Genomic DNA, 225,577 nt, shown 5'->3' with positions numbered 1-225,577 from the left:
GGCACTGACCCTGCTCGACCCCGATCGGCCCGCCCACCCCGCCGCCGCCCGAACCGGCGCCGCCCCGACCACCGCCGCCGCCCCGACCGCCGCCGCCTCGACCACCGCCGCCGCCCCGACCGCCGCCGTCGCCCGGAACGGCCCCAAGTCGACCCCCGCGCGAAAATCCGCCGGGTCCGCCGGGTCGGCCGGCGTCCCGGGCGGCCGGCACGGCGAACGCCCACCTCCGGCGGAGCGGAACGGGGAGATCCGGTTCGAGTCCGTGACAGTCGAATACCAGCGCGGCACCGCGCTGCGGGACGTCACCCTCACCATCCGGCCCGGCGAACGGATCGCCGTGGTCGGTCCGAGCGGCGCCGGCAAGAGCACCCTGCTGAACCTGCTGCTCGGCTTCGTCAGCCCGAGCAGCGGGCGGATCACCGTCGACGGTACGGACCTGGCGGCGCTGGACCTGGCCCGGTGGCGCCGGCAACTGGCCTGGGTACCGCAGCGGGCACACCTGTTCGGCACCTCCCTGGCCGACAACATCCGGCTCGGCACACCTGACGCGCCGATGGCAGCGGTCCTGGAGGCGGTCCGGGCCGCCGACCTGGCCGAGGTGGTCGCCGACCTGCCCGACGGTCTCGACACCCGGCTGGGCGAGCGCGGTCACGGGCTCTCCAGCGGGCAGCGGCAGCGGGTCGCCCTGGCCCGGGCCTTCCTCCGGGACGCCCCGATCGTGCTGCTCGACGAGCCGACCGCCCGGCTCGACGCCGGTTCCGAGGCGGCCGTACTCGCGGCCACCCGGCGGCTGGTCGCCGGCCGTACGGCCCTGCTGGTGGCGCACCGCCCGACGCTGCTGGCCGAGGCGGACCGGGTGCTCCGGGTCGAGGACGGACGGGTGACCGAGCAGGATCTCGGCGCGGCGCAGCTCGCTTCGCTGCCCCGGGAGGTGGTGGCGTGAGGCTGCGTCCCGAACGCACAGTCTGGCGGTTGGCCCGCCCGTACCTCGGTCGGCTGCTCGGCGCCGGCCTGCTGGCCGCCGGTACCGAACTCGCCGGGCTCGCCCTGCTGGCAACCGCCACCTGGCTGCTGGTCAGCGCCGCCGGCCGACCACCGCTGGACACCCTCACCGTGGCGATCGTCGCGGTGCGGGCCCTGGCGATCGGCCGGGGCGTACTGCGCTACACCGAACGGCTGGCCGGGCACGACGCCGCGCTGCGGGTCGTCACCGAGGTCCGGACCCGGGTCTTCGCCGCGCTGGCGGCCCGGCGCGGCACCGCTGCCCAGCGCTCCGGCGACCTGCTCAGCCGGCTCGTCTCGGACGTCGAGGCGGTGCAGGACCTGCTGCTCCGGGTGCTGGTCCCGGGGGCCGCGGCCAGCATCGTCGGCCTGCTCGCCGTGCTCGGCGCGTCGGCCGTCGCCCCGCTGGCCGGGTTGGCGCTGGCCGGTGGGCTGCTGCTGGCCGGAGTCGGGCTGCCGGCGCTGGCGGCGCTGCTGACCCGGCGTACCGCCGACCGGGTGGCGCCGTCGCGCGGCGCGCTCGCCGAGGACGCGGTGGACCTGACCGCCGGTGCCGCCGACCTGGCCGCGTTCGGCGCGACCGGAGCGGCGCTGGATCGGGCGGACGCCCGGGCCCGGGAACTAGCCGGGCTGGAGCGCCGGACGGCGGCGGTGGGCTGGGCAGTGGACGGTCTCGGGGTACTGGTGGCCGGTGCGACAAGCGCCGCAGTGCTGGCCGTGGCGCTGCGGGCGGACGTCTCCGGGGTACTCGTCGGGGTGCTGGCGGTCGGCACGCTCGCCGCCGTCGAGGCGGCCCTGGCGCTGGTCGGCGCGGCCCGGCACTGGACCCGACTGCGCGCCGGCCTGACCCGGGTGGCCGACCTGCTGGTGGCGGCCCCGGCGGAGGCGGCCGGCCGGCCGGCAGCCCCTGCCGAGCAGGCAGCCAGCGGGCCGGCGGAGCAGGCGGCCAGCGGGCCGGCAGCCCCGGCGGAGCAGGCGGCAGGCGGGCCGGCGGCGCTGTCGGAGGCCGCGCCCGGCGGCGGGACGGCGGAGGTCGCCCGGCGCTGGCACTGTCGGGTCGACGGGGTGCACCTGCGCTACCGCCGCCCGGGCCCGCCCGCGCTGGACGGGGTGAGCCTCGACCTTCCGGCGGGCAGCCGGATCGCCGTCGTCGGTCCGAGCGGTGCCGGCAAGAGCAGCCTGCTCGCCGTGCTGACCGGGATGGTCCGGCCGGACCACGGCCGGGTGTTGCTCAACGGCGTCGACCTGCCCGAACTGCCCGTCGACCGGCTGCCCCGGATCGTCGGCGGGCTCCTCGCCGAGGCGCACGTCTTCCACGCCACGGTCCGGGAGAACCTCCTGCTCGGCCGGACCGGCGCCACCGACGACGACCTGGCCGGCGCGGCCTCGGCGGCGGGCCTGCTCGACTGGGTACGCCAGCAGCCCGCCGGCTGGGACACGATGGTGGGCGAGGACGGTGGTCAACTCTCCGGCGGGCAACGCCAACGGCTGCTGCTGGCCCGGGCCCTGCTGGCGGCACCGGCCGGCATCCTGGTGCTGGACGAGCCGACCGAGGGTCTCGACCCCACCGCCGCTGACGCGGTGCTCGCCTCGGCGACCGCACACGCCGGCCCGGACCGCACCGTGGTACTCGTGACGCACCGACTGTCCGGTTTGGACCGCTACGACGAGGTCGTCGTACTCGACCAGGGGCGGATCGTCGAGCGGGGCGGCCACGCCGAACTCGTCGACCGACCCGGCTGGTACCGCGACCAGTGGCTACGCCAGACCGGCGCGGAACGGGACTATCTGGCGCTCGGCAGCTGAGCCGGCGGCGACACCTGAGCCGGCAGCGACACCTCAGGCCGGTGCGCCGGGCGTGGGTGCTCCGCCGAGGAACTGCCCCACCGTCGAGCTGAACTCCTGCCAGTTCGACCGCTCACCGGCCAGGGCACGCTGCCCGGCACCGGTCAGTTCGTAGGTCCGGCGCTCGCGGCCGTTGACGGTGCTCCATGCGCTGCTGACATATCCGGCTCGCTCCAACCGGCGCAGCGCCGGGTAGATCGTCCCGGTGGGCAGATCGAGCACGCCACCGCTGCGGGCCCGGAGCGCCTCGATGATGGCGTAGCCGTGCAGCGCCCCGCGCTCCAGCACCGCGAGCAGCAGCGCATCGAGATGGCCGTGCAGCGCCTGGGCGTTCATAGGTAGCAAGCCTACTAATATATGCGGCGAAGTCCAACGGGGTGCCGGCATCCACACCCGCCGCCGGCCTACTAGGGTGTGTGCGCAGAGTCACCGATCCGCCGGCACCCTCGCCGGGTCGGGTGCCCACATCGAGCGCACACGGAGGTCAGCGTGGCCCGCCAGTCGTCCCACCGGCCCGAAACCGACGAGCCCGGAAACGAGCCAGCCGGAAGCGACGGGGCTGTCGACCCCGGGCGGATCGACGCCGGCTCCCCGGAAAGCAGCGACGCCACCGGCGACGCCCCGGCGGAGTCCGGCACGGCGGACCGTTCGCTGTGGGAAGAGGTCCGGATCGACCCGGTCGAGATCGCCCTCCCCTCGGGCGCCGGTTTCACCCTGCGGGCGTACCGCCCGGAGGGCGAACTGACCCCGACCGACATCGAGGACCGGGAGAACGACGACCTCTTCGCCAGCCGGTCCCGCCGGGTCGAGGTCGACGAGGACGAGGACGACGAGACCGTCGTGATCCTCGACGAGGAGGTCGCCGACCAGTTCGCCGAGGCGGAGAAGGAGGAGGCGGAGCGGGACGGCAGGGCCGGGGACGCCGACTCCGAGGACGAGGCGGCCGAGAAGGAGGACGAGGCGGCCGACGAGGGCGAGGAGGTGCCGGCCTTCCTCACGTACCGGGGGAAGTTGCTGCTCTTCAAGAGCCCTGAGGCACTCGTCACATTCGTCAGGTCCGGCGCACCCCACGATCTGGCCGACCTGGACACCTGGGACCAGCTCGTCGAGCGGATCACCCCGGCCGACGTCGCCCCGCTCGACGAGGACTCCTACGAGCTGGACCTCGTGGTGGAGAACCTCCGTGGCGGGCACGACGTCTGGGACTCGACGCTGCTCATCGAGGCCGGCGAGGTGGCCCGTGACCTTGCCTACGCGCTCCGGCTGCCGGCCGTACTGGATATGCTGTCCCCCGGCTCCAGCCTGGACGACCTCGACGAGGCGCTCCGGGCGACCGTGGCCGGCGGCCTCGGCGGATTCCGGGGTCGGCGGCGACTCAAGAAAATCGGGGCACAAACCGCAAGTCTCGGGTGGCGCACGATTATCGGCAAGATCTCTGCCGCCGTGGACTGGCGCGACTGACCCCTCACCAGGGAGCATCAGTCTTTGGCACACCACTTGTGTCTCGGGAGGAGGACGACGCCGTGGCGCTCGTGCGGGTGTACTGCGGTCTGGCCTCTGCGGACGCGACGGGTCGACCGGCTCCGGCCGGCGCGACGCTGACCTCCGCAGTGGTCGACGACGCAGGCAGGCTGCTCCATGTCTGCGAGATCACCGATGACCCGGCTGGCTACGCCCAGCTCGGCGCGGTGCTCGTCGAACGGGGCAGCGGGCCGAGCGGCGTCGCTGTCGCCGCCGACAGCGACGACCACCTGGTCACCTCGCTGCTGAGCGCGGCCGGTCGTCCACTGGTCATCGCCGACGACGACTCCGTCGACGACTTCGCCGAACGGTTCGCCGACGACGAGTCGGCCGAGGAACGCGAGTCCGCCCCGGCCGAGCGACGCGCCGTCGGGCTGGCCCGGGCGTTACAGGCCGGCGCGCTCTCCGCGGCCACCCTGCCGGCGCCGCGCGAGTTCGCCAGCCTCAAGCCGGTACTCGCCGCACACGCCGCGCTGGCCAACGGCCGGCACGCCGCCGCCGTCGCCCTGCGCGAGGTGCTGCGTGAGCTCTACCCGGCCGCGCTGCGGGCGTACCCGGATCCGGCCGAGCCGGTCTCACTTGCCGTACTCGACGCGTTGCCCGAGCCGGGCATGCTCGGCGGCACCGCCGCACGCGGCCGGGACAGTTCGGTCGCCACCGACGCCATCGCGGCGCACCTCGTCGCCGACGGCGTGGCCGAGGCCGACGTGATCACCGAGGCGGTCACCGCGCTCCGGGTCGCCATCGCGGAGACCCCTCGGCGGGGTGCCGCCAACAAGGCTCTCACCTCCGCCGCGGCGGAGACCGTACGCCAGGCCGTGGCGGCCGTACGCGCCTGCGACGCCGGCTGTGACGCACTGGTGGGCACCCTGACCGCCCGGGTCGTCACCACGCCGGCTCCCGGTCGACGGGCCGGTCGGCGCAGTGCCGGCGAGGCCCCGACGCCGGCCGGCACCGGGCTGCCCGGTCCGGTGCGGGAGCCGGTGCCCAGCTCGGGTCGGCGCAACCGGCACCAGCCGGCCGCCGCCGGCAACGGGCCCGCCAGCCCGCAGCCGTTGGGGCCACCACCGGTCGCTCCGGCACCCGTCGCCCCGCCGCCGATGGCACCGCCGCCGGTCACCCCCTCCGCCGCGCCGCCGCTGTCGCCGGCCGCCACGCTCTCGATGCCGGTCGTGCCGGTCTCCGGGCCGCCCCGGGAGCCGCGCTCGACCGCGCCCTCCTCCGCGCCGCCGGCCTACCAGGGCGACACGATGGCGAACCGGCCGGTCTCCGCGCCGCCGCCCCCGCCGCCCGGGATGACGCCGATCCCACCGACGCAGCGCGGGTCGATCCCGCCCGCCGAGGCCGGCGAACCGTTCCGGGCCACCCTGACCACCGCCGCCATCAACAGCGCCCGCAACGAGCGGCGGCCGACGCCGATCACGCCCCGACCGAAGACCAACGGGGACAGCTCGACGCGGCCGGGCACGATCTCGGCCGCCGGCCTGACCGTGTCGCTGCCGGCGACCCGGCCCGAGCCGCCGGCACCGCCCGGTTCCCGGGCCAACTGGCCGCTTGTCAACTCCGGCGACGAGCAGGACGACCGGGCGAGCGGGCCGGGATACCCCGGCGGCTACCCGGGCGGGCAGTCCGGCGAGCGGGACGCCCCGGTGAGCGCGGCGCCCGCCGACGGGCGGGTCACCCCGCCGTGGCAGGCGGACGACCTGCCCCCCGAGCCGCCGACGCTGCGCCTCGTCGAGCCGGCGCCGCTGCCCGAACGGCCCGTGCACAACGGCCTGCCGGCCGACAACCCGCCGCTGCGCCTGGTGGACCGGGAGGAGCCGGCGGCCCGTGCCGGATCGGCCCTGCCCCGTCGCAACGCGGAGCCGAGCACGCCACCGGTCTCCGACGAGGGCGACGGCGACCTGCTGATCTTCGCTGCGGCCAGGTCCGCCTGGTTCACCGGTCACTCCGAGGAGACCGAGGTGGAGTGGTCGTCGACGGCCGACAGTGGTTGGCGGGCCGCCGAGCAGGCAGCCAAGCCCTCGGTCGGCGCCTCGACCACCGCCGGTCTGCCGAAGCGGGTGCCGCAGGCCAACCTGGTGCCCGGCTCGCCGCTGCGGGACGAACGTCCGCTGCGGATCGTCCGTGACGCGGCCCGCATCGCCGAACACACCACCGGCTACTTCCGGGGCTGGCGGCGCGGGCAGGAGATCGGCGGCTACGCCGTGGGCGGCCGGCCGGGCCGGGAAGCCGCCGGAGGCTGGGACTTCAGCCGTGACCCGGACGAGCGCGCCGACAACCTCGACTACGAGTACCGTTCCGCCGGCTACCGCTCCTGACCGAGCCGGCCACACCGCTCACCCAGAACCCACACCGGCAGGTCGACGACCTCGACCGGTGTGGGTCTTCCGTCTCCGCGGAACGCTCCGCGTGCCAGTTCCGGGTGCCTGTCCGGCCGGGCTCCGCGCACCGGCCCGGCCGGTCCACGACATCGCCCGGTACCGTCCGGTCAAGGCCGCCTGACTGACTCGCCAGTCAGCTTCGATCCCGTGTAGACCTGGTGTTTCTTCCCACATCACGCGGAGTTGACGACGCCCGGAAGGGGCCGCGACCATACCCCGGGACCGCAGGCGACACCTGTGACCAGGGGATGGAGGGGCGACGATGGCCGGACCGGCAGTGCAGGCGTGGACGCTGAGCCGGCGAGGCGTCCTGGCGGCGGCCGCCACCACCCTGCTCGCCGCCTGCGGACGTGAGGACCGGAACCCCGTCGGACCGCCCGGACCCGGTGCCCGCGAACTCGTCGTCGGCGCCAGCCTCGAACTCACCGGCCCCGGTCAGGCGCTCGGCGTACTCCAGGAACGGGCACTGAAGATCACCGTGGACAAGCTCAACGAGCAGGGCGTACCCGTCGGCAACCTGCGCCGCAACGTCCGACTGGTGATCCGGGACAACGCCAGCGAGCCACGGCTCGCCGCCCAGCACGCCACCGAGCTGGCCACCCGGGAGAACGTGCACGCGCTGATCGGCGGCTGCCTCGCCGAGACCTCGCTGGCGATCATCCCGATCGCCCAGCAGCAGCAGGTGCCGTTCATCTCCTTCGCCGCGGCCGACAACCTCACCGTGCCGCTCGCGCAGCGGACGTACATCTTCAAGCTCACCCCGGACGCCCGGGACGTGGCGAGGGCGCTGGCCCGGCTGATTCGCTCACAGGGCCTCGAACGGGTCGGCCTGCTGGCGGCGCCAGGCGCACACGGAGATTCGGGCGTACGGGCCGTCACAGCCGCCCTGAAGGCCGTGGACGTCGACCTCGTCAAGGTGACCCGACAGCCCCGGGGCGAGAAGGCCGACCACCGCCCGGCAGCCCGCAAGGTGACCGACCCCGATCCCGAGGCCGTGGTCGTCTGGGGCACCGCGCCGTTCTCCGGTACGGCAGCCCGGGCGCTGCGGCAGACCGGCTACCGGGGCCGGATCTTCTTCGACGCCGGGGCGGTGGCCGAGGACACCCTGTCGGAGGAGAACGCCTCGGCTGTCGAGGGCGCGTACGTCGTGCACCCCGCCTCGCTGAACAGCTCCTCGCTGACGAACACCTCCACCGCCGGGCTGGACCGGCGGGACTTCGTCTACCGGTACATCCACCTGCACGGCTCGTTCAGCGGCTTCGCGCCGTACGGGGCGGACGCGCTGCGACTGATCGTCAACGCGGCCCGGCTCGGCAAGAGCGTCGACCGGGGTCGGCTCCGTGCCTACCTGGGCAACCAGATCACCGAGGGGATCGCCGGGGCGTACTCGTTCGCGCCGATCCGGCATGGCGGGATGGAGCCGGACTCGCTCGGCGTCTTCACAGTGGTCTCCGGCTCCTGGAGCCGGGTTTCCTGACGTTGCGCTGCGCCGGTCTTCTGAGGGTGCGCTGCGCCGGTCTCCCACGTCGCCTGACGAGCGGATCGACGCGGTGCCCGCGCCTGCGGCCTGTCCCGGGTGCGCGGCGACTCTCCTCGGCGGCCCGAACCGGGCGCCGCCTCGCGATCGTCCAGCGCGGACGGCCCGGCTCTACCGACTCGGCCAGGAGCAGTTGACTGGCGGCACCACGACGCGGGCGACTTCGCCGGGCTGACGCGGACAGCCGCCAGCCCGGCACGGGCCGGGCGACCTCGTCGGGCGGGTCAGCCTACGGCCGGACCACTCCCGACGGGGGCGTGTGCTCGCGCCGCTCAGGCCGGGGCGACGGCGCGCGAGCGCCGCATGGTGAGCACGTACTCGACGAGCGAGATCAGCACGTGCTTGGTCGACTCCCGGTTCCGGGCGTCACACGCGACGACCGGCACCTCGTTCGAGATCGCCAGCGCGTCCCGCACGTCCTGCGGGTCGTGGTACTGCATCCCGTCGAAGCAGTTGATCGCCACGAGGTACGGCAGCCGCCGGTGCTCGAAGAAGTCGATGGCCGCGAAGCAGTCGGCCAGCCGGCGGGTGTCCACCAGGACGACCGCACCGATCGCTCCCCGTACCAGTTCGTCCCACATGAACCAGAACCGCGTCTGGCCCGGGGTGCCGAACAGGTAAAGGATCAGATCCCGGTCGATCGAGATTCGACCGAAGTCCATGGCGACCGTGGTGGTCGTCTTGCCCGGCACCTGGCGGGTGTCGTCGACACCCACCCCAGCTGACGTCATGATCGCCTCGGTGGTCAGCGGCGTGATCTCCGAGACCGAACCGACCAGTGTTGTCTTGCCGACGCCAAAGCCACCGGCGATGACGATCTTCGCCGATGTCACGCGCCCGGCCGTTGGGCGGTGCGACATGTCAGAGCCTGCGAAGTCCACTCAGCACCCTCTCCAGCAGTTCAGTGCCCACCGCGTCGTTTGAGTCGTCCAGGATTGTCGGTTCGTGCACCGCCACCAGGCCATCGGCGGCCATGTCGGCGATCAGGACCCGAGCCACTCCGAGCGGCAACTGCATCCGCGCCGCGATCTCCGCGAGCGACTGCAGCCGACCATCACACAGCGCGGCGATGTATTGATGCTCCCGGCCCTGGCCGCCATTGCCGTTACCGGCGGACCGACCGCGCACCGTCGTCTCGACGAGCGCCTCCAGGGCGATGTCCAGTCTCGGTCTGGTACGACCACGGGTAACGGCATATGGCCTCACCAGCGCGCCCGTCGGCTCGTCGCGTTCAGCCATCATCGCCGTTCACCCCCTTCTCGTCGCACCCGAGACCCAACGCCTGGAGTTCGTCATTGTGCCATTGTCGTCGCACCGGCCGACGAACCACACCGGCCGGGGTACCACCTAGCTCAGCATCCCCGCAGCGGCCCGGGGTGGCGGCGTCAACGCGTCACCCACCCGGTCGACGAGCAGTGCCATCTCGTAGCCCACCTGCCCGACGTCACTGCTCCGGGCCGCGAGGACCGCGAAGGACGAGCCGTCCGAGATGGACATCAGGAACAGGAAACCATTGTCCATCTCGACCACCGTCTGCAGCACCGCCCCACCCTCGAAGCAGCGCGCCGCCCCCTGGGTCAGGCTGACCAGGCCGGATGCGATCGCGGCGAGCTGATCCGCCCGGTCACGCGGGAGGTCCCGTGACGACGCCAGGAGCAGACCGTCCGCGGAGACGGCGATCGCGTGGGCGACGCCGGGCACACGATCGGCGAAGTTGGCCAACAGCCAACCGAGATCCTGCGTAGATGTCATCCTTCATGCTCCTTCTGGCCGCTAGCGGTCGCGGGGCCCACCCCGGCCTGCGGGGATCGCTGCCCAGCCGGAGTCGCCTCCGGGTTGATCGACTGGTCGTCCGTCGGGTGCGTGCGGCCACGCTGCACCCCACGGTGGTACGCGGACAAGAGCCCGCGTACCGCCTCAGGCGTACGTCGCTGCACCGAGGTGGTTGGCTTCTCCACCGCTCCGGGCACCAACTGTGCCATCGGTACCCGCTTGGGCAGTCCGGTCTGGGTGGTCTGGCCACCCGAGGTCGTGGCGGCCGCCGTAGCCGCCATGGCTGCCCGCCAACCGTCGTCGGCAGCCGTACGCCAACCGCCGCCGTCACCCGGCCGACCGGTGCCGTTGGTGACCGGCCCACTCCCCGGCTGCTGGCCACCGGGCCTCGGGCTGTTCACCGTTGCCGCGTTGCCTGTGGTCGGTACGGGCCCGGGCTGGGCCGCGTCGGGAACGGCGGTGTCCACCGCGACGGCCTGGCTGGTCGCCTGGGAGGACGCAACCCCGCCCTGCGGTTGCCCGACGGTCTCCTCGGGCTTGCGGCGGGTGCGGAACCAGGCCGACTCCAGCTCGCGGAAGATCGGCAGTTCCATGGTCTCGTCGGCGAACTTCGGCCGCGCCTCGACGTTGGCCGTGGCGTCCGCCGCCGAGGGTCGAGCCATCCTGGGCAGCTCGGCCGTCATGTCGAGGGCCGCTGCCAGGCGCTCCGGGACGGGTGGCGCGGCGGGCTCCCGGTCCGGCGTGTTCACCGGCGGCCAGGCCGGCGGTGCGTTGCCGCCCGGAGCCTGCGGCTGTGCGGACGGTGACGGCACCGGTGCCTGCGGCTGCGCGGCCGGGTTCAGACCGAACGGCGGCGCGGAGACCGGCGGTTGCCCGGCCGGCGGAGCCGAAACCGGCGGTACCGGCGGCGCGGAGACCGGCGGTTGCGCGGTCAGCCCGTTCGGCTGCGGATCCGGTGTGGCCGGACGCTGCCGTGGGATGAACCCGGACATCGTCGTCTCGGTCGACGAGAGGCCGCTCGGATCCTGCTCGGTGGCCCGCCGCTGCGGCAGCGGCTCGATGTCGTGTCCGTTGGGGATCCGCGGCGTGAACGGGTCGGCTCCGTTGCGTCCCGCCCGGGCGCCGGTCAGGTCCGACCAGGCCGGCATCTCTCTGGGCTGGCTCGGGGGGCCGCTCTGCCCGCCGCCGTTCGTCGCCGGCTCGTAGGGGCGGCCGGGCGGAGCGCCGTCGCGGTTGCGGTCGAAGCCCGGGCCACGGTCGCCGCCGAAGGCAGGTCCACGGTCGCCACCGAAGCCGGGGGCACGGTCACCTCCACCGAAGTTCGAGCCACGATCGCCGCCGCCGAAGGCCGAGCCGCGGTCGCCGCCGAAGGCCGACACCTGCGGCGTGGCCGGAGCGCTCTCCAGGGCGAGTGGTGCGCCGAGCCCGGGGCGGGCGGAGGGTTCCGGGGTACCCGGGAAACCGCCCGGGTGCTGCGTCCGGCCGGAGAGCGCCCGGGGGATCAGCATCGAGGTGGGCAGCGTGACGTCGGCGACGGTGCCCCGGTCGTGGCCGGGCCGCAACTCGACCTTGACGCCGTGCCGGGACGCCAGCCGGGCGACCACGACCAGACCCATCATCCGGGAGACGGTCACGTCGACGGCGGGCGGTGTGGCGAGCCGCTCGTTGAGGTCCTGCAGCTGCTCGGCGGTGATGCCGATGCCCCGGTCCTCGACGAAGAGCGTCGCCCGGTCACCGACCCGGCGGGCCTCGACCATCACCTGCGAGTCCGGCGGAGAGAAGGCCGTCGCGTTGTCGAAGAGCTCGGCGACCAGGTGCACCAGGTCGTTGACGGCGGCGGCCTGGACCTCGATGTCCCGGTCGACCATGCCGAACTCGATCCGGGTGTAGTGCTCGACCTCGGACTGTGCGGCCCGGAGCACGTCGATCAGTGCCGCCGGCTCGCGCTGCACCCGGGTCGAGTCGGCGCCGGCCAGCACCAGCAGGTTCTCGTCGTTGCGGCGCATCCGGGTGGCCAGGTGGTCGAGCTGGAAGAGCTCCGCCAGCCGGTCCGGGTCCTCCTCGCCCCGCTCCAGCCGGTCCAGGTGACCGATGAGCCGGTCGACCAGGATCTGCGAACGGCGGGCGAGGTTGACGAACATCGTCGCGACCGAGGCCCGCAGTGCGGCCTGCTCGGCGGCGGTCCGGACGGCCTCCAGGTGGACGGCGTTGAACGCCTCGGTCACCTGGCCGAACTCGTCCTTGCTGCGTACCGGTAGTGTCTCGGCGATCTGGTTGGCCACCTGTACCGGCGACATCTGCGCGGTCACCTGCGGGTCACGCAGTCGGGACACCGCGTGCGGCAGCCCGTACTGGGCGACGGAGAGCGCGCCGTGCCGCAGTTCGCGCAGCGAGCGGGCCATCGAGCGGGCGACCAGATAGGCGAAGAGCACGGCCAGCAGCAGCATGCTGAGCAGCAGGCCGGTCTCCAGGAAGACCTGGCGCTGCACGTCGCTGCGGAGCGCGCTCGCCTCGGCGAGCACGTCGGAGTCGAGCCGGACCTCGACCGCGCGGATCAGCTGGGCGTTGCCGACCATCGCGGAGTCCCAGTCCTCGGCGTCGAACGGCGCGTCGGACATGCGCTCGTCGGTCCGTCCCCGGATCCAGCCGCCGTAGCTGTCGACCTCGCGCACGTCGGCGCCGGTCACCGTCTCGTCGTAGAAGGCTGACTCGGAGCCGGTGGCGATCGCCTTGAAGGTCTGCAACGCCTGCTGCTGACCGGTTTCGGTGGCGATGTAGTCGGTCTGCAACGCGGCGGTCAGCCGACCGTCGATCAGGGCGCGGTGCACCACGACCCGGCGCATCGACAGGAACTCCTTGCCGCGCGCGTTGGCGGCGGCGGCCCGCATCCGGTCGCTCAGCGAGGCGTTGCCGGCGAGCTGCGAGGCCAGGTCCCGGATGTTGAGCAGGTCGTTGATCAGACCCTCATACGACTGTGCCGCGTCGGTCAGCTTGAGCTTGGAGTTGATGACCTGGCTGCGGATCCCCGGCAGGTCGGCCAGGCCCTGGTCGATCTGGGCCAGCAGCGCGTCAAAGTTGCCCGGCAGCTCGTCGAGCTGTGCCCGGCGCTCCGAGTAGGGCCCCTTGGCCTTGTCGACATCGGGGTGCACCTTGTTGTAGGCGTCGCGGGCCGTCTTCCGGGTGGTCTCGTTCTGCGCACCGAGCAGCAGTACGGCGCCCGCCCGCTCGTCCTGCAGGTCGTGCACCAGTTCGCCGGAGGTCTGGGCGAGCGTGGCCAGGGTGTGCGCCCGGTTCGCGTCGTCCAACGTCTCCATGTGGTCGACGATGCTGGTCGTGCCGACCACGACGACCGCGATGGTCGGCGCGATCATGATCAGACCCAGCTTCGACCAGATCGGCATGTCGCGCAGCCGGCCGGCGACCGGCCAGCGGAGACGCGACAGGATCGGGCTTGCTGTCTTCGGCCGCTTGCTCACGTCACCGCCTTCCCATCCAGTACCCGGCCAATGGTCCAGGGCACCGCTGATCGACCGACCCGGGTGGGTCGGACCTCCGAGATTCCATCACGCCGCAACTCAAGAAGAAAGCCCAGGTTGTCACCGACTGGAAGCGCATCGGGATGTCTCCGCGATTTGACAGCAGTCTGTCTTTCTGGCGTCACCCAGGGTAGTCACGCATCCTGTCCATGCTCCACTGCCGTCAACCGTCCAGAATCGGCTGGTCACCGCTCGGTTCCGACCCGGAACCCGCACCGCAACGTATCGAACGTTACCGGCACGGGGAAACCCTACGCCCTCCCGTACGGTTGCTGCGCCCGGCTCCGGTGTCGCCGGAAGGCCAGCGCTCGCACGGCGCAGAGAACAATTGCCCGACCGGTCCGGCACGGCAAGGTCGAAGTGCCGGATTACGCGCTCCGTGCGGACCGTCGAATGGCCACCCGGACAGCCCGGCCGACCGGCCCGGCACTTTTCCCGACCAAAAGAGATAGCGGTCCGGAAATCGTGCGACAACGCCCCGACTCGGTGGCGGATCCGCACCAGGTCAGATCGATGCGCTGTCAGGGCAACAGCTTGGCGTACGCCGGCTTGATCACCTCGTTGATGATGGCGAGCCGCTCGTCGAACGGGATGAAGGCGCTCTTCATCGCGTTGATGGTGAACCACTGCAACTCCGGGTAGCCGTAGTCGAACGCCTCGACCAGCAGCGCCATCTCCCGGGACATCGAGGTGCCGCTCATCAGCCGGTTGTCGGTGTTGACGGTGGCCCGGAACCGCAGGTCGCGCAGGAGCCCGATCGGGTGCTCCGCGATCGACGGCGCGGCACCGGTCTGCACGTTCGACGACGGGCAGAGTTCCAGTGGGATCCGCTTGTCCCGCACGTACGCGGCGAGCCGCCCGAGCACCGGCCGGTCGGCACCGGGGGTGATGTCGTCGACGATCCGTACCCCGTGACCCAGCCGGTCGGCACCGCACCACTGGATCGCCTGCCAGATCGAGGGCAGCCCGAACGCCTCGCCGGCGTGGATGGTGAAGTGGAAGTTCTCCCGTTGCAGGTATTCGAAGGCGTCCAGGTGCCGGGTGGGCGGGAAGCCCGCCTCCGCACCGGCGATGTCGAAGCCCACCACACCGGTGTCGCGGTGCCGGACGGCCAGTTCGGCGATCTCCTGCGAGCGGGCCGCGTGCCGCATCGCGGTCAGCAGCGTGCCGATCCGGATCGGATGTCCCTCCGCCGCCGCCTCGGCTGCACCCTCGGCGAAGCCGGCCAGCACCGCCTCCACCACGCCGTCGAGGTCGAGCCCGCGCTCCAGGTGCTGCTCCGGAGCGAACCGCACCTCCGCGTAGACCACCCCGTCGGCGGCCAGGTCCAGGGCACACTCGGCGGCCACCCGGCGCAGCCCATCGGCCGTCTGCATCACCGCCACGGTGTGCGCGAAGGTCTCCAGGTAACGCTCCAGCGAGCCCGAGTCGGCCGCCTCCACGAACCACCGGCCGAGTTCCTCCGGATCGGTGGTGGGCAGCCGATGCCCCACCGCCTCGGCGAGTTCGACCACCGTCGCCGGGCGCAGCCCGCCGTCGAGGTGGTCGTGCAGCAGCGCCTTGGGTACCCGGACGATGTCGTCGTAGCCGATTGCCGCCATCCCCCGACCCTAGTGGCCCGGCCAGCGGCGGCACCACGGGCGGCGTACCGCCGTACCACCGCCGGGCCCGGCGCGGTCGCGCACTATCGTGACGGCGTGCCACCCGAGGTCCTGCGGCGGCTGCGCTGCCCGGTCTGCGGCCGGCCGCTGGCCGCCGTACCGCCCGCCGCCGCGGTCGCGCTGCGCTGCCCGGCGGGACACAGCTTCGACCTGGCCCGTCAGGGGTACGTCAACCTGACCGCCGGCCGGGTCACGCACTCCGGGGACACCCCGGCGATGGTGGCCGCCCGGGAAGAGTTCCTCGACGCCGGTCACTACGACCTGATCTCGACCGCGCTCGCCGATTTCGCCAGGACTCTCGCCGGTCGGGCGCCGCAGACGTACCCGGAACTGGTGGTGGATGCCGGCGCCGGCACCGGCCGGCACCTCGGCGCGGTGCTCGACGCCCTGCCCGCCGCCGTCGGGTTGGCCCTGGACGTCTCCAAGCCGGCGCTGCGCCGGGCCGCCCGGGCCCACCCCCGGGCCGGTGCCGCGCTCTGCGACACCTGGCGGGGGCTGCCGCTCGCCGACGGCGCCGCCGGGTTGCTGTTGAACGTCTTCGCCCCGCGCAACGGGCCCGAGTTCCGCCGGGTACTGCGCGACGACGGCGCGCTGCTGGTGGTCACGCCGACCGCCGAACACCTCGGCGAGCTGGTCGACCGGCTCGACCTGCTCCGGGTCGACCCGGCCAAGGAGGCGCGGGTCGCCGGCAGCCTGGCCGAACACTTCACGCCGGGCGCGACGGCGGTGCATCGGGCCACCCTCCGGCTCGACCGGGCCGGGATCCGCACCCTGGTCGGGATGGGTCCGAGCGCCTGGCACACCGACCCGGCCCGGGGGCGGATCGACGAACTGCCGGAGCCGAGCACGGTCACCGTCGCGGTCCAGGTGACCGCCCACCACCCCCGCTGACCGCCAGCCGGTCGGGCCGAGCCGGTCGGTATCGGTCGGAGCGGACCGGTCGGGTGGAGCCGGGCCGGTCAGGTGGAGAGGTCGACCTCCTCCCAGCCGGCCGGTGGGTCGTGGAACGGACCGCGGAACACCACCGCCCACTCCAGCGCCCACCGCCGCTGGCCGATCGCATTACTGTCGATCATCCCGGGCAGGCGCAGCCCCGACTGCTCCGCCTCCAGGTAACCCCAGTCCAGGCAGTAGTAGAAGTCGAGTACGACGGCGACCTCCGCCGCGTCCCGGGGCGCCGCCAGGGTACGGGAGCGCCACTGGCCGAACGTCTCCCCCGCCGCCAGGTTGGGCAGCCGCTCCATCAACCGCTCGTCGCTGGGCTCCGCCGGGTCCAGGTGCCGGCTCAGCCCGAGTACCCAGGCCAGCGCGAAGACCGCGTCGTGGTGCAGTACGAACGAGCGGTGGTCGCCCCGGCTGCCCATCACGAACTGCCACTCCGGCGGCGTCACCGCCTCCACCAGGTGCGAGCCGAGCAGCCAGCTCATCCCCGCCTCCGGTGGCATGCCGAAGCAGCGCGCCAGCACCAGGTGCAGTACCGCGGTCCGGGCCTCGATCTCGGCGGTCGGTCGCAGCTCGACGGTGTCGCCCGGCTCCCAGACCAACGGAAACTGCTCCGGTGGCACGGGCAGCCCCAACCGCTGCAACTCGGTCACGTTGGCGGCCCGGACCGCCTGCGGGTCGGGAACGGATACGGTCACGGCCTGTTTCCTGTCACGTCGGAGTCGCGTCGAGCGCGCACGGCGCCCACGGCACACCGGGTGCGATGTGACCCGTCGTCGAGCCGACCCAGTACCCGGTGCTACCCCCCGGCGACGGAGGATAGCCGGTCGGCAGGCGGGACACCATGGGCGCCCGGCGTGCCAGCCGTAACGGTGGAAGCCGATCCGGACAGCGCACCTGGGTTATCCGGCGGGAGGCTAGCCGATCCGGTCGATGACCAGCGGCGGCAGGGTCGGCGGCTCGGTCGAGATCGACACCGCTCCGGCGGCGTCGGCGCGTGCTGCCGGAATCCGCCCCGGGTCGTCGGCCCGCAGCTCGTAGAGCGGCTCACCGGCGCGTACCGGATCGCCCGGTCTGCGGTGCAGCAGCACCCCGGCGCCGGCGCTGACCGGGTCCTCCTTGCGGGCCCGTCCCGCGCCGAGCCGCCACGCCGCGATCCCGATCCCGTACGCGTCGACGGCGGCGACGTAGCCGTCCCGCTCAGCCCGGACGATCTCCACCTCCGCGGCGACCGGCAGCGGTGCCTCCGGATCGCCACCCTGGGCCCGGATCATCGCCCGCCAGACATCCATGGCCCGGCCGTCCCGCAGTGCCCGCTCCGGATCGGCCTCCGGCAACCCGGCCGCGTCGAGCATCTCCCTGGCGAGCCTGACGGTCAGCTCCACCACGTCGGCCGGCCCGCCACCGGCCAGCACCTCGAGCGACTCGGCCACCTCGACGGCGTTGCCCACGGCCAGCCCCAGCGGTGTCGACATGTCGGTCAGCAGGGCGACCGTGCGCACCCCGTGCGCGCCGCCCAGCTCCACCATGGTCCGGGCCAGTTCCCGGGCGTCCGCCTCCGACTTCATGAACGCGCCCGAGCCGACCTTGACGTCCAGCACCAGCGCCCCGGTACCCTCCGCGATCTTCTTGCTCATGATCGAGCTGGCGATCAGCGGGATGGCCTCGACCGTGCCGGTGACGTCGCGCAGCGCGTAGAGCTTGCGGTCGGCCGGCGCCAACCGCTCACCCGCCGCGCAGATCACCGCGCCGACCTCGCCCAGTTGGGCGATGAACTCGTCGTTGCCCAGCGCGGCCCGCCACCCCGGAATCGACTCCAGCTTGTCCAGCGTCCCGCCGGTGTGCCCGAGCCCACGACCGGAGAGCTGCGGTACGGCGGCACCGCACGCCGCCACCAGCGGGGTGAGCGGCAGGGTGATCTTGTCGCCGACGCCACCGGTGGAGTGCTTGTCCACGGTCGGCCGGCGTACCCCGGAGAGGTCCAGCCGGTCTCCGCTGGCGATCATCGCGGCGGTCCAGCGGGCGATCTCGCCCGGCGTCATGCCGCGGAGCAGGATCGCCATCGCCAGTGCCGACATCTGCTCGTCGGCCACCCGCCCCCGGGTGTACGCGTCGACCACCCAGTCGATCTGCTCGTCGGAGAGCGTCCCACCGTCCCGCTTCGCCCGGATCACGTCGACCGCGGCTAACCCACCCACAGCTTGCTTCCTCTTCCCAGTTGCCTGTCGAACCCTGGACCGGACTCGGGCCGAACCCTCGCCACGGCTCTCCGTCGAGCCTGGAACGGGCTCAGTCACCCCACCGCTGCGGGATCTCGGCCGGCGGCTCCCCCTCACCGGCCCAGAACATCGCGCCGGCGGCGTCGACCACCACCACCCTGGGGGTGCGGGCCTGTCCCCAGCTCACCGCCTCGGCCGGGTCCTCCCAGGTCGGGGCCTCTTCGAGTACGCCGGTCCGGACCCCCTCGGCGTCGCCGGCGGCCCGCTCCCAGTAGCCCGTCCAGACCTGCCGCCCACCGGAGACGTCCGGATGTACGAAGACCGTGCCCCGGCCCCGCCAGGCGGCCAGTTCGTCCGGCACCGGCGGCACCTTCAGCGAGGTCGCGATCGCCTCCAGGTCCTCCACCCCGAACGCGTGCGGCAGCAGCTCGGCCATCCGCAGCGGCACCGGATCCGCCTCGATCAGGCACTCCGGCCCGCCGTTCTCCCAGAGGAGTTGCCGGCACCGCCCGCACGGCATCAGCGGCTCGCCGGTCGCCCCCACGCAGGACAGTGCGACGAGCCGTCCCCCGCCCGAGGCGTGCAGCGCGGAGACCACTCCGCACTCGGCGCAGAGCGTCACCCCGTACCCGGCGTTCTCGACGTTGCAGCCGACCACCACCCGGCCGTCGTCGACAAGCGCCGCCGCCCCGACCGGAAAGTTCGAGTACGGCGCGTACGCGTGCCGCATCACGTCGGTCGCGGCGGCCCGCAGCATCGCCCAGTCAATCTCCATCGTCACGCCCCCATCCTGCCCCGCCGACGGTCAGCCCTTGATGTAGGGCTTGCCGTCGGCGGCCGGCGCCCGCACCTTGCCGACCAGGCCGGCGACGGCGAGCAGGGTGGCGAGGTACGGCAGCATCGCCAGGAACTCGCTCGGAATGCTGCTGTCGATCGCGCCCAGGTAGGTGCCGAGCTGGTCGGCGAAGCCGAAGAAGAGCGCCGCCAGCAGGGCACCGGTCGGACTCCACCGCCCGAAGATCAGCGCGGCCAGCGCGATGAAGCCCTTGCCGCCGATCATGTTCTTGCTGAAGGTGTAGAGCGCAAGTGTGTAGGAGGCACCGCCCAGCCCGGCGACCATGCCGGCGAGCAGCACGTTGCGGTAGCGCAGCGCCAGTACCTTCACGCCGAGGGTGTCGGCGGCAGTCGGGTGCTCACCCACCGAGCGGGTCCGCAGCCCCCACCGGGTACGGAACAGCGCGACGTTGATCACCACCACCAGGATCAGCGCCAGGTAGAGGAAGATGTTGCCCCGGAACAGTGCCGGCCCGAGCACCGGGATGTCCGACAGCACCGGGATCGGCCACGCCTCGAACCTCGGCGGCTGGTTGTACTTCGTCGCCTCCGGCTGCATCAGCCGCTCGTAGAGGAACCCGGTCAGCCCGACCGCGAAGAGGTTCAGCACGATACCCATCACCACCTGGTCGACCAGGTAGCGGATGGTGAAGATCGCCAGCAGCAACGAGATCAGCGCGCCGCCCAGCGCCGCCGCGACCAGCCCGATCCAGGCGCTCGCGGCGAGCGTGCCGACCAGGGCACCGGCGAAGGCACCCATCAGCAGTTGGCCCTCGATCGCCACGTTGACCACGCCGGACCGCTCGCAGAGCACACCGGCCAGGGCGCCGAAGATCAGCGGCAGGGCCAGTACGAAGGTGCCCCGGACGATGTTGACCAGCGGCATGAAGTTCTGCCCGGCGGGCGCGGCCGACACCTGCCAGCAGAGGAAGGAGAGCACCACCCCGGCCACCGCCACGCCGAGCAGCGGCACGAACCAGCGCTTCGGCAGCCCGGCCAGCAGCGCGGCACCGGCCGCCGCCGCGACCAGCCCGAACAGGATCGCCCCGACGGTACCGTCGATGGCCAGCGCCGCACCGCCAGCGTCCTCGCTGAGCGTGAACCGCGCGTCCTCGCCGGTGGCCAGCGCACCGAAGAGCACCGCCGCGACCAGCCCGAGCAGTACGGCACCGGCGCCGACCTTGCGGTCCCGGGTCCAGAAGCCCGGCCGTACCGCAACGGCCAGCTCCTCGGCAGTCATGGTCGACATCAGTGTCGCCCTCCGTTCGCGACTGCGGGGCTCGCAAGCTCACTCCTCGCACTCACCGGCGCTACCAGCCCTTCGCCATGCTCGTGGACAACCTGGCGGCCCGGGCGGCCCGGAGCCCGAAGATCGCCTTCACCAGTGCCGGCGCGGCGATGAAGATGACGATCAGCGCCTGGAGCACGGTGACCAGCTCCAGCGAGATGCTGGCGTACGACTGCATCCGGTTGCCGCCGGCCTGGAGCGCCCCGAAGAGCAGGGCGGCGAGTGCGACCCCCCACGGCTTCACCCGGCCGAGCAGTGCCACCAGGATGCCGTCGAAGCCGATCTGGGCGACCACCAGCGGGGTGAGCGCGGTGGCGGTGGTACCGAGCACCATGTTCGCGCCGCCGAGTCCGGAGAGCGCCCCGGCGATCACCATCACCAGCACGTACGTCCGGCCGACGCTGATCCCGGCGGTCCGTGCCGCGTCCGGGTTGGCGCCGACCGCACGCAGCTCGAAGCCGAAGGTGGAGCGGTTGAGCAGCAGGCTCACCGCCCAGGTGGCGGCGACCGCGAGCACGATGCCGAGGTGCACCCGCAGGTCGCCGCCGAGCAACCGGGGCAGTTGGGCGGAGCCGTCCACCGAGCGGCTGATCGCGTCCGTCCGGTTCGGGGCGTGCACCCCGTTCTGCACGATGATCCAGGCCAGGAAGGAGAACGAGACGTAGTTGAGCATGATCGTGGTGATCACCTCGTGCGCGCCGGTACGCGCCTTCAGGAAACCGGGGACGAAGCCCCAGATCGCCCCGCCCACCGCTCCGGCGAGTACCGCCACGATCAGGTGCAGCACCGGCGGCAGCGGCAGCAGGAAGCCGGCCAGCGCGGCCAGGATCACCCCGAGGGTGGCCTGCCCCTGTGCGCCGATGTTGAACAGGCCGCCCCGGAAGGCGAGCGAGACCGCCAGCCCGGTGAAGACCAGCGGGGCGGTGTAGGTGAGCGTCTCCGAGATCGGCGCGAAGACCGGCTGCCAGCCGCCGGTGCCGTTCACCCAGGCCTGTACGGCCGCCGGGTCGAAGACGGCGCCCTTGAACAGGTTCGCGTACGCGTCGCTGACCACCGCCCAACTGGAGTTGAGCGCGTCGGAGGGTTGGGCGGTGAAGTAACCCCAGGTGGCGAGCACGTCCGGGTCGGAGACGATGATCAGCACCGCGCCGATCAGCGTGGCCAGCACGATCGCCAGCACGGTGACCGTGACGGTGTTGGCCGCCCAGAGGTTGTGCACGAACGCCTGGAGCAGTTGCCGTCCACCGCCGTCCCGGTCCTGCAACTTGGCCACGGGTCCGCCCTGGCCGATCCCGGAACCGGCTGGCGACGTACCGCCGGAATCGCCCGTGCCCGCGTCGGGCGGATCCGTCGCGCCGAGCGTCGCGGTCTCGGCACCGGGCCGCTGCCCGGCCGGAGACTTCTCCGGCGACGGCGTCCCCGGCTCGTTCTCGTCGGTCATCGAATTTCCTCGCTACCAGCGACGTCAGGAGCCGGGATCGCCGGCCCGTCGGGGGTTGCGTCAATTACGCTGCCGTCGGCCCCGTCGGCCCCGTCCGGTGCGGCGTCGGTGATGCCGGCCATCAGCAGGCCGATCTCCTCGCGCGGGGTGTCCGGCCCGACGATGTCGAGGATCCGGCCCCGGTACATCACCGCGATCCGGTCGGCCAGCCCGATCACCTCGTCCAACTCGCTGGAGACCAGGAGTACGGCGGTGCCGATGTCCCGCTCGTGGATGATCCGGCGGTGGATGAACTCGATCGAGCCGACGTCCACGCCCCGGGTCGGCTGGGCCGCGACGAAGAGCTTGAGTGGCCGGGACATCTCCCGGGCGATGATCACTTTCTGCTGGTTGCCGCCGGAGAGCGTGCCGACGGCCGCCTCCGCCGACGGGGTGCGCACGTCGAACTCGGGGATCCGCTCCCGGGCCGAGGCGGTGATCGCGTCCGGCCGGAGCACCAGTCCGGAGCCGAACGGCGGCCGGTCGTAGATGTCCAGCACCAGGTTCTCGGCGACGCTGAACTCCTTGACCAGCCCGTCGACGCTGCGGTCCTCGGGGACGTAGCCGACGCCGGCCCGCAGCACCCGCTTGGTCGGCCAGCCGTCGATGCGCTGACCACCCAGGTGCACCGTGCCGTGCAGTACCGGGCGCAGCCCCATCAGCGCCTCGATCAGCTCGGTCTGGCCGTTGCCCTGCACACCTGCGATGCCGAGCACCTCACCGGCCCGTACGGTCAGGTCGACGCCGTCGACGGCGCGTACCGAGCGCTCGTCGTCGACGACGAGTCCCTCGACCTCCAGTACCGGTTCGCCGGGCGTGGCGGCGGTCTTGCGTACGGTCAGGTTGACCGTACGCCCGACCATCAGCGCGGCCAGTTCGTCCTCACTGGCGCTCGGGCTGGCGGTGCCGACGGTCCGGCCCCGGCGGATCACGGTGATCCGGTCCGCGATCGCCTTGACCTCTTTGAGCTTGTGCGTGATGAAGACGATCGACTTGCCGGAGTCCTTGAGCGAACGCATGATCCCGAGCAGTTCCTCGGTCTCCTGCGGGGTCAGCACGGCGGTCGGCTCGTCCAGGATCAGCAGGTCGACATCCCGGGTCAGTGCCTTGAGGATCTCGACCCGCTGCTGCACGCCGACCGGCAGGTCCTCGACCACCGCGTCCGGGTCGACCCGCAGGTTGTAGCGGCTGGAGACCTCGGTCACCTGGCGGCGGGCCCGGCGCCGGTCGAGGAAGCCGACGATGCCGCCCCGGACCTGCTCGGCGCCGAGCATCACGTTTTCGGCGACGGTGAAGACCGGGACCAGCATGAAGTGCTGGTGCACCATGCCGATGCCGGCCGCGATGGCGTCGCCGGGGCCCTTGGCCCGCAGCGGCCTGCCGTCGACGAGCACCTCGCCCTCGTCGGGCTGGAGCAGGCCGTACAGCACGTTCATCAGGGTGGACTTGCCCGCGCCGTTCTCGCCGAGAAGCGCGTGGATCTCTCCGGGCTCCACCGTCAGGTCGATGTGGTCGTTGGCGACCAGCTCACCGAACCGCTTGGTGATGCCGCGCAGTTCGAGTCTCAGCGCAACCTCCTGGAGAGTGCGGGCGGATGGTGCAGCCTAGCTGCTGGTCGGCGGGGTCGACAGGGGTCGGTCCGCCGCTCACGACGGGCTGTCCGGCCCGCCTCGCCGACGGTCGGCGCAGCCCGGCTGACCGGCGTGAAAACCGGCCGCCCCGACCGGTGTGGAGATATGTCTCCACGACGATCGGAGCGACCGGATCCACGATGTCGGAGCCGTTTCGGTCGGCCGCCCGAACTCCTCGGACGGCCGACCGGAGATCACTTCGGCTGGCTGGCCGAGGTGACCTTGATCGCGCCGGAGCTGATGTCAGCCTTGATCTTGTCGACCTCGGCCTTGAGCTCCGCCGGCACCTTGCTGTCGAACTCGTGGTACGGCGCCAGCGAGACGCCGTTGTTGGCCAGGGTGCCGAGGTAGCCGGGGTCGTGGGCCAGCTTCTCGCCCTTGGCCGCGGTCACCACGGCGTCCTTGACGGCGTCGGTGATGTTCTTGACGACGGTGGTCAGCAGCGCCGGGCAGTTCGGGGTGCTCTGGCAGCCGTCAACGTCGACCCAGATCACCGAGTACTTGCCGCCGGAGGCCTGTGCGGCCGCCGTGGTGCCCAGGCCGGAGCCGCCGGCCACCGGCATGATGATGTCCGCACCCTGGGCGACCAGGGTGTCGGAGACCTTCTTGCCCTCGTCCTGCTTGACGAAGTCGTTGGTGAACGACCCGTTCTGGGTGGCCTTGTTCCAGCCGAGCACCTGGACGTTCTTGCTCTTGGCCTTGTTGTAGTGGGCCACCCCGTCGACGAAGCCGTCCATGAAGATGGTCACCGGACCGATCTTCATGCCGCCGTAGGTGCCGACCTTGCCGGACTTGGTCATCCCGGCCGCCAGGTAACCGGCGAGGAAGCCGGCCTGCGCGGTGTCGAACTGCATCGGGAAGACGTTGCTCTCCGGCAGCTTCGCGTCGACGATGCCGAACTGCTGGTCCGGGTGCGCCTTGGCGATCTTGGAGGTCGCCTCGCCCATCAGACCACCGACGGCGAGGATGAAGTCGCAGTCCTGGTTGACGTACTGGGTGAGGTTCGGCTCGTAGTCCGCCTCGGCCTTGGACGCCACGTACTTGATATCGATCTTGCTGTCGGCGGCCTTGGCCGCCTCCAGGCCAGCCCAGGCGGAGGTGTTGAACGACTTGTCGTCGATGCCTCCGACGTCCGTCACCATGCACGCGGTGTACTTGTCGGCCGCGGTGCCGCCCGCGTTGCTATCGCTCGGTGCCTCACCACACGCGGCGGCGCCCAGCGCGAGCCCGCCCACCGCGAATACCGAGACGATCCGCATCCCACGCACAGAGCGCAAGACGGTCTCCTTCCCATTGCACACCGCCCACCGCGGTGGCAGCCATAAGCCGGCCTGCGCGTTGCCGCCGGCTGTCCCACGTTACGGACGGGAGCGTACGCCCGCGCCTGTCCACCGGCCGACAATCGTGCCTGACTGTTTAACGCCCGTTACCCTTACGTAACTTCAGGGTGCGCGACATCACTCCCCGGCCCGCCCGATGCGCGACCTGGACCTATGGGACGTCCCGTTTCGTGCCGTTCCACCACGCCGACCGCCACCCGGCCGCGCCGGCCCGCCGGTTCAGCGCCAGCAGACGGCAGCCGGGGCAGCAACAGAAGGCCGCCGACGGGTCAGCGTCGGCGGCAGACCGCGACCGGGTCAGCGCCAGAAGACCGCGACCGCGGCGTTGACCAGGGTCAGCCCGATGATCGCCATGAAGTGACCACGGTTGACCACCTCCCGCTTGCGGGAGAAGAACACCATCACGAAGATCGCCAGAGCGATCACCAGCTTGGTGACCAGCTTCGCCGGGTCGGGCTCGTCACCGTCGCGCAACGGTGCGGAGAGGCCGATTCCGGTCAGCAGCTGGATGACGGCGCCCCAGAGCATCAACGGGTTGATCCGGAGCCGTCCCGTGACGTACTGGGCGATGGCACCACCCAGCAGCAGGGCGAACCCGATCAAATGGGCGTAGAGAAGTATCAGCCGGAGAGGTTCCACGGGACCCATCCTCCCTCATCACCTACCACTTGTAGTAGCCGGGCCGCGCTGAGAGCCGCGGACGACACCGGAGAGATGCGGACGACACCGGAGAGATCACGTTTCCGCCGGAAGGCAGCGGCCGGTCACGGCGTGCGACAGTAGGTGGCGGAAGCCGTCCGATAAGGACGGGCCCGGACCCGGTGGCGGCCGGGGGTCGGGGCGTACTGGATCTTCCACGGTCCCGGTGGCCGGGCTACCATCGGCCGACCCGGGGTTGACGACCCGGCCCCGGCGCAGAGCCCCGGCTACGCCACGACCGGCCGGCAGGGCGGACGGGAGTCACGCTGTGGTGTTGGCCAGGAGCGCGACCGGCGGCAGTCGCCGGCCCGTGATCGTGTTTCTCGCGCTTGTGGAGTCGGCGGCGGTGCTGCTCGCCCTCGGCACCGCCTGGGTCGCCACCAGCGGAAACGACCGGCCGACCGCCCCGGCCGCCGCCCCGACCAGCGCTCCCCCGGCGCCGACCCCGTCGGCCCTGCCCACCTCGGCCATCGGCACCGCACCGGTGATCCGGCCCGGTCGGCCCGGCGAGTCGGCCCAGGTGCTCCGGCCGGACCAGCTCACCCCGCCGCCCGGGGCGCAGCACAACGCGGCCGACATCCGGTTCGTCACGATGATGGTGCCGCACCACGAGCAGGCCCTGCAGATGGCCGCGCTGGTCCCGGATCGGGCCGGCAGCACCGGCGTGATCGCGGTCGCCGACCGGATCCGGGCCGCCCAGCAGCCCGAGGTCGAGGTGCTGCGGGGCTGGCTGCGCGACCGTGGCCTCGACGCGCTGCTCGGCGGGTCCGGGCACGACCACCCCACCATGCACGGCATGCAGTCCCCGGAGGCGATCGCCACGCTCACCGCGACGACCGGCACCGACTTCGACCGGATGTTCGTCGACATGATGAGCGCGCACCACCAGGGCGCCATCGCGATGGCCCAGGAGGTACTCGTGAACGGCGTCGACCGGCAACTCCGGGAACTGGCCCGGAACATCGCCTTCGAGCAGGCCGTCGAGGTCAACCGGATGCGCGAGGTCCTCGACCCGAAGTCGAAGTGAGGCTCAGGCAGCCCGACCCGAGGTGGACGTGCGGCTCAGCCGACCGGAGGCAGCCGCCACACCTGGAAGGTCGGGCCGTCCCCGGGCAGCGTCAGCGCGCCGTCCGGGCCGGGGCGCAGCGCGTCCGCACCGCCGTAGAGGTTGACCGCCTCCGGCCCGGCCCAGGGCAGCCCGGCCAGCCGGATCGGCTCGGCGGTGCCGCGCCGGGCGAGCACCAGCACCGACTCCGTCGGCGACTCGCGCAGGAAGACCAGGCTCTCCGCGTCGGCGTACGCCCAGCGCAGGCCGCCGTGCCGCAGTGCCGGCACCGACCGGCGCAGCCCGATCAGTCCCCGGTACCGCTCGAAGGTGTCCTCGTCCCAGCTCTCCGGCCGCCGCCACGGCATCGGGGTACGCGAGTCCTCGCCGTTGCGCCCGGTGAGCCCGAGTTCGTCCCCCGCGAAGATCATCGGTGTGCCGGGGAGTGTGCAGAGCAGCCCGACGGCGACCTCCTGCCGGCCGGCGTCACCGACCACGGTGCGGATCCGGGCCGAGTCGTGCGAGCCGAGCAGCAGCCACGAGTGGTTCAGCGCCCGCCACGAGACCAGCGCGCCGAACGCCCGCATCGTGGCCAGTGCCTCCGGCCCGTCCCGCCCCGGCACCCCGGCCGGTGCGCCGAAGAAGTCGGGCAGGTCCAGCCGGTCATGCCGCAGCCAGCTCCACACCGGACGCAGGAACCCGGCGTAGTTCATGGTGCCCTGCCAGCCGTCCGCGTCCAGGTCACCGGTGAAGTCGTGCCCGTGCTCGGCCACCACCAGCGCGTCCGGTCTGGTCGCCACCACCGCCGCGCGCAGCGCCGCCGCCACCTCGTGGGTGTACGCGTCCCGGCCGCGCCGCCCGGTCATGTTGGCCACGTCCACCCGCCAGCCGTCCAGGCCGTACGGCGGGCGCAGCCACCGGCCCAGTACCGAATCCGGCCCGGCCAGGAAGCGGCGGCGCAGTTCGGTGCTGCCCCAGTTCAACTTCGGCAGCGACTTCACGCCGAGCCACGACTCGTAGTCGCCGGTCTCGTCGAAGTAGTACAGCTCGCGTTCCGCCGCGCCGACGTCGGAGATGGCGTCGACGAACCACTGGTGGCTGTCTCCGGTGTGGTTGCTGGTGATGTCGCCGAGCAGCCGCCAGCCCCGGGCGTGCACCTCGGCGGCGAGCCGGGCCAGCGCGGCGTCCCCGCCGAGCAGCGGGTCGACGTGCGCGAAGGTGGCGGCGTCGTACCTGTGGTTGGAGCGGGCCGGGAAGATCGGCGTCAGATAGACGGTGTTCACCCCGAGCCGGTCGAGATGGTCCAGCCGTTCGGCGACGCCGTCCAGGTCACCGCCGTAGAACTGGTACGGCGTCTCCGGCCCCCGGCCGATCACCGGGGTCCGGTCCCAGTCGCACGGGATCGCCCAGTCCGGCACCTCGCGGTCGGCGGCGGTGGCGGACCGGGCGAACCGGTCGGGGAAGATCTGGTAGACCACCGCGTCCCGGGCCCAGGCGGGCGGCGGGTCGTACGCCACCAGCCGGAAGTCGGTGTTGTCCGGTACGTCGTGGCCGAAGTCGCCGAGCGCGTTGACCCAGCGCTGCCGCCCGTCCGCCCCGACCAGCAGGAACCGGTAGTTGGTGACCGGGTTGCGCACCTCGACCTCGGCCCGCCACCAGACCTCGGCACCGCGGCGCCGGTCCACGGTCGCCGGTGTGAAGCGCGGCTCGCCGTCCGGGGTGCTGCGCAGGTAGACCCGGTCGACCCGGGACGACTCCGGGACCCGGAGGAAGACCGCCACGGTGTCGCCGAGCGCCGGGGCCTGCTCCGGCACGTGCAGCGCCGAGCCGTCGTGGTGTGGTCGCATGTGTCCTTCCGGGGATGTCGTCGGCCCGGTCATCCCTTGGTTCCGCCGCCGGTCAGCCCGGAGACCAGGTGCCGCTGGGCGTAGAGGAAGACCAGTCCGGCCGGGATGGTGACCAGTACCGCCGCCGAGGTGAGGTACTCCCACTGCGGGTTGAACTGGGGTACGAACTGCTGGAGCCCGTACGCCAGGGTGAAGTTGCGGTCCTCCTGGATGAAGGCGGAGGCGTACGCCACCTCGCCCCAGGCGGTGAGGAAGGCGTAGAAGCCGGTGACTGCCAGTGCCGGCCGGGCCAGCGGCAGAACCACCCGCCAGAAGGTGCCGAACGGGCCGCAGCCGTCGATCGCCGCCGCCTCGTCCAGGGCGGTCGGGATCGAGTCGAAGTAACCCTTGAGCATCCAGGCGCAGAACGGCACCGCGATGGTCAGGTTGGCGATGATCAGCGAGGCCGGGGTGTTGATCAGCCCGAACCGCGCCATGATCATGTAGATCGGCACGATCAGGATGGCGACCGGGAACATCTGGGTCACCAGGAAGACCGTCATCAGTGGACGGCGGCCCGGGAAGTTGAACCGGGAGACCGCGTACCCGGTGGTGGCGGCGAGGAAGATCCCGAAGAGCATTGTGAACGCGGCGACAACCACCGAGTTGCCGAACCAGCGCAGGAACCTGGTCTCGCCCAGCACGTACGCGTAGTTGGCCAGCGTCGGATCCTTGAACAGGGTCAGTTCGCTGCTCTGCACCGCGTACCCGGGTTTGAAGGAGGAGAGCAGCACCCAGAGGATCGGGCCGACCGCGATCAGCGAGGCCACGATGAGCGTGGCGTGCAGCCCCACCGACCGCAGCGGGCTCCGGCCGGTACGCACGGATCGACTCATCGTCACCACACCTCGCCCTGTTTGCGCAGTGCCCGCCGGTAGAAGATCGAGAAGACGAGCAGGATGGACAGGATCAACACCCCGTAGGTCGAGGCGAGCGAGTAGTTCCGGATCCCCTCGAAGGCGGCCCGGTAGGCGCCGGTCACCAGGATGTCGGTCTGGCCGGCCGGCTGTCCCTCGGTGACCAGGAAGATGATCGGGAACATGTTGAAGGTCCAGATGGTGCCGAGCAGCAGCACGGTCATGCTGACCGGCCGCAGGCCCGGCAGGGTGATGTTGACGAAGCGCTGCCACGGGCTGGCGCCGTCGATCTCGGCCGCCTCGTAGAGTTCGTCGGGGATGGTCTGCATCCCGCCGAGCAGCGCCACCATCATGAACGGCACCCCGAGCCAGATGTTGGTGACGATCGCGGTCAACAGCGAGGTCCACCGGTTGGCGAACCAGTCGACCGGGTCGATCCCGACGGCGGTGAGCAGCGTGTTGGCCAGGCCGAACCGCTCGTTGAAGATGAACTTCCAGGCGAAGGCGCTGACGAAGGCGGGTACCGCCCAGGGCAGCACCAGCAGCACCCGGTAGAGCCCGCGCAGCCGCATCGGCCGGTTGAGCATGGTGGCCAGGCCCAGCCCGAGGCCGTAGTGGAACACCACGCAGACCGAGGTCCAGATCAGCGTGATCGCGGTCCACTGCCAGAACTCGCCGACCTCGCCGGTGAGCACCCGGGTGTAGTTGTCCAGCCCGACGAACTCCCACCGGTTGGGGTTCTCCTTGCAGACCTCCCCGCCGGTGATCGACCTGGTGCAGACCTCGGCCACCTGGTTGGCCTCGGTCAGGTTCGTCAGCGAGAGCCAGATGCCACGAACCAGCGGATAGAAGATCAGTACCGCGAGTACCAGCACGACGGGGAACGCCATCGCCCAGGCGTACCAGTGCTTGTCCCAGCTCCGACGCAGCCGGGACGGGCCGGCGGGGCGGCGTCCGGGCGGCGCGGGCGCCGGCGCCGGGCCGGTGGTCAGGGTGGTCATCAGCGATGCTCCAGGAAGGGAGCCCGGCAGGGCCGCCGGCCAGCGCCGGTCGGCCCCGCCGGGTGCCGGACGGGTACGCCGGCCGTGGCCGGCGCCGACTGCCAGATCACATGCCGTACGACGGTACGACCTCGGACTTGTACTTCCCGGCGACCTCGTCCAGCGCCGCCTTCGGGTCCTTGTTCTGCACCAGCACCTGGGTGGCCATCTGGTCCAGCGGGCCGAAGAACTGGCCGCCCTCGGGGATCCACGGGCGCGGCACCGCCGACTCGACCACCGGCCGGAACGCCGTGATGACCGGGTTGTTCTTCACGGTGTCCAGGTCGTACGCCGACTTGCGGGTCGGCAGCAGGCCCAGCTTCTCGGCGAGGAAGCCCTGCGACTCCGCCGAACTCATGAACTTGACGAAGGCGATCGCCGCGTCGACCTTCTCCTGCGGCATGCCGGACCAGACCACGTAGTTGTGCCCGCCGACCGGTGCACCGGCCTTGGCCGAGCCGGCCGGGACCGGGGCGATACCGAGGTTCTCCAGCCCGCCGAAGGTCGGCGCGCCCTTGATGTTGTTGACCTCCCACGGCCCGTTGACGATCATCGCGACCTTCTTCTCCTTGAAGAGGGTCATCATCGTGCCGTAGGCGTCGTTCGCGGCCGGCTTCGGCGCCGCGCCGCTGGCGATCAGGTCCTTGGCGACGTTCAGCCCGGCGACGTTCTGCGCCGAGTTGACGACGATCTTCTTGGCTCCGGCGTCGACCAGGTCACCGCCCTCGCCGTACATGAAGGGCAGCATGAAGTAGCCGGCCGGGTTGACGTAGATCCCGTCGGCACCGGTCTTCTGCTTCACAGTCAGCGCGGCGGTCTTCAGGTCGGCCCAGGTCGTCGGGGGCGCACCGATGCCGGCCTTGGTCAGCAGTTCCTTGTTGTAGAGCAGGGCGAGCGAGTCGGTCACCTGCGGTACGCCGTACGTCTTGCCGTCGTACTTGTCCGCCGAGAGCGGGGTGGGCAGGAAGTCGGACTCGTCGGCGGTCAGCTCCGAGCCGTCGAGGGCGTAGAGGTAGCCGAGCGAGGCGAACTCCGGTACCCAGGCCACCTCGGCCCGGAGGATGTCCGGGGCACCGGTCTTGGCCTGGGCCGCGGTCTTGAACTTGTTCTGTGCCTCGCCGAACGGCACCGACTGGTAGTTGATTTTGACGTTCGGGTAGGTCTGGTTGAACTTCGCGACTAGTTCCTGGAAGGCCGGACCCTCGTTCTTCGGGTCCGAGGTGTCCCACCAGGTCAGTTCCGCCTTCAGGGCGGCGGGATCGGTCTTCTGCCCCGAATCCCCCGACTTGTCGTCCTCGCCGCCGCAGGCGGCGAGCGTCAGAGCAAGGGTCGTGCAGGCGAGTACGACGATCCCTCTGGCTGTGCGACGCATCTAGCGCTCCTAGTCTGCCGGCCGGGTATCGGCGGGACAGTAGCAAGGAGTTGCCGATTACGAAACCCCTTGCAAACCTCCTTGCAACAACCGCTATCCAGTCGTCATCTAACCGGGGTGTTTCATCCCCTTTGCGGCTGCTGCCTCCTTGGCTTTACACCGCCCCCTTCCCGAGCCGCGGCGCCGTCGAGCCCTCGCCTCGGCCATGCCGCGAAGCGCTCTGCAAGTACTTGCCGTGGGCTACGCAAGAAACCGGGTAGTGGGCTAGAGTTCCGCCATGCGTGCACGACTGGCCGACATCGCCCAACAGGCCGAGGTGAGCGAGGCCACGGTGTCGCGGGTGCTCAACGACCGCCCCGGGGTGGCGCCGGAGACCCGGCAGGCCGTACTCACCGCGCTCGACGTGCTCGGCTACGAGCGCCCGGCCCGGCTGCGCAAGCGCAGTGCCGGGCTGGTCGGGCTGGTGGTGCCGGAGCTGGAGAACCCGATCTTCCCCGCCTTCGCCCAGGTCGTCGAGTCGGGGCTGGCCCAGGCCGGCTACACCTCGGTGCTCTGCACCCAGACCCCCGGCGGGGTCACCGAGGACGAGTACGTCGAGATGCTGCTGGACCGGCAGGTCTCCGGGATCGTCTTCGTCTCCGGCCTGCACGCCGACACCGCCGCCGATCCGGCCCGCTACCGCACGCTGATCGCCCGGCCGATGCCGATCGTGCTGGTCAACGGCTACCAACCCGGCCTGCCGGCACCCTTCGTCTCCTGCGACGACCGGGAGGCCGGCGAGCTGGCCGTGGCCCACCTGGTCGCGCTCGGGCACCGCCGGATCGGCCTGATCACCGGGCCCGGCCGGTTCGTGCCGGTGCAGCGCAAGGTGGCCGGTTTCAAGGCCGCGATGAAGCGGCTGGTCGGCCTGGCCGACGCCGAGCTGGACGAGCTGGCCGAGCTGTCGCTGTTCGGTGTGGAGGGTGGCGAGGTGGCCGCCGCACGGCTGCTCGACCGGGGCGTGACCGGGCTGGTCTGCGGCTCCGACCTGATGGCCCTGGGCGCGATCCGGGCGGCCCGGCAGCGCGGGCTGTCGGTGCCGGCCGACCTCTCCGTGGTCGGCTACGACGACTCGCCGCTGATGGCGTTCACCGATCCGCCGCTGACCACGATGCGGCAGCCGGTCACCGCGATGGCGGTGGCGGCGGTACGCGCACTGGTCGACGAGATCCACGGGCACGCCGCGCCGCACTCGGAGTACATCTTCCGGCCGGAGCTGGTGGTGCGCGGCTCGACCGCTGTCGTACCCGGAGTGCTGGACAGACCGGCGGAGAAGCCGCCGGCCGACCTGCCGCTGCCGGTCTGAGCCGACGCCGCCGCAGACCGGTTCGGCGACTTCTTGCGCAAGAATTGCTTGACTCTTGCAGAGCCGGCCCGGCATCCTGCTCTGACCCGCCGGCATCCCCCTGCCCGACGAACGGACACCCGCATGAGCGAGCGAAGCAGTGCCTCTCCCGCACCGAGCCGGCCCGAGGACTGGTGGAAGTCCGCGGTCGTCTACCAGGTGTACGTCCGCAGCTTCGCCGACCACGACGGCGACGGCATCGGTGACCTGGCCGGAGTACGGAGCCGGCTGCCATACCTGCGCGACCTCGGCGTGGACGCGCTCTGGCTGACCCCGTTCTACCGCTCGCCGATGGTGGACGGCGGCTACGACGTCGCCGACTACCGGGACGTGGACCCGAGCTTCGGCACGCTGGCCGACTTCGACGACATGATCACCGACGCGCACGCGCTGGGGTTGCGGATCATCGTCGACATCGTGCCGAACCACACCTCGGACGCGCACCCCTGGTTCGTCGCCGCCCTGGCCAGCCCGCCCGGCTCGGCCGAGCGGGAGCGCTACCTGTTCCGGGACGGGCGGGGAGCCGACGGCGAACTCCCGCCGAACGACTGGGAGTCGATCTTCGGCGGTCCGGCCTGGACCCGGGTACCGGACGGCCAGTGGTACCTGCACCTCTTCGACCCGGCCCAGCCCGACCTGAACTGGCGGCACCCCGAGGTACGCGCCGAGTTCGAGGACGTACTCCGGTTCTGGCTCGACCGTGGGGTGGACGGCTTCCGGATCGACGTGGCACACGGAATGATCAAGGCGGACGGGCTGCCGGACGTCGGTGACAGCGTGCCGGCCGGCCAGCGCCAGGTCGAACTGCTCGGCCGGGCCCGGCTGCCCTACTTCGACCAGGACGAGGTGCACGACATCTACCGGGCCTGGCGACCCATCCTGGACAGCTATCCCGGTGGCCGGATGGCGGTCGCCGAGGCGTGGGCCGAGACCCCGCAACGGCTGGCCCGCTACGTCGGCCCGGACGAGCTGCACCAGGCGTTCAACTTCGACTTCCTCGACGCCACCTGGTCGGCCGACTCGTTCCGCAAGGTCGTCGACACCGCACTCGCCGAGTCGGCGATCGTCGGCGCGCCGACCACCTGGGTTCTCTCCAACCACGACAAGCAGCGGCACGTCACCCGGTACGGCGACGGCGCCCTCGGGCTGCGTCGAGCCCGGGCGGCCGCCCTGCTGATGCTCGCGCTGCCCGGCAGCGCCTACCTCTACCAGGGCGAGGAACTCGGGCTGCCCGAGGTACTCGACCTGCCCGACGAGCTGCGCCAGGATCCCGCGTTCCGGCGCACCGGCGAGAGCCGGGACGGCTGCCGGGTACCGCTGCCGTGGAGTGGCGACGTCCCGCCGTACGGCTTCGGCCCGGCCGGCGGCGCCCCGGCCTGGCTGCCGGCCCCGCCCACCTGGCGGGCCCGCTCGGTCGCCGCCCAGACCGGCGACCCGGACTCGACCCTGGAGCTCTACCGGGCGGCGCTGCGGCTGCGGCACGAGCACACGCCGCCGGCCGGGCCGGGCGGGGTGACCTGGCTGGAAGGTGAGCCGGGAGTGCTCGCCTTCAGCCGGCCGGCGGCGGGCTCGGCAGAGCTGGTCTGCGTGGTCAATTTCGGCGCCGAACCGGTGCGCGTCGACGGCTACGGGACGCCTGTCCTGCGCAGCCAGCCGTCGGGCGCAGCCGGCGAACCGACGGAACTGCCGACCGACACGGCCGGGTGGTTCATCCGGCCGGTAACCGGGTAACCCAGTATCGACCTGGTCGTCCGCCGCGCTCCGCGCCGACGGGCGGCTGGGGCTGCGACCCCTTTGTGGTGGAGGGGATGGTGGTGCCGGTGCTCCGGGAGTGCACCCCGGAGCACCGGTGCGTTCCGGTCGAAGTGACGCCGAGCGCGACGGTCAATCGTCACCGGGAATGGCGCTGAAGATGGAGACCCGAGAGCTGTGGTGACGAGGATTCTCGATTTCGTCGACCGTCGCTACCGCCAGGTCGGCGTACGAGAGGTGCCGGACCTCCTGGTCCGGTACGCGCTCGCCTCCGATCTGGTATCGGCCGGTGCGCGGGCCGTCTTCACGCAGCGCGGCGGGTGGGGTGAGCATGAGCCAGTCGACCGTGGTGTCCGCCGCCTGAAGCCTGTCCAGGCCAGCCGTGTGGGCAAGGGCGAAGGGACGCAACTCGACGGGTAGCACGGTGGGATCGTCGAGCAGGAGCCGACCGTGCGCGTCCCTGAGGTTGGCGAACAGGCCGATCGCGACAAGTCGGGGTACGCCGGCCCGGGAAAGACCGTGGAGAAGCGCGTCGGCGGCCTTGACGAAGAACTCCGGATCGAGGTCGAGGTTGGCCAGCGCTTCCGGTCCGGATGCGGGGCTGACCGCGTGGACCACGCCGTCGTGGCCGTGCACGATCGAGAAGACCGCCTGCGGGTCGGTGACGTCACCGCGTACTGCGGAGGTGATGTCTGGGTATTTGTCAGGGTTGCGGACTACCGAGGTGACCCGGTGTCCACGGCGGCGTGCCTCGGCCGCTATGGCGCGACCTGCCCGGCCGCCGGCTCCGAAGATCGCGATGCTGGTCATGGCGCGACGCTAGACGGCCGAGGGCCGGTTACCGCAACGGTACTGGGGTAGGTTCGAGCGGTGACGTTGCGGCTTGGCGCGGACATGTTCGATCCGGTGTGTCCGTCGAGTGCGATGCCGTTTCAGATCGGCGATAAATGGACCGCCATGGTGGTGTTGTGCCTGGAGCATGGGCCGCGTCGGTTCAGCGAACTCCGCGTGCCGTTGCGGACCGTCACGCCGAAGGTTCTGACCGAGACGTTGCGGGCCATGGAACGGGATGGCCTGATCACCCGTACGGCATACGACGAAAATCCGCCGCGCGTCGAATACGCATTGACATCACTCGGTCGAAGCTTGCTTACCCTCATCGCCGCCGCGCGGTCCTGGAGCAGGGAACACCTGGCGGAGCTGTTGGCTGCCCGCGAGTCACACGACTCGCGGCTGCCCTGACCGGCCGGCGCTCAGTACCATGAGCGCTCCCACCCTCACCGAGCACCGGTCGCCATGGGTCGTCGTCACAGCCGCGAACGACCCGTGGGTGAGCGCCGAAGTGGCCAAGCTGCGGAAGCAGGGCGGTAGCGTGGTACGGCTGGAGGGCCGACAGCTACGAGAACCGGCGTCACTGTTCGCCACCTTCGCTCGTGAGCTGTCGTTTCCCGGCTACTTCGGCCACAACTGGAATGCGCTCGTGGATTGCCTGCGCGACTGGCACGGCCACGGAGCCGACACGAGGGACCTGGCAGTGCTGATCGAGAGGGGCGACGAACTGGTTGGCGCGGATTTCCTGAGTGTCTTCGTCTTTCTCCTCGCGGAGACGACACCCGTTGCCTTCGCCGGGCCGGCAGCAACTGGAAGGATGTCGGCGTAGCTATTACCGGCGGGCGCTTGACCGCGACTCTCACCGGCACCGACCGGCCGGGCGCCGACCCGGTGACGCCCTTCCAGCCGACGCCCTTCCAGCCTTTGCGATCGTCTCGATGATCCGCCATGCGGACAGTCGGCATCCGCATGAGCGACCGGCGGCGGGCGGGGGTGATCGGCGCGGAGGCTGTCGAGCTGGGTGCACAGGCGGGGCACGGTTGCCGGGGTTGCCAACGGTGTGCTGCAGCCCGGGTCGACCGGCGAGGCGAGGCCAGCCGGGCGAGGCCAGCCGGGCGAGGCCAGCCGGGCGAGGCCAGCCGGGCGAGGCCAGCCGGAGTAGCGGCCAGCGCCGACGGTGTCCGGGTGACCGTCGCCTCCGTCAGTGAGCGGGCACTGAGACGCAGACCATTGTGGTGTCCTCAAGGGCCTCGACGACCCCGGGCGCCTGCTCGGGAACGTGCACGAAGTCGCCTGCGTGCGCCGTTACGGCGTCGGTCCCAGCGCCCACTCGTAGCGCACCGCTGAGCACCACCCAGATCTCCGCGTAGGGGGCCGGCAGGTCGGCCCGCGCCCCCGCATGGAGGAGCGACGTGTATGCGCTCATCGACCTGCCGGCCTCTTTGCCGAGGGCGGGCGCGATGAGGATCCGGTCGCCGAAGCGGATGGCGTCGTCACCGATCGTCGAGCTGAACCTGCGGGCCCGCAGGGGCACGGCATCCATAGGAAGTATCTCCCGCTCTGTGGTGGTCAGGCGTCGAGCTCGGTCGCGGCGACGGCGTGTACGGGCGGTGCCAGCATCCCGAGTTCTCGGGCGATGGCCGGGATCTCAGGGTCCGCTAGGAACTTGCGGTAGTCCTCCGCGTCCCAGTCGGAGAAGGACCACACCCGGTGCGCGTTGTCGGGATCGAAATAGGCCCAGGCGGCTCGGCAGCCGTGCTCCCGCCGCTTCCGCACGCCGATGGTCTCGAAGATCTCCAGGAATCGAGCGGGGTCGGTTACCTCGGCGATGGAGACGATCACTCTGTGCTCCTCAGCATCCTGAACGACCTCGTCAGTCGATCAGAATCGTAAAACCTCGTCTAAGGTTGAGCTCAAACTGCTTCGGCGTCGCAGGACGAGACGTCGATCCACGCCGTCAACGGTCGGCGCCGCGAGCGGAGCCGACCACCAGAAAGGGGTTGTCGGGCCACGCGTAGGAATCGGCGCCATCCGGCTCGGCCGGCCGGAGAAAGACGATCCGCACGAGGCGGGGCCACCAGCGGGCCGGCTCCGACCAGGAGCGCTGGACCCGCCGCTCGCCCGTGTCGGCGCAGTCCCCGACCTGTTTCCATCCGTCGAGCTGGCCGGCGACGTCGGACCAGACCTGATCCCACGTGGTAGCGGACGGCATGGCATAGGTTTCGACCTTCGGAGCGCCGCGTTCGTTGTGCAGATCGATGGAGACCTCGGACGTTCGGTTGTCGACGACCGCTTCGTATGCGCCCTCGGGCAGCGCCGTCGACGCCCCCCGGCGCCGCGATGGGAACCGGCTCGCCGGCCGCCATCCAGCGCACCCCGGGCACCGCCGCCGCACCCAGCAGGACAACCGCCCCGATTATCGCAAGTGGAGCTCGCACAGCCGGGAGTCTATGAACACGAGGCCAGCCGGCGAGCCGCTTGACCGCGACTCTCGCCGGCTGCCGGGATGTGACCAGGGAGACGGCCGCGCCAGCGGCGGAAGTCTCGGCGAGCAGCCCCACCTCAGCCTGGGTACCGAGAATGCCAGTAGTCGGCGAGGTGATCGCGCTGTTAGCCTCAATGGTCGCCGTCGCTTGCGGAACACAATGAGCAGACGAATCCTGAGCGGCCCGACGACAACCGGTTCGACCCACAGTCGGGCCAGGCCAGCGCGGGCTACGAGGTTCTCGCACAATGGCGGGCATTTCGTCCCGCCGCATATCACTAAGGAACCGCCGGCCGCGCAGGCCAGTTACAGGGTGCGGTAGCGGAAGGAATACCTCGATGGGAACTCGCCGGCACGCCGCTATGACGCTGACGGCGGTCGTCGTCTCACTCGCCCTGGCTCTCAACGGCTGCGGGCTTTCGGGCAGGGCCGACGGACAACCCCTCCCCGTCGAGACCACCCCGAGGCAGCTCACCGCAGTGGAGAAGCTGGCGGAGTCGGCGGCGCGGATGAACGCTACGACCATCGGAATCTCGATGCGTGCGCCGGGAATGACCTCGGAGGCCAAGCTGGATCCGGTCGGACGGAAGGGCACCATGCGGATGGAACTGGACCAGGGCGACGGCAAGACCCTGGTGGTCGAGCTGATCCGGACGGAACAGGACCACTACATGAGGTTGTCCGGCCTGCCGGGACTGCCACGGAAGTGGCTGCGGATCCCACCTGGGGCTGTCGCGAAGGGCAGTGCGCTGGATTTCGTGCCGGAGGACGACCCGAGCGGTGCCGTCACCCTGGTGAAGAGCATCGTTGAAGCGAAACGGGACGGCGGGCACAACTTTCTCGGCACTATCGACCTGACCAGGTCAGGTCGTGCCGGCGGACAGGCGCTGAACGAGTTCGCCGAGCGGTTGACCGCGGTTCCGTTCGAGGTCTTCACCGAACCTCAGGGCCGATGGAGCTGGATCGAGATCGACGTGCCGAGCGTCGTGCCGGAGCTGGGGATGGTCAGGTTCAGTTACCACAGTTGGGGAGAGCCGGTCACCGTCCAAGCGCCGCAGCCCGCGGAGGTCGACGACGCCCCACGGGGGCTCATCGAGGGCCTTATCGAGGCGTGATTTGGCCCGCTGCCCGTTGCTGGTCGGCGTTCATCGCCGGATGGTCGTCGACCTGCTCGCCGTGCCGGGCGGTCAGGAGGAGGGGCGGGTGAGCAGGGCGGCGATCCGGGCGATGCCGGCGCGTACCTCGGTCGGGTCCGGGGGTTGCCGGGGCTGCGTCGACGCCTCCGTGTTCTCACCGATCACCTCCTCGTCGCCGAGGTCCTCGTAGTCGCCGTAGATGCTCGTGTCGTCGAGGTCCGCCGCCTCGTCCTCGGGCTCGACGGCGATCTGTGCGGCGGCGATCTCGGCCCGGATCTCCTCGGCGGAGACCCGGGGCAGCAGCGGTTCGACCACCGCCATCAGCTCCTCGTCGGCGACCACCGACTCGGCCAGGGCCAGCGCGTGGGGCCGCTCGTACGGGCCGCAGACCACCGGCTCCCACTCCTCGTCGTCGTCAAGTGGCCCGAAGGTGATGATCCAGGGCAGGGTGAGGATCGGCGAGTCATCCGGCAGGTCCAGCGTCACTAGTGCGCCCACGCGACTCATCATCGCGGCGATGGGCACGCCATTAGTGGCTTTTGCCCGAATCGCAGCGCCTGTCTCTTTCCCCGGAGCCGATCACGCTCCGCCGCTGATCACGCTCCGCCGCCCATAGCTGCCACTGCCGGCAGCCCGACGCCGCCCTCATTCCGTCGACGGCGGGTACGGTCGGGCCGGATCGGCCACCTCCGGCGCCCGGGCCAGGTCCTGGACCTTCCCCTGCCGGCTGGTCGCCGCGAGCGCCGCGCCGAACAGCAGCAACTGGTTGAGCAGATAGAGATAGATCAGCAGGCCGACCGCGCCGGCCACCACGGTGTACGCCGGATTCCGCTCCCAGCGGACCACGTAGTACCGCCCCAGCGAGTTCAGCAGCGTCACCCCCACCGCCACCAGCAACACCGCCGGCAGCCAGCGCCGAAAGCTCATCCGCAGCCGGGGTACGGCGATCAGCAGTGCCCCGGCGAGCAGCATGTTGAGCAGGAACGCCAGGATCCAGCTACAGATGGTGAGCCCGATGGAACGCGCACCCAGCAGCCAGCCCAACACCGACTCCAGCGCGTCCACCGCACCGATCGAGATGCCGAGCAGTACGAAGATCACCAGCAGGATGGCCAGGTCGACGAGCTGGCGCAGCACGACGTAGCCCGGATGCTGGTCCAGACCGTGGATCAACCGTTGGGAGGAGCGGATCGACTCGACCCAGCCGATGCCGGTGACCACCAGCAGGATCAACCCGATGATCCCGGGGCGGCTGCTGCTCTGCCGGATCTGCTCCGGATCGACGAACGGCAGGTTCCGGGTGAGGAACCCGACGATCACCTCACCGCTCTCCGCGCTGTCCCCGAGCAACGCGCCAAGCACCGCGTAGGCCACCAGGCCGAGGGCGAAGACCGCGAAGAAGCCGTAGTAGGCGATCGCCGCCGCCAGCCGGGCGCCGAGCACGTCCGTGTAACGGCCCACCGCCCGGGCCAGGTGGTCGAACCACGGCGCCTGTCGACGGTACGCCGTCAGTCGGGCGTCGATGCGCAGCACCGCCCGCTCGAACGCGTTCACGCCCGCCATCCTTGCCCATCAGCACCGGGTCCGGGGGCCGTCGACACGGTATCCGGGCGCGCTGCGACGGCAGCATCTCTCCGGACAGGCATCGTCGGTACCTCCCGCCAGGAACCGTCGATGCGCGAGAAGCACTCGGATCCGAGACGGTCGCGGGCGACCGGATGCCGGCCTTCCGATCTGGCGGCGACTCGGAAGGCCGCCGACAGCGACCCGGCACCGATAGAAGGGAGTCGAATCTTGGACTAGCGTTGTCAGGGTGACGTCGATGGATTACGGGCAGGTCGAGGCGCTGGCTCTACAGGTGGGTGCGGCGGCCGAGGAACTGTCCGGCGGGCATGCCGGCCTGAACTCGACCCCGGACATCGCCATCGCCGTGCCGCTGCCGTTCGGGAGTGATCCGGTGTTCGCCACGGCACCCGCCTTCGGCAACACCGATTCCGCCGGTGACTGCCTCTCGACCTTCCACCAGTTGAACGCCCTGGCCGGCAGCACCCTTTCGGGGCTGGCCCAGGTCCTCTCCGAGGACGTGACCCGGCTGGGCGAGGCGGTCGCCACGTTCCGACAGACGGATCATGCGACCGCCGACCGGATGTTCTCGACCTCCGGCCAGAGCATGAGCCTCTACAGCGCCCATGTGCACAGCGACGGCAGCAATGCCGACGACACTGTCCGGGCGGGCCAGATCGAACGGTTGCGCGAGTCGATCGACGGTCCGGCCGTGCTCGGTGCCGATCTCAACGCCGAACTGAACGACGACAACCAGTCGGCCGCCGCCGTCGCGGCGTACGGTGACCACGGGTTCGACGTGGAGGCCGGCGAAATCGGCGGGACCTCGCATTCGGGGCGCAGCATCGACTACGTGATGCCGACCGACGGGGTGTCCGTGGACAACGCCACCCGAGTCGACGGTGGACCGTCCGATCACGACGGCCAACGCGTCGACGTGACTATCCCCCGCTGGTAGGCCGGAAGTCGATCCGCACCTCGGTCGCCGAGCGACCCTCGCCGTCTTCGATGTTCGGCACGTGCGGAGACGGATGGGGTACGGTGCCCGGCGGCGGATGCGGAGGTGTGGTGGTGCCGGTGGGCGGGTCGCCCCCGGACACGACCGAGCCGGGAACGTCCAGCTTGATGGTGTCGGTGTGCTGAGAACCGACGATGCTCTCGCCGTGCCGCACCGCGATGGCGTTGCCGAAGGGTTCGGACATGCCGACCGGGATCTGCCCGTCGCTCCAGTACGGCTTCTCGCTGGCCTCGCCGAAATAGATGGTCCAGTCGTCACCGGTACGCTCGCGCAACTCGCGTTCGAGCCGCTCGACGTCGCTACCGAAGACCTCCTGGAGGGTGGCCACCTCGACGTTCGAACCCGCGATGATCTCCGCGATCAGATCCAGGTCACTGCGGTCGGTTCCCTCGGAGTTGAACGGCTCGTTCTTGTAACCCTGGCCGATGTTCAGGTTGAGCATGCCGACCGTGCGCGGCTGCCAGGTCTGCTCGATCGCGGCCAGCGTGTTGTGCGCCGTGGTGAAGGTGGCCTTCTTGAGCGCGATCTCGGCGTCCACCCCGGCCCGGATCTCCCGCGCGGTGGCAATCGAGTCGCGCACGAGCGCGGCCTGCGTCTCGTCTGCCGGATGGAACATCAGGTCCGCACCCTGGCCGGTGCTGTGGATCCCGGCGAGCCGGCCCCGCTCGGTCAGCAGCAGTTCCTGGTTGAAGGCCAGCACCCCGGCCAGATATTCCAGCGCGTCGGCCACCGATGTCACAACCCCGGCGACCGTTTCGAGATCGGCGGTGACCCGGGCCTGGTGGGCAGAGTACGAGTCCGCGCTGTCACCGGACCATCCGTCTTCATGCAGTGTCTGCCGAGCGGCGGTACTCACCGTCGTGGCAGCGTTGTCGGCGGCCTGCCCAGCCTGACGCCAGGCCGCGGCGTACTCCTGCAAGGTGCCCGGGGATGCTCGCAGGTCCCAGAGATCAGCTGCGGCGACGGGTTGCATGCCAGCCAGCGTAGGAAAGGCATCGGGTCGCCGGTACCGTCCCTGCGGTCAGGGACCGTACCTAGATCCGCAGATTGTGCGAACACCGGCGGGGCCCAGGCCGGCGTGCTGGCACGCCCGTCCGGCCCGGCATCCCGTCGGCATCGCGCCGATCGGTTCGCCGGGCCGTCGAGCGTGGTCGAGACCTCAGCCGTCCTGGCCCGTGCCGGAGTTCCGGCTCGCGCCGTCGATCGCCGGCAACGCGACGTTGCGCGGTAACAACTGGGCGGTGAGCAGCGTGGAGAGCGCCGAGGTGTCGCCACCGCCGGCACCGTCGGTGCGCACCACCACCGGTTGCGGAGCCTTCTCGGCCAGTTCCGCCCCGACCTCCAGCCGGCGCAGCGCCAGCTCGTACTGCAACACCGCCCGGTTGTCCCGGTACGCCTGCGCCAGCCGACGCTGCGCCTTGGCCTCGTTCTCGGCCGCGATCAGCCCGCTGCGTCCCCTGGTCTCGATCTCGAAGCGGACCCGCTGCGCGTTGGTCTCCTGCTCCTCCAGCAGCTGCGCGACCTGCTCCCGGGCCTTGTTCAGGGCCGCCTTCACCTCGACGAACCGGGCGTCACGCATCTTCTTGGCCCGCTCGATGTCCATCTGCAGGCTGTCGATGCGCCGCTTGCGGATCAGTCCCCACTCCTGCTCGTACGCGGCGTGCTCCTTGGCGACCCGCTCCCGGGTGGCCAGGTGCTGCTGGTACTGCGTGGGCAGCTGCACGTCCGGAATATTGCAGCCGGTGATCCGTACCCCGTACCGGGTCAGCTGGCGGTTGAGTAGTTCCTGCATGTCGGCCACGTCCGAACCGCGCAGGTCGTACGCCCGCTCGGTCTGCACCAGCCGGGCCCGCTGGCGGATCGCGTCCTGCACCGCGCTGGAGAGCACCAGGTCGAAGTTGCCGGCCCCGATGGTCCGGACGAAGAGCACGGCGTCGGTGATCCGCAGCTTCATGAAGAACTCGATCGAGCGCAGCGGCACGTTCTCCCGGGTCGGGCAGGCCATCACCGGCGCCGAGTACGGGATCTCGGTGGCCACGTCGACCACGAAGTCGACCCGGGACCACGGGTGCCACAGGTAGTGCCGCCCCGCCTCAAGGGTGCGGGTCACCGCGCCATAGCGGGTAAGTACGCCGTTGGTGCCCTGCTCGATCTCCACGATCGACGAACGCCACCACCAGAGCACGCCGATGAGCAGGAACAGGACGCCGGCCAGGTACGCCAGCGTGCCCAGCGCGTCGGACGCGGACCCGAGCGCCCCGTCGCCGCCCCGTATCGTGAACATCACCCCGGTCAGCAGGGCGAGCAGGCCCAGCCAGAGCGGGGCCATCCAGCCGAGCCGACGGCGATGCTTCGGGATGACGACCGGCACCAGAGTGCCCGCCTCCCCACCCCGCAACAGTTGGGCGATCTCGCCCCAGGGGGCGACGACCTCCGCGATGACCGAACTGCGACCGATCCGTGCCGTACTCACCGCTGCCCCTCCGTTCCGTCGACCGGTCCGGTGCCACCGGTGACCGGAACTGTCTCCGCTGTGCGGGTGCTGCCGTCTGTGCCGGTGCCGCCCACGACGGCCGGCACGGTCGGCTGGTTGGCCTCGCGCAACGCGTTGATCTCCGGCTCCCGTTCGGCGATCCGCGCCGCGACCTCGGCCAACCGGGTACGCATGCTCGCCATGTCCGCCTCGGTGAAGAGTTCGGCGCCGCGCTCGCCGACCAACTCCCGGGCCAACTGGAGCAGGTCGACCCCGGCGGCACCGTTCGGGTCGGTGGATCCACCGATCCGGACCAGCCGGGGCAGGTGGTCGGCGACCGCCTCCAGCGTGTCGAGCACCTCCCGCTGGTAGCGGTACTCGAGGATCTCCGGTGCCTCGGCGGCGCTCACCGCGCGAATGTCCAGGGCCTGGGCGTCCAGCAGCGCGGCGTTGGCCCGCGCCTCGGACTCGGCCAGCACGTACCGCTGGCGGGCCAGCGCCTCGGCGCGGTTGGTCTCCCGCTCCACGGCGGTGTCCATCTGCGCCTGGTACTGCGCGATGTCGGCCTGGATCGCGGAGAGGGTCTCCTGGAGGGTGGCGAGTTCCTTGGTCAGGTCGCCCTCGTCCTGCTCCTTGCGCAGCTGGAGCGCGTACTCGTGGGTGTACGCCTCCTTGGCGACGCGCACCATCTCCGGCGCGGCCAGGTCCATCCGGTACCTCCGGTCGGAGGGCTCGGCATGGGTGATGTTGGCGTTGGTCAACTCCACCGCCGGACGGAACTGCTGGTTGAGCTGTTCCAGCAGTCGACCGGTGTCCTCGCCGACCATGTTGTAGATGTTCGCGGCCTCCTGCTCGTAGATCAGGCTACGGATCGTCTCGCTGACTGCGTTGCTGAGCTTCTCCTCGAAGCCGCGTACCGCACCGAGGGTGTAGACGAACTCCACCGGGTCGCTGATCCGGAACTGGATGAACAGGTCGATCGACGCCTTCACCCCGCCCTTGGTCGGCGCCTCCCGCACCGGGGCGTTGAACGGGTACTCCCGGGTGGTGTTGACGATGTACGACACCCGCTTCCACGGGTTCAGCAGGATGACCCGGCCGGGGCCCACCACCTGCTCCAGCTTGCCGAACCGGGTGATCAGGGCGGCGGCGCCGTCCGGCACCATCACCATGCCCTGCCGCCACCAGACGAAGCCGACGGCCAACACCGACAGCACCCAGTAGTGGAGCCCGAAGAAGGGGTTGGTGAGCACGGAGCCACCGGCGGCCAGGATGACCACCGCGGCGATCGCACCGAGCACCAGCAGCATCGACACCGGCAGCATGGTGGCCAGGGAACGGCCCCGGGGAATCACCATCGGGCAGATGACGTGTACCTGCTCGCGTTCCTCCCGACGCTGCTCGCTGCGGTTGAGCACCTCTCCGGCGTCGTCCAGCGGCACCGTCCGCTGTTCCATCAGGGTGTCGATGCTGCCGCCGAGATCCCGGGCCGCCGGGAAGTCGACTGGATCCATCCCACCGTCCTGCGGCTGCGACCGCCGCTCGCCGCCATCGACTGCCGCAGCGACCGCCGCAGCGCCGCGGCGCTGTAGTTCCGAGCGCGCCAACGCCTGCGGATCGGCACCCTCAGCCACCGCCTGGGCAACTCTCCGTATACCTTGCTGGACCCGTGCCACAATTCCCCTTCCCTGGTGTTTCCGGACCGCGAGGGTATCCAGCCAGGTCAACCCAGCAGCGCGCAGCACGCAGCACGACCAGAGGCTGCCGCGTCTCGCGCAACGTCGACCACGCACTCTCCGGATCGGATCCGGCGCGTGGGAACAGGCACGGCGATCTACGCAGTCATTTCCTCAATCTCGATCGATTCCGCCGAGATCACCATCTCGTGGTTCTCCGACCACAGCATCAACGTCAGGCGAACCAGACCGTCCGCAACTTATTCAAAGGATGCGGAAGTCATCTCTGCGTAGAACCACGGCCGCCCACCCCCATCTGTAGTCCGCCTGGCGTCAACCGCCGAGCGGGAAATGCCGGCGGGGCTGCCAGCGGGCGTCGCCGCTGTGCGAGAAGAGGGTGAACCTCTCGACCTTGAAGAGTGCGGAGAAGTCGGCCAGGTCCTCGTAGACCTGGTCCAGCGCCTCCGGTGCGACGTCCTGGGCGACCGTGACGTGCGGGTGGTAGGGAAAACGGCTCTCCCGACGCAGCTCCGGCGCCCGGCCGATCGCCGCCGCGAGCAGCTCGCACTCGCTGATCCCGGCCGCCACCACCACGAAGACCACCTCGGTGATCGGCCGGAAGGTGCCGGTGCCGCGCAGGTGCAGCAGGTACGGCCGGTGCGTGGCCGCCACCTCGGTCAGGTGCCGCTCCACCGCCGGCAGGCTCGCCAGGGGTACGTCGGTCGGGCCGAGCAGCGTCAGATGCGCCGGCACGTACGCGGCCTGCGGGTCACCGGCCTCCGCCCGCCGCCGGGTGAGGAACTCACACCACGGCTCGGGTACGTCGACGGCTACTCCGATCCGGGTCATCGGAGTTCCCGGATCCTGCGATCCGTCCGTGACAACCACACTCCGCTCCACTCACCTGCCGGCCGGCAGCACACCGCCCGGCGACCAGGTTCCGGTATCCGGCGGTCTGGGTCTCCCGCCGGGACGTCCGGCGGGGTTCAGCCGTTCCGCGTACCGGGCAGGAACCCCACCCGGTCGTACGCCTTGCGCAGCGTTGCCGAGGCGACCACGCGGGCCTTCTCGGCACCGATCGCCAGCAGCTTGTCGAGCTGCGCCGGGTCGTCGAGGTAGCCCTGGGTGCGCTGTTGGATCGGCCGGACGAACTCCGTCACCACCTCGGCCAGGTCCTTCTTCAGGTCCCCGTAGCCCTTGCCCGCGTACGCCTCGACCAACTGGTCGACGCTCCGGTCGGTCAACGCGGAGTAGATGACCAGCAGGTTGGAGACCCCCGGCTTCCGCTCCGGGTCGAAGAGGATGTCCCGGCCGGTGTCGGTCACCGCCGACCGGATCTTCTTGGCCGACTTCGCCGGATCGTCGAGCAGCATGATGATCCCGGCCGGCGACGAGGACGACTTCGACATCTTCGCCGTCGGGTCCTGGAGATCGGTGATCTTGGCGGTGTCCCGGACGATGTACGGCGACGGCACGGTGAAGGTCTTTCCGAACCGGCTGTTGAACCGCTGCGCCAGGTCGCGGGTCAGCTCCAGGTGCTGCCGCTGGTCCTCGCCGACCGGTACCGCGTCGGCCTGGTAGAGCAGGATGTCGGCGGCCTGCAGGATCGGATAGGTGAAGAGCCCGACGCTGGACCGGTCGGCGCCCTGCTTGACCGACTTGTCCTTGAACTGGGTCATCCGGCTCGCCTCGCCGAACCCGGTGATGCAACTCATCACCCAGGCGAGCTGGGCGTGCTCCGGCACCTGGGACTGCACGAAGAGGGTGGTCCGCTCCGGGTCCAGCCCGACCGCCAGGAGCTGGGCCGCAGCCGCCCGGGTGGCGTGCCGCAGCGCGACCGGGTCGTGCCCGGCGGTGATCGCGTGCAGGTCGACCACGCTGTAGAAGGTGTCGTGGGTCTCCTGCATCGCCACCCAGTTGCGTACCGCACCCAGGTAGTTGCCCATGTGGAACGAGTCAGCCGTCGGCTGGATCCCGGAGAGCACCCGGGGCCGGGCAGGAGCGTCGGACATGCCGGCAATTCTGACAGCAACCGTGGGAGCGTGTCCGCACGCCCCCGTGCCATTCCCGCCCCGACCGCGACCGACCCCGCCCCGCCACGGCCCGGTCCGCTCGCCCCGGTCACGCCGAGCAGCCGGCGTCCCTGGTCGAGGGGAAGTCGGGAACCGGACGTGGCGGTGGGGACTCGTACGCTGAAACTGGAGTCGGTCGGCGGCTCCGCCGCGACCCGGGTAGCGGCGTACCACCCGGCCGGGAGGGACAGCGCTTGGCACGGGATCGGGGCGGACGCTCCGCAGGCGGCGGCCGGGGTGCGGTGGACGAGGCGATGGGCGAGCTGTACCACGCCTGCTACCGGCGACTGGTCGCGCAGGTCTACGCGTTCACCACGGACCTGACCGAGGCGCAGGACGTGGTGCAGGAGGCGTTCGCCCGGGCGATCGCCCGCCCGCAGGGGTTGGCCGACGTCGACAACCCCGAGGCGTGGCTGCGTACGGTCGCGGTGAACGTCGTACGGCGGCGCTGGCGGCGACGCCAACTGCTGGACACCATCCTGCTGCGGGACCGTCCGGTGACCCGACTGGTGCAGGCCGCTCCCGGCCCGGAGCGGACCGACCTGCGGGAGGCCCTGGCCGGCCTGCCGGTCAGCTATCGGGAGGTGATCGTGCTGCACTACTTCGCCGACCTGCCGGTCGAGGAGATCTCGTCCGTGCTCGGGGTACCGACCGGCACGGTGAAGTCCCGGCTGTCCCGGGGGCGTACGGCGCTCGCCGCCCGACTCGGTGACTACCAGGGCACCGGGGACCACCAGGGCACCGGCTGGCCCGCCTCGACGCCGGGATCACGGAACCGATCGGTCCCACCGGCCGACAGCACCGACTCTCCAGCGGACGGTACGGCCCCGGCCGCCCGACCCGAGCCGATGACCGCCCGACCAGATCCGATGACCGCCAGGCCGGAGCCGATGATTGCCCGGGCGGAGCCGACCGGGGCCAGGACGGGACCAGCGATCCGGGTACGCCCGGCGATTCGACCCGGGGTGAGAGATGCCTGACCGAGACCTGTCCGGGCCGGATCTCGACGTACGGCTGGCACGTGGCCGGGCCGCGCTGCTGGACAGCATCGACCAGCCGCCCCTGGCCCGGATCCGGGACCGCGCGTCGTCCCGGCGGCGGCGCCGGCACGCGGCGGGCGCGGCCGGCGGCGCCGCCCTGCTCAGCCTGGCGGTCGTGGCAATCGTGGCGCTCCAGCCGTGGGGGGCCGACGGCGCGCCGCCGACACCGCCGCCGGTGGCCGACGCGCCGCCCGGCGGCCCGGTCTACACCGGGGCCGGGATCACGATCAACGGGCTCACCACCTCCGTTATCGCACACGTGCCGGGAACGATCGCCGACGTCGAGTTCGTCGACCCCGACCACGGTTACCTGCTGGCCCGCTGTGACGCCGTCGACCCCTGCCCGGCCAACCTGGCCCGAAGCACGGACGGCGGCGCGAGTTGGCAGTACAGCGAACTGCCTGCCAGCAGCACCGGGCAGCGTGACCTGGAACTGGCGGCGTTTCCCGACGGACGGCTGCTGGTCAGCCACCCTGGCGGGGCGTACGCCTCCACGGACGAGGGCCGAAGCTGGCGGGAGATCGACACGGGGGACGGGACCGGCCGGGTTCCGGCGGTTCGGGGCGACCTGCTCCGGGCCGGGCCGGGCGGCGGACGCTGCGGCCTCGACGTGGAGGTGTGGCGGCCGGAACGGACCCGGGCCGGAGCTCCGGCGACCTCACCCGGCCTCGACGTCTGCTGGGTGGCACCGGCGGCCGGCGCCGACGGGGCCTGGTGGGTCGGCGGTTTCCGGAACGGTCACGCCGCGGTGGCGATGACCCGGGACCGGGGAGCCCGCTGGCACACCGTGGAGTTGCCCGGCAGCACCCCGGCGGCCGGTACCGTCGAGGTGGCCAGCCTGGGCAGCCAGGCGTACGCGGCGGTGCTCGGCGACGACCGGAGCTTGCTGGCGCTCTACCACTCCGCCGACGGCGGCCAGACCTTCACCCGGAGCCGCTCCGGCGGGTCCGGGCTGCCGACAGGGCTGGCCGGTGCGCTGGTGCCACTGCTGGACGGCCGGCTGCTGGTGACCGGCACCGACCGGCAGCTCTATCTGAGCGGCGACGACGGGGTGACCTTCCAGCGGGCCGGCGGAAGCCTGCCGCCGCTCGCCCGGGTGGAGCGGACCGTCGCCGGCTACGTCGCCTACGACCTCTTCGGTTCCGGCTGGGCGGCCTACTCGGCCGACGGAGCCACCTGGCGCAAACTCCAGATCATCTGACCGGTCCCGCCGAGCCGGGTGCGGGTTCGGCAGCGCCGCCGGCCTCCCCCTCACCGGGTCCGTCGCCGCGCCCATCACCATGCCGGTCACCGCGCCCGGCGGCGTGCCCGTCGGTGCGCCCGTCGGCGTGCCCGTCGGTGCGTGCGGCCGGGACGCTGGGGCGCTGCTGCTCCGGAAGTCGGACCACCGAGATGCCGACCCGGGCGACCCGGCGGCCGTCGACCGCCAGCACCCGCAGCAGCCAGCCGTCCCGATCGGAGCCGCCGTCCGGGTCGGAGCCGTTGCGGTGCCCGCCCGCCGAGCGGCCCGAACCGGCACCGTTGCCGGAGCCACCGGGCTCCGCCACACTCGGCACCGGTACCTCGTCACCACAGACCGGCAGCCGGCCGAGCGCGGCCATCACGAACCCGCCGACCGTCTCGTACGGGCCGGGTGGCAGGGCGAAGCCGACCCGTTCGGCGAAGTCGGCGAGGTTGAGCCGGCCGTCCACCTCGGTCGGCCCGCCGGTCGGCACCGGGTCGGGCGCGCTGTCGTACTCGTCGTGGATCTCGCCGACGAGTTCCTCGATCAGATCCTCCAGGGTGACGATCCCGGCCGTGCCGCCGTACTCGTCGATCACGACCGCGAGGTGGTGCCCCTCGCGACGCATCTCGGAAAGCGCCGCCAGCACCCGCTTGCTGCCCGGGATCTTCTTCACCTCCCGGGTCAGGTCCCCGATCGTGGTGCAGACGTCGTCGTCCGGGCGGAGCAGCACGTCGCGCAGGTGCACGAAGCCGACCACGTCGTCGGAGGTGCCGTCGACCACCGGGTACCGGGTGTGGGTCTCGACCCGGACGAGTTGGGCCGCCTCCTTCAGCGGCAGTCCGGCGGCCAGGAAGACCACCTCGGTCCGGGGCATCATCACCTCCCGGACCAGGCTGGCGCCGGCCACGAGTACCTCGTCGATGATCCGCCGTTCCACCGGGTCGAGCCGGGTGTTCGCGGCGACCAGGTCCCGGAGTTCGGCCTCGCTGATCTGTTCCCGTCCCGCCGTCCTGCTGGCTCCGAGCAGCGCGGTGACCAGTCGGGTCGAGCCGTCCGCCGCCCGTACGATGATCCGGGCCAGGGCCCGCGCGACCGGACCCGGTTGCCGTCTGGAACGCCCCGGCGATCGTCGCCGGGGCCCGGTACTGCCGCCGTCCCGCATGCCAAGGATGGTAGACACCGGAGGTGGTCCGTGTGGGCACCTCGGGACCCGCGTCATCCCACCGGTCGATGTTCGACTCTGTGCAGAATTGGCAGAACGTGGTGGAATGCTGTGGGCCTCGGCACCGAACGCCCCGGCACCGAACCCGAAGCAGAAAGGGCACAGGCGTGAAACTGCTCGTCACCGGAGGTGCCGGGTACGTCGGCAGCGTCGTCACCCGGCTGCTACTCGACGCCGGACACCACGTGGTGGTCCTCGACGACCTGCGTACCGGGCACGCCGAGGCGCTGGCCCCGGAGGCCACCTTCGTCCGGGCCGACATCGCGGACGTCGCCGAGGTGCTCACCCCCGACGCCGGCTTCGACGGCGTGCTGCACTTCGCCGCGCTGATCGCGGCCGGCGAGTCGATGATCAAGCCGGAGCTCTACTGGCGGGTCAACACGATCGGCTCACTGGCGCTGCTCGACGCCGTCCGGCTGGCCAAGGTCCCCCGGTTCGTCTTCTCCTCCACCGCCGCCGTCTACGGCAACCCGACCGAGACGCCGATCAAGGAGACCAGCACCCCACTGCCGACCAGCACGTACGGCGCCACAAAGCTCGCCGTCGACATGGCGCTCACCTCGATGGCCACCGCGCACGGGCTGGCTGCGGTGTCGCTGCGCTACTTCAACGTCGCCGGGGCGTACCTGCGGGACGGGGTGGCGCTCGGCGAGCGACACGAGCCGGAGACGCACCTGATCCCGATCGCCCTCCAGGTGGCCGCCGGCCGCCGGGAGAAGCTGCAACTCTTCGGCGACGACTACCCGACCGAGGACGGCACCTGCGTCCGGGACTACATCCACGTCGAGGACCTGGCACGGGCACATCTGCTCGCCCTCGATGCCGCCAAGCCCGGCGCGCACCAGTTCTTCAACCTCGGCAACGGCTGCGGCTTCTCCAACCGGCAGGTGGTGGAGGCGGTCCGCGAGGTGACCGGGCATCCGGTACCCGTGGAGACCGCTCCGCGCCGCGCCGGCGACCCGGCCGCGCTGGTCGCCTCCGCCGAACGGGCCCGGGCCGACCTCGGCTGGATCCCGGCCAAGCCGGCCCTGCCGGAGATCGTCGCCGACGCCTGGACGTTCTACCGGGAGCAGATCCTCGGCGGAGCGGCATCGTGACCGGCACTCCCGACACCGGGCATCGGCAGACCACGACCAGTCACCCGGACCGGCCGGTCGGGCCGGTCACCGAACGCGCCACCGCCGGCTTCTCCACCGAGTACGGCGGCGAGCGCCCCGCCGGAGTCTGGGCCGCACCCGGTCGGGTCAACCTGATCGGCGAACACACCGACTACAACGACGGCTTCGTGCTGCCGTTCGCGCTGCCGCAGCGCACCGTCGTCGCGGCCGCACCGGAGCGGGGACGACGCTGGACGGTCTGGTCCGAGCAGGCCGGTGAACGGATCTCGTTCGGCCGGGCCGACGCCGCCGAACCGGGCCGGGTGACCGGCTGGGGGGCGTACGTCGCCGGGGTCGTCTGGGCGCTGCGCGAGGCCGGACACGACGTACCGGTGGCCCGGCTCGCGATCGCCTCCGACGTACCACTCGGGGCCGGACTCTCCTCCTCGGCCGCGCTGGAGTCCGCCGTACTCACCGCCCTGGCCGACCTCGGCGAACTCGACCTGCCGCTGGACGACCGGCCGGCGCTGGCGCAGCGGGCCGAGAACGACTACGCCGGGGTGCCGTGCGGCATCATGGACCAGTCCGCTTCGCTGCGCTGCCGCCCGGGGCACGCGCTCTTCCTGGACTGCCGGACGCTCGCCGTCGAGCAGGTACCGTTCGACCTCGACGCCGCCGGACTCGCCATCCTGGTCGTCGACTCGAACGCACCGCACCGGCACGTCGGCGGCGAGTACGCCGCCCGTCGCGCCGCCTGCGAGTCAGCCGCCACCGCACTCGGCGTCACGGCGCTGCGGGACGTCACCGTCGACCGGCTCGACGCCGCGCTGGCCCAGCTCGACGACGAGACGGTACGCCGCCGCGTGCGACACGTCGTGACCGAGAACCAGCGGGTACTGGAGACGGTCGAACTGCTCCGCGCCGGCCGGCTCGCCGAGATCGGGCCGCTGCTGACCGCCTCACACGCCTCGATGCGGGACGACTTCGAGATCACTGTCCCGGAGGTGGACACCGCGGTCGAGGCGGTCCTGTCCGCAGGTGCGTACGGTGCCCGGATGACCGGGGGTGGGTTCGGCGGCTGCGTACTCGCCCTGGTCGACGCGGCAGCCGCCGAGACGGTCTCGTCGACGGTGACCAACGCGTACGCCGCACGTGGCTTCCGCGCCCCGGCCGCCTTCACCGTCACTCCGGGACCGGGGGCGCAGCGACTGACCTGAAGGGGCGGTTCGGTAGGAGGTCCGCTCATACCGCCTTGGCCCCCGAATCACCGATCTTGACCTCAAGTCAGCTTGAGGTCTGATGATGTTGCTCCCACCTGCCGAGCACATCAGCGAGGATCGGATGACTGACCTACAGGATCGCGCCGAACTGATCGACCTGGTCACCAAGCTCAATCGGTGGCTCGACGACGGACCTGCCGAGGCCGGCAGCGACATCTACACCAAGGATGCCGTGGTCAACAGTCCGCGCGGCACCGCGCGAGGGATCGACGAGATCCTTGAGTACGTGAGCGGCAACGGCTCTGACGCCGAACGGACACAGCACTTCACCAGCGACATTCGGATCGAGGCGCACGGGGACAGCGCCGAGGTCACCGCGAATCTCCTCGTGTCCTTCTACCCCGCCGATGGCGAGTTCCCCACCGCGCTGCGCCTTGTCGGGCTCCGCTACGCCTTCGAGGCGGTTCGTACGTCCGTCGGCTGGCGCTTCGCCCGCGCCTCCATCACTCCACGCTGGCGCCGGGAGCCGTGAGGTGCCTGGCGTTCGGGCTGTCGGCAACCTCCTGTCTGCCGTGCGGCATGATCGGCCTCGATGCTGCGGCCACACCGCCGGTAGCGTCGGCCCGGGAGCCGGGCGGCTCGCCTGACGGTGAGCTGGCCGCCCGGCACGGCGGGTCGGTTCAGACGGCCTGGCCGATCGGCCGCAGGGTCACCGTGTTCACGTCGGCGCCGGCCGGCTGGCCGACGGTCCAGGCAATCGCCTCGGCGATCTGGTCGGCCGTCAGCATCGGCCGATCTGGGACACCGCCGGCCGGCTGCCAGAACTCGGTTTGCACGGGACCGGGGGCGATCAGGGTCACCCCGACGCCGTCGGCGGTCACCATGCGTCTGGTGTTCTCGGCCAGGCCGGTCACCGCCCATTTCGTCGCCCCGTAGAGGTTGCCGGGGGTGTACACCACACCGGCGACGCTTCCCACCAGGATGATCCGGCCGCGGCTGGCTCTGAGCTGGGCGAGGGCGGCCCGGATCAGCAACGCGGGGCCGAGAACGTTCGTCAGTACCATGTCGCGCCATCCGGCGGGATTCCCGTCGGTCACCGCGTCGTGCGTGGCGAAGCCGGCATTGGCGATCGCGACGTCCAACCGACCGAAGGTGCTGACCGTGGTGTCGACGGCTGCCTGGACGGCGTCGTGGTCGGCGGCGTCCGCGACGGTGGTCAGCACCTGCGCCGGTTCGTCGAGCGCGGCGGCGAACCGCACCAGGCGGTCGCGGTCGCGTCCGGTGACGGTGACGCGGTACCCCTCGCGGAGCAGCCGGCGGGCGGTCGCGGCGCCGATACCGCTGGAACCGCCCGTGATCAGGGCAACGGGGGAATCAGTCATGACGCGGGACCGTAGGTGCTGGAGTGGACTCTAGGTCAACCCGCGTACCGTGGACGCCATGCCCGACGCCGCCCCGGAGCTGACCATCGGTCAGGTCGCCGAAGAGACCGGCCTGAGCGTGCACACACTCCGCTACTACGAGCGGGAAGGACTGCTACCCAGCCAGATCCGACGCACCGCCACCGGACACCGGGTGTACGGCGCATCCGACGTCGAATGGCTGCGGATCTGCACCAGCCTGCGGGCGTCCGGCATGCCGCTGGAGACGTTGCGTAGCTACGTCGACCTGGTCCGGCAGGGCAACGGCAACGAAACTGCCCGACTCGACCTGCTCCGCGCACACCGCGAACAGGTAGCCGCCAAGGTCGCCGAGTTCACGGCGTGCATGGACCTGATCGCGTACAAGATCGATGTCTACGAGCGGCATCTCGCGCAGGGCACCGCCGACCGGCTCTGGAACCCGCAGCCCCGCACCGGCAGCCGTCAGAAATGATCCGGACGTCGGCAACCGTGCGGGTGCGGGTGCTGGTCGTCGACTCGAACGCACCGCACCGGCACGTCGGCGGCGAGTACGCCGCCCGCCGCGCCGCCTGCGAGTCAGCCGCCACCGCACTCGGCGTCACGGCGCTGCGGGACGTCACCGTCGACCGGCTCGACGCCGCGCTGACCCGGCTCGACGACGAGACGGTACGCCGCCGCGTGCGACACGTCGTCACCGAGAACCAGCGGGTACTGGAGACGGTCGAACTGCTCCGCGCCGGCCGGCTCGCCGAGATCGGGCCGCTGCTGACCGCCTCACACGCCTCGATGCGGGACGACTTCGAGATCACTGTCCCGGAGGTGGACACCGCGGTCGAGGCGGCCCTGACCGCTGGTGCGTACGGTGCCCGGATGACCGGGGGTGGGTTCGGCGGCTGCGTACTCGCCCTGGTCGACGCGGCAGCCGCCGAGACGGTGGCGTCGACGGTGACCAACGCGTACGCCGCACGTGGCTTCCGCGCCCCGGACGCCTTCACCGTCACCCCGGGGGCAGGAGCCGAACGGATCGGCTGACCGCTGGAACCGGTCGTGTTCGGTCAGCCGCTGCCGAACATGTGGCGAGACGTTTGTCGGATGCGTTCCTCGGCCTCCTCGCTGCCCGGCGTCGTCGCGATATCCCTGATGTCGAAGCCCGGACCGAGCACCTCGCGGTAGCGTGCGTTCGCCCGCTCGTTGAACGCACGCTGCGCACGCTCGATGGTTTCCACGATGAGGCGAGCCAGGGCGTGCGAGTCATGCCTCCGGTAGACGGCCGGGTCGAGCCACAACTCCGAGATCTTTCCGCTGGCGACCGTGACCCTTATGAGGCCGTCAAGAGTTTCCGCCGAAGCGTCCGTCGAAGCAAGCTCGGCCTGGATTTCGCCAAGCTGGTTGCGCACGTCGTGGAACCGTTCGAGCATTTCGTTGAGTCGATGGCCGTACTCTTCTCGAGACATCCGTCCCCCGCTCAGCTGTAAGGATCTTTGTTTCTGGGCTGCCAGGCGGTGTGGTCACCGGGGAAGGCGCCCGGGATGTCGTCGCCACCAAGTTCGTCAACGGCAGTCGCGGCGCGAACCCGGGGACCCAGGTTCTGCATCGCCTCGATCATCGCCTCCAGCCTCGGCATTATCGACGCGAAGCCCGCAATGATCAGACCAACCGCGCCGATTATGACGCCGATGATGCCCACAATCAGCCCGACTACCGCCCCGACTCCGGTGATGCCGGTGTACAGGGCGATCACAGCGCCAGCGATTCCCAGGATCAGCCCGATGACGCCCAGGATGTACCCGACAATCTCGTACCAGCGAACTTCGAAACTCTCGGCAACATCGACCAACGCCGACCCGACGACCTGCAGTGCGGCGGCTTCATCCTCGATCGCCCGCCCGACCGTCTCCATGTAGCTGACGAACTGCTCGTACGCTTCGCCCGTCCAGCGATCCTGCACGGACGACAGCAGCATCTCCGTCAACCGCTCCGCGTGCTCCTCAAGTGCTGCCTGGGCAGGGGCCTTCTTCCCGCCGGCTGCCCACACGCTCTCGCCCACCGCTTTGAGGCGATCGATGTCGACCCAAGACAACTCTTCGAGATACCGGAGTGGATCGTCGCATCCCAGCGCTCGCGCAATCGATGACAGCTCACGGATCTCGTCGGGGATGACCAGTGCCATCAGTTGAACCGTTCGTGGGCGTTCCGGTCCGCCCGATCATAAGACCGGGCAACCTCGTGGAGGTTGACGTCGGTGATCCGCAACTGCTGAACGATCTTGTTGTTCCGGACCGCCGTGGCCCTGCGGGCCGCCTCATAGACCTGGCCAAGTTTCTCCAGATGCCAGCCAAGCGCGACCAGATACATCATCTTGCCGCCCCAGACCCGATCCTCGAGTACGGCATCACCGAGGAACGTCCGCCGATTAAGATCATCGAGATCGTCGGCGACGGCAGCGCATCTGGCGCCGTACCATCGGAGCGCATCAGTGTCCGTCACGAAGCCGCTATCCATCATTCATCCCCTCAACGTCAAGCGAGAGTATGACGCACCGTCAATATTTACGAAGTCCGACACCAGGAGAAGCTGTGACATCGGCCCGGCCCGATCACATCCCGGACGACCTGTCGTTCGTCGTCCGGACCGACCGTCGGAAGTTCGCGCTCTGGTTCGGCGGCATCACCCTCGCCGGCTACCTGCTGCTGTGCTGCGTCGTCGGTTCGGTGCTCTACCTGGGCCTCCGCGACCTCGGCACGTCATCGGGCGTCACGGCGGCACTCATCACCATTCCACTGCTGGCGCTGGGTCTACTGCTGACGATTCCGACGCTTGTGGGACACCACCGCTTCATCGGTCGCGGGCCGCTGCTGGCTGCCGACCACACCGGCCTCTGGGTCCGTACAGTCGGTCTGGTCGCGCCCTCCTACTGGCTGCCTTGGGAGGCGGTCCATGCTGTCTACCCGAAGAGCCAGCTCGGCGAGAAGCTGATCTGGATCGACGTCGATCCTGCCTATCCAGGTGTGCCGCCCGGGACCCGGCTGGCGGTCACCACACTGATGTCCGACCACGACGCCCGACAGATCCTCGTCGCGCTTGCACAGTTTGCCGCAGGTCGGGCTCCGGTGCAGTCGTTGCCATTCCCACCATCTGTCGGTGGTTGACCGCAGGGCTGGCGACGGGCAGCGACTTACTCGACGTCAAACCTCGGTAGCCGGACCGTGATGCAGTCCAGGTAGCTGATCCGGCTGGCCGGATCGTTATGACGACAAGTCAGCAGCCGCGGTCACGTTCCCGGGCGACATGATCGGCCTCGATCCGCTGCCACACCGCCCGTAGCCGCTCGTCCGGCACGTCGTCGAGGGGCAGGTGGAACACGTCGCGCAGCACGGCACGCCAATCGGCGTACCCGGAGAGTTGCCGGACCGTCGCGGGCCCGGCCACCGGCCGCTCGGTCAGCACCCGACCACGGACGGTCCGGACACCGGCCGGGGTGCGATGCTGGACCGTCACCACCCGCACCATCGGCGAGGTCGGCGAGGTGGAGATCTCGACGTTCTTCGCCGCCAGGTCGTCCGGCCCGACCGGCGTGGTGGAAAAGTCGACCCCGACGAACGCACCGTCGGGCTCGTGGTCGAACCGCCAGCCGCCCGGCACCGCCTCCGACGGCCGTAACCGGAACCGGTCGTCCGGCCCGAACGCGCCGGCCACCAGCGGCACCGGGTCGAGCGGGCCGTCGCCCAGGCCGGCGTCCAGCCACCAGGCCCGCCCGTCGATGACCGTGGTGAGTGCGAGATGGTTGCCGCTGTCCCCGGCCGGGTCGCCGGGCTGGGCCTGCACGCCGGCCCGATGCCAGGCGACCTGGTAGCCGAGCGCGGTCAGCAGCGTGGAGAAGGCTCCGTTGAGCTGGTAGCAGTAGCCACCGCGACCGGCGACGAGATATCCGGCCGCCGCCACCGGATCCATCCCCCGGGTCTCGCCCAGGGCGATCCACACCGTCTCGTAGGGCACCCGCGCGACGTGCGAGGCGTGCAGCCGGTGCAGTTGCGCCACCGAAGGCCGCTCTGCGCGCTCGACCACCGGATCGAGACACAGCCGGGTCAGGTAAGCCGTGACTGTGGCGTCGTCGAGCGCCGGTGGCCGCCACAGATCTGCTCCGAGCGATGTTCTGATCACCCGGTCAACGTAGTGGGTGGCTACGACATCTCGACGGTCCCGGGTGTGATGAGCGCCTGGTCAGAGGGGCTCGGCGCGGCCTGGGTCGTAACCTCGGCACCATGGGTCAACCCGGAAAGAAGCTGCTTGCTGCCGCAGCCGGTGCGCTGGTGGGTGCGGCGGTGGCAAAAGAGTTGAGCAAACCGTCGCAGGAGCGCACCTGGCAGGGCGAGGTCGTCGGCGTTCCCTACGACTTCCGCCCGCCGACTGTCGAGAAGCTGCGCCGGACGTTGTGGGATCCGGACAATCCGCGGTTGCTGGTGCCGCACGCCTTCGGCGTCGGCTGGAGCATCAACTTCGCCGCCCTCGCCGGGCAGGCCGAGCGGGTCGGGCAGGCACGTCAGGAGGCAGGTCGGGAAGTTCGGGGTTGAGGGCGCCCCGAGGTCTACGGATGCCTGCTGGACCTGGTTATGGGACTGTGTCGTCAGCCGGCGAAGGCGAGGCCGTGCTCGGCAAGCGCGGCCTCCAGGATGCGAATCGCCCTCGGTCCGACTCCGTGCAGGGCCAGCAGATCGTGGCGCTTGCAGGTGGCCACCTGCGCGAGCGTCGTGATGCCAGCTTCGAGCAGGGCCCTGTTGGCTGGTCGCCCGATCGGCGGCAGATCGCCTATCCGGGCGGGCGTATCGCGACCACTCATATGATCACGATAGTGGGAGAGTCGTCGGGGTGCCGTCGTGCCTGACGGCCGTCACGGCGACATCATCACCCGCATCGGGCAGATCCTGCTCTCGGTCCTGCCCGACACCGCGAAGATCATCATCGTCAGCGGCGAAGCCGATGTCGACTACGCCAACGCGTCCCTGGAGCTTCGAGGACCGGACGGCGAAACCTTCCACTTCTCCTGGGACGACAATCCCGACGAGGCCGTCGACGAGATCACCGACCTGCTCATCGACCTGCGACAGGCGACGATCGAAGACGGCAACGACCCGTGGTACGGGTTCAGCATGGCCGCACGACGCGACGGACCGTTCGAGGTCGCCTTCTCGTACGAGCGTCCCGCCGACTGACGACACACGCTGGCGGGTGATCAGGCCGGTCACGACGAACCTGCCGCGCTCACGCCGCTTTGTCGACCCCGGACTGTTGGGAGGTCAGGTGATGCGGTCTCCAACGGCGGGATGACGTACTCCCTGAAGGTCGCCCAGCGGTGGGGGTCTGCTCCGGCATGGCTACACCGGATGGGAACCGTCACCCCAGGCCAGTGACCCGGACTCGGGTCCGGAACGCCTGGTCGGAGACCTCCACTCCGGGGCCGGTGGGGTCGGTTCGGCGGTGGTGCCGCGAACGCCGCCCCAGCGGTCCCGGCAGGCGTAGGAGAGGCTGGCGTGGATCCAGTTGTCGTCGTTGTCGCGCAGCACGGCCAGGCCGCAGTGCCGGCAGGGACAGACCCGGGGGTACGGCGGAAGCGGCCCGCCCCGGGTCGGCGGGCTCACCGATCCTCCGTCCGGGCGCAGTAGCTGGCCGAACCGGTCGGCTTGTCGGCGCTCCAGTTTTCGATGCTCCAGCAGGAGCCGCCGAGGACGCAGTCCCCAGGGGCGCGGACGACGAACAGAAGAGATGCTGTGGCCCGTTCAGCGGATACTTCCCACGACCGTTGTCGGCCGGCTTTGGCGCGGGGGCCTCGCGCTGGAGCACGACACCGAGACAGAAGACCACTTCCCGCACCGGCTCTGGAAGCTTGACCTTGCCGACGTACGGGCGGTTGCCCTCCAGCGGCAGGTAGATCGAGAGTTCTTCGGTGAACTCCTCTTCGGGCGCGACGACTGTGCCTTCGATGGTGACGATCCCGTCGGCGTTCACGTTGGGCGGAATGTCGAAGGTGCGCTTGGCCAGCTCGACCTTGCCATCCTTCCGCACACTCACGTAGACATCGTTGGCACGCGACACGCCGCCGTCCTCCACCCCGACGTAGGCGACGATCGGTTCCGGCCCCTGGTTGCGCAGTGTGTAGCGGATGGCCAGAGCGGTATCCGATCGAGGGGTGACTTCGGCGTCGAAGCTCGCCGCTGGTTTGGTGCCGGTCGGGACCCACTCCGGCTCGAAATCATCGTAGGGGTCCGCGCAGCCGGCCAGCATGACGACGGTGATCGCAGCGCAGCCGAGGAGAGGCAACTTCTTGATCATGAATAGGACGTCCTCTTCGGCAGGCCGAGTTCGTCGCGCAAAGCATTCTCGGTGTAGCGGTAGGGGTGCTCGGGGTCGACCTGGTCGGGCGTGCTCGGGTCTTCGTCCTCGTCGATCGGCAGGCCGACCGCCTGCCGTTCCCTGTTCTCGACCCCGACATCGTCCGGCCCCCGATGGGTTCCGGAGGCGGACGTGTCGTTTCCGAAGTCGTAGACGTGCGCAAGTTCGTGGAAGAGACCCACAACCGGCGGGCGCTCGTTTGACGGCACCGTCGACAGCCGCTCCGGGTTGTAGCCAATCTTGTAGTCCTCGCCCAGAACCCAGTTCGTGCTGTACGAGGCTTTGTTGGCATCGTCAGCGACGATGACCAGCGGGTTGCCCTGGTACGCGATGTCCCCGAGCACCGGCCAGTCGGCGGCGACGGCGGCCGAGTCGTTGCGGATGTCGTCCATCTCGGCGAGCATCTGCTGCCCGATCGGGGAGGCGCGCATCATGTCGAGGTCGGCACGGACCCGCTCCTGGAACTCGGCCGGCGCGTCGATCTTGATGTACTGCGCCGCGTCGCCCACCTCGATCCGTATGTCCTGCCGTACCCCGGCCACCTGGTCCTCGTCCTGCCGGTAGGCGGTGTCGGCCCCACCGCCACCCGAGACCGTGTCGCGGCCGTGCCCGGCATAGATCACGTCGTCGCCGGAGCCGCCGTCGAGCCGGTCGTTGTCCCGGCCACCGGAGACGATGTCCCGGCCGGCCCCGCCGTGCACGGTGTCGTCGCCGGTCGCGCCTTCAAGATAGTCCCCGCCCTCACCGCCGGCGATGTTGTCGTTCCCCGACAGCCCGTAGACGACATCGTCGCCCCGCCCACCGGTCAGCAGGTCGTCACCGCCCTGGCCGTCGGCGTAGTCCCGGCCGGAGCCGGCTGAGGCATAGTCGTCCCCGGCGCCGCCGGAGATGGTGTCGTCGCCGTGCAGGCCGACGATCCGTTCGTCGCCGTCCCCGCCGCGCAGTTTGTCACTGCCGTCGCCGCCGAGCAGGGTGAGACTCAGGTTGGCGCCCGCGGGCACCTCGACCGTGTCGTTGCCCTCTCCGGCGCGAATCGTCACCGGCGTGCCCTCGGGGTAGCGATACGCGACACCGTTGACCTCGACGACCACCTGCCCGGTCGCCGGATCGCGGGTCACCCTGACGTTGTCGTTGCCCGGACCGGTGTTGACCACCGCCCGGCCGTCGACCATCAGCACCGAGATACCTGTCGCCTCTGCGGGCAGCGTGAACGGATCGGCCGCACCGGACGAGACACCGTCCCACTGTGTCGAAATGGTGTCCCACTCTGCTGTGGAAAAGCCGCTCAGCTTGCTCTTCAGGGCGTCGTCGAGCTCCTTGCGCAGGTTGTTGGCTCGGTTGGTCGCCTCGCTGACCTGGGTCGCCTGCGCGGGCTGATTCCACCGGAAGACGATCTGTCCGCCCGAACGCCAACTCGGCACGGCGCCCATGATCTGCTCACGCTCGCCGTCGAGCGCGTTCTGATACCACCGCAGCAGCTCGGCCACACCCTCCAGCGCCGAGGCGAGCCGGTCTGCCTGGCCGCCCATCGTGTCCAGGCTGCCGAACACCTTGGACTGGTGCTGGCCGAACGAGTCGCGGGCCGCACCCGCCCAGTCCGAGCCCAACAACTTCCGGCTGTCGGCGTCCAGGTCGTCGCCGACCGCGACGCTCGCCTTGCCGAAGCGCCGCCACGCCGACGCCGCACTGTCGATCCGACTCGGGTTGGCCTGGAGGTCCCAGACTGCGGCGTCGACCCGAATCTCCCGATCCTCCGGCGGGATGCCCATCGACGAGTCCTCTCCTAGATCGGGATGTTGGGATGTTCTCGACGGTGTCGCTCGGCCGCCCGCTCGTCGGCCTGCCGATAGGCGAAGGCGACCTGGAGCAGGCTCTCGTTGTCGACCTCCAACACCCCGATGACCCGCTCGACCGCCGTACCGGCGCCGGCCGCCACGGTGTTGTAGGCGTCGTTGAGCTGGCCGGCCGAGCTGACCCGCCCGAAGTCAGCCGGCGAGGTCGCAGCGTCGGCGCGCACCGCACGCAGTGCTGACGCCAGTTCGGTGGAGTTGTCTAGGTAGGACTGCGCGACCCTGGCGATCTCCAGCGGATCGGCGCGCATCTCTTTCCCCATGCCTGCCCACGCTACCGCCGCACCGCCAGCTCGCACGCGTGAAAGTTCGACTGTTATCTCTACGAAGGCGTTCAGCTCGCGGTACGCGACCATCCGGTCACCCGGCTATGGTGTGGCCCATGTCTCTGGTCCGGTGGTCTGGGACTCTTTCCCGGATGAGCGATCGCGGCGAAGTGGACGGCTGCCCCGGAGCTAGCCGACTACGTTCAGAAATACCTCGGTACGAGACTCGTCCAGGTTGGCCGGCAACCAGTCCGTCACCGTGATCGAACCGTCGGCCGTACCCGCCGGAAAGTACTGTTGGTCGCCACCGGGGTCGCTGCTGCCGATGATCCTTCCGGCCGAGTTCCGGTAGATCGCAACGGCCGTGGCACTGCACGGCTCCGGGTATTCGCTCCGCGCCGTGAACGCGACGATCGTGGCCTTCGGCGAGCCGCTGCGGATCGTCCTGACGCTCGTCGCGGTCAACGGCGACACCCAGCGGCGGGCGTCGGCCGGGGGCAGCCAGGCGGCGTCGACCGCACGGACGGTCATCGTCCGTACCGTCGTGTCGCTGTTGTTGAAAAAGGCGGCGATGCCGACCCGTTCACCCGGAAATATGGCATCGGTGCTGAGGGTGTTCTCGTCGCTCTTCGCCGCGTGCTCGACGATGCCCTTTCCGACCGGATCGAGGTAGCGGGCGATGAACTTCGGGGCGATGGCCACCTGCGTCTTGCTGGTGTTCTCGACGATGATTGCCGCCCGGACCGGCATGTACCGCTCCGGGCGACCCGGTCCGTGGCCGGGAGTGAGGGTCTGCGCGACGGACTCGCGGAGCTGGGTGAAACCCTGCTCGACGATGCGCAGTTGCCCGCCGTCGGGAGCCTGGGCTTTCCGGGCTGGCGGCGTGGCCGGCGGCACCATGAACGGGGTGGCCGACGCGGTGCCGGGATCGGGTGTCTCGTCACCGCCCATCCATCTGACGACGAGCACGATGAGAAGAAGCACCGCCAGCACCGGGACCAGCGCTATCCCGCCGATCGGGGCACCGGGAACGTGGTGCCGGGAGCCGATGCGCGCCTTCGCCGGCTTGGCGATCGGCGGCTTGGCGTTCGGTGTGCCGGGGCCGCTCTCCATCGTGGCCTTCCCCTCGTCGGACCGGACACATGGTACGGGAGCATCCCGGTCACCGCGGCCCGCTGACGGGACATCGGGCGGCGGACGGGTGTCATAACATCGCGGTCGGTGTAGCCGAGTGTCGATGGACTTCCGCAGGTGCCGATCGAGGACGGACCCATTGCAGCAGGACCCGAAATTCCCAGAGGCGGTCGAAGCCCGTCCGGCAGGCGACCGCGCGAGGTGGCGGATCCCGATCCGACGGAAGGTGGCCGGTCTCGTCGGCGCCGCCGTTCTCACCCTCGCGTTGGTGGTGGGCCTGCTGGTCTGGTTGCGACCCGACGGTCCGGAGGACGTGGCGCGGGCCTACCTCACCGCGATCCTGGACCGCGAGGTCGACGAGGCGCTGCGGATCGCCAAGGCCGAGCGACCGGCTGGCGAGTCCGGGTCGTTCCTGACGGCGACGGCGATCAGCGACGGCTGGGCGATCGGCAAGACGACGGCGCAGAACGTCTCCGACGACCGGGCCGAGGTGGTGATCAGCCTGATCGACACGGGTGACGGCTCGGCGGCCGACCCACCGGCTTACCTGGGCACCTTCCAACTCGAAAACTCCGATGACGGCTGGCGGATCACCAACCCGTTCGTCGCGGTCGGATTTGCACCCTCGCCACTTTGGTACGTGGAACTCGGCGGGTTCAGGCTGCCGCGGGAACAGCCGACGTCACCGGGCGCCCACAGTCCGACATACCCGGTGTTTCCCGGGATCTACCGCAGCTACGCCGCCCACTCCGACCTGGTGACAGTGACCTCGGAGCGACTGCTCGTGCTGCCCGGATCCGACCGGCTTCAGAACACTCCCGAGTTGGTCGTGACGGAGCAGGGCAACCGCGCCTTCCAACAGGCCTCGGACGCTTTCCTGGACGAGTGCCTCGCCGCGCAGGCCAAGCCGGACCAGAGCTGTGTTCTTGACGTAACGCCTAGCCGCTACGACACCCGATACGGCTACGTCATGCCCTCCGACGTCCGTACCCGTAGCTGGACGCTCGTCCGTCGCCCGGCGGTGAACCTTCCCGGTTCCCGGGCGTACTCGGCCGACGGTCTGATGGTCCTCGACGGCCAGGTCACGATCCCCGGTGAGCTGCGGCTGACCGCGACCGGTCGGACACTGGACGGCGGACGGCGGGTCTCCTTCACGATGGCCTGCCTGGTGACGGATCAGTCACTGGTCGCGGGGTTCAGGGCGGACGGCTCGATGTCCACCACCTGGCTTGCCGGGCCGGAACGGAAGATTGACTCGTCCATCGTGAAGCGAATCAACCTCGCCTGCTACTGAGCTCCAAGCACGACCTCTACGGCCTGCGCGCTGGGTGGAACTGCTTCGCACGCCGGTCACCCGGGCGGTCGGCCATGCCGGTGCGCGTCCGCCACCCAGATGTCCGGCAGCGCCACCCACTCGTCCTGGACCGTCGGCACTACCGTGTCGTCGAGCCGTGGAAGCTGCCCCGGACCGTCCGCCGGGCGGAGCAGCCACACCGCACCGCCACCGGACCGAGCCAGGTCCGCCAACTCCTCCAGTAGCTCCAGCAGCACGCCGTACCGGGCAAGCAGTGCGGCGTCGAAGGGCAACAGCAGTTGCCAACGGTCCGGCAGGGCCAGCAACTCAGACCACCCGAGCAGGTAACACGCACGTGCCGTCGTACGAAGAAGGGGTGTAACGGCTATCAGAGAGGACGGCCTGTGCATGATCATGGCCTGGTGGAGGGCGACATCTCCGATATCGGAGTCGACCCGGTGGCGCTGGAGATCTTCTATCGCAAGCACGTGGAGGCGGTGAGCCGGTTCGTGGCCCGACGGGTCGACGACCCGCACCTCGCCGCCGACCTAACCGCCGACGTCTTCCTGGCGGCGATCGAATCGGCGGCCGGTTACCGGCCGGACCGGGGTAGCCAGCTCGGCTGGCTGTTCGGCGTGGCCCGCAACATCATCGCCGACGATCGACGCCGGGCGGCCCAGCGGCTGCGGGTGCACGGCCGGCTGGCCGGACGTCGGGAGTTGACCAGCGACGACGTCGCCCGGATCGAGGAGCGGATCGACGCGGAGTCGGCGGCCCGCCATACCTATCAGGCGCTGCGCGAAGTGCCCGAGGAGACCCGGGCGCTGATCGAGCTTGTCGCTGTGGACGGCCTCACCGTCACGGAGGCGGCCAGTGCGCTCGGGGTGTCCCCGGTCGCCGCACGGGTCCGCCTGCACCGTGCCCGCCGAACCGTCCGTGCCCTGCTCGCCCGCCCCGCCCCCACGCTCGCATGACGCGAAAGAGATGATGCTTTGACCAGAACCGACGAGTCCTCGCCCCGTTTCGAGGACCAGCTACTCGCAGATCTGAAGGCCCACGTCGTCCAACGGACCGGAACGGTTCCGGCGGCAAGTCCGCGCGTCGGCCGGGCCCGGTTCCGGCACGGCTGGCGGCTCGCCGGCGCGTTCGGGCTGGCCGTAGCCCTGACCGCCGGGGTGCTGGTGGTGCAGACGATGGGGGTGGGTGAACAGGCGCCGCCCACGGCAAGCGCCTCGGAGATCTTCCGACTTGCGGCCAACGCCGCGCGGCAGCAGCCCGAGTTGACCGCCCGCCCCGACCAGTACGTCTTCAAGGAGATGCTGGTGACGTCGCAGGAAGAGCCGGGCAGCGGCACGTACACCACGCGGCGGGTGCAGTTGTGGGAGTCGGCCGGCGGCGTCGCACACACCCAACGGCGGTACCGACTGGAGAGCGAGCCGGACGGCTGGAGTGAACTGGAGGTGCACCGCCTGGGCGATCCCGCGGATCCCGAGAAGGAACTCGACGCCTTCCCGCCGCCCGCGTACCACGGCGACCTGCCCACCGACCCGGACGCGCTGCTTCGGTACCTCCGGGAACACCCGGTCGACCTGCATCTGCCCGAGGCTGCCGACGAGAAGGCCGTGTACGAGAGCGAAAGCATGCTGTACACCACCGCGCGGTCGATGCTCGACGGCTACGTGCCACCGCGAGCACTGGCGGCGCTGTTCGAACTGCTGGCCCGGGAGCCCGGCGCGGTCGTGATCTCGGGTGACGTGCTGGACGCTGCCGGCCGGCACGGTGTGGCGATCCGGATGCCCGGTGTGATCGATGCCAACCACGATCTCATTTTCGACCGGGACACCCACGCCTACCTCGGTACCCGGACTACCCAGATGCGTGACAGCAACAAGGAGACGCTGTTCTCGACCAACGCGCTGCTCCGGGTCGCGATCGTCGATTGGCCGGGCCAACTGCCCTGACCGGCAACGACAACAGCAACAGCAACAGCGACAACGGCCTCGCCGGGGCCCTTCCCGAAACCACCGGGAAGGGCCCCGGTCGGGTCAGCGGCGGCGCCAGGTCAGCGAGAAGCCGAACACGGCGGCGACCGCCGCCAGCACCCCGCCGACAATGGTCCAGATCCAGCGCGTGGAGAACGCAGGCACCCAGTCGAAGATGCCTGCGTCGTCATCGGCCGCCGCTGCCGGGCTGGGTGACGCGCCGGAGCCGTCGGTCGCCGTCAGCACCGCGCCGGGCCGGGCCGGCGGGGCCAGGGGTGCCCGCAGCTCACCGTCGTCGGCGTCGGATCCGCCGTCCGTGGTGCCGATCAGCAGGTCGACCTCGACCGGCAGGCCGAGGTCCGGCTCCGGCAGCTCGACAACCGACAGCTTGACGTAGTACGTCCCGGGAAGCGGATCTCCGGACCACGGCTCGGCCCAGGACCGTATCCGGCGCAGTACACAACCGAGGCGTACCTCGGCGGCGTCCCGGGCCACCGTCGGCGTCTGCGCGCCGGCCGTGCAGGCCTGCCGGCGGCGCAGCCCGTCGAAGACCTCGATGCTCCAGGTTGACGCACCGGACCGCTTCGCGTCACCCGGGAAGCGCAGGGCGGCCACGATCTCCGTCACGTCACCGGCCTCACCCGGGAACGACCAGTAGAGGTAGTCGCCGGTCGAGGCGTCGAGGCGTACCGGCTGGCCGGCGGTGACCGGCGCGGCGGTGAGGAACGACGTGCCGGCCCGGTCCAGCGCGGCCGCGCCGGGTGACGGGGTGGGCGTGCCAAGTGCAGCGGCCGGGGACAGTACTCCGATCAGGACGGCCGGCACCGCCAGGACCGCCGCGACGGCAGCGGAGCGAATTCGGACCACGGCCGGCCCGCCGACGGCGGTGCGAGTCCGGGCCACGGCCGTCCCGACGACAGCGGAACGAATCCGGGACAGGGCCGCCGCGACGGCGGCGGGGCGAATCGGGGTACCCATCAGTTCGTCCTCCAGGTCGCGATCCACCACCGGGTCAGCCAGCCCGCCAACACGCCGGTGAGCAGGCCCGCCACCCCCAGCACGAGCAGCAGCAGCCAGCCCCGGCCGAGCCCCGGCGCGTCGGGGGTGTCCGAGGCGGCCACCACGTCCACGACCAGCTCGAACGGCAGGCCCGGCTGCCCGTCCCGCCTGTCGACCGGGGCGAACGAGTTGCTGATCACCAGGCAGACCTCGGTGGGTCGGGCCTCGTCGCTCCCCGCCGTGCCCCGCGACGAATCCGCATCCTCGTCCGACGACTCCGCGTCGCCGTCCGACGAATCCGACTCCCCCGCCGACCAGCGCAGTCCGGCGGAGAGTACGTCCGTACGCCCGCTGCCCGCGTCCGTACCCCGGACGAGTTCCCGCCCGTCGATGGCGGTGGCCCGCAGCAGCACCCCGTAGTCACGGTGGATGGGGCGGTCCGGCGCCACGCTGACGGCCGCCCGCAGCTCCTGCCCGTCCGCCACCGGAACCCGGTACCAGCGGTGCTCGGCGGGCTTCTCCCGGTCGGTGTAGACGCCGGGCCCGAGTAGCGGCGCACCGGCGCACTCCCGGCCGCCGGCAACCGGTGCCGGGGCGGGAGTGTTGGTGTCTCCGGCCCGCCGCACCAGCTGCCTGATCCGCTTGGTCAGCTGCTCCGGTGTCTGCGCGGCGGCGTACGTCCCGCCGGTCGCGCCGGCGATGCAGAGCAACTGCCGGCGTACCTTCTCGTCGGGGGCGAGGCCGAGGGTGTCGACCACCAGTTTGGTCCCCTGGGCGGCCAACTCCCGGGCCACGTCACAGGGGTCCGGCGGGGCGCAGGTGTCCTCACCGTCGGTGATCAGCACGATCCGCCGGTTGCCGCCCTCGGCGCCGAGGTCCCGGGCGGCCTCGCGCAGGGCGAGACCGATCGGCGTGTGTCCGGTGGGCCGCAGCGTGGCGATCGCGTCCTTGGCGGCCGCCCGGTCCACCGGTCCCACCGGTACGAGCTGCTGGGTGTCCCGGCAGGCCACCTCCTTGTCCTTGCCCTTGTATGTCGCGCCGAGGACCCGGATGCCGAGCTGCGTGTCGTCCGGCAGCGCGTCGACCACCTCGTTGAACGCCTGCTGGGCGACCGATATCCGGCTCCGGCCGCCGATGTCGGCGGCCCGCATCGAGCCGCTGACGTCGAGCACGAGTTCGACCCGGGCCGGTTCGACGGCAGGCTCCGGTTCGTCGGCGTACGCCGGTGCTGCCGCGAGTGGACAGAGGACAGTGGACAGTCCTATAAGGACGAAGAAGGATCGTGTTCCGTTGAGCACCCGAGCATCTTAGAGCCTGGTAAATAAGGGCTTCGGAGGCTGGCGAGGGTGACGATCATGGAGTGCGGCGTGGCGTCGTGACATAGGGATGGGCCTTCGGTACGAGCGAAGGTGACTAAACCAGCACGACCGAAGGCCCAACCCTGTCTGTATACCTTGTCGCCGGTGTCGCCTCGTACGCCACCCCGGCCACCCTCGATGCGCACCTGCCCACCGCCCGGCCACGGCACTACCCGTCGGACACCACCGACGCGGAATGGGCCGTCATCGCCCCGCACGTTCCGGCCGGGACCGGACGCGGCCGCCCGATCGCCTACCCGCGGCGCGATGTCGTGGACGCGATCCGTTACCTCGATCGGACCGGCTGCCAGTGGGCCGCGTTACCGGCGGACTTCCCGCACCACAAGTTGGTCTACCACTACTTCAAGACCTGGACCGCGGACGGGACGTTGAATCGGATGCACAATAGCCTGCGCGAACAGGTCCGCACCCAGATCGAGCACCGGGACCGGCAACCGACGGCCGCGTTGATCGACTCCCAGTCGGTACGCGGTGCGGAGACCGTCGGGCGACCGAGCCGCGGCTACGACGCGGGGAAGAGGATCAACGGCCGCAAGCGGCACATCGCCGTGGACACCTGCGGTCTGCTCCTGGCCGTCCTGGTCACCGGCGCAGGCGTCCAGGACCGCGACGCCGCCCGACCACTGCTGTGGGCACTACGCGCGTGCTTACCCGGCATCAGCCTGGTCTGGGCCGACAGCGGCTACACCGGCAAGGTCGTCACCTGGGCCGCGACCCACCTCGCCATGACCGTGCAGATCGTGGCCAAACTCGCCGGACAGACCACCTTCGTCGTCCTACGCCGCAGATGGGCGGTCGAACGGACCTTCTCCTGGATCAACCGGTGCCGCCGCACCGTCCGTGACTACGAACGCCTAACCGAACACCACGCCGCGATGGTCCAATGGGCCATGGTCATCGTGATGGCCCGCCGCCTCGCCCGCCACCAACACCCCTGAACCCCTTATTTACCAGGCTCTTAGTGATCAACAGTCATCACTGACCGTCGCACCCCGTACGGATGCCGCGCTGCGGATCGTCAGCCGGTCTCGACGATCATGCCGGCGCCGACCGTACGGTTCGTCGCCTCGTCGATCACGATGAAGCCACCAGTGGTCCGGTTCCGCCGGTACTCGTCGGCGAGCAGCGGCACGGTGGTACGCAGCCGTACCCGGCCGATCTCGTTGAGCCGCAGCTCGGTGGCGGACTCGTCCCGGTGCAGCGAGTTCACGTCGAGCCGGTACCGCAGGTTCCGGATCACCGTCCGGGCGGACCGGGTGGTGTGCTTGATGGCGTACTTCCCGCCGACCCGCAGCGGCTTCGTCTCGTCCATCCAGCAGATCATCGCCTCGACGTCCTGGGCCACCGCCGGCGCGTTCGTCGGACGGCAGATCATGTCTCCCCGGGAGATGTCGATCTCGTCAGTCAGTCGTACCGTCACCGACATCGGCGGGAACGCCTGCTCGACCGGGCCGTCGGCGGTCTCGATCGCGGCGATCCGGCTGGTGAACCCGGAGGGCAGCACCATCACCTCGTCGCCCGGCTTGAGCACCCCGGAGGCGACCTGCCCGGCGTACCCCCGGTAGTCCGTCACGGTCGTCGACTGTGGACGGATCACGTACTGCACCGGGAACCGTACGTCGACCAGGTTGCGATCGCTGGCGATGTGTACGTGTTCGAGGTGGTGCAGCAGCGACGGGCCTTCGTACCACGGGGTGTTCTGGGAGCGGGAGACGATGTTGTCGCCGTGCAGCGCCGAGATCGGGATCACCGACAGATCCGGCACATCCAGTTTCGCCGCGAACGCGGTGAACTCGTCGGCGATCCGCTCGAAGACCTCCTGGGACCAGTCGACCAGATCCATCTTGTTGACGCAGAGCACCAGGTGCGGCACCCGCAGCAGCGAGCAGAGGAAGGCGTGCCGCCGGGACTGCTCGACCAGCCCCTTGCGGGCGTCGACCAGGATCAGTGCCAGGTCAGCCGTTGACGCCCCGGTCACCATGTTCCGGGTGTACTGGATGTGCCCGGGGGTGTCGGCGATGATGAACTTCCGCCGGGGGGTGGCGAAGTACCGGTACGCCACGTCGATCGTGATGCCCTGCTCGCGCTCGGCCCGCAGCCCGTCGGTGAGCAGCGCCAGGTTGGTGTACTCGTCGCCCCGGGCCGCGCTGACCGCCTCGACCGCTTCGAGCTGGTCGGTGAAGAGCGACTTGGTGTCGTAGAGGAGCCGCCCGATGAGGGTGGACTTGCCGTCGTCGACGCTGCCGGCGGTGGCGAACCGGAGCAGGTCCATCGCGCGGGTCTCGGTCGGGACCACGGTCGCCGTCATCAGAAGTACCCTTCCCGCTTGCGGTCTTCCATCGCCGCCTCGCTGACCCGGTCGTCGCCCCGGGTGGCGCCGCGTTCGGTGATCCGGGTCGCGGCCACCTCCTCGATCACCGTCTCGACGGTGTCCGCCGCCGACCGGACGGCGGCGGTGCAGGAGGCGTCTCCGACGGTGCGGTAGCGGACCTGCTCGACGAAGGGCGTCTCGCCGGCCCGGGGTGTGATGAACTCGTTTACCGCGTAGAGCATGCCGTCCCGCTCGACGACCTCGCGCTCGTGGGCGTAGTAGATCGACGGCAGCTCGATCTTCTCCCGGGCGATGTAGTGCCAGACGTCCAGCTCGGTCCAGTTGGAGAGCGGGAAGACCCGGATCGACTCGCCCGGATGGTGCCGGCCGTTGTAGAGGGACCACAGCTCGGGGCGCTGGTTCTTCGGATCCCACTGGCCGAAGTCGTCGCGGAAGCTGAACACCCGCTCCTTGGCCCGCGCCTTCTCCTCGTCGCGCCGGGCGCCGCCGAAGAGCGCGTCGAAGCGGTACTTCTCGATCGCCTCCAGCAGCACCGGGGTCTGGATCCGGTTGCGTACCCCGTCGGCCGGCTCCTGGACCAGCCCGGACTCCAGCGCCTCCGGCACGCTGGCCACCACGAGTTGCAGCCCCATCTCGGCGACCCGCCGGTCGCGGTAGCCGAGTACCTCGGGGAAGTTGTGCCCGGTGTCGACGTGCATCACCGGGAACGGGATCCGGGCCGGCGCGAAAGCCTTCTCGGCGAGCCGGAGCATGACGATCGAGTCCTTGCCGCCGGAGAAGAGCAGCACCGGCCGCTCCAGCTCGGCGACGACCTCGCGGATGACGAAGATGCTTTCGGCTTCGAGCGCGTCGAGATGGGACACCCGGTAGGCCGCTGGCGAGGTCATGGCGTCACCTCGCCGCGACCGTCGACGGAATCCGGCTCCCCGGTGTCGAGCTGGCAGATCCGCTCGCCGCGCCCGCTCATGCCGGACCTCGTTCGTGCTGCTCGCCCATGGGATTCCAGACCCTCCCGGTCGGTTAAGTCGCCATGTCCCGGCCTAGGGTACCCGGAGGTGGCGCTGCAACGCTGCGAGCAGCCGAGGAGCGAGATCCTTACGGCACACCACCAGATCCGGCAGGCGGGGATCAGCCTGGTTGTATTTCAGCGCGGATCCGTCGATACGGGAAGCGAAAAGCCCGGTGGCCGTCGCCACAGCGACCGGAGCCGCCGAGTCCCACTCGTACTGGCCGCCCGCGTGCACGTACCCGTCGACCTCGCCACTGATCACGGCGGCGATCTTCGCGCCGGCCGAGCCCATCGGCACCAGCTCGGCGCCGATTTCGGCGGCCAGGTCGGTGAGGAAGACCGGCGGCCGGCTCCGGCTCGCCGCCAGCCGGACCCGCCGGGCGGTGCCGTCCGGGCCGGTCGATCCGGTATCCCCGGTCGCCGCCGCCAGCGTCATCGGCGGGTACGCCGGCGGCTGATCGGTGCCGAGCACCCGGTGCTGGGCGGGCAGCCCGACCGCGGCGCCGACGATGCCGTGCGCGGTGTCGGCCCGCCGCGCCCAGAGCGCCACGTGCACCGCCCAGTCCGTCCGGCCCTCCTCGGAGAACTCCCGGGTACCGTCCAGAGGATCGATGATCCAGACCCGGTCGGCGCCCAGCCGGGGCGCCACCTCCGGCTCGGCCCCGGCGGCCCAGGCGAGCCGGGCGCCCTCGTCCTCCTCCGACAGCACCGCGTCGGCGGGCCGCCACCGGGCCAGCTCGGTGCGGAGCAGTTCGTGCGAGACCTTGTCCCCGGCCGCCTTCAACGCCCCCGGATCGGCGAAGCCCATCTCGGTGCGGAGCTCCAGCAGCGCCTGGCCGGCCCGACCGGCCAGCCAGCGGGCGAACTCCCCGTCGATCACCGGCGGCGCGGCCATCAGGGCATCCCCGGTGAGCCGGCCACACCGGCCGCTTGACGCGAGATCATCGTTGTCAGCCTCCTCACCCGCGGCGCAAAGACTACCGGCCGAGACGCCGATCCGGGGTGCAGGGCCGGCCGCCACACCGGGCAGGGAGCGCCGTCGCAGGTCAGCTGGTGGCGTGGTACGTGTTCTGCGCCCACTCCAGGCCACGGTCGACGACCGCCTCCGCCGCGTCCGCCGCCCGGTCCACCAGGAACTCCAGCTCCTTGCGCTCCACCGAGGAGAAATCGGAGAGTACGAAGTCGGCCGGGTCCTGCCGTCCCGGCGGCCGCCCGATCCCGAACCGGACCCGCAGATAGTCCTTCGTCCCCAGCGACTTGGACATCGAGCGCAGCCCGTTGTGCCCGCCCTCGCCGCCGCCCTGCTTCAGCCGGATCTGCCCGTACGGGATGTCCAACTCGTCGTGTACGGCGACCACCTGGTCGACCGGCACCTTGTAGAACTGGGCAAGCGCCGCCACCGGGCCGCCCGAGAGGTTCATGTAGGTCAACGGCTTCGCCAGCACCAGCTTCGGCCCGCCGAACCCGAGCCGCCCCTCGGCCACCTCGGCGACCGCTCGGCGGTGCCGGCCGAACTTCGCGCCGATCCGCCCGGCGAGCAGGTCGGCCACCATGAAGCCGACGTTGTGCCGGTGCCGCGCGTACTCCTTACCGGGGTTGCCGAGCCCGACCAGCAACCACGGACGAAGCTCCTCCGCCACGCCGCTCTTCCCCTCTGCTCACCGACCCGCTCGCGTCACAGTACGCAAACAGGCGCCCCCGAACGTCCGGGGGCGCCTGCCTGTGCAGACGTTGTGGCTCAGGCCTCGGCGGCGGCCTGCGCGGGTGCGCCCTGGTTGTCGCCCTCGGCCTCGGCGGCCTCGGCACCGGGGCCCTCGCCCTCGGCCTCCTCCTCGGCTTCCTCGGTCGGCTCCTCGCCGGCCTCGGCCGCCATCTGCTCGGCGGTCGGCGACTGGGTGACGAGCGCGAGGATCTGCTCCGGGTCGGCGACCAGCTCCACGCCCTGCGGCAGCCGTACGTCCGCCGCGGTCACCTGCGCACCGGCCTCGAGCCCCTCGATCGAGACCTCGAAGCTCTCCGGCAGCCGGGTCGCGTCGGCGCTCACCGACAGGGTGTTCTGCTCGTGCACGACCAGGGTGTCCCTGGCCGGCTCGCCGGTCAGCTGCACCGGCACGTCGACGGTGACCTTCTCGCCCCGTCGGACCAGGATCAGGTCGATGTGCTCGAAAGTGTCCTTGATCGGGTCACGCTGGATGGCCTTCGGCAGCGCGAGCGCCTGGGTGCCGTCACTGATCTCGATCGCGAACAACTGGTTGGCGCCACCGTGCCGGATGGCGGCGGCGAACTCGCGCGCTGGCAGCGCGATGTGCTTGGGCTTTTCGCCGTGGCCGTACAGCACGGCGGGCACCTTACCGGCCCGGCGGGTACGACGGGCACCACCCTTGCCGAACTCGGTGCGGGGCTCGGCGCTGATCTTTACCTCGGACACGGGAAGACTCCTGATACGGTCACTCTGCGGCGCTACGTCGGCTGGCGGTTGCGGTGCTAGGGCGAAGGGCGCGCTGGGGGCTTTGCGTGTGGCCACTGCCCGGAGCACCGCGTCGATGACGGTGCGTCCGTGCGGCGCTTGCTTCAGCGGCCCGCAGGGCACCCTCGCCGTGGCAACCGCACCAGTCTACCCGAGGCCCGATGCGCCCTCACGGCGGTCCCCGCCCAGCCAGCCCGGCATCATTCGCGATCCGCCAATTCCACCTCTGGATCACGCCGCCGGACCGCCCTCGCGGGGACGCACCGGACCATCCCAGCGGAGACGATCATCAGCTCAGCCGGCCCTGCTGGGGTCGGCGGTCAGCTCAGTCCGCCGAAGAGGGTGGTCACCGAGCCGTCGTCGAAGACCTCGCGAATCGCCCGGGCCAGCAGCGGCGCGATGGAGAGCACCGTGAGCTTGTCGAGCTGCTTCTCCGGCGGCAGCGGCAGGGTATTCGTCACCACCACCTCGCTGATCCGACTGTTCTTCAGCCGTTCCGTCGCCGGGTCGGAGAGCAGGGCGTGGGTCGAGGCCACCAGCACGTCCGCGGCCTTCGCCTCGTGCAGGATCTCGGCCGCCTTGCAGATGGTGCCACCGGTGTCGATCATGTCGTCGACGATCAGGCAGACCCGGTCCTCGACGTCCCCGACCACCCGGTTCGCCACCACCTGGTTCGGCTTGGACGGGTCCCGGGTCTTGTGGATGAAGGCCAGCGGGCAGCCGCCGAGCCGGTCGGTCCAGCGCTCCGCCACGCGTACTCGGCCGGAGTCGGGGGCCACCACCGTCATCGGGCGGCCGGCGTACTTGCGCTGGACGTACTCGGCCAGGATGTCCATCGCGAACAGGTGGTCGACCGGCCCGTCGAAGAAGCCCTGGATCTGTGCGGTGTGCAGGTCCACCGTGAGGATCCGGTTGGCGCCGGCCGTCTTGAGCAGGTCCGCCACCAGCCGGGCCGAGATCGGCTCCCGGCCGCGGTGCTTCTTGTCCTGCCGGGAGTACGGATAGAACGGCAGCACCACGGTGATCCGCTTGGCCGAACCGCGCTTCAACGCGTCGACCATGATCAGGGTCTCCATGACCCACTTGTTCACGCCGTGCGTGACGGACTGCACCACGAAGGCGTCCGAACCACGCACCGACTCCTTGAACCGTACGAAGATCTCACCGTTGGCGAACTCGTAGGCGTCCGACGGTGTCGGCGCAACCCCGAGCACCTCACCGATCTCCGTTGCCAGTTCCGGAAATCCCCTTCCGGAGAAGAGCATCAGACTCTTGCGATTTTCGGCGACGATGCTGCCCATCGGCTCGTCTGCTCCCGTTTGTCGGTGGGTCACCCGGCGTTGGGCCAAGGACTATTCGGTTGCAGTATCTCCCGAGGCCGGACGACCTTCACCCGCTACGGAGCCCCCGTGGAGTGGCTCACCTTCGCTTGCGCCGGATGCCCCGCGTCCGGCACGCTCCGCCGCCGCCGCGGACTTCGTACCGGGCCGGCGACGCAGCACCCAGTCGTCGATGTTGCGCTGCTCGGCCCGGGTGACCGCGAGCGCCCCCGGCGGTACGTCGCTGGTCACCGCGCTGCCCGCCGCCACGTACGCCCCGGCGCCCACCTCGACCGGCGCCACCAGGCTGGTGTCGCAGCCCACGAAGGCCGCCTCACCGACCACGGTGTGGTGCTTGTTGACCCCGTCGTAGTTCACGAAGAGCGTCCCGGCGCCGATGTTGGCCCGCGCCCCGATGGTGGCGTCCCCGACATAGCTGAGGTGGGGCACCTTGGCCCCCTCGCCGATCTCGGACTTCTTCACCTCCACGAAGGTGCCGACCTTCGACTTCTCCCGCAGCGTCGCCTCCGGCCGCAGGTACGCGTACGGCCCGACGCTCGCGCCCGGGCCGACCGTCGCACCGACCGCGTGTGCCCGGATCACCGTCGCCCCGGCGCCGACGGTGGTGTCGATCAACGTCGTGTCCGGGCCGACGGCGGCCTCCGGCCCGACAGTGGTCGCCCCGCAGAGCTGGGTGTTCTGGTCCACCACGGCGTCCCGGCCGAGGGTGACCGTGACGTCGATCCAGGTCGTCGCCGGGTCGAGCAGCGTCACGCCGGTACGCATCCAGCCCTCGTTCACCCGGTCGCGCAGCAGCCGGCGCAGTGCGGCCAACTCGACCCGGTCGTTGCAGCCAAGCGTCTCGGTGGCATCCGCCGCCACGTGTACCGCCACGGCCTCGCCGGTCGCGGCGAACTGGCCAAAGACGTCTGTGAGGTACTCCTCGCCCTGGTCGTTGTCGGTGGAGAGCTTGCCGAGCGCGTCGCGCAGCAGGACGGCGTCGAAGGCGTAGATCCCGGCGTTGATCTCGCGAATCGCCCGCTGGGCGGGGCTGGCGTCGCGCTCCTCCACGATCCGCTCCAGTCCCCCGTCGGCGCCCCGGACGATCCGGCCCAGGCCGGTCGGGTCGGCCACCTCGGCGGCGAGTACGGTCGCCGCCGCCCCGGCGGCCTCGTGCGCGGCGACCAGCTCGGTGACGGTCTCCGGACGCAGCAGCGGTACGTCCCCGTTGAGTACCACTACCGTGCCACCGCCGTCCGGGGCGCTCTCCAGGGCGATCCGGACGGCGTGCCCGGTGCCGTTCTGCTCGGCCTGGAGCACCGGCTCGGCGTACGGGGCGACCTCGCGCAGGTGCGCGGTGACCTTGTCGGCGCCGTGGCCGACCACCACCAGCGTGCGATCCGCCGAAACCGGGGCGGCTGCCGCGAGTACGTGGCCGAGCAGGCTGCGGCCGAGGATCGGATGGAGCACCTTGGGTAGCGCCGACTTCATCCGCTTGCCCTCACCGGCGGCGAGGACGACGACGGTGCGGAGGCGGGGCTGGGACACGAGAATGCTCCCGTCAGAACGGCCGGCAGTGTGCGGCCCCATGCTAACCAGACAAGAGCCGCAATCGCCCTCGCCCCGGGAATGGCACGTGCCGATCGCTATATGTCCGATTTGGCTGGGGTGTCTGGATTCGAACCAGAAGCTCAAGGCTCCAAAGGCCTGCGGGTTGCCGTTACCCCACACCCCATCGGGGAAACAGCCTAGCGGCTCATCGATCACCCGCCCGCACCGGCGGTCACCGCGTCGGACAGCGCACCGATCGCACCCTCGATGCGCCAGTAGAGTTCCCGGCTGCGCGGAACATTGATGATCAGACACCCGTGATAGTCAGCGCCGGTGTTGTAGCGGACCGTCTTCGGCTGATGCCGCTTGAGCGTGGGCCGCTGGAACCGCTCGGCCGGTAGGCCGAGCGCTTCCTGCCACCACCGCGCGGCCGCCTCGGCGTCGACCGACTCGTGAATGCTCAGGCGATAGCTCGGCACACTCCGATCGACTCCACAGGACTCCAGGAAGCGAAGGAAGAGTCCCAGCAGACGGACGTCGCTGTTGATGATGACAACCCGATCGTCACGGCGCCACGGCTTCGACTTGGCACCCTCACACCAGTAGATCGCCGCACCGAGGATGAGCAGATCGCGTTCGTCGGCCTGCCCGATTCGCTCGGCCACCCGGGCATGCTCCTGCGCTTCGGCCGCGTCGCGGGCCTCGCGGTGAGCCCGCCAGCGTGCGTCGGTCATCCGCCGGGAGTGCGCTCGTCGGCGCTCGACCTCGGCCTCGGTTTCCGGGTCGCGGTCGAGCGGCAGGTGCCGGACCCACCGGTACGCGGTCGACTTCGCCACACCCAGCTCGACGGCGATCTCCGGCACCGACCGGCCCGCACCGCGCAACTCGACCGCCCTGGCTCGCAACTCGTCCTTGGCATTGGGTCGTTTCGTCCACTCCGGCGCGGGAACATCCCGCAACAACGCCGTCAACCGGTCCTTGCCGATGCCGAGCCGCCGCCGGATCTCCCCGGCGGAGAGCAGCTCGACGGTACGCAGACGACGCGCCTCGGCGGCGAGCGGATCGATCACGACCAGGAGATTAGAGCCCGTGTACGACAAGAACCGTCGATGGCTGACAGCTGATTCCCAGTTCGCGTCCATGGCAGACTACGCCAGCGTAGGTTACGGTGACGTAGGCGTAAGTTACCGATCTTCCCCCTACGCTCAGCGAGGTGCCATGTCGTCCGTCCTGCTCGAACAACCGGCCTCCGCCGTCAAGAAGGGCCCCAAGCCCCTCACCGACGGCGCCCAGCCCAAGGGCATTCTCATCGCCCTCTGGTCCTTCGTCACGATCCCCTTCCTCGCCCTGCTCGCCGCCGTGCCGGTGGCCTGGGGCGGGTGGCTGAGCTGGACCGACATCGCCATCGCCGGAGTGTGGTACGTGGTGGCCGGACTCGGCATCACGGTGGGCTTCCACCGGTACTTCACGCACGGGTCGTTCAAGGCCAAGCGCTGGCTGCGGGTGGCCCTCGCCGTCGCGGGTTCGTTCGCAATCCAGGGAAACATCACCCAGTGGGTCGCCGACCACCGCCGGCACCACGCCTTCTCCGACATCGAGGGCGACCCGCACTCGCCGTGGCGCTTCGGCAACAGCGTGTGGGGGCTGACCAAGGGTCTGTTCCACGCCCACGTCGGCTGGATGTTCCACCGGGAACTCTCCAACCGGGAGCGGTTCGCCCCCGACCTGCTCGCCGACAAGGACATCAACCGGGTGGACCGGCTCTTCCCGCTGCTGGTGGCGCTCTCCCTGCTCACCCCGGCGCTGGTCGGCGGCCTGGTCACCTGGTCCTGGCAGGGTGCGCTCACCGCGTTCTTCTGGGCCGGCCTGGTCCGGGTCTCGCTGCTGCACCACATCACCTGGTCGATCAACTCCGTCTGCCACGTCTACGGCGAGCGTCCGTTCGAGGTGCGTCAGGGCGACCGGGCGACGAACTTCTGGCCGCTGGCGATCGTCTCCTTCGGGGAGAGCTGGCATAACCTGCACCACGCCGACCCGACCTGCGCCCGGCACGGCGTACTGCGAGGTCAGGTCGACATCTCGGCCCGGGTGATCTGGCTGTTCGAGAAGGTCGGCGCCGCGTACAACGTGCGGTGGCCGAAGCCCGAGCGGATTGAGGCGAAACTACTCAAACCCGCACAGTCAAAGTGACCCGCGACGCCTCCGGGCACCCGGCCACGAGCATCTACCTGGCAGGATGGCTGGGTGACGGAGCGCAGCGAGGGCGCCAACATGGACGATCCGGGTCTGCGTGGCATCGCGGAACGGCAGCGGGATAGCGCGGTGGCAGACGGGCCGGGTACCGCCCGCGGCCTCGGCCGCAGGCGGGTCAAGACCCCGGCGCCACCGCCGCCGCCCCCCAAGTCCGGTTCCCGGGTACGGATGTCGGCGGCCCAGCGTCGGGAGCAGCTCATCGCCATCGGCCGGCAGGCCTTTGCCGAGCGCGGGTTCGACGCGACCTCGATCGAGGAGGTCGCCGCCCGCGCCAAGGTCTCCAAGCCGGTGGTCTACGAGCACTTCGGCGGCAAGGAGGGCCTCTACGCGGTCGTCGTGGACCGGGAGGTACGCGCCCTGCTCGACCGGGTCACCACCGCGCTGACCGCCGGACATCCCCGGGAGTTGCTGGAGCAGGCGGCGCTCGCCCTGCTCGACTACATCGAGGAGGAGACGGACGGGTTCCGGGTGCTGGTCCGGGAGTCGCCGCTGCTCTCCGCGACCGGCAACTTCAGCAGCGTGATGAACGACGTGGCGCACCAGGTGGAGCACATCCTGGGTGCCGAGTTCAAGAGCCGGGGCTACGACCCGAAGCTCGCCGAACTCTATTCGCAGTCCCTGGTCGGGATGGTGGCGCTGAGTGGCCGATGGTGGCTGGAGGTGCGCAAGCCGCGTAAGGAGACGGTGGCGGCGCACCTGGTCAACCTGGCCTGGAACGGGCTGTCCCACCTGGAGGCCAAGCCGACCCTGCTCACCCGCCGGACCCGCTGAGCACTGATCCCGGCACCCGGCGGCCCGCCCTGTCCGGCGCCCCTGCCCGGCGGCCTGTCCAGCCCGGCGCCGCCCCGCCGGGCGGCTCAGCGGCCGGGGCGGGCGCTCGAACTGCGGTGCATCTCGGGTTCCTCCTCGGTGTGCTCCGGCGGGCCGACCTTGTCGTAGAGGCCGGTGGCGAGCAGGACCAGTCCGAAGAGCATCGACACGATGACCGTGGACATCGAGAAGTTCAGGATGTTCGCCTCGGTCTGCAACACGGCCATCATCGCGATCGAGACCACCAGGAAGACCACCCCGGTGGCCAGGTTCATCAGGTGCCCGAAGTTGCCCCGGTGCACCGCGCCGAACAGGACCACCAGCCCGAAGATCACCGAGACCAGCGCGAACGCCATGTTGGTACGCAACCCCAGCACCCAGTGGCTGCCCCGGCTGAAGAAGTCCTCCCCGGCGGTCTCGAAGAGTCCGAAGACCCCGAAGACCACGATGTAGAGGCCGATCAGCCCGGCGAGTACCCGATAGACCGGACGAGCTGGATGGTTGATCGGGATGTGCGCCATGTCCCCTCCTCGCTGCCGGTTGGCGGCTTTCCTCCCGGATTGTCACCCGGGCCGGAGGGGATTGCCCGGCAAATGCCGGATCGGCACCGGCCGGACGGGGCGAGGCGGCCGACCGGTGCACCGGCGGATCAGAGCACCAGGCGGGCGTCCTCCCACGCCTTGGCCTCCTCCTCAGAGCCGACCTTGCCGTACATGCCGCACGTCAGCAGGGTCAGTCCGAGGATCATCGTCACGATGGTGGTGGCGACGGAGAAGTTGAGATAGTTCGCGTCGGTACGCAGCACCGCCAGTCCGGCGAGGCCGAGCGCCATCAGGGCGTACCCGAGGAACTTGTCGACCGCCGTGTCGATGTTCCGGCCGACCACGGTGGCGAGCAGGATGACCAGGCCGAGCACGGTCGAGATCACCGAGTAGCCGAGGTTGGTCCCCTGGCCGAGCACCTGGGTGTCGTCCTGGGCGAAGAACTCGCCGCCGCCGGCCTGGACGAAGCCGAGGACACCGAAGGCCACCAGGTAGAGGCCGATCAGCCCACCGATGGCCCGGTAGACCGGCCGCGCGGGATGGTTCACGGGGTTGTGCATGATCAGCAGTCTCCAACGCCGTTGCCAGTGAGGGGTCGGAGCTAGATTCTTCCGCATGCCGTCCGGGTGATGCCGCACACCCCCGGTGGGAGCCCCGGCCGACCTGCGTGGACCACCCTCGACAGCCACACCGGGCGGCACCGAACGCCGTCCACCCGAGGAGTTCGTCAGCCCTCCGGGATCTGCTCGGCCAGGGCCAGCCACGCCTCCTCGGTCTGCTCCCGCTCGGCGCGTACCGCCCGGAGCTGGCCGTCCAACTCGGAGATCCGGGTGTAGTCGGTGGCGTGCTCGGCCATCTGGTCGTGCAGCGTCGCCTCGCGCTGCTCCAGCTTGCCGATCTGCCGCTCCAGCCGGCTCAGCTCCTTGCGGGCCGAACGCAGCTCACCGCCGGAGAGGGCACCCTCGACCCGTTCGGCCGGCACCGCACCGTTGCTGCGCCGCTCGGGAGCTGGCGCGCCGGGGGTGACGGCCCGGGCCAGGTATTCCTCGACACCGCCGGGCAGGTGCACCAACCGACCGTCGCCGAACATCCCGTACACCACGTCGGTGACCCGTTCGACCAGGTAGCGGTCGTGACTGGCCACGATCAACGTACCGGGCCAGGAGTCGAGCAGGTCCTCCAGCGCGGCCAGGGTGTCGGTGTCCAGGTCGTTGGTCGGCTCGTCGAAGAGCAGCACGTTCGGCTCGGCGGCGAGCAGCCGCAGCAGTTGCAGCCGGCGCCGCTCACCACCGGAGAGGTCGGAGACCGGGGTCCAGAGCCGCCGGTCGTCGAAACCGAAGATCTCGGCGAGCTGGGCGGCGTTTATCTCCCGGTCGCCGAGTACGACCCGGCGGGCCACCTCCTCGACCGCCTCAAGTACCCGCAGGTTGCCCGGCAACTCGGCCAGCTCCTGCGACAGGAACGCCGGTCGGACGGTGGAGCCGATCCGCAACTGCCCGCCGTCCGGGCCACGTACCCCGGCCAGCAGCCGGAGCAGCGTGGTCTTGCCGGCACCGTTGGCGCCGACGATCGCGATCCGGTCACCGGGGCCGACCTGCCAGGTCTGGTTGTCGAGGATCACCTTCTCCCCGGCCAGCAGGGTGACGTCGGTGAGGTCGTACACCTGCTTGCCGAGCCGGGCGGTGGCGAGCCGTTGCAGCGACACGGTGTCGCGCGGCGGCGGTACGTCCGCGATCAGGGCGTTCGCCGCCTCGATCCGGAAGCGCGGCTTGGAGGTCCGGGCCGGCGGACCGCGCCGCAGCCAGGCGATCTCCTTGCGCAGCAGGTTCTGCCGGCGCGCCTCGGTGGCCGCGGCCACCCGTTCCCGTTCGGCCCGGGCCAGCGTCCAGGCGGCGTAACCGCCCTCGTAGGCGCGTACCGCCCGGTCGACGACCTCCCAGGTGGCGGTGCAGACGGCGTCCAGGAACCACCGGTCGTGGGTGACCACCACCAGCGCGCCACGCTTGCCGACCAGGTGCCGGGCCAGCCAGTCCACCCCGGCCACGTCGAGGTGGTTGGTCGGCTCGTCCAGCACCAGCAGGTCGGCGGTACGGACCAGCAGGGCGGCCAGCGCCACCCGCCGCCGTTCGCCGCCGGACATCGGCCCGACCGGCTGGTCCAGTCCGAGGTACGGCATGCCGAGCCCGTCCAGGATGGCCCGTACGCCCGCGTCGCCGGCCCACTCGTGCTCGGCGCCGAAGCCCTCGTCGAGCCAGGCGGTGCCGAGCACCACGTCCCGGACCCGGGCCTCGGGGTCGAGCACCAGGGTCTGCGGCAGCCAGGCCACCCGCAGGTCGCGGCGGTGTGTCACCCGGCCGCTGTCGGGCTCCTCGGCCCTGGTCAGCAGCCGCAGCAGGGTGGACTTGCCGGTGCCGTTCAGCCCGACGACGCCGACCCGGTCCGAGTCGTCCAGGCCGAGGGAGACGTCGGTGAGGAGTTGCCCCGCCGCGCCGTACCCCTTGGAGACCCGGTCCAGATTGACGATGTTGGCCATGTGCTCAGACGGTAGTCGCCCCGGTCAGCTCACCCTGGCGCCGGGGACCGGACCGTACGCCGTGCGGACCGCCCGGCACAGCCCCGAGGCGGTCAGCTCGGCCGCGACCCGCTCGGCGTGACCGCCGTCGGTGGCCAGGAAGACGCAGGTCGGGCCGGACCCGGAGACGATGCCGGCGAGCGCCCCGGCCGCCTCGCCGGCCTTCAGCGTCTCGGCCAGCACCGGGCGCAGCGAGAGCGCGGCGGTCTGGAGGTCGTTGCCGAGCGCCCGGCCGAGCCGGGCCGGGTCCCGGCCGCGCAGCGCGGCGAGCAGCGCGTCGGCGTTGCGCAGTGGCGGCGGGGCGGCGTGTTCGGCGCGCAGCCGGTCGAGTTCGCGGTAGGCGGCCGGGGTGGAGATGCCACCGTCGGCGATCGCCACCACCCAGTGCCAGGTGACCGGGCGGGCCAGGATCGGGCTGATCGTCTCGCCGCGGCCGGTGCCGAGCGCGGTTCCGCCGTACACCAGGAAGGGGACGTCGGAGCCGATCCCGGCGGCGATCCCGGCCAGCTCGTCCCGGCCGAGGTCGGTGCCCCAGAGCGCGTCGCAGGCGACCAGCGTGGCGGCGGCGTCGGCGCTCCCCCCGGCCAGGCCGCCGGCGAGCGGGATCTGCTTGCGCAGGTGCAGCCGGGCGTGCGCCGGCACCCCGGCGTGCGCGGCCAGGGCCCGGGCGGCCCGGATCACCAGGTTGGACTCGTCCAGGGCCAGCTCACCGGCGCCCTCCCCCTCCATGGTCAGGGTGAGGGTGTCGCCCCGGCGGGCGGTCAGCTCGTCGTGGATCGAGATCGTGTGGTAGACGGTGTTCAGCTCGTGGTAGCCGTCCGGACGCAGCGGCCCGACCCCGAGATGGAGGTTGACCTTCGCCGGCACCCGGACCCTGACCGGGCCGGGCATCCTCCGGCGCGGACGCTCGTCGTCCTCGTCCGGTCCCCATGCCTCGGTCATGCAGCTCCCCATGCCTCGGTCATGCAGCGATGTCCCGGACCCGCAGCCGAGCCTCGAACGGCTTGGCCAGGGTCAGCTCGTCGGCGGACTCGGCGACCAGCTCGTACCGGTCACCGACCAGCTCGTACGCGTACACGTGCAGCGGATCCTGCTCGATCCGCCAGTAGTGCGGGATGCCCGCCGCCGCGTAGTCGGCCGGCTTCTCCAGCCGGTCCCGTCGCCTCGTCCCCGGCGACACCACCTCGGCCACGAGTACGACGTCCTCGGCCGGGGCGTAGTGGTTGGCGTACCGCAGCGTCTCGGTACGGAGCAGGAGCACGTCCGGTTCGAGGGTCTGGTCCGGCCCGACGAGCACACCGGTGGCGGCGCTCGGCTCGAACTCCCGCGGTGCGTGATCCTCCAGCCAGCGCCACAGCCGATGGCTGATCTTCTGATGTCCGAAGGTCGGGGACGGAACCACGATGATCATTCCATCGCGCAGCTCGACGCGGGGGGCGTCGTCGGGGAGGGCCAGGATGTCCTCGATCGTGTGGTTCGCCAACCGCTGCCGGACCGGGTCGGGTGCCCACGGTCGCCGGGACGCGGGATCGACCGGCTCGGCCGTCACGTCGGCCACCTCCTGCCACACACGCCGTCAGCCTACTCGGCGGCCGGTGCGGCGACGCGGGCCGACGCGGCGATCGCGGCGAACTGTGCGACGGTCAGCGACTCGCCCCGGGCGCCCGGATCCACCCCGGCCGCGACCAGCGCCGCCGCCGCCCGGTCCGGGCCGCCGGCCCAGCCGGCCAGCGCCGCCCGCAGCGTCTTGCGGCGCTGCGCGAACGCCGCGTCGACCACCGCGAAGACCTGTTTGCGGGGTACGTCGGCCCGGGGCGGTTCGCGCCGGGTGAAGGCGACCAGCCCGGAGTCGACGTTCGGCACCGGCCAGAAGACGTTCGGCGGTACCCGGCCGGCGCTGCGGGCCTCGGCGTACCAGGCGAGTTTGACCGACGGCACGCCGTAGGTGCGGGAGCCGGGGCCGGCGACCAGCCGGTCGGCCACCTCCTTCTGCACCATCACCAGTCCGTGCCGCAGCGCGGGCACCTCGGCGAGCAGGTGCAGCACCACGGGTACGGCGACGTTGTAGGGCAGGTTCGCCACCAGCGCGGTCGGGGCCGGGTCACCGAGTTCGGCGGCGGTGATCCGCAGCGCGTCGGCCGGGTGCACGGTCAGCCGGGCCGCACCGGCCGGGCCGGCGTGCCGGGCCACCGTCTCCGGCAGCGCCCCGGCCAGCACCGGGTCGAGTTCGACCGCGTGTACGTGCCCGACCACCGGCAACAGGCCGAGGGTGAGCGAGCCCAGCCCCGGCCCGACCTCCAGCGCCACGTCGTCCGGGGTCAGTCCGGCGGCGGCGACGATCCGGCGCACCGTGTTCGGATCGTGCACGAAGTTCTGGCCGAGCTTCTTGGTCGGGTGCACGCCCAGCCGGGTGGCGAGTTCCCGGATCTCCACCGGTCCGAGCAGGTCTGCGGCCATGCTGCAACAGGGTACGGCCCGCCGGTGCGGCCGGGGCGGCGTACCCGGTGCGGCGCCTGGCTTCCGGCTGTCCGACGGAAGTGTCACGGGTACCCGGCATGATCGCCGGGTATGAGCAACGACTTCGATTTCCTCGTGGGTTCCTGGAACGTGTCCAACCGGCGGCTCCGGACCCTTCTTGTCGGCAGCGACGAGTGGGACGAGTTTCCCGGCGTGAGCGTCTGCCGAAGCATCTTCGACGGCGGTGGCAACACCGAAGAGATCATCTTCCCGACCAGGGGCACCCGGGGATTCACCCTGCGGCTGTTCGACACCGAGCGGAAGGAGTGGTCGCTCTACTGGGCGGACAGCCGTACCGGCCTGCTCTATCCCCCGGTCGTCGGCACGTTCCGGGACGGCCGGGGCGACTTCTACGGCGACGACACCCACGAGGGGCGGCCGATCAGGGCGCACTTCATCTGGTCGGAGATCACCGCGACCTCGGCCCGATGGGAGCAGGAGTTCTCGGTGGACGGCGGCCAGACCTGGGAGACCAACTGGATCATGGAGTTCACCCGGACCTGACGGCCGCACCTGCCGGCCACGCACCTGCCGGCCGGGCCAGCTCCCGGCCGGGAAAGTTGCCGGCCGGGCTACGGCGTGCCGGCGAAGTGGCAGGCGGCGACCCGGTCGGCGGCACCGCCGGTCGGCGCGTCGCCGTTCGGGACGAGCAGGGCCGGTGCCTCGCGGGCACAGATCTCCTGGGCGATCGGGCAGCGGGTGTGGAAACGGCAGCCGGACGGCGGGTCGACCGGGCTCGGCGGGTCGCCGGCCAGCACGATCCGTTCCCGCCCCCGCTCGCGCGGGTGTCGCACCGGTACCGAGCCGAGCAGCGCCCGGGTGTAGGGGTGTGCCGGCTGCTGGTAGACGGTGCCGGCCGGGCCGAGTTCGGCGAGCCGGCCGAGGTACATCACCGCGACCCGGTGCGAGACGTGCCGGACCACTCCCAGGTCGTGCGCGATGAAGACCAGGGCGATGCCGAGCCGTTGCTGCAACTCGGCGAGCAGGTTGACCACCTGGGCCTGCACCGAGACGTCGAGGGCGGAGACCGGCTCGTCGCAGACCACCACCCGGGGTTCGGTGGCCAGGGCGCGGGCGATGCCGATCCGCTGCCGCTGCCCGCCGGAGAACTCGTGCGGGAACCGGCGCATCATGTCCGGGGCCAGCCCGACCATCTCCAGCAGTTCGGCGACCCGGTCCCGGCGGGCGGCGGCGCCCCGAGCCAGTTTGTGCACGTCGAGCGGCTCGGCGACGATGTCCAGGATCGGCATCCGGGGGTTCAGCGAGGTGACCGGGTCCTGGAAGACCATCTGGACGGCGCGGCGCAGTTCGCGGCGGCGGCCGCCCCGGGCGGAGCCGACGTCCTGGCCGGCGTAGCGGACCTGACCGGCGTCCGGGCGTTCCAGCCCGACCAGCAGCCGGGCCAGGGTCGACTTGCCGCAGCCGGATTCACCGACGACACCGAGGGTCTCACCGGCCGCGACGCTCAGGTCCACCCCGTCCACGGCGTGCACCCGGGATCCGCCGCCGAGGCCGCGTCCGGCCCGGTAGCTCTTGCGGACCCCGGTGGCGACCAGCAGCGGTTCGCGGTACACCGGCGGGTCGGCGGTCAGTGGGCCGGCGGTACCCGGGCCGGCGGAGGTGGCGAGCGCGGTGGGCGTACCGAGGGTGGTGGGGGTGGACCCGGCCGGGCCGGTGGAGGCTGTACCGGGCCCGGCCGGGTGGTCAGACGGGGGCATCGACGGCCTCCTCGGCGTGGTGGCAGGCGGCGGTCCGGCCGGGTACGGTGAGCGCCCGCCGCTGCGGGCGGGTCACCGTGCACTCCTCGGTCGCCCGGTCGCAGCGCGGATGGAAGGCACAGCCGCTCGGCAGCGCCAGCAGGTTCGGCGGGCTGCCCGGGATCGGCCGGAGCCGGTCGCCGGGCTGGGCGAGATCGGGTACGGAGCGCAGCAGCGCCGCCGTGTACGGGTGGGCCGGCCCGTCGAGTACCTCGGCTACGGTGCCGGTCTCGACGATCCGGCCGGCGTACATCACCGCGACCCGGTCGGCGATCTCGGCGGCCACCCCGAGATCGTGGGTGATCAGCAGGATGCCCATGCCGAGTTCGCTGCGCAGCCGGTCGACGAGTTGCAGGATCTGCGCCTGCACGGTCACGTCGAGTGCGGTGGTGGGCTCGTCGGCGATCAGCAGCCGGGGGCCGAGCGCGACCGCCATGGCGATCAGGATCCGTTGCCGCATGCCGCCGGAGAACTGGTGCGGATAGTCGCGTACCCGGCGGTCGGGGGCGGGGATGCCGACCAGCCGGAGCAGTTCGGCGGCCTCGGCCCGGGCGGCCCGGCGGGAGAGCCCGCGGTGGATCCGGAACACCTCGCCGAGCTGGTCGCCGATCGAGAGCACCGGGTTGAGCGCGGAGAGCGCGTCCTGGAAGACCAGCGCCATGGTCTCGCCGCGCAGCTTCCGGACCTGGTCGGGGTCGGCGCCGGTCAGGTCGTGTGCGGCGACCTGGATCTGCTCGGACCGGACCTGTACGCCGCCGGAGTCGAGCAGCCCCATCACGGCGCGGGCGGTGACGGACTTGCCGGAACCGGACTCGCCGAGCAGCACCAGCACCTCACCGGCGGCGATGTCGAGGTCTACCCCGCGTACCGCCGGGACGGTGCCGCGCCGGCCGGTGAAGGTGACGTCGAGTCCCCGGACCCGCAGCGCGGCCGGCGGGTCGACCTCGGGTGACCGCTGTGCGCCTGTTAGCCCGCTGGTCACTACACCTCCCGATATCTCCGTGTTGTCGTCCGCCGCACCGGTTCCTGTCGCCCAGCCGTCGATCTGCGCCGGAGTTGGCCATCATGTTGACACGCTGCGCCTGATCCTGGCAATCTCTGCTTCCACATCGCCGACAATCCACACCCAGATCAGGTCACGGCGCCGAAATCCACCGCGCGCCCCGACTCTGGCACCGACCGAAGGAGGTAGCGGCGTGCTCGACCCGGCCCCGCGTTACACCGGATACACGTCCTACAGCTACCTGGAGGCAGGTACCGACTACCGTGAGTTCAAGCTCGCTCCGGAACTCGGTCGGGTGCCGGCGTACCAGGGCATCTCACTGACGGACGCGCAGCGAGACCGGGTCCGCCGGCTGCTCACCGACAACGTCGTGATCTCGCTGCACGACCACCCGTCGGTCTTTCCGGAGGAGATCGGCCAGACCGTCGACTACAACCGCACCGCGCGGCACCACACCGGGTACGCCGGACTGGCCCGCTCCGGCATGACCGCCGTCTTCGACAACATGATGGACGGCACCTGCTGCGTGACCAGCCAGATGGGCTGGAAGTGGACCGACGTCATCGCCGACCTCGGGATGCGGCTGTCCGACCTGGCCCACCAGGACTACCTGATCCGGGTGGAGAAGCTCGCCGACATCCACCACGCCCACGAGACCGGCCGGATGGGCCTGGTGCTGGCCACCGAGGCGGCCACGATGATCGAGAACGAGCTGGACCGGATCGACATGCTCTACGGCTTCGGCGTCCGGCAGATGGGCATCGCCTACAGCGAGGCGAACACCCTGGGCAGCGGGCTCAAGGAGCGCGGCGACGGCGGCCTGACCTACTTCGGCGAGAAGGCCGTACGCCGGATGAACAAGCTCGGCATCGCGATCGACGTCTCACACTCCGGCGACCGCACCTCGCTGGACGTGATCACCGCCTCCACCAAGCCGATCTTCATCACGCACGCCGGGTCGCGCACCGTCTGGCCGACCAACCGGATGAAGCCGGACGAGGTGATCCGGGCCTGCGCCGAGCGCGGCGGGGTGCTCGGCCTGGAGGCCGCACCGCACACCACGCTCTCGTCCGCGCACCCGGAGCACAGCATCGAGTCGGTGATGGACCACTTCGTGCACTGCGTCGACCTGGTCGGCATCGACCACGTGGCGTTCGGCCCGGACACGCTCTTCGGCGACCACGTCGGCCTGCACGACACCTTCGCCGCGCACCTGAGCATCGCCGAGGCGCACGGCCACGTCGAGCACCCCCGGGTGCCGTACGTGGACGGGCTGGAGAACCCGGCCGAGTGCTACTGGAACATCGTCTCCTGGCTGGTCGGCCACGACTACTCGGACGACGAGATCGGCAAGGTCCTGGGGGGCAACATCATGCGCGTCCTTGAGGAGGTCTGGTGATGCGTTCATTTCGGCGTGTCCTCGCCGTGGCGGCGGGCACGCTCTCGATAGGGCTGGCGGCAACCGCCTGTGCGCCCAGCAACCCGGACAGCCAGGCGGCCGGCGGCAGCGGCGGCTCGGCGGACCGGATCACGATCGGCACCACCGCCGACGTGCTCAACTACAACCCGCTGGTCGGCAACAGCCGTACCGACACCTGGGTGACGAACCTGATGTACCCCCGGCTGATGAGCATGGGGATGGACGGGGTGCGCTCGCCGTACCTGGCCACCAAATGGGAGTACCTCGACGGTGGGCGCAAGGCGAAGGTGACGCTGCGGGACGACTTCACCTGGAGCGACGGGGAGAAGGTCACCGCCGACGATGTCGCGTTCACCATCGACGCCGTCGCCAAGGAGAAGATCGGCGTCGTCGCCGGGCTCATCGCGTCGTACCAGAAGTCCACGGTCCTCTCCCCGACGGAGATCGAGTTCCAGCTCTCCCAGGTGGACGGCACCTTCCTGGAGAACGTCGGCTTCTGGATGCCGGTCGTCCCGGAGCACGTCTTCAGCAAGGTCGGCAGCGTGCAGAAGTTCGCCAATGACAAGGACTGGGTGTCGGCCGGGCCGTACAAGCTGACCACCGTCGAGCGGGGCCAGCGGTACGTGCTGGAGCGGATGGAGAACTTCCCGCTGGTCGAGGGCGGTCCGAAGGCCAAGGAGGTGGTCTTCCGGGTCTTCCCGGACGTCAACACCGAGGCGCTGGCGCTGCGCAACGGCGACGTGGACCTGATCGCGAACGCGCTGCCGCCGCCGCTGGCCAAGACGCTCGAAGGCGACAGCAAGGTCAAGCTGGTGAAGGTGCCGTCGCTGGGCTGGGCGCACATGCAGTACAACACCGCGCGCAAGCCGCTGGACAAGCTGGAGGTACGCCAGGCGCTCGCCGCCGCCGTCGACTACGAGGCGATCCGGCGGGTGGCGTTGCAGGGCAAGGCGGTCTCGTCGAACTCCTCGGTGCTGACCCCGACGCTGAAGCAGTGGCAGGACCCGTCCGCCAAGGAGTACGCGCACGACCCGGCGAAGGCGAAGCAGCTGCTCAGCGGGGCGGGATTCGCCGACGGCAACGGTGACGGGCTCTTCGACGGGCTCAGCCTGCGGATGATCTACGACCAGGCCGACCCGAACATCTCCAAGTGGGCGCAGCTGGTCCGGGACTCCGGCAAGGAGGCCGGGATCGAGATCAAGCTGGAGGGCCTGGAGCGGAACACGTACATCGAGAAGTACACCGCGCGGGACTACGACATCTACGCCGGCTCCTGGGCGATCATGGAGAACCCGCCGGCCAACCTGGCGCTGGCGTTCAAGTGCAAGGGCTTCATCAACTACGCCAACGCCTGTGACCCGGAGCTGGACGCCCTGATCGACCAGGCCCGGACGCAGCTGGACCAGGCCGCCCAGAAGGGCCCGATCCAGCAGGCCGCGAAGATCATCACCGACAAGGTGTACGACAACGTGCTCTACGTCGAGGAGTTCACGATCGCGCACTCGGCCGAGTGGTCCAACTTCCTGGTCCAGCCGAGCGAGCTGCTCTCCATCGTCAACCCCGTCTCGATCGCCCAAGCCACCAAGAACTAACCGACGGAGTGCAAGGAAGGGCCCCCGCTACAACAGAAAGCGATAACGGGGGGCCCTTCCTTACACCTCAGCCTGAGGAGGAGACGTGCCTGGTGGTGCGTGGTTCGTCACCCGCCGCCTGCTGCGCGGCGTACTGACCATGTGGTTCGCGGTGACCGTGACGTTCTTCCTGCTTCGCCTGCTGCCGGGTGACCCGGCCCTGGCGGTGGCGGACCCGGGGATGACCGAGGAACTGCGGGCCGAACTGCTGCGCGACTACGGCCTGGACCGGCCGCTGCCGCTGCAGTACTGGGAGTACCTGACCCAGCTCCTCCAGGGCAACCTCGGGATGTCGTTCCGGCAGAACCAACCGGTGCTGGACATCCTGCTGGAGCGGCTGCCCTGGACCCTGCTGCTGGCCGGCTCGGCGCTCGTGGTGACCGTGGCGCTGGGCATCCCGCTCGGCGTGCTGGCGGCGACCCGCGCCAAGGGCACCCTGGACCGGCTGATCCAGGTCGGCGGCATCACCGGCCAGTCGCTGTTCGTCCCGAGCATCGGAGTCTTCCTGCTCTACGTCTTCGGGGTGGTCTTCGGCATCCTGCCGATCGGCGGCGCGATGGACGACGACGTCTACGGGCTGGCCGCGTACGGCAGCATCGCGCTGCACCTGATCCTGCCCTGCCTGTCGCTGGTGCTGGTGCAGCTCGGCTCGTACGTGCTGACCCTGCGCAGCACCCTGATCGACGCGCTCGGCGAGGACTACTGCACGCTGGCCCGGGCCAAGGGGCTGCCGAACCGGAAGGTGGTCTGGCGGCACGCCCTGCGCAACGCGCTGCTGCCCACCACCACACTGGTCGGGCTGCAACTGGGCTTCCTGGTCGGCGGGGCGGTGCTCACCGAGTCGATCTACGCGTACCCGGGCGTGGGGCGGGCCATCTTCGAGGCGGTCGGCCAGCTCGACTTCCCGGTGTTGCAGGGCGCGTTCCTGATGCTCGCCTTCGCGGTGATCGTCGCCAACCTGCTCACCGACCTCGCCTACGGACTGCTCGACCCGAGGGTGAGGACGGCATGAGCACCGAACTCGTGATGCCGCCGGCCGGCGACACCCCGCCGCCGGCCACCGCCACCCCGGCGGCCGGTGGGCTGCCGCCGTCCGAGTCGGTGGCACAGCAGACCTGGCAGTCGTTCCGGCGCAACCCGCTCGGCCTGTTCAGCGCCGGCGTCCTGCTGCTGCTCGGCCTGGTCGCGCTGGCCGCGCCGCTGATCGCCGACTATCCCAGCGGGTACGGCGAAGAGGTGCTCGCCGGTCCCGGCGCCGGGCACTGGTTCGGCACCGACGACCTGGGGCGGGACGTCTTCGCCCAGGTGGTCTGGGGCACCCGGGTCAGCATCGTGGTCGGCCTGGCGGCCAGCCTGCTGGCGATCGTGATCGGTGTGCTGGTCGGGGTCGTGGCGGCGTACTTCCGCCTCGCCGACCTGGTACTCGGGGTGATCGTCGACGTCTCGCTCTCGCTGCCGGTACTGCCGCTGATGATCCTGGTCGCCGCGCTGGCCGGGCCGAGCGTGCCGACCCTGGTGGTGGTGATCGCGGTCTTCAGCTGGCCCGAGGTGGCCCGGGTGGTCCGCTCGCAGGGGCTGGCCGTGGTGCCGACGCCGTACGTCTCGGCGGCGCACGTGATCGGCGGCTCGCACCTGTGGGTGATCCGCAAGCACGTGCTTCCCGGGGTGGCGCCGGTGGTCGCGGTCTCGGTGGTGCTGACCACCTCCCGGGCGGTGCTGTCGGAGGCGGGACTGTCCTTCCTCGGACTCGGCGACCCGAACAGCTGGTCGTGGGGGACGATCCTGCACCAGGCGCAGCGCTCCGGTTCACTCGCCACCGCCTGGTGGACCACGCTCTTCCCGTCGCTGGCCATCCTGCTGCTGGTGGTGGCGACCACCCTGCTCGCCGTGGCGTACAACGACGCCCGCAATCCGAGGACGAGGTGACGAGCCGGTGCGACTGGCTGCTTCCTTCTACTCCACCCTGCACGAGACCGTACGGGCCGAACTGGACCGGGCCGGGCTGGACGCGCTGCTGTTGGACGATCCGCTCGACGTGGCGTACCTGACGGGTTTCGCGCACTTCCCCAACGAGCGCCCGGTCGCCGCCTACCTGGCCCGGGACGGCGCCGTGCTGCTGCTGGTCCCGGACCTGGAGCGGGAGTACGCCGCCGACCAGCGGGCCGCCGCCGACCTGGTGGTCTATCCGGAGTTCCCGGGTGAGCGGAGCCCGTGGGCGGTGCTCCGGGACGCGGTGCCGGCTCGACCGGTCCGGGCCGGTTACGCCCCGTCCACCTCGGTCGCCCGGGTCGCCGGGATCGGCCAGGCCTTCCCCGGCACCGCCTGGGAGCCGACGAACCTGGTCGGGACGCTGCGGCTGCGCAAGACGCCGGAGGAGATCGAGTTGCACGTCGAGGCGGCCCGGATCGCCGACGCGATGCTGGCCGAGGGGGTCCGGTTGGTCTCCGCGGCGCTTTCCGGTGGCGGCGAGCTGCCCACCGAGACCGAGCTGGCCGGACACGTCACCCGGTACGGCGCGGCGAAGATGTACGCCGAGCACGACGACGTCGTGGTGGTGCCGATGCTCACCGGCGGCCTGGTGTACGGCGGCCCGAACTCGGCCCAGCCGCACCGGCTGCCCGGCGGGGACCGGCTGCGGCACGGCGAGCCGTTCATGCTCTCCCTCGGGTGTGCGGTCGGCGGCCGGTTCGTGGAGAGCGAGCGGACCTTCCTGCTCGGTGAGCCGACGGCGGAGCAGCGCCGCTACTACGAGGTGGTGCGGCAGGCGCAGCAGGTCGGCACCGAGGCGCTGCGTCCGGGTACCCGCTGCGTGGACGCGAACCGGGCCTGCCTGGAGGTGATCCGCCGGGCCGGGCTCGGCGACTACCTGCGACACCGGCAGGGGCACGGGATCGGGCTCGGCTTCCACGAGCCGCCCTGGGTGGCCGACGGCGACGACACGGTGCTGGCGCCCGGCATGGTGCTCTCCAGCGAACCCGGGGTGTACGTGCCCGGACACGCCGGCTACCGGATCTCGGACACCGTACTGGTGACCGACGACGGGCCGCGCCGGCTCACCAGTTACCCCCGGGACCTCGACGAGATCGTGATCGGAGCATGAACATGGGCATGACCAGCGAACCGGCGATGGTGGAGATCAACGGCAACCGGCTCAACGTGCTGGTGCTCGGCGACGACGCACCGAACCGGCGTGACGGGTCGGAGAAGCCGGTGATGATCGTGCACCACGGCGCGCCGGGGCTGGGCTCGATGGCCGAGCCGAGGGCGTCGTTCGCGGCCTTCGCCGACGAGTACCGGGTGCTGGTCTTCGACGCCCGGGGCTCGGGGGCGAGCGAGGGGAACGGGCCGTTCACCCACGAGCAGTGGGCGGCGGACGTGGACGGGCTGCGGGAGTGGATCGGAGCCGAGCGGATCGTGATGGCCGGCGGCTCGTACGGCGGCTTCATCTCGATGGAGTACGCGATCCGCTATCCGCAGCGGGTGGCCGCGCTGGTGCTGCGGGACACCGCCGCCGACAACGCCAACCAGGAGCTGGCGATGCGCAACGCGCTCGCCTCGGCCCGGGTGGAGATCGATCGGGTCAAACTGGACCGGATCATGGCCGGCACGGTCCGGGACGACGAGGACCTGCGGGACTGCTGGGCGGAGATCCTGCCGCTCTACGACCACGATCTGGATTGGGACAAGGTACGGCAACGAGTCGAAAACACCCCGTACCGGTACGCCACGCACAACTTCGCATTCGCCGTGAACCAGCCGAACTACGACATCAAGTCATTGCTCCCTGGGATCTCCTGCCCGACCCTGGTCACCGTGGGTCGACATGACTGGATCACGCCGGTGGAGTGCAGCGAGACCATCGCCAGGCTGATCCCGGACGCGAAACTGGTGGTCTTCGAACACTCCGGGCACTCGCCGCAAGTGGAGGAGGCGGAGCTGTTCCAGCAGGTCGTCCGGGAGTTCCTGGCCGGGATACCGGCGCACCCGGCATGATCCCGGACGAGACCTACGACCTCGATCCGACCGACCGGCGCATCGTCGCCGCGCTCCAGGTCAACGGCCGGGCGAGCTGGACGGAGATCGCCCAGCTCACCGGTACCTCGGTCACCACCGTGGCGCGCCGGGCGCAGCAGCTCTTCGCCGACGGGCTGGTCAAGGTCGCCGCGGCGCCGCAGCCCGGCGGCGGGCCCGCCGACCTGCTCATCGTGCGGATCCGCTGCGCGGCCGGCAGCCAGCTCGCCGCCGCGCAGGCGCTGGCCGCGATGCCGGAGATCCGCTTCGTCGCCGTGGTGACCGGGGTCTACGACCTGGTGGCCGAGGTACTGGTGCCGAAGGGGACCAGCCTGCACAGCGTGCTGCTCAACGGGTTGCAGAAGATCCCCGGGGTGCAGGGCAGCGTCGCCGACCTGAACCTGCACACCTACAAGTCGACCCACGAGTGGTCCCGGCACCTGCTCGGCACCGAGCCCCAGCTCGTCGCCCCGCCACCGGTGCACGACTGCCCGCCGGCGCACCTCGACGAACTCGACGAACTCATAATCGCGGCGCTCCGCGAGGACGGCCGCAACAGCTTCCAGGCCGTGGCCGGCGGGCTGGGCGTCAGCGAGAGCACCGTACGGCGGCGGTTCGAGTCGCTGTACACCGCCGGCTGCGTACAGGTGATCACGCTGGTTCCGGCGACGGCGCTCGGCTTCGAGGCGGAGATCTTCTTCTGGCTCTCGGTGGCGCCGTCCCGGCTCGACGGGGTGGCCCGGGAACTGGCCGCGCTGCGTGGCGTCCGCTACGTCGCCGCGACGCTGGGCCAGGAGTCGCTGATGTGCGAGGTGATCCTGCCGACCCACGCCGACGTCTTCGAGTTCACCACCAAGACCCTCGGCGGGATCGACGGCATCCAGGCGTGGACGGCCGGGGTACAACTGCTCACCGTCAAGCGCGGCTTCGTGATCACACCGTGGGCCGCCCGGCGACTCGCCGCCGAGTCCGGCGGCGCAGGCCCGGTGCCGGCCCAGTCGACCGCCAGTACGCCGTCCGGCAACGGCCGCTCCGCCCGGAGCCGGCGGACGCCGGCGTGACCCGGTCGGGGTGACTGTCACCAGGGGCCGAAGACCCGATCGCCGGTCGCGGAGATAGCCGCGCAGAGTTCGTCGAGGTCGGCGCCGGTCGTCTCGGCCAGCGAGCGGACGGTGAGCGGAATCAGGTACGACGCGTTCGGCCGCCCCCGGTGCGGCATCGGGGTCAGGTAGGGGGCGTCGGTCTCGACCAGGATCTGGTCCAGTGGCGTGACCCGGGCCGCCTCGCGCAGCCCGGCGGCGTTGCCGAAGGTGACCGTGCCGGCGAAACTCAGCAGGTAGCCGCGCCGGACGCACTCGGTGGCGAACTCGGCGTCCCCGGAGAAGCAGTGCAGCACCACCGTCTCCGGGGCACCCTCGGAATCGAGGATCCGCAGCACGTCGGCGTGCGCGTTTCGGTCGTGGATCACCAGCGGCTTGGCGTACCGCTTCGCGATCGCGATGTGCGCCCGGAAGCTCGCCTCCTGGGCCGCCCGGCCGTCGTCACCGGTACGGAAGAAGTCCATCCCGGTCTCGCCGATCCCGCGTACCCGATCCTCGGCGGCGAGCGACTCGATCTCGCGCAGCGCCTCGTCGAGATCGGCCAACCGGGGTGCCTCGTTCGGGTGCAGCGCCACCGTGGCCAGCACCGCCGGCTGCCGCCGGGCCAGCTCGGCACCCCACCGGGACGACGCCACGTCGACGCCGACCTGCACCAACCGGTCCACCCCGACCCCGGTGGCCAGCTCGATCGCTGCCGCCACCCGATCACCCGGTCGGTCGGTCCCCTCCGGGGCGCCGTCCTCGGCGAAAGTGATGTCGAGGTGGGTGTGGCTGTCGATCACCGGGACCGGCAGTGGCTCCGGTGCCGGTGGAAACTCCCGCGCCCGGCGGGCGGCCCGCGCCCGGCGGCTCTCGGTCGGCTGCTGACTCATCGCTGCCAGCATCACACATCATCCGGCGTCGCTTCCGGGTACGACCCCGAACAGGCATTGTGTTCTGCGTGAGTGACGTCGCGCTCTACTTCCCGTACGTCAACCTGCCCGGGGACGAGTGGGTGAAGGCCGCCGCCCTGCACTGGCCCCAGCTCGGCCGGATACGTCCGGAGAGTTACTCCGGCCTGCGCGACTCCGACACCGTCAAACGGCTCAGGGACGAACTCGACTTCGTGATAGACGTACGGCCCGACTGGGGCCGGTGGACCTGGGTGGACGAGGACATGCTCGCCAGGGCGGACCACTTCTACGACCGGCGACAGCGGGCCGAGACCGAAGCCCAGATCGACGTGCTGTTCTACGACTTCCTCGACAGGTACCAGGACGAGCTGATCGGCAGGTACGGGACAGCGGCGCTGGCGACGGTGCTTCCGCGCGACCTCGCCGACGTGCCGGTCGAACGGATCATCGAGGCGCGGCGGCGGCTGCTGCCGCAACTGCTGCAGTATCGCGAGTTCCTCGACTCGCTCGCCCCCGACTTCGTGGCGATCAGCGAGGTCCGGGATCCGGAGGTGCGGGCGGCAAAGCTGCGCAACCACGTGCAGAGCCGGATCGCCCACCCGCTCGCGGAGATGGAACGCACGCTCGGTCGACTCGGACTCGCGCCGGTCCGAGCCGTACTCAGTCTGCAGACGCTCGCACCGCCGGCGGCGTTGGGTGTGTTGGCCAATGCTGCTCACCTGCCGTCGGCCGTCACCGGCGCGGGTATCGTCGCCGGATGCCTGGCAGGCGCGATGAGCAGCGCCTTCGACCAGCGCAGGCAGGCCCTCGCCGGCCATCCCACCGGCTATCTGCTGAACCTGCGGCACGAGCTGGGTCCGTCGGACACCGTGGCGCAGGTCCGATCCGCCATCCGGCGGGCGATCCCCCGCCGACCGGGCCGCCGATGACCGACCGCCGTCGACCGATGGGTCGATCCGCGAAGGTGCCACGAAGTCACCAAGGTGACTCCGTGGCACCTCGCCGAGAATGGACTACGCCGCATCGCCGCTGGACACGATCGGGTGCGGGTGCGGGTCAGGGCTTGCGGAAGACGAGGCCGCACTCCATGGAACGCTGGTTCTCCGGCGGCGACTCCAGGTACGGCCGCAGCGGCTCGTCGACGTGCGACAGCGTGGGCTGTTCGGGGTCCGGACGCCAGTCGACCACCTTCACCAGCCCCGGCTCCACCAGCTCCGCGCCCGTCAGGGCGCTCATCAGCTCGACGACCTGGTCGGTGGTGCGGTTACGCCAGGCCAGGCCGAGCCGCTTGGTCATCTCGTTGCCCTCGTCCACCGTGGCCTGGTCGATCCCGCACACCTGGGAGAAGGCCAGGTAGCTGCCGGAGGCGAGCGCCTCCCAGACGGTGACGAGCATGTCGCGCAGCGCCGCGTCGTCGACGATGGAGTGCCCGATGGAGAGGAAGAGCGCCGCGGCCGGCTGGGAGAAGTCGATGAGTTTGCGCGTCTCCGGGTCACCGAGGACGCGTTCCGTGTCGGTCATGTCCGCCGCGATCACGGTGGTGGTGCGGTCGTCGGCGAGCAGCGCCCGCCCGTGGGCCAGCACGATCGGGTCGTTGTCGACGTAGACCACGTGGGCGTCCGACTGGAACTGCTGGGCCACCTGGTGCACGTTGGCCTGGGTGGGCAGCCCGCTGCCCATGTCCAGGAACTGCCGGATCCCGGCGTCGCGGGCCAGGAAACGCACCAGCCGGTAGAGGAAGAGGCGGTTGTTCCGGGCCTCGGTCACACCCTCCGGGAACTGCTTGTGTACGGCAAGCACCGCCGCCCGGTCGACCGGGAAGTTGTCCTTGCCGCCGAGGCAGTAGTCGTACATCCGTGCGGGGGTGGGCACGTCCTGCCGGATCTGCGGCTTGCTTCCGTCATTGGGCGCGGTCACGACACCAGCTCCACAGTTGACACCGTCTCCGACTAGAGGGGAAGTGGGGATGAGGAATCGTACCGGGCGGGCCGGCTCAGTCGCCGAGTCGGGCGAGTTCCTCGTCCACGATCGACGGGTCGAGCTTGCGGAAGACCGGCTTCGGCGCGGACAGTGCCCGGCCCGCCTCGACCGGTACCGACTCCCACCGCGCCCCGACCGTGTAGTCGCCGGTCAGCACCGGGTACGACGGCCCGCCGTCGAGGTCGTCGACCTCCACTATCGACGGCATCGGCGCGTGCACCCCGGTCCCGCCGAGCAGCTCGTGCACCCGCTGCGCCGAGTGCGGCAGGAAGGGGGTGAGCAGCGTGTTGGCGTCACTGACCACCTGGAGCGCGACGTGCAGGATGGTACCCATCCGGGACTTGTCGGCCTCGCCCTTCAGCTTCCACGGTGCCTGCTCGGAGAGGTACCTGTTCGCCTCGGCGACCACCCGCATCGCCTCGCCGATCGCCTGCTTCTGCCGGTGTTTGGCGATCAGCTCACCGACAGTGCCGAACCCGGCCCGCGCGGTGGCGAGCAGCGCCTCGTCGGCCTCGGTCAGTCCGGCCGGGTCGATCGGCGGGATCGCGCCGAAGTTCTTCGCGGCCATCGAGATCGAGCGGTTGACCAGGTTGCCCCAGCCGGCGACCAGCTCGTCGTTGTTGCGGCGCAGGAACTCAGCCCAGGTGAAGTCGGTGTCCTGGCTCTCCGGGCCGGCGACGGCGATGAAGTAGCGCAGCGCGTCGGCGTCGTACCGGGCCAGGAAGTCGCGTACGTAGATCACTACCTGCCGGGACGAGGAGAACTTCTTCCCCTCCATGGTCAGGAACTCGCTGGAGACGACCTCGGTCGGCAGGTTGAGCCGCCCCAGACCGCCCGGCTCGCCACCCCGGTCGCCCTCACCGTCATAGCCGAGCAGCAGTGCCGGCCAGATCACCGAGTGGAAGACGATGTTGTCCTTGCCCATGAAGTAGTAGCCCCGGGCGTCCTTCCCCTCGGCGTCCGTCGCCCACCAGCGCCGCCACGCCTCCGGGTCACCGGAACGCCGGGCCCACTCGATCGACGCCGACAGGTAGCCGATCACCGCGTCGAACCAGACGTAGATCCGCTTGTCGCTGCGGTCGCGCCAGCCCTCCAGCGGGATCGGTACGCCCCATTCCAGGTCGCGGGTGATCGCCCGGGGCTGGAGGTCGTCCAGCAGGTTCCTGGAGAAGCGCAGCACGTTCGGTCGCCAGCCCTCCCGGCCGTCCAGCCACTTCGCCAGGGCCTGGGCGAAGGCGGGCAGGTCGAGGAAGAAGTGCTCGGTCTCGACGAACTGCGGCGTCTCGCCGTTGATCTTCGATCGCGGGTTGACCAGGTCGATCGGGTCGAGCTGGTTGCCGCAGTTGTCGCACTGGTCGCCCCGGGCGTGCTGGTAACCGCAGATCGGGCAGGTGCCCTCGATGTAGCGGTCCGGCAGGGTACGCCCGGTGGACGGGGAGATCGCCCCCATGGTGACCTTGGGGACGATGTAGCCGTTGCGGTGCAGCGTCTCGAACAGCTCCTGCACCACCGCGTAGTGGTTGCGGGTGGTGGTCCGGGTGAAGAGGTCGTAGGAGAGGCCGAGCCCGTGCAGGTCCTCGACGATCACCCGGTTGTAGCGGTCGGCCAGCTCGCGCGGGGTGACCCCCTCCTTGTCCGCCTGCACCTGGATCGGCGTGCCGTGCTCGTCGGTGCCGCTGATCATGAGTACGTCGTGTCCCGCCATCCGCATGTACCGGCTGAACACGTCGGAGGGGACCCCGAAGCCGGAGACGTGGCCGATGTGGCGCGGGCCGTTGGCGTACGGCCAGGCAACCGCCGCGAGAACGTGACTCATGACAAGCAAGCCTAGTGACCGCCGTCGGAGTACCGCGAACCAACGCCGTACCCGGGGCCGGCGGGGCGGTACGGCGGGCAGGGCATCGATGGTCGTTTAGCGGAAAGATCGCCTAACCTGCCAATATTCAGACTGATATCCGACTTTTTTCTCCTTCGACACGCGACTCGGGCTGCCCGCCCCAGCCGGACCAGCGTTGTCCAATTGACTGGTGACGGGCCACGAGGGTCGCCAGCAAGCAGCGGAAACGCGCCCTTCCGAGGCCGAGGCCCAGCCACCGGCGGCGGCCGAGGGCACGTCTGCGGCGGAGGCGGGGCCACCGGCGCCGCAGCAGCGACCCGTCCCGGTCCACGAGCCCGCCCCGGCCGGACCGTTCCGGGGTGTCACGCCCGCGCTCGGCTCCGCCTGGCTCGGCGCGCCCGGCACCCTCGCCGGCCCGTCCGGCATCGAGCCGACCACCGGCGCCCCGCTCGCGATGCTGCCCCAGCGGGCACCCCGGGCGACACCGAGCTGGAACGGGCCGACCGGCGCGCTGCCGACCGCCTCGGGAGCGGACCCGGAGACGGCCGGCGAGGACGACTTCTGGCTGCCGATCGAGGAGGTCCACTGGGACGGCACTCCCGTGCAGCCGACCCCAAGGACCTGGTACGGCCGGCCGAAGAATCCGGACGCGACCGTCGCCCGGCAACGGGTACCCCGACCGCCGAAGCGGCAGCGGAACCCGGCCCTCGGGCTCGCCGGCATGATCCTCTGCTCCCTGGTCGCCAGCTTCTTCGCCTGGGTCAGCGCCGAACCGTTCTGGCTCGCCCTCGGGCACGGCGAACTGGGCACGGCGACGGTGGAGACCTGCACCGGCGGAGGGCTGGCGCAGCACTGCCGGGGTGATTTTCGGGCCGACAACGGCCTGCTGCGGGTGCACGACGTCCGGCTGGTCGGGGTCGACGGGGCGCACCGGGAGTTCGGTAGCCGGCTCACCGGCCGGATGACCGGCGCGGAGAGCGGCAAGGCGTACGTCGGCGACGGGACCGGCCTGCTGCACCTGCGCTGGGTACTCGGCGCCGGGATGGTGCTGCTGTGCTGCGTGGGAGCCGGCTGGAGCACCGGGGCGCTACGGCTGCCGGGTGCGCGCAACCGGCGGGCCGGGGTACTGGTGAGCGTCGCCGGCCCGCTGCTGCTCACCGCCGGCTTCCTGGTCGCCGCCTACTGACCCGTCGAGCCGCCGCCGATCAGCCCGACGTCGGGGGGTGCACGGCGGCGTAGACGTCCCGCCTGCGCAGGCCGTACTCGGTGGCGATCGCGGTGATGGCGTCGCGTCGAGACGTACCCCCGGCCTCCAGCTCGGCGACCGCGGCCCGCAGGTCGGCGGCGGCCGGGACCGGCGTGGCGATCGCCGGGGCACCCGCCACGACCAGGGTGATCTCGCCGCGCGGCTCGCCGTCGGCGGCCCAGGTCGCCAGCTCGCCGAGCGGGCGGCGCAGCACCTCCTCGTAGGTCTTGGTCAGCTCGCGGCAGAGCGCCGCCGGCCGGTCGGCGCCGAACGCGGCGGCGAGGTCGGCGAGCGCACCGGCCACCCGGTGCGGCGCCTCGAAGAAGACCAGGGTGCGCTCCTCGGCGGCGAGCGAGCGCAGCCGGGCCCGGCGGGGACCGCCGGTGCGGGGCAGGAACCCCTCGAAGCAGAAGCGGTCGGTGGGCAGGCCGGAGAGGGCGAGCGCGGTGGTGACGGCGCTCGGGCCGGGTGCCACGCTGACCGGCACGCCCGCGTCGAGCGCGGCCCGGACCAGCCGGTAGCCGGGGTCGGAGACGCTCGGCATGCCGGCGTCGGTCACCAGCGCCACCAGCGCGCCGTCCGTGGCGGCGTCGACCAGATCGGGGGTACGCCGTTCCTCGTTGCCCTCGAAGTACGACACGATCCTGCCGGTGATCGTCACGTCCAGGTCCCGGGCCAGCCGGGTGAGCCGGCGGGTGTCCTCGGCAGCGACGACGTCGGCGTCGGCGAGAGCGTCCCGCAGCCGGGCCGAGGCGTCGCCGGGGTTGCCGAGCGGCGCCCCGAGCAGGATCAGCCGGCCGTTACCGGGCGATTTTCCCACCAGCTGACTCCTTCATCGATAACTGTCATCGCACATAGCGAGCGTCGTGCCCCGTTTCACACCATCGCAGCCTACGATCACGGGGTGACTCTGGCGTCGACAGCGCAGACCGAGAGCCCGGGCACCGCCGGGCCGCCGCCGGCTCCGGTGGTCGAGGTGTTCTCGGCCACCCCGAGCGGGACGGCCACCAGCGAGCGCCCCGAGCGCCGCGGCGGAGGGATACCGGCGATCATCAGCCGCCGGCTGGCCCCGTTCGACGCCCGGCTCGAACCGTGGTCGTGGCTGGCCACCGCCGTGGTGGTGCTGATCGCCGGCATCCTCCGCTTCGTCGGGCTGAGCAGCCCCAAGGGCAAGATCTTCGACGAGATCTACTACGCCACCGACGCACACAACCTGCTGCTGCGCGGCATCGAGTGGGACGAGAAGAACAACACCGCCGCGTACGTGGTGCACCCGCCGCTCGGCAAGTGGATGATCGCGATCGGCGAGCAGATCTGGGGCTACAACGAGCTGGGCTGGCGGTTCTCCGCCGCGGCCATCGGCACCCTCTCGGTCCTGCTGCTGATCCGGATCGCCCGCCGGATGTTCCACTCCACCGTGCTCGGCTGCACCGCCGGGCTGCTGATGGCGCTGGACGGCTTCCACCTGGTGCTCTCCCGCACCGCGCTGCTCGACATCTTCCTGATGTTCTTCGTGCTGGCCGCGTTCGGCGCCCTGGTGGTGGACCGGGACGTCCGGCGCAGGCGCTGGCTGCGGGCGATCGAGTCCGGCATCGACCCGAGCCAGCCGGGGCGGCACAACCGGCCGCCGTTCCGCTGGTCCGACGGGGTGCCGTGGTGGCGGCTGCTCGCCGCCGTGATGCTCGGCTGCGCGTTCGGGGTGAAGTGGAGCGCGCTGTACTTCGTACCCGTCTTCGCACTGCTGGTGGTGCTCTGGGAGGTCGGCACCCGGCGCTCCGCCGGGGTACGCCGGCCGTGGCGGGACACCTTCGTCGACGAGGGACTCTGGCTGCTCGGCGCCGGGGTGCTGATCGTGCTGGTCTACCTCGCCACCTGGTCCGGCTGGTTCGCCAGCGACAACGGCTACTTCCGGAACTGGCGGGCCGACACCGGCCAGTCCAGCCTGCCGGTCATCGGCAGCCTGCAGAACCTCTGGCACTACCACCAGGAGGCGCTCAGCTTCCATTCCGGTCTGGACGACAAACACGTCTACCAGTCCTGGCCGTGGCAGTGGCTGCTGCTCGGCCGGCCGGTCGCGTTCCACTGGTCCGACCAGGGTGCCTGCGGGGCTCCGAGCTGCGCGACGGAGATCCTGCTGCTCGGTACCCCGATCCTGTGGTGGTCGTTCCTGCCCGCGCTGGCCGCGCTCGCCTGGCTGGGCCTGGCCCGGCGGGACTGGCGGGCCCCGGCGATCCTGCTGCCGGTCGCCGCCGGCCTGCTGCCGTGGTTCTGGTTCGCGTTCCAGGGCCGGACGATGTTCTTCTTCTACGTCGCACCGGTGGTGCCGTTCATGATCCTGGCCGTGACCTACGTGCTGGGGGTGATCACCGGCCCGGCCCGGTCCCCGGCGCCGGCCGACGCCCCGGTCGGCGGTGATCCGCCCGCCGCTTCGGCCGGCGACGGCGGCAGTAGCAGTGATGACGGTAGCAGCGGCGGCGACGGCGGTAGCAGTGGTGACGGCGGTGGCCGGACCAGTGACCGCCGCATGATCGGCGCGGTCGTCGCCGGCACGTACGTGTTGCTGGTAGCGATCTGCTTCGCCTACTTCTATCCGATCTTCGTGGGGCAGATCCTGCCGTACGCGGAGTGGTCGAGCCGGATGTGGCTCGGCAACCGCTGGATCTGACCCCCGCACGACAGTCGACCGGGACGGCCGGGTGGCCCTTCGGGGCCTGCCCGGCACGTTCGCGCGCCCAGCCCAAGGGCCGGTGCGGGGCACGGGCGGCGGGCGGAAAGTGCGGCCGGCGCGCCAGGGGTCAAACAGCCAAGGGCCGAACGGCCAAGGGCCGGACATAGGTGCGCGCCCCGATCGCCTGCCACGGGGGAAGCGGGCGATTGGGGCGCGCACCAAGGAGCTTAACCACCCCGGATCAGCGGCACAACGGGTGGTGTCGAGTCAGATTTCCGACCCAAGCACCGCCGAGCACAACGGATACATGAGACAGAGCGCCCGGACGGGCATGAGCCACCCGAACCGGCCCGATCGACCCGAGACCTCCCGGTCTAGACCGGCCCGACCATCCTGTTCGCCCAGCCGGCCGGGCGATGCGTCCGACGGCCTCTGGCCGACCGGTCAACAGTCCCAACCGGACGCCGATCATCGTCAGGCGATCGCCCGTACGCTGGGGTTTCTTTGATCCATACGATCGTTGGATGCTCAGGAAGCACCACCCGCACGACAGCCGCGCGCCGTGCGGCCCCGACGACGACACCTCCCCGGCCGAGCCGACGGCCGGCAACGTGCGGGACGACAGTCCGACCCACACCGCCGACGCGGCATCCGAGGACGGAGCAACCGAGGACGGCGCTTCCGAGGACCGAGCAACCGAAGACGGAGCTTCCGAAGACGGAACATCCGAGGACGGCGCTTCCGAAGACCGAGCAGCCGAGGACGCGGCGCCCGGGGCCGGTGACGAGCCCACGGTGCTGCTCCGGCGGGTCGAAGCCGACGCCGGGGCGGCGCCGATCTTCGTGGACAGCACCGGCCGCCGCTCGCGGTGGTTGCGCAACCTGACGTACGCCGCCGGCGTGCTCGGACTCGGGTACGCGGCACTGGTCGGCGTGAGCCTCACCGTCGGCTCGACGTTTCCGCAGGTCCTGATCCCATTTCCGGATCAGGTGGGTAGGTCCCCGACACCGGCGAGCACGCCGGCCCAACCGACGGTGACCGGCACCGCGCCGACCGGCACCCCGGCACCGGCGCCGTCCAGCACCGGCCGGCGTACCGCTCCGGGTCAGGGCGGGCGCCTCAGCCCGGACGTCGTGCCGACCGCGACGGTCCGGCCGCCCACCGCCCGGCCCGGTAACCCGGTCGAGTCGCAGATGCCGACCTCCGCACCGCCGGTCCCGGCCACCCCGGCTCCGTCCGAGCCGAACACCGAGCCCACCGCCACTCCCACCCCTCCGGCACCGGATCCGGGCTCCGGGGAGTCGGGCGTCACCCGCCGGGCCGATCCCCGATGACCGCCGACCGCCGGGGCCGTGCCCCGTCGGCGGCGATGTCGAGCCGCTGGTCGCCGTCCAGGGCGGACGCACCCCGACGATGATGGGCAGGAGCCGACCCAGGGGTCGCCGTCCGGACATCCAGCGCACCGCACGCACCCGACGGGTCGTACCCCGGCCGCGCTGGGCGGCGGGCCTGCTGCTGGTCGCCGCGTTCGTCGGCATCCTGCTCTTCGAGGCGTACGTGAACGCCGAGTTCGTTCCGGACCACGAGGGGCTGGACGCTCCGCAGACGGTGGTGCCGGCGGAGGTCATCAACGGTGGGCCGATCATCCGCGCCGGTCCGGAAGACACCCCCCGGTCCTACCGGCTCCCGCCCAGGACGATCGCGTTGACCTTCGACGACGGGCCGGACCCGCACTGGACGCCCGAGGTCGTCGCCGTGCTGGCCGAGTACGACGTACCGGCGACGTTCTTCGTGGTCGGTTCGGCCGTCGCCCGCCACCAGGGGCTCACCCGGCAGCTCGTCGACGAGGGCCACGAGTTGGGCGTGCACACCTTCACCCATCCCGAGCTGGCCGGGCTCTCGGCCGAGGGCCGACGCCTCCAGTACACGCAGACCCAACTGGCGATCGCCTACGCGACGGGGGTGCACACGTCGCTGCTCCGGTTCCCGTACTCGTCCCACCCGGAGGCGATCGACGACCACGACTGGCCCCTGATCCAGGAGGCCGGTTCGCTGGGCTACCTGACCGTGGTCAACGACACCGACAGCCAGGACTGGGCCCGGCCGGGGGTCGACGTGATCATGAAGAACATGACGCCGGCCGGGGACGACGGGGCGGTCATCCTGCTGCACGACGCGGGTGGCGAACGCTCGCAGACCGTCGCCGCGCTCCGCCGGTTCATCCCCGAGATGCAGGCCAAGGGTTACCGTTTCACCACGGTCAGCGAGGGCCTGGCGCTCACCCTCACCGGCGGCGCCGGTGCCCGGGGCGGGGCCGACCCGCCGGGCGCCTCGGCCGGAGCGGGTACGGCGTTGACGACGGATCAGTCCCTCTCCGCCGGCGACCGCTGGCGGGGCGGTTTCCTGGTCTGGACGGTACGGATCGCCGACGGCACAGTACGGCTGCTCTGGGTGGCGATGATCGCGGTGGGCGTACTGACGGTGGCCCGTACCGTGCTGCTGTTCGCCCTCGCCGGCCGGCACGCCAGACGACGGCGTTCGGCCGCCTGGGCATGGGGGCCACCGGTGACCGAGCCGGTGTCGGTGATCGTGCCGGCGTACAACGAACGGGAGGGCATCGTCCCGGCGGTCCGCTCGCTGGCCACCGGGGACCACCCGACGATCGAGGTAATCGTGGTCGACGACGGCTCGACCGACGGTACGGCCGACCTCGTCGAAGAACTCCGGTTGCCCAACGTACGGGTGATCCGGACGCCGAACGGCGGCAAGTCGAACGCCCTGAACACCGGGATCGCGTTCGCCAGTCACCGGCTGATCGTGACCGTCGACGGGGACACTGTCTGCGAACCGGACTCGATCCGCCAACTGGTGCAGCCGTTCGGCGATCCCGCGGTCGGCGCGGTGGCCGGCAACGTCAAGGTGGGCAACCGGCGCAGCCTGGTCGCCCGCTGGCAGCACATCGAGTACGTCATCGGCTTCAACCTGGACCGCCGGCTCTACGAGACGCTCCGCTGCATGCCTACCGTGCCGGGAGCGATCGGCGCGTTCCGCCGGGAGGCGATAGTCGGCGCGGGCGGGATGACCGACGACACGCTCGCCGAGGACACCGACATCACCATGGCGATCGTCCGGGCCGGCTGGAAGGTCGTCTACGAGGAGCGGGCGCGGGCCTGGACGGAGGCGCCCGCGACCGTCAGGCAGTTGTGGAAACAGCGCTACCGGTGGAGCTACGGCACCATGCAGGCGATGTGGAAGCACCGGCGGGCGCTGCTCGACTCCGGGGCGTCCGGCCGGTTCGGTCGACGCGGGTTGCCCTTCCTGGCGCTGTTCGGGATCGTCCTGCCACTGCTCGCGCCGGTCATCGACATCATGGCGGTGTACGGGCTGTTCTTCGCCGACCAGATGACCACCGTGGTGGCCTGGCTGGCGATGCTCGGGCTGCAACTGGTCACCGGGGTGATCGCGTTCCGGCTGGACCGGGAGCGGTTGGGGCCACTCTGGGTGCTGCCGCTGCAACAGTTCGCCTATCGACAGTTGATGTACCTGGTGCTGATCCAGTCCGTGGTGACCGCGTTGCACGGCGGCCGGCTGCGCTGGCAGAAGCTGCACCGTACCGGGCAGGAGCTGGCGCCGGGGCAGCGGTGACGAGGTCGGTCCCCCGTTCGCCGGAGGCGGCATCCACCGATCATCGCCCCGGAGCTGCCGGAAAGAGTTGACATGGAGCGGACCTGATTTCGACCCTGTGCGGGGTTGCCACCGGTGGGCACACTGTTGCGGTGACCGGACGACCACGTTCAGGATTCACCGCTACCCCGCCCCGGCTACTCGTGCTCGGCCTGGTGGCCGTACTCACCCTCACCTCCTGCGACGCTGACGGCGGCAGCCCGGCCGCGACCGGTCCGAGCTGGTCGGGCAGCGCCAGCCCCACTCCGGGTGCCGTGGGTACGACCAGACCGGCCGAGTTCACCGGCTGGTCCGATCCGGCCCGGGTCGGCAAGCCGTACGGCGAGAAGGTGAACGGGTTGCTCACGTTCCGGGGCAACCCGACCCGGACGTACTACGGCACCGGGCCGATGCCCCGGAGCACTCCGGCGCGGCAGTGGCAGTTTCCCCGCAGCGGCGGGTTGTGCGGGGAGTCGACCGACGAGAAGGGCACCCGGGTCTGGTGCGGTACGGGCTGGACCGGGCAGCCCGCCGTCTTCGAGCGGGACGGCCGGACCTGGGTGGTCTTCGGGGCGTACGACCACAAGATCCATTTCCTGGACGGCGAGACCGGTGAGCGGATCCTGCCCGACTTTCCGACCGGCGACATCATCAAGGGCTCCGTCACCGTCGACCCGGACGGGTTCCCGCTGGTCTACTCGGGATCGCGGGACAACTACTACCGGGTGATCGCGATCGACCGGGGTAAACCGACCGAGCTCTGGAAGCTGTCGGCGCGGGCGGTCTCGCCGACGATGTGGAACGACGACTTCGACGGCGCCGGGCTGATCCTCGACGACTACCTCTTCCTCGGCGGCGAGAACAGCCAGTTCCACATCGTCAAGCTCAACCGGCGGTACGCCGCCGACGGCAGGGTCACGGTCCGGCCGAAGCTGGTGTTCAACGCGCCCGGCTGGGACGACCAACTGCTGCGCGACGTCGACGACCGGATGGTCTCGATCGAGAACTCGGTGGCCGTCTCCGGCAACGTGGTCTACTTCGCCAACTCCGGCGGGCTGGTGCAGGGCTGGGACATCAGCGGCCTGAAGCAGGGGCGCAAGCCGAAGCGGGTGTTCCGGTTCTGGACCGGTGACGACACCGACGCCTCGATCGCGGTCGACGAGACCGGCGCGCTCTACGTCGGCTCGGAGTACGAGCGCGGCACCGCCCGGTCGAAGCAGGTCGGGCAGATGATGAAGCTCGACCCCCGGCGCGGTGGCGATCCGCGGGTGTGGCACGTCGACGACCACGCCCGCAAGCCGGCCGGGATCTGGGGCAGCCCGGCCCTGCACCGGGACATCGCGATCTTCGATACCCAGGGCGGCGAGGTGCTCGGCGTCGACCGGGCGACCGGGGCCGTACGGTGGCGGTTCGAGCTGCCCGGCCCGACCTGGCAGTCGCCGGTGGTGGTCGACGACGTACTCGTGATCGGGGACTGCGCCGGGACGCTGCACGCGTACGACGTCGCCGACACGAGGGCCGCGCCGAAGCCACTGTGGAAGGTCAGGCTCGGCGGCTGCATCGAGTCGACTCCGGCGGTGTGGCGGGGCCGGATCTACGTCGGTACCCGGGCCGGCGCGTTCCACGCCATCGCGGCCCGCTGAGCCGGCCCGCACGGGAACTGCCGAGAAAGAAACCTACACGGGTACTTCCATGGAGCGCAGATTTCTGCCAGCCTGACATCTACTTTTACCTATGTCAGGAGGCAATCATGCCGCTGCCTCGTCGCCTGGTCCCCCTGTTGGCCGCCATCACCGTCCCCCTCGTCACCACCCTCACCATCAGCCTGACCGCCGTACCCGCACACGCGGCGGCGCCCACCTACACCGCGCTCGGCGACTCGTACACCTCAGGCACCGGCACCCGGGAGTACTACTCGGACAGCGGCTCGTGCCAGCGCTCCCGGCACTCCTACCCGGTGCTCGACGCCGCCCGGCTCGGCGCCACCCTCACCTTCCCGGCCTGCGCCGGAGCCACCACCTCCAGTGTGCTCAACGGACAGCTCGGCAGCCTCAACTCGACCACCAGTTACGTCACCGTCCAGGCCGGCGGCAACGACATCGGTTGGTCGTCGGTGATCCTGCAGTGCGCCTACCCCTGGCCGACCACCTGCTGGTCGCAGATCAACAATGCGGAGAACACCATCCGGAACACCCTGCCGGGCCGGCTCGACCAGCTCTACTCCCGGATCCGCAGCCTGGCCCCGAACGCCCGGGTCGCGGTGGTCGGCTATCCACGCCTCTTCAACGGCGAGGAGTGCAACTTCATCGCCCGGATCTCCCCCGGCGAGCAGGCCGAACTCAACGCCGCCGCGGACCTGCTGGCGACCACCATCGCCGCCCGGGCCGCCGCGCACGGGTTCACCTTCATCGACGCCCGGGGCCCGTTCACCGGGCACGCGGTCTGTGACGACGTCGAGTGGATCAACGGCACCTCCAACCCGCTCGGCGAGTCGTACCACCCGAACCGGGCCGGCCACGTCGGCTACGCGGGGCTGGTGGAGACCGCACTGCGGGGCAGCACGGCCAGCAGGTCCTGACCGGCGGGCGCCCCGGGTGGGCGCCCGCCGTACCCCGGAATCAGTCGCAGGTCCAGCGGACCGCGGCGGTCGCGGCGTCGTCCGGGCCGACCGAGACGACCCCGCCGACCACCCGGCCGTCGTCGCTGACGCTCACCGCCGCCGGTCCCTCCTTTCCGGGTACGGCCCCGGCCGGCAGCGGAAGCACGACCGGCCGCTCACCGGCCAGCACCGCCGGAGTCTCGACGCCTGTCGCGTCCCGGACGAACCCGGCCACCCAGCCGTGCCGGTTGACCGCCGACGCCCAGGGCAGTCCGGTCAGCGGGGTCGCCTCACCGGTACGCAGGTTCCACCGTGTCGGCACCACCTTCTGCTCGCCAGCGGACATCGCGACCGACCAGCCGAGCACCCAGCCGCCCCGGATCGACAGCGGGCCGGTACTGGCACCGTGCCGGGGCGGTGGCGCCAGGGCGCGGGCCGTACCGTCCGGAGCCCAGGCCAGCATCCGGACCGTCCGGTCGGCCCCGAGCCCGACCGTGCCGCCGACCACGGTGCCGTCGTCGTCGATCCCGGTGGCGTAACTCTTCTGGTTGGCCAGCTCCGCCAGCCTCCTCGGCGCCCGCTCGGCACCGGCCACCCAGATTCCGGCGCTGTGCCCCGGAATCAGGGTGTCGTCGAAGAGCGCACCTCCCGGCGATCCGGCCTCCGGGCCGGGTGGGGCCGGCGGACCGCCCTTCGTGCCGGCCGGTACGCCCCGGTAGGCGAGGGTACGGATGCCACCGAGCACGTCACCGCGCTCGTTGAGGTCCATCACGTCGCCGAAATAGCTTCCGTCCGGGTTGGTCAGGTCGACGTACCGGCCGTCCCGGTAGACCCAGGAGACCAGCTCGGCCCGGCCGTCCCGCACCGCGATGCCGTCACCGGCGACCACCCCCTGCGAGTTCACCAGCAGCCGGGGCGGATCGGTGGTCGGCGGTTCCAGCACCGTCAGCACCCCCCGGTCCCAGCGCAGCGTCCAGGTGCGCGCCGTGCCGGTGTCCCGGGCCACCCCGACCAGGAAGCGTCCGCTCGGGTCGCCGTCGAGCACCTGGCTCTCGGTGGCGCCTTCCGGAAGCGGGAGCCGGTGCGGCGTGCACCGGGTCGGAGCGGGTGGCGGAGCCGAGTCGACGGGACGCCGGTCGGACGGAGTCGAACCCGGGGTCGGTGGCGTCGAGTCCGGGGTCGGCTGGGCGACCTGGCCGGTGCCGGGGAGGATCACGGCGGGCTCGCCGTCGCGCACCGCCGCCACCGTCACCGGGACGGCCACCAGGACGACGGCGGTCGTCGCGGCCAGGCCGCCACCGGCCAGCAGCCGGCGGCGACGCACCCGGCGCCGACCGGCGCGCAGCAGTCCGTCGATCTCCACGGTGCAGGGCTGGGCCGGGTCCCCGTCCAGCGGGCGCAACAGGTCACGGGCCGCAAGCTCGTCGAACTCGTCCATCTCAACTCCCCTCCGTCGAGCAGGTAAAGCTGTCGGTGGTGCCCGGGACGGCACCTGTGGAGGTCGCCGACCGGGACCAGCGCCGGGGCGGAACCGGATTCGGCACGGCCAACCCGGGCGGCCCGGCCCGGACGCTCGGCTCGGGTGAGTCGCCGAAGCTCGACCGCTCGTCGAGCAGCCGCCGGAGCGTCGCCAGCCCGTGGAAGCTCTGGCTCTTGACCGTCCCGGGAGAGCAGCCGAGGGTCTCCGCCACCTCGGTGACGGACATGTCGCAGAGGAAGCGCAGCACCAGCACGGCACGCTGCTTCCGGGGCACCCGGTCGAGCGCGGCCCGCAGCACGGTCCGCTCCTCGACATCCGGCCCGTACTCGGGAAGCGGCTCGGGCGGCGAGTCGGTCAGGCGTACCCGCTTCGACCAGGGCCGCCGCTTCTCACCCTGGAAGAACCGGACCAGGATCGTCCGGACGTACCCGTCGAGGTGGTTGACGGTTCGGACCCGGGGCCAGTGCACGTAGAGCGTGGTGAAGGTCTGCTGGACGAGATCGTCGCCCCGGTGCGCGTCACCGCAGAGCAGGTACGCCAGTCGCCGCATCCTCGGCATCGCGGTGGTGACGAACTCGACGTACTCGCGCTCCCAGTCCGGCTGCATCCCGTCGACCTCTCTGAAGACGATTCCGGCACTGGGATGCTCGCCGGGTCACCAGTGGTTGTATGCGCGGTCGAAAACCTGTCCGGACGATCGGCCGCACATCGGGTCGGCCGGGTCCCGCCCGGTGTCGGCTACTCGGTCATGCCCACCGGATCGGAGCGGACGAATGACATCGTCCAGCAGCCGTCAGCCTCCGGCTGGGGGCGCAGTTCGTAGAGGTGGTCCACGGACAGCGGCCGCGTGTCGGGGTTCTGCGTGTCGGGGTCTTGCCTGTCGGGGTCTTGCGTGTCGGGGTCTGCTGCCGCCAACTGATCGCCCCGAAACCCGTCGGGGCTCGTGCTGAGTACCCAGCGTCGCGGCGGCCCGCCGCCGGGTGCCGCCGGCAACTCCCGGGCGGTGCCGTCGGCCGGACCGCCCGCGAAGCGTACGGTGACCCACTCCACGCCCTCATGCTACGAGCGCGGCGACCCGGATATGCCCGGTCCGAAGGTCACCTGACGGCCGCCACCGGCATCTGGGTGTCGCCGGACGCCCTGGCACGGGTATCGACCACGTGAGGTGCTTCACACCTACGGACCAGATCGCAGGTTCCCGACACAGTGTCGGTATCTTTCTCGACATGCTGTCGGTTACCTGTCGGACGCGGTGAGCCCATGTTCCTCGCCCTGCGTGAACTTGCCTTCGCCCGTGGTCGATTCGCCCTCATGGGCGTCGTCGTCGCACTCATCGCGATCCTCACCGTACTGCTGAGCGGACTCTCCGTCGGGCTGGTCAACGACGGCGTCTCCGGCCTGCAACGCCTCCCGGTGACCTCGCTGGCCTTCCAGCACGAGGTGGCCAAGGACTCGGCCTTCTCGCGCAGCGTGGTGAACTCCGGGACCGTCGCCACCTGGGCCGGGCAGCCCGGCGTGGCCGAGGCCGCGCCACTCGGCAACACCCTGGCCAACGGCCGGACCGACCAGGGGGTCGAGATCGACCTCGCCCTCTTCGGCATCGAGGTCGGTTCGTTCGTCGATCCGGACGTCGCCGAGGGCACGCGCCTCGCCAACGAGGGCGAGTTGGTCATCAGCGCCACCGCCGCCGAGGAGGGCGTCGCGGTCGGCGACACCGTCGTCGTCGAGCCCGCCGGCACCCCGCTCAAGGTGGTGGGCATCCTCGCCGACCAGCACACCTTCGGCCATGTCGACATCGGGTACCTTCCGCTGCGCTCGTGGCAGGAGGTGAAGGCCGGGGTACGCGCGGGCGACGTCGCACCGGAACGGATCTACCAGGAGATCACCGCGGTCGCCGTACGCGCGGAGGACGGCGCCGACGTCGACCTGGCGGCCGGCGACAAGGCCGCGGGTACGACGTCGATGACCCGCGAGGACTCCTACGGCGCCTCGCCGGGCTACACCGCCGAGACCTCCACCCTGCAACTGATCCAGGGCTTCCTCTACGCGATCTCGGCGCTCGTCGTCGGCGCCTTCTTCACGGTACTCACGGTGCAGCGCAGGCAGGAGATCGCCGTACTGCGAGCCCTCGGCGCGAGCACCCGCTACCTGCTTCGGGACAGCCTGTTGCAGTCGGTGGTACTCCTCGTCCTCTCCGCCGCCACCGGTGTCGCCCTCGGAGTCGCGGCGGGTGCCGCCATCTCCGCCACTCCCATGCCGTTCGTGCTGGAGACCGGGCCGATCGCCGGCGCCACAGCGCTACTGCTCACCCTGGGCGTCGTCGGCGCCGCCGTGGCCGTGCTGCGCATCACCCGCGTCGACCCACTCACCGCGCTCGGAGGCAACCGATGACCGGCGTTCTGTCCCTGTCCGACGTGACGTTGGTGCACGGCGACGGCGAAGAGACCGTCACCGCCCTGGACCAGGTCAACCTGGACGTCGCGGCGGGAGAACTGGTCGCGATCGTCGGCCCCTCCGGTGCCGGCAAGTCCAGCCTGCTCGCGGTCTGTGGTGCGCTGACCAGGCCCACCTCGGGTACGGCCCGGCTCGGCGACGCCGACCTCACCGCGCTGCCGCCGCGCCGGCTCACCGCGATCCGCCGCGAGCGGATCGGATTCGTGTTCCAGAGCGGCAACCTGCTGCCCGCCCTGACCAGCCTCGACCAGATACGGCTACCGCTGACCTTCGGCAAGGTCGCCAACCCCCGCGACCCGCGGGAGCTGCTGGCCGAGGTCGGCATGTCACACAAGGCGGACCGGCGTCCCCACCAGCTCTCCGGTGGTGAACGGCAGCGCATCGGCATCGCGCGGGCACTCGTCACCCGCCCGCAGGTGTTGTTGGTGGACGAGCCGACCGCGGCGCTGGACCGCCAGCGCAGTCAGGACATCGTCGGCCTGCTGGCCCGCGAGGCGCATGACCACGGCGTCGCCACGGTCATGGTCACGCACGACCACGAGGTGCTGCACCACTGCGACCGGGTCCTTGAGATGATCGACGGACGCCTGTTGGCCAGCGAGGGCAGCACCGTCTGAGCCTCGCCGGCCAGCTGCCCACGAGGAGGAGCGTTTGCCGCGGATCAAGGCAGCCAGCGTCGCCGAACACCACGCCCGGCAACGACGCGCCCTGCTGGACGCCGCGCGCGCCCTGCTGGCCGAGAACCCGCAGGCACCGTCCATGGCGGCGGTCGGGCGCCGGGCGGGGCTCGCCCGCACCAGCGTCTACCAGTACTTCACCTCCGCCGAGGAACTTCTCGCCGCCGTGATCGCCGATGTCTTCCCCGACTGGGCCGGTCAGGTTCTGGCACGGGTCGCCGCGGCGCCGACGCCGGCCACCCGGGTGTGGGCGTACGTGGCGGCGACTGTCGACCTCTTCGCAAGCTCGGAACAGGCGGTGGCACGCGCACTCACCCAGGTGGTGGAGCCGCGCATGCTGCAAGGCCCGATGGAGGAGTTCCACGCCCAACTCCAGGTGCCGCTGCGCCAGGCGCTCGCCGAGTTCGGCGAACCCGAGCCGGAGACGATGGCCCAACTCGTCGACTCCCTCATCGTGCAGGCGTCCCGCGAGGTCGGCGCCGTCGACCGGACGAGGACGGCGGAAGCCAGGGAGATCACGCTGGCCCGGTTGCGCCGGCTGCTCGGCCCCTATCTGGGGCTGGGTCCGCTGCCCGAGAGCTGACCGGCCCCGGCTCCGCCGGACGCTGACCCCTGCCGGTGCGGTCACTGCCGTACGCTCCCGCGCTGCTGCGGCTTCCTGGCCAGGCTGAGCAGGATCAGCACCACGATCAGCGCCCACGAGATCGCGAAGGTCCAGATCGGGCGATGCTGGGTCACCGCGCCCACATATCCCCCGATCGCGTAACTGACCAGGCACAGCAGCCCGATCGTGGCCAGTCGGCGGGCGCGGGCGGTGTCGCCGCCGCGCAGCAGCCAGTCGGCAAGGCCCTGGGTGGTACGAAGTACGGTCCCGGTCTCGAAGGACGTCGCGGTCCGTACCCCGAAGGTGCGGACGACGAGCCCGCCAAGGATGCCGACGGGTACCGCGCACAGGGCGGTCAGGACCGTGCGCGTGGCGAGCGAGCCGCGACCCGAGTCGAGCCCCAGGTCGAACAGGCCCCACACGACGAACAGCACCAACATGGCGGACAGTTCCAGCACAGGCGGCGTAATCGGTCCCCTCGCCGGAATTCGTCGGAGTCCGGCACCGAGCAGTCCACCGAAACCAAAGGCGACAATCGACGCCAACGCGGACGGCCAAGCAGGCAGATGATTACCCAGGCCCATACCGACGAAGGCCACGTTACCGGTCTGGATCCCGACGAACACCTTGTACCGCAGGAACGAGAAAGCATCGACCACGCCCGCCAGCGCGGTACCCAGCATCAGCGCGAGAATCGGTTCTTTGAAGTCGAACTGGCTGACCCGCCAGCGGCTCGGTGCGGTACGGGCCGATCTGTCTCGATCGCTCCGAGAGCTAGACATCCAGCCTTCTACCCCTACAGCAGGCTTCTACCCCTACAGGCCGAAAAACAACCGGTTCCTGCCGAGCGACGCCCAAACCGCACAGAGCATTGAAGGACCGGACCTGTCGACGAATGGCGCGATCGCGCGATTCCGCAACGGCCGGCGGATTGGCCAGGATCGCGGTTATGACCTCGCGGCGGCAACCTGCCCACCGGAGCCCGGTCGTCCGGCTCCGGGTCAAGTTCTTCTCGTTCGCGGCGCTGACCGTCGCGGGCATCGTCATCGGCGCTCCCGTGTGGAGCGTTGTGGCGTCGCTGTTTCTTTGTGTCGCAATTCCGCTCGCGGTCGCGGTTCAGGGCACCGAGTCCGTCCGTGTGCTGTTCCTTCCATCCCGGGGCGCCGCCGAGGCGCCCTTCGACAGAAAGGCTGTCCGACATGCGCAAGTCCGCTGACAGGGCCACGTTGTCGAAAGGCGACGGCTCGATGATCGGCACCCTCCCGCGTAACCCGGCGATCGACCAGACGCACCCTGACCTGGTCCATCCGCCCTCAACCGACCATGGACTGCTGCCGAACCTGGTGTTTCCGTTCTCGCTGGCCCACACCCGTCAGGAAAGCGGCGGCTGGACCCGGGAGGTCACCAACCGTCTGCTGCCGATCGCGCACGATCTGGCGATCGTCAACATGAAGCTCAACCCGGGGGCATACCGGGAGCTGCACTGGCACATCCAGTCCGAGTGGGCGTTCATTCTCCAGGGCAGTGCCCGGATCGCCGCCGTGGACCAGGAGGGGCGCAACTTCCTCGAAGACGTCAAGGAGGGTGATCTCTGGTACTTCCCGGCCGGTATTCCGCACCACATCCAGGCTTTCGAGGAAGGCATCGAGTTCCTGCTGGTCTTCGACGACGGTTGCTACTCCGAGGACGCCACCTTCCAGGTGACCGACTTCTTCGCCCACGTACCCAGGGAGGTGCTCGCCAAGAACTTCGGCTGGACGCTGGAGCAGATGCGCAACCTGCCGGAGCGGGAGAAGTACATTTTCCCGGGGGAGGTTCCTCCGCCGCTCGCCGAGGACCGGGTCTTCAGCCCCACCGGCGACGTGCCCCGGACGTTCAAACACCAGTTGCTCGCCCAGGCACCGAAGCGTTTCGAGGGCGGCAGCGTACGGATCGCCGACACCACCAACTTCGCCGCGGCGGTCACGACCACGGTCGCGATGGTGGAACTCGAACCGGGCGCGATGCGTGAACTGCACTGGCATCCCAACGGCGCCGAGATGCAGTACGTCCTGGCGGGTCGCGGCCGCATGGGAGTTTTCGCGAACCACGCCACCGCGCGGACCTTCAACATGGAGACCGGCGACATCGGATACGTTCCGATCTCCATGGGCCACTACGTGGAGAACATCGGGGACACGCCGTTCGTCTATCTGGAATTGTTCCGCACCGCGAAGTTCGAGGACGTGTCGCTCATGCAGTGGCTCGCGAACATTCCGCCGGAGGTGGTCGCCACCACCCTCAACATGCCACGGGAGCTGATCGAGGTGCTGCCGAAGGAGAAGCACGCGGTGCAGCGGCACTGAGTGTGAGGCGGGGGGCGGCTCGCTACTGTTCGTCGTCCGCGTCCCTGGTGTCCCACACCCGGGCCAACTCCACCCGGTTCCGTACGCCGAGTTTGGTGTAGACCGCGCGCAGGTGGGTGTCCACGGTGTGGAACGAGATGAAGAGTTCGCTGGCGGCCTGCTGTTTCGTCGCTCCGCCGGCCAGCAGTTCGGCGACCCGGGACTCGGCCGGGGTGAGCGCGTCGAGGCCCATGCGCGGCGGCGGGGGACAACTCCCGCCGCCGTCGCTGATCTCGCGACCGAGCTGCCGCGCGCGGTCCTGGTCGCCGTCCGCGCCGAGCCGCACGTAGAGCGCGGCGCACTCGTCCAGGGCGGTGAGCGCCTCCGCCCGAGGTAGCTGGGGTGAACTCGCCAGGTCGAGCAGCGCGTCGGCCAGGGCCGGGCGCGCGGAGGTGGTGCGCAGCCGGGCCACCGCTGTGCGCAGCGCGGCGGGTTCACCGGACGTGAGCCCGTCGACCTGGTGGGCGATGCCCTGCCAGAGCCGGTTGTTCGTCCTGCCGGCGACCCGCTTCAGATGGCTGGTGAGCAGCTCGGCCCGCTGCCTGTCACCGAGCAGCAGTGCCGCACGGACCAGGCGCGGCCCGTGGTGCGGCACCAGTAGGAGCGGAGCCAACGACCAGTTCGACATGTCGAGGGTGGCCCGGACGAGTGTGTCGTGCCGTCCCGGCTCGGGATCTCCGGCGACGGCGCAGCCCAACCGGAACCACTGCATGTTGTTTGGCCAGTCCGTTGCCGGATGTTCCGGTGCCAGCAGCGCGCGGGCCACGGCCACCTCGCCCCGGCGCAGCAGGACCTCCACCACAGTGGCGAGCAGGCTGACCCGGGCCTCGTCCGGTAACGCATCGCCGCCCGGGCCCTTGAGCGCCAGTCGGGCCCGCGCCTCCGCCTCGGAGAACTCCCCCATCGCGACCCGGGCGACGCAGTCCAGCGCGATGAGCAGCGGTTGCGCCACCACGCCGAGGGTTTCGATCTCCGTGGTCACCGTGTCGAGGGCGGTCCGCGCATCGTCGAAGCGACCCAGCGCGAGTTGATTGGCGATCCGGTCCAGGCGCAGGAAAACCGCCTGGGACCGCGCGGCGGGCTCCCCGGCGTCCACCTCCCGCAGGATCTGTCCGGCGCGCGGCAGCTGGCCGGCACCCGAGGCGCTGGCGGCATGCGCCATCGCCAACTGGATCCCACTGCCGGCGTCCGGCGCGGCGGCATGCGCCCACTCGGCCTCGGCCAGCAGTTGGGCGGTCTCCGGATGGCCGAACCTGGCCGCCACCGAGGCCAGCATCGCCAGGGTCCAGCTCCGGGTGGCGGCGTCCGGTGGCTGTGCCAGCGCCTGTTCCAGATAGGCGATGGCCAGCGAAGGGCGTTGGGTCGCGTAGTACGCACCGAGCCGGCCGAGCAGGACACCCCGCTGACGCGGCCCGTACCGGTCGGCCGCCACCTCGTCGTGCAGCAGGGTCAGCGCCTCGCTGATCCGCCCGGCCAGGAAGAGGTTGTCGGCGGTGACGACGAGCCAGTCCATGCGGCGGCCCGGCTCGCCGGGTGCCTCGTCGGCGAGCAGCAGGTCCGCCGCGAGTGCCGGGCTCACCGCCGGGTCGGTGAGCAGTCGGGTGGCCACCACCCGGGCGGCCCGGCCCGTCACCGGCATCGCCCGCAGCAGTTGCCGGGTCGCCTGGACGGGGTGGCCGGCGGCGGCGAGTACGACCGCCGCCCTCTCGTGCAGCGCCCGACGTACGGACAGCGGGCTGGTGCTCAGGATGCTGTCGGAGAGTCGGTGCGAGGCCAGCCGCAGGCCGTCGGCCGTGTCGACGAGGAGGTGCCGGGAGACGAGCTCGTCCACCGCCATCTCGACGGACTGTCCCGGCGCCGTACCCGACGGCGTGACCAGCCGTTCGAGGAGCCAGAGTCTGCACGGGGCGTCCATGATCGCGACCGCCCGGAGTACGCAGCGTTCGGTGGAGGTCATCGGCGACGAGCCACCGGTGTGCATCTTGGGACGGTTGGTCAACGGCGTCTCGGGCACCAAGAACTCACCTTTGGTCAGCTTCCTGACAACCGGCGTCAGTCCAGTACTCTCCGGATCGCAGCCGTCACCGTGAGGATAGCTAGCCGACACGGTGGTCAAGGACGGATCGGACAACAAAGGTGAGGAACACTCCGATCTGCCCAGCTCACCACTCTGTCATCGACGCTGCCCGGTGAACGTCCGGCTCGCAACCAGCGTGATCAGGTCGGCGCAGGCTCATCGCCCGGCGTCGTAGGCGCGCCGTGCACGCTCCACCTCCGCGAGGCGGGTGTCGGCCCAGGTGGCCAGGTGCGCGAAGAGCGGGCCGAGGCTGGCACCCAGCTCGGTGATCTCGTATTCGACTCGGGGCGGCACCTCGGCGTGGTAGGTGCGTGCCACCAGCCCGTCGCGTTCGAGTTGGCGCAACCGTTGCGTGAGGACTTTCGGGGTGATGTTGCTCAGTCGGCGCTCCAGCTCCACGAAGCGCTGCCGACCGTATTCGTGGAGTGCCCACAGGATCGGCGTGGTCCATCGACTGAAGACGATATCGACTACTGGCGCCACCGGACACGCCAGCTCAGGGTCCGCCGACCGTTCCATGTGCCCTCCATCACAAACCCGTTACTATCCTCTGGGTACCTACTATATCGACGCTACTAACGTCTCCTCCAGCCGCGCGAACGACGCGGTCGAACTGGAGACAGAGACATGTTTGTCGTGACAGGCGGCACCGGAAACGTCGGCCGTACCCTTCTGTCGATCCTCGCCGGGTCGGGTGCCGCGGTGACGGCGGTGTCCCGCGGACGACGCCCGGTCGCCGTACCGGACGGGGTTGTCCACCACCACGCGGACCTCGAGCGGCCGGAGAGCCTGCGCCCTGCGCTGGCCGGTGCCGAAGCGCTGTTCCTGCTCGTAGAGGGCGCCGGGGCGCATCTCGACATGCCCGAGATCCTCCGGGTCGCCACGGCCGGTGGCGTGAAGCGCCTCGTGCTGCAGTCCTCGCAAGCGGTAGGTACGCGGCCGGGGACGGCGTCGCACGCGCCCCTGCAAGCCATCGAGGACCTCGTACGTCGCTCCGGCCTCGGCTGGACGATCCTGCGTCCAGGCGGCTTCGCCTCCAACGCCTTCGCCTGGGCCGAACAGATCCGGGCTCAGCGGACGGTGGCCGCACCCTTCGGCGACGTCGGCCTACCTGTGGTCGACCCGGACGACATCGCCGAGGTAGCCGCTGCCGCCCTCCGGGACGGCGCGCACGACGGCCGCATCTACGAGTTGACCGGCCCGGCACCGAGCACGCCGCGCGAACGGGTTGCCGATCTCGCCGCCGCGCTCGGCGAGCCGATCGGCTTCGTCGAGCAGACGCCGGACCAGGCCCGCGAACAGATGCTGCGGTTCATGCCGCCACCGGTGGTCGAGGGTACGTTGGCGATCCTCGGTGCGCCGACCGCACGGGAGCAGCGGATCAGCCCGGACGTGGCGGAGGTCCTGGGACGATCGCCACGCCCCTTCGCCGCCTGGGCCGCGCGCAACATCGATGCCTTCCGCTGACGTGTCGCGCCGGTGAGCCACCCACCGACTGATGGCCGGCCAGCCCTGAGCGGCTGTCCGGCCCTCAGCGGGAGGCCGCCTGCCTCTGCATGGCGCGGATCCGCCCGATCAAGACCTGTCGGACCGTGGCACTAGCTTCTCGACCATGGCGATTCCCGAGCGCGTGCCGATCTCGTACGAGCCCGGCTACCGCACCGACACCATCGGCACGTACGACGGCGGGCAGTTCTTCGGCTCCGTCACGGCGACCCTCGAAGACGGCGCTGGGGCCAACTCCGACTGGCACCGATTCAAACGGTGGTACGCCGTGCTGCACAGGTTCGACCACCACGGCTGTCACACCGACTCGCAGATCTGGTTCACCGGCACCAGCGAGCACGAGGCCGCCTCGATCGATAAGGCCCAAGCCCGCCTCGCCAGCTGGCTCGACGCGCTGCCCGGACGCGCCTTCGGCGACATCGCCATCAGGTTGTTTCACGTCGAGGCCGAGGGACATGTCTTCGGACTCGTCGACGAGTCCGAACTCTATGACGGACAGGACCACGCCGAGTTCCTCCCCGATGACCTTGGCTTCGCCCCCCGTGGAACGGCCTGTATGACACCTGAACACGACGCCTTGTCTCTGGCGGAGTCGCAGATGAGCCAGTACGGCGGGGTTCCACCTCGCGCCGCCCAAGGCTGGCTCGGTCGGTGACGTGGACCTGGTGGTCCAAGAAAGACCACCGCCGGTTCGGCCCTGCCTCTATCGGTCAGAGTGGCGCTGCTGGACCAGAACTCGAGGATTTCGGAGCAGAAGATCAGGGCCGGGGTCGGTGCCCGACGCCGATGACGGGCTGCACGTGGGCCGCCACGGACAAGCGGACGGCGGACTTCGACCCGGCGCGGATGCTCGCACTGGCGCTGTCGCCGCCGGAGGCGAGCGCCCCGGTCAGCCTGTCCGTGAGCCCGCAATCTGCCACAAGGCACTGACCGGCAATGCGCGGAGCCTGTCACCAAACGGCAGTGTCGAGGTCCCGGTGTAGAGGACGATGCCGGCGATGAAGTCGTCGCCGAGGCGGTCGGCGAGTCGGCGTAATCCGCGGAAATCGTCGGGTCCGACGGTTGTGGCTGCCTTGACCTCAATCCCGACCACATGCCCGGATCTGTTCTCGAGCACCGCGTCGACCTCGTACCTACTCTGGTCGCGGTAGTGGGAGAGTTCGGCAGACTGCTCCGACCAGGTGAGCTGGCGCGACAGTTCGGACAAGACAAATGATTCGAGCAATGCGCCAAACGACGCGCCCGGCCGGAGCAGTGCGCGGGCGTCGGTCGCGATCTCGTTGGCGGCGATGCCCGAGTCGACAAAGATCAGTTTCGGCGCGGCAGTTGAACGGGTGCCAAGATTTCGGGACCAACCGGGGATCCGCTTGATGAGGAAGATCTCTTCCAGTACCTGGAAGTATCGTGCGATCGTCGGGCGGCTCAGTCCGAGGGCGGATTCGAAGGCGTTGGCGGCGATGATGGTCGCGGATCTGGCGGCGAGTAGGCGCACCAGCTTGCGCAGCTCGCCCTTGTGCTGGATGTCGGACAGTTGTCGCACATCGCGATCGATGAGCGCTTGGACATACGCGTCAAAGAACCGTTGGCGGCGTCGCGGGTCGACGCGGGTCGTGGCCTCGGGCAGGCCGCCTCGCACGATCCTGGCCGCGTAGTCGGCGCGGGTCACGTCCGACTCGTGTCGCAGTTCGGGGCCGAGCGCGAAGACGGCGTCGACGAATCCGTCCGGCTCGCCGTCGAGTTCACCTTGTGAAAATGGCCAGAGCTCGACGGTTTCCATCCGGCCGGGCAACGCGTCCGGGGCAGCCACCATGCCGAACAGCCGCGATGAGCCGGTGAGCAGATAGCGGCCGGGACGAACGTCCTCGTCGACGGCCGCCTTGATGGCCAGCAGCAGTTCCGGAGCGCGCTGGATCTCGTCGATCACCAGCAGTTCGGCGGAGTCCACGAAACCAACCGGGTCGGCGATCGCCGCGGCCCGGTCCTGCGCCCGGTCGAGATCGCGGCGCTCGGCGAGCCGGTCGCCCGCGACGATGCGAACCAGGGTGCTCTTGCCTGCTTGACGTGCTCCGCTGATCAGCACGACGCGGGTGTCAGCGAGCGCTGCGTCGACCTGCGCGGCGGCATGGCGGGGGATCAAGTGCGGTGTGGGCACGAGTCATGATAACCGGCGGGATTACGATCTGCGGGTAGGCCTGCTTTCGATCTGCGGGCAGACCTACTTTCGATCTGCGGCCCGGCGATGTTCGGTTCGCGGGCCTCTGGCGTTCGATTTGCGGCGGTACGCTGATCGACGAGGAACATCGCCGGACCGCCACCTGGCTTGGCTGCACTGACTTGCCACAGTCTTGGTCAACTGGCGGTGAGCACGCTGATGTTGCTGAAGGTCACGGACGAGCCGCCGGCGGCTGTCGTCGGACAGGTGGTCTTACGGACCCGGGTGACCCGTGCCAGCCAGCAGGAGGTACCGACCGGCTTCGCGGACGTCCAGGTCCGGTTCGATAATCCGCCAGAGGTTCTTTACGTGCCGGTGGATCGATGCGCTGCGGATCGGTGCTGGCGTCAGCCCTTCAACGCCAGGAGTGCTAGCGGTCAAGTTCTCTCACAACCGGGACGCAACCTGTAGCTAGCAATTACTTCAGCATCCAGCGAACCACGTCTTCATGAACGCACAGCGCCCGTCAAAGTGACGGGCGGGAGCTATGAGCCGCGCACGGTGACGCACATCGTGGGGGCACTCGACCGCTGTGCAACCTCACGCTTGGGGCCACCGCCTCCGTCGAACCCAGCCGTTCGGCTCGAGTTCTGCCGCCCTGTGCCGCGGTCTGGGGCTCTGTCCGGCGGTCAAACGACGGTCAAACGGCGGTCAAACATCAAGGACGGGTTCCCGTAGACCGGGAACTCGCCCTTTGATCCGGTGTTTCGTGGTGGAGCTGAGGGGATTTGAACCCCTGACCCCCTCGATGCGAACGAGGTGCGCTACCGGTCTGCGCCACAGCCCCTTGACCAACCCACCCAGAACGGCGAGCCGGCGCCAAGGCTAACAGGTCGGCTGCCCCGAGCGCGAACCAGCCCCAGGCGACACGTCAGACGGCACGGTCACCGTCCGCCGGCCTCGTAGGGCCGCCCACGCAGGCCACCGGCCCGCCGATACGAGACCGTGCCCGCCGCCCGGCCGCCCCCACTGGCCGCCGGTGGCAGGTCGGCCATCCGGTTCATCCCGAGCGCCGCCCGGCGTACCGCTTCGCGCTGGGCCGCGAGCCGACGTTGCGTCTCCCGACGGGCCTGTGCGCGGCGGGCCTGTGCACGCCGGACCTCCGCCTGCCGGGCGGCGAGCCAGGCCGCCTCCCGGGCCTCCGCCCGCCGCCGCCGACGGTCGGCGATGGCCCGGCTGCGCAGGTGTACGAGGTAGGCGCCGAGCAGCGTGCCGGTGGTGGCGAAGCCGATCCAGAAGCCGGGGCTGACCAGCACCACCCCGACCAGCTCGACGAAGTTGAGCAGCAGCAGGGCGGCGAAGACCCGGCGCCGCCGGTAGACGGCCGGGGTGTGCCGGGCGGGCGGCGGCCGGCGGCGGGCCGGTCCCGGGGTCCGGGGCACCGAGCGCAGCCGACGGCTCCGCCGACCATTCCCGGCCGCCCCGGAGACCGGCGCCCCAGAGACCGGCGAACCGGAGACAGGCGCCCCAGAAACAGGCGAGCGGGAGTCCGGCGAGCCGGAAACAGGCGGGCCGGAGGAGGCGGGTGGCCCGGAGACCGGTGAGCCGGGGCCGGCAGCCGGTGAGACGGGCTCGGCGGCGCCGTCGGCCGACGACACACCGGCACGCAGGGTGATGATTCGGGTACGCGGTGGGTTGACCGGCTGCCGCCCCGGGACACTCCGGCGCCGTCGATGGCGCTGGAGCACCCGCGCCGTCGACTGCGCCCGCTCCGCGGCCAGCCGCTCCGTGGCGTCGTACCGGCGGACCAGTGCCGGCGCGAGGGCGAGCAGACCGGCTGCGGCGAGGACGGCGAGGAGCACCGAGGCCGGCACCCTCATCCCTCCCGTCACCCACCTTGGGCAACCGACCGGACGAGCACCTCCCGCACCGCCGGAGGCGTCCACGGCAGGCGCGGACCGGCTCCCGGAGCCGCGGGTCCGTCCGACGTTGCCGCACGTCCCGATTACTTCAGGTTACGGGGACACACCAGGAATATCGTGCGGCGCGCCGGCCGACCTGCGACTAAGGAGATCAACATGACGGTACGGCGGCCTCAGGAGGCGGCGGCGCGCAGCCGGTGCCAGCGGGCCAGCAGGCCACCCTCCCGGCTGACCTCCTCGCTGGTCATCGCGTACCCGATGTGGTCGCGCCAGGCACCGTCGATGTGCATGTAGCGGGGGTGGTACGCCTCCTCGCGGAAGCCCAGCTTCTCCACCACCCGCCTGGACGGGCCGTTCTCCGGCCGGATGTTGACCTCGATCCGGTGCAGCCCGCCCGACCCGAACGCGTGGTCGACGGCGAGCGCCAACGCGGTCGGGATCACGCCGCGCCCGGCCACCCGGCTGTCCACCCAGTAGCCGACGTACGCCGAGCAGAACGCCCGGCGCACGATGTTGCCCAGGTTGAGGTGCCCGACCAGCCGCTCCCGGCCCCCCTCGACCAGGCAGACCGCGAACGGCATGCTCTCGCCGCGACGCGCCAGTTTGCGCTGGTCGCGGTAGACCCAGCGGAACGCCGCCGGTGAGTTCATCTCGTCCCACCGACCCGGCGGGGACGACTCCCAGGGCGCCAGCCACGCATGATTGACACAGCGCACCTCGGACCAGGCCGTCGCGTCCGACCGCCGGTACGGGCGCATCAGCACCGCCCCGTCCCGGAGTACGACCGGCCAGCCCGGGGTCGCGGCCAGGTTCACGCCCGGTGTCCCGTCGGCAACCCACGCCTCCTCGTCAACACACTCGCGCGGTTTCCCGCACCGACCCGCCAGTGTGGCAGCCCTGTCACCGGCGCCGGTCCAGCAGCAGCACGTCCACGGTGGAGCCGGCCGCCGCGCTGGTCACCCGCTCGCCGAGCACCACCAGGCCGTTCGCCTCGGCCAGCCCGGAGAGCGTGTACGGCCCACCGCGCAGCGGCTGCACCGTGTAGCCCCCGCCGCGCCGCTCGGCAACGTGCGCGGGCCGGAACTCCCGCAGCCCGGACGGCGAGGAGACCGTCTCCAGCAGGTGTGCCCGGACACTGGGCCGGAACACCGGCTCGGCGCCGGCCAGCAACTGGATCGCCGGCCTCGCCAGCACCTCGAAGCCGATCAGTGCCGCGCCGGGCTCACCGGGTAGACAGACCACCGGCACCTCCTCGGCTCCGACCGTACCGAATCCGAGGGCGCTTCCGGGATAGAGGGCGACCTCCATGAAGGTCACCGGGCTGGCCCGGCCACCGTCGCGACGGGACAGTACCCGGCGGATCATGTCACCCGGCCCGGCGCCGGTACCGCCGGTCGTGATGATCAGGTCGGCCCGGAGCGTCTGGTCCTCCAGCAGGCCGCGCAGCCCTTCCGGGTCGTCGTCGCAGATGCCCACCCGGTACGCCAGCGCGCCCACCTCGGCCGCCGCCGCCGTCAGGGCGTGCGAGTTGATGTCCACCACCTGCCCCGGCTGGCTGGCCCGGCCGACGTCGACCAGTTCGTCGCCGGTCGCCACGATCACCACCCGGGGACTCGGCCGGACCACCACGTGCCCGATGCCGGTCGCCGCGAAGACCGCGACCAGGGCCGGCGAGATGTAGGAGCCGGAGCGGGCCAGCAGGGTACCGGCGGGCAGTTCCTCCCCGGCCCGGCGCAGCCCGTAGCCGCGCTTCGGGGTCCGGAAGATCTCCACCGCCGCCATGCCCTGGTCGGTCCACTCCACCGGCACCACCACGTCGGCGGCGATCGGCAGCGGCGAACCGGCCGCCACCGAGAAGCAGGCACCGGGCGTCAGCCGTACCGGTCGCCAACTCGCCGCGCCGAGGTCGCCGACGACGTTGAGGCGTACCGGGCGGGGGTCGCCGAGCCGGCTCGGGCCGTAACCACCGGCCACGCCGCCGGTACGCCCCGCGCCGGAGATGTCCTCCCAGCGCGCCGCGTACCCGTCGATGGCCGCCTGGTCGAAGGCCGGATAGGCGTGCGGCGCCACGACGTCCTCGGCGAGCACGTTGCCGTACGCCTGGGTGAGGTCGAGGTCGAGCGGGGGAAGCGCCCGCAACCTGCGCAGCACGCTGCCCAGGTAGTCGGCGAGCGGCGTCAGCTCGTTGGCGGCCGCCTCGGCATCGGCCGTCGCTGTCACACCGTCACCTCACCGGGGGCCGTCATGTGCGGCGGCCGGCGTCGGAGGCGACGAACTCGCCAAGCCACTGCCGGAACTCCGCACCCAGATCCTCCCGCTCGCAGGCCAGTTGCACCACCGTCTGGAGGTAGCCCAGCGGCATGCCGGTGTCGTAGCGGGTACCCCGGTAGACGATCGCGTGCACCGGCATGCCCTCCTTGAGCAGCAGACCCATCGCGTCGGTGAGCTGGATCTCCCCGCCACTGCCCTTTCCGGTACGCCCGATCGCGTCGAAGATCGCGCTCGGCAGCACGTACCGGCCGAGTACCGCCAGGTTGCTCGGCGCGTCCTCCGGCTTCGGCTTCTCCACCAGCCCGGTCACCTCGACCACCTCACCGAGGTCGGAGAGGCTCCGGTCGGCCGGCGCCACCGAGGCGATGCCGTACCGCTTGGTCTCCTCCGGCGGCACCTCGAAGAAGGCCAGCACGATGCCGCCGGTCCGGGCCTGGAGGTCCAGCATGGCCGGCAGCAGCGGCTCGGAGAGGTTCACGAACTCGTCGCCGAGCATCACCGCGAACGGCTGGTCACCGACGTGCGTCTCGGCGTACCCGACGGCGTGGCCGAGGCCGAGCTGCTCCGGCTGCCGGCAGGTGTAGATCTGGGCCAACTCCCCCGGCCGGCGTACCGCGGCCAGCAGCTCCGGGTCGCCCTTCTCCTCCAGCCGCGCCTCCAGGTCGGGCCGGCGGTCGAAGTGGTCGACCATCGCGGTCTTGCCCCGGCCGGTGATCAGCAGTACGTCGTCGATACCGGCCTGGGCCGCCTCCTCGACGATGTACTGCAACACCGGACGGTCGACGACCGGCAGCAGTTCCTTCGGCACCACCTTGGTGGCGGGAAGGAACCGCGTCGCCAGGCCGGCGGCGGGGATGACCGCCTTCACGGCCCTTCGTCCGGCCGTCGACGTCGAGGAGTTGGCTGGGGTAGCTGCGTTCTCCGGCATGTCGCGAGACTATCGGCCACGGCCCTGGCGCGGCGGTTGTGGCCCGGATAACGCGCCGTCCGGGCCGCCGTCCGCGCTGACCGGTACGTCTGCGCCGGGCCGCCCCGCCCGGGTCGGCCAGCCGCCGCCCGCGCCGAGCGCCGGCCGGCCGCCGGCCCAGGGCAGCCCGTCGTCCGGCGTCGCCGCGCCGGCCCGGACCGGTATCTCCTCGATGGTCGGCCGGACGCCGGTCGCCGCGAGCTGACCGGCCGCCGCCGCCACCTGGCCAGAGGTGACCGTCTGACCCGCCGAGACCGTCTGACCGGCCACGCCCGTCTGGCCGGCCGTGGCCATCTGACCGGCCGTGGCCATCTGGTACGTGTTCCGGCCGGCCGCCTTCGCCGCGTAGAGCGCCTCGTCGGCGGCGACCAGCAGTTGCTGGCCGGTGGCGGCGTGGTCGGGGTAGACGGCGACCCCGATCGACACGGTGACCGAGACCAGGGCCCGGACCGGGGCGACCGCGCCGGGCCGGGGCCGGATCACCATCGGGGTCTCCCGGACGGCCGCACCGAGGCGTTCGGCCACCGTCGCAGCGCCCCGGGCGTCCGTCTCCGGCAGCAGGACCACGAACTCCTCGCCGCCCTGCCGGAAGGCGAGGTCCACCTCCCGCATCGCACCCCGGATCCGCTGGGCGAACTCGGCCAGCACCGCGTCCCCGGCCGCGTGCCCGTAGGTGTCGTTGACCTCCTTGAACCGGTCGAGGTCGAGGGCGAGCACACTGAGCATCCGGCCGAACCGGCTGGCCCGTTCGATCTCCCGCCGGATCGACTCCTTGAGATAGCGGTAGTTCCAGAGCCCGGTCAGCGGGTCGGTCAGCGACAGCCGCTGCGCCTCCTCGTGCATCCGGACGTTCTCCACCGCCACCGCGGCATGCTCGGCGAAGGTACCCAGGGTGACCAGGTCGACGTCGTCGAACTCGTCCGCGCCGAGCCGGTCGTAGAGGGCCAGTACCCCGACCGCGGTACGCCCACCGGCCGGCATCCGCCCCGCCCCGAGCGCCAGCCCCGGACCGGCGGTACCCGGTTCGGCACCGGTACTCGGCCAGCCGACGGTCGCCGGGCGCAGCGGCGGCGTACCCGTCCCCGGCTCCGCCCCCGGGTACCCCGGCTGGCCGGCGGTACCGGAGGACGGCAGCGGCACCGCGACGTACGTCCGGCAGCGCGGCTCGCGGCCGTAGAGGCGCGGCCCGTCCCGGTCCAGCCGACCCCGGCGCGGCTCACCGGTGGCCACGACCGTGCCGAGCAGTCCCTTGCCGAGGGGTACCCGCAGCGGCGGTGGGTCGCCGTGCCGCTGCCGGTCGTCGGTCGACGTGGCCGGTGCGTCGGGTGGGATCGGTCGGTCGAGCCCGATGCCGCGCCGGTCGAGGCCCTCGGTGCACTGGCTGACCAGTACTCCCGTCCTCGGGTCGAGTAGCAGCACCACTCCGGCCCGGGCCCCGGTCGCCGCCATCGCGGCCCGGAGCAGCAGCTGGAAGATCCGATGCAGGTCGTGCGAGCTGGCCAGGGTGTCACCGATGACGGCGAGCTGCTCGCGCAACTGGTGCCGGCTGACCACCAGCGCCCGGAGGTAGGACTCCGCCTCCCGGGTCATCCGGTTGAAGCTGTCGGCGAGCCGGCCGACCTCGTCAGGGGACCGGACCGGCACCCGGGTCGCCAGGTCACCCTCGGCGACCCGGTCGGCGGCTCGGGCCAGTTCGGCCAGTGGTCGGGTGGTAGACCGGGCAAGCCGGCCGGCGGCGAGTACCGCGAAGACCCCGGCGAGCAGTACGACGATCGCCAGGGGTCCGTACCGGGTCGTCGGCGGATCCCGGGGTACCGACAGCACCAGCGGCAGGGGCTGCCCGGGTGCCGGACCGACCCGGCGGACGTACCGGCCTCCGTTGGCCTGGACGACCTTGTCTCCGGAGATCCGGCGGGCGGCGGCGAGTACGGCGGCCCGGGATCCGGTCGACTCGGTGCTCGGCGACTCGCCTCCCTGCGGTCCTGCGTCCGGTGCCAAACTGCCGGGCAGCACAACACCGCCAGACGAACCCGCAGACGGACCTGCGGACGGACCTGCGGACGAACCCGCAGACGGACCTGCGGACGGACCTGCGGACGTACCTGCGGACGAGGAAACGGTGTGCGTGGAGCCGGTGGCCGACGACGGGCCGGCGGGTGGCGACGGTCCGTCGGGTGGGGACGCGACGGCGGGTGGGGACGCGACGGCGGGTGGCGACGCGACGGCGGGTGGCGACGCGATGGCGGGTGGCGACGCGATGGCGGGTGGCGACGCGATGGCGGGTGGCGACGGAACGGTGGCCGGCGACGGGACGGCTCGGGGTGGGGCGGTGCCGGCGGGTCCGGGAACCGGAAGCGCGGGTCCCGGTTCGGGGACGGGGTCCGGTCCGGGGACCGGATTCGACGGCGGCGGAGCCGGGGAACTCGCGGTTGGTCCCGGCACCTCGCGCAGCAGGGTCACCGCGGTTCCGCTGGCCGCGGCGAGCCGGCGGACGAACGCCGCGTCGAGGACCTGCGCGGTCCAGACCGCGCCGGTAAGCGATCCCGCGCCGTTGCGGAGTTCCACCCGGGCCGCCAGGGCGCGGGGCGCCGGGCCGGGGCCGGGGCCGGCAGGACCGTCACAGGACGTCCAGGGGCGGGGCGGTGCCGCCGGGGTGGCGAAGTCGACGGTACCGGCGGGTCCGGTGATCACGACCGCGTCCGCCAGCCCTCGGGTCACCACCTCGCCCGCCGCGCCGGTCCGGCTGGTCGGATCGGCGAGTACGGCCAACGCGCCCGCCGTGGCGTGCAACTGTCGACAGAGGGCGCCGATCGCCGTACCAACGGCGTCGGCGGCGAGGTTGAGCCGGTGTTCGGCCTGGTGACGGCTTGCCGTGGCGACCGTACCGGCGACGGAGAGCGCGCCGAGCAGCACCGGCCCGAGCACGACGGCGAGGAAAGCTGTGGTCAACCGTCCGCGCAGCGTCACTCATCCCCCCGGAAGCTCCGCACCCGATGCTGCGATGCTGACCCAACCGCTTTGGTTAACCGGCCTGCCCCCGGGAGTGTTACGTGCCGGATTTTTCGGATGAGGATGTCGGCCCGCGCAAGATCGCGCTCCGGACCACCATGCTGGCCCGGCGCAGGGCGCTGCCGGCTCCGGCCCGGCTCGCCGCCGCCGAGCGCCTCCGGGCCGAACTCCGCGCCCTCGTCCAGCGGGTACGACCCCAACTGGTCACCGGGTACGTGCCGGTCGGCAGCGAGCCGGGTGGAGCCCGGTTGCCGGACGAGTTGGCCGACGCGCTGTGCCCGACCGGGCGTCTCCTGCTGCCGGTACTCCGCCCGGATCTCGACCTGGACTGGGCGCCGTACGCCGGACCGGGTTCCCTGATCGCGGCCGGGCGAGGGCTGCGGGAGCCCGTCACCGACCGGCTCGGGCGGGACGCGATCGGCTTCGCGGAGCTGGTCGTGGTACCGGCGGTGGCCGTCGACCGGCGCGGTGTCCGGCTCGGTCGCGGCGGCGGCTCGTACGACCGGGCCCTGGCGCGGGTCGATCCCGGCGCCCTCACGGTGGCGCTGTTGCACGACGGCGAGTTGGTCGACGCGGTACCGGCGACCGGTCATGATCGTCCGGTACGGGCCGTGATCACTCCTTCCGGCGGCCTTCGGCACGTCTGGTCGGGTTGACGGCGGCCGGTGGTCCGGTTGACGGCGGCCGGGTCGACGTACCGTCCGGCGTCGGCCTGGACACTTCGGCTGGACGAAAGCGGGTACGATGCCGCACCATTGGCACTCGGATACGTCGAGTGCCAACAGGCCGCAAGATCCGGAGGGGAACGTGCCCACCTACCAGTACGCCTGCACCGAGTGCGGCCACCAGCTCGAGGCGGTGCAGTCCTTCACCGACGAGCCGCTGACCGAGTGCCCGGCGTGCGAGGGTCGCCTGCGCAAGATCTTCAACTCCGTCGGCATCGTGTTCAAGGGCTCCGGCTTCTATCGGACCGACTCCCGGAGCAACGGCTCGGAGGGTGGCGGCTCCACGGCGAACAAGTCGGACTCCACCAAGAGCGACTCCGCGAAGTCCGGCTCCGGCGGCGACTCGGGTTCGACCGGCACTGGCACGTCCAGCTCCACCGGCACGAGCGGCGGCGGTACGGCGTCCGGCTCGTCCAACGGCGCGTCGAGCGGCTCCGCCAGCAAGCCGAAGGCGGCGTCCACCTCCTCGACCAGCACGACCTGACGGCTTGGCGACCTCCCGCTGGCACCGGGCCGGCACGGCCGGAGAGTTATCCACAGCCCCCAGAGTTATCCACAGGCTGTGACTTTTCCGCCGCCTTCCCGAGGCGTCCTCGCCTAGCCTGCTGCGCACCGGACGGCGCCGACCTCGCTGGCGCCGCCGGGCGAGGGAGGTTCGCCGTGGCGCTCGACCGTACGCCCACCCGCCGTGACGCCACGCTGAGCCCGGCGCGCTGGTCACGTCCAGGTGCCGGCTCGATGCTCCGCTGGTTGCTGGTGGCCGCCCTGTTGACGCTGGCGCTCGGTGCGCTCTATCTGCGCGAGCCGACGTCGTCCTGTCCCCCGCCGTCGGCCAGCCTGGCCGGGGGCGGGATCACCCCGTCCCGGTCGACCGGGCCGCCCGCCGGCACCGGGCCTGCCGGGCCGACCGGTGCCAGCCCGGCGGCGGGAACCGGCTCGGCGGCACACCCCGGCGGATCGCCGGGTGGGCCAGGTGGACCGGGTGGATCGGCGGCCCCGAGCGGGGTGCCGGTGCCGGAGGGGACCGTCGGAGTGCCGATCCGGCTCGCCGAACCTGCCGCGTTGACCGTGGCCCGGCCGGGAGCCCGGGTGGACCTGCTCGCGGCGCCCGGTGGTGACCAGACAGGTCGGGCGGCGAAGCCGAGTGTGCTGGCGACCCGGGTACTGGTACTCGACGTACTCGGACCGGGCCAGACCGACGGCGCCGCCAGCGCGATCTACCTGGCGCTCCGGCCCGAGCAGGCCCACCGCGCGGTCGGCATGCCGGAATCCACCCGATTCGCGATCATCGTCCGCTCGTAGTCACCGTCCCGGCGGGTGGTCACCGTCCCGGCGAGACGCGTCGGCCGGTGGCGAGGGCACCCGATCGGGAGATCAGCCCCAGTGCGGCGGACGCTCGGCCAGCAGCCGCTCGTCGTTCGACTCCGGCCGCTCGCCCCAGCCCCGGTCGGTGTCGTCCACCGACTGCTCCGGCAGCACCCGACGGTCACCCGTCGACGCGACCGGCCGGTCGTCGTCCCGCCCGACACTCGTGTTGTGCTGCTTCTCCGCCCCGGACATCCGGCAAGCGTACCCGGGGCGGTCGGTCGACAGGCCCGTCGGTGACAGCGGGCGCGCGGCCGGGGAGGGCTCAGGTTGGTAGCGTCGGACAGCGTGACGACGCAGAGCGGGAACTCCGCCGATGACGCCTTCTGGCGTCGACCCACCGGACCGCCCGCCGACGCCCCGGAGTCCACCCCAGGGTCACCGCCGCCCCCGCCACCGGTACGGCCCGAAGCCCACTACCCCGGCCCGCCGCCGACCATCACCCCACCGGCGGGCTGGCGTCCCCCGCTGCACGTACAGCCGGCGGCGCCCCGGGCACTACCGGGTCAGGATCACGCCGCGCTGGACGCCGAGGAGGGGAGCGCCCGGACGTTGACCTACGGCGTCGGCCTGGTCGGCGGTGCGGTGGTACTGGTGCTGATGTGCCTGCTCTGCTCCCGGGCCCTGTTCTGACTGCGAACGGCAGCACCCTGACCGAACGGCAGCCTGTCCAGAGAACACCCGGTCAGAGGACGCCCTGCCAGACCGCCTCGGCGCCGGTGTCGCCGGTGAGGTAGACGTACCAGACGTTGATCGCGGCGAGCACCGCCACGACCGCGCCGAACAGCAGGCCGAGCCACCCGGGCATCGACCGTTCCCCGGTGCGGAATCTGGTCAGCACGAGCAGCACGAGCGTCACCACGCCGAGGGCGATACTCCACCAGAGCGTCAGTTCGCCGTAGCCCTGGTGCTCCTCCACCTTCTGGAGGATCTCCGGACCGTAGCCCTTGGCGACCAGCACCTGCTGGAGTTCCTCACCGGACTCCACCGCGAAGAAGGCGGCGACCGGCGTGACCACCGCCAGTACCGCCGCCGCCCAGTCGAGCCGGCTGCGGAACCGGGGCAGCACGGCGTACCCGGTGGAGATCAACGCGAGCAGCGGCACGAAGACGACGGCCGCGTGCACCAGCAACGCGTGTGCCGGGAGACCCATGACTTCCCTGAACACCGACGCCTCCTTGCTACCGCTCCCGCCGGGAGCCAATGGACGGTACGAGGATTCGATCACGTCAGCCGTGACCTATACCGGTACACGGGCATCGAGCCGGGTCGGTTCACCCGGGTTCCACCTCCGGTGTGACAACGGGTACGTGTGGTGGGCGCCACGATCGACTCGCGTCCGCCTTGTTGGGGTCCCATCGACGTGCTGTGATAGTGGGATGACTGGCGAGGAACTGCTCCGGTCGAGGGGCCTTCGGGTCACCCGGCCGCGCCTCGCCGTTCTCGAGGTGCTGGCCGCTGGCGGGCACCTGGAGGTGGAGGAGATCACCCAGCGGGTTCGGCAGCGGCTCGACTCGGTCTCCACCCAGGCGATCTACGACGTGCTGGGTGCGCTCTCCCGGGCTGGGCTCTCCCGCCGGATCGAGCCGGCCGGCTCACCCGCCCGGTACGAGGCGCGGGTCGGGGACAACCACCACCATGTCGTCTGCCGGGGCTGTGGCGAGATCGCCGACGTGGACTGCGCGGTCGGCTCCGCACCCTGCCTCGACCCGGTGGCCGCGTACGGCTTCGAGGTCGACGAGGCCGAGGTCACCTACTGGGGCCTCTGCCCCGCCTGCCAGTCGCGCCGCGCCACCGACGACTGATCACGGCTGTCCCCACCGGCCCTGCCGGTCACGCCGTCTCGGTGTGCCCGGCGTCGCCCCGATCGACCGGTGCCAGGGCTCGTTCCACCGCTGACCAGGGTTCCCGCTCCGGGGCGTCCGCGCCGGCCGGACAGCTGCGGCGGTAGTCGCACCAGCCGCACCGGATGCCGGGCGAGACCGGGAACGCCTCGTCCGGGTCGGTACCGTCGGCGACCTCCCGCTCGGCGGCGATGATGTCCCGGGCGGTCTCCTCGGCTCGGGCGAGTTGCCGGGCGAGCGACTCCTCGGTGTGGTCGTGCCCGGCCACCGTGCCGCTCGGCAGGTGGTGCAGTTCCACCCGCCGACACGGCTTGCGGAATACCCGCTCCGCCGCGTAGGCGTAGAGCGCGAGCGCCTGGGAGCCACGTGCGTCGTCGGAGTCCAGGCCGGTACGCCCGGTCTTGTAGTCGACGATCACCAACTCCGGCCCGTCCGGGCCGGTGCGCGAATCGATTCGGTCGGCGCGACCGTTGAACGCCAGCACGGCCGTCTTGACCGCCACCACCCGCTCCACCCCCACCGGCTCGTCACCGGGGTCGAGCGTCTCCACATAGGACTCCAGCCACTCCAGCGCGCGGCGGAAGATCGCCCGCTCCTGCTCCTCGTCGCGGTAGCCCTCGCGGACCCAGGTGCCCTTGAGCAGGGTCGGCAGCGCCTCTGGACGGCGACGGTCGGGCGACAGCGCGTACCAGTTGCGCAGTGTGGTGTGCACGCTCGCGCCGAGGGAGTTGTGCGCCCAGGGCGGCCCCTTGGGTGGTGCGGGCCGGTCGACATAGGAGTAGCGGTATCGGCGCGGGCAGTCCGTGTACGCGCCGAGCTTGCTCGGCGTGCAGACGAAGAGGCGCTCGGGCATCCCCTCGAACCCCAACTGCTCGGGCTGGGCGCCGCGTGGTCGAGGAGTCCGGCTGCCTGCGGACGATGGCCTTCGCACGCCCCGATCCTGCCATGCCGGTCCGACACCCCCGTCGATCCACCACCCTCCCCCCGGCCCGTCCCCGTGACGACCGGCCGAGAGGTCATCTGCACCGAACGGACACCCCTCACGGTGGCCGGACTCAGGAGCCGTTCAGGTGTGCGGTGACGAAGGCGGCGACGGAGTCGGCGATCAACTGCACCGCGATCGCGGCGAGCAGCAGGCCGGCGATCCGGGTCAGCACCTCGATCCCGGCCGGCCGGAGCACCCTGACCACGATCCCGGAGAAACGCAGGATCAGCCAGACCGCCACCATCACCGCGACGATGCCGACCGCGATCGCCAGGTAGTCCGCCGTACCCTCGGCGCGCTGTACGAAGAGCATCGTGGCGACGATCGCGCCGGGACCGGCCAGCAGGGGCGTACCGAGCGGCACCAGGGCGATGTTCGAGGTGTTCTGCTGGCCGGGGTCGTCGGCCTTGCCGGTCAGCAGTTCCAGTGCCACAAGCACCAGCAGCAGGCCACCGGCACCCTGCAACGCCGGCAGGTCGATGTGCAGGTAGTCCAGCAGGGTCTGCCCGGCGACCGCGAACACGACGATCACCCCGAGGGCGAGCGCCACCGCCTGCCACGCGGCGCGTACCCGCTCCCGGGCCGGCATCTGGCCGGTCAGGGCGAGGAAGATCGGCACCATGCCCGGTGGGTCCGTGATCACCAGCAGGGTCAGCGTGACCTCGCCGAGCAGCTTCATGTTCACGTGATCACGTTAACCGTACGCCGGGCGGCGTCCGCCGAGGTCAGCCCGGGTCGGCCAGTACCCCCACCCCGGTGCCGGCCGCGAGAATCCGCTCGTACGCCTCGACCCCGGTGGTGTGCGCGCCGAGCCGGACGGTCTTGTGCGTGCCGTGGAAGTCTGAGGAGCCGGTGACCAGCAGTCCCAGTTCGGCGGCGAGTGCCCGTACGGCATCCCGCTCGGCCGGCGAGTGATCCTCGTGCTCGGCCTCCAGCCCGGCCAGCCCGGCCGAGGCCAGCTCGACGATCAACGAGTCGGGGACGATCCGCCCCCGCCTGGTCGCCCTCGGGTGGGCCATCACCGGCACCCCACCGGCCTGCCGGATCAGCCGGACCGCCCGGAACACGTCGATGTCGTCCTTGGGCAGCCGGTAGCGTTCGCCGAGCCAGTTCGGGGTGAACGCCTCGGCGGTCGTACCCACCACCCCGGCCCGGATCAGCGCCTGCGCGATGTGTGGCCGGCCCACCGTGCCACCTCCGGCGGCCTCCTTGATCTCCGCCCAGTCGACCCGGATGCCGTCGGCCCGGAGCAGTTCGACGATGCGTTCGCCGCGTACCTCCCGGGCGGCGCGTACCCGGGTCAGCTCGGCGACCAGCTCCGGCGACTCCGGGTCGAAGAGGTAGCCGAGCAGGTGCAGCGGGATCGACGGCTCGGTGCCGTACCAGCGGCAGGAGAGTTCGGCGCCCCGGACCAGGGTGAGTCCCGGCGGCCGGGCGGCGGCAGCCCGCTCCCAACCTCCGGTGGTGTCGTGATCGGTGATGGCCAGTACGTCGAGTCCGGTCGCCCGCGCTGCCCGGACGAGTTCCTCCGGGCTGAGGGTGCCGTCGCTGGCGGTCGAGTGGGTGTGCAGGTCGATCCGGACCGGGCTTGCCTGGTCGGGCGCCTCGGGCTGGCGGGACGTCACCGGCCCGAGGCTACCGGCCGTCGGCCGGGGCGGTCAGCCTCGGCACGAGTTGCCACTTCTCCGAGACGCCCTCGGGCAGCGGCACGATCTCCTCGGTACCGTCGGTGCGGCAGCGTACGACCTGCTTCTCGTCTCCGGTCACCACCGTACGGTCGTCGGCCCAGACCGGCGGCAGGTCACCGGCGGCCGGGCAGGCGACGACGGCGTCGCTTCCGTCGAGTACCCCGTCGATGTCGATCAACACGACCTCGGCGCCGCGCCGCTCGGCGAGCCACCGGCCGCCCGGGGCGAGTGCCCCGTCGGGGGCGTCGGCGCGCAGGCCCAGCCCGCAGCCGCCGCTGCGCACCGGTCGCAGCTTGCCGTCGGTCGCTTCGAGGCTGGCCAGGCAGCGCCGGTTTCCGCTCTCCTGGCGGACCAGCCCGACCAGGCCGTCGGCGCGTACCCCGTAGATCGCCGTCACGTCGGCGTTGCGGGTCGGTTGTCGGGCCGGCTGGGCCAGGTCGACGAAGCCGTACCCCCGGGATCCGTCGGAGAGCACCACCCGGCCGGCGGTGATCGCCACCGGCCAGCTGCCGGCGGTCACCTCGACGTGGTCCATCAGGGCCAGTCCGGCGGGGCCGATTCGGGCGAGGTAGAGGGTCGTGCCGAGTTGGAAGGCCAACCGGTCGCCGTCGGCGCTCAGCACCCACCTGTCGTCCTCGCCGCTGAGCGCCAGCGAGGTGCCGTCGGGCCGGAGGAACCTGACCTGCCTTGCCCCGGCGTAGACCCAGCCGCCCGGCACCTGGTAGACCCGGGTCACCTCGCCGACACCGGCCAGGCTCAACCGCCGGCCGTCGGCGCCGAAGAGCTCGTCGCCGCTGCGGATGTCGAGTCCGACCCCGGTTTCCCGGCCGGGGGGCGGCGGCTCCACCGGCCCGACCGTGACGTCGGCCAGCGAGTCGGCCCCGAAGCCGGCGGGCCCGCTGGACGGCCGTTCGAGCAGCCAATTGCCGCTGAGCGAGGTGGCGCCGGCGGTGACCAGGACCAGCGCGGTCGCCACCGCCGCCAGCGAGCCGACGGCGCGGCGACGGCGGACGACCCGGCCCCGTTGGATCACCCTGCCGGCCGGGTCGTCGGCCACCGGCGGCGTGTCGACCCTGGTGGCGAACATGTCGCGCAGCGAATCTTCCAGCATGGCCGTCACGCTTCCGCTCCGACAGCCGGAACCGGCGGGGCCGGCACCGCGAGGGCGGCCGGCCGCCGGGTCCCGGCCGGACGCGGTTTCAGCAGCTCCGGCGGGGTGGCCTGACGTTGGGCGAACGCCTGCTGCGCCGGCCCGAACCGGCCGTCGTCGCCGCCGGCCCCGCCGAGGGGTACGGGGGCCAGCGACTCCTCGCCCCGCGGCGCCCGGCTGTCGGCCTCGGCACCGAGCCGGCGGCGGAGCGTGGCAAGGGCCCGGGAGGTCTGGCTCTTCACCGTGCCCGGTGAGATGTCGAGCAGCGCGGCCGTCTGCGCCTCGGTGAGATCCTCGTAGAACCGGAGCACCAGCACGGCGCGCTGCCGGACCGGCAGGGTCCGGACGTGCCGCCACAGCCGGTCGCGTTCGAGCTGCTCCTCGATCTGGTCCGGGGCGGGCCGCTCGGGCAGCACCTCGGTGGGGCGCTCGCCGTGCCAGCGCCGTCGCCACCAACTGGTCGCCGTGTTGATCAGGACCCGTCGGGCGTACGGCTCGACCGCCTCGATCTCGCCGAGCCGCTTCCACGCCAGGTACGTCTTGGTCAGCGCGGTCTGCAACAGGTCCTCGGCGGTCGCCCAGTCCCCGGCGAGCAGGTACGCCGTACGCAGCAGGGCAGCCGAGCGGGCCGCGACGAACTCGCGGAACTCCTCCTCCACCGAGTGCTTCGGCGCCACTCCCGCCTCCCCCCGCCTGTGCCATCGAAAGGCTGCCACAGCCCCGACCCGCAGGTCTACGGCGGAAAGGTGCGATTCAGCTCGATGTTCGGGCAGGGAACCGCCGTTTTGCGCACGGTTGTCGCCAGCCACGTCGCCACCGTCACACCGCTGTCCAGCCGTCCAGCCGTCCAACCGTCCAGCGGTCGAGCCGTCCAGCCGTCGAGCGGTCGAGCCGTCCAGCCGTCGAGCGGCCCTGGGACGTCGGCCGGTCGTCAGGCGCCGTCGTCGGCCTTGGCCTCCTCGGCCTCCTTGCCCAGCCGGGCCTCCACCGCCTGCGGCTCGTACATCTCCTCGACCACGCGCAGGTAGAGCTCGTTGGGGTTGGGAAGATACTTGATCTCCCGGAGCGCCTGCTCCTGGCCGGCCGACTCCAGCACGAAGGTGCCGTAGTTGAGGGCGCGGCCGAGCGGCGACTGCTCGTATTTCATGTCGGTGACCCGCAGCAGCGGCATCATCGCGACCTGCCGGGTGATGATCCCGTTGACCACCATCACCCGCTTGTTGGTCAGGATGAACCGGTCGAAATACCAGTCCGCCACCTTCCAGGCGACCCAGCCCATGATGCCGAGCCAGATCAGCACCGCGACGGTGGTCAGCGCGCCGACCTCCTGCCCGGCGAGAAAGCCCGAGAGGTAGCCGAGCACGAAGGTGGCGAGCAGGCCGATCAGCAGCGGGGTGGCCAGATAGATCTTGTGCCGCTTCCACTCGCCCCGGTAGCGCTCGGTCGGGAAGAGATAGCGGGCCACCAGCGAGGTCGGCTCGTCCTCCAGCGGCAGCACCCGGCGCGGGCCGAGCGGCATCCCGGAGGCGTCGACCCGCAGTCCGGCGAGCTCCTCCTCGGAGATCTCCGGTCCCTGGTCCGGGTCCCGTACCCAGCCCCGGGTGCCGGCCCGGCCGCCGTACCCGATGTCTTCGGAGTAGGCGGGACCGTCCGAATAGGAGGGACCGGCGGCGTAGTCCGGGCCGGTACCGAACTCCGGCCCTTCGTCGGGTCGGACCCGGGGGATCGGCTCGGTGTCCCGCTCGCGCCGTCGACGTTCGTCGTCGCCCTCGGGCTCAGGGGGTTCACCCGACGGATTGCCCATGGGCGGCTAAGCGACGAGGTCGGTGAAGAAGTCGCCGAAGCCCTGGGCAACGTCCAGCAGGCTGCCGCCCAGCGACTTGAAGACGTCGGCGGCGGAGGAGGGCTGGTAGGCGATGAAGAAGACCAGGAAGGCGATACCGCCCCAGGTGAGGACCTTTTTAACCATGGCGGGCCATCCCTCCGTGCGGCACCGGGTTGCGAACCCCGGCAAAACCCAGAGTATCAGTCGGGTGTCCTGCGGGAAATAATCCACATACGCCCTTCACCCCAGCCTGGCTGGCCATATCAGACCCTCCCGTGCAGGTAGGGGGACGGAGCGCCGTAGACGAGTTCGGGCGGTGTCCACTCGGTCAGGTCGTGAAGTTCGACGTCTTCCGCGAGGAGGTAACCCGCACTCGCCGGCCAGGTTATCGCATAGAGCCAGATCCCCCGAGCTTCACCGGCGTAGGCGCTCCGGTCTGTCGGAGATTTGACTGACCATAGTGGAGTCGGGTGGCCGGCGGCCCGGATCTTGGCGTGCGCGACACGCTCGGCAGAAGCCGGCCCGGGATCGGTGAGCGCCGCTGCGAGCTGCGGGCCCGGATCGACGCCTGTGGTACCGGCCAGCCGGGTACCCAGGCCGACGCCGGGCTCCTCGGCGACCAGCACCAGGTCGGCGGGTCCACCGCCGAACGGGTCCGGCCCGGTGCAGGCCACGACTGTCGCGCGTACGCCGGAACGATCGTCACCGGCCCAGCCGACCCCGGTAATCGTCCAGCCCTGCGGCAGCGGCCAGAGGCACCAGAGCGGCAACGGTGCGCCGAACCCGGTTGCGGGGCCCGCGCCCTCCCGGTCGGCCGGGTCGCGCTGCCCGACGATCCGCTCGACGGTGCTGGCCACGATCTCCGGCCCGATGTGCTCGGCGACGTGCAGCGGGGAGACCGGACCGCAGTCCGGGCACCGCCAGGCGGTGTGCATCAGGTCCGGTGCTCGGACCGGACCGGCGCAACGTGGACAGCTCACCGCGACACCCACGACAACTACAGTCCCCGTACCAGTGGGTCCGAGTCAAGGCGATCCGGCCTTTTCCGGTCGTTCTGCGTACGGTCGGGACGCTCTGGGCCACGTCAGCCGTTGCCGGGCGGCTCTGCGCCGTACTCGCGGATCCAGGTGTGCATGGCGATCCCGCTGGCCACCCCGGCGTTGATCGACCGGGTCGAGCCGTACTGGGCGATGGAGAAGATCGCCGAGCAGGCGAGCCGGGCGGGCTCGGAGAGCCCCGGCCCCTCCTGCCCGAACAGCAGTACGCAGCGGCGCGGCAGCACCGCGCCCTCCAGCGGTCGGGACCCGGGCAGGTTGTCGATACCGATCAACGGCAGGTCGCCGGCCTGGCACCAGCCCAGGAACGACTCGATCGTCTCGTGGTGCCGGACGTGCTGGTAGCGGTCGGTCACCATGGCGCCCCGCCGGTTCCACCGCCGCCGCCCCACCACGTGCACCTCGGCGGCGAGAAAGGCGTTGGCGTTGCGGACCACGGTGCCGATGTTGAAGTCGTGCTGCCAGTTCTCGATCGCCACGTGGAAGTCGTGCCGGCGCAGGTCGAGGTCGGCGACGATCGCCTCCCGCCGCCAGTAGCGGTACCGGTCGACGACGTTGCGCCGGTCGCCCTGGCTGAGCAGCTCGGGGTCGTACCGGGGATCGGCCGGCGGCTCGCCCGGCCACGGCCCGACTCCGACCTCAAGCTCGACCTCGGTACCGTCCACGGTTGCCGAGGGTACGCACCCGGCGCCTCAGCCGGCCGAGCGCAGCCCCAGCGCCTCGCCGAGCTGGTCGAGCACCCGGCGCTGCTCCGGGTCCACCGGATCACCGAACGGGCGGGGCCGGCCGTCGGAACCGGCCGCCCGACAGACCCGGGCCGCGACCGACTGCACCCACTGCCGGTACGCGGCCGAGTCTGCCGGGTCGGCGTGTCGGGCCAGCGTCTCGACAGCGGCCCGGCAGGACCGGAGGAGTTCGGCGAGTCCGCCGTCGGCAGGTCCGGTGCGGACCGGTGCGGAGTGCCCGTCGTCGGATTCGGCGTAGATCGCGGCGACCACGGCCCGGACCAGTTCGCTGTCGAACGACCGCCCGGCGGCGATGCCGTCCAGGCCGGCGAGTCCCTCGGTGACCGCCCGGACCGGGTTCTCCGGCCGGGCCGACGACGCCGCGACGATCACCCGGCCGGGCAGCCGGACGAGCAGTCGCCAGTCGTCCGGTGGATAGCCGGTGACGGTGGCCCGCCAGGCACCGTGCGTGGCACCGGGCGTGTCCGGAGATCCGGTGTGGCTCATGGCGCCTCCCGGCTCAGCATAAGCCGACAATACGCAGAAGGCCCGGTTACGTCCGAAAAGTGGTAGTGCTGGTGTCGCCCGCGGCACCCCCGCCGGCCGGGCACGTCACCGACCGGACCCGAGGGTCCGCGACAGTTGATTAATGAGGTGTACGCCAGCGGAGAAACCGACCCCGGACGCAATGAGCGGCGGGGCCCTCCCCGGCACCCGCCGCCCACGCTCTGATGGGAAAGATTCTGCCCGACCCGACCCCGTCGACAGAAGACTCCTACGCGAGATCGGGGTCACAGTTACCTTTTTGTAATGTTACTGAAAGTGAACACTCGTACGCGCCCGGCCATCCGTTATGTCACCTGTTTCCGCTTGCCAACCGGCAAGTTTGCGGATCACACCCGGACTGGCCAGCAGAACGCTTGGAAACGCTCCCATAACTGACGGTCACGCAACTGTGTCACAGCTGGTTCACATCCGGAGCCGTCGGATCACCGACCCTCATCGATGCCGGCCGGAACGTGAGCCCGCACACGATGACCGTTTCAACAGGCCGAACCGGGGAATTCCGAGGCGACCGGGTGGGTTTTCCCAGTCGTAAGCCAATTGCGGTGATCGGAGTGATCAATGGCGACCGTTGAGCTGACCACAGCCAACTTCGACGAGGTGACCGAGCAGCCGGGCATCGTACTTGTGGACTTCTGGGCGGACTGGTGTGGCCCGTGCAAGCGGTTCGCGCCGGTCTACGAGCGCTCCTCTGAAAAGCACCAGGAGATCGTCTTTGGCAAGGTCGACACCGAGGCGCAGCAGGAGATCGCCGCCAAGTTCGACATCCGGTCCATCCCCACGATCATGGCGATCCGGGACGGCGTGATCGTCTTCGCCAAGCCGGGCGCCCTGCCGGAGTCGGCGCTGGAGTCGCTGATCGAGCAGGTGCAGGCGCTGGACATGGACGACGTACGCAAGCAGCTCGCCGAGCACAGCCACTGACCCTCGCCGAGCAGACCCACTGACCAGGTAACGAGCACGCTCCGGCCGGACACCGCGACCAGGTGTCCGGCCGGAGGCGTCTTCGCCGGATGCTGCGCCGACCGACACTCACCGAGCTTGCGGGCACCGCGTAAGGTCTCGAACCGATGGACGCGTTGCCGAGGCGGGGCCGGAGACTCCGGGTGGGCCTCACCCTGCTGGCCGGTGCGGTGCTGCTCGCCGGCACCTTCTGGGGCCAGGACGACCATTTCCCGTTCGGCCCGTTCCGGATGTACGCCGGCTCCAACCCGCCGGACGACCCCGCCCCGGACACCCGGATCGAGGGGGTCGACGCCACCGGTGCGGTGATCGGGCTCGGTGAGGACAGCACCGGCATCCGCCGCGCCGAGATCGAGGGCCAGCAGGGGCGGTACGAGGCGGAGCCCGCCCTGCTGCGCCAGGTCGCCGACGCGTACGCGCAACGGCACCCCGGCGCACCCCCGATCGTCGAGGTACGCATCGTGATCCGCTGGCACGGCATCACCGACGGCCGGCCCACCGGCAACGCCGTCGACGAGACGGTGGTGCGGTGGCAGGCGTCGTGAACACGTCGAGGCGGATCGGTGCCGCCGTCTCCGGCTGGCTGACCGAGCCGGTGCCCCGGGCCCGGGTCGCCGCCTTCCGTACCCTGGTCTACCTCTTCGTCGCCGCGGACCTGCTGGTCTTCACCCCCTGGATCCGCGACAAGGCCAGCATCCCCGGCGAGCTGTACCAGCCGCTCTTCGTCGGCCGGTTGCTCCCGCTGCCGACCCCGACCCCGCTGCTGGTCAACCTCATCTTCTGGGCGCTGCTGCTGGTCTCGCTCGCCGCCGCCACCGGGCGGGCGCCCCGGGCGCTCGGCTGGACCGTCTTCGCGCTCTATTTCGAGTGGATGATCATCGCGATGAGCTACGGGAAGGTGGACCACGACCGGTTCGCCTTCCTGGTGGCGCTGGCCGTGCTGCCGACCGTGGGCCGGGCCCGGCACGCCGACCGCACCATGAGCGAGGCCGCCGGCTGGGCACTCCGGGTCACCCAGATCGCCGTGGTCTGCACCTACTTCCTGGCCGCCTGGGCCAAGCTGCGGTTCGGCGGGCCGGAGTGGATGACCGGCTCGGTACTCGCCCGGGCGATCATCCGGCGCGGTACCGAGCTGGCCGACCTGATCGCCCAGGTGCCGTACCTGCTGATCGCGGCACAGTTCGGGATCGTCGCGTTCGAGCTGCTCAGCCCGCTGGTGTTCGTGGTGTCACCACGCCTGCGCCAGGTCGTGGTGGCGTTCTTCTACTCGTTCCACGTGGTCACCATCGCCACCATCACGATCTCGTTCGCCCCGCACCTGGTGGCGATGACGAGTTTCCTGGCGCTGGAACGGCTCCGCCCGGTCGAACGGCTGCGCCGGCTGGCCCGCCGAGGTGCTCAGGACGCCGAAGCGGTCCCGGCGGAGCCGCCCGCCGCGCGGTCGCCGGCCGTGCCGTAGAGCCGGTCCCGGGTCGCCTGCGGCAGCGAGCAGGCCGCCGTACCGCCCGGCAGGCGGTGCCGGTTGCGGGCCACCCAGCGGTACGCCGGCCAGGCGAGCAGGCGTACCGGGGGCAGCCGCAGGCCGGCACCGAGCAGCCGCCAGCCGGGACGGCTCGCGCCGAGCAGCCGGGCGATCGCGTCCGGGCCGGCGGCGCGTACGCCGTCGGTGCCGACCCACCAGACCGCCTCCTCGCACTGGTCGACGGTCAGCCCGAGCGCGTCGAGGTCGGCGAACTGCCAGGGCACCACGTTGGCCCCGGTCGGGATCCGCCGGCCGATGAACTCGGCGCAGGTGGTGCAGAAGGCGCAGTCGCCGTCGTACACGAAGGTGGGCTGGTCCATGTGCACCAGTCTCCCCCGCCGGCCGGTGGTGCGGCTAATCCACGTGGGCGAGGTAACCCGACAGGGTGCGGTCCAGGATCTCCCGGCCCGGCCGGGCCCACACCTGCGCGTTGAAGACCTCGACCTCGATCGGCCCCCGGTAGCCGGCCGCCTCCACCGCCTCCCGGAACCGGCGCAGTTCCACGCAGCCGTCGCCGGGCAGTGCCCGACCCAGCAACACCCCCTCGGGCAGCGGGGTGGCCCAGTCCGCGACCTGGAAGCAGGCGATCCGCTCCTCCCGGCCGGCCCGGGCGATCTGCGCCCAGACCCGGTCGTCCCACCAGAGGTGGTAGGTGTCCACCACCACCCCGACCGTCTCGGCCGGATACGGCGCGGCCAGGTCCAGCGCCTGGCCGAGGGTGGAGACCACGCAGCGGTCCGAGCAGTACATCGGGTGCAGCGGCTCGATCGCCAGGCGTACCCCGGCGGCGCGGGCGTGCGGCACCAGCTCACCGATCGCCTCGCCGACGTGCGCGCGGGCCGCGTCCACGTCCCGGCTGCCGTCCGGCAGGCCGCCGGAGACCAGCACCAGCACCGGCGCGCCGAGGGTGGCGGCCTCGTCGATCGCCCGGCGGTTCTCGTCGTACCAGTCGGGGGTCTGGAAGAAACCACCCCGGCACAGCGAGGTGACCTCGATCCCGGAGTCGCGCATCAGTTCGGCGGTCTTCGCCAGGCCGTGCGCGAGGGTCTCCTCCCGCCAGAGCCCGACCTGGCTGACCCCGGTCGCCAGGCAGCCGTCGACGAGCTCGGGGATCGGCCAGTACTTGGCGGTGGCCTGGTTGAACGAGAACCGCGGCGGAACCGTGCTCATCGAGCCTCGCCGTCGAGGTCGGGGATCTCGATGCGCCGGCCGTCCCGGGCGGAGGCGAGCCCCAGCTCGGCGAGCTGTACGCCCCGGGCGCCCGCCCAGAGGTTCCAGCCGTACGGCTCGTCGGCGACCACGTGCCGGAGGAACAGCTCCCACTGTGCCTTGAAGCCGTTGTCGAACTCCTCGTTGTCCGGCACGACCTGCCACTGTGACCGGAAGTCCTCGGTCGCCGGCAGGTCCGGGTTCCACACCGGCTTCGGTGTGGTCGCCCGGTGCTGGATCCGGCAGTTGCGCAGCCCGGCCACCGCGCTGCCCTCGGTGCCGTCGACCTGGAACTCGACCAGCTCGTCCCGGTAGACCCGGACCGACCAGGAGGAGTTGATCTGGGCCACGATCCGGCCCGACTGGCCGGGCCGCTCGATCTCGAAGATGCCGTAGGCGGCGTCGTCGGCGGTGGCGTCGTAACGCTCGCCGGCCTCGTCCCAGCGCTGCGGGATGTGCGTGGTGACGTGCGCGGTCACCGCGGCGACCCGGCCGAAGATCTGCTCCAGCACGTAGTGCCAGTGCGGGAACATGTCGACCGTGATGCCACCGCCGTCGGCGGCCCGGTAGTTCCAGGACGGCCGCTGGGCCGCCTGCCAGTCGCCCTCGAAGACCCAGTAGCCGAACTCGCCGCGTACCGAGAGGATGCGGCCGAAGAAGCCGCCCTTGACCAGCCGGTCGAGTTTGCGCAGGCCGGGCAGGAAGAGCTTGTCCTGCACCACGCCGTGCTTGATGCCGGCGGCGTCGGCGAGCCTGGCCAGCTCGACCGCACCGGCGAGGTCCTCGGCGGTCGGCTTCTCGGTGTAGATGTGCTTGCCGGCCTCGATCGCCAGCTTCAGCGCCTTCTCCCGCTGGGCGGTGACCTGGGCGTCGAAGTAGATCTGCACGTCCGGTCGGGCCAGCGCGGCGGGCAGGTCGGTGGTCCACTCGGTCAGCCCGTGCCGCTGGGCGATCTCCTGGAGCTTGGTCTCGCTCCGCCCGACCAGGATCGGTTCGGGCCAGAGCCGGCGACCGTCGGGTAACGCCAGCCCGCCCTGCTCCCTTATGGCGAGCAGTGACCGGACAAGGTGCTGCCGGTAGCCCATCCGGCCGGTCACGCCGTTGAGCACGATGCCGATCGTGGTACGGCCCATGTACGTCGCCTCCTCAGGCTGGCTGATCCGCGGGTGCCACTCGTCGAGCGCGCGGGGGTACGTGGTGCGGTGGGGTTCGTCCTGGCGCGCGATGGTCGCGGTGGAGCACGCCGTACGTCGGTAAGCGCTTTCCCGATTACGCTACCGACTCCGTTCCGATTCGGGCAAGAGCCCTCCGGCACCGGCGGTGATCTTCAGCCACCGGGGGTCATCCGGCCCGCGAACGGCGGTGAATGAGCGCAGCGCCGCCGCGATATCCTCACCTGCGACCCGCCATCGGGCGGTCGGGGAGGGACGGGGTCGATGGCCACTCTGGCGGATGTCGCGCGGCGGGCCGGCGTTTCACCCGCCACCGCGTCCAGGATCATCAACGGCAGCCCGAAGCCGGTGACCGACGCGCTCCGCGAGCGGGTGCTGGCGGCGGTCGAGGAGTTGCAGTACGTCCCCAACGCGCACGCCCAGCAGCTCGCCCGCAACCACCGCAGCGCGGTCGGCGTGATCGTGCACGACGTCTCCGACCCGTACTTCGCGGAGATCACCCGTGGCTTGCAGCGGGTGGCCACCGAGCACGGCCGGCTCGTCATCATCTGCAACACCTACCGCGACCCGGACAAGGAACTGGAGTACGTCGAACTGCTCCGGGCCAACCAGGCCGCCGCGATCATCCTGGCCGGCTCGGGTTACCACGACGAGCAGTTCACCAACACCCTCGACGCCAAGCTGCGGGTCTACCAGTCGACCGGCGGGCACGTGGCGGTGATCGGCCGGCACGAGCACAGCGGGCACGCCGTCATCCCGGCCAACGAGTCCGGCGGGCACCTGGTCGGCGCGGAGCTCTACGGCCTCGGGCACACCCGGATCGGGGTCGTCGCCGGGCCGCGACACCTGACCACCACCACCGACCGGCTGGCCGGGTTGCGCCGGGCCGCCCGGGAGCACGGCCAGAAGCTGACCACCCGGCAGATCGTCTACGCCGACTTCGACCGCTCGGGTGGGGCGAGCGCCACCGCCACCCTGCTGGACAGCTATCCCGGGGTCACCGCCATCGCCGCGCTCAACGACTCGATGGCGATCGGCGCCCTCGCGCTGCTGCGGTCCCGGGGCATCGACGTGCCGGGCCAGATCAGCGTGATCGGCTTCGACGACATGCCGATCGCCCAGGACGTGACGCCGGCACTCACCACGATCCGGCTGCCCCTGGCCGACATGGGCGCCCGGGCGATGACCCTCGCCCTGCAACCTCCCGAGCCGCTGAACACGCCGCAGGTCGAGCACGTCGCCGCGGAACTGGTCCGCCGGGAGAGCAGCGCCCCGCCGCCCGCCGCCCGGTAACCGACGGCTGGTAGCCGGGCGGCCGGCGGTCAGCGCGCCGGGATTTCCGGTGCGACCTCACTCGGGCGTGGCGAGTTGCACGGGTCGTCGTACATGTGTTCGAATAATGGCCATGCGCTGGGAAAACCTGACGTCGGCTCCCCCCGACAGCGGGACCCCTCCGGGGTCGGCGCCAGCGGCTCCACCCCTGCCGCTGGCGCTGCCCGGCGCGACCGTCCGCACCTTCGACACCCCCGACTTCGCCGGCATGACGTTCTACGAGGTGCAGGCCAAGTCGATCATCAACCGGGTGCCGGGCGCCTCCCGGGTGCCGTTCCAGTGGACGATCAACCCCTACCGGGGGTGCAGCCACGCCTGCGCCTACTGCCTGGCCGGCGACACGGCGATCCTGCTCGCCGACGGGCGTACCCGACCCCTGGCCGAGCTGCGGATCGGCGACCAGATCTACGGCACGGTCGCGCAGGGCAACCACCGGCGCTACGTCCGGACCGAGGTGCTGGCGCACTGGTCGACGGTGAAGCCGGCATACCGGATCGTGCTCGCCGACGGCACTGAGCTGACCGCCAGTGGCGACCACCGGTTCCTCACCCCGCGCGGCTGGAAGCACGTCGTCGGTGCGTCGCCCGGCGAGCCGCCCCGGCCCTACCTGGCGATCACCGACAGCCTGGTCGGCACCGGCCGGGCCACACCCGGTCCCGCCGACATTCCGGCCGGTGGTCTCGACGGGACCATCCTGGGTGGCCGGGCCGTGCTGCGGATCCGTCGCATCGAGCCACTCGACGAGGAACTCCAGCTCTACGACATCACCACCGGCACCGGCGACTTCGTCGCCAACGGCATGGTCAGCCACAACTGCTTCGCCCGCGGCACGCACACCTATCTCGACCTGGACGCGGGGCGCGACTTCGACAGCAAGGTGGTCGTCAAGGTCAACGCGGGCGAGCTGGTCCGCCGCGAGCTGGCGGCACCGAAGTGGTCGGGCGAGCACGTCGCGATGGGCAGCAACGTCGACTGCTACCAGCGAGCCGAGGGGCGTTACCGGCTGATGCCGCCGATCCTGACGGCGCTGCGCGACTTCGCCAACCCGTTCTCGATCCTGACCAAGGGCACCCTGATCCTGCGTGATCTGCCGCTGCTCCAGCAGGCGGCCAGCGTCACCCAGGTCGGCATCTCGATGTCGGTCGGCTTCGTCGACGAGCGGATGTGGCGTTCCGTCGAGTCGGGCACCCCGAGCCCGCGACGCCGGCTCGACGCCGTACGCCGGCTGACCGACGCTGGCTTCCCGGTCGGGGTGCTGATGGCCCCGATCCTGCCCGGGCTGACCGACGGCGACGAGTCGATCGAGGAGACGGTGGCCGCGATCGCGGCGGCCGGCGCGGTGAGTGTCACCCCGTTGCCGCTGCACCTGCGCCCCGGTGCCCGCGAGTGGTACGCGAGCTGGCTGGCTCGGGAGTTTCCGCACCTGATGCCGCGCTACCGGACCCTCTACGGCCGGGGCTCCTACCTGCCGCAGGCATACCAGCGCGAGCTGACCGCACGGGTCCGGATGGCGGCCCGCCGGCACGGCCTGCACCGCTCCGAGCCGGGCGAGGCCCGCCAGGTGCCGGCACCGGCGCCCGCCGCCGAACAGCTCACCCTGCTCTGACGGTGGGCACGGCGAGTCTGACGGTGGGCACGCGGAGGTCAGGCGGGGCGGGCGAGGTCGAACCGAGCCGTCGAACCCGAGCTAGAGTCGCGGGGTGCGTAGCCCTCAGCAGATCCTGGCCGAGGCCGGGGTGATCGCCGTGGTCGGGGCATCCCGCGACCCCGGCAAGCCGGCCCACAGCGTCCCGGCGCTGATGCAGCGGTACGGCTGGCGGATCATCCCGGTCAACCCGCAGGCGGACGAACTCTTCGGGGAGCGGGTCTATCGCTCGCTGGCCGAGATCCCGCACCCGGTGGACATGGTCAACGTGTTCCGGCCGGCCGCGGATGCCGTGCAGGTGGTCCGCGAGGCGGTCGCGATCGGCGCCCCGGCGGTCTGGCTGCAACTCGGCATCGTCTCGGCCGAGGCCCGGCGGATCGCCGAGGAGGCCGGCATCGACTACGTCGAGGACCGCTGCCTGGCGGTGGAACGCGCCACCGGCGGACTCTCCCGACGGAGCTGACCGCCGCCGGAACTCGGCGACCCTCCTCCACCCACCGGGTGCATCGTTCCGGACATTCGCCGCAAAGTCGGCATTTAGCGGTAGCGTTTGCCCAATGAGGAGGGCGACGCGATGAGTAATCCAGAGCCGGGGGAGCCGCAGGATCCGCAGAGACCTCCGGGGCAGCCCCCACCCGGCTTCGGCGACCGCCCCGGCCACTACGACCAACCCGAGCAGCCCGGCTACTACGGCCAGCCGGGCTACCAGAACCAGCCCGGCCAGTACGGCCAGCCCGGGCAGTACGGCCAGCAGGGCCAACCCGGGCAGTACGGCCAACCCGGGCAGTACGGCCAGCAGGAGCAGTCCGGCTACTACGGTCAGCCGGGTAGGCAGTCCGGGACCAATCTGCTGGCGATCCTCTCCCTGGTCTTCGCCTTCGTCTTCGCGCCGGCCGGCATCGTCCTCGGGCACCTGGCCAAGCGCCAGATCCAGCGCACCGGCGAACAGGGCGGCCAGTTGGCCACCTGGGGACTGATCCTCAGCTACGTCTTCACCGCGCTCTACCTGATCGGCTGCTGCGGCTGGCTCGCCCTGGTCGGTTGGGCCGGTTCCGACGGCAACGGCGGCACGTACTGACCCGGTCGGTTCGCGTACCGACCCGGTCGGGCGAGGTGTCGCGGCGGCCCGGCCGAGCGCCGGACGCCCGAGGCGGTGGCGAGTGGTTGGCCGCTACCGGTACTGCGCCTCCCGTACGCTGTTGCCGCCGTCGACCACCAGCATCTGACCGGTGATGTAGGAGGCGGCCGGCGAGCAGAGGAAGGCGATCGCGGCGGCGACCTCGTCCGGGGTGCCGGGACGGCCGACCGGGGTACCGAGCCCCTGCTTCAGTTCGGCCATGGTGGACGCCGCGGTGTAGATGGTCCCCGGTGCCACCGCGTTCACTGTCACCCCGTCGGCGATCATCTCCATCGCCAGTGCCCGGGTCAGCCCGACGACGCCGGCCTTCGCGGCCGCGTACGCCGCCTCGGTCGGCAGCGCGTTGACCGGGCCGGCGGTGGCGGCGAGGTTGACGATCCGCCCCCAGCCCCGCTCGGCCATGCCGCCGCTGAACGCCCGGCTGCACAGGAACGCCGTACTCAGGTTGCGTTCGATCTCGCGGTGCCACTCGTCGTAGCTCAACTGGGCGACCGGCCGGAGCACCTCCGGACTCGCCCGGCTCGCCAGCCCGGCGTTGTTGACGAGCACCTCCACCTCGCCGAGCTGCTCGACGATGGCGTCCGCCAGCGCGCCGACCTCGGCCTCGTCGGTGAGGTCGGCGACGAACCCGGTGGCGCCCAGCTCACTGGCCCGATCGTGGATGCGGCGGGTGGTGGAGACTATCGCCACCCGGGCACCCAGCGCGGTGAGCCGGCGAGCCGTCGCGTACCCGATCCCGTCCGGACTGCCGGCGCCGGTGACCAGGGCCACCCGCCCGTCCAGGCGCATCGTCACCGGCTCGGCGTCGCCGGCCGTTGCCACCGGCCGGCCCGGGTCGATGCTCTGCGAGACGGTGCCCTGCGAGCCGGGACGGGGCCGGCGGGCCAGCGCGGGGCGCGTGGCGTCCCGGCGAGGCCGATTACCGGATCTGTCCCCGGCGCGCGCGTCGAATACCATGCCCGCGATCCTGCCCGGTCGAGTCGACAGGGGCAACGCCGCACCGCCGTGGCGCGGCCGAGGCGGACCCCGGCCGGCCCCGACCCGGCCCGTTCGGCCGATGTCCACCGGCGTGTCGGCGGCGACGGGCCGGGCGGAGGTGGCGAGCAGCCGGGCGGATACGGGGACACCGGTCTGGCGAACGCCGACTACCCTGGCGACGCATCCGAACGGACGAAGTGAGAGACCTCGAATGACCGACCCCCAGCAGAGCGGCTACTCCAGCGATCCGTCCTGGCAGTCACAACCACCGGCCCAACCCGGGAGCTACCAGGATCCGGGCTATCAGCCCATGTACCAGGACTCGGCGGTGCAGGCCTCCGCACAGCCGTACCAGCAGGGATTCCCGACGGACCCCAGCTATCCGGCCCAGGCGTACCCGGCCGGCACCGACCCGATCAGCGGCCAGCCGGTGATGGCTCCGGGCTATCCCCCGCCCGGCTACCCGGTCGCCACCCCGGGCCCGTCGACGAACGGCCTCTCGATCGCCGCGATGGTGGTCGCCATCGTGGGCGCGCTCGGGCTCTGCGGGTACGGGCTCGGTGGCTACCTCGGTGCGGTCGGAGCGATCATGGGCCACATCGCCAGCAAGCAGATCCGCGAGCGCGGCGAGGCGGGCGCGGGCTTCGCCAAGGCCGGCATCATCGTCGGCTGGATCTCCACCGCCATCGCGGTCCTCGCCACCATCGCCATCGTGGTCTTCTTCGTCTGGTTGGCCAACCAGGCGCCGTCGACGTACGACACCGGCTACTGAGCATCCGGACACCAGCAGGAGGCGCCGTGAATCCAGGCAGCACCGGTACCCCGTCCGAGCCCACAAGCGACGCGGGTGTCGTCACGCAGCCCGCACTGGACGCCGGGCAGTACCCCGGCCCGGCCGGCGGAGCACCGCCGCCGGGCTGGACCCCGGGCTACCCCGGCTACCCGTACGTGATGCGCCGGCCGACGAACGGGATGGCGATCGCGGCGATGGTCACCGGGATCGTCGCCCTGTTCAGCTGCCAACTCGTCGGCGCGGTGTCGATCTACCTGGCGCACAAGGCGCGTACCGAGATCCAGGCGAACGGCGAGGAGGGCAGCGGCTTCGCCACCGCCGGCCTGGTGCTCGGCTGGGTCTCGCTCGGGATGGTCGCCCTCGGGCTGCTCTTCTTCCTCGCCTACCTGGGCTTCATGGGGGTGCTCTTCGCCAGCACGGCGAGCACCGCGGGCTGAGTCCGGCCGTACCGGAAACCGGCGGCCCCGCACCACGCACCCCAGTGGCGGCGAGGTCAGCCGGTCCGGTGCGCCCGCCCGGAGCGCGGCTCGGTCTCCGGCCCTGGTGACCCGGTCTCCGGCCCTGGTGACTCGGACTGCGCCGGGCGCGGCTCGGTCTCCGGCGGTGGCGCCGCCTCCGGTGGTGCGGATAGCGGTTCCGGCTGGGCGGCGGTGCCCGGCCGTCGGGCCGTACGCGACTCGCCGTGCAACACGACTGCGACGCCGGCCAGCAGCAGGGCCAGCCCCGGCAGGGCGGCCGTCCGGGGTACCTGGCCCAGCCAGGCCCAGGCCAGCAGTGCGGCACCGGGCGCTTCGAGCAGGAAGAGGACGCTGATCGTCGTCGCCGAGATCCGGCGCAGTGCGTAGTTGAACATCGAGTGGCCGAGCAGTTGGGCCCCCACCACCAGCCCGAGTACGGCGAGCCAGGTGTGCGGGTCGTACCCGCCGAGCCGTACGCCGCCGGCCAGGCAGACTACCAGCAGCGCCGCCGCGCAGACCCCGTAGCAGATGGTGGTGTAGCCGACGGTGCTGACGGTGCTCCGGACCCGCTCGCCGAGCGCGGTGTAGACCGCCGCAGCCATGCCACCGGTGATCGCGAGGAGGTCACCGGCGACGGCCCGGCCGGAAACCCCGAAGTCGGCCCCGACCGCCCAGATCGCGCCGACCACCGCCAACCCGATGCCGACCCAGGCGAGCGCGGAGAGCCGTCGACCCTGGCCGAGCGCGATCAGCCCCTGCCAGACCGGCTGGGTGACCACCAGCGCGGTGGCGGCGGCCACCGAGGTCAGCTGGGCGCTCGGCATCCAGGTGCCGAAGTGAACCGCGAGGGCAAGCCCGGCGAGTACGCAGTAGCCGGCGTCCCGGCGACCGGCGCGGCCGGCAAGTGCCCGGAATTCGGCGCGTCGCCGGAACAGTGCGACCGGTCCGAGCACCCCGACCGCGAGGAAGTTGCGCCAGAAGGCGATCGCCAGCGCGGGTGCGGCGGCGAACGCGATCAGCGGTGCCGACGACGAGACCGCCGCGATGGCGACCGCGACCGCGCCGACGCTCAGCGGGTCGATCGAGGTCCGGGGCGGTGGTACGGCGACAGGCACGGAAAAATCCTCACATGTCACTGCGGGCCACCATTAGATCGACAACTGGTTACCATCGTCCGATCGCACCTGGCCGCATCCGGTTCCGGAGGCCTGCTCCCCCATGCCCACACACCGGTTCCCCTCCCCGACTGGCCACTCGCACACCCCCGACGACCAGCCACGACACCCCGACCAGCCAGCACAGGCCCCCCGTCGCCCGCCGCACGACGATCCCGCACCATCGCCCCCGATCCCGCAGTGGTCGGAGTGGGGCGGGCAACGGCCGCCCGCGTACCGGGCGGTGATCTTCGACTTCTTCGGCACCCTCACCTGTGGCAGCGGGCGGGGCCAGCAGCACGCGGTGGTCGCCGCCCTGCTCGGCTGTGCCCTGGAGGCGCTGTTCGAGGTGCTCGACCGGTCCTTCTACCTCCGTGCCACCGGGGCACTCGGCGACGCCACCGCCACGATGCGCTGGATCTGCGAACAGACCGGCGCCCGACCCTCCGCCGCCGACCTGAGAGCCGCCGTCCAGGCCCGGATCGAGGCGGTACGCGCCGACACCCGGCTCCGGCCCGAGGCGGTCACCGTGCTGCGCGCCGTACGGCGTCGCGGGGTCCGTACCGCCCTGATCAGCGACTGTACCCACGAACTTCCCGCGTTCTGGCCACAACTGCCGGTCGCGCCCCTGCTCGACGCGCGGGTCTTCTCCGTGCAACTGGGCCGATGCAAGCCCGATCCGGCGATCTATCTCGCCGCCTGCCAGCGGCTGGGGGTCGCGCCCGGCGACTGCCTCTACGTCGGCGACGGTGGCAGCCAGGAGCTCACCGGCGCCGCCCGGGCCGGGATGACCCCGGTCCGGCTGGCCGCCGCCGACCTCGACGGTCATCTGGTCTTCAACCGGGACCACGGCTGGAATGGCCCGGCACTCACCTCGCTGACCGAGGTGCCCGGGCTGCTCGACGTACCCCTGGACTGGCCCGGGTCGGAGCCGGCGGGTTCCGTGCCGGTCCCGGGTGGGGCAGGATGCGGGGTGTGACGGACGCAGAGGAGGCCCCGGTCTCGCCGCTGGTCACCGAGGCGATGAAGAAGGCCGCGGTGGCGTGGGTCGCGGTCGGTGCCCGGCCGGCGGTCGCGCTGTGGTGCGTGCCACTCGACGGTGGGCTGTTCGTGGTGAGCGGCCCCGGCGAGCAGTCCGCGCCGGGGCTGGCCGAGGCGGAGACCGCCGTCGTCACCCTGCGCGGCGACCACGGCGGGCAGATCGTCACCTGGCCGGCCCGGGTGACCCGGGTGACGCCGGACAGCGAGCAGTGGACGGACGTGGCCGGACAGGTGGCCGTCAAACGGCTCAACGCCTCCGGCAGCCCGGTGGACCTGGCCGAGCGGTGGCGGACGGAGTGCGTGCTCAGCCGGCTGGCTCCCGCCGGGCCGCCGCTGGCCGCCGGGCAGACCCTGCCGGACGACTCGCTCGCCGCCACGCCGCGCGAGACCGGCGCGGTCCGGCAGACCCGCCGACCGTTCCGGTTGCACCGGGTCCGGCGCCGCTGACCGGGCCGGAGAGGGCATCGCCGGGGCGAAGAGGCGGCGCCGGGGCGAATCGGGCGGGCTCGCGGCAACCGAAGAGCGGCAACGGAGGCTAGCAACGGAAACGCCGCGCGCCTCAAGGGGCTAGGCGCGCGGCGAACTTCAACGATCGTCGCACCCTGACGGGTACGGCGTCTACCGCCAAATCGCCAATTTCCCCACCCATGGCTGAACGCCCGACTTGCCGCCCACGCCGTACTGATTCACCATCGGCTGTCCGAGTGCCCTGCACTGCCGTCCGTCCTGGTGCGGCCGGCCAGCCGGCCCGGCCGGCGACGTAGCATTGTCAACATGTCTGCTCCCGCCGTTCCCGGCCAGGAGGCCGTCGCCTCCGGCACCGACTCCGCCGCCCGGCCCACGAGCCCGGTCGAGGAGGCGGTGCTGGCCGCGCTCGCCACCGTCGACGACCCGGAGATCCGCCGGCCGATCACCGAACTCGGCATGGTGCGCTCCGCCGTGGTCGCCGCCGACGGCACGGTACTGGTGGAGCTGCTGCTCACCGTCGCCGGCTGTCCGCTACGGGACAAGCTGCGTACCGACATCACCGCCGCGGTCGGCGCGGTGCCTGGCGTGACCGGAGTCACCATCGACTTCGGCGTGATGAGCCCGGAGCAGCGGCAGGCCCTCCAGTCCCGGCTGCGCGGCGGCGGGCAGAGCCAGGAGCCGGTGATCCCGTTCGCCCAGCCCGGCTCCCGGACCCGGGTCTACGCCGTGGCCAGCGGCAAGGGCGGGGTCGGCAAGTCGAGTGTCACTGTCAACCTGGCCGCCGCACTCGCCGCCAAGGGACTCTCGGTGGGCGTCGTCGACGCGGACATCTACGGCCACTCGGTGCCCCGGATGCTCGGGGTCAACGGCCGGCCGACCCGGGTCGAAGACATGATCATGCCGCCCCAGGCGCACGGGGTGAAGGTGATCTCGATCGGCATGTTCACCGACGGCAACGCGGCGGTGGTCTGGCGGGGCCCGATGCTGCACCGCGCATTGCAGCAGTTCCTCGCCGACGTCTACTGGGGCGACCTCGACGTGCTGCTGCTGGACCTGCCGCCGGGCACCGGGGACGTCGCCATCTCGCTGGCCCAGCTGCTGCCCAACGCGGAGATCCTGGTGGTGACCACCCCGCAGACCGCCGCGGCCGAGGTGGCCGAGCGGGCCGGTGGGATCGCCCTGCAGACCCACCAGCGGCTGGTCGGTGTGGTGGAGAACATGTCGTGGCTGGACCTGCCGGACGGCTCCCGGATGGAGGTCTTCGGCTCCGGCGGCGGCGCGATGGTCGCCGAGTCGCTGACCAAGGTGATCGGCGCACAGGTGCCGCTGCTGGGTCAGATCCCGCTGGACACCCGGGTACGCGAGGCCGGCGACGCCGGTGACCCGGTCGTACTCGCCGAGCCGGAGGCACCGGCGGCCAAGGCGCTGGCCGCGGTCGCGGACCGGCTCGCCGTACGCCGCGAGTCGCTGCTCGGCAAGCCCCTCGGGCTGCGCCCCGCCGGCCGCTGACCGACGCCGGCCGGCCAGCCAGGCCGGGGCGCCGGGTCAGGGGACGGTGGCGCCGGTGTGGTGACGGGTGTGGATCAGGTGGCGTCGACGTCGAAGGTGCGGCGCTGGGCCGGGGTCGCGGCGCTGCCGCCACTCGGGGTCGGAGCGGTGGCGCCGTTCGTCGAGCCGCCGGACGAGCGGAAGTCCACCGAGGCGGCCACGTCGTCGACCTCGCGGCGTACGTCCGTCAGGTCCGAGCGGAGCTTCTCGAAGGTCCCCTCCAGCGGCTTCCGGATCGCCTGCTCTTCTTCCTCACTGAGCAGGTGCTTGCGGATGAACGCCTTCGGGTGCAGGTCCTCCAGTTGGATGTCGGTGCCCAACTCCCGGCTCAGGTCGCCGGTGGCGTTGCGGGCCATGTTGCGCAGGTTGCGCAGCATCCGGAGACCGTCGCTGATCACGGTGGGCAGCCGGTCGCCGAAGATCAGCAGCGCGACCAGCAGCAGCGCACCGATCTCCCACCAGTTCAGGTTCTCGAACACGCCTGCCTCCTCATCCCCGCTCAGGGCAAGGGTACGCACGTCATGGCGGGCGGCGGGAGGGGGAGCGGGCCGCCACTTCCCGGCCCGGCACCACCGTCCCGACCGTCGTCCCGCCCCGCCCGGCCAGCACGCTCGCGCGTTCAGGCCCGGGTCATCCCCCGGTCAGCACCGTGTCACTTCCGGCCTGAACCGGGTCACTTCGCGTCGGCGGCCAGGGTCACCGAGGCGGACTGCCGCTCCGAGCCGCGCCGGTACTCGACGTTCACCACCGAGCCGGGGGCGTACTTGCGGACCAGCGCGATCAGGTCGCTCGGGTCCTCCAGCGGCCTGCCGTCGAGCTTGAGCACCACGTCTCCGGCGCGCAGCCCGGCTGCGGCGGCCGGTCCGGCCGGCTCGACGGAGGAGACCCGAACCCCGCCCGAACCGCCGGAGCGGGTGCCGCCGACCGTCGCGCCGATCACGGTCCGGCGCGCCTTGCCGGTGTCGATGATCTCCTGGGCCAGCCGCTTGGCCTGGTTGATCGGGATCGCGAAGGCCAGGCCGACGTTACCGGCCGTCTCCTCGTCGGCGGCCGGCGTCTGGATCACCGAGTTCACCCCGATCACCCGCCCACCGCCGTCGACCAGCGGCCCGCCGGAGTTGCCACGGTTGACCGCGGCATCGGTCTGGATGGCGGCGTAGTAGCGCACCTGGCCACCCGTCTCACCCTGCCGGAACGTCCGGTCCAGCGCGCTGACGATCCCGGCGGTGACGGTGTTGGCCAGCGACAGCGGCGTACCGAAGGCGAGCACCGGGTCGCCGACCGCCACGGCGTCGGAGTCGCCGAACTCCACCGGTTTCAGACCGGTCCGGGAAACCTTGATCACCGCGATGTCCGCCTCGGGGTCCTTGCCGACCACCTCGGCCGGGGCGGTGGAGCCGTCGTTGAACACCACTGTCGCGGTGTCGGCGCCGACCCCCACCACGTGATCGTTGGTGATCACGTAACCGTCCTGGGTCGCGACGAACCCGGAGCCGAGGCCGATCCCGCCGTTGCCGCTGACCCGTACCGTGACGACGCTGGGCAGCAGCCGTTCCGCGACACCGGCCAGCGAGTCGGGCGGGCGGCGGGCCGTGGCCGGCGGTTCCGTGCTGGTCGAGCCGAGCGCTGTCGTACCGCCGGCACCGCCGCGCACCGCGAAGGCGTACCCGAGCGATCCGCCGAGCGCGCCGGCCAGCAGCGCGGTGACCAGCGAGATCAGGAAGACCGGGGCCAGGCCCCGCCGCCCGCGGGCATCCGGGTCCGTCACCGGCTCCGGGTCGGCGCCCGCGCCCGGGGCCGGGCCCGCCTGCACCACCACGGCCGCCGGGGTGGCCGGGTTCCGCCACGGATCGCGCAACGCATCGGACCACCACGGGGACGATCCCGGGTCGGCGGCCGACCCGGAGACCGCCGGCCTGCCGACCGTCGGGGGCGTCGGCACCGGGGAACCCCCCGGCGTCGGCGTCCCATCGGGCTGGCGCCAGTTCCAGCCGTCCGTCACGTTCGCTGCCTCCCAGTCCGTCCCTGAAGCCGGGCGCTGCGCGGGCCGGGGCGACCGGTTCCGGCCGCGGCGTCCGGGTTCCGCATCCAGGATCGCACGGATGGCCGAATACCGGTCATCGGTTGGTCCGAGGCCGGCTCACCGTCGGCGGTACGCGCCTGCCGATCACGTACCGCCACCCTTAGGCTCATACCCGCGACCCCACCCCAGTTCCACCGTCGCCCCGTGTACCGCCGTCCGCAAGTCCCTCGCCGCCCGGAGGTGCCCCATCGCCACGGTCGCCCGGTCAGTCGGTACGACGACTGCCCAAGCACTCCAGTTCGCCGAAGCGTACGTCGCCGAGGATCTGGTCCTGCGTACCGCCCGGAGCCTCGCCAGGGAGGTCGGGCTCGACGCCGTGACGCCGGGTACCGGTGCCACGCTCCGGCTGTTGGCAGCGGCCGGCAGTGCCCGGGCCGTCGTGGAGATCGGCACCGGTACCGGGGTCAGCGGCCTCTGGCTGCTCCGCGGCATGCGCCCCGACGGCATCCTGACCACAATCGACGTGGAGACGGAGCACCAGCGGATCGCCCGACGGATCTTCCAGGAGGCGGGCTTCGCCTCCGGGCGTACCCGGATCATCACCGGCCGGGCGCTGGACGTGCTGCCCCGGCTCGCCGACGGGGTCTACGACCTGATCTTCGTCGACTCGGAGGTCGCGGAATACAGCGCCTGTGTCGAGGCGGCACTGCGACTGCTCCGCCCCGGCGGGGTGCTCGCGCTGCACGGCGCGCTGGCCGCCGGCCGGATCGGCGACCCGGCCGCCCGGGACGTGGAGACGGTCACGGTCCGGGAGGTGGCCAAGGCGGTCCGCGAGTCCGAGGAGTGGACCCCGGCACTGCTCCCCACCGGCGAGGGGCTACTCGTCGCGGTCAAGCGCTGAAGGCACCGGCACCGATTACCGCCGGGTGACGAGGCGTCACCGGTGCCGTCCCCTCCGCCGGTGGCCGGCCACTCGGAGACCGAGGTACGGCTACGGCAGTTCGAGGAACTCCCGAAGTGCTGTTTCGACCGCGACCATGGTGGTGTTCGACACGAACCCATGGTTGTCGCGTAGTGCGGTCCGGTCCAGGATCTGCACGACGCTGTGGATTCTGACGTACGCGCCGGCGAGCGGGTCGTCGCCGTCGAGGCGTACCACCAGATGGTTCGGGTGCGGTACGTCGCGTACGACGGTCAGCGCCCAGACGGCGAGTTCCTCGACGCTGTTGTATTCGTCGTTGCTGACCACCAGGACGCGGTGCTGGCTGCTGCCACGGAGCAGCGTCCAGAGCTGCCCACGCCTCACCACTGCGAGTCACGCAGGGCGATGTCGTTGCTCGCCTCGATCAGCTTCCGATCTTCTTCGGCCTGCTGGGCCGACCGCTGGCGCAGGTACTCCCCGTACGCCTGGGCTGCTTCCCGCTGCCGTGCCCGGCGTGCTTCCGGTAGCACGCGTCGGACGGCCTCGACGACCGCGGCTGAGGCGTTGCCCTGGCTGTGCAGGTAGGCGGCGACGTCGTCGGGCACGCTGATGCTCAGCTTCACGGTCATACTTTCATGCTACCGGCGGAGGGGGTCCAGAGCCGGTACCCGGCGGCAGTGTGCGGGCCGGCCTGGCACCGGCACCGGTCACGGCCGGGTGGCGAGCCAGCGCAGCAGGGTGCGTACGCCCCAGCCGGTGGCGCCCTTGACCAGTTCGGCGTCGTTGCCGTCGGACCAGGACGGCGCCGACATGTCCACGTGCACCCAGCGGTCTCGCAGGTCACCGGTGAACTCGCGGAGGTAGAGCGCGGCGAGTACCGATCCGGCACCCTGGGTCGGTGCGCTGTAGAGGTCGGCGATCTCACTGCCGAGGTATTCGGTGTAGTCGGCCGGCAACGGCAGCCGCCAGGCCCGCTCGCCGGCCTCCTCGGCGGCCGACAGTACCGCCTCGGCCAGCTCGTCGGCGTCGCTGTAGAGGGCGGCGGTCCGCTTGCCCAGCGCCACCGCGTTCGCCCCGGTCAGGGTGGCGAGGTCGACCAGCAGGTCCGGCGCGAGCCGTGCCACGGCGTAGCCGAGCGCGTCGGCGAGCACCAGCCGGCCCTCGGCGTCGGTGTTGGTGCTCTCGCTGGTCAGCCCGTTGTAGTGCCGCACGATGTCGCCCGGCCGGTACGCCGAGCCACTGACCATGTTCTCGGCCAGCGGGGCGAGCGCGGTGATCCGGATCGGCAGCCCGAGCGCGGCGGCGCCGAGGGTGGCGCCGATCACGGCCGCGGCACCGCCCATGTCCTTGCGCATCAGCTTCATGCCGTCGCGGGGCTTGATCGAGATGCCGCCGGTGTCGAAGGTGATGCCCTTGCCGACCAGGACGACGTGCCGCTGCGCGCCCTCGGGTCGCCAGCTCAGCTCGACCAGCCGGGGTCCCTGCGCCGATCCGCCGCCGACGGCGAGGATGCCACCGAACCCCTCGGCGGCGAGCCGGTCCGGCTCCCGGACATCGACGGTCAGCCCGTCCCGCCCGGCTGCGGCCTCGACCACTCGCTGCGCGAACCAGGCCGGGCTCTTCATCGAGGAGGGGGTGTTGGTCAGGTCCCGGGCGAACCGGGTCGCCTCGGCGACCACCCGGGCGGTGTCCAGGGCCGCCTGGTAGGGCTCGGGGTCGGCGACCGCGAGCAGCACCTCGGTCAGCGTGGCCGGGTCGCCGGCGGCTTCGTCGGCGTCGGGCATCCGGAACCGGTACGACGCCAGCCAGATCCCCTCGGCGAGTCCGCGTACCGCCGCCGGAGTCGCATCGATCGGAATCGCTACAGTGATCGAACTCTCACGCGTCGCGGCCCGGACCACCGCCGCTCCGGCGCAGCGCCAGCCGGCCTCGTCGCCGGCACCCACGCCGGCCAGCAGCAGCCGGGTGGGCTCGCCCTGCGGTCGGATCGACAGGTGCAGCGCGCCCGCTCGGCCGGGCTGGTCGAGGTGGGGCAGCAGCGCCGCCGCCTCGGTGGCCAGTTCGGCGGGCCGGGTGAGGTGACTCGGCGGCAGGCTGCCACTCGTTGTCGAGCCGGTCGCCCGGCTGGACCCGTCGGCGGACTGGTCCGACACGGGTGCGACCGGCAGGGCCACGGTCTCGGACCCGGTCGGGTCGACTACCAGACGGATCGACAGCACGCCGACGTTACCTCCAGACGATTCGGATGGGCGGGCACCAGGGCGCCCCGCCCGGCATCACGACCCTGGGCCACCGGCATTCGCCGGTGGCCCAGGGTGAGAAACCCCGCCAGCCGAGACGCCGCCCGGCGGAGTCGGCGTTCACTTAGCCGGCGGCGGCCTTCAGCGCGTCACCGAGCGCGTTGGCCTCGTCGGGAGTCATCTCGACGACGAGCCGGCCACCACCCTCCAGCGGAACCCGCATGACGATGCCCCGGCCCTCCTTGGTGACTTCCAGCGGACCGTCGCCCGTCCGCGGCTTCATCGCCGCCATGTTGTCTCCCCTCAGACCTTCATCAGGGTCGGTGGGTTACCCCACCTCCATTTGGTCAGCATCACCGCCCAAGGCCGCGGTGCCGACCAACGATTTTCCCTGATGAACACCGCCGGACCCAAACCGAACCGGCGTTGATGTAACAGCATCTAGCTTATCTTGAGAAGGGGTGTCACAATGTGCGGTCATGCAGGCACGGTCGGCACTCTTCGACCTGTATGGCGACTACCTCCGGTCCCGGGGTGGGCGCGCACCGGTGTCCGCGCTGGTCAAACTACTATCCCCACTCGGCATCGCCGCACCCGCGGTCCGTACCGCCGTCTCCCGGATGGTGCGGCAGGGCTGGCTGCACCCGCTCCGACTGGCCACCGGACCGGGTTATCTGCTCACCCCGCGAGCGGCCCGACGCCTCGACGAGGCGGCTGCCCGGATCTACCGAACCGGGAAGATCGGATGGGACGGTCGATTCGACCTGATCGTGCTTGAAACCGGCGTCCACCGGCGGGACCGGCAACGCCTCGCCGCCAACCTGCGCTACCTGGGCTACGGCATGCTCGACGAGCAGACCTGGGTCGCCACCCGGCCCGGGGAGGACGTGGACGGCCTGCTCACCGAGGCCGGGATGCGCTACGAGCGGTTCACCGCCGCACACGCCGCCGGTACGCCCGGGGCGATGGCGGTGGTACGCCGGGCCTGGGACCTCGACGAGATCGCCAACGCGTACCAGGAGTTCGTCGCCGAGCAGCGACCGCTACTCGCCGCGGTGACCGTACGCAGCTGCGACGAGGACGCGTACGCCGCCCGGTTCCGGCTGGTGCACGCATGGCGTACCTTCCTCTTCCGGGACCCGCAACTGCCTCCCGCGCTACTGCCGGAACGGTGGCCGGGGACCAGCGCGGCGGCCTTCTTCGACAGGCACGCCGCACGGCTGCGCCCGGCCGCCGACCGCTTCGTCGAGCAGTGCCTCGACGGTTCCCACCGGATTCCCCGACAGAAGGGTCGACAGTCGTGACCGAGCCGTTGCTCATCGACCGCACCGACTCCGTGGTCACGTTGACCCTGAACCGGCCGACCGCGATGAACGCCCTGGACGTGGCGCTGAAGGAGGCGCTGCGGGACACGCTCGCCGAACTGGAGTACGACCGCTCCTGCCGGGCCGTGGTGCTCACCGGCGCCGGTTCGGCCTTCTGCGCTGGGCAGGACCTGCGGGAACACGCCGCCACGCTGGCCGACGGCAGCACCGACCCGCTCGGCACCGTCCGGACCCACTACAACCCGATCGCCTCCCGGCTGGCCAGCCTGCCCAAGCCGGTCGTCGCGGCGGTACGCGGCATGGCGGCCGGCGCCGGGGCCTCGCTCGCCTTCCTCGCCGACTTCCGGATCGGCGGCCCCGGCACGAGCTTCCTGATGGCCTTCGCCAAGGTCGGCCTGGCCGGCGACACCGGCGCCTCCTGGTCGCTGCCCCGGCTCGTCGGGCACGCCAAGGCGATCGAGCTGCTGATGCTCGCCGAGCCGGTACCGGCCGACGAGGCGTACCGGCTCGGGCTGCTCAACCGGCTGGTCGACGACGAGCAGGTGCTGGACACCGCACGGGAACTGGCCGTCAGGCTGGCCGCCGGCCCGACGGTGGCGTACGGCGCCATCAAGCGGCAACTCTCGGTCGGCGACGCCGGTACCCTCTCCGAGGCGCTGGCCGCCGAGGCGCAGGCCCAGGCGATCTGCGGTGCCACCGCCGACCACCGGGCGGCCACCTCCGCCTTCGTGGAGAAGCGCCGGCCGACCTTCGAGGGCCGCTGACCTTCAGGGGCCACTGACCTTCGAGGGTTGCCGACCGGCCCGTCCACCAACCGGTCCACCAACCCCGTCCACCGGCAGCGCGCCGGCACGCTGACCCGTCCCGATCACCAGCTTTACCGGGCTCGTACCCGACCGGCCTAGGGTCGGCCGCATGGTCGATCGGGACGCCGTCGTACACCTGCTGCGCCGCGCCACCTTCGGGCCGACAGCCGCCGAGGTGGAGGCCGCCGGGCGTGCCGGGCTGGCAGCCACCCTGGACCGGTTGCTCGCCCCGCTCGGCGCCGACCCCGGCGCGGCGGCCACCCCGCCACCCGACCTCGGCGCCGACCCGTACGCCGGGATCACCAGGCAGTCCAGCCGGGAGCAGCGGCAGCAGGCTCAGCGGCGCCGGGCGGAACAGGTGCGGGTGCTCGTCGACTGGTGGCTGGACCGGATGGTGGCGGCCGAGCACCAACTCACCGAGAAGCTCGTCTTCTTCTGGCACGGGCACTGGGCGACGAGCGTACGCAAGGTCAGGTCCGCCCAGCTCATGCGCGGGCAGCTCGACACCTTCCGCCGGTACGGTCGGGGGCCGTTCGAGGCCCTGAGCCGGGCGATGGTGCGGGACCCGGCCCTGATCCTCTGGCTGGACGGGCAGCGGAACACCCGTGCCGCCCCGAACGAGAACCTGGCCCGGGAGCTGATGGAGCTGTTCACTCTCGGCGTCGGGCACTACACCGAGGCGGACGTCAGGGCCGGGGCGCGGGCGCTGACCGGCTGGCAGGTCGACCGGCGTACCGGGGTGGCGAGGTTCGTCCGGCGCCGGCACGATCCGGCCGCCAAGACGATCCTGGGCCGGACGGCGGCGTTCGACGCCGACTCGTACGCCCGGCTGCTGGCCACCCGCCCCGAGGCCGGCGCCTTCGTCGCGGCCCGGCTCTGGGCCCGGTTCGCCGGCACCGACCCGCCCGCACCGCAGGCGCTCGGTGGTGGTGCCGGCGCCGGCACCACCACCGAGCTGCTCCGGGCGCTCTTCACCCGGCCGGAGTTCGGGCAGGCCCGGGGTGGGCTGGTGAAGCAGCCGGTGGAGTGGGCGGTCGGGGCGATGCGCCAGCTCGGCATCCGGCCCGGCCGGCTCCCCGACCAGCAGCGCCGGGAGCTGACCAACCGGCTGGCCGGGATGGACCAGGTGCCGCTGCGCCCGCCTAGCGTCGGCGGCTGGCCGGCCGGACCGGCCTGGCTGACCACCTCGTCGTTGCAGTCCCGGATGCGGCTGGCCGCGCTGCTGGCCGGGGCCGCACCCGAGGTGACCCGGCGGCTCGCCGGCACCCCGCCGGACGACCGGCCGGAGGCGTTGGCCCGGCTGCTGGTGGTGGACCGGTGGACGCCACGCACCCGGGCCGCCCTGACCCCGCTGGCCGAGGACCCCCGCCGGCTGCTGGTCGCCGGGCTGGTCAGCCCCGAGTACACCGTCAGTTGACCCCGGCACACCGTCAGTTGACCCCGGCACACGGTCAGTTGATCACGAGCACACCGTCAGTTGACGGGAGGAGACGAAGCGGATGGACATCCTGACCCGACGCAGGTTCCTGCTCGCCAGTGGCGTGGCCGGGGCGGGCGCGCTCGCAGCCGGCGCGACCGCGTACGGGCTGTCGGACCTCTTCGACACGGCCGGTGACCGCGATCCACAGGCTCGTACCCTGGTCCTGGTCACCCTCTACGGCGGCAACGACGGCCTGAACACCGTCGTGCCGTACGCCGACCCGGCCTACCAGGACGCCCGCCCCGAGCTGGCGTACTCGGCTGACGAGGTGAAGCGGCTGGACGACGGTGTGGGGCTGAACCCGGCCCTGGCCGGGCTGCACCGGCTGTACGGCGAGGGCCGGCTCGCGATCGTACGCACTGTCGGATATCCGACACCTGATCGGAGTCACTTCCGCTCGATGGACATCTGGCAGACCGCCCACCCCGACCGTCCGGAGCACACCGGTTGGCTGGGCCGCTGGCTGGACGGGGTGGGCGGCGACCCTCGGCTCGCGGTCTCGTTCGAGCCGACCCTGCCGCCGCTGCTCGCCGGTGCCCGCAGCGCGGGTGCCGCCGTACCGGTGACCGAGCGGAATGCCCGGCGCCCGGTCGGCGACCCGACGCTGGCCAGGCTGGCGGTGGCAGAGCCCGGTGAACCGGCCGGGCAGGCCCGGGCCGCCGCCTGCTTCGCCGACCTGCGTGCCGTCGACGCGATGATCGCCGAGGTACGTGACGCGGCCGACGCGGAGGAGGCCGACGACGGCGGGAACGACGACCGTCCGGCGGCCACCGCCACCGGCGGAGCGCGCAGCTCGCTCGCCGCCCAGCTCGACCTGGTGGCGCAGTGCGTCGAGGCCGGGGTGTCGACTCGGGTCTTCTCGGTCTCGCTCGGCGGCTTCGACACCCATGCCGACGAGAAGCAACTCCAGGCGGTACTGCTCGGCCAGCTCGACAGGGCGCTGACCGGGTTCGTCGACCGGATGGCCGGCACCGAGGCCGGCCGCAGGGTGGTGGTGGCGGTCTACTCCGAGTTCGGCCGGCGGGTCCGGGCCAACGCCTCGGACGGTACCGACCACGGCACCGCCTCCGACGTCTTCCTGCTCGGCACCGGGGTACGCGGCGGCCTGCACGGCGAGCCGCCCGACCTGACCCGGCTCGACGACGGCGACCTGCGGTTCAGCACCGACTTCCGGGACGTCTACGCCAGCCTGCTGGAACGGGTCCTCGACACCGAGCCGGAACGGGTGCTCGACGGCTGGCGGGGACGACTCGCCGGAGTGCTCACCTGACCGTGGGCGCGGCGAGGGCGGATCAGTCCTCGTCCTCCTCCGGGTCCTGGTTGGCCTCGACGCCGAGCACGAACGCCTGCATCGCCAGCTCGTCGTCCGACGGCGCGACGAACGCCGGCAGCTCGCGGGGACCCAGCTCCTGGACGTACGCCCAGAACAGCCGGACCGCCTCGGCGGGTGACCCGGCCTCGATCGGCAGGTCCAGGCTGACCAGGAAGTTCCGGCGCTCCGGCGGCGGGCCGACCCGCCCGGCCAGCTCCTGGTAGACCGCCGGGTCGACCGGGGTCACCGGACCGTCGATGCGGAGCCGGTCGGCCGGCACCGGCGCCTCGAAGACCTGCCTGGTGTACGTCACCGCCAGCGCCCCGGCCTCGCCCGCTCCGGACTGCGGATCGTCCGGGTCCCGCTCCTCGACACCGCCGACGATGGTCACCCGGCCGAGTGCGACCACCAGCGGTGGCTGCTCGTCGCGCACCACCAGCACCGGATCACCGGGGCCGGGTCGGGGCCCGCCGTCGTGTCCGGTCAGCTCCAGGGTGTCGTGGTGGAAGAGCCGCTCGGCCTCGTAGCGCTCGCCGGGGATGACCACCGCCCACGCCCCGGCCGAACCCGCTGCACTCATGCCGCTATCCCATCACGGCGGCGGCCGGCGGCTTCACGTGGCAGCCGTCGAGATGGTCGTCGACCATGCCTGTCGCCTGCATCAACGCGTACGCCGTGGTGGGGCCGACGAACCGGAAGCCGCGCTTGCGCAGCGCCTTGGCCATCGCGGTCGACTCGGGGGTGATCGCCGGCACCTCCGCGAAGGAACGGGGTCGGGCCGCCCGGGCGGCCGGGGCGAACGACCAGAGCAGCGCGGCCAGCCCGTCCGGCAGGTCGAGCGCGGCCCGGGCGTTGGCGATCGCCGCGTCGATCTTGGCCCGGTTCCGGACGATCCCGGCATCGGCCATCAGCCGGGCCACCTCCGCCTCGCCGTAGCCGGCGACGGTCTCCAGGTGGAACCCGTCGAAGGCGAGCCGGAACGCCGGCCGCTTCCGCAGGATGGTCAGCCAGGAGAGCCCGGACTGGAACGCCTCGAGCGTCAGCCGCTCGTAGAGCGCGTCGTCGCCGTGCAGCGGCCGGCCCCACTCCTCGTCGTGGTAGGCGGCATAGTCGGGGGTGCTCGCGCCCCAGCGGCAGCGGGCCAGCCCGTCAGCGCCAATCACCAGATCAGTCACGGCGTCAACGGTAGGCCAGCCGCCCGACAACCCCCGGACGCCCGAGCCCGGACGTTGGGCGTGCTCAGGGCAGTCGGCGCTCAGGGCAGTTGGCGCTCAGGGCAGTGGCGCTCAAGGCAGTGGCGCTCAGGGCAGTTGGCCGCGTTCCACCAGCCGGGCGAACCGCTTCAGCGCCTGGGTGAGGCCGAACTTCGAGCCGGGCCAGAGCACCGGCCAGGCCACCCGGCCGGTCGGGCCACCGGGCAGGTGGAACCACTCGTGCCAGACCACCTGGGTACGGTCCTCGGCCATCTGGGTACAGCGCAGCACCCCCGGACCGCGCAACAGGCGCCCGCAGTGCACCACCCTTACCTCGTACGGCGGGTCCAGTCGGACCACCCGCATCTCGTCCCGGAGTACCGCCGGTCCGACCGTGGTGACCGCCTCCACCAGGCTGCCCTCGCCACCGTCCCCCTCGACCAGGCGGACCCGGGTGAACGGGATCCACTCGCCCTGCCGTTCCCACGCGGTGAGCGCGGCGAAGACCCGGGGCGCGGGTGCCGCGACGATTACCGTCGCGGTGACCTCTCCGGAGCCAGGTTTGGCCGCCGCCCGGAGCCCCTCGGTGCCCTCCGGATCGGCGGCGCCCGGGTCGGCGGCGCTCACGCCCGCTCCGGCTGCTCCGCCGGTCCGCCCGGCGCGGCCGTCCCGTCCGCCCGCACCGGCCGCTCGGCCCGCCCGCTGGGTGCCGGCTCCGCCGCTCCGTCGGGCTCGACGGCGGCGTCCGCACCGGCGGGCCGGGTTTGCCGGTCGTCCTCGTCGGCACCGGCCGGACCACCCGTGGTGCCGCCGGCCGACGTGGCCGGTGCGGAACCGTCGGTCAGGTCGCCGTCCTCGGCCTCGATCACGGAGCCGCCCGCCCGGGCTGGTCGGGGCGGAACCGGCTCGGCGCCGTCGGCCCGGTCGTCAGTCGAGGCTGTGCCGTCCGTCGAGGGCGTGCCGTCAGTCGAGGCTGTGCCGCCCGTCGAAGGTGTGCCGTCAGTCGAGGCTGTGCCGTCAGACGCGGGTGTGCCGTCAGACGCGGGTGTGCCGGGTGCCGTCGGAGCGGTCTCTGGCCGGATGGTCGGCGTCGACGTCGACGTCGACCCGGTCCGGTCGCCGCGTTCCTCCCAACCCCCTGGGCCGGTCGCGTCGGCCGCCTCACCCGCGCCAACTGCAACGGCCGTGCCGGCACTGCCGGTGCCGACCCGGCCGGCGACCGGCGGTACCGGCGACGAGTGCACCCCGGCCCCGCCGGTCGTCGCCGCGACCAGGGTCCGGGCGGAAGAGCCGTCCACCGGAGCGTCCGGGGCTAGTGTGGCCGACCCGGCCGGTCCGAGAGCCGCCTCCCGGGCCCGGCGAAGCACCTCGGCGTCCTCCAGCCGACCCTCCCGCAGCGCGGTGACCTCCGCCTGGAGCACCCCGATCAGCTCGTCCTTGTAGCCGATGTCGTACGCGGTACGACGCAGCGCCTGGTCGACCTGGGCCATCCGGTACCCCCGCAGCGCCAGGTCGAACCGGACCTGGCCGACGTCGGTCTCCAGCAACGGCCGGTTACCGGGCAGCGGCACCGCCCGCCCGTCCGGCTCGGCGTTGCCCAGCCCCGGATCGGAGCCGGTCACCAGCACCGTCACCCCGAAGACCACCGCCGCGACGGTCAGCGCCACGACCAAGAGGAGCAGAACCTGACCCATCCGCCGATGGTGGCATGGCGAGCCGGGCCGGGCGACCCCGCCACCCCGGTCATTCTTCGACGGACATGAAACCCTGCCCGGCCGGCGGGCCGGACGTCGGTGGCCGGCGGTGCCGAACCCGGCTGCGGGCCGCCGACCCGTGCCGGCTCCCGCACGGGTACGACGACCTGCCGCCGGATAGCGTGATCAGCGCGGAGACGGTGGAGGTGGAGTGGATGGCGGACGCGCTTCGACTGGGGCGGCGCACGTTCGCGCCCGGAGACCTCGCCGTGATGGCGATCGTCAACCGGACTCCGGACTCGTTCTTCGACCGGGGCGTCACCTTCGCCGCCGACAGCGCGCTGCGGGCCGTGGAGCGGGCGGTGGCCGAGGGTGCGGAGATCGTCGACATCGGCGGGGTGAAGGCCGGGCCCGGTGCCGAGGTGGACGTGGCCGAGGAGATCCGCCGTACCGTCGGCACCATCGCCGCCGTCCGGGCCGCCTTCCCGGAGGTGGTGATCTCGATCGACACCTGGCGGGCCGAGGTGGCCACCGAGGCGGTCGCCGCCGGGGCGGACCTGCTCAACGACACCTGGTCCGGTGCCGATCCGGCGCTCGCCGAGGTGGCCGCCGCGACCGGGGTGGGACTGGTCTGCTCGCACGCGGGCGGGTTGACGCCGCGTACCCGACCGCACCGGGCGGCGTTCGCGGACCTGCTCGCCGACGTGCTCGACACGGTCACCGGGCTCGCCGAGCGGGCGGTCCGGCTCGGGGTACGCCGGGACGGCATCCTGATCGACCCCGCGCACGACTTCGGCAAGAACACCCGACACTCGCTGGAGATCACCCGTCGGCTCGCCGAACTCACCGGTACCGGCTGGCCGGTGCTGGTGGCCCTGTCCAACAAGGACTTCGTCGGGGAGACCCTGGACCTGCCGGTGGACCAGCGGCTGGAGGGTACCCTCGCGGCCACCGCCGTCTCGGCCTGGCTGGGCGCCCGGGTGTTCCGGGCCCACCAGGTACGCCCCACCCGGCGGTTGCTGGACATGGTCGCCTCGATCCGGGGTGACCGCCCGCCTGCGGTGTCCCGGCGTGGGCTTGCCTGATCCGGCGCGGGCTCGCCTGATCCCGGTCCGCTCAGCGCTGGCTGTCGGGGCGGCTCACTGGGTCCAGCGGAGGATGTTCTTCCGCCAGGCGTAGAGGATGCCGAGGGCGAGTACGGCGACGAAGATCGCCATCTCGACCACCGTGACGAGGCCGAACCCGGGCCGGTCGAAGACCACCGCCCAGGGGAAGAGGAAGACGGCCTCGACGGCGAAGAGGACGTAGAGGTAGGCGTAGACGTAGTAGCGGATCTGCATCTGCGCCCAGTCGCTGCCGACCGGATCGAGCCCGCACTCGTAGCTGGTCCGCTTGCCGGGCGGGTCGGCGGGCTGGGCCGGCCGGAGCACCCGATTGGCGGTGAACGCGCCGACGAAGACCAGTACGCTGGCGAGCAGCAACAGTCCCAGCGTCGCGTACGACCCCAGGTATCCGGTCATGTGCGGCAGCCTACCGCCCGGTGTCGGGTTCATGCCTTGCGGAAGTGGACGTCCGAACTTCGGTGATCTGGATAACGACACCACTTTCCGGGTGGGGCGAAATCGGGCCAGATACCGCCATTACCGGCGTCCCATGTGACGGACCTTGGGCAAGGTTCACCTAACCACCGACGTAGGCTCTGGAATGAAGGACTGGAGCGGGCCGGGCCTCACCACCGCCAACCCGCCACAGGCGCTCAAGGAGGACATGTGGCCGAGCAAGGCGAGGTCACCCCTGAGCTCAGCCCGTCCGACCGGGCCGAGCGAAGCGAGGTGCAGCAGTGAGCAAGCAGGTCCAGCAACTCGATCGGGTGGTCATCCGGTTCGCGGGCGACTCCGGCGACGGCATGCAGCTCACCGGCGACCGATTCACCTCGGAAACCGCTCAACTGGGTAACGACATCTCGACGTTGCCGAACTTCCCGGCGGAGATCCGCGCCCCCGCCGGCACCCTGCCCGGGGTGTCGAGCTTCCAGGTGCACTTCGCGGACTACGACATCCTGACCCCGGGCGATGCCCCCAACGTCCTGGTCGCGATGAATCCGGCCGCGCTCAAGGCCAACCTGGCCGACCTGCCGCGCGGGGCCGACATCATCGTCAACACCGACGAGTTCACCCGGCGCAACCTGGCCAAGGTGGGCTACCAGGTCAGCCCGCTCGACGACGGCTCGCTGGACGGCTACGTGCTGCACCCGGTGGCGCTGACCTCGATGACCGTCGGCGCGCTGGCCGAGCACGACGTCTCGAAGAAGGACGCCGAGCGGGCCAAGAACATGTTCGCGCTCGGCCTGCTCTCCTGGATGTACTCCCGGCCCTACGAGTCGACGATCCGGTTCCTGGAGCGCAAGTTCGCGGCCCGGCCGGAGCTGGTCGCGGCGAACACCGCGGCCTTCCGGGCCGGCTGGAACTTCGGCGAGACGACCGAGGACTTCGCGGTCCGCTACGAGGTCAAGCCGGCCAAGATGAACCCGGGGACCTACCGGAACATCACCGGCAACGCGGCGCTCTCGCTGGGGCTGGTCGCCGCCGGGGTCCGCTCCGGGCTGCCGGTCTTCCTCGGGGCGTACCCGATCACCCCGGCCTCGGACATCCTGCACGAGCTGAGCAAGCACAAGCGGTTCGGCGTGACCACGATGCAGGCCGAGGACGAGATCGCGGCGATCGGGGCGGCACTCGGCGCGTCGTACGGCGGTGCGCTCGGCGTCACCACCACCTCCGGCCCGGGTGTCGCGCTGAAGGGCGAGACGATCTCCCTTGCGGTGGCCCTGGAACTGCCGCTGGTCATCGTCGACGTGCAGCGGGCCGGCCCCTCCACCGGGATGCCGACCAAGACCGAGCAGGCCGACCTGAACATGGCGCTCTTCGGCCGGCACGGCGAGGCGCCGGTCGCGGTGATCGCCCCGCGTTCGCCGTCCGACTGCTTCTTCGCCGCCCTGGAGGCGGCCCGGATCGCGCTGACCCACCGCACCCCGGTGATCCTGCTCTCGGACAACTACGTGGCGAACGGCTCCGAGCCGTGGCTGCTGCCGGACGTCGAGTCGCTGCCGGACCTGCGGGTCGAGTTCGCCACCGAGCCGAACGGCGAGGACGGGAAGACCTTCCTGCCCTACCTGCGCGACCCGGCCACGCTGGCCCGGCCGTGGGCGATCCCCGGCACGCCCGGACTGGAGCACCGGATCGGCGGGCTGGAGAAGGCCGACAAGACCGGCGACATCTCGTACGACCCGGCGAACCACGACTTCATGGTGCGGACCAGGGCGGCCCGGATCGAGGCGATCGAGGTACCGGACGTCGAGGTGGAGGACCCGGACTCGGACGCCCGGGTGCTCGTACTCGGCTGGGGCTCGACGTACGGGCCGATCGGCGCCGCCTGCCGTGGGCTGCGCCAGCGCGGCCTACCGGTGGCCCAGGCGCACCTGCGGCACCTGGCGCCGTTGCCGGCCAACCTCGGCGAGGTGCTGGCCCGCTACGAGAAGGTGGTGATCCCGGAGATGAACCTCGGCCAGCTCGCCCACGTGATCCGGGCCCGCTACCTGGTCGACGCGATCGGATACAACCAGGTCCGGGGGCTGCCGTTCACCGCCACCGAGCTGGAGACCATGCTGGAAGAGGTCGTCAAGAATGCCTGAGCCCGTCGCCCTCAAGCTCACCACCAAGGACTTCAAGTCCGACCAGGAGGTGCGTTGGTGCCCCGGCTGCGGTGACTACGCGATCCTGGCCGCAGTCCAGTCGTTCATGCCGGAGTTGCAGATCCCCCGGGAGCGGACCGTTTTCGTCTCCGGCATCGGCTGCTCGTCGCGCTTCCCCTACTACATGAACACGTACGGGATGCACTCGATCCACGGCCGGGCCCCGGCGATCGCCACCGGGCTTTCGGTCTCCCGGCCGGACCTGTCGGTCTGGGTGGTCACCGGTGACGGCGACGCGCTGTCGATCGGCGGCAACCACCTGATCCACGCGCTGCGGCGGAACGTCAACCTCAAGATCCTGCTCTTCAACAACCGGATCTACGGGCTGACCAAGGGGCAGTATTCACCCACCTCCGAGGTCGGCAAGATCACCAAATCGACGCCGGTCGGCTCGGCGGACGCGCCGTTCAACCCGCTCTCGCTGGCCCTCGGTGCCGAGGCGACCTTCGTGGCCCGGACCATCGACTCGGACCGCAAGCACCTCCAGTCGGTGCTGCGCGCCGCCGCCGAGCACCAGGGTTCGGCGTTCGTGGAGATCTACCAGAACTGCAACATCTTCAACGACGGCGCCTTCGACGAGTTGAAGGAGCCGGCCACCCGGGACGACTACCTGATCCGGCTGGAGCACGGCCAGCCGATCACCTTCGGTTCGGCGGGTCAGTTCTGCGTCGTACACCCGCCCGGCGGTTTCGGGCTGGAGGTTCGGGAGACCGCCTCGGTACCGGCGGACGAGATCGTGGTGCACGACGCGACTGTGAACGAGCCGGCGTACGCCTTCGCGCTCTCCCGGTTGCCGGGCTTCGCCCTGCGCAACACCCCGATCGGGATCTTCCGCAACGTCGACCGGCCGAGCTACGACGGTGTGGTGCAGGGGCAGCTCGAAGCGGCCCGGGCGAAGAGCACGGGTACCCCCGAGGAGCAGCTCGCCGGCCTGTTGAACAGCGGCGACACCTGGACGATCCTCTGACTCCGGCGAGAATCCGCTGACCCGGACGAGTCCGAGAACCCGCTGACTCGTCCGGGTCCGAGAACCCGCTGACTCGTCCGGGTCCGACGATCCGCTGACTCGGCCAAGTCCCGACGATCCGCTGCCTCGTCAGGCGACGGGCGGCCGGTTGCCGTCAGCGGTTCTGGTCGGCGGTGCTGCTGCTGCCGCTGCTGGCCCGGTCGTCGCGGACGTACACGAGCATGTCGCCGGTCTCGATGGCGGTGGCGGCCTGGTCGGCGAGCGAGACCACCTTGCCCCGCCGAACCAGCGCGATGACCAGCGCCTCCAGCCGGCGCGGTGAGACACCGACCTCGTCCCGGGTGGCCGAGCGCATCGCCAGCGCCATGCCCTGGCCGGGGGTGAGCAGGTCCTCGACGACGTCGATGAGCGGCGGGGCCGAGGTGGAGACGCCGAGCAGCCGGCCGGCGGTCGCCGACGAGACGATGACGTGGTGCGCCCCGCTCTGCCGCAGCAGCGGGGCGTTCTCCGCCTCCCGAGCGGCGGCGATGATCCGGACCTGGCCGGCGGTGAGTTGCCGTACGGTCAGCGTGACCAGTACGGAGACCTCGTCGCTGTCGGTCGCGATGATCACGGACTTCGCGTGCCGGACGTGCGCCTCGTTGAGCGTCGCCGACCGGGTGGCGCTGCCCTCGATCACCACCAGGCCGGCCGAGGTGGCCTGCCGGACGGCTGCCGGGTTTCGTTCGACGACGAGGATCCGCTGCTTGTCGAAGCCGGTTTCGAGCAGTGCGGAGATCGCGCTACGGCCCTTGGTGCCGTAGCCGCAGATGATGACGTGGTCCTTCACTTGTCTCCTCCACCGCGTCAAGCGGAGGTTTGTGCGGTACTGCTCGGTCAGGACTTCCAGGGTGGTGCCGACCAGGATGATCAGGAAGAGCACCCGGGCCGGAGTGATCACCAGTACGTTGATCAGCCGCGCACCCTCGGTCACCGGCGTGATGTCGCCGTATCCGGTGGTGGAGAGGGAGACCACCGCGTAGTAGAAGGAGTCGAGGAGGGTGATCCCGTCCTCGTTGACGTCACGGTAGCCGTCACGGTCGAGGTAGACCACCGTCACGATCAGCAGCACGAGGCCGACCGCGGCGGCGACACGCTGGCTCAGCGCCCGCAGCGGCCCCCTGCGGATGGCCGGAAAGTGGATCATCGCCCACCCCGCCTCATCGCCGCCCCCGCCCGCACGCCCACAACATAGCCGGGATCATCGCACCGGGCTGGCCGGGCGCACGGATCGGGGCCGGACAGCGGGTTGTGGCCGACCGTCCCGCCATGCATCGAGCTGAAATTTTGGTTAGATACGTTGCGCTGGGTGCCTCCGAATTAGCACGCTGTGACGTCAGATGGGGTCATTCGCCTGGAGGTGCCGTGAGCACGCTGCCCGCAGTTCCCGACCTGGCCGCCGGGACGGTGCTCCAGCTTCGCCAGGAGGACTGGCGGTACGGCGGCCACCCGCTCCGGCTGCGGGTCGAGCAGGTCCGGCACGACATCTCACACTATTACCGGGACGAGTGGGTCTGGATCGTCGGCGAGCGGCTCGACTGCGAAGGCAGGGCACAGGGCCGGATCGAGGCGCTGGTCAGGGTCGCGGCGCTGGTCGGAACCACCCAGCCGACAGGGCCGGCGCACGACATGTCGGGCCAGCCCTCCTGAGCCGGCCCGACATGTCAGGTTGAGTTCGGCGAGGCCGCGTCGGCTGTCAGCAGAAGGCCTCCTCGTAGGACCCGTCACCGTCGTCATCCAGCCACGTGTCCGTCATGTTGTTGATGGACATCCAACCGGAGGTGGAAGTGCCCGCGACCCGGCCGTACACCCACAGGTTTCCGTAGTCGTTGACGTAGAGGCAGTGGTAGAAGATTTCGGCGCCCTTGGGAACGCTCCGAATGGTGCCGCAATCAGCGTAGGGCGCCACCTTGAGATTGTAGGTCCCGTTCATGATGCCGGAGCCCTCGCCGTTGACGTTGTGGCTGGGGCTCGTGCAACTCGGTGCGGCGACCGCCGCCGCCGGGGCCACCAGGGCACCGAGAGCTGCCAGCACGACGGCCAGCACCATGGCAGCGCCGCGAAGGCGCATGCTTCCGGGTTTTACGAGTGCCATCAGGATCTCCCCCGTTCGCTGTTTGGACCACCGTCCTGAAAGAAATGCGGAATCGCACTCATAATTGAATCCTGGCCGATGACGAGCTTCGATACAAATGCCGAATGTGTATAACGGATATAAGTGGGCGACATAGATCGACGGCGACGGAGAGGCCGACAGCGGGACGTAGCGCGGCGGGCCGGTGGGGACGACTCGGAGGCTTGCGCCCATGTCGAACGTATGAAACTTTCCTTCCAGCAACTCAGCTACGTCGACACAAACCGCCGACCACCGACCGTCGTGCCCGCTCCCATCCGGGGAGTCCGACGAAGGGACGCACCGCATGAAGCCGTATCGGATCGCAGCCGCCGGGCTGGCCGTGGCGCTGCTCGGCGCGCTGGCCGCCACCCCCGCGAACGCCGCACCCGCGACCACCGCCAATGCCACCACCGCAGCCGCCCTCAACGGCTGCACAACCGATCCCGCCACCCCGAAGCGGCAGTTCCGGGCGATGTGGATCGCAAGCGTCGTCAACATCGACTGGCCGACCCGGGCGTCGTACACGGCGCCGGACCGGGTCGCCGCACAGCAGGCCGAGTACACCGGCTGGCTCGACCTGGCCCAGCGACTCAACCACAACGCGGTGATCGTGCAGGTCCGGCCGACCGCCGACGCGTTCTGGCCGTCGCCGCACGAGCCGTGGTCGGAGTACCTGACCGGAGTGCGCGGTCAGGACCCCGGCTGGGACCCGCTGGCGTACCTGGTCACCGAGGCGCACAAGCGGAACCTGGAGTTCCACGCCTGGTTCAACCCGTACCGGATCTCCATGCCGGACGGTGCCGGCGCCGACATCAACAAGCTGGCCCCGGGGCATCCGGTCCGGGAGAATCCGGAGTGGGCGGTCGCCTACCCGATCAACGCGGCCGGCTCCCGGCTCTACTACAACCCCGGCATCCCCGAGGTACGCCAGTTCGTCCAGACCGCCATGCTCGACGCGGTCAAGCGGTACGACATCGACGGCGTGCACTTCGACGACTACTTCTACCCCTACCCGGTGGCCGGGCAGGACTTCGCCGACCAGGCGACCTTCGAGGAGTACGGTGCCGGTTTCGCCAGCAAGGCGGACTGGCGGCGGCACAACATCGACCTGCTGGTGCAGGAGATGGGTCAGCGGATCAAGGCGACCAAGCCGTGGGTGAAGTTCGGGATCAGCCCGTTCGGCATCTGGCGGAACAAGGCGGCCGACCCGCTCGGCTCGGAGACCAACGGCACCCAGTCCTACGACGCGAACTTCGCCGACACCCGCAGGTGGGTCAAGGAGGAGTGGATCGACTACATCGTGCCGCAGGTCTACTGGAACATCGGCTTCGCGGTGGCCGACTACGCCAAACTGGTCCCCTGGTGGTCCGGGGTGGTCGCCGGCACCCGGGTGCAGCTCTACATCGGGCAGGCGGACTACAAGATCGCCGACCCCGCGCAGGGGGCACCCTGGCACGACCCGGCCGAGATGTCGAAGCACCTCACCTTCAACCGGGACTACCCGCAGGTCACCGGCAACATCCACTTCAGCGCGGTGCAGGTCCGGGCCAACCGGCTCGGCGCCACCGACCTCTACGCGGCCGAGCACTACTCCCGGCCGGCACTGATCCCGACCATGCCCCACCTGCCGGCGAAGCCGTTGATGTTCCCGGTGTTGACCGGTGCCAGCCGGAAGGCAGAAGGAGTGGAACTGCGCTGGCGGCAGCCGGCCGACGGGCTCGGTCCGTTCGGTCGGACCAGCTCGTACGCGATCTACCGGTTCGACGGGGTCGACCTTCCCGGCTCCTGCGGCTTCGCCGACGCCGGCAACCTGGTCGGCACCGTCCGGGCCGGCGGTGGCGGCGTCCAGTCCTGGCTGGACACGTCGGCCAAGCCGGGACAGCGGTACAGCTACTACGTGACCGCGTTGGACCGGCTGGCCAACGAGAGCCAGCCCAGCCCGCCGTGGTTCGTACTCCGCTGAGCGGGAGGGACCTGCACTGACAGCGCGGGCGGATGCTCCGGGGTAGCGCGGCAGCGAGTGGCCGCACCTTGGAGCATTCGCCCGTTCTGGCACCTGTCAACGAAAATAAAGGTCGAGTAGAGATCGGCAGGCGACGATTCCTCCAGACTGTCACCACCTAGATCACCTACCGGTGACAGCTCCGTCCCGCCCCGGGCCTCCCCACGAGGGAAGCCCTCCTATCCGGAGGTACCTGCCGTGTCCCGTCGCCTGATCACCACCCTGGCGGCCAGCGCGTTCGCGCTGCTCTTCGCCCTCGGTGCCGGTTCGCCCGCCGCCGCCGCGGTGACTCCCGAACAGAAGCTCGCCGTGCTGTCGAGCTGGACCCAGACCAGCGCCAGCAGCTACAACGCCTGGAACTCGGCCCGCACCAACCAGGCCGCCTGGGCCGAGTACTCCTTCAACTGGAGCACCGACTACTGCTCGTCCAGCCCGGACAACCCGCTCGGGTTCAACTTCGAGCTCTCCTGCTACCGGCACGACTTCGGCTACCGCAACTACAAGTCGGTCGGCCAGTTCGACCCGAACAAGGCCCGGCTGGACAGTGCCTTCTACGAGGACCTGCGTCGGGTCTGCGCGACGTACAACGCCTTCGTCCGGCCGGCCTGCTACAGCCTGGCCTGGACGTACTACCAGGCGGTGCGGGCCTTCGGCTCGGTGATCGTCGCGCAGGCCGACCTGGACAAGGCGGCCAAGCTCAAGGCCGACGGCGAGCGCCGGGCGGCGGCGGCCGGAGTGTCGCTCCGCTGATCCCGGCCCAGCCGGCTGAACCGCTCGAAGACCGGCGCCGATTGCCGTCGGCGCCGGTCTTCGAGGTTGGCGTCCCTCTGCGCGGGTACCTGGCGGGAAGGCGGACGAATCGGTCCACCCCGCGCCTGACCTGACCGGAGGATTCCAGATGTCGACCTCGGTGCTACCGCCCGACGACCCGGCACGTGAGTTCCTGCATGTGCGGCCCGGCGATCCGGGACTGGCCCACCTGGCCATCGCCGGTGGCATCTACACGGTGCTCGTGACCGGAGAGCAGACCGCCGGCCGGTACTGCCTGATCGACATGCGGGTACCGCCGGGCGGTGGGCCACCGCCACACCGGCACGACTTCGAGGAGATGTTCACCGTGCTCGACGGCGCGGTGGAGTTCACGTTCCGCGGCGAGCAGCGTGTCGCGCGAGCCGGTGAGACGGTGAACATACCGGCGAACGCACCGCACTTCTTCCGCAACAACTCCGATCAGCCGGCCCGCCTGCTGTGCATGTGCACCCCCGCCGGCCAGGACGAGTACTTCCGCAGGGTGGGCGATCCCGTCGACGGACCCACCGCACCGCCGCCGTCCCTGAGCCCCGAGGAACAGGCCGAGCGCCGGGAACGTGCCGCCCGGCTGGCCGCCGACCACCGCACAGAGCTGATCGCCCCTTGACCCACCCTGATCGGGGGCGGCCCGGCCGGTCACCACACCTTCGTGACCCTCACCGGGCCAGCTTCCGGTTGAGGTACCGCTGCTCCGGCAGGCTCGCCGTCAGTCGGGCGGCGATCCGATACTGCTCCTTCGCGGCTTCGACGTCGCCGTCGAGGTCGAGCAGGTGCCCACGCACGGCGTACAGCCTGTGGTGGCGGCGCATGGCGGCATCGTCCAGCAGCGGTTCGAGCATGGCGAGACCGGCGGCCGGATCGTGGGCCATGGCGACGGCGACCGCGTGGTTCAGCGTGACGACCGGACCCGGCGCGATCCGGCCCAGCATGTCGTAGAGCACGCTGATCTGCAGCCAGTCCGTTTCCGGGTACGTCGCGGCCTCGGCGTGCACCGCGGCGATCGCGGCCTGCAGTTGGAACCTGCCCAGGTGGCCGCGGGGAAGGTGTCGTTCCAGCAGTTCGACGCCCTCGTCGATCAGGTCGCGCCGCCAGAGGGTCCGGTCCTGCTCGGCGAGCGGCACGAGGTCACCGGCGGTGTCGACCCGGGCGGGAGACCGGGCATGGGTGAGCAGCATCAGCGCCAGCGCCCCGGCGACCTCGGCGTGATCCGGGAGTACGGCGTGCAGTTGCCGGACGAGCCGGATCGCCTCCTCGGCCAGCGGGACGTCGAGCAGTGCCTCGCCCGATGTCCGGGCGTACCCCTCGGTGAACACCAGGTGGCACACGTCGATGACCGCCGCGACCCGGTCGGGCAGGTCCCGCGGTGCCGGCATGACGAACCGCGCACCGGCCTGCCGCAGCGCCGTACGTGCCCAGGTGAGCCGCTGCGTCATCGTGCGGACCGGGACGAGGTACGCGGCGGCGATCTGCTCCACGCCGAGGCCGGCCACCGCCCGTAGGCAGAGCGCGACCTGCGACGGGCGGGTCAGCGCAGGATGGCAGCAGAGCAGGAACAGCCGTAACGTGTCGTCACGGTCGGGCGTGGTGATCTCCTCCGTCGGGTACGGCTGCTGGGCGGCGAGCAGCGTCTCCCGGCGTACCCGGGCCGAATCCGTCCTGGCCCGGTCGATCAGCCTTCGCGAAGCAACGGTGATCAGCCATGCCCTCGGCGTCTCGGGCACCCCGTCGACGGGCCACCGGACGGCGGCCACCTCGGCGGCGTCCTGGAGCGCCTCCTCACAGTCGCCGAGATCGCCATATCTGCGCAGCAGCGCCCCGAGGACGTGCGGCGCCTCCTGGCGCCACACGTCCGCGAGGACCGAACCCGTCACTGGTCGTCGCCACCTGGCCACATCAGCGGCCGCAGCTCCACCGTCTCGTCCGGCCCGGAGAACCGGGCGGCGACCTCCTCGGCACGCGCCTGGCTGTCCACGTCGATGAGGAAGAAACCGGCGAGGTGCTCCTTCGCCTCCGAGTACGGCCCGTCGCTCGCGAGCGGCTCGCCGTCCCGCCACCGGTACAGCCGGGCGTTGGCCGGGTCACCGAGCGCCTCACCGCCGAGCAGTTCGCCGTTGGCCTGCAGCTCGGTCATCACCTGCTCGAACTCGGCGTTCAACCGATCGCGTACGTCGGCCGGAAGTGCCTGGTGGGCCGCGAGGTACTCACTCGTCGGGTGGCCCCAGGGCTGCGGGTTGGAATGGATCATGATGACGTACTTCATCGGGTCTCCCAGCATCGTGCACGACGGCCGTTCCGTCGCTCCCCTGATACGACGAAGCGCCCCGGCCGGTGTCTACATCCTTCACCAACCTCGCCGACGGGTTCCGAGGTCGTCCAGGTGAAGCGGCAGGTCAGGCGTTGTCGAGCAGGAATGTCCGGATGAGTTGGGCGCACTCGGCGGCGTGTGTTTCCAACAGGAAGTGCCCGGCGTCGTAGATGTGCGCGTCCATCCGATCCAGGGCGCGGTGGTAGGCGAGGACCTCGTCGACGTCGAAGTACGCGTCGCGCCGTCCCCACAGCACGAGCGCGGGTGGCTGGTGCGCCCGGTGGTACTCGGCGATCTCGTCGAACCGGGCGACGTGGTTGGCGTAGTCGCGGAACAACGCGAACTGTGCGTCGACGTTGCCGGGCCGGCTCATCCGCTCCCAGTCGAGGTGCCACGACTCGGGCGGGTGCAGCGTACGCAGGTGTTCGGGCAGCCCGGCCAGGTACTGGTCACGGGTGCCGGCGAAGTTCAACCAGTCCGGCAGCTCGGCACGGTTGGCCTCGGTCGGGTCGGCCCAGTACGCCCTGGCGGTGTTCCACTGCTCGCCGAGGCCGTCCTCGTGCGCGTTTCCGCTCTGCACGATGAGCCCACTGACGCGATCCGGGGCGCGGGTGGCCAGGTGATATCCCACCGGTGCGCCGAAGTCGTGCAGATAGACGAAGAAGCGCTCGATCCGGAGCTGGTCGAGCAGACCTTCGATCGCCCACCCGAGGTTCTCGAACGTGTAGTCGTACTCGTCGACGGTCGGCGACGACGACATGCCGAAGCCGGGGAGATCGGGCGCGACCACGTACGCCACGTCGGCCAGCGTCGGAATGACCTCGCGGAACGTGTGTGACGAGCTGGGGAAACCGTGCAGCAGCAGCACTGTCGTCCGACCGGGTCGCCCGGCCTCGCGGAAGAACACCTCCAGCCCGTTGACCTCGGCCTGTCGATGGCGGATCTTCTGGATCGCCTGCATTCGCTCCTCCTTCTGACTCCTGCGGAAGGGTGGATCGTCCAGATCACGCACCAGCCATCGTGCCGGACTGCGAACCTGCCTGCTCGGAGCCAGGTACCCGGATCTGCGGCCGCCCCGGAGGACGACCGGCGCAGACCCGCCACGGGGCAGCGGCTAGCCTGCCGTCATGGCGAGCACCGAGTTGGACGAGTTGATCGTCGCGGACGCCGAGGCGCTGCGTGCCTGGTTGTCGGCCAACCACGGCACGTCGCCGGGGGTCTGGCTCGCGTTGACCAGGAAGGGCGGCACGGTCACCACCCTGACCTGGCAGCAGGCGGTCGACGAGGCCCTGTGCGTCGGCTGGATCGACGGGCAGGCCCGTAAACGGGACCAGGAGTCCTCGTGGATCCGGCTCACCCCGCGCAGGTCCCGCAGCGCCTGGTCACAACGGAACGTCGCCCACGTGGCCCGGCTGGAGGCGGAGGGACGGATGCTGCCTGCGGGCCGCGCCGCGGTGGAGGCCGCGAAGGCGGACGGACGGTGGGCCGCCGCCTACGCCCCACCGTCGGAAGCCGAGGTACCGGCCGACCTGTCCGCCGCGATCGCCGCCAACCCGGCCGCCCAGGCCATGTTCGAGGTGCTCACCAAGACCAACCGGTTCGCTCTGATCCACCGGCTCAACGCCGTGAAACGGGCGGAGACCCGCGAGCGGAAGATCGGCGAGTTCGTCGCCATGCTGGCCCGGCACGAGACGATCTATCCACAGAAGGCCAAGCCGCCGAACTCCGACGGTCGGTAGCCCGGGAAACCGGCAGGGACGGGCAGCCCGGGATCCTGCGGTCCGGAGCTTGTTTGTAAGTGGTTACTACTGTAAGACTGCCCGCATGGAGGCACAGCGCAGTACCGCCCCCCGGCGACGGGCGGACGCCGTGGACATCGGCCTTCGGGTCTTCGCCGACCACGGCCTCACGACGGCGTCGGTGCAGAAGGTGGCCGACCGGATGGGCGTCTCGCAGCCGTACGTCTTCCGGTTGTTCGGCAGTAAGCGCGACCTCTTCCTGGCCTGCCTGGACGAGCTGGAGACCCGCATCCGGGATGTGCTCCGGCAGACGGCCGCGCAGACTCCGGACGGGCCGTTGCCGGCGATGCGGGCCGGCTTCCGGAGCCTCATCGCCGATGGCGTGATCACCGGCTTCTGGTTGCAGGCCTGCGCCGCAGCCCGCTCCGACGAGATGATCGCGGCGCGGTGCCGGGCAGTGCTGGTAGGCATCCTGGACGAGGCCGACCGGCACTCCACCGCCGGGCCGGAGGAGCTGCGCGACACCCTGGCGCTCGGTGCGCTCGTGGTGATGCTGCAAGCGCTGGGCGTGGACCTGAGCGAGGGCAGCCAGGCGGCGATCGACTCCCTGCGCGCCGCCGAGGGATCGTCGTGAACCAGCCTCCCGCCGCCTACCGAACCAGCCCCGATCGAGAGGAGTACCACGTGAACGTCTTCGGACCGGTAGCCGACCTGTACGAGACCACCCGGCCGGGATATCCGCCCGAGATCGCCGAGACGATCGTCAGCTACCACGGCGGCACGCCGACCTCGGTGGTCGAGATCGCCGCCGGCACCGGCAAGGCCACCCAGGTTCTCGCCCGGATCGGCGCACCGCTCACCTGCATCGAGCCCGATCCGGCGATGGCCACCACGCTGGCCGGACGATTCCCCGACGCCCGCATCGAGCGCACCACGTTCGAGCAGTGGTCACCACCCGACGGCGGGGTGGGGGTGCTGGCCTGCGCCATGGGCTGGCACTGGCTGGACGCGGCAACCCGCAACACCCGCGCCCGGCAGGCACTCGCGCCCGACGGCACGCTGGCGGTCTTCGGGCACCGCTACGACTACGCCGACACCGACCAACGGGACGCGGTCCGGTCCGCGCTGCACGCCGTCGACCCGACGGTACGGGAGCGGCCCGCGGACTGGTTCCACCGCGACATCGTCGAACGCGGGCAGTTCGTCGACGTCCGCACGGAGATCTTCCGACGCCACCTGCGGCTGGACAAGGAGCAGTACCTCGGCCTGATCCGCACCTTCGGGCCGTACCTCTCCCGGCCGCCGGAGCTGCAACAGGCCGGGTTGACCGCCCTCGGCCGACTGGTCGACGACTTCGGCGGAAGTGTCGTGCTCGATCTGCGTACCACGCTGGTGCTGGGCCGCGCTCGACGGCAGCGCGATGCTCGGTGACCGGTGGGGCGTGACGCAGAGCGAGACCCAGCGCCACTATCCGTGCGACGACTTCGTCACCCGACCCACCCTGCGAGCCTGGCGAGGCGTACGGGTCAGGGCGCCGGCCGCCCTGGTGTGGCCGTGGGTCGCCCAGGTGCGACTCGCGCCGTACTCCTACGACTGGATCGACAATCTCGGCCGGCGCTCGCCCCGACACCTCGTCGGCCTGCCCGAGCCGCGCGTCGGCGAGTCGTTCACCGCCGTCGGCGGCCGACCGACCGGCCGGATCGTCTCGGTCGAGCCGGGGCGACAACTGACCGGCGAGATTCTGGGCGGCTTCGTCTCCTACGTCCTGGTGCCCGAGGAGCAGGACACCCGCCTGCTCTTCAAGGTGGTGATGGAGACGAACCGCGCGGTAGCGCTCGGGTTCTGCCTCGGGGACCTGGTCATGGCCCGACGGCAACTGCTGAACTTCAAGCACCTGGCCGAGCACGGCAGCTACTGAGAATCGCACCCGGCCCCCCGCCGTGGCCGGGACCGCCGGACCGCCGGCCGCACAGACGGGGCAGCTCGACAGCCTCGCACAGTGGGAACCCGGCGCCCGACGTGGCTCGGCGACCCCGGGTGTCATGCACGGTGGCTGGGCAGTGCCTAGAATCGCCCCCTGACGGCCGCCCCCATGAAAGGGATTCGTGATGACCGATCCCAAAATCGATTCAGCCCGGCCGAGTAGTGCCCGGGTGTGGAACTACCTCCTGAACGGCAAGGACAACTTCGCCGTCGACCGGGAGTTGGGCGAGGCGCTGCGCGAGGCGCACCCGGGGATCGTGGCGGTCGCACAGGCGCAGCGAAGGTTCCTCGTCAAGGCGGTCACGCTGCTCGCCGGCGAGGTGGGCATCCGGCAGTTCCTCGACATCGGTACCGGCCTCCCGACGGCCGACAACACCCATGAGGTCGCGCAGCGAGTCGCCCCCGAGTCACGGGTCGTATATGTCGACAACGATCCGCTCGTGCTGGTGCACGCGCGCGCCCTGCTGGCCAGCTCGCCCGCGGGAGAGACCGCATATGTGGACTCCAACGTGGAGGATCCGGAGCGGATCCTGAGCGAGGCCGCCCAGACGCTCGACTTCAGCAAGCCCGTGGCCCTGACCATGATCGGCATCCTGGGCAACGTCGCCGACTACGCCGAGGCCCGCTCGATCGTCCAGCGGCTGCTCGCCGCCGTGCCGTCAGGCAGCTACCTGGCGGTGAGCGACGGGACGAGCACCAGCGTGCAGAGCGTGGAGAGCCAGCGGATCGCCAACCAGAGCGGCCACCCGTACCATCTGCGCACGCCCGAGGAGATCGGCGGCTATTTCGAGGGCCTGGAGCTGCTCGATCCCGGCGTGGTGTCGACCTCGCTGTGGCGGCCAGAGCCGGGAACAGAACCGGCCGCCCTCGACGTGTACTGCGCGGTCGGCCGCAAACCGTAACAGGGCCCCGTTCCACCGTGCGCTGACCCGGTCACGCGTCGGGAACGATGACGCCAGCCGCTCCTCGTACAACTGACCCACCTATTCAACCCTGGGTAATGTATCCTTCACTAATTTCCGTCGATTCGGGGCTCTGACTCGACCGGCCAGGTGACCACACCACACCTCCACCAGTTGCGGAGGTATCGATGGACGACAGCCAGGCGTTCGACGTTGACGTGGCCGTGTTGCGCGACTTCGCCGGCCGACTTACCACGCTGGCCGAGGAGGCGGAGGACCTCGCCGGGGAGCTCAGGGCCATTACCGCGGCGACGGGCCGCGTCGACAGCGACCAGATGGGCGCTCTGGCCCCGGGCGACGTGGCAGCGGCGTTGTCGCAGCTCGGTACCGCCTTCAACGCAGACAACAGCAAGATCCTCACCGCCGCCACCGGGTACGCCGAGTCCGAGGGACGAGCGACCGGCACGTTCGGCAAAATTCGGCAGGCAATCTGATGACCGGGTACGCCACCGCCACCGCCACCGTCGGCGGCAATCCGGCCCAGTTGCGGGACATGGCCGCCAGGCTCGGCCGCCTTGCCGAGCGGGTCAGCTCGCTGGCCGGATCGGCCGACAGCCAGACGACCGGCACCACGGAATTCTGGCGTGGATCGGCCGGCACCGCCTACCGCGCGCGAGCTAAGCGGCAGGTCAGCACGCTGCGGGCACTACCTCCGCCGTTGGTCTCCGGCGCCGCGGCGTACGAGGAACTCGCCACCCGGCTGAGCGCCGCGCACCACCGTGCGGCCGCTGCCGTGGAAGCCTCGACACGACTCGGCCTGGGGGACACCGACCTCGTCAACCACCCTGGAAACGTCGCGGCGTTCCTGCTGCGCCACCCTGGGCATTTCGGCACGCTCGCCGGGCTCATCGGCGAGATCCTCGGCGCACGACAGCAGGCCGACGACGCCCGCGACCGGTTCGTCGCCGAGATGGCCGGTATCCGGCAATCCACCCAGGAGGCCGAGGGCGACCGGCGTGAACCGGACGAACGCGACGGTCGACGCATCCGCAACGACGAGATCTTCGGCCGTTCCGAGGGCGGCGACCGGGGTGGGGGCCACCTCGACAACGACTGGGCCGGGCGGGCGATCCTGGAGCGTTACCTGCGTGGTGGGGACGACTGGACGATCGTCGACGACGAGGACTGGTCCCGTTACATGATGGCCAACGAACGCCTACGCACCCAGCTGACCGACCCGGCGCAGCAGGAGGCGCAGAATGCGCTCGCCAACTACCTCGACGGTCGCGGCCCGGCCGGCACATTCGGTCGGCAGTTCGACGCCGAGATCGAGAACGGCGAGGGCATCGTCGGCTACCAGTACCTGCACGGTACGAACGCCGAGGCGGGCCGGTTCGAGTTCAACGGCACCACGTCGGTCGCCCCGCAGCCGAACGGCACCTACCAGGTCACACTGAACAGTGGTTACACCTGGAACGACGTGATCGACCCCAACCCGCAGTACACCACCGACACCTGGAAGAGCCGGTTGGCCGAGGTCCTCACCTTCGGCCAGGCCGACCCGTACGACATCCACCTGACATGGCACGCCGAAACGACGGTGCTGCTGGACAGTTCGGGTAACGTGCTGAGCATCGAAGGGTACCCGGCGCCATGAACCGTACATTGACGGTGGCCAGCGCGATCCTGCTGGTCGCAGTGGTGGCCGGCTGTGGCATCTTCGGTCGCTCGTCCGGCGCGGAGGACCGGTTCGTGCGACCGGACGTCCCGCGCGACTCCCCCTCCGGCCGCTATGTCGCGTCACTGGTCCCCGGACCGGATCAGGACGGTATCAGCACCCAGGTGGTGGTCATCCACGACGCACAGGGGACCGAGGTGTTCCGCGACGACTACGCCTACAGCGGCCGGCACGGGGTCGGAGTGGTCTGGCGTTCGGACCGGGACCAGCTCTGGATCCTCTCCTCCGACGTCGGCACGGCGTACGTCCAGCAGCAGGATTCGACCTGGGTTAAGACGGCGATCACTCCGGAGACCCGGGGCGACATTCCGGGTGAGATCGCGGAGCTGCGCTGAGCGCTTGGCGGTGCCCGGGAGGCCCGCTGGGCAGCATCGCGAGCGGGACGCCGCTGCTAGTCGCGGACGTCCCCTGGTGCCTCGACGGATTCCCGGGGTCGTGGCCGCTGGGCCGGGGTCTCGACTCGGGTGAACCGGATCGAGCCGGCGGAAAGGTCGGGGTGCTCCACCTCCAGGGCCACCGCCGCCGCCTCCTCCAGGGTCAGCTCGGCACCGGCCGCGTACGCGGTGTCGAAGGCGTCGTCCCCCATCAGGTTCCGCAGCGCGGTCTGCTCCTGGAGCCAGTACGCCCCGAAGGTCCCCGGAGTGCAGCGCATCGCCGAGCGGGTGAGCTGGGCCGCGCCGAAGAGTCGCGCCGCCGACCTCGGGTCCCCGCCACCGGCACAGCGCACCGCGATCGCGTTGACCGTGTCGCACGCCCTGGCCAGATAGCCGTAACTCATCCGCGACCGCAACGCCACGACCAGGTGGTCGTGCGCGGCGACGAGATCGCCCCGGGCCAGCGCCACCATGCCGAGCAGCATGTCGACGGAACGCTTGCCGCGCTCGGTCGGCCGGCTCGCCTCCACCGGCCGGGCCGCGCCGAGCAACTCGGCCGCCTCGTCCAGGGCACCCCGGCGCCAGAGCAGCTCCGCCAGGCTGTAGACGGCGACCAGCGCCTCACCGGCCACGCCCTCCGCCTCGGCGTCGGCGATCACCTCCCGGCATACCCGCTCGGCCTCGGCGAACTGTCCCATGTCGATCAACGGCGCGGCCCGGCCGGCGAGTACCCGGATCAGCAGGCCCGCGTCGCCGGCCTGCCGCGCGGCCGACTCGGCCCGCTGCGAGAAGCGCAGCTCCTCGGCGAACTCACCGTCCGCGCCGGCATGCTGCGAGTGCATGTGGTACGCCGCCGCCAGCTCCGCCTCGGGGATCTGCTCACCGGTCTCGGCGATCCGGCCGTAGAGCCGGAACAGCCACAGCCGTCCCTCCCGGGCCAGCCCGCGCTCCCGCCACCACTCGTCCAGCCCGCTGGTCAGTTGCAGCCCCTGCCGGGCACTGCCACCGGTGACCGTCCAACGCAGCGCGGCCCGCAGCTCGTCGGCGAGCGGGTCCAGCGCATAGAGCGAGAGGGTGACCGGCCGGTCGTCCGGACCCAGGTAGGCCCGCTGCAAGGCGTGCAGTGACCAGGCCACGTGCCGGTCCCGGGCGGTCTGCTCCTCCCCCGCGTCGACCAGCCGGCGCGCCGCGTACGCCCGGATGGGGTCGAGCATCCGGTAGGTGCTGCCGGAGACGTTCGGCTCGGCCTGGATCATCGACTTGTCGACGAGTACCGAGAGCGGGTCGAGCGGATCGTCGTTGAGCAGCCACTCCACAGTGGCCAGGTCGACCGGGCCGGAGAAGACCGCCAGCCAGCGCAGCAGCCGGGCCGCCCGGGGACCGAGCGTCCGGTACGACCAGGTGACCGTGGCCTGCATGGTGACGTGCCGTTGGGTCGCCGACCGCTGCACCGCCCGTACCCCGGCCGGCGGTGCCACCCCCCGGGCCGCCGCCGCCAGGTCCACGGTGTCCTGCTGGTTGGCGACCCAGCTCCGGAACATCGCCGCCGGAGCCGGTTCCACGTCGTCCCGGCCCGCGTCCAGGGCACCGAGTACGTCGTCCAGCCGCTCGGCGAGCTGGCTGGCGGAGAGTACCCGCAGCCGGGCGGCGGCCAGCTCGATCGCCAGCGGCAGCCCGTCCAGCCGGGTCACCACCCGTTGCAGGTCGGCCGACTCGGCCGGCCCGGACCGGCGCCCACCCCGGGCCGCAGCGGTCCGGTCGAGCAGCAGCGTCACCGCCTCGCTCGGCCCGCCACCGGGCGCCGGGTCGACGGAGAGCGGCGGAATGCGCCAGATCACCTCGCCGGGCAGCCCCAGCGACTCCCGGCTGGTGGCCAGCACCCGCACCCCGCTGCCGCCGGCGAGCAGCCGCGAGATCACCTCGGCGCAGGCGGCCGGCTGGGCGTCGCAGGTGTCGAGCACGACGAGCATCCGCCGGGACGCGGCGAACTCGACAAGCGTCTCCAGCATCGGCCGGCCCGGCTCCGGCCGCAGCCCGAGGACCGCGGCGACCGCGAACGCGACAAGCCCCGGATCGGTCACCGTGGCGATGTCGACGAACCAGACCCCGTCCGGGTACGACTCGACCACGCCGCCGGCCAGCTCGACCGCCAGCCGGGTCTTGCCGGCACCGCCGGCACCGACCACCGTCACCAGCCGGTGCGAGTCGATGAGCTGGTCCAACTCCTCCCGCTCGGCCTGCCGACCGACGAAGGAGGTCACCTGGGTCGGCAGATTGTGCGGGATCGCGTCGGCGGTGCGGGGCCGGGGGAACTGGCGCTCCAGTCCGGGGGCGACGAGTTGGAAGAGCCGCTCCCGGTCGTCGAAGCCGCGCAGCCGGTGCAGGCCGAGGTCGAGCAGGGAGGCACCCGGCGGCAGCGGCGCGGCGTGCTTGGCGGTCGCACCTGAGCAGAGCACCTGGCCGCCGTGCGCGGCGGCGGCGATCCGGGCGGCCCGGTGCACCTCGGCGCTGGCGTACTCGCCGTCGCGCGGCTCGGCGTGCCCGGTGTGCAGGCCCATCCGGACCCGGGGGGTGGCCTCCGGGGTCGGCCACTCGTGGTTGGCCAGTGCGCGCTGCGCGGCAAGCGAGGCGTCCAGCGCGGAGGAGGCGTCGGCGAACGCGACGAAGAACGAGTCGCCCTCGGTGAAGAGTTCCGTACCGTCACTGGCGGCCAGCGTCGCCCGCAGCAGGCGCCGGTGCTCGCTCAGCACCGGCCGGTAGCCCGGACCGAGCATCTGGGCCAGCCGGGTGGAGCCCTCGATGTCGGTGAACATGAATGTCACCAACCCGCTCGGCAGGTGGATCCGTGCTGACATGCCTGGAACCTCCCGCCCCCTGGAAGTCGCGTTCATGCTGCCGCATATTTACGGGTTGGCCCATCGTAGAAACGGACGGCGCGACCCCGTACCAAGGTGCTAACCGGGGACTGTGCCACGAAACCGACATCACGGTCGCGAACTGTCCTCACTGTCCGGGACGGGAGGGGGCCGGGTCCGGACAGCCGGGCCGCCTCTCAGCAGCCGCAACTCCCGCCGCAGCAGCCGCCGCCGCTCGGCGTCACCGGCGCCGGGGCGGAACCGCCCGCACCTCGACCGGTGAAGGCGACCGTCGACAGTAGCTTGACCGTGTCGTCGTGCCCCTGGGGGCAGGACGCCGGAGCCGAGGCCTCGGCCATCGGCCGGTTCAACTCGAAGGTGTCGCCGCAGGCGCGGCAACGAAACTCGTACCGGGGCATACCAACAGCGTACGACCAGACCTGACGTTCGACGGTGGATGGGTAATACTCGACGGGTGGCGGAGCGCGAGGAGACTTCTACGACTCGACCACTGCGACCCGCGGCACCGGTCTTCGACGGGCCGCTGGCCAGTTCGGGTGCCGCCCCGGAGCCGGATCTCGATCCACCCTCGGTCGCCGTGCCGCGCCCGCGCACCGAGGCCGAACCCACCCCACCCGCCGACCCGCAACCGGCCGCCGAGGCCGAGGCGCTAACCGCCCCGAAGCCGGAGGCCGCCGCCACGACCACGGCGACGGCTACCCCGGCGGCGGGCAAACCGGGCGGGACCGCCGTCGGCAAGCCGGGCGAGACCCCGGCGGGCAAGCCGGGCGAGACCCCGGCGGGCAAGCCGGGCGAGACCCCGGCGGGCAAGCCGGGCGAGACCCCGGCGGGCAAGCCGGGCGAGACCCCGGCGGGCAAGCCGGGCGAGACCGTCATCGATCTCGATGCACCCGCGACCACGCCAGCCAGGCGAAACCGGCGGATCCGGGTCCGGTTCGCGCACGCGGTCACCCGCTGGCCGTCACCCGGGGCGGTACGCGCCTGGTCGAAGCGGCCGAGCGGCCGGCTCACCCTGCCGGCGCTGCTGCTCTTCGCCCTGGTGGCCACCACCGGCGCCGCGGGCGCGTTCCTGCTCCCGGCCACCGCGCGCCAGGCCCAGTCGGCGGATGCGGGTGCCGACACAAGCCCGGCAGCACCCTCGCCAACAGTCCCCGGATTCCCCGGGTTCCCGGGAAGTCCCGGGTTCCCCGGAGGTCCGGGCGGGCTGCCCTCGGGGTTTCCGACCCCACCGGCCTTCGGTACGCCGAGCGTGCCGGCACCGCCCTGGAACGCGACCGGTGGGCGCCCCTCGGACGTACTCGCCGGCTGGGCGGCACAGATCGGGCCCCGGGTCGGGATCTCCACCACCGCATTGCAGGCGTACGGCTACGCCGAACTGCGGGTCGGCCAGACCACCCCCGGCTGCCAGCTCCGCTGGACCACGCTGGCGGCGATCGGGCACGTGGAGTCCTCGCACGGGCGGGCGAACGGGGCGGTCCTCGGCGCGAACGGCATCTCCGCCCCGGAGATCATCGGCGAACCGCTGGACGGCAAGGGCGGCCGGATGCGGATCATGGACACCGAGGATGGTCGGCTGGACCGGGACGCCACCTACGACCGTGCGGTCGGGCCGATGCAGTTCATCCCGACCACCTGGGAGGAGATCGGGGCGGACGCCGACGGCGACGGGCTGAAGAACCCGCACAGCATCGACGACGCGGCTCTGGCTGCCGGTAACTATCTGTGCAAGGGAGGCCGCAACCTGTCGGTCTCCTCGGACTGGTGGAACGCCATTCTTTCCTACAATGACGTGCGGCCATATGCCCAAGCGGTGTTCGAGGCGGCCAACAAGTACGGCACGGACAGCAGAACTTAGCGTAATGTCCTCGACACATTGACGAACTGGGCACTTTCGCCAGGCTGCGGTTGACGGCAAGCTAGACGGGTGATGGTGCGCGAGTGGGATCCCCGGACCGCCCCGGCCGCCGAGATCGAGTCCTTCCTGGACGCGCTCAACGCGGTCTTCGCGGCCGACCTACCGGAGGATCCCCTGTGGGAGAACGGCATGCTCCGGGAGTACCTCTGCGAGGTGATGCCCGGCGAACGCCGCATCTCCTGGATCGCCCAGGACGAACCCTCGGCCGAGGGGCAGCCGGGGCGCATCCTCGGACACACCCACGTACTCCTGCTGGGTGACATCGGCGTGCTGGAGGTGCTGGTGCACCCGGATGCCCGGCGCAGCGGGCTCGGGCGCAGGCTGATCGCCACAGCCGCCCGCCGGACCTACCAGGAGGGTTTCCGTTCGATGGGCGTCGAGGTCATCGGCGACACCCCGGCGGTCGCCTTCTACGAGGCACTCGGTTTCGCCCGGGAGTACGAGGAGGACCGCAGCGTACTGCGGCTCGGCACCGTCGACTGGGTCGCACTCGGCGAGATGGCCCAGGGAATCGGTCCCGGATACCGTCTGGAGTTCTGCCCGGGCGGTCCGCCGGACGAGTTGATCGAGGCGTACGCGATGGCGAAGGCGGAGACGCGCGACATTGACGACGGTGACCTGGATCTGCGCCCCAGTTCACACGATCCGCAGCGTCTCCGGGACAGCCTGAACTGCCTGCACCGGCGCGGTATGAAGCCGTACATCGTGCTCGCGATCGAGGAGAAGACCGGCGTCGTCGCCGGACTCACCGAGGTCGTCGTGCCGGCCCAGCATCCGACCCGGGCCGACCAGTGGGACACCATCGTCGGCCAGGAACACCAGGGCTACGGAATCGACCGGGCGATGAAGGCGCGGATGCTCTTCGAGCTGCGTACGGCCGAGCCGAAGCTTTCCGAGGTGCAGACCTGGAACGCCCGGACCAACGAGTCGATGCGGGCCGTCAACGCCGACCTCGGCTTCCAGGCCGACCGGGAGTGGTACGAGTACGGCGTCGACGTGGCCGAGCTGGTGCACCGGCTGGACACCGGCAGTTGAGCGCGGCGCGGCCGGGCCGCCCCGCCGCAGCTCAGTAGCGTTCGCGGAGCATCCGGGCCGCGTCTACGGCCCAGTAGGTGAGGATGATCTGGGCGCCGGCCCGGCGGATCGAGGTCAGCGTCTCCAGTACCGCCCGGTCACGGTCGATCCAGCCGTTGGCCGCGGCGGCCTCGACAGTCGAGTACTCGCCGGAGATCTGGTAGGCGGCGACCGGCACGTCCACCTCGGCCCGTACCGCGGCGACCACGTCGAGGTAGGGCAGCGCCGGCTTCACCATCACCATGTCGGCGCCCTCGGCGACGTCGAGGCGTACCTCCCGGAGGGACTCCCGCAGGTTCGCCGGGTCCTGCTGGTAGCTGCGGCGGTCGCCCTGCAACGACGACTCCACGGCGTCCCGGAACGGGCCGTAGAACGTGGAGGCGTACTTCACCGCGTACGCCAGGATGCCCGTGTCGGTGTGTCCGGCGGCGTCCAGTGCCCGCCGGACCACCCCGACCTGGCCGTCCATCATCCCGGACGTGCCGACCATGTGCGCCCCGGCCTCGGCCTGCGCCACCCCCATCTCGGCGTACGCGGCCAGGGTGGTGTCGTTGTCGACGGTGCCGTCCGGGGCGAGCACTCCGCAGTGTCCGTGCGAGGTGAACTCGTCCAGGCAGAGATCGCTCATCACCACCGTGGCGTCACCGACCTCGGCGCGGACGTCCCGGATCGCCACGTTGAGGATGCCGTCGGGGTCGATGCCGCCGGAACCGGTCTCGTCCTTCTCCACAGGTATCCCGAAGAGCATGATCCCACCGACGCCCGCGTGCACCGCCTCGGCCGCCGCCTTGCGCAGCGACTCCCGGGAGTGCTGCACCACACCGGGCATCGAGGCGATCGGCCTCGGCTCGGCCAGCCCCTCCTTGACGAACATCGGCAGCACCAGCTCCGCCGGGGAGAGCCGGGTCTCCTCGACCAGCCGGCGGATCGCCGGGGACCGCCGCAACCGGCGCGGGCGGATCTCTGGGTACGACATGAGCACTCCTCACGGCCGTCCGGTCGACACCCGACCCGGCGTCTGCCGGGCCGGCTGGGCCACCGACGGCCCTAGGATCGATGGTGCCTGAAGGACCGAGCGGACTTCACATCCGATGGTGCTACAGAACGATGGTGCTACAGAAATCCGGCAGAGGTCACCGGAACCGCAGCGCGGTCGGGCCCTGGACCTTCGAACCCCGGCGCTGCTTGGCCGGCATCGCGGCCAGCTTCTCCCGCAACTCCACCGCGTACGACGCCAGCGCCTCCACCAGGTCCGGCACCGAGGCGTGCGCCGGCTGGGCGTCCACCCGAAGGCCGAACTCGGTGGCGGTCTCCGCCGTCTTCGGGCCGATCACCGCGACCACCGTCCGGGCGTGTGGCTTGCCGGCGATGCCGACCAGGTTGCGCACCGTGGAGGAGGAGGTGAAGAGCACCGCGTCGAAGCCGCCCGACTTGATCGCGTCCCGGATCTCGGCCGGCGGCGGGGCCGCCCGCACCGTCCGGTAGGCGGTCACGTCGTCGACCTCCCAGCCGCGCTCGGTCAGCCCGGCGGCGAGGGTCTCGGTGGCGATGTCGGCGCGGGGCAGCAGTACCCGGCCGACCGGGTCGAGGATCTCGTCGTGCGGCGAGAACTCGGCGAGCAGCCCCTCCGAGGACTGCTCCCCGGACGGGATCAGCTCCGGCTGGATACCGAAGGCGCGTACCGCCTCGGCGGTCGGCTCACCGATGCAGGCGATCTTGACGCCGCCGAAGTGCCGGGCGTCCAGCCCGTGCTCGGCGAACTTCTCCCAGACCGCCCGGACCGCGTTCACCGAGGTGAAGATCACCCAGGCGTACCTGCCGTCGACCAGTCCCTTGACCGCCCGCTCCATCTGGGCCGGGGTACGCGGCGGCTCGACCGCGATCGTCGGCACCTCGCACGGGATGGCGCCGTACTCGCGGAGCCGGGCACTCATCACCCCGGCCTGCTCCTTGGTGCGCGGCACCAGCACCTTCCAGCCGTACAGCGGGCGGTTCTCCCACCAGCTCAGCTTGTCCCGGTGCGGGACACCGGCGCCCAGGGTGAGCACCACCCGGCCGGTGAAGCCGAGCGCGGCGGCGACGAAGCTGTCCACCGTCGAGGTGGTGGTGTACTGCGTCTCACCGGTGCCGTCCCCGGTCACCGCGACCGCGGTGGAGCCGTCCACCCCGACCGCGAGCAGCCCGTCCCGGATCGCGGCGAGGTCACCGGCGTCCACCGCCAGCGCGAGCGAGCCGCGGTTGACCGCCGCCGCCAGCGCGTCGAAGTCCATCGCGGCGACGTCGTCCACGTCGGCGGCGGTGCGTACCCCGGACAGTGGTACTCCGGCGTAGGTGGCCACCCCCTCGGCCTGGCCGACCCCGGGCACCACCTCGAAGTGCACGGCGGTACGCGCCACCGCCTGCACCTCCTTGACCACCGAGTCGTGCCCGAACGGGTCACCGGCGACCAGGTGTACGGCCGACAGCCCGGAGCGGGCCGCCGAGAGCAGTACCTTGGCCACGTCACCCGGCGCCCCCTCGGCCGGGGTGAACTGCGCGTCCTCCTTGGCCTCGGCCTTGACGGCCGTGAGCAGGGCCTCGGGCACGCTGCGGTCGTATACCACCTGGTCGGCGCCGACCAGGGCGTCGTGCGCCCGGCGGGTCAGCAGGCCGGGGTCGCCGGGTCCGGCCCCGACGAACGCGATGCGGCCTGCGGGCTTACGGGTGCCGATCATTCTGTAGCTCCAAGATGCTGGGTCCTCGCGCCGGATTCCTTTGGCGCCCCGAGGATCGAGTCGGCGCCGAGGTCGAGGAGTTCGGCGGCGAGCGCCTTGCCGATCTCCGCCGCCTCGGCGGGCGTACCGGTGCGGGACAGCCGGATGTCACGGGTGCCGTCCGGACTGATCACCGCCCCGCGCAGGTAGATCTCCTCGCCGTCGTCGCCCTCGGCGACTTCGGCGTACCCGGCGACCGGTGCACTGCACCCGGCCTCCAGGGTGGCCAGAAATGCCCGTTCCGCGGTGACCGCGGCCCGGGTCGGTGCATGGTCGAGCGCACCGAGCAGCTCGACCAGTTCCGCGTCGTCGACCCGGCACTCCACCGCCAGTGCCCCCTGTGCGGGTGCCGGCAGCATCAGCATCGGGTCGAGCGTTTCGGTGATCTCGTCGGCCCGGCCGATCCGGGCCAGCCCGGCCCGGGCCAGCACCACCGCGTCGAGATCCGCCTCCGGGCCGCGCACCCGGGCCAGCCGGGTGTCCACGTTGCCGCGGATCGGCACCACTGTGAGCTGGAGCCCGAGCGCGTGCAGCTGGGCGATCCGGCGCAGCGCACCGGTGCCGACAGTGGCGCCGGGCGGCAGCTCGGCGAGGGTACGCCCGTCCTGGGCGACAAGCGCGTCGCGCGGGTCCTCCCGGGGCGGTACCGCCGCGATGTGCAGCCCGGTCTCACCTGCCGTCGGCAGGTCCTTGTACGAGTGGACCGCGAAGTCGATCTCTCCGGCGACGAGCGCGTCGCGCAGTGCCGAGACGAAGACCCCGACGCCCAGCCGGTGCACCGGGGCGGTGGACCGGTCGCCGGTCGTGATGATCTCGACCAGCTCGACCTGCCGGCCGGTCGCCGCCGTCACCGCGTCGGCGACCATCCGGGACTGGGCGAGGGCGAGGGTGCTTCCCCGGGTACCGAGCCGCAGGGCGGTCATGCCGGCACCTCGATCCGCTCGGCGAGGTCGGCCCACCCCGGGGCACTGGTCCGGCCGGTACCGGCCTGAACCTCGGTCATCGTTCTCCTCCGGATTGCTGTCGGGGCACCGATGCGCGCAGGGCCGGGCCGGCGTCCAGGTCGGCCTGGCCGCCGACAGCGGGCAGGTCACCCAGGCCGGGCAGGCCGGCGAGACCGGTCAACCGGTTGCCGGCCGGTACCCCGGCCAGCTCGGCGGCGGCCAGTTCCGGCACGGTGTCCGCCTGTGAGGTGACCGGCACCTCGAGGTCGAAGAGTTCCCGGAGCAGGGCGGCGTACTGGTCGCCACCGGGTTCGGCGGCGAGTTGCCGGACCCGCACCGTCGGCGAGTGCAGCAGCCGCTGCACCACCCGGTGCACGGTGTGGCTCACCTCGGCGCGCTGGTCGTCGGTGAGATCCGGCCGGCGCTGGGCGAGCCGGCGCAGCTCGGCGGTGACCACCTCGTCGGCCCGGGCCCGCAGCGCGGCCACGGTCGGCGCGACGTCCGCGCCGCGCAGCCAGGTGAGGAACGCCTCGACCTCGGAGCTGACGATCTGTGAGACGGCGGCGGTGTCGGCGGCGGCCGGGCCGATCGGCTGGGCCGCGGCCAGCGCGTCGATGTCGACCACCACCGTGCCGGGCAGCTCGGCGACCGCCGGCTCGACGTCCCGGGGTACGGCGAGGTCGAGCAGCACCAGCGCGTCCGGCCGCTGGGTCGCGCGTCTGCGCAGCGCCCCGGCGACCGTGTCGCGGGTGAGGACCGGCTCGATCGACGCGGTGGCGGCGACTACTATGTCCACTGTGGAGAGGGCGGTCGGAAGTTCGGCGATCGGCACCGCCGAGGCGGCGTACGCCTCGGCCAGCCGCAACGCCCGGTCGTGGCCCCGGTTGCTGATCCCCACCGGGCCGGCGCCCAGCCGGGAGAGCGTGGCCACGGCCAGCGCACCCATCGAGCCGGCCCCGACCACCAGCACCGGGCGACCCTCGACGCTCCCGCCGAGGTGGGTGGCGGCCAGGTCGAGGGCGGCACTGACCACGCTCTGCCCGGCCCGGTCGATGTCCGTCTCGGCGTGCGCCCGCTTCCCCACCCGGAGGGCTTGCTGCATCAGCTCGTGCAGCAGCCGGCCGGGCGCGTCGGCCTCGCTCGCGGCATGGTAGGCGTCGCGGAGTTGGCCGAGGATCTGCGCCTCGCCGACCACCATCGAGTCCAGCCCGGCGGCGACCCGGAAGGCGTGCTCCACCGCCGCGCCGTCGTAGTGCACGTAGAGGTGGTTGGCCAGCTCGGTCGGGACGGCTCCGGCGTGTCCGGCAAGTACGGTGCAGATGTCTCCCAGCCCGCCGTGGAAGCCGGTGACGGCGGCGTAGACCTCGACCCGGTTGCAGGTCGAGACGACCACCGCCTCGCCGACGTACGGCTGGGCGAGCAGCCGGGCGAGGATCTCCGGCAGCTCGGTGTTGGCCACGGCCAGCCGCTCCAGGATCGCGACCGGCGCGGTGCGGTGCGACGCACCGACGACGAGCAGGTTCATGAGCCGACCGCCTCCGCGTTCGTCGACCGAAGTGTCCCGGTGGGCGCTGCCTCGGTGGTGCCGGTGGCGGCGAGCCCGCCGGGCAACGCCGTCAAGCCCGCCGTGGCGGGGCCGCCCAGGGTGGTGCCGTTCGCCGCGCCGCGCCCGGTGCCCGGACCGGCGGTTGCCGGCAACCCGGTCAGCGCCGCCTTGCGGTGCTCGTGGAAGGAGAGGATCTGCAGCTCGATGGCGAGGTCGACCTTGCGGACGTCGACCCCCTCCGGCACGGTCAGCACGCACGGGGCGAAGTTGAGGATGCTCGTCACCCCGGCCGCGACCAGTTGGTCGGCGACGCTCTGTGCGGCGGTGGCCGGGGTGGCGATCACGCCGATCGCGATGCTCTCCTCGGCGGCCACCCGCGGCAGCTCGTCGATGTGCCGGACGACCAGCCCGTTGATCACCTCGCCGAGCCGGGCCGGGTCGGCGTCGAAGAGCGCCGCGATCCGGAAGCCACGGCCGGCGAAGCCCGCGTAACCGGCGAGGGCGTGACCGAGATTACCCACACCGACCAGGGCCACCGCCCGGCACTGGGTGAGCCCGAGCACGAACTCGATCTGGTCGATCAACAGGGCCACGTCGTAGCCGACGCCCCGGGTGCCGTACGACCCGAGTTGCGAGAGGTCCTTGCGCAGCTTCGCCGAGTTGACCCCGGCGGCCGTCGCCAGCTCCTCGCTGGAGACCGTGTCGTTGCCCGATTCGGCGAGATTGTGCAGGGCACGGAGGTATTCGGGGAGCCGGGCGACCGTCGCCTCAGGAAGATCCGGAAGCGCCGGCACCGCACCGGCGCGGCCGGGCGTGCCTACGGGGCGGTGCTGATTCATGCGACTCCGTGCCGTGCGATCTTCGACCAACCGGACCGGCGGGTCGTTCCGGGGCACCCGCTGGCGGCCGCTGTGACCGGCTGTGCTAGCAGGGCTCGTCGGAGTAACAGAGTAGGCGCTTGTGAAGACACGCACAAATCGCGATCTTGATAGACCGCGATAACGCCTCACCTGGGCCTCCACTTACAAGATCAGTTCGCGACCCAACCGGAGCCGTCACGGCGATTATTACCTAAGTCCGACTTATCTGACCAACTCGCCACTACCACCCCGGCCGATCGACAGGCGTTTTCCGCCGATCCACCAATCACGATGCGCCGTGGATTTCCTGCCGTCCACCATTACATTCGGCGACGAACCGTCGCTGCCCCAACGATTTCCCGGCTGCTGGATTTCCGGGACCGACCGCCGGCTGGCGCGCGGACATCCGACCGGGTGGGGACAGCCCTACCGTGAAGAGACCAGCCGATGGGATGGGGACCGACCGCAGCGATGCCTAGCGTCGAGAACATGACCACGACCACCGCCACCAGTGTGGCCGTCGGCGCCGAACCCGGCGCCGGCCGCAGTGTGCTGCGCCAACTCGCCATCGACTCCGGTTACGTGCTACTCGGCCTCCCCCTCGCGGTGGTGAGTTTCGTCGTGCTCGTCACGGGTACCGCGCTCAGCTTCGGGCTGGCGGTGACGGTGACCGGACTGCCGATCCTGGCCGGCACCCTCTACATCGCCCGGGCCTTCGCCGACATCGAGCGGCTCCGGATGCCGCCGGTGCTGCGGCAGGCACGGGTACGCCCCAACTACCGCACCGCCGAACCCGGCGCCGGCATCTGGCGGCGGATCTTCGTACCCATCGCCGACACGCAGTCCTGGCTCGATCTCGCGCACGGCTGGGTACGGCTGGCAGTGGCGCTCGTCACCGGCGTGATCACCATGGCCTGGTGGGGCGGTGCGATCGGCGGCTCGCTCTACTGGGCGTACGACTGGGCGATCCCGCAGAGCCCGAACGACGACGGCCTGCACGAACTGCTCGGACTCGGCGACAGCGCCGCCGCCCGGATCGGGCTGAACACCGCGCTCGGGCTGTTCTTCCTGATCACCCTGCCGCTGGTGGCCCGGGGTTGTGCCCTGATGCAGGCCGGGATCGCCCGCGCACTGCTGACCGGAGTGGCGGAGATGCGCAACCGGATCACGGTACTGGAGGAGCAGAAGCGGGCAGCGGTCTCGGCCGAGGCCACCGCGCTGCGCAAGCTGGAGCGGGACATCCACGACGGGCCGCAGCAGCGGCTGGTCCGGCTGGCCATGGACCTGAGCCGGGCGCAGCAGCAGCTCGACTCGGACCCGGAGGCAGCCCGGCAGACCCTCGGCGAGGCGCTCGCGCAGACCCGGGACACCCTCGCCGAACTGCGCGCCCTCTCCCGGGGCATCGCCCCGCCGATCCTGGTCGACCGGGGCCTGCCCAGCGCCCTGGCCGCGCTCGCCGGACGCGGCCTGATCCCGGTCGAACTCGCCGTCGACCCCCGGCTCGGCACCTCGGACGGCCGGCCCGACCCGGCGATCGAGTCGACGGCGTACTTCGTGGTGGCCGAGGCGCTGACCAACGTCGCCAAGCACAGCCGGGCCACCGAGTGCTGGTTGACGGTGACCCGGGAGGAGCGGGCGCTGCGGATCGTGGTGATCGACGACGGTGAGGGCGGCGCGCACATCTCCAAGGGGCACGGGCTGGCCGGGCTCGCCGACCGGGTACGCGCCAACGGCGGCACCCTGACCGTCCTCAGCCCGCCCGGTGGGCCGACCGAGATCCGGGCCGAGCTGCCGTGCTGAGCCACCCCGCCGCCCCGACCGGCACGACGACGTCACCCGAGGTCGCAGGGACGGCGACCACGTCACCCGAAGTCGCGCGGATGGGACGGGAAGACCCCTCGGACGGGCCGGCAGTGGTAGACAACAACACCATGCGCGTAGTGATCGCCGATGACGCGGTACTCCTCCGGGAGGGCCTGATCCGCCTGCTGACCGAGCACGGCCACGAGGTGGTGGCCGCGGTCGGCGACGGTACGACCCTGGTCGAGGCCATCGTCACGCACCGCCCCGACATCTCGATCGTCGACGTCCGGATGCCGCCCTCACACACCGACGAGGGGCTGCGGGCGGCGGTGGAGGCCCGGCAGCGGGTACCCCGTACCCCGATCCTGGTCCTCTCCCAGTACGTCGAGGTGTCGTACGCCGACGACCTGCTCGCCACCGTCAAGCCCAGCGGAGGCGCCGGTGGCGGTGGCATCGGTTACCTGCTCAAGGACCGGGTGGCGGCGATCGACGAGTTCCTCGACGCGGTACGTCGGGTGGCCGGCGGCGGTACGGTGCTCGACCCGGAGGTGGTCGGCCAGCTCCTCGTCCGGCGCCGTCGGGACGACCCGCTGCGGCAGCTGACGCCGCGCGAACGGGAGGTGCTCGGACTGATGGCCGAGGGGCGGTCGAACACCGCCATCGCCCGCGCCCTGGTGGTCAGCGACGGTGCGGTGGAGAAGCACGTCCGGAACATCTTCACCAAGCTGCAACTGCCGCCCGACGAGGAGCAGCACCGCCGGGTCCTCGCCGTGCTCGCCTACCTGCGCGGCTGACCCGTCATCCGTCCGGTGCCGGGGTCAGTCCGGCTTGGCGGCACCGGGATCGGTCCAGCCGTCCGGCACCCCGGTCAGCCCAGCCGTCCGGCACCGGGGTCAGTCCAGTCTGGCGGCTAGTTCGACGGCCTCGGTGAGCGAGTCGGCGACCGGCCAGCCGGCGGCGCGGAGCCGGGCCGAATCGGTGAATCCGCCACTGTAGAGGACACATCGAGCGCCGACCGAGTCGGCCGCCTCGGCGTCGTCGATCGAGTCGCCGATCAGCACCGCCGAGCTTCCGTCGACACCGGACTCCGCCAGGTGCCGGGCCAGGTGCCGGGCCTTGCGGTCGCCGCCGACGGTGCCGCGCAGCCCGTCGACCCGGCGGAACACGGTGGTCAGCCCGTACCTGTCGACCGCCGGCACCAGCTCGTCGTGGAACCACATCGACAGCAGCGACTGGGTACCGCCCCAGGTCTTGATCGCCGTGGTGGCGTCGGCAGCCAGCTCGCAACTTGCCAGCCCGACCCGGTACGCCTCGTGGAAGAGCTGGTCCAGCCGGCTGAACTCCTCGGCGTCCACGGCCCGGCCGAGCACCTCGGCGTAGTAGTCCGCGATCGGCCGCCGGAACTGCGTACGGTGTTCCTCGGCGGTCACCTCGGGGCCACCGGCTCCGGCCAGGGCCACGTTGGTGGCGGCGACCACCAGGGTCAGGTCGTCGAGCAGGGTGCCGTTCCAGTCCCAGACGAGGTGCTCACGCATCCGAGCACGATACGCGGCGGCCCCGACCGAATTTCAGTCGCGGGGGGCGGTCAGGTCGCGGAGCAGACGCTCCTCCTCGACCCGCCAGTAGCCGTGCTCGCGGCCGTCGAGCAGCACCACCGGCAGCCGGTCGCCGTACTCGCGTTCCAGCTCCAGGTCGCCTGTGACGTCCAGCTCGGTCCAGCGGTCGCCGGTCAGCGCCACCACCCGGTCGATCGCCTCCCTGGCGACCTCGCAGAGGTGGCAGCCGGGCCGGGTGATCAAGGTCAGCCGTGGCTCACTCGTCGTCACTCGCGCCCCTCCGGCCGGACCACCGATCTGCGTACCCGGCCGATCGCGGAGAGCGGCAGGGACCCGACGAACTCTATCCTGCTCGGGCACTTGAACCTGGCCAGGCTTCGGGCGCAGTGCGCGGCCAGCTCGGCGGCGGAGACGTCGCTGTCCGGTGCCAGTACGACATGGGCGGTGACCGCCTCCCCGGTGACCGGGTCCGGCCTGCCGAACACCACCGACTCGACCACCTCCGGGTGGGCGCCGAGCACCCGTTCGACCTCCTGCGGATAGACGTTGAAGCCGTTGACCAGGATCAGTTCGCCGAGCCGGTCCACCAGGAAGAGGTCGCCCGCGGCGTCGGCGTACGCCACGTCGCCGGTCCGCCACCAGCCGTCGGCGTCCGGGCCGCCGTGCCCGTCCGGCCAGTAGCCGGAGAAGAGGTTGGCGCCCCGGACGACGATCTCGCCGGGGTCGGTACCGGACGAGGGAAGTTCCAGGTCGGGCTCGTCCACGTCGTCTCCGCCGTCCGCCGGCTCGACTGTGGAGCCGTCCCGCCACAGCTCCTCGCCGTCGGCGGCGACGAGCCGCAGTTCGACGCCGGGGATCGGCCGACCGATGGAGTTCGGTTTCACCTCCGGGCCGGCGGAGAGCGTGGTCGTGAGCACCGGGGCGGTCTCGGTGAGGCCGTAGCCGACCTGGATCCGCCGGCCGGTCGCCTCGGCGAACCGGGTCGCGCCGCCGACCGCCAGCGGCGCGGCGCCGCAGATCGCGACCCGGACCGAGGCCATCGCGGTGCGCAGGGCCGGGGCCTCCGGCAGCATCGTCCAGCCGACGAACATCGACGGTACGCCGACCAGCACGCTCACCCAGTGCCGGGCGACCACCTCCAGTACGCCGGCCGCGTCGAACCGATCGACCAGCACCCCGCACGCCCCGTGGTACGCCACCGCACCCAGCCCGGCGTTCAGCCCGTACGCGTGGAAGAGCGGCAGGGCCAGCAGTACCCGGTCGTCCGCCCCGACCACCGGTGGGGTGATCCGGCCGACCTGCTCGTGGTTGGCGAGCAGCGCCCGGTGCGACAGCATCGCGCCCTTCGGCTCGCCGGTGGTGCCGGAGGTGTAGAGCAGCACCGCCACCGCCTCCGGGTCGGTCCGGACCGGCCCGCCGACCGCCGGACCGGTCAGGGCCGGCGGGCCGGTCGGAGTCGACAGTCCGGTCAGGGTCGACAGTGCGGTGTGCAGTTCGGTCAGTGCCGGCAGCTCGGCCCGGACGCCGTCGACGGCCGAGCGGACCTGTTCGGTGCAGATCAGGATGCTCGCCGCCGAGTCGGCCAGGATGTGCCGCAGCTCCGGGCCGGTCAGCGTCGGGTTCACCGGCACCGCCACCAGCCCGGCCCGCTGGGTACCGAAGAAGGCGGCCACGAATTCGGGCGTGTTGGCCAGGGCGATGGCGACCCGGGCCGGGTGGCCGTCGGTCGGCCCGGCGGCCCGGCGGCGCAGCGCCGTGGCGACCCGGTCGACCTCGGCGTCCAGTTCGGCCCAACTGCGCACGCCGTCCGACCAGAGCAGCGCGGGTTGGTCGGGGCGGCTGGCCGCGGCCAGGCGTACCCGGTCGGCCAGGGTGGCCGCGGCTGGCTCGGCGGGGGTGTCCGCTCCATCCTGCACGGTCGCTGAGTCTGGCACAGCGCCGGCCACGCCGCGTGCTCCGACCGCCGCCTCGTCCAGCGGTCGCACAACCGGCCATCCCGGACCGTCGGTCGCCCGCCTCCGGGCACGAACGGTGGAACTTTCCCTCGACGTGGAACTTCTCTCGACTTATCCGCTGGCCCGGGGTACGTTCCAGCAGGCCGTAACGGGTTTCGGATATTCACGCCCCCGTGCGGTGGACAGCTTCTAACACGTTCGCCGCGGCGCGCCCAAGGCCCGTCGCGCACTGGCGTGTCTGCACGTTTTCCCTGCTCAGCACCGTTGCTAGTGCATTGTCAGGCATCTGACAACGCACAAGCTGTGCGCCCCGTTCGGGTGTTCTGCAGGAAATACTTTGGCTCTGTGTAACGGACTTGCCGCACATGGGTGACGTTGGCCCTATCATCACTCGGGTCGGCTCACCCCTTTTGCCGTGAGTCGACACCCCTCAGCCCGAGGAGGCCGCCGTGCCTGTGAGAGCACTGCACCAGCAGCTGTGGGGCGTGTGCCGTCGTGCGGCGCACCCCGGAACTGCCGTGCCGGATCGCGCCGACCCCGGCGCGGGTACGGCCCCCATCGCGGCCCGGTTCCGGCAACCGGTTTCGCGGCCTCGGCCGGCCGGGGAGGTCCAGTGAGCACATACGGATACGTCGACGGAGCATCCGGCGGCGCGCCACGGAACACCCGCCTCGCCCTCACCCAGGGCCTCGACCGGCTCCGCGCGTCAATGGACGACATGCTGAGCCTGGCGGTACGCGGCGACGGGGGCTCGAAGCGGATCCGGAACCGTCCACATCCGAACGAGACGCCGACCCGGCACAACACGCCTGGCGGCAACGCCCGACCGGTCGGCGGCCGGGTGGTCAGTCCGACCCGGCCGGCGATGCCCACCCAGCCGGGCACGCCGGCACCGCCCGCCCAGCCGGGTACGACCACGCCGCCCGTCCGGCCCGAGGTGCCGGAGACCGAGACCGCGATCATCCCGGTGGTCCCGGCGACCGAGGAGTCGACCGGTTCCGGCGGCGGTACCCCGACCGGTTATCCGGACCGGCCGGACCCGTCGGACCCGGCCCGGGAGGTCTGGGCGCTTGTCGAGCGGGCCCAGGCCGGCGAGCCGGAGGCGTTCGGCCTGATCTACGACCGGTACGTCGACACCGTCTTCCGGTTCGTCTACTTCCGGGTCGGCAACCGGCAGCTCGCCGAGGACCTCACCTCGGACACCTTCCTACGCGCGCTGAAGCGGATCGGCAGCTTCACCTGGCAGGGCCGTGACCTGGGCGCCTGGCTGGTGACGATCGCCCGGAACCTGGTCGCGGACCATTTCAAGTCCGGCCGGTACCGACTGGAAGTTACTACGGGTGACGTTTTGGATGCGGACCGCGAGGATCGGGGTCTGGAGGGGAGCCCGGAGACGGCCGTCGTCGAGCACATCACGAACGTCGCCCTGCTGACCGCCGTCAAGCAACTCAACCCCGAGCAGCAGGAATGCATAGTTCTGCGATTCCTACAGGGTTTCTCGGTGGCGGAGACCGCCCAGGCGATGGGTAAGAACGAGGGCGCGATCAAGGCTCTCCAGTACCGCGCGGTGCGGGCACTGGCCCGGTTGCTGCCGGACGGCTTCCGCCCGTGAAGCGCTCCCACGGCCGGCGCCGGGGCTCCGTGACTCCGCTCACTCTTCGTAGTATTTCCCGCCGTCGGGCCGTAACCGGTCGACCCTGCCGACCGTTTGTCCGGGTGCGACCGGTGGTTGGCTTGAGATCCCGCCGGCCGGTCGGTCGGAGAGCGGATCGGACCCCGGGCACCGTGGCCCGGTACTGAGGTCAGCCACCGTCGTACCCGGACGGCGAGACGACGCCGACCGCAGCATCGCGACCAGCGAAGGGAGGTGTCGGCGGTGAGTTGGAAGACCTTCTACCGCCAACGCGCCGAGCGCTTCGCGCAGCTGCTCGACGAGGCCACGGGAGGCCGTCGCCACCACGTCCGGTCCCGCGTCGACGACGACCTGGCGCAGCCTCTGGCGATCGGCGAACGACTCCGGAACGTCCAGTCCACCGTCGAGGTCGACCCCGACTTCCGGGCCGGCCTGCGCGCCATGCTCGTCGCCACCGCCGAACGGGAGGGGATCGGCGCGACCGCCACAGACGACGCCATCGTCGACGGCGGCGGTCAACCCGCCACCCACCGGAGCGGCCAGCCCGCGTTCCGGGGCCCACGCACCCGGGCCCGGGCCCGGGGCGCCATCGTCATCGGGGTCGCCGTCGGCGCCATCGCCGTCTCCGGAATGTCCGCGGCCAGCGAGAACGCCGTACCCGGTGACGCGCTCTACGGCATGAAGCGGCACACCGAGCGCGCCCAGCTCGCCCTGGCCAGCTCCGACCTGAGTCGCGGGCAGCTCTTCCTCGACTTCGCGCGTACCCGGCTCGCCGAGGCGGTCGCGGTCGGCGGCCAGAACTACGGCTTCTCCGACGTCCTGGAGGACATGGACGCCGACACCCGACAGGGCGTCAAGCTGCTGACCAGCGCCGCCGTGCAACGCCAGGATCCGTCGGCGCTGGACGCGGTGGACAGCTTCCTGCACGAGCAGCGGCCACAGGTCGCCCGCCTCTTCGAGGACACCACCCGGGCCACCCGCAACCGGGCCAACACCTCGCTCGAACTCCTCGACGACGTGCAGGCCCGCTCCGAGAGCCTCCGGGCCGCGCTCATCTGCCGGGTCGGCGCGATCGGTCGAGCGGACTCGATCGGCCCGCTCCCCCGCAGCTGCCCGCCTGGCCGTGGCCCAGCCGGTACGCCGACGGACCCGACACCTCCGAAGGCGGAGGACGAGGACGGCAGCCGTACCCCGGAGGAGGCGCCACGTGCGCCGGACCGGACCTCGGCACCCCGGCCGCCCGCGCCGACGCCCAGCCCCGAGCAGCCACCGGCGGTGCGGGACCGCAGCACCACCGAACCCGTACACCGGGTCGGCGGCTGACCGGCGAAACGTCGGCCGCTGCCCGGACTCCGGGTGCGCCCGCCCCGATCCGGCTACCCTCGCTGTGTACCCCGTAGCGAGGAGGTTGCCGCGTGGCTCGGGCCCGCAAGGTGACGGTCAGCACCGACGACCACGGCCACACCGCCGGCTGGGCCGAGGCGGGACCGGACGCCCCACCGACGGAGCCGGCCCGGATCGATCCCGGCGCCGCCGCCTTCTTCGACGTGGACAACACGATGATGCAGGGCGCCTCCATCTACTGGTTCGCCCGCGGTCTGGCCGCCCGGAACTACCTCACCACAGGTGACCTGGCCCGGTTCGCCTGGCAGCAGCTCCGGTTCCGGGTGCTCGCCGTCGAACACGCCGGCAGCATGTCCCGGGTCAAGGAGGCGGCGCTGGCCTTCGTCGCCGGCTGGCGGGTCGAGGACGTCGAACGGCTCACCGCGGAGATCTTCGACGAGTTGATGGCGCCCCGGATCTGGACCGGCACCCGAGCCCTGGCCCAGCAGCACCTGGACGCCGGCCAGCGGGTCTGGCTGGTCACCGCCGCGCCGGTGGAGATCGGCCGGATCATCGCGGCCCGGCTCGGGCTGACCGGCGCGATCGGCACCGTCGCCGAGATCCACGACGGCGCCTACACCGGGCAGCTGGTCGGCGACCTGATGCACGGGCCGGCCAAGGCGGACGCGGTGGTCCAGCTCGCCGCCGTGGAAGGACTGGACCTCAACCGGTGTGCCGCCTACAGCGACTCCGCCAACGACCTGCCGATGCTCTCCGCCGTCGGTCGGGCGGTGGCGATCAACCCGGACAGTACGCTGCTGCGGCACGCCCGGGAGCACGGCTGGTCGGTACACGACTTCCGGACCGGGCGGAAGGCGGCCCGGATCGCCGTACCCTCCACCGTCGCCGCCGGGCTGGTGGCCGGTGCGGTGACGGCGGGACTGGCGATGCGTCGCCGGCTGGCCCGGTAACCTGCCCGGGATTCCGGCGATCCGGCCCAACGATCCGGTCCGGCCCAGCGATCCGGTCCGGCCCAGCGATCCGGTCCGGCTCAGCGATCCGGCGCGGCTCAGCGATCCGGCGCGGCTCAGCGATCCGGCGGGGCTCAGGGGCCGAACGGATCGGGGCGCTTCTCCAGCAACTGGTGCAGGGTGTGCTGGATGGTCTCGCGTACCTGGTCGGCGAGGTTGAAGACCACCAGCGGATCGTCGGCGGAGTCGACCAGATGCTCGGTGGGGATCGGCGGGCAGAACTCGATCAGCCACTTGCTGGGCAGCGGCACCGCGCCGAGCGGGCCGAGCCAGGGGAAGGTCGGCGTCACCGGAAAGTACGGCAGCTTGAGCAGCCGGGCCAGCGGCTTGATGTCGGCGAGCATCGGGTACGTCTCCTCGGCCCCGACGATCGCCACCGGCACGATCGGCGTCCCGGTACGCAGTGCGGCGGAGACGAAGCCGCCCCGCCCGAAACGTTGCAGCTTGTAGCGGTCCGCGTAGAGCTTGCCGACGCCCTTGAAGCCCTCGGGGAAGACGCCGACGAGTTCACCCCGGCCGAGCAGCCGCTCCGCGTCCGAGTTGCAGGCGACGGTGCCGCCGGTCTTGCGGACCAGCTCGGAGACGACAGGCATCCGGAAGACCAGGTCGGCACCGAGCAGCCGCAGGTAACGGTGCTTCGGGTGCTGGTCGTGCAGCACGGCGGCCAGCACCAGCGCGTCCATCGCGACCGTGCCGGAGTGATTGCCGACCACCAGCCCGGCGCCGTCGACCGGCAGGTGGTGCACGCCGGAGACCTCGGTGCGGAACCAGTCACGGTAGAGCCGGCGCAGCACCGGATGGAAAACCTGCTCGGTCAGCTCGGGGTCGAAGCCGAACTCGTCGACCTCGTACCGCCCGGAGAGCCGCCGGCGCAGGAAGGCCAGCCCGGCGGCAACCCGCCGGTCCCAGACGTCGTCGTCCTCCGGCTGGTCCGCCGTCGTCGGCCCGGGTCGGTGCCCGTTGCGCAGCGCCGGCCGGTCCAACTCCGTGCCGTCCACCTCCGGGGGTACCGAATACCGTCGGCCGGCCGCGCTCTCCGGATCGTGCTGCACCCCGGCGGCCTCCCCGTTTCCGGTACCGTTACGCCGGTCGTCCGCGCTGCCGTCGCCGGTCATCGTCCACCCCGCTCGGCCGACCCGGCGCCGTCAACTCGCCCGGCGTTGTCGGCTCGCCCAGCGCTGTCGGCTCGCCCGGTGCCACTGGCCCGCTCGGCGCCCTCGGTCGCCTCGATCCGGATCCGCTCCCGGACCGTGGCCCGGGTCTGCCGGATGCCGTCCATGATCGCCTGCTCGGCCCGGCGGAGCTGCTCCGGCCCGAGCACCGACCCCTCGCGGCGACTCGCGATGAACTCCTCGAAGGCGGCGGCGGTCGACCGGGGGGTGAAGCCGAATTCGGTGGTCAGCCTGGTGGTGTCGACCACCCGGCCGTGCACGAACAGGTCGACCTGGTCCAGGCCGTAGCGGGCGAAGCCCAGCACCCGGGCGAGCCCGGCCGCGCCGGACAGCCCCGGCTCCACCACCGGCAGGGCGACCCGGCCGGCCCGGCGGATCGCCTGGGAGAGTGACAGCACCCCCGGCCCGGCGACGTTGTAGGTCCCCGGATGCTCCTCCACCACCGACCTGTGCAGCACCTCCAGTACGTCGTCGAAGTGCACGAACTGGAGCCGGGGGTCCCGGCCGAGCACGGTCGGCACCACGGGCTGCGCGAAGTACCGGGTCAGCGTGGTGTTCGCCATCGAGCCGATGAACGGTGCGAAGCGCAGCACCGTGGCGGTGACGTCCGGGCGGCGCCGTCGGAAGCCGCGGACGTACCCCTCGATGTCGAGGATGTCCCGGGCGAAGCCGCCGCGCGGCACGGCCCGGGGTTCGGTGTCCTCGGTGAAGACGGCCGGGTCCCGGAACGACGCCCCGTAGGCGGCGGTCGACGACCGGACGACCAGCTTGCGCAGCCGGGGCGCCCGCTGGGCGGCGGCGAGCAGCTGCATCGTGCCGATGACGTTCTGCTCCTTCATCGCCGCCCGGCCACCCTGCTGCGGGTCGGCGGCCGTGACCAGCGACAGGTGCACCACCGCGTCGGCGCCCAACTCCTCGACGATGCTGCCCACCGCACCGGCGTCGGCCCGGACCCGCTCGACACCGTCGAGCAGCTCGGCGATCTCGGGCGCCGGTTCGTGCACGTCGAGACCGACGACCCGGGCGATCCGGTCGTCGGCTACCAGCCGCGCCGCAACGTGGGCGCCGAGGAACCTGCTGACCCCGGTCACCACGACGACCCCCGGCGCACCGGGGGTGCTACCGGGGGTCACCTCGCGCTCCGCGCGGGACGACCCGGGCCGAACCCGGACCGCCGCGACGTCGTCACGTGGGCCTCCGAAGGTCGACAGTCTGGACGGCTCACCGCCGGCCGGGCAGGCGCCCGGCCGGGGTCACTTGCCGAGACGGCGACGCTGGACGCGGGTCTTGCGCAGCAGCTTGCGGTGCTTCTTCTTGGCCATGCGCTTGCGGCGCTTCTTGACCACCGAGCCCATACGACAGCCCTTCTGATGCGACGTGCTGGTCGGACCGGCCCCACCCGGAGGTGCGGCCGGTTACCGAACTGGACAACGGACCGGGCCGGCACTACGGGCTTGCACCCATCTCGGCACGTGGCCACGGTCGCGGTCCAGACTAGCCCTCGGTCCTCAGCCGGACCAACGCGCCCCCATGAGGAACCGCCCGGCCCCGACGAGAAACCGTCCGGCTCCGCCCACAGACCACCCGGAGCGCCCCGGAACCGTCGCGTCATCACGGCTGCTCGGTCAGGCGGTCTCCTGGAAGGCGCCGCGCAGATAGTCGTGCACCGCGTGCTCCGGCACCCGGAACGACCGCCCGACCCGCACGGCGGTCAGCTCGCCGGAGTGCACCAGCCGGTAGACAGTCATCTTCGACACCCGCATCAACGTCGCCACCTCGGCGACGGTCAGGAACCTGACCTCCGGCATTCGGCTGTCCGGCTGTGGTGATCCTGCCATGGCTCACCAACCCATCCCAATCCCCGGCGCGTGCCGCCCGACGGGATGCTTCCGCGCCGCAGCTACGCGCGTGTTACCAGTACGGTAACGGGGCGGCTGTGACCGGCGCGATCCCTTCGGGCATTTGATCATCACTGGCTCGTCCGTCGACAGCTGGGAACGAGTCATCAGCGGTCATTCGGCACGAAGGGCGATCACCGGATCCAATCGCCCGGCGCGCTGCGCGGGTACCACCCCGAAGATGATCCCGACCGCCGCCGAGACGCCGAACGAGAGCGCCAGCGACCACCAGGTGACCACCGCCGGTACCGGGGAGAGGGCCGCCACCAGCAGCGCGGCGCCCACCCCGAGCCCCATCCCGAGCACCCCGCCGAGCGAGGTCAGCAACACCGCCTCCAGCAGGAACTGCACCCCGATGTCCCGGGGCCGGGCGCCGACCGCCTTGCGTAGGCCGATCTCCCGGGTCCGCTCGCGCACCGAGACCAGCATGATGTTGGAGACTCCGACGCCGCCGACCAGCAGCGAGATGCCGGCGATCGCGGCCAGCACCCCGGTCAGCACCCCGAGGATGTCTCCGAGTACGCCGAGGATCTGCTCCTGGGTCACCGCGCTGAACTCGGTGTCCGGATGCCGCCGGGTCAGTTCGGCGACGACCCTGGCACCGAGGTCGTCGATCTCCTCCCGGTCCGGTGCCTTGATCGCGATCCCGTCGATCCGAGACGTGCCGTAGAGCCGGTGCGCGGCGGTGACCGGGATGTGCACCTCGTCGTCCCGGTCCACCCCGAGGCTCTGGCCGAGCGGGGCGAAGACCCCGATCACCCGGAACCGTACGCCGGCGATCGCCACCTGCTGCCCGACCGGCTCCCGGTCGCCGAAGAGGGTACCGGCGACCGTGGCGCCGAGCACCGCGACCCGGCGACTCGTGTCCACATCGGATGACGTGAGGTAGCTGCCCCGGTCCAGCTCCCGGACGAAGACCTCGGGTGTGGTCTCCAGTACGCCCTGCACGGTGGTGAACGCCGAGCGGGTACCGGCGCGTACCGTCTCGCCGGAGGTGACCGTGACCGCCACCCGGCGCGGATCGCCGACCACCCGGTTGACCGCCTCGACGTCGGCCAGCGAGAGCCGGGAGACCGCCGGCGCCGCACCGAAGTCGAGCCGGCCGGGCACCACGACGAGCAGGTTGGAGCCGAGCCCCTCGACCTGCTGCTCCACCTCCCGCTTGGCGCCGCTGCCGATGGCCACCAGCACCACCACGGCGGCCACCCCGATCACCACGCCGAGCATGGTGAGCATGCTGCGCAGCCGGTTCGCCCGCAGGGCGTCCAGCGCGACCCGCCACGCCTCGGCGATCCTCACGAGCCGCTCCCCGACCCGGGGTCGGTACCCCACCCGGCCGGTTCCGCCCCGCGGCGTCCGGTGGCTTCGGTGGCGCCACCGAAGCCACCGGACGGGTGCCCCGAGTCGCTTCCGGACGCTCGTCGGGGCTCCGCGCTGGGAGCGGGATCTACTATCTCAGGCCCGCGCCGCGCCGCCGGCACGACCGCCGGTGTCGTCCCGTGCGCCGCCGGTGATACAGACGCCGCCGACTCCCCCGCTCGCTCCGCCTCCCCCGCTCCTTGCGGCACGGCAGCTCGCTCCTCCGACTCGGCAGTTCGCTCCTCCGGCACAGCGGCTCGCTCCTCCGGCACGGCGGCTCGTTTCGGCTGGCCTGCCGGCGTCACCACTCGGCCGTCGCGCATCGTGACCTGCCGGTGTGCCCGCTCGGCGACCTCCCGATCGTGGGTGACCAGCACCAGCGCCACCCCGTCGGAGGCGTTCAACTCCTCCAGCAGGGCGAGCACGGACTCGCCGGTGGCGCTGTCCAGGTTGCCGGTCGGCTCGTCGGCGAGCAGCAGTACCGGATCGGTGACCAGAGCCCGGGCGATCGCCACCCGCTGCTGCTCGCCGCCGGAGAGCTGGTTGGGCCGGTGCTCCAGCCGGTGCCCGAGGCCGACCCGGCCCAGCATCGCCGCCGCGAGTTCCCGCCGCCGCCGGCCGCCGACGCCCCGGTAGACCAGCGGCAGCGCCACGTTGTCGACCGCGGAGGTCCGGGGCAGCAGGTGGAACGACTGGAAGACGAAGCCGATGGTCTCGTTGCGCAGCGTGGCGAGTTCTCCGACGTCCAGGGTGGTGACGTCCCGGCCGCCGATCACCAGCCGGCCGGCGGTGGGCCGGTCCAGCCCGCCGAGCAGGTGCATCAGGGTCGACTTACCCGACCCGGACGGCCCGACGACGGCCACGTAGTCACCGGCCGCGATGGTCAGCGAGACGCCGCGCAGCGCGGACACCGAGACGCCACCCAGGTCGTACGTCCGGACCAGGTCGACCGCCTCGACCGCCACCCCAGACCGCCGGCCCGATCCCCCGGGCGCCCCGGAGCGCCGGGCCGGTCCAGCCGTCGCCGCGTCGCCGGGGTCACCCGCCGGCGAGCCGTTCACCGTACCCGCTCGCCGGGGCGCACCTGGTCACCGCCGCTGACCACCACCTGCTGGCCCGGCTCCACCCCGCTGACGATCTGCACCAGGTCCTGCCCCTGCACCCCGATCGTCACCGGCACCTGCTCGGCGATCCCGTCCTCGACCACCCAGACCGCGTCCCGCCCCTGGGCGGAGTGCACCGCCGCCGCCGGTACGGTCACCGCGCCGGCCGCCTCGCGGACCCGCAGCCGGACCACCGCGCTCATTCCGGGGCGCGGTGCGGGGGCGGCCCGACCGTCGGCGAAGCGCCCGGCGCCGAGCGAGAGCCGTACCCGGTAGGTGACGCCGCCCCGGGCAGAGGCGGTCGGCAGTACGTCGACCGAGCGGACCCGGGCGGGATATTCCGCCCCGGTGGCGGCGTCCAGTTCCACGCTCGCCGGTATCCCCTGGTCGACAAGCAGCACGTCGGTCTCGTCCACCTCGGCGACCAGGCCGAGATCGGTCAGATCCACCACGGTCAGGATCGGGGTACCCGCGCTCACCCGGCCGCCGACCGGCACCGCCCCGTCGACACCTGCCACCGGGGCGGCCGGGGCGCCACCGCCGAGCGCACCGGCCGGATCGACCCCGGCTGGCGCGCCGAGCCCACCGGTCGCGCCCAGCAGCCCGGCCAGTGCCTCTGCCGAACCCGAGGCGGCCGGCGACGCCGGGCCGCCGAGCTGCACCACCCCGCCGATCGGCGAGCGCAGCACCAGCGCGTCGACTGTCGCCTTCGCCAGGTCGTACGCCTGCTCGGCCTGGAGACGCTGGGCCGCGGAGAGGGCCCGTACCGCCGAGTTGAGCCCGGCGACGCCGCGCTGCACGGCGCGTACCGCCGTGTTGGCGGTCTCGGCCGCCGCCTCGTACTGCCGTTCCGCGATCCGCACCTGGGCGAGCAGCGCGGCCCGCGCCCCGGGGTCGGTGAGCTTGTCGGCGGCGTCCCTGGCGGAGCGGAACGCCTGCGCCGCCGCCCGGTCGGTGCCGCGACGCAGCCGGGCCAGGTCGGCGCCGCCGCCGACGCCCCGCCCGGCGCTGCGGGCCGCGTCGAGGGCCCGGCGGGCCTTGGCCAGCCGGGCCCGGGCCGAGGGCGAGTCGATGACCGCGAGCACCCGGCCCGGCCTGACCTGGGCACCCGGCCTGACCCGCAACTCGGTCAGGATGCCGTCGGCGGGGGCACTCAGGGTCGCCGCGGCCCGCGCCGTCACGCTGGCCGGCGCGTCGACCAGCTCGGCGACGTCGGCCCGCTCCACGCTTGCCAGCCCGACCTGCTCGTCGGACTCGCAGGAGGCCGCGGAGAGGCCGAACAGGACGGTGGCGGCGACGAGGGCGGCGGAGATGACGGGGCGACGGGGCCGCGGTGCTGCGGACAGGCGCGGCGGAGAGGCGCGACGCACGCCGCCATGGTACGAGCTACCACCGACCCCGGCCGGCACGACGCGCGGGCCGGGGCGGTGCCGCTGAGCTGCACCTGATCTAGGAGGCGGTCCGCTTCACGTACGCCACGCACTCGTCGTGCAGCTTCGCCCAGTCCCGGCCGAACGCCTCCAGGGACGCCTCCTCCGCCGACCGGCCGTCGTGCACCACCAGTTTGAAGAAGGCGAGTACGTCCTTCTCGCCGAACCGGTCCACGAGATGCCGTACCGCGAGATAGCCGACGCCGTAACTGCCGGCGACGTGCCAGTTCTCGGAGCCCCTGCTCGGCGCCACGTCCGCCAGCTTGCCGTTCCAGCCCGAGCCGACCAACCGGTCGACGTCGTCGAGGCTGCCGTACCGGCTCGCCGCCTTGCCACCCGCCGCCGCCTGCTCGGCGAGCCCCTCCACCAGCCACCAGGCGTCGTCGTCGATATCGTCGGCTCCGGCCAGCGAGGAGGCGTGGGTCAGCTCGTGCCGCATCAGGTCGGCGTACTGGCCCGGCACCACGGCCTTGGAGTTGAGCACCAGGTCGTACTGGTCGCCACCGACCGGTATGGCGTATCCGGCGGTCCACTCCGGCCGGTTGCCGCCGTACCAGCGGCTCCACTCGTTCGGGCCGGCGTAGAAGATCAGGTAGCGCTCCGGCGGGGAGCCGTCCACGGCGTACCGGTCGGCGACCTTGGCCGCCCGCTCGCCCTCGCGCAGCAGGTCGGGCAGCCGGTCCCGGAACGCCCGGGGTGCGGCGACCAGGGTACGTTCGCCGATCGAGGCGACCAGTTCGTCGGTCTCCCAGGGCCGGGGCCGTCCCGGCCTACCGACACTGTCGGTGTCGATCGCGAAGAGTCGCGGCTGGCCGGCGCTGTCCTTCCACCGGGTGAACATGGTGATCTCGTTCGGCTCGCAGCCGGGGGTGACGAAGCAGTGCCCGACGGTGAGGTTGGCCCGCCACTCGCCCGAAGGGCTGACCTGACTCACCCGGCCCAGCAGCTTCGGCTCCCACTTGCTGACCCGCATCGCCCGCAGGGTCCGGAAGTCGCGCCGGAGTTGCCGGGCGGTCGCCGTGTTCGGCTCGGCGAGGCCGACGTAGGCGTTCTCGTCGCCGCCGAGCAGCGCCTTCGCCTGCCCGTCGAGCAGGCCGCGGATCTGCTCGGTGAGCCAGTCGGCGGTGACCGACGCCGGGTCGCCGGCCTTCGGGCTGGCCGCCGCACCGGCACCGCCGGCCGGGCTGGTCGGGTCGGCCACCCGGTCAAGCAGCGCCGCCCCGATCGCGACCGGCGCCGCGCAGAGCAGCAGGGCCACGACGGTGCCGAGGGCGACCCAGATCGGCCACCGGCGCCGGCGCGGCGGCGGGAGGAGACCGGCTGGTGCCGGCCCGTAGCCGCCGGGCACCGGATAGCCGCCCGGCATCGGGTACCCGGCAGGCGGCTGGCCGGGCTGGGCCTGGCCGCCGCCCGGCGGGTACGGCCGGGGCTGATAGCCGCTGGGCTGGTAGGCACTCGGCTGGTAGGCACTCGGCTGGTAGGCGCTGGGCTGGTGGGCACTCGGCTGGTAGGCGGCAGGCTGATAGCTGCCGGGCTGGTGGGCGGCGGGTTGGTAGCCCCTCTGCTGGTAGTCGCCAGGGTGGTGGGCGCCGGGCTGGTGGCGGCCAGGCTGATAGCCGCTGGGCTGGTAGTCGCCAAGGTGGCGGGCGCCAGGCTGGTGGTAGTCGCCAGGCTGGGGGGCGGCGGCAGGCTGGTGGTAGTCGCCCGCCTGGGAGGCGGCGGGCGCGACCGGGTAGCCGCTGGCCGGCGGAAGGCCGAGCCCGGCCGGTTCCGGCGTGGCGGGCGGGTGACCGCTCGGGCGCTGCCATCCGGATGGCGGGATGTCGGCCGATGGGTGGCCGATTTGCGGCTGTTGGTCGGCCGGTGGGCGGTGGTGGTAGTCCCCGTCGGTCACCGCCGGAGAGTACGACCAATCGTCCAGCCGTGCGAACCTGCCCTCAGCGGCCGGCCCACGAATTGGCCAGTTGCAGCGTCGGCCGGGAGTCGGGCAGTTCGGCGGCGGCTTGCCAGCAGTGCCGCGCCGAGCCGAGCAGCAGGGCCGACGAGACGGCCAGGCCCACCCCGCCGAACAGCACCTGCGCGCCTCCGTTCCCGGGCGGCAGTACGGCCAGCAGCAGGGCGCAGACCGTGGTCACCCCGACCACCACCGAGACGAGTACGGCGGTCAGCCGGATCGCGGCCGGACGGATGTGGAAGTGCCGTGGCCCCCAGCGCAGCAGGATGGCCGCCACCAGGGCAGTACCGAGGGCGAGCCCGGTGAAGGTGTCTGTCGCCCGCGCCAGCCACAGGTAGCCCGCTCCCGGCTCCGTGTCGTCCCAGAACTGCTGCCAGCCTCCGATCCGGCCCAGCAGCTCCGCCGAGCCGAACTGTGCGCCGAGCACTCCGAGCAGCAGCAGCGCCGTACGCCGTCCCTGCGCCACCGCCAGTACGTCCTGCAAGCCGGCAGCGATCCGCTGCGCCGAGCCGAACTCCCGGACGGCCTTTTGCTGCGCCTCCGCAGCGGCCAGCCCGCCGTGCCGGTACCCCTCCGCGGCGTCGACCAGGGCGTCCCGGATCTCGGCCAGCATGTCGGCCCGCAGTCTCGCGGAACCGCGCAACCGGTCGCCGACCACGCGGACGTAGGAGTCGATCGGGGCGGTCACCGGTTCAGTCTCTCCCAGCGGCGCAGTGCCGGACATCCGGAGGAACCCTGACCCGGGATGCGACCTGTTTCACGCGCCGAGGGCCTGAACGCGCCAGATGAGCGGACTGCGAGCCCTGAGGTGAATGTACGAATTATGCCTTGCCCGGCTGTCTCGGGGCAGTAAGCGTGCTCCGT

215 protein-coding genes, 2 tRNA genes and 7 pseudogenes (1 of these 224 running past the window's edge) are annotated in these 225,577 nt (G+C 71.4%); 95 read left to right on the top strand and 129 right to left on the bottom strand.

Features of this window, described 5'->3' with window-relative positions; genetic code table 11:
- Positions 1-943: the 3' portion of a thiol reductant ABC exporter subunit CydD gene (gene cydD, locus CLT71_RS27100; RefSeq protein WP_158242316.1), read on the top strand. The gene continues 923 nt to the left of window position 1, outside the view; only the last 943 of its 1,866 coding nucleotides appear in the window; its start codon lies off the left edge, out of view; the stop codon is at positions 941-943.
- Positions 880-2,808: pseudogene (gene cydC, locus CLT71_RS27095) on the top strand (thiol reductant ABC exporter subunit CydC); the annotation flags it as partial. The gene cydD and the pseudogene cydC, both read left to right, overlap by 64 nt.
- Positions 2,809-2,841: 33 nt before the next feature.
- Here cydC and CLT71_RS27090 read toward each other — a convergent pair.
- Entirely contained in the window at positions 2,842-3,183 is a 342-nt protein-coding gene (locus tag CLT71_RS27090; RefSeq protein ID WP_101369596.1) for a helix-turn-helix transcriptional regulator, read from the bottom strand.
- Positions 3,184-3,336: 153 nt separating this feature from the next.
- On the opposite strand from CLT71_RS27090, the gene CLT71_RS27085 reads away from it, so the two are divergent.
- The 3 genes from CLT71_RS27085 to CLT71_RS27075 all read left to right on the top strand — a co-directional run bounded on the left by CLT71_RS27085 (position 3,337) and on the right by CLT71_RS27075 (position 8,229).
- On the top strand, positions 3,337-4,308 hold the full coding sequence (locus tag CLT71_RS27085) for a DNA primase (protein ID WP_101369595.1): 972 nt from the start codon (positions 3,337-3,339) through the stop codon (positions 4,306-4,308).
- 38 nt (positions 4,309-4,346) lie between these two features.
- Entirely contained in the window at positions 4,347-6,689 is a 2,343-nt protein-coding gene (locus CLT71_RS27080) for a transposase (RefSeq protein WP_101369594.1), read from the top strand.
- Positions 6,690-7,014: 325 nt separating this feature from the next.
- Positions 7,015-8,229, top strand: a complete 1,215-nt coding sequence (locus CLT71_RS27075) for an ABC transporter substrate-binding protein (protein ID WP_101369593.1) — start codon at positions 7,015-7,017, stop codon at positions 8,227-8,229.
- A 332-nt stretch (positions 8,230-8,561) separates the two neighbouring features.
- Here the strand turns inward: CLT71_RS27075 and CLT71_RS27070 are convergent, their stop codons facing one another.
- The 5 genes from CLT71_RS27070 to CLT71_RS27050 form a co-directional block, all read right to left on the bottom strand.
- Positions 8,562-9,149, bottom strand: a complete 588-nt coding sequence (locus CLT71_RS27070) for a GTP-binding protein (RefSeq protein ID WP_101369592.1) — start codon at positions 9,147-9,149, stop codon at positions 8,562-8,564.
- Position 9,150: 1 nt separating this feature from the next.
- Positions 9,151-9,528, bottom strand: a complete 378-nt coding sequence (locus CLT71_RS27065) for a DUF742 domain-containing protein (RefSeq protein WP_101371820.1) — start codon at positions 9,526-9,528, stop codon at positions 9,151-9,153.
- 108 nt (positions 9,529-9,636) lie between these two features.
- Positions 9,637-10,041: a roadblock/LC7 domain-containing protein gene (locus tag CLT71_RS27060; RefSeq protein WP_101369591.1), complete on the bottom strand. Its 405-nt coding sequence runs from the start codon at positions 10,039-10,041 to the stop codon at positions 9,637-9,639.
- The gene (locus CLT71_RS27055) at positions 10,038-13,538 is read right to left on the bottom strand and encodes a nitrate- and nitrite sensing domain-containing protein (RefSeq protein WP_101369590.1); all 3,501 of its coding nucleotides are present in this window, start codon (positions 13,536-13,538) and stop codon (positions 10,038-10,040) included. Before CLT71_RS27055 ends, CLT71_RS27060 begins: the two co-directional genes overlap by 4 nt.
- 581 nt (positions 13,539-14,119) lie before the next feature.
- Complete coding sequence (locus tag CLT71_RS27050; RefSeq protein WP_101369589.1) at positions 14,120-15,199, bottom strand: adenosine deaminase; 1,080 nt, start codon at positions 15,197-15,199, stop codon at positions 14,120-14,122.
- A gap of 96 nt (positions 15,200-15,295) precedes the next feature.
- Between CLT71_RS27050 and CLT71_RS27045 the strand changes: the two genes are divergently transcribed.
- A complete protein-coding gene (locus tag CLT71_RS27045; protein ID WP_101371819.1) occupies positions 15,296-16,150 on the top strand; it encodes a putative RNA methyltransferase in 855 nt (284 codons plus the stop codon).
- Between the two features lie 68 nt (positions 16,151-16,218).
- On the opposite strand, the gene CLT71_RS27040 is transcribed toward CLT71_RS27045, so the two are convergent.
- The 8 genes from CLT71_RS27040 to CLT71_RS27005 all read right to left on the bottom strand — a co-directional run bounded on the left by CLT71_RS27040 (position 16,219) and on the right by CLT71_RS27005 (position 25,632).
- Entirely contained in the window at positions 16,219-16,899 is a 681-nt protein-coding gene (locus tag CLT71_RS27040) for a DUF4272 domain-containing protein (protein ID WP_101369588.1), read from the bottom strand.
- A gap of 219 nt (positions 16,900-17,118) precedes the next feature.
- Complete coding sequence (locus CLT71_RS27035; protein WP_101369587.1) at positions 17,119-18,399, bottom strand: thymidine phosphorylase; 1,281 nt, start codon at positions 18,397-18,399, stop codon at positions 17,119-17,121.
- Positions 18,400-18,490: 91 nt separating this feature from the next.
- Positions 18,491-19,195: a cytidine deaminase gene (locus CLT71_RS27030; RefSeq protein WP_101371818.1), complete on the bottom strand. Its 705-nt coding sequence runs from the start codon at positions 19,193-19,195 to the stop codon at positions 18,491-18,493.
- Between the two features lie 30 nt (positions 19,196-19,225).
- Positions 19,226-20,503 (bottom strand): ABC transporter permease, encoded by a 1,278-nt coding sequence (locus tag CLT71_RS27025; protein ID WP_101369586.1) that lies wholly within the window; start codon positions 20,501-20,503, stop codon positions 19,226-19,228.
- Positions 20,504-20,564: 61 nt separating this feature from the next.
- Positions 20,565-21,983 (bottom strand): ABC transporter permease, encoded by a 1,419-nt coding sequence (locus CLT71_RS27020; RefSeq protein ID WP_101369585.1) that lies wholly within the window; start codon positions 21,981-21,983, stop codon positions 20,565-20,567.
- The gene (locus CLT71_RS27015; RefSeq protein ID WP_486483728.1) at positions 21,980-23,530 is read right to left on the bottom strand and encodes an ABC transporter ATP-binding protein; all 1,551 of its coding nucleotides are present in this window, start codon (positions 23,528-23,530) and stop codon (positions 21,980-21,982) included. The genes CLT71_RS27020 and CLT71_RS27015 overlap by 4 nt, the downstream gene beginning before the upstream one ends.
- A 317-nt stretch (positions 23,531-23,847) precedes the next feature.
- Positions 23,848-24,912 (bottom strand): BMP family ABC transporter substrate-binding protein, encoded by a 1,065-nt coding sequence (locus CLT71_RS27010; RefSeq protein WP_101369583.1) that lies wholly within the window; start codon positions 24,910-24,912, stop codon positions 23,848-23,850.
- Positions 24,913-25,290: 378 nt separating this feature from the next.
- The gene (locus tag CLT71_RS27005; protein ID WP_101371817.1) at positions 25,291-25,632 is read right to left on the bottom strand and encodes a hypothetical protein; all 342 of its coding nucleotides are present in this window, start codon (positions 25,630-25,632) and stop codon (positions 25,291-25,293) included.
- 370 nt (positions 25,633-26,002) lie between these two features.
- Between CLT71_RS27005 and CLT71_RS27000 the strand changes: the two genes are divergently transcribed.
- Positions 26,003-26,719 (top strand): DUF305 domain-containing protein, encoded by a 717-nt coding sequence (locus CLT71_RS27000; protein WP_101369582.1) that lies wholly within the window; start codon positions 26,003-26,005, stop codon positions 26,717-26,719.
- A 35-nt stretch (positions 26,720-26,754) separates the two neighbouring features.
- On the opposite strand, the gene CLT71_RS26995 is transcribed toward CLT71_RS27000, so the two are convergent.
- The 4 genes from CLT71_RS26995 to CLT71_RS26980 form a co-directional block, all read right to left on the bottom strand.
- Entirely contained in the window at positions 26,755-28,584 is a 1,830-nt protein-coding gene (locus CLT71_RS26995; protein ID WP_101369581.1) for a glycoside hydrolase family 13 protein, read from the bottom strand.
- A gap of 29 nt (positions 28,585-28,613) precedes the next feature.
- Complete coding sequence (locus tag CLT71_RS26990) at positions 28,614-29,459, bottom strand: sugar ABC transporter permease (RefSeq protein WP_101371816.1); 846 nt, start codon at positions 29,457-29,459, stop codon at positions 28,614-28,616.
- Positions 29,460-29,461: 2 nt separating this feature from the next.
- On the bottom strand, positions 29,462-30,481 hold the full coding sequence (locus CLT71_RS26985) for a carbohydrate ABC transporter permease (protein WP_101369580.1): 1,020 nt from the start codon (positions 30,479-30,481) through the stop codon (positions 29,462-29,464).
- Between the two features lie 106 nt (positions 30,482-30,587).
- Complete coding sequence (locus tag CLT71_RS26980) at positions 30,588-31,892, bottom strand: extracellular solute-binding protein (RefSeq protein ID WP_101369579.1); 1,305 nt, start codon at positions 31,890-31,892, stop codon at positions 30,588-30,590.
- A gap of 277 nt (positions 31,893-32,169) precedes the next feature.
- Between CLT71_RS26980 and CLT71_RS26975 the strand changes: the two genes are divergently transcribed.
- Positions 32,170-33,237: a LacI family DNA-binding transcriptional regulator gene (locus CLT71_RS26975; protein ID WP_101369578.1), complete on the top strand. Its 1,068-nt coding sequence runs from the start codon at positions 32,170-32,172 to the stop codon at positions 33,235-33,237.
- Positions 33,238-33,360: 123 nt separating this feature from the next.
- A complete protein-coding gene (locus CLT71_RS26970; protein ID WP_101369577.1) occupies positions 33,361-35,007 on the top strand; it encodes a glycoside hydrolase family 13 protein in 1,647 nt (548 codons plus the stop codon).
- Between the two features lie 153 nt (positions 35,008-35,160).
- Here CLT71_RS26970 and CLT71_RS26965 read toward each other — a convergent pair whose 3' ends face one another.
- Complete coding sequence (locus CLT71_RS26965; RefSeq protein ID WP_101369576.1) at positions 35,161-35,838, bottom strand: NAD(P)H-binding protein; 678 nt, start codon at positions 35,836-35,838, stop codon at positions 35,161-35,163.
- A 60-nt stretch (positions 35,839-35,898) separates the two neighbouring features.
- Between CLT71_RS26965 and CLT71_RS26960 the strand changes: the two genes are divergently transcribed.
- Complete coding sequence (locus CLT71_RS26960; protein WP_486483471.1) at positions 35,899-36,270, top strand: winged helix-turn-helix transcriptional regulator; 372 nt, start codon at positions 35,899-35,901, stop codon at positions 36,268-36,270.
- Positions 36,271-36,289: 19 nt separating this feature from the next.
- The gene (locus CLT71_RS26955) at positions 36,290-36,688 is read left to right on the top strand and encodes a barstar family protein (protein WP_101369575.1); all 399 of its coding nucleotides are present in this window, start codon (positions 36,290-36,292) and stop codon (positions 36,686-36,688) included.
- A gap of 372 nt (positions 36,689-37,060) precedes the next feature.
- On the opposite strand, the gene CLT71_RS26950 is transcribed toward CLT71_RS26955, so the two are convergent.
- The 3 genes from CLT71_RS26950 to CLT71_RS36640 all read right to left on the bottom strand — a co-directional run bounded on the left by CLT71_RS26950 (position 37,061) and on the right by CLT71_RS36640 (position 38,266).
- On the bottom strand, positions 37,061-37,402 hold the full coding sequence (locus tag CLT71_RS26950) for a cupin domain-containing protein (RefSeq protein WP_101369574.1): 342 nt from the start codon (positions 37,400-37,402) through the stop codon (positions 37,061-37,063).
- A 26-nt stretch (positions 37,403-37,428) separates the two neighbouring features.
- Positions 37,429-37,701, bottom strand: coding sequence for a hypothetical protein (locus tag CLT71_RS26945; protein WP_101369573.1), 273 nt, complete (start codon positions 37,699-37,701; stop codon positions 37,429-37,431).
- 115 nt (positions 37,702-37,816) lie between these two features.
- The gene (locus CLT71_RS36640) at positions 37,817-38,266 is read right to left on the bottom strand and encodes a hypothetical protein (protein ID WP_143743633.1); all 450 of its coding nucleotides are present in this window, start codon (positions 38,264-38,266) and stop codon (positions 37,817-37,819) included.
- A 416-nt stretch (positions 38,267-38,682) separates the two neighbouring features.
- Between CLT71_RS36640 and CLT71_RS26935 the strand changes: the two genes are divergently transcribed.
- A complete protein-coding gene (locus tag CLT71_RS26935) occupies positions 38,683-39,459 on the top strand; it encodes a hypothetical protein (protein WP_143743632.1) in 777 nt (258 codons plus the stop codon).
- Positions 39,460-39,531: 72 nt separating this feature from the next.
- Here CLT71_RS26935 and CLT71_RS26930 read toward each other — a convergent pair whose 3' ends face one another.
- Positions 39,532-39,978, bottom strand: a complete 447-nt coding sequence (locus CLT71_RS26930) for a hypothetical protein (protein ID WP_101369570.1) — start codon at positions 39,976-39,978, stop codon at positions 39,532-39,534.
- Between the two features lie 147 nt (positions 39,979-40,125).
- Positions 40,126-41,034 (bottom strand): YihY/virulence factor BrkB family protein, encoded by a 909-nt coding sequence (locus CLT71_RS26925; RefSeq protein ID WP_486483470.1) that lies wholly within the window; start codon positions 41,032-41,034, stop codon positions 40,126-40,128.
- A 259-nt stretch (positions 41,035-41,293) separates the two neighbouring features.
- Here CLT71_RS26925 and CLT71_RS26920 point away from each other — a divergent pair, with 259 nt between their 5' ends.
- Entirely contained in the window at positions 41,294-42,001 is a 708-nt protein-coding gene (locus tag CLT71_RS26920; protein WP_143743631.1) for an exonuclease/endonuclease/phosphatase family protein, read from the top strand.
- Here the strand turns inward: CLT71_RS26920 and CLT71_RS26915 are convergent.
- The 5 genes from CLT71_RS26915 to trpS form a co-directional block, all read right to left on the bottom strand.
- Positions 41,985-43,034: a hypothetical protein gene (locus tag CLT71_RS26915; RefSeq protein WP_101369567.1), complete on the bottom strand. Its 1,050-nt coding sequence runs from the start codon at positions 43,032-43,034 to the stop codon at positions 41,985-41,987. The two genes, CLT71_RS26920 and CLT71_RS26915, sit on opposite strands and share 17 nt — an antisense overlap.
- A 186-nt stretch (positions 43,035-43,220) precedes the next feature.
- Positions 43,221-44,534 carry an SPFH domain-containing protein gene (locus tag CLT71_RS26910; protein ID WP_101369566.1) on the bottom strand — a complete coding sequence of 438 codons (1,314 nt, stop codon included), beginning with the start codon at positions 44,532-44,534 and terminating at the stop codon, positions 43,221-43,223.
- Positions 44,531-46,048 carry an SPFH domain-containing protein gene (locus CLT71_RS26905; RefSeq protein ID WP_199187736.1) on the bottom strand — a complete coding sequence of 506 codons (1,518 nt, stop codon included), beginning with the start codon at positions 46,046-46,048 and terminating at the stop codon, positions 44,531-44,533. The genes CLT71_RS26910 and CLT71_RS26905 overlap by 4 nt, the downstream gene beginning before the upstream one ends.
- Before the next feature lie 495 nt (positions 46,049-46,543).
- Positions 46,544-47,059 carry a 2'-5' RNA ligase family protein gene (locus CLT71_RS26900; protein WP_101369564.1) on the bottom strand — a complete coding sequence of 172 codons (516 nt, stop codon included), beginning with the start codon at positions 47,057-47,059 and terminating at the stop codon, positions 46,544-46,546.
- 137 nt (positions 47,060-47,196) lie between these two features.
- The gene (gene trpS, locus CLT71_RS26895; RefSeq protein ID WP_101369563.1) at positions 47,197-48,222 is read right to left on the bottom strand and encodes a tryptophan--tRNA ligase; all 1,026 of its coding nucleotides are present in this window, start codon (positions 48,220-48,222) and stop codon (positions 47,197-47,199) included.
- Positions 48,223-48,476: 254 nt separating this feature from the next.
- On the opposite strand from trpS, the gene CLT71_RS26890 reads away from it, so the two are divergent.
- Both CLT71_RS26890 and CLT71_RS26885 read left to right on the top strand, forming a co-directional pair.
- Positions 48,477-49,262, top strand: a complete 786-nt coding sequence (locus CLT71_RS26890; protein WP_486483469.1) for an RNA polymerase sigma factor — start codon at positions 48,477-48,479, stop codon at positions 49,260-49,262.
- Entirely contained in the window at positions 49,255-50,523 is a 1,269-nt protein-coding gene (locus tag CLT71_RS26885) for a sialidase family protein (protein ID WP_101369562.1), read from the top strand. Before CLT71_RS26890 ends, CLT71_RS26885 begins: the two co-directional genes overlap by 8 nt.
- 160 nt (positions 50,524-50,683) lie before the next feature.
- Here CLT71_RS26885 and CLT71_RS26880 read toward each other — a convergent pair.
- A pseudogene (locus tag CLT71_RS26880) lies at positions 50,684-51,709 on the bottom strand (hemolysin family protein); the annotation flags it as partial.
- A gap of 167 nt (positions 51,710-51,876) precedes the next feature.
- On the opposite strand from CLT71_RS26880, the gene galE reads away from it, so the two are divergent.
- The 3 genes from galE (at position 51,877) to CLT71_RS26865 (ending at position 54,618) form a co-directional block, all read left to right on the top strand.
- A complete protein-coding gene (gene galE / locus CLT71_RS26875; RefSeq protein WP_101369560.1) occupies positions 51,877-52,866 on the top strand; it encodes a UDP-glucose 4-epimerase GalE in 990 nt (329 codons plus the stop codon).
- Positions 52,863-54,083, top strand: coding sequence for a galactokinase (galK, locus tag CLT71_RS26870; protein WP_199187734.1), 1,221 nt, complete (start codon positions 52,863-52,865; stop codon positions 54,081-54,083). The genes galE and galK overlap by 4 nt, the downstream gene beginning before the upstream one ends.
- Before the next feature lie 124 nt (positions 54,084-54,207).
- Complete coding sequence (locus CLT71_RS26865) at positions 54,208-54,618, top strand: nuclear transport factor 2 family protein (RefSeq protein ID WP_158242315.1); 411 nt, start codon at positions 54,208-54,210, stop codon at positions 54,616-54,618.
- Between the two features lie 148 nt (positions 54,619-54,766).
- On the opposite strand, the gene CLT71_RS26860 is transcribed toward CLT71_RS26865, so the two are convergent.
- The gene (locus CLT71_RS26860) at positions 54,767-55,468 is read right to left on the bottom strand and encodes an SDR family oxidoreductase (RefSeq protein ID WP_101369558.1); all 702 of its coding nucleotides are present in this window, start codon (positions 55,466-55,468) and stop codon (positions 54,767-54,769) included.
- Positions 55,469-55,526: 58 nt separating this feature from the next.
- Between CLT71_RS26860 and CLT71_RS26855 the strand changes: the two genes are divergently transcribed.
- Together CLT71_RS26855 and CLT71_RS26850 are read left to right on the top strand one after the other, a co-directional pair.
- A complete protein-coding gene (locus CLT71_RS26855; protein WP_101371812.1) occupies positions 55,527-55,961 on the top strand; it encodes a MerR family transcriptional regulator in 435 nt (144 codons plus the stop codon).
- A 26-nt stretch (positions 55,962-55,987) separates the two neighbouring features.
- Positions 55,988-56,521, top strand: a pseudogene (locus tag CLT71_RS26850) (galactokinase); the annotation flags it as partial.
- Positions 56,522-56,544: 23 nt separating this feature from the next.
- Here CLT71_RS26850 and CLT71_RS26845 read toward each other — a convergent pair.
- The 3 genes from CLT71_RS26845 to CLT71_RS26835 are packed head-to-tail and all read right to left on the bottom strand — an operon-like array spanning position 56,545 to position 57,991.
- Positions 56,545-56,907: a YbaB/EbfC family nucleoid-associated protein gene (locus CLT71_RS26845; protein WP_158242314.1), complete on the bottom strand. Its 363-nt coding sequence runs from the start codon at positions 56,905-56,907 to the stop codon at positions 56,545-56,547.
- A 47-nt stretch (positions 56,908-56,954) separates the two neighbouring features.
- Positions 56,955-57,659, bottom strand: a complete 705-nt coding sequence (locus CLT71_RS26840) for a WXG100 family type VII secretion target (protein WP_101369555.1) — start codon at positions 57,657-57,659, stop codon at positions 56,955-56,957.
- Positions 57,659-57,991, bottom strand: coding sequence for a hypothetical protein (locus CLT71_RS26835; protein ID WP_158242313.1), 333 nt, complete (start codon positions 57,989-57,991; stop codon positions 57,659-57,661). Before CLT71_RS26835 ends, CLT71_RS26840 begins: the two co-directional genes overlap by 1 nt.
- 29 nt (positions 57,992-58,020) lie before the next feature.
- On the opposite strand from CLT71_RS26835, the gene CLT71_RS26830 reads away from it, so the two are divergent.
- Positions 58,021-58,638, top strand: a complete 618-nt coding sequence (locus CLT71_RS26830) for a hypothetical protein (RefSeq protein WP_143743629.1) — start codon at positions 58,021-58,023, stop codon at positions 58,636-58,638.
- 109 nt (positions 58,639-58,747) lie between these two features.
- Here the strand turns inward: CLT71_RS26830 and CLT71_RS26825 are convergent, their stop codons facing one another.
- Positions 58,748-59,650 (bottom strand): arylamine N-acetyltransferase, encoded by a 903-nt coding sequence (locus CLT71_RS26825; RefSeq protein WP_101369552.1) that lies wholly within the window; start codon positions 59,648-59,650, stop codon positions 58,748-58,750.
- Between the two features lie 101 nt (positions 59,651-59,751).
- Here CLT71_RS26825 and CLT71_RS26820 point away from each other — a divergent pair, with 101 nt between their 5' ends.
- Complete coding sequence (locus tag CLT71_RS26820; RefSeq protein WP_199187733.1) at positions 59,752-60,060, top strand: DUF5808 domain-containing protein; 309 nt, start codon at positions 59,752-59,754, stop codon at positions 60,058-60,060.
- 53 nt (positions 60,061-60,113) lie between these two features.
- Here CLT71_RS26820 and CLT71_RS26815 read toward each other — a convergent pair whose 3' ends face one another.
- Entirely contained in the window at positions 60,114-60,326 is a 213-nt protein-coding gene (locus CLT71_RS26815) for a helix-hairpin-helix domain-containing protein (protein ID WP_101369551.1), read from the bottom strand.
- Between the two features lie 37 nt (positions 60,327-60,363).
- Between CLT71_RS26815 and CLT71_RS26810 the strand changes: the two genes are divergently transcribed.
- Positions 60,364-60,699, top strand: a complete 336-nt coding sequence (locus CLT71_RS26810) for an immunity protein YezG family protein (RefSeq protein WP_101369550.1) — start codon at positions 60,364-60,366, stop codon at positions 60,697-60,699.
- A gap of 181 nt (positions 60,700-60,880) precedes the next feature.
- Here the strand turns inward: CLT71_RS26810 and CLT71_RS37545 are convergent, their stop codons facing one another.
- The 4 genes from CLT71_RS37545 to CLT71_RS26785 all read right to left on the bottom strand — a co-directional run bounded on the left by CLT71_RS37545 (position 60,881) and on the right by CLT71_RS26785 (position 65,105).
- Positions 60,881-61,816 (bottom strand): hypothetical protein, encoded by a 936-nt coding sequence (locus CLT71_RS37545; RefSeq protein ID WP_199187732.1) that lies wholly within the window; start codon positions 61,814-61,816, stop codon positions 60,881-60,883.
- On the bottom strand, positions 61,813-63,645 hold the full coding sequence (locus CLT71_RS26795; RefSeq protein WP_101369547.1) for a M91 family zinc metallopeptidase: 1,833 nt from the start codon (positions 63,643-63,645) through the stop codon (positions 61,813-61,815). Before CLT71_RS26795 ends, CLT71_RS37545 begins: the two co-directional genes overlap by 4 nt.
- Before the next feature lie 14 nt (positions 63,646-63,659).
- Complete coding sequence (locus CLT71_RS26790; protein ID WP_143743628.1) at positions 63,660-63,989, bottom strand: WXG100 family type VII secretion target; 330 nt, start codon at positions 63,987-63,989, stop codon at positions 63,660-63,662.
- A gap of 192 nt (positions 63,990-64,181) precedes the next feature.
- Positions 64,182-65,105: a hypothetical protein gene (locus CLT71_RS26785; protein ID WP_101369545.1), complete on the bottom strand. Its 924-nt coding sequence runs from the start codon at positions 65,103-65,105 to the stop codon at positions 64,182-64,184.
- A 247-nt stretch (positions 65,106-65,352) separates the two neighbouring features.
- On the opposite strand from CLT71_RS26785, the gene CLT71_RS26780 reads away from it, so the two are divergent.
- The gene (locus tag CLT71_RS26780) at positions 65,353-66,420 is read left to right on the top strand and encodes a hypothetical protein (RefSeq protein ID WP_101369544.1); all 1,068 of its coding nucleotides are present in this window, start codon (positions 65,353-65,355) and stop codon (positions 66,418-66,420) included.
- Positions 66,421-66,476: 56 nt separating this feature from the next.
- Here CLT71_RS26780 and CLT71_RS26775 read toward each other — a convergent pair whose 3' ends face one another.
- The gene (locus CLT71_RS26775; protein WP_101369543.1) at positions 66,477-66,746 is read right to left on the bottom strand and encodes a hypothetical protein; all 270 of its coding nucleotides are present in this window, start codon (positions 66,744-66,746) and stop codon (positions 66,477-66,479) included.
- A gap of 78 nt (positions 66,747-66,824) precedes the next feature.
- On the opposite strand from CLT71_RS26775, the gene CLT71_RS26770 reads away from it, so the two are divergent.
- Together CLT71_RS26770 and CLT71_RS26765 are read left to right on the top strand one after the other, a co-directional pair.
- Positions 66,825-67,394 (top strand): sigma-70 family RNA polymerase sigma factor, encoded by a 570-nt coding sequence (locus CLT71_RS26770; RefSeq protein WP_199187731.1) that lies wholly within the window; start codon positions 66,825-66,827, stop codon positions 67,392-67,394.
- An 18-nt stretch (positions 67,395-67,412) separates the two neighbouring features.
- Positions 67,413-68,381 carry a CU044_5270 family protein gene (locus tag CLT71_RS26765; protein ID WP_101369542.1) on the top strand — a complete coding sequence of 323 codons (969 nt, stop codon included), beginning with the start codon at positions 67,413-67,415 and terminating at the stop codon, positions 68,379-68,381.
- A gap of 84 nt (positions 68,382-68,465) precedes the next feature.
- Here the strand turns inward: CLT71_RS26765 and CLT71_RS26760 are convergent, their stop codons facing one another.
- Together CLT71_RS26760 and CLT71_RS26755 are read right to left on the bottom strand one after the other, a co-directional pair.
- Positions 68,466-69,269 carry a peptidase gene (locus CLT71_RS26760; RefSeq protein WP_101371810.1) on the bottom strand — a complete coding sequence of 268 codons (804 nt, stop codon included), beginning with the start codon at positions 69,267-69,269 and terminating at the stop codon, positions 68,466-68,468.
- Positions 69,270-69,379: 110 nt separating this feature from the next.
- Positions 69,380-70,666, bottom strand: coding sequence for a VWA domain-containing protein (locus CLT71_RS26755; RefSeq protein ID WP_486483727.1), 1,287 nt, complete (start codon positions 70,664-70,666; stop codon positions 69,380-69,382).
- 176 nt (positions 70,667-70,842) lie between these two features.
- Between CLT71_RS26755 and CLT71_RS26750 the strand changes: the two genes are divergently transcribed.
- Positions 70,843-71,718, top strand: a complete 876-nt coding sequence (locus tag CLT71_RS26750; RefSeq protein WP_199187957.1) for an IS5 family transposase — start codon at positions 70,843-70,845, stop codon at positions 71,716-71,718.
- An 80-nt stretch (positions 71,719-71,798) separates the two neighbouring features.
- On the opposite strand, the gene CLT71_RS26745 is transcribed toward CLT71_RS26750, so the two are convergent.
- The 9 genes from CLT71_RS26745 to CLT71_RS26705 form a co-directional block, all read right to left on the bottom strand.
- Positions 71,799-73,088 carry a GTP-binding protein gene (locus tag CLT71_RS26745; RefSeq protein ID WP_101369539.1) on the bottom strand — a complete coding sequence of 430 codons (1,290 nt, stop codon included), beginning with the start codon at positions 73,086-73,088 and terminating at the stop codon, positions 71,799-71,801.
- Positions 73,088-73,999 (bottom strand): sulfate adenylyltransferase subunit CysD, encoded by a 912-nt coding sequence (cysD, locus tag CLT71_RS26740; protein ID WP_101369538.1) that lies wholly within the window; start codon positions 73,997-73,999, stop codon positions 73,088-73,090. Before cysD ends, CLT71_RS26745 begins: the two co-directional genes overlap by 1 nt.
- A 153-nt stretch (positions 74,000-74,152) precedes the next feature.
- The gene (locus CLT71_RS26735; protein WP_101369537.1) at positions 74,153-75,016 is read right to left on the bottom strand and encodes an inositol monophosphatase family protein; all 864 of its coding nucleotides are present in this window, start codon (positions 75,014-75,016) and stop codon (positions 74,153-74,155) included.
- Positions 75,017-75,167: 151 nt separating this feature from the next.
- Positions 75,168-75,761 carry an aminoacyl-tRNA hydrolase gene (pth, locus tag CLT71_RS26730; RefSeq protein ID WP_101369536.1) on the bottom strand — a complete coding sequence of 198 codons (594 nt, stop codon included), beginning with the start codon at positions 75,759-75,761 and terminating at the stop codon, positions 75,168-75,170.
- Between the two features lie 98 nt (positions 75,762-75,859).
- Entirely contained in the window at positions 75,860-76,549 is a 690-nt protein-coding gene (locus CLT71_RS26725) for a 50S ribosomal protein L25/general stress protein Ctc (protein ID WP_101369535.1), read from the bottom strand.
- 359 nt (positions 76,550-76,908) lie between these two features.
- Positions 76,909-77,889 (bottom strand): ribose-phosphate diphosphokinase, encoded by a 981-nt coding sequence (locus CLT71_RS26720; protein WP_101369534.1) that lies wholly within the window; start codon positions 77,887-77,889, stop codon positions 76,909-76,911.
- Between the two features lie 51 nt (positions 77,890-77,940).
- Positions 77,941-79,497: a bifunctional UDP-N-acetylglucosamine diphosphorylase/glucosamine-1-phosphate N-acetyltransferase GlmU gene (glmU, locus tag CLT71_RS26715; RefSeq protein ID WP_101369533.1), complete on the bottom strand. Its 1,557-nt coding sequence runs from the start codon at positions 79,495-79,497 to the stop codon at positions 77,941-77,943.
- 70 nt (positions 79,498-79,567) lie between these two features.
- Positions 79,568-79,642, bottom strand: a tRNA-Gln gene (locus tag CLT71_RS26710).
- Between the two features lie 28 nt (positions 79,643-79,670).
- Positions 79,671-80,600 (bottom strand): helix-turn-helix domain-containing protein, encoded by a 930-nt coding sequence (locus CLT71_RS26705; RefSeq protein WP_486483468.1) that lies wholly within the window; start codon positions 80,598-80,600, stop codon positions 79,671-79,673.
- A 76-nt stretch (positions 80,601-80,676) separates the two neighbouring features.
- Between CLT71_RS26705 and CLT71_RS26700 the strand changes: the two genes are divergently transcribed.
- Positions 80,677-81,648: an acyl-CoA desaturase gene (locus CLT71_RS26700; RefSeq protein WP_101369531.1), complete on the top strand. Its 972-nt coding sequence runs from the start codon at positions 80,677-80,679 to the stop codon at positions 81,646-81,648.
- 132 nt (positions 81,649-81,780) lie between these two features.
- Positions 81,781-82,482, top strand: coding sequence for a TetR/AcrR family transcriptional regulator (locus CLT71_RS26695; RefSeq protein WP_101371809.1), 702 nt, complete (start codon positions 81,781-81,783; stop codon positions 82,480-82,482).
- Positions 82,483-82,568: 86 nt separating this feature from the next.
- On the opposite strand, the gene CLT71_RS26690 is transcribed toward CLT71_RS26695, so the two are convergent.
- From CLT71_RS26690 to rsmA, 6 genes are all read right to left on the bottom strand, one after another.
- Positions 82,569-83,042, bottom strand: a complete 474-nt coding sequence (locus tag CLT71_RS26690) for a DUF4383 domain-containing protein (RefSeq protein WP_101369530.1) — start codon at positions 83,040-83,042, stop codon at positions 82,569-82,571.
- Positions 83,043-83,170: 128 nt separating this feature from the next.
- Positions 83,171-83,626 carry a DUF4383 domain-containing protein gene (locus tag CLT71_RS26685; protein WP_101371808.1) on the bottom strand — a complete coding sequence of 152 codons (456 nt, stop codon included), beginning with the start codon at positions 83,624-83,626 and terminating at the stop codon, positions 83,171-83,173.
- A gap of 164 nt (positions 83,627-83,790) precedes the next feature.
- A complete protein-coding gene (locus tag CLT71_RS26680; RefSeq protein WP_101369529.1) occupies positions 83,791-85,596 on the bottom strand; it encodes an ABC-F family ATP-binding cassette domain-containing protein in 1,806 nt (601 codons plus the stop codon).
- Positions 85,597-85,620: 24 nt separating this feature from the next.
- Positions 85,621-86,577 carry a 4-(cytidine 5'-diphospho)-2-C-methyl-D-erythritol kinase gene (locus tag CLT71_RS26675; protein WP_101369528.1) on the bottom strand — a complete coding sequence of 319 codons (957 nt, stop codon included), beginning with the start codon at positions 86,575-86,577 and terminating at the stop codon, positions 85,621-85,623.
- A 19-nt stretch (positions 86,578-86,596) separates the two neighbouring features.
- Positions 86,597-87,205 carry a Uma2 family endonuclease gene (locus tag CLT71_RS26670; RefSeq protein ID WP_486483467.1) on the bottom strand — a complete coding sequence of 203 codons (609 nt, stop codon included), beginning with the start codon at positions 87,203-87,205 and terminating at the stop codon, positions 86,597-86,599.
- 11 nt (positions 87,206-87,216) lie between these two features.
- The gene (gene rsmA, locus CLT71_RS26665; protein ID WP_101369527.1) at positions 87,217-88,092 is read right to left on the bottom strand and encodes a 16S rRNA (adenine(1518)-N(6)/adenine(1519)-N(6))-dimethyltransferase RsmA; all 876 of its coding nucleotides are present in this window, start codon (positions 88,090-88,092) and stop codon (positions 87,217-87,219) included.
- Between the two features lie 111 nt (positions 88,093-88,203).
- Here rsmA and CLT71_RS26660 point away from each other — a divergent pair, with 111 nt between their 5' ends.
- Entirely contained in the window at positions 88,204-88,656 is a 453-nt protein-coding gene (locus tag CLT71_RS26660; protein ID WP_101369526.1) for a hypothetical protein, read from the top strand.
- 68 nt (positions 88,657-88,724) lie between these two features.
- Here the strand turns inward: CLT71_RS26660 and CLT71_RS26655 are convergent, their stop codons facing one another.
- Both CLT71_RS26655 and CLT71_RS26650 read right to left on the bottom strand, forming a co-directional pair.
- Positions 88,725-89,870 (bottom strand): ABC transporter ATP-binding protein, encoded by a 1,146-nt coding sequence (locus CLT71_RS26655; RefSeq protein ID WP_199187730.1) that lies wholly within the window; start codon positions 89,868-89,870, stop codon positions 88,725-88,727.
- Positions 89,857-90,891, bottom strand: coding sequence for an ABC transporter ATP-binding protein (locus CLT71_RS26650; RefSeq protein ID WP_486483466.1), 1,035 nt, complete (start codon positions 90,889-90,891; stop codon positions 89,857-89,859). The genes CLT71_RS26655 and CLT71_RS26650 overlap by 14 nt, the downstream gene beginning before the upstream one ends.
- 214 nt (positions 90,892-91,105) lie before the next feature.
- Here CLT71_RS26650 and CLT71_RS26645 point away from each other — a divergent pair, with 214 nt between their 5' ends.
- The 7 genes from CLT71_RS26645 (at position 91,106) to CLT71_RS26615 (ending at position 99,035) form a co-directional block, all read left to right on the top strand.
- Positions 91,106-92,311, top strand: coding sequence for a membrane dipeptidase (locus CLT71_RS26645; protein ID WP_101369525.1), 1,206 nt, complete (start codon positions 91,106-91,108; stop codon positions 92,309-92,311).
- Positions 92,311-93,924 carry an ABC transporter substrate-binding protein gene (locus CLT71_RS26640; RefSeq protein WP_101369524.1) on the top strand — a complete coding sequence of 538 codons (1,614 nt, stop codon included), beginning with the start codon at positions 92,311-92,313 and terminating at the stop codon, positions 93,922-93,924. Before CLT71_RS26645 ends, CLT71_RS26640 begins: the two co-directional genes overlap by 1 nt.
- An 85-nt stretch (positions 93,925-94,009) precedes the next feature.
- Complete coding sequence (locus CLT71_RS26635) at positions 94,010-94,975, top strand: ABC transporter permease (protein WP_486483465.1); 966 nt, start codon at positions 94,010-94,012, stop codon at positions 94,973-94,975.
- The gene (locus tag CLT71_RS26630) at positions 94,972-95,889 is read left to right on the top strand and encodes an ABC transporter permease (RefSeq protein ID WP_486483464.1); all 918 of its coding nucleotides are present in this window, start codon (positions 94,972-94,974) and stop codon (positions 95,887-95,889) included. Before CLT71_RS26635 ends, CLT71_RS26630 begins: the two co-directional genes overlap by 4 nt.
- 7 nt (positions 95,890-95,896) lie before the next feature.
- The gene (locus tag CLT71_RS26625) at positions 95,897-97,063 is read left to right on the top strand and encodes a M24 family metallopeptidase (RefSeq protein ID WP_101369523.1); all 1,167 of its coding nucleotides are present in this window, start codon (positions 95,897-95,899) and stop codon (positions 97,061-97,063) included.
- A gap of 8 nt (positions 97,064-97,071) precedes the next feature.
- On the top strand, positions 97,072-97,956 hold the full coding sequence (locus CLT71_RS26620; protein ID WP_486483463.1) for an alpha/beta fold hydrolase: 885 nt from the start codon (positions 97,072-97,074) through the stop codon (positions 97,954-97,956).
- Positions 97,953-99,035, top strand: coding sequence for an Lrp/AsnC family transcriptional regulator (locus CLT71_RS26615; protein ID WP_101369522.1), 1,083 nt, complete (start codon positions 97,953-97,955; stop codon positions 99,033-99,035). Before CLT71_RS26620 ends, CLT71_RS26615 begins: the two co-directional genes overlap by 4 nt.
- 17 nt (positions 99,036-99,052) lie before the next feature.
- Here the strand turns inward: CLT71_RS26615 and CLT71_RS26610 are convergent, their stop codons facing one another.
- On the bottom strand, positions 99,053-99,958 hold the full coding sequence (locus tag CLT71_RS26610) for a TatD family hydrolase (protein WP_101369521.1): 906 nt from the start codon (positions 99,956-99,958) through the stop codon (positions 99,053-99,055).
- A gap of 56 nt (positions 99,959-100,014) precedes the next feature.
- Here CLT71_RS26610 and CLT71_RS26605 point away from each other — a divergent pair, with 56 nt between their 5' ends.
- On the top strand, positions 100,015-100,896 hold the full coding sequence (locus CLT71_RS26605) for a DUF6236 family protein (RefSeq protein WP_143743627.1): 882 nt from the start codon (positions 100,015-100,017) through the stop codon (positions 100,894-100,896).
- A 127-nt stretch (positions 100,897-101,023) separates the two neighbouring features.
- Here the strand turns inward: CLT71_RS26605 and CLT71_RS26600 are convergent, their stop codons facing one another.
- Positions 101,024-101,884, bottom strand: coding sequence for an SAM-dependent methyltransferase (locus CLT71_RS26600; RefSeq protein WP_199187729.1), 861 nt, complete (start codon positions 101,882-101,884; stop codon positions 101,024-101,026).
- A gap of 76 nt (positions 101,885-101,960) precedes the next feature.
- Positions 101,961-103,763 carry a methionine--tRNA ligase gene (metG, locus tag CLT71_RS26595; protein ID WP_101369518.1) on the bottom strand — a complete coding sequence of 601 codons (1,803 nt, stop codon included), beginning with the start codon at positions 103,761-103,763 and terminating at the stop codon, positions 101,961-101,963.
- 211 nt (positions 103,764-103,974) lie between these two features.
- Here metG and CLT71_RS26590 point away from each other — a divergent pair, with 211 nt between their 5' ends.
- Positions 103,975-104,970: a hypothetical protein gene (locus tag CLT71_RS26590; RefSeq protein ID WP_101369517.1), complete on the top strand. Its 996-nt coding sequence runs from the start codon at positions 103,975-103,977 to the stop codon at positions 104,968-104,970.
- 19 nt (positions 104,971-104,989) lie between these two features.
- On the opposite strand, the gene rsmI is transcribed toward CLT71_RS26590, so the two are convergent.
- On the bottom strand, positions 104,990-105,850 hold the full coding sequence (gene rsmI / locus CLT71_RS26585) for a 16S rRNA (cytidine(1402)-2'-O)-methyltransferase (protein WP_101369516.1): 861 nt from the start codon (positions 105,848-105,850) through the stop codon (positions 104,990-104,992).
- 147 nt (positions 105,851-105,997) lie between these two features.
- Here rsmI and CLT71_RS26580 point away from each other — a divergent pair, with 147 nt between their 5' ends.
- From CLT71_RS26580 to CLT71_RS26560, 5 genes are all read left to right on the top strand, one after another.
- Positions 105,998-107,695, top strand: coding sequence for a phospholipid carrier-dependent glycosyltransferase (locus CLT71_RS26580; protein ID WP_101371801.1), 1,698 nt, complete (start codon positions 105,998-106,000; stop codon positions 107,693-107,695).
- 527 nt (positions 107,696-108,222) lie between these two features.
- Positions 108,223-109,032, top strand: coding sequence for a hypothetical protein (locus CLT71_RS26575; RefSeq protein ID WP_101369515.1), 810 nt, complete (start codon positions 108,223-108,225; stop codon positions 109,030-109,032).
- A gap of 82 nt (positions 109,033-109,114) precedes the next feature.
- Positions 109,115-111,343, top strand: a complete 2,229-nt coding sequence (locus CLT71_RS26570) for a bifunctional polysaccharide deacetylase/glycosyltransferase family 2 protein (RefSeq protein ID WP_199187956.1) — start codon at positions 109,115-109,117, stop codon at positions 111,341-111,343.
- Between the two features lie 131 nt (positions 111,344-111,474).
- Positions 111,475-113,004 (top strand): outer membrane protein assembly factor BamB family protein, encoded by a 1,530-nt coding sequence (locus tag CLT71_RS26565; protein WP_143743626.1) that lies wholly within the window; start codon positions 111,475-111,477, stop codon positions 113,002-113,004.
- 107 nt (positions 113,005-113,111) lie between these two features.
- Entirely contained in the window at positions 113,112-113,939 is an 828-nt protein-coding gene (locus tag CLT71_RS26560; RefSeq protein ID WP_101369512.1) for an SGNH/GDSL hydrolase family protein, read from the top strand.
- 40 nt (positions 113,940-113,979) lie between these two features.
- Here CLT71_RS26560 and CLT71_RS26555 read toward each other — a convergent pair whose 3' ends face one another.
- The 3 genes from CLT71_RS26555 to CLT71_RS26545 form a co-directional block, all read right to left on the bottom strand.
- Positions 113,980-115,398 carry a hypothetical protein gene (locus CLT71_RS26555; protein WP_101369511.1) on the bottom strand — a complete coding sequence of 473 codons (1,419 nt, stop codon included), beginning with the start codon at positions 115,396-115,398 and terminating at the stop codon, positions 113,980-113,982.
- A gap of 1 nt (position 115,399) precedes the next feature.
- The gene (locus CLT71_RS26550; RefSeq protein ID WP_101369510.1) at positions 115,400-116,047 is read right to left on the bottom strand and encodes a SigE family RNA polymerase sigma factor; all 648 of its coding nucleotides are present in this window, start codon (positions 116,045-116,047) and stop codon (positions 115,400-115,402) included.
- A gap of 131 nt (positions 116,048-116,178) precedes the next feature.
- Entirely contained in the window at positions 116,179-116,490 is a 312-nt protein-coding gene (locus CLT71_RS26545; RefSeq protein WP_101369509.1) for a hypothetical protein, read from the bottom strand.
- A gap of 210 nt (positions 116,491-116,700) precedes the next feature.
- Here CLT71_RS26545 and CLT71_RS26540 point away from each other — a divergent pair, with 210 nt between their 5' ends.
- From CLT71_RS26540 to CLT71_RS26530, 3 genes are read left to right on the top strand one after another with little or no spacing between them, the layout of a single operon-like run.
- Positions 116,701-117,831 carry an ABC transporter permease gene (locus CLT71_RS26540; protein ID WP_101369508.1) on the top strand — a complete coding sequence of 377 codons (1,131 nt, stop codon included), beginning with the start codon at positions 116,701-116,703 and terminating at the stop codon, positions 117,829-117,831.
- Positions 117,828-118,511 carry an ABC transporter ATP-binding protein gene (locus CLT71_RS26535; protein ID WP_101369507.1) on the top strand — a complete coding sequence of 228 codons (684 nt, stop codon included), beginning with the start codon at positions 117,828-117,830 and terminating at the stop codon, positions 118,509-118,511. Before CLT71_RS26540 ends, CLT71_RS26535 begins: the two co-directional genes overlap by 4 nt.
- A gap of 34 nt (positions 118,512-118,545) precedes the next feature.
- Positions 118,546-119,154, top strand: coding sequence for a TetR/AcrR family transcriptional regulator (locus tag CLT71_RS26530; protein WP_101369506.1), 609 nt, complete (start codon positions 118,546-118,548; stop codon positions 119,152-119,154).
- 41 nt (positions 119,155-119,195) lie between these two features.
- On the opposite strand, the gene CLT71_RS26525 is transcribed toward CLT71_RS26530, so the two are convergent.
- A complete protein-coding gene (locus CLT71_RS26525) occupies positions 119,196-119,858 on the bottom strand; it encodes a DUF1275 family protein (protein ID WP_486483462.1) in 663 nt (220 codons plus the stop codon).
- A 266-nt stretch (positions 119,859-120,124) separates the two neighbouring features.
- Between CLT71_RS26525 and CLT71_RS26520 the strand changes: the two genes are divergently transcribed.
- Positions 120,125-120,391, top strand: coding sequence for a hypothetical protein (locus tag CLT71_RS26520; RefSeq protein WP_101369505.1), 267 nt, complete (start codon positions 120,125-120,127; stop codon positions 120,389-120,391).
- 31 nt (positions 120,392-120,422) lie between these two features.
- Positions 120,423-121,520 (top strand): cupin domain-containing protein, encoded by a 1,098-nt coding sequence (locus tag CLT71_RS26515; protein WP_101369504.1) that lies wholly within the window; start codon positions 120,423-120,425, stop codon positions 121,518-121,520.
- Positions 121,521-121,542: 22 nt separating this feature from the next.
- Here the strand turns inward: CLT71_RS26515 and CLT71_RS26510 are convergent, their stop codons facing one another.
- Together CLT71_RS26510 and CLT71_RS26505 are read right to left on the bottom strand one after the other, a co-directional pair.
- Complete coding sequence (locus CLT71_RS26510) at positions 121,543-123,573, bottom strand: helix-turn-helix domain-containing protein (RefSeq protein WP_486483461.1); 2,031 nt, start codon at positions 123,571-123,573, stop codon at positions 121,543-121,545.
- 219 nt (positions 123,574-123,792) lie between these two features.
- The gene (locus CLT71_RS26505) at positions 123,793-124,155 is read right to left on the bottom strand and encodes a winged helix-turn-helix transcriptional regulator (protein ID WP_101369503.1); all 363 of its coding nucleotides are present in this window, start codon (positions 124,153-124,155) and stop codon (positions 123,793-123,795) included.
- A gap of 108 nt (positions 124,156-124,263) precedes the next feature.
- Between CLT71_RS26505 and CLT71_RS26500 the strand changes: the two genes are divergently transcribed.
- A complete protein-coding gene (locus CLT71_RS26500) occupies positions 124,264-125,103 on the top strand; it encodes an NAD(P)H-binding protein (RefSeq protein WP_101369502.1) in 840 nt (279 codons plus the stop codon).
- Positions 125,104-125,248: 145 nt separating this feature from the next.
- Entirely contained in the window at positions 125,249-125,797 is a 549-nt protein-coding gene (locus CLT71_RS26495; RefSeq protein WP_199187728.1) for a hypothetical protein, read from the top strand.
- 234 nt (positions 125,798-126,031) lie between these two features.
- Here the strand turns inward: CLT71_RS26495 and CLT71_RS26490 are convergent, their stop codons facing one another.
- The 7 genes from CLT71_RS26490 to CLT71_RS26460 form a co-directional block, all read right to left on the bottom strand.
- On the bottom strand, positions 126,032-127,294 hold the full coding sequence (locus CLT71_RS26490) for an ATP-binding protein (RefSeq protein ID WP_101369501.1): 1,263 nt from the start codon (positions 127,292-127,294) through the stop codon (positions 126,032-126,034).
- Between the two features lie 770 nt (positions 127,295-128,064).
- Positions 128,065-128,141 (bottom strand) — tRNA-Ala (locus CLT71_RS26485).
- Positions 128,142-128,238: 97 nt separating this feature from the next.
- Positions 128,239-129,174 (bottom strand): divisome protein SepX/GlpR, encoded by a 936-nt coding sequence (gene sepX, locus CLT71_RS26480; RefSeq protein WP_199187727.1) that lies wholly within the window; start codon positions 129,172-129,174, stop codon positions 128,239-128,241.
- A 215-nt stretch (positions 129,175-129,389) separates the two neighbouring features.
- Positions 129,390-129,974, bottom strand: a complete 585-nt coding sequence (locus tag CLT71_RS26475; RefSeq protein WP_101371797.1) for a GNAT family N-acetyltransferase — start codon at positions 129,972-129,974, stop codon at positions 129,390-129,392.
- 142 nt (positions 129,975-130,116) lie between these two features.
- A complete protein-coding gene (locus tag CLT71_RS26470) occupies positions 130,117-131,436 on the bottom strand; it encodes a molybdopterin molybdotransferase MoeA (protein ID WP_101369500.1) in 1,320 nt (439 codons plus the stop codon).
- Between the two features lie 22 nt (positions 131,437-131,458).
- Positions 131,459-132,415 (bottom strand): UTP--glucose-1-phosphate uridylyltransferase, encoded by a 957-nt coding sequence (locus CLT71_RS26465; RefSeq protein ID WP_101369499.1) that lies wholly within the window; start codon positions 132,413-132,415, stop codon positions 131,459-131,461.
- 9 nt (positions 132,416-132,424) lie between these two features.
- Complete coding sequence (locus CLT71_RS26460) at positions 132,425-135,421, bottom strand: GGDEF domain-containing protein (RefSeq protein WP_486483460.1); 2,997 nt, start codon at positions 135,419-135,421, stop codon at positions 132,425-132,427.
- An 83-nt stretch (positions 135,422-135,504) separates the two neighbouring features.
- On the opposite strand from CLT71_RS26460, the gene CLT71_RS26455 reads away from it, so the two are divergent.
- The 3 genes from CLT71_RS26455 (at position 135,505) to CLT71_RS26445 (ending at position 137,490) form a co-directional block, all read left to right on the top strand.
- Positions 135,505-136,119: a 5-formyltetrahydrofolate cyclo-ligase gene (locus CLT71_RS26455; protein ID WP_101369498.1), complete on the top strand. Its 615-nt coding sequence runs from the start codon at positions 135,505-135,507 to the stop codon at positions 136,117-136,119.
- 151 nt (positions 136,120-136,270) lie between these two features.
- On the top strand, positions 136,271-136,672 hold the full coding sequence (locus CLT71_RS26450) for an FmdB family zinc ribbon protein (protein WP_101369497.1): 402 nt from the start codon (positions 136,271-136,273) through the stop codon (positions 136,670-136,672).
- Between the two features lie 176 nt (positions 136,673-136,848).
- The gene (locus CLT71_RS26445; protein WP_143743625.1) at positions 136,849-137,490 is read left to right on the top strand and encodes a flagellar biosynthesis protein FlgA; all 642 of its coding nucleotides are present in this window, start codon (positions 136,849-136,851) and stop codon (positions 137,488-137,490) included.
- Between the two features lie 72 nt (positions 137,491-137,562).
- On the opposite strand, the gene CLT71_RS26440 is transcribed toward CLT71_RS26445, so the two are convergent.
- Complete coding sequence (locus tag CLT71_RS26440; RefSeq protein WP_101369495.1) at positions 137,563-137,748, bottom strand: hypothetical protein; 186 nt, start codon at positions 137,746-137,748, stop codon at positions 137,563-137,565.
- 93 nt (positions 137,749-137,841) lie between these two features.
- On the opposite strand from CLT71_RS26440, the gene CLT71_RS26435 reads away from it, so the two are divergent.
- On the top strand, positions 137,842-138,186 hold the full coding sequence (locus tag CLT71_RS26435; RefSeq protein WP_101369494.1) for a translation initiation factor 2: 345 nt from the start codon (positions 137,842-137,844) through the stop codon (positions 138,184-138,186).
- Between the two features lie 52 nt (positions 138,187-138,238).
- On the opposite strand, the gene CLT71_RS26430 is transcribed toward CLT71_RS26435, so the two are convergent.
- Complete coding sequence (locus CLT71_RS26430) at positions 138,239-138,721, bottom strand: DUF2231 domain-containing protein (RefSeq protein ID WP_101371795.1); 483 nt, start codon at positions 138,719-138,721, stop codon at positions 138,239-138,241.
- Between the two features lie 211 nt (positions 138,722-138,932).
- Between CLT71_RS26430 and CLT71_RS26425 the strand changes: the two genes are divergently transcribed.
- Positions 138,933-139,358: a Fur family transcriptional regulator gene (locus CLT71_RS26425; protein WP_101369493.1), complete on the top strand. Its 426-nt coding sequence runs from the start codon at positions 138,933-138,935 to the stop codon at positions 139,356-139,358.
- 28 nt (positions 139,359-139,386) lie between these two features.
- Here the strand turns inward: CLT71_RS26425 and CLT71_RS26420 are convergent, their stop codons facing one another.
- From CLT71_RS26420 to CLT71_RS26375, 10 genes are all read right to left on the bottom strand, one after another.
- Complete coding sequence (locus tag CLT71_RS26420) at positions 139,387-140,250, bottom strand: PD-(D/E)XK nuclease family protein (RefSeq protein ID WP_101369492.1); 864 nt, start codon at positions 140,248-140,250, stop codon at positions 139,387-139,389.
- Positions 140,251-140,452: 202 nt separating this feature from the next.
- Complete coding sequence (locus CLT71_RS26415) at positions 140,453-141,067, bottom strand: MarC family protein (protein ID WP_101369491.1); 615 nt, start codon at positions 141,065-141,067, stop codon at positions 140,453-140,455.
- 40 nt (positions 141,068-141,107) lie between these two features.
- Complete coding sequence (locus CLT71_RS26410) at positions 141,108-142,007, bottom strand: PHP domain-containing protein (protein ID WP_101369490.1); 900 nt, start codon at positions 142,005-142,007, stop codon at positions 141,108-141,110.
- A gap of 10 nt (positions 142,008-142,017) precedes the next feature.
- Positions 142,018-143,181 carry a hypothetical protein gene (locus CLT71_RS26405; RefSeq protein WP_101369489.1) on the bottom strand — a complete coding sequence of 388 codons (1,164 nt, stop codon included), beginning with the start codon at positions 143,179-143,181 and terminating at the stop codon, positions 142,018-142,020.
- Positions 143,182-143,186: 5 nt separating this feature from the next.
- A complete protein-coding gene (locus CLT71_RS26400; protein ID WP_101371794.1) occupies positions 143,187-143,897 on the bottom strand; it encodes a SigE family RNA polymerase sigma factor in 711 nt (236 codons plus the stop codon).
- Positions 143,898-144,151: 254 nt separating this feature from the next.
- Positions 144,152-145,024, bottom strand: coding sequence for a PH domain-containing protein (locus CLT71_RS26395; protein WP_101369488.1), 873 nt, complete (start codon positions 145,022-145,024; stop codon positions 144,152-144,154).
- A 6-nt stretch (positions 145,025-145,030) separates the two neighbouring features.
- Entirely contained in the window at positions 145,031-145,189 is a 159-nt protein-coding gene (locus CLT71_RS37540) for a hypothetical protein (RefSeq protein WP_165436875.1), read from the bottom strand.
- Between the two features lie 119 nt (positions 145,190-145,308).
- A complete protein-coding gene (locus CLT71_RS26385) occupies positions 145,309-146,025 on the bottom strand; it encodes a DUF6758 family protein (RefSeq protein ID WP_486483459.1) in 717 nt (238 codons plus the stop codon).
- A gap of 104 nt (positions 146,026-146,129) precedes the next feature.
- Positions 146,130-146,765 carry a TrmH family RNA methyltransferase gene (locus CLT71_RS26380; protein WP_101369485.1) on the bottom strand — a complete coding sequence of 212 codons (636 nt, stop codon included), beginning with the start codon at positions 146,763-146,765 and terminating at the stop codon, positions 146,130-146,132.
- 27 nt (positions 146,766-146,792) lie between these two features.
- Entirely contained in the window at positions 146,793-147,332 is a 540-nt protein-coding gene (locus tag CLT71_RS26375) for a hypothetical protein (protein WP_101369484.1), read from the bottom strand.
- Positions 147,333-147,950: 618 nt separating this feature from the next.
- Between CLT71_RS26375 and trxA the strand changes: the two genes are divergently transcribed.
- The 3 genes from trxA to CLT71_RS26360 all read left to right on the top strand — a co-directional run bounded on the left by trxA (position 147,951) and on the right by CLT71_RS26360 (position 149,811).
- Positions 147,951-148,313: a thioredoxin gene (gene trxA, locus CLT71_RS26370; RefSeq protein WP_101369483.1), complete on the top strand. Its 363-nt coding sequence runs from the start codon at positions 147,951-147,953 to the stop codon at positions 148,311-148,313.
- Positions 148,314-148,495: 182 nt separating this feature from the next.
- The gene (locus CLT71_RS26365; protein ID WP_486483458.1) at positions 148,496-148,897 is read left to right on the top strand and encodes a hypothetical protein; all 402 of its coding nucleotides are present in this window, start codon (positions 148,496-148,498) and stop codon (positions 148,895-148,897) included.
- The gene (locus CLT71_RS26360) at positions 148,882-149,811 is read left to right on the top strand and encodes an MFS transporter permease (RefSeq protein WP_486483457.1); all 930 of its coding nucleotides are present in this window, start codon (positions 148,882-148,884) and stop codon (positions 149,809-149,811) included. Before CLT71_RS26365 ends, CLT71_RS26360 begins: the two co-directional genes overlap by 16 nt.
- On the opposite strand, the gene CLT71_RS26355 is transcribed toward CLT71_RS26360, so the two are convergent.
- From CLT71_RS26355 to CLT71_RS26345, 3 genes are read right to left on the bottom strand one after another with little or no spacing between them, the layout of a single operon-like run.
- On the bottom strand, positions 149,751-150,194 hold the full coding sequence (locus CLT71_RS26355; protein ID WP_101369481.1) for a thiol-disulfide oxidoreductase DCC family protein: 444 nt from the start codon (positions 150,192-150,194) through the stop codon (positions 149,751-149,753). The genes CLT71_RS26360 and CLT71_RS26355 overlap by 61 nt on opposite strands.
- Before the next feature lie 34 nt (positions 150,195-150,228).
- Positions 150,229-151,044, bottom strand: a complete 816-nt coding sequence (locus tag CLT71_RS26350) for a sugar phosphate isomerase/epimerase family protein (RefSeq protein ID WP_101369480.1) — start codon at positions 151,042-151,044, stop codon at positions 150,229-150,231.
- Positions 151,041-152,216, bottom strand: a complete 1,176-nt coding sequence (locus tag CLT71_RS26345; RefSeq protein ID WP_101369479.1) for a Gfo/Idh/MocA family protein — start codon at positions 152,214-152,216, stop codon at positions 151,041-151,043. The genes CLT71_RS26350 and CLT71_RS26345 overlap by 4 nt, the downstream gene beginning before the upstream one ends.
- 303 nt (positions 152,217-152,519) lie before the next feature.
- Here CLT71_RS26345 and CLT71_RS26340 point away from each other — a divergent pair, with 303 nt between their 5' ends.
- The 4 genes from CLT71_RS26340 (at position 152,520) to CLT71_RS26325 (ending at position 156,310) form a co-directional block, all read left to right on the top strand.
- On the top strand, positions 152,520-153,548 hold the full coding sequence (locus CLT71_RS26340) for a LacI family DNA-binding transcriptional regulator (protein ID WP_101369478.1): 1,029 nt from the start codon (positions 152,520-152,522) through the stop codon (positions 153,546-153,548).
- A 106-nt stretch (positions 153,549-153,654) separates the two neighbouring features.
- Positions 153,655-155,193, top strand: coding sequence for an Rv2578c family radical SAM protein (locus CLT71_RS26335; RefSeq protein WP_486483456.1), 1,539 nt, complete (start codon positions 153,655-153,657; stop codon positions 155,191-155,193).
- 94 nt (positions 155,194-155,287) lie between these two features.
- Positions 155,288-155,695, top strand: coding sequence for a CoA-binding protein (locus CLT71_RS26330; protein ID WP_101369477.1), 408 nt, complete (start codon positions 155,288-155,290; stop codon positions 155,693-155,695).
- Between the two features lie 111 nt (positions 155,696-155,806).
- The gene (locus CLT71_RS26325; protein ID WP_101369476.1) at positions 155,807-156,310 is read left to right on the top strand and encodes a DUF4190 domain-containing protein; all 504 of its coding nucleotides are present in this window, start codon (positions 155,807-155,809) and stop codon (positions 156,308-156,310) included.
- A gap of 93 nt (positions 156,311-156,403) precedes the next feature.
- Here CLT71_RS26325 and CLT71_RS26320 read toward each other — a convergent pair whose 3' ends face one another.
- Positions 156,404-157,327: an SDR family oxidoreductase gene (locus CLT71_RS26320; protein WP_101369475.1), complete on the bottom strand. Its 924-nt coding sequence runs from the start codon at positions 157,325-157,327 to the stop codon at positions 156,404-156,406.
- 232 nt (positions 157,328-157,559) lie between these two features.
- Between CLT71_RS26320 and CLT71_RS26315 the strand changes: the two genes are divergently transcribed.
- Both CLT71_RS26315 and CLT71_RS26310 read left to right on the top strand, forming a co-directional pair.
- Positions 157,560-158,120 carry a DUF4190 domain-containing protein gene (locus tag CLT71_RS26315; RefSeq protein ID WP_101369474.1) on the top strand — a complete coding sequence of 187 codons (561 nt, stop codon included), beginning with the start codon at positions 157,560-157,562 and terminating at the stop codon, positions 158,118-158,120.
- Positions 158,121-158,146: 26 nt separating this feature from the next.
- Complete coding sequence (locus CLT71_RS26310; RefSeq protein ID WP_101369473.1) at positions 158,147-158,578, top strand: DUF4190 domain-containing protein; 432 nt, start codon at positions 158,147-158,149, stop codon at positions 158,576-158,578.
- A gap of 56 nt (positions 158,579-158,634) precedes the next feature.
- Here CLT71_RS26310 and CLT71_RS26305 read toward each other — a convergent pair whose 3' ends face one another.
- The gene (locus tag CLT71_RS26305; RefSeq protein WP_101369472.1) at positions 158,635-159,714 is read right to left on the bottom strand and encodes a DMT family transporter; all 1,080 of its coding nucleotides are present in this window, start codon (positions 159,712-159,714) and stop codon (positions 158,635-158,637) included.
- A 103-nt stretch (positions 159,715-159,817) separates the two neighbouring features.
- Here CLT71_RS26305 and CLT71_RS26300 point away from each other — a divergent pair, with 103 nt between their 5' ends.
- The 3 genes from CLT71_RS26300 (at position 159,818) to CLT71_RS26290 (ending at position 162,771) form a co-directional block, all read left to right on the top strand.
- Positions 159,818-160,732, top strand: coding sequence for an HAD-IA family hydrolase (locus CLT71_RS26300; protein WP_101369471.1), 915 nt, complete (start codon positions 159,818-159,820; stop codon positions 160,730-160,732).
- Positions 160,720-161,241: a hypothetical protein gene (locus CLT71_RS26295; RefSeq protein ID WP_101369470.1), complete on the top strand. Its 522-nt coding sequence runs from the start codon at positions 160,720-160,722 to the stop codon at positions 161,239-161,241. Before CLT71_RS26300 ends, CLT71_RS26295 begins: the two co-directional genes overlap by 13 nt.
- Positions 161,242-161,568: 327 nt before the next feature.
- Positions 161,569-162,771 (top strand): Mrp/NBP35 family ATP-binding protein, encoded by a 1,203-nt coding sequence (locus CLT71_RS26290; protein WP_101369469.1) that lies wholly within the window; start codon positions 161,569-161,571, stop codon positions 162,769-162,771.
- Between the two features lie 74 nt (positions 162,772-162,845).
- On the opposite strand, the gene CLT71_RS26285 is transcribed toward CLT71_RS26290, so the two are convergent.
- On the bottom strand, positions 162,846-163,289 hold the full coding sequence (locus CLT71_RS26285) for a twin-arginine translocase TatA/TatE family subunit (protein ID WP_101369468.1): 444 nt from the start codon (positions 163,287-163,289) through the stop codon (positions 162,846-162,848).
- Between the two features lie 194 nt (positions 163,290-163,483).
- A complete protein-coding gene (locus CLT71_RS26280; protein ID WP_101369467.1) occupies positions 163,484-164,812 on the bottom strand; it encodes a trypsin-like peptidase domain-containing protein in 1,329 nt (442 codons plus the stop codon).
- 346 nt (positions 164,813-165,158) lie between these two features.
- Between CLT71_RS26280 and CLT71_RS26275 the strand changes: the two genes are divergently transcribed.
- The gene (locus CLT71_RS26275; protein WP_101371792.1) at positions 165,159-165,734 is read left to right on the top strand and encodes an O-methyltransferase; all 576 of its coding nucleotides are present in this window, start codon (positions 165,159-165,161) and stop codon (positions 165,732-165,734) included.
- Positions 165,735-165,824: 90 nt separating this feature from the next.
- Here the strand turns inward: CLT71_RS26275 and CLT71_RS26270 are convergent, their stop codons facing one another.
- From CLT71_RS26270 to CLT71_RS26255, 4 genes are all read right to left on the bottom strand, one after another.
- Positions 165,825-166,139, bottom strand: a complete 315-nt coding sequence (locus CLT71_RS26270; protein ID WP_158242312.1) for a type II toxin-antitoxin system PemK/MazF family toxin — start codon at positions 166,137-166,139, stop codon at positions 165,825-165,827.
- On the bottom strand, positions 166,136-166,384 hold the full coding sequence (locus tag CLT71_RS26265) for a hypothetical protein (RefSeq protein WP_101369465.1): 249 nt from the start codon (positions 166,382-166,384) through the stop codon (positions 166,136-166,138). The genes CLT71_RS26270 and CLT71_RS26265 overlap by 4 nt, the downstream gene beginning before the upstream one ends.
- A 78-nt stretch (positions 166,385-166,462) precedes the next feature.
- Positions 166,463-167,974 (bottom strand): M17 family metallopeptidase, encoded by a 1,512-nt coding sequence (locus tag CLT71_RS26260; RefSeq protein WP_101369464.1) that lies wholly within the window; start codon positions 167,972-167,974, stop codon positions 166,463-166,465.
- Positions 167,975-168,119: 145 nt separating this feature from the next.
- Positions 168,120-168,287 (bottom strand): DUF3117 domain-containing protein, encoded by a 168-nt coding sequence (locus tag CLT71_RS26255; protein WP_007455245.1) that lies wholly within the window; start codon positions 168,285-168,287, stop codon positions 168,120-168,122.
- A 187-nt stretch (positions 168,288-168,474) separates the two neighbouring features.
- On the opposite strand from CLT71_RS26255, the gene CLT71_RS26250 reads away from it, so the two are divergent.
- From CLT71_RS26250 to CLT71_RS26235, 4 genes are all read left to right on the top strand, one after another.
- On the top strand, positions 168,475-169,299 hold the full coding sequence (locus CLT71_RS26250) for a PaaX family transcriptional regulator C-terminal domain-containing protein (protein ID WP_101369463.1): 825 nt from the start codon (positions 168,475-168,477) through the stop codon (positions 169,297-169,299).
- Positions 169,296-170,084, top strand: a complete 789-nt coding sequence (locus CLT71_RS26245; protein ID WP_101369462.1) for an enoyl-CoA hydratase-related protein — start codon at positions 169,296-169,298, stop codon at positions 170,082-170,084. The genes CLT71_RS26250 and CLT71_RS26245 overlap by 4 nt, the downstream gene beginning before the upstream one ends.
- 151 nt (positions 170,085-170,235) lie before the next feature.
- The gene (locus CLT71_RS26240) at positions 170,236-171,543 is read left to right on the top strand and encodes a DUF1800 domain-containing protein (protein ID WP_101369461.1); all 1,308 of its coding nucleotides are present in this window, start codon (positions 170,236-170,238) and stop codon (positions 171,541-171,543) included.
- 82 nt (positions 171,544-171,625) lie between these two features.
- Complete coding sequence (locus tag CLT71_RS26235) at positions 171,626-172,876, top strand: DUF1501 domain-containing protein (protein WP_101369460.1); 1,251 nt, start codon at positions 171,626-171,628, stop codon at positions 172,874-172,876.
- A 22-nt stretch (positions 172,877-172,898) separates the two neighbouring features.
- On the opposite strand, the gene CLT71_RS26230 is transcribed toward CLT71_RS26235, so the two are convergent.
- The 4 genes and pseudogenes from CLT71_RS26230 to CLT71_RS26215 all read right to left on the bottom strand — a co-directional run.
- A complete protein-coding gene (locus CLT71_RS26230; protein ID WP_101369459.1) occupies positions 172,899-173,498 on the bottom strand; it encodes a hypothetical protein in 600 nt (199 codons plus the stop codon).
- Positions 173,499-173,502: 4 nt separating this feature from the next.
- Positions 173,503-174,093: a DNA-3-methyladenine glycosylase I gene (locus tag CLT71_RS26225; protein ID WP_101369458.1), complete on the bottom strand. Its 591-nt coding sequence runs from the start codon at positions 174,091-174,093 to the stop codon at positions 173,503-173,505.
- Between the two features lie 126 nt (positions 174,094-174,219).
- On the bottom strand, positions 174,220-174,738 hold the full coding sequence (locus CLT71_RS26220; protein ID WP_101369457.1) for an SRPBCC family protein: 519 nt from the start codon (positions 174,736-174,738) through the stop codon (positions 174,220-174,222).
- A 691-nt stretch (positions 174,739-175,429) separates the two neighbouring features.
- Positions 175,430-175,805: pseudogene (locus CLT71_RS26215) on the bottom strand (DivIVA domain-containing protein); the annotation flags it as partial.
- Positions 175,806-176,020: 215 nt separating this feature from the next.
- Between CLT71_RS26215 and folP the strand changes: the two are divergent.
- The gene (folP, locus tag CLT71_RS26210) at positions 176,021-176,890 is read left to right on the top strand and encodes a dihydropteroate synthase (RefSeq protein WP_101371791.1); all 870 of its coding nucleotides are present in this window, start codon (positions 176,021-176,023) and stop codon (positions 176,888-176,890) included.
- A gap of 54 nt (positions 176,891-176,944) precedes the next feature.
- Here the strand turns inward: folP and ndhC are convergent, their stop codons facing one another.
- A complete protein-coding gene (gene ndhC / locus CLT71_RS26205) occupies positions 176,945-177,325 on the bottom strand; it encodes an NADH-quinone oxidoreductase subunit A (RefSeq protein ID WP_101371790.1) in 381 nt (126 codons plus the stop codon).
- 320 nt (positions 177,326-177,645) lie between these two features.
- Here ndhC and CLT71_RS26200 point away from each other — a divergent pair, with 320 nt between their 5' ends.
- Positions 177,646-179,493 (top strand): 2-oxoacid:acceptor oxidoreductase subunit alpha, encoded by a 1,848-nt coding sequence (locus tag CLT71_RS26200; protein ID WP_101369456.1) that lies wholly within the window; start codon positions 177,646-177,648, stop codon positions 179,491-179,493.
- Complete coding sequence (locus tag CLT71_RS26195; RefSeq protein WP_101369455.1) at positions 179,486-180,520, top strand: 2-oxoacid:ferredoxin oxidoreductase subunit beta; 1,035 nt, start codon at positions 179,486-179,488, stop codon at positions 180,518-180,520. The genes CLT71_RS26200 and CLT71_RS26195 overlap by 8 nt, the downstream gene beginning before the upstream one ends.
- A 154-nt stretch (positions 180,521-180,674) precedes the next feature.
- Here CLT71_RS26195 and CLT71_RS26190 read toward each other — a convergent pair whose 3' ends face one another.
- Positions 180,675-181,706: a potassium channel family protein gene (locus CLT71_RS26190; RefSeq protein ID WP_101369454.1), complete on the bottom strand. Its 1,032-nt coding sequence runs from the start codon at positions 181,704-181,706 to the stop codon at positions 180,675-180,677.
- A gap of 218 nt (positions 181,707-181,924) precedes the next feature.
- Between CLT71_RS26190 and CLT71_RS26185 the strand changes: the two genes are divergently transcribed.
- Positions 181,925-182,209, top strand: a complete 285-nt coding sequence (locus CLT71_RS26185) for a hypothetical protein (protein WP_101369453.1) — start codon at positions 181,925-181,927, stop codon at positions 182,207-182,209.
- Between the two features lie 46 nt (positions 182,210-182,255).
- Here CLT71_RS26185 and CLT71_RS26180 read toward each other — a convergent pair whose 3' ends face one another.
- Positions 182,256-182,654, bottom strand: a complete 399-nt coding sequence (locus CLT71_RS26180; RefSeq protein ID WP_143743624.1) for a hypothetical protein — start codon at positions 182,652-182,654, stop codon at positions 182,256-182,258.
- Between the two features lie 325 nt (positions 182,655-182,979).
- Here CLT71_RS26180 and CLT71_RS26175 point away from each other — a divergent pair, with 325 nt between their 5' ends.
- From CLT71_RS26175 to CLT71_RS26165, 3 genes are all read left to right on the top strand, one after another.
- A complete protein-coding gene (locus tag CLT71_RS26175) occupies positions 182,980-184,638 on the top strand; it encodes a family 10 glycosylhydrolase (protein WP_101369451.1) in 1,659 nt (552 codons plus the stop codon).
- A 237-nt stretch (positions 184,639-184,875) separates the two neighbouring features.
- The gene (locus CLT71_RS26170; protein ID WP_101369450.1) at positions 184,876-185,427 is read left to right on the top strand and encodes a phospholipase; all 552 of its coding nucleotides are present in this window, start codon (positions 184,876-184,878) and stop codon (positions 185,425-185,427) included.
- A 148-nt stretch (positions 185,428-185,575) separates the two neighbouring features.
- A complete protein-coding gene (locus tag CLT71_RS26165) occupies positions 185,576-186,094 on the top strand; it encodes a cupin domain-containing protein (RefSeq protein WP_486483455.1) in 519 nt (172 codons plus the stop codon).
- A 49-nt stretch (positions 186,095-186,143) separates the two neighbouring features.
- On the opposite strand, the gene CLT71_RS26160 is transcribed toward CLT71_RS26165, so the two are convergent.
- From CLT71_RS26160 to CLT71_RS26150, 3 genes are all read right to left on the bottom strand, one after another.
- On the bottom strand, positions 186,144-187,358 hold the full coding sequence (locus CLT71_RS26160) for an RNA polymerase sigma factor (protein ID WP_486483454.1): 1,215 nt from the start codon (positions 187,356-187,358) through the stop codon (positions 186,144-186,146).
- On the bottom strand, positions 187,355-187,747 hold the full coding sequence (locus CLT71_RS26155; RefSeq protein WP_101369449.1) for a YciI family protein: 393 nt from the start codon (positions 187,745-187,747) through the stop codon (positions 187,355-187,357). Before CLT71_RS26155 ends, CLT71_RS26160 begins: the two co-directional genes overlap by 4 nt.
- Positions 187,748-187,877: 130 nt before the next feature.
- Positions 187,878-188,753, bottom strand: a complete 876-nt coding sequence (locus tag CLT71_RS26150) for an alpha/beta hydrolase (RefSeq protein WP_101369448.1) — start codon at positions 188,751-188,753, stop codon at positions 187,878-187,880.
- A gap of 166 nt (positions 188,754-188,919) precedes the next feature.
- Here CLT71_RS26150 and CLT71_RS26145 point away from each other — a divergent pair, with 166 nt between their 5' ends.
- The 8 genes from CLT71_RS26145 (at position 188,920) to CLT71_RS26110 (ending at position 194,489) form a co-directional block, all read left to right on the top strand.
- The gene (locus CLT71_RS26145; RefSeq protein WP_101369447.1) at positions 188,920-189,531 is read left to right on the top strand and encodes a YdeI/OmpD-associated family protein; all 612 of its coding nucleotides are present in this window, start codon (positions 188,920-188,922) and stop codon (positions 189,529-189,531) included.
- Between the two features lie 85 nt (positions 189,532-189,616).
- Complete coding sequence (locus CLT71_RS26140; RefSeq protein ID WP_101369446.1) at positions 189,617-190,165, top strand: TetR/AcrR family transcriptional regulator; 549 nt, start codon at positions 189,617-189,619, stop codon at positions 190,163-190,165.
- A 50-nt stretch (positions 190,166-190,215) separates the two neighbouring features.
- A complete protein-coding gene (locus CLT71_RS26135; RefSeq protein WP_158242311.1) occupies positions 190,216-190,962 on the top strand; it encodes a methyltransferase domain-containing protein in 747 nt (248 codons plus the stop codon).
- 10 nt (positions 190,963-190,972) lie between these two features.
- On the top strand, positions 190,973-191,449 hold the full coding sequence (locus tag CLT71_RS26130; protein WP_486483453.1) for a polyketide cyclase: 477 nt from the start codon (positions 190,973-190,975) through the stop codon (positions 191,447-191,449).
- Between the two features lie 190 nt (positions 191,450-191,639).
- Positions 191,640-192,416 carry an SAM-dependent methyltransferase gene (locus CLT71_RS26125; RefSeq protein ID WP_101369443.1) on the top strand — a complete coding sequence of 259 codons (777 nt, stop codon included), beginning with the start codon at positions 191,640-191,642 and terminating at the stop codon, positions 192,414-192,416.
- A 188-nt stretch (positions 192,417-192,604) separates the two neighbouring features.
- Positions 192,605-192,910, top strand: a complete 306-nt coding sequence (locus CLT71_RS26120; protein ID WP_101369442.1) for a hypothetical protein — start codon at positions 192,605-192,607, stop codon at positions 192,908-192,910.
- Complete coding sequence (locus tag CLT71_RS26115) at positions 192,910-194,073, top strand: WXG100 family type VII secretion target (protein ID WP_101369441.1); 1,164 nt, start codon at positions 192,910-192,912, stop codon at positions 194,071-194,073. The genes CLT71_RS26120 and CLT71_RS26115 overlap by 1 nt, the downstream gene beginning before the upstream one ends.
- Complete coding sequence (locus tag CLT71_RS26110) at positions 194,070-194,489, top strand: hypothetical protein (RefSeq protein WP_199187726.1); 420 nt, start codon at positions 194,070-194,072, stop codon at positions 194,487-194,489. Before CLT71_RS26115 ends, CLT71_RS26110 begins: the two co-directional genes overlap by 4 nt.
- Positions 194,490-194,545: 56 nt before the next feature.
- Here the strand turns inward: CLT71_RS26110 and CLT71_RS26105 are convergent, their stop codons facing one another.
- Positions 194,546-197,383, bottom strand: a complete 2,838-nt coding sequence (locus CLT71_RS26105) for a winged helix-turn-helix domain-containing protein (RefSeq protein WP_101369440.1) — start codon at positions 197,381-197,383, stop codon at positions 194,546-194,548.
- Between the two features lie 197 nt (positions 197,384-197,580).
- Positions 197,581-197,802 (bottom strand): FmdB family zinc ribbon protein, encoded by a 222-nt coding sequence (locus CLT71_RS26100; RefSeq protein WP_101369439.1) that lies wholly within the window; start codon positions 197,800-197,802, stop codon positions 197,581-197,583.
- A gap of 56 nt (positions 197,803-197,858) precedes the next feature.
- Here CLT71_RS26100 and CLT71_RS26095 point away from each other — a divergent pair, with 56 nt between their 5' ends.
- On the top strand, positions 197,859-199,259 hold the full coding sequence (locus tag CLT71_RS26095; RefSeq protein ID WP_101369438.1) for a lytic murein transglycosylase: 1,401 nt from the start codon (positions 197,859-197,861) through the stop codon (positions 199,257-199,259).
- 72 nt (positions 199,260-199,331) lie between these two features.
- On the top strand, positions 199,332-200,354 hold the full coding sequence (locus tag CLT71_RS26090; protein WP_101369437.1) for a GNAT family N-acetyltransferase: 1,023 nt from the start codon (positions 199,332-199,334) through the stop codon (positions 200,352-200,354).
- A gap of 31 nt (positions 200,355-200,385) precedes the next feature.
- Here CLT71_RS26090 and hemB read toward each other — a convergent pair whose 3' ends face one another.
- From hemB to CLT71_RS26065, 5 genes and pseudogenes are all read right to left on the bottom strand, one after another.
- Complete coding sequence (gene hemB, locus CLT71_RS26085) at positions 200,386-201,369, bottom strand: porphobilinogen synthase (RefSeq protein ID WP_101369436.1); 984 nt, start codon at positions 201,367-201,369, stop codon at positions 200,386-200,388.
- A 157-nt stretch (positions 201,370-201,526) separates the two neighbouring features.
- Positions 201,527-203,107, bottom strand: a complete 1,581-nt coding sequence (locus CLT71_RS26080) for a bifunctional uroporphyrinogen-III C-methyltransferase/uroporphyrinogen-III synthase (RefSeq protein WP_101369435.1) — start codon at positions 203,105-203,107, stop codon at positions 201,527-201,529.
- On the bottom strand, positions 203,104-204,069 hold the full coding sequence (hemC, locus tag CLT71_RS26075; protein WP_101369434.1) for a hydroxymethylbilane synthase: 966 nt from the start codon (positions 204,067-204,069) through the stop codon (positions 203,104-203,106). Before hemC ends, CLT71_RS26080 begins: the two co-directional genes overlap by 4 nt.
- A 226-nt stretch (positions 204,070-204,295) precedes the next feature.
- Positions 204,296-205,615 (bottom strand): annotated as a pseudogene (locus CLT71_RS26070) (glutamyl-tRNA reductase); the annotation flags it as partial.
- Entirely contained in the window at positions 205,612-206,475 is an 864-nt protein-coding gene (locus CLT71_RS26065) for a redox-sensing transcriptional repressor Rex (RefSeq protein WP_101369432.1), read from the bottom strand. The gene CLT71_RS26065 and the pseudogene CLT71_RS26070, both read right to left, overlap by 4 nt.
- Before the next feature lie 510 nt (positions 206,476-206,985).
- Between CLT71_RS26065 and CLT71_RS26060 the strand changes: the two genes are divergently transcribed.
- Positions 206,986-208,296: a sensor histidine kinase gene (locus CLT71_RS26060; protein WP_486483452.1), complete on the top strand. Its 1,311-nt coding sequence runs from the start codon at positions 206,986-206,988 to the stop codon at positions 208,294-208,296.
- Positions 208,297-208,427: 131 nt separating this feature from the next.
- The gene (locus tag CLT71_RS26055; RefSeq protein WP_101371786.1) at positions 208,428-209,093 is read left to right on the top strand and encodes a response regulator transcription factor; all 666 of its coding nucleotides are present in this window, start codon (positions 208,428-208,430) and stop codon (positions 209,091-209,093) included.
- Positions 209,094-209,192: 99 nt separating this feature from the next.
- On the opposite strand, the gene CLT71_RS26050 is transcribed toward CLT71_RS26055, so the two are convergent.
- Genes CLT71_RS26050 through CLT71_RS26040 form a run of 3 tightly spaced genes read right to left on the bottom strand, consistent with a single transcriptional unit; the run spans position 209,193 to position 211,771 of the window.
- Complete coding sequence (locus CLT71_RS26050) at positions 209,193-209,834, bottom strand: HAD hydrolase-like protein (RefSeq protein ID WP_101369430.1); 642 nt, start codon at positions 209,832-209,834, stop codon at positions 209,193-209,195.
- Between the two features lie 33 nt (positions 209,835-209,867).
- Positions 209,868-210,125: a glutaredoxin family protein gene (locus CLT71_RS26045; protein ID WP_101369429.1), complete on the bottom strand. Its 258-nt coding sequence runs from the start codon at positions 210,123-210,125 to the stop codon at positions 209,868-209,870.
- Positions 210,122-211,771, bottom strand: a complete 1,650-nt coding sequence (locus tag CLT71_RS26040; protein ID WP_486483451.1) for an AMP-binding protein — start codon at positions 211,769-211,771, stop codon at positions 210,122-210,124. Before CLT71_RS26040 ends, CLT71_RS26045 begins: the two co-directional genes overlap by 4 nt.
- Before the next feature lie 652 nt (positions 211,772-212,423).
- Between CLT71_RS26040 and CLT71_RS26035 the strand changes: the two genes are divergently transcribed.
- From CLT71_RS26035 to CLT71_RS26025, 3 genes and pseudogenes are all read left to right on the top strand, one after another.
- The gene (locus CLT71_RS26035; protein ID WP_486483450.1) at positions 212,424-213,422 is read left to right on the top strand and encodes a sigma-70 family RNA polymerase sigma factor; all 999 of its coding nucleotides are present in this window, start codon (positions 212,424-212,426) and stop codon (positions 213,420-213,422) included.
- 255 nt (positions 213,423-213,677) lie between these two features.
- Positions 213,678-214,568: pseudogene (locus CLT71_RS26030) on the top strand (DUF5667 domain-containing protein); the annotation flags it as partial.
- A gap of 290 nt (positions 214,569-214,858) precedes the next feature.
- Positions 214,859-215,737 carry an HAD-IB family hydrolase gene (locus CLT71_RS26025; protein WP_101369426.1) on the top strand — a complete coding sequence of 293 codons (879 nt, stop codon included), beginning with the start codon at positions 214,859-214,861 and terminating at the stop codon, positions 215,735-215,737.
- Between the two features lie 134 nt (positions 215,738-215,871).
- On the opposite strand, the gene CLT71_RS26020 is transcribed toward CLT71_RS26025, so the two are convergent.
- The 9 genes and pseudogenes from CLT71_RS26020 to CLT71_RS25980 all read right to left on the bottom strand — a co-directional run bounded on the left by CLT71_RS26020 (position 215,872) and on the right by CLT71_RS25980 (position 225,401).
- Positions 215,872-216,912, bottom strand: a complete 1,041-nt coding sequence (locus tag CLT71_RS26020; RefSeq protein ID WP_486483449.1) for a lysophospholipid acyltransferase family protein — start codon at positions 216,910-216,912, stop codon at positions 215,872-215,874.
- A 122-nt stretch (positions 216,913-217,034) separates the two neighbouring features.
- Positions 217,035-218,102: pseudogene (locus CLT71_RS26015) on the bottom strand (NAD-dependent epimerase/dehydratase family protein); the annotation flags it as partial.
- A 120-nt stretch (positions 218,103-218,222) separates the two neighbouring features.
- The gene (locus CLT71_RS26010; protein WP_007465623.1) at positions 218,223-218,324 is read right to left on the bottom strand and encodes a 30S ribosomal protein bS22; all 102 of its coding nucleotides are present in this window, start codon (positions 218,322-218,324) and stop codon (positions 218,223-218,225) included.
- A 270-nt stretch (positions 218,325-218,594) separates the two neighbouring features.
- Positions 218,595-218,807, bottom strand: coding sequence for a helix-turn-helix domain-containing protein (locus CLT71_RS26005; RefSeq protein ID WP_101369425.1), 213 nt, complete (start codon positions 218,805-218,807; stop codon positions 218,595-218,597).
- A gap of 174 nt (positions 218,808-218,981) precedes the next feature.
- On the bottom strand, positions 218,982-220,166 hold the full coding sequence (locus tag CLT71_RS26000; RefSeq protein ID WP_101371783.1) for an ABC transporter permease: 1,185 nt from the start codon (positions 220,164-220,166) through the stop codon (positions 218,982-218,984).
- Entirely contained in the window at positions 220,163-221,191 is a 1,029-nt protein-coding gene (locus CLT71_RS25995; RefSeq protein WP_101369424.1) for an ATP-binding cassette domain-containing protein, read from the bottom strand. The genes CLT71_RS26000 and CLT71_RS25995 overlap by 4 nt, the downstream gene beginning before the upstream one ends.
- Positions 221,192-221,283: 92 nt before the next feature.
- Positions 221,284-222,699 (bottom strand): efflux RND transporter periplasmic adaptor subunit, encoded by a 1,416-nt coding sequence (locus CLT71_RS25990; protein WP_101369423.1) that lies wholly within the window; start codon positions 222,697-222,699, stop codon positions 221,284-221,286.
- 79 nt (positions 222,700-222,778) lie between these two features.
- Positions 222,779-224,653 (bottom strand): hypothetical protein, encoded by a 1,875-nt coding sequence (locus CLT71_RS25985; RefSeq protein WP_101369422.1) that lies wholly within the window; start codon positions 224,651-224,653, stop codon positions 222,779-222,781.
- A gap of 43 nt (positions 224,654-224,696) precedes the next feature.
- The gene (locus CLT71_RS25980; protein ID WP_101369421.1) at positions 224,697-225,401 is read right to left on the bottom strand and encodes a permease prefix domain 1-containing protein; all 705 of its coding nucleotides are present in this window, start codon (positions 225,399-225,401) and stop codon (positions 224,697-224,699) included.
- Positions 225,402-225,577 lie beyond the last annotated feature (176 nt).

It is taken from the genome of Plantactinospora sp. CNZ320, assembly GCF_002846275.1.
Note: the sequence above shows the minus strand (reverse complement) of the source record. Positions and strands in the feature narration are given on the sequence as shown.

What these genes read in the sequence shown, in the direction of transcription:
- CLT71_RS26065 (WP_101369432.1), bottom strand. Translation starts at nt 206,475, where the DNA reads ATGAATCAGCACCGCCCCGTAGGCACGCCCGGCCGCGCCGGTGCGGTG.
- CLT71_RS26240 (WP_101369461.1), top strand. Translation starts at nt 170,236, where the DNA reads ATGGTCGATCGGGACGCCGTCGTACACCTGCTGCGCCGCGCCACCTTC.
- CLT71_RS26905 (WP_199187736.1), bottom strand. Translation starts at nt 46,048, where the DNA reads ATGGATCCAGTCGACTTCCCGGCGGCCCGGGATCTCGGCGGCAGCATC.
- CLT71_RS26005 (WP_101369425.1), bottom strand. Translation starts at nt 218,807, where the DNA reads ATGGCAGGATCACCACAGCCGGACAGCCGAATGCCGGAGGTCAGGTTC.
- CLT71_RS26835 (WP_158242313.1), bottom strand. Translation starts at nt 57,991, where the DNA reads ATGGATAGCGGCTTCGTGACGGACACTGATGCGCTCCGATGGTACGGC.
- CLT71_RS26985 (WP_101369580.1), bottom strand. Translation starts at nt 30,481, where the DNA reads ATGACCACCCTGACCACCGGCCCGGCGCCGGCGCCCGCGCCGCCCGGA.
- CLT71_RS26675 (WP_101369528.1), bottom strand. Translation starts at nt 86,577, where the DNA reads ATGACCGAGGCATGGGGACCGGACGAGGACGACGAGCGTCCGCGCCGG.
- CLT71_RS26420 (WP_101369492.1), bottom strand. Translation starts at nt 140,250, where the DNA reads ATGCCCGAGCGCCTCTTCGTCTGCACGCCGAGCAAGCTCGGCGCGTAC.
- CLT71_RS26965 (WP_101369576.1), bottom strand. Translation starts at nt 35,838, where the DNA reads ATGACCAGCATCGCGATCTTCGGAGCCGGCGGCCGGGCAGGTCGCGCC.
- CLT71_RS26295 (WP_101369470.1), top strand. Translation starts at nt 160,720, where the DNA reads ATGCGGGGTGTGACGGACGCAGAGGAGGCCCCGGTCTCGCCGCTGGTC.
- CLT71_RS26885 (WP_101369562.1), top strand. Translation starts at nt 49,255, where the DNA reads ATGCCTGACCGAGACCTGTCCGGGCCGGATCTCGACGTACGGCTGGCA.
- CLT71_RS26575 (WP_101369515.1), top strand. Translation starts at nt 108,223, where the DNA reads ATGCTCAGGAAGCACCACCCGCACGACAGCCGCGCGCCGTGCGGCCCC.
- CLT71_RS26655 (WP_199187730.1), bottom strand. Translation starts at nt 89,870, where the DNA reads ATGCCCCCGTCTGACCACCCGGCCGGGCCCGGTACAGCCTCCACCGGC.
- CLT71_RS26680 (WP_101369529.1), bottom strand. Translation starts at nt 85,596, where the DNA reads ATGGCCAACATCGTCAATCTGGACCGGGTCTCCAAGGGGTACGGCGCG.
- CLT71_RS26080 (WP_101369435.1), bottom strand. Translation starts at nt 203,107, where the DNA reads ATGATCGGCACCCGTAAGCCCGCAGGCCGCATCGCGTTCGTCGGGGCC.
- CLT71_RS26350 (WP_101369480.1), bottom strand. Translation starts at nt 151,044, where the DNA reads ATGAGCACGGTTCCGCCGCGGTTCTCGTTCAACCAGGCCACCGCCAAG.
- CLT71_RS26175 (WP_101369451.1), top strand. Translation starts at nt 182,980, where the DNA reads ATGAAGCCGTATCGGATCGCAGCCGCCGGGCTGGCCGTGGCGCTGCTC.
- CLT71_RS26100 (WP_101369439.1), bottom strand. Translation starts at nt 197,802, where the DNA reads ATGCCCCGGTACGAGTTTCGTTGCCGCGCCTGCGGCGACACCTTCGAG.
- CLT71_RS26820 (WP_199187733.1), top strand. Translation starts at nt 59,752, where the DNA reads ATGGGTCAACCCGGAAAGAAGCTGCTTGCTGCCGCAGCCGGTGCGCTG.
- CLT71_RS26190 (WP_101369454.1), bottom strand. Translation starts at nt 181,706, where the DNA reads ATGATCCACTTTCCGGCCATCCGCAGGGGGCCGCTGCGGGCGCTGAGC.
- CLT71_RS26060 (WP_486483452.1), top strand. Translation starts at nt 206,986, where the DNA reads ATGACCACGACCACCGCCACCAGTGTGGCCGTCGGCGCCGAACCCGGC.
- CLT71_RS26340 (WP_101369478.1), top strand. Translation starts at nt 152,520, where the DNA reads ATGGCCACTCTGGCGGATGTCGCGCGGCGGGCCGGCGTTTCACCCGCC.
- CLT71_RS26935 (WP_143743632.1), top strand. Translation starts at nt 38,683, where the DNA reads ATGGGAACTCGCCGGCACGCCGCTATGACGCTGACGGCGGTCGTCGTC.
- CLT71_RS26620 (WP_486483463.1), top strand. Translation starts at nt 97,072, where the DNA reads ATGACCAGCGAACCGGCGATGGTGGAGATCAACGGCAACCGGCTCAAC.
- CLT71_RS26570 (WP_199187956.1), top strand. Translation starts at nt 109,115, where the DNA reads ATGGGCAGGAGCCGACCCAGGGGTCGCCGTCCGGACATCCAGCGCACC.
- CLT71_RS26115 (WP_101369441.1), top strand. Translation starts at nt 192,910, where the DNA reads ATGACCGGGTACGCCACCGCCACCGCCACCGTCGGCGGCAATCCGGCC.
- folP (WP_101371791.1), top strand. Translation starts at nt 176,021, where the DNA reads ATGGCGGACGCGCTTCGACTGGGGCGGCGCACGTTCGCGCCCGGAGAC.
- metG (WP_101369518.1), bottom strand. Translation starts at nt 103,763, where the DNA reads ATGAGTCACGTTCTCGCGGCGGTTGCCTGGCCGTACGCCAACGGCCCG.
- CLT71_RS26975 (WP_101369578.1), top strand. Translation starts at nt 32,170, where the DNA reads ATGCGTGCACGACTGGCCGACATCGCCCAACAGGCCGAGGTGAGCGAG.
- CLT71_RS26110 (WP_199187726.1), top strand. Translation starts at nt 194,070, where the DNA reads ATGAACCGTACATTGACGGTGGCCAGCGCGATCCTGCTGGTCGCAGTG.
- CLT71_RS26720 (WP_101369534.1), bottom strand. Translation starts at nt 77,889, where the DNA reads ATGGGCAGCATCGTCGCCGAAAATCGCAAGAGTCTGATGCTCTTCTCC.
- ndhC (WP_101371790.1), bottom strand. Translation starts at nt 177,325, where the DNA reads ATGACCGGATACCTGGGGTCGTACGCGACGCTGGGACTGTTGCTGCTC.
- CLT71_RS26535 (WP_101369507.1), top strand. Translation starts at nt 117,828, where the DNA reads ATGACCGGCGTTCTGTCCCTGTCCGACGTGACGTTGGTGCACGGCGAC.
- CLT71_RS26660 (WP_101369526.1), top strand. Translation starts at nt 88,204, where the DNA reads ATGAGCAACGACTTCGATTTCCTCGTGGGTTCCTGGAACGTGTCCAAC.
- CLT71_RS26855 (WP_101371812.1), top strand. Translation starts at nt 55,527, where the DNA reads ATGCCCGACGCCGCCCCGGAGCTGACCATCGGTCAGGTCGCCGAAGAG.
- CLT71_RS26050 (WP_101369430.1), bottom strand. Translation starts at nt 209,834, where the DNA reads ATGCGTGAGCACCTCGTCTGGGACTGGAACGGCACCCTGCTCGACGAC.
- CLT71_RS26540 (WP_101369508.1), top strand. Translation starts at nt 116,701, where the DNA reads ATGTTCCTCGCCCTGCGTGAACTTGCCTTCGCCCGTGGTCGATTCGCC.
- CLT71_RS26250 (WP_101369463.1), top strand. Translation starts at nt 168,475, where the DNA reads ATGCAGGCACGGTCGGCACTCTTCGACCTGTATGGCGACTACCTCCGG.
- CLT71_RS26955 (WP_101369575.1), top strand. Translation starts at nt 36,290, where the DNA reads ATGAGCGCTCCCACCCTCACCGAGCACCGGTCGCCATGGGTCGTCGTC.
- CLT71_RS26555 (WP_101369511.1), bottom strand. Translation starts at nt 115,398, where the DNA reads ATGGACGAGTTCGACGAGCTTGCGGCCCGTGACCTGTTGCGCCCGCTG.
- CLT71_RS26785 (WP_101369545.1), bottom strand. Translation starts at nt 65,105, where the DNA reads ATGGAGAGCGGCCCCGGCACACCGAACGCCAAGCCGCCGATCGCCAAG.
- CLT71_RS26120 (WP_101369442.1), top strand. Translation starts at nt 192,605, where the DNA reads ATGGACGACAGCCAGGCGTTCGACGTTGACGTGGCCGTGTTGCGCGAC.
- hemB (WP_101369436.1), bottom strand. Translation starts at nt 201,369, where the DNA reads ATGTCGTACCCAGAGATCCGCCCGCGCCGGTTGCGGCGGTCCCCGGCG.
- CLT71_RS26840 (WP_101369555.1), bottom strand. Translation starts at nt 57,659, where the DNA reads ATGGCACTGGTCATCCCCGACGAGATCCGTGAGCTGTCATCGATTGCG.
- CLT71_RS26145 (WP_101369447.1), top strand. Translation starts at nt 188,920, where the DNA reads ATGGCGAGCACCGAGTTGGACGAGTTGATCGTCGCGGACGCCGAGGCG.
- CLT71_RS26830 (WP_143743629.1), top strand. Translation starts at nt 58,021, where the DNA reads ATGACGCACCGTCAATATTTACGAAGTCCGACACCAGGAGAAGCTGTG.
- rsmA (WP_101369527.1), bottom strand. Translation starts at nt 88,092, where the DNA reads ATGGCCGCAGACCTGCTCGGACCGGTGGAGATCCGGGAACTCGCCACC.
- CLT71_RS26970 (WP_101369577.1), top strand. Translation starts at nt 33,361, where the DNA reads ATGAGCGAGCGAAGCAGTGCCTCTCCCGCACCGAGCCGGCCCGAGGAC.
- CLT71_RS26230 (WP_101369459.1), bottom strand. Translation starts at nt 173,498, where the DNA reads ATGAGTGCAGCGGGTTCGGCCGGGGCGTGGGCGGTGGTCATCCCCGGC.
- CLT71_RS26335 (WP_486483456.1), top strand. Translation starts at nt 153,655, where the DNA reads ATGGCCATGCGCTGGGAAAACCTGACGTCGGCTCCCCCCGACAGCGGG.
- CLT71_RS26125 (WP_101369443.1), top strand. Translation starts at nt 191,640, where the DNA reads ATGACCGATCCCAAAATCGATTCAGCCCGGCCGAGTAGTGCCCGGGTG.
- CLT71_RS27010 (WP_101369583.1), bottom strand. Translation starts at nt 24,912, where the DNA reads ATGCGGATCGTCTCGGTATTCGCGGTGGGCGGGCTCGCGCTGGGCGCC.
- CLT71_RS26790 (WP_143743628.1), bottom strand. Translation starts at nt 63,989, where the DNA reads ATGGGGAAAGAGATGCGCGCCGATCCGCTGGAGATCGCCAGGGTCGCG.
- CLT71_RS26950 (WP_101369574.1), bottom strand. Translation starts at nt 37,402, where the DNA reads ATGGATGCCGTGCCCCTGCGGGCCCGCAGGTTCAGCTCGACGATCGGT.
- CLT71_RS26845 (WP_158242314.1), bottom strand. Translation starts at nt 56,907, where the DNA reads ATGCTCGAACGGTTCCACGACGTGCGCAACCAGCTTGGCGAAATCCAG.
- cysD (WP_101369538.1), bottom strand. Translation starts at nt 73,999, where the DNA reads ATGACCTCGCCAGCGGCCTACCGGGTGTCCCATCTCGACGCGCTCGAA.
- CLT71_RS26500 (WP_101369502.1), top strand. Translation starts at nt 124,264, where the DNA reads ATGTTTGTCGTGACAGGCGGCACCGGAAACGTCGGCCGTACCCTTCTG.
- CLT71_RS26815 (WP_101369551.1), bottom strand. Translation starts at nt 60,326, where the DNA reads ATGAGTGGTCGCGATACGCCCGCCCGGATAGGCGATCTGCCGCCGATC.
- CLT71_RS26375 (WP_101369484.1), bottom strand. Translation starts at nt 147,332, where the DNA reads ATGAGCCACACCGGATCTCCGGACACGCCCGGTGCCACGCACGGTGCC.
- CLT71_RS26550 (WP_101369510.1), bottom strand. Translation starts at nt 116,047, where the DNA reads ATGCAGCCGGACTGGGAGCGCGAGTACGTCGAGTTCGTCACCACCGCG.
- CLT71_RS37540 (WP_165436875.1), bottom strand. Translation starts at nt 145,189, where the DNA reads ATGGTTAAAAAGGTCCTCACCTGGGGCGGTATCGCCTTCCTGGTCTTC.
- CLT71_RS26705 (WP_486483468.1), bottom strand. Translation starts at nt 80,600, where the DNA reads ATGGACGCGAACTGGGAATCAGCTGTCAGCCATCGACGGTTCTTGTCG.
- CLT71_RS26425 (WP_101369493.1), top strand. Translation starts at nt 138,933, where the DNA reads ATGACTGGCGAGGAACTGCTCCGGTCGAGGGGCCTTCGGGTCACCCGG.
- CLT71_RS26020 (WP_486483449.1), bottom strand. Translation starts at nt 216,912, where the DNA reads ATGACCGGCGACGGCAGCGCGGACGACCGGCGTAACGGTACCGGAAAC.
- CLT71_RS27050 (WP_101369589.1), bottom strand. Translation starts at nt 15,199, where the DNA reads ATGGCGGCAATCGGCTACGACGACATCGTCCGGGTACCCAAGGCGCTG.
- CLT71_RS26505 (WP_101369503.1), bottom strand. Translation starts at nt 124,155, where the DNA reads ATGGAACGGTCGGCGGACCCTGAGCTGGCGTGTCCGGTGGCGCCAGTA.
- CLT71_RS26355 (WP_101369481.1), bottom strand. Translation starts at nt 150,194, where the DNA reads ATGGACCAGCCCACCTTCGTGTACGACGGCGACTGCGCCTTCTGCACC.
- CLT71_RS27060 (WP_101369591.1), bottom strand. Translation starts at nt 10,041, where the DNA reads ATGACATCTACGCAGGATCTCGGTTGGCTGTTGGCCAACTTCGCCGAT.
- CLT71_RS26320 (WP_101369475.1), bottom strand. Translation starts at nt 157,327, where the DNA reads ATGGTATTCGACGCGCGCGCCGGGGACAGATCCGGTAATCGGCCTCGC.
- CLT71_RS26990 (WP_101371816.1), bottom strand. Translation starts at nt 29,459, where the DNA reads ATGAGTCGATCCGTGCGTACCGGCCGGAGCCCGCTGCGGTCGGTGGGG.
- CLT71_RS26980 (WP_101369579.1), bottom strand. Translation starts at nt 31,892, where the DNA reads ATGCGTCGCACAGCCAGAGGGATCGTCGTACTCGCCTGCACGACCCTT.
- CLT71_RS26475 (WP_101371797.1), bottom strand. Translation starts at nt 129,974, where the DNA reads ATGCGCCCGTACCGGCGGTCGGACGCGACGGCCTGGTCCGAGGTGCGC.
- CLT71_RS27020 (WP_101369585.1), bottom strand. Translation starts at nt 21,983, where the DNA reads ATGACCGACGAGAACGAGCCGGGGACGCCGTCGCCGGAGAAGTCTCCG.
- CLT71_RS26560 (WP_101369512.1), top strand. Translation starts at nt 113,112, where the DNA reads ATGCCGCTGCCTCGTCGCCTGGTCCCCCTGTTGGCCGCCATCACCGTC.
- CLT71_RS27030 (WP_101371818.1), bottom strand. Translation starts at nt 19,195, where the DNA reads ATGGAGATTGACTGGGCGATGCTGCGGGCCGCCGCGACCGACGTGATG.
- CLT71_RS27070 (WP_101369592.1), bottom strand. Translation starts at nt 9,149, where the DNA reads ATGTCGCACCGCCCAACGGCCGGGCGCGTGACATCGGCGAAGATCGTC.
- CLT71_RS26235 (WP_101369460.1), top strand. Translation starts at nt 171,626, where the DNA reads ATGGACATCCTGACCCGACGCAGGTTCCTGCTCGCCAGTGGCGTGGCC.
- CLT71_RS26610 (WP_101369521.1), bottom strand. Translation starts at nt 99,958, where the DNA reads ATGCTGGCAGCGATGAGTCAGCAGCCGACCGAGAGCCGCCGGGCGCGG.
- CLT71_RS26865 (WP_158242315.1), top strand. Translation starts at nt 54,208, where the DNA reads ATGACTGACCTACAGGATCGCGCCGAACTGATCGACCTGGTCACCAAG.
- CLT71_RS26055 (WP_101371786.1), top strand. Translation starts at nt 208,428, where the DNA reads ATGCGCGTAGTGATCGCCGATGACGCGGTACTCCTCCGGGAGGGCCTG.
- hemC (WP_101369434.1), bottom strand. Translation starts at nt 204,069, where the DNA reads ATGACCGCCCTGCGGCTCGGTACCCGGGGAAGCACCCTCGCCCTCGCC.
- CLT71_RS26010 (WP_007465623.1), bottom strand. Translation starts at nt 218,324, where the DNA reads ATGGGCTCGGTGGTCAAGAAGCGCCGCAAGCGCATGGCCAAGAAGAAG.
- CLT71_RS26255 (WP_007455245.1), bottom strand. Translation starts at nt 168,287, where the DNA reads ATGGCGGCGATGAAGCCGCGGACGGGCGACGGTCCGCTGGAAGTCACC.
- CLT71_RS26860 (WP_101369558.1), bottom strand. Translation starts at nt 55,468, where the DNA reads ATGACTGATTCCCCCGTTGCCCTGATCACGGGCGGTTCCAGCGGTATC.
- CLT71_RS26155 (WP_101369449.1), bottom strand. Translation starts at nt 187,747, where the DNA reads ATGAAGTACGTCATCATGATCCATTCCAACCCGCAGCCCTGGGGCCAC.
- CLT71_RS26395 (WP_101369488.1), bottom strand. Translation starts at nt 145,024, where the DNA reads ATGGGCAATCCGTCGGGTGAACCCCCTGAGCCCGAGGGCGACGACGAA.
- CLT71_RS26165 (WP_486483455.1), top strand. Translation starts at nt 185,576, where the DNA reads ATGTCGACCTCGGTGCTACCGCCCGACGACCCGGCACGTGAGTTCCTG.
- CLT71_RS26345 (WP_101369479.1), bottom strand. Translation starts at nt 152,216, where the DNA reads ATGGGCCGTACCACGATCGGCATCGTGCTCAACGGCGTGACCGGCCGG.
- CLT71_RS26700 (WP_101369531.1), top strand. Translation starts at nt 80,677, where the DNA reads ATGTCGTCCGTCCTGCTCGAACAACCGGCCTCCGCCGTCAAGAAGGGC.
- sepX (WP_199187727.1), bottom strand. Translation starts at nt 129,174, where the DNA reads ATGAGGGTGCCGGCCTCGGTGCTCCTCGCCGTCCTCGCCGCAGCCGGT.
- CLT71_RS37545 (WP_199187732.1), bottom strand. Translation starts at nt 61,816, where the DNA reads ATGATCAAGAAGTTGCCTCTCCTCGGCTGCGCTGCGATCACCGTCGTC.
- CLT71_RS26495 (WP_199187728.1), top strand. Translation starts at nt 125,249, where the DNA reads ATGGCGATTCCCGAGCGCGTGCCGATCTCGTACGAGCCCGGCTACCGC.
- CLT71_RS26300 (WP_101369471.1), top strand. Translation starts at nt 159,818, where the DNA reads ATGCCCACACACCGGTTCCCCTCCCCGACTGGCCACTCGCACACCCCC.
- CLT71_RS26440 (WP_101369495.1), bottom strand. Translation starts at nt 137,748, where the DNA reads ATGTCCGGGGCGGAGAAGCAGCACAACACGAGTGTCGGGCGGGACGAC.
- CLT71_RS26465 (WP_101369499.1), bottom strand. Translation starts at nt 132,415, where the DNA reads ATGCCGGAGAACGCAGCTACCCCAGCCAACTCCTCGACGTCGACGGCC.
- CLT71_RS27090 (WP_101369596.1), bottom strand. Translation starts at nt 3,183, where the DNA reads ATGAACGCCCAGGCGCTGCACGGCCATCTCGATGCGCTGCTGCTCGCG.
- CLT71_RS26795 (WP_101369547.1), bottom strand. Translation starts at nt 63,645, where the DNA reads ATGGGCATCCCGCCGGAGGATCGGGAGATTCGGGTCGACGCCGCAGTC.
- CLT71_RS26195 (WP_101369455.1), top strand. Translation starts at nt 179,486, where the DNA reads ATGCCTGAGCCCGTCGCCCTCAAGCTCACCACCAAGGACTTCAAGTCC.
- CLT71_RS27025 (WP_101369586.1), bottom strand. Translation starts at nt 20,503, where the DNA reads ATGTCGACCATGACTGCCGAGGAGCTGGCCGTTGCGGTACGGCCGGGC.
- CLT71_RS26630 (WP_486483464.1), top strand. Translation starts at nt 94,972, where the DNA reads ATGAGCACCGAACTCGTGATGCCGCCGGCCGGCGACACCCCGCCGCCG.
- CLT71_RS26995 (WP_101369581.1), bottom strand. Translation starts at nt 28,584, where the DNA reads ATGCGACCACACCACGACGGCTCGGCGCTGCACGTGCCGGAGCAGGCC.
- CLT71_RS26520 (WP_101369505.1), top strand. Translation starts at nt 120,125, where the DNA reads ATGACCTCGCGGCGGCAACCTGCCCACCGGAGCCCGGTCGTCCGGCTC.
- CLT71_RS26915 (WP_101369567.1), bottom strand. Translation starts at nt 43,034, where the DNA reads ATGCAACCCGTCGCCGCAGCTGATCTCTGGGACCTGCGAGCATCCCCG.
- CLT71_RS26515 (WP_101369504.1), top strand. Translation starts at nt 120,423, where the DNA reads ATGATCGGCACCCTCCCGCGTAACCCGGCGATCGACCAGACGCACCCT.
- CLT71_RS26315 (WP_101369474.1), top strand. Translation starts at nt 157,560, where the DNA reads ATGACCGACCCCCAGCAGAGCGGCTACTCCAGCGATCCGTCCTGGCAG.
- CLT71_RS26525 (WP_486483462.1), bottom strand. Translation starts at nt 119,858, where the DNA reads ATGCTGGGTACCGCGCTGGCGGGCGTGGTCGATGCTTTCTCGTTCCTG.
- CLT71_RS27065 (WP_101371820.1), bottom strand. Translation starts at nt 9,528, where the DNA reads ATGGCTGAACGCGACGAGCCGACGGGCGCGCTGGTGAGGCCATATGCC.
- trpS (WP_101369563.1), bottom strand. Translation starts at nt 48,222, where the DNA reads ATGTCCGACGCTCCTGCCCGGCCCCGGGTGCTCTCCGGGATCCAGCCG.
- trxA (WP_101369483.1), top strand. Translation starts at nt 147,951, where the DNA reads ATGGCGACCGTTGAGCTGACCACAGCCAACTTCGACGAGGTGACCGAG.
- CLT71_RS26290 (WP_101369469.1), top strand. Translation starts at nt 161,569, where the DNA reads ATGTCTGCTCCCGCCGTTCCCGGCCAGGAGGCCGTCGCCTCCGGCACC.
- CLT71_RS26745 (WP_101369539.1), bottom strand. Translation starts at nt 73,088, where the DNA reads ATGACGGCGACCGTGGTCCCGACCGAGACCCGCGCGATGGACCTGCTC.
- CLT71_RS26900 (WP_101369564.1), bottom strand. Translation starts at nt 47,059, where the DNA reads ATGACCCGGATCGGAGTAGCCGTCGACGTACCCGAGCCGTGGTGTGAG.
- CLT71_RS26150 (WP_101369448.1), bottom strand. Translation starts at nt 188,753, where the DNA reads ATGCAGGCGATCCAGAAGATCCGCCATCGACAGGCCGAGGTCAACGGG.
- CLT71_RS26405 (WP_101369489.1), bottom strand. Translation starts at nt 143,181, where the DNA reads ATGCTGGAAGATTCGCTGCGCGACATGTTCGCCACCAGGGTCGACACG.
- glmU (WP_101369533.1), bottom strand. Translation starts at nt 79,497, where the DNA reads ATGGGGCCGCACACTGCCGGCCGTTCTGACGGGAGCATTCTCGTGTCC.
- CLT71_RS26325 (WP_101369476.1), top strand. Translation starts at nt 155,807, where the DNA reads ATGAGTAATCCAGAGCCGGGGGAGCCGCAGGATCCGCAGAGACCTCCG.
- CLT71_RS26090 (WP_101369437.1), top strand. Translation starts at nt 199,332, where the DNA reads ATGGTGCGCGAGTGGGATCCCCGGACCGCCCCGGCCGCCGAGATCGAG.
- CLT71_RS26640 (WP_101369524.1), top strand. Translation starts at nt 92,311, where the DNA reads ATGCGTTCATTTCGGCGTGTCCTCGCCGTGGCGGCGGGCACGCTCTCG.
- CLT71_RS26180 (WP_143743624.1), bottom strand. Translation starts at nt 182,654, where the DNA reads ATGGCACTCGTAAAACCCGGAAGCATGCGCCTTCGCGGCGCTGCCATG.
- CLT71_RS26735 (WP_101369537.1), bottom strand. Translation starts at nt 75,016, where the DNA reads ATGGCCGCGCCGCCGGTGATCGACGGGGAGTTCGCCCGCTGGCTGGCC.
- CLT71_RS26690 (WP_101369530.1), bottom strand. Translation starts at nt 83,042, where the DNA reads ATGGCGCACATCCCGATCAACCATCCAGCTCGTCCGGTCTATCGGGTA.
- CLT71_RS27075 (WP_101369593.1), top strand. Translation starts at nt 7,015, where the DNA reads ATGGCCGGACCGGCAGTGCAGGCGTGGACGCTGAGCCGGCGAGGCGTC.
- CLT71_RS26140 (WP_101369446.1), top strand. Translation starts at nt 189,617, where the DNA reads ATGGAGGCACAGCGCAGTACCGCCCCCCGGCGACGGGCGGACGCCGTG.
- CLT71_RS26615 (WP_101369522.1), top strand. Translation starts at nt 97,953, where the DNA reads ATGATCCCGGACGAGACCTACGACCTCGATCCGACCGACCGGCGCATC.
- CLT71_RS26265 (WP_101369465.1), bottom strand. Translation starts at nt 166,384, where the DNA reads ATGACCGTGAAGCTGAGCATCAGCGTGCCCGACGACGTCGCCGCCTAC.
- CLT71_RS26105 (WP_101369440.1), bottom strand. Translation starts at nt 197,383, where the DNA reads ATGTCAGCACGGATCCACCTGCCGAGCGGGTTGGTGACATTCATGTTC.